The organism is Actinotalea endophytica, from assembly GCF_025717005.1.
In the GTDB taxonomy this organism is placed as follows: Bacteria; Actinomycetota; Actinomycetes; order Actinomycetales; family Cellulomonadaceae; genus Actinotalea.
Genome location: NZ_JAOVZU010000005.1, coordinates 57,517 through 288,202, shown reverse-complemented (window position 1 = coordinate 288,202; position 230,686 = coordinate 57,517). Strand labels below are relative to the sequence as shown.

General features: G+C 72.2%; 207 protein-coding genes, 2 tRNA genes and 1 riboswitch (2 of these 210 running past the window's edge). Of the genes, 99 read left to right on the top strand and 110 right to left on the bottom strand.

The genetic code is table 11. The annotated features are described in order from the left end of the window. Together OEB99_RS10675 and OEB99_RS10670 are read right to left on the bottom strand one after the other, a co-directional pair. Positions 1 to 2,161 carry the 5' portion of a hypothetical protein gene (locus OEB99_RS10675; protein WP_263510034.1) on the bottom strand. The gene continues 44 nt to the left of window position 1, outside the view, so 2,161 of the gene's 2,205 nt are visible here — the first part of the coding sequence; the start codon lies at positions 2,159 to 2,161; the stop codon falls past the left edge of the window. Positions 2,162 to 2,353: 192 nt separating this feature from the next. Then, entirely contained in the window at positions 2,354 to 4,186 is a 1,833-nt protein-coding gene (locus OEB99_RS10670; protein ID WP_263510033.1) for an AAA family ATPase, read from the bottom strand. Positions 4,187 to 4,346: 160 nt separating this feature from the next. Here OEB99_RS10670 and OEB99_RS10665 point away from each other — a divergent pair, with 160 nt between their 5' ends. From OEB99_RS10665 to OEB99_RS10655, 3 genes are all read left to right on the top strand, one after another. Continuing rightward, complete coding sequence (locus OEB99_RS10665; protein WP_263510032.1) at positions 4,347 to 5,729, top strand: acyltransferase family protein; 1,383 nt, start codon at positions 4,347 to 4,349, stop codon at positions 5,727 to 5,729. 108 nt (positions 5,730 to 5,837) lie between these two features. Next, the gene (locus OEB99_RS10660) at positions 5,838 to 6,236 is read left to right on the top strand and encodes a DUF5684 domain-containing protein (protein WP_263510031.1); all 399 of its coding nucleotides are present in this window, start codon (positions 5,838 to 5,840) and stop codon (positions 6,234 to 6,236) included. A 147-nt stretch (positions 6,237 to 6,383) separates the two neighbouring features. Beyond that, on the top strand, positions 6,384 to 8,042 hold the full coding sequence (locus OEB99_RS10655; RefSeq protein WP_263510030.1) for a methyl-accepting chemotaxis protein: 1,659 nt from the start codon (positions 6,384 to 6,386) through the stop codon (positions 8,040 to 8,042). Here the strand turns inward: OEB99_RS10655 and OEB99_RS10650 are convergent. Next, entirely contained in the window at positions 8,032 to 9,735 is a 1,704-nt protein-coding gene (locus OEB99_RS10650) for a SulP family inorganic anion transporter (RefSeq protein WP_263510029.1), read from the bottom strand. The two genes, OEB99_RS10655 and OEB99_RS10650, sit on opposite strands and share 11 nt — an antisense overlap. A gap of 186 nt (positions 9,736 to 9,921) precedes the next feature. Here OEB99_RS10650 and OEB99_RS10645 point away from each other — a divergent pair, with 186 nt between their 5' ends. After that, a complete protein-coding gene (locus OEB99_RS10645) occupies positions 9,922 to 10,299 on the top strand; it encodes an SHOCT domain-containing protein (protein ID WP_263510028.1) in 378 nt (125 codons plus the stop codon). A 70-nt stretch (positions 10,300 to 10,369) separates the two neighbouring features. Then, on the top strand, positions 10,370 to 11,242 hold the full coding sequence (locus OEB99_RS10640) for a bile acid:sodium symporter family protein (protein ID WP_263510027.1): 873 nt from the start codon (positions 10,370 to 10,372) through the stop codon (positions 11,240 to 11,242). Positions 11,243 to 11,345: 103 nt separating this feature from the next. Here the strand turns inward: OEB99_RS10640 and OEB99_RS10635 are convergent, their stop codons facing one another. From OEB99_RS10635 to gad, 5 genes are all read right to left on the bottom strand, one after another. After that, positions 11,346 to 12,656, bottom strand: a complete 1,311-nt coding sequence (locus OEB99_RS10635; protein ID WP_263510026.1) for an MFS transporter — start codon at positions 12,654 to 12,656, stop codon at positions 11,346 to 11,348. Positions 12,657 to 12,826: 170 nt separating this feature from the next. Then, entirely contained in the window at positions 12,827 to 14,065 is a 1,239-nt protein-coding gene (locus tag OEB99_RS10630; RefSeq protein ID WP_263510025.1) for an arginine deiminase, read from the bottom strand. A gap of 88 nt (positions 14,066 to 14,153) precedes the next feature. Next, entirely contained in the window at positions 14,154 to 14,987 is an 834-nt protein-coding gene (locus OEB99_RS10625; RefSeq protein WP_263510024.1) for a CPBP family intramembrane glutamic endopeptidase, read from the bottom strand. A gap of 62 nt (positions 14,988 to 15,049) precedes the next feature. Beyond that, positions 15,050 to 15,718, bottom strand: coding sequence for a hypothetical protein (locus OEB99_RS10620; protein ID WP_263510023.1), 669 nt, complete (start codon positions 15,716 to 15,718; stop codon positions 15,050 to 15,052). A gap of 8 nt (positions 15,719 to 15,726) precedes the next feature. Next, complete coding sequence (gene gad / locus OEB99_RS10615; protein ID WP_263510022.1) at positions 15,727 to 17,100, bottom strand: glutamate decarboxylase; 1,374 nt, start codon at positions 17,098 to 17,100, stop codon at positions 15,727 to 15,729. Between the two features lie 214 nt (positions 17,101 to 17,314). Between gad and OEB99_RS10610 the strand changes: the two genes are divergently transcribed. Beyond that, positions 17,315 to 18,619, top strand: a complete 1,305-nt coding sequence (locus OEB99_RS10610) for an FAD-dependent oxidoreductase (protein WP_263510021.1) — start codon at positions 17,315 to 17,317, stop codon at positions 18,617 to 18,619. Beyond that, a complete protein-coding gene (locus OEB99_RS10605) occupies positions 18,616 to 18,903 on the top strand; it encodes a ferredoxin family protein (protein ID WP_263510020.1) in 288 nt (95 codons plus the stop codon). The genes OEB99_RS10610 and OEB99_RS10605 overlap by 4 nt, the downstream gene beginning before the upstream one ends. 83 nt (positions 18,904 to 18,986) lie before the next feature. Here OEB99_RS10605 and OEB99_RS10600 read toward each other — a convergent pair whose 3' ends face one another. The 5 genes from OEB99_RS10600 to OEB99_RS10580 all read right to left on the bottom strand — a co-directional run bounded on the left by OEB99_RS10600 (position 18,987) and on the right by OEB99_RS10580 (position 23,834). Beyond that, the gene (locus OEB99_RS10600) at positions 18,987 to 19,637 is read right to left on the bottom strand and encodes a TetR/AcrR family transcriptional regulator (RefSeq protein ID WP_263510019.1); all 651 of its coding nucleotides are present in this window, start codon (positions 19,635 to 19,637) and stop codon (positions 18,987 to 18,989) included. Between the two features lie 109 nt (positions 19,638 to 19,746). Then, the gene (locus tag OEB99_RS10595; protein ID WP_263510018.1) at positions 19,747 to 21,222 is read right to left on the bottom strand and encodes an FAD-dependent oxidoreductase; all 1,476 of its coding nucleotides are present in this window, start codon (positions 21,220 to 21,222) and stop codon (positions 19,747 to 19,749) included. A gap of 65 nt (positions 21,223 to 21,287) precedes the next feature. Then, on the bottom strand, positions 21,288 to 22,202 hold the full coding sequence (locus tag OEB99_RS10590; RefSeq protein WP_263510017.1) for an electron transfer flavoprotein subunit alpha/FixB family protein: 915 nt from the start codon (positions 22,200 to 22,202) through the stop codon (positions 21,288 to 21,290). Positions 22,203 to 22,266: 64 nt separating this feature from the next. Then, the gene (locus OEB99_RS10585) at positions 22,267 to 23,013 is read right to left on the bottom strand and encodes an electron transfer flavoprotein subunit beta/FixA family protein (protein ID WP_263510016.1); all 747 of its coding nucleotides are present in this window, start codon (positions 23,011 to 23,013) and stop codon (positions 22,267 to 22,269) included. A gap of 179 nt (positions 23,014 to 23,192) precedes the next feature. Then, complete coding sequence (locus OEB99_RS10580) at positions 23,193 to 23,834, bottom strand: TetR/AcrR family transcriptional regulator (RefSeq protein ID WP_263510015.1); 642 nt, start codon at positions 23,832 to 23,834, stop codon at positions 23,193 to 23,195. Positions 23,835 to 23,954: 120 nt separating this feature from the next. On the opposite strand from OEB99_RS10580, the gene OEB99_RS10575 reads away from it, so the two are divergent. Genes OEB99_RS10575 through OEB99_RS10555 form a run of 5 tightly spaced genes read left to right on the top strand, consistent with a single transcriptional unit; the run spans position 23,955 to position 31,147 of the window. Next, the gene (locus OEB99_RS10575) at positions 23,955 to 25,271 is read left to right on the top strand and encodes an ABC transporter substrate-binding protein (RefSeq protein WP_263510014.1); all 1,317 of its coding nucleotides are present in this window, start codon (positions 23,955 to 23,957) and stop codon (positions 25,269 to 25,271) included. Then, positions 25,268 to 26,218, top strand: coding sequence for a carbohydrate ABC transporter permease (locus OEB99_RS10570; protein ID WP_263510013.1), 951 nt, complete (start codon positions 25,268 to 25,270; stop codon positions 26,216 to 26,218). Before OEB99_RS10575 ends, OEB99_RS10570 begins: the two co-directional genes overlap by 4 nt. Beyond that, positions 26,215 to 27,117: a carbohydrate ABC transporter permease gene (locus tag OEB99_RS10565; protein WP_263510012.1), complete on the top strand. Its 903-nt coding sequence runs from the start codon at positions 26,215 to 26,217 to the stop codon at positions 27,115 to 27,117. Before OEB99_RS10570 ends, OEB99_RS10565 begins: the two co-directional genes overlap by 4 nt. Beyond that, complete coding sequence (locus OEB99_RS10560) at positions 27,114 to 28,514, top strand: GH1 family beta-glucosidase (protein ID WP_263510011.1); 1,401 nt, start codon at positions 27,114 to 27,116, stop codon at positions 28,512 to 28,514. The genes OEB99_RS10565 and OEB99_RS10560 overlap by 4 nt, the downstream gene beginning before the upstream one ends. After that, positions 28,511 to 31,147: a glycoside hydrolase family 3 C-terminal domain-containing protein gene (locus OEB99_RS10555; RefSeq protein WP_263510010.1), complete on the top strand. Its 2,637-nt coding sequence runs from the start codon at positions 28,511 to 28,513 to the stop codon at positions 31,145 to 31,147. The genes OEB99_RS10560 and OEB99_RS10555 overlap by 4 nt, the downstream gene beginning before the upstream one ends. Here the strand turns inward: OEB99_RS10555 and OEB99_RS10550 are convergent. After that, positions 31,144 to 31,806: a GAP family protein gene (locus OEB99_RS10550; protein ID WP_263510127.1), complete on the bottom strand. Its 663-nt coding sequence runs from the start codon at positions 31,804 to 31,806 to the stop codon at positions 31,144 to 31,146. The genes OEB99_RS10555 and OEB99_RS10550 overlap by 4 nt on opposite strands. A 117-nt stretch (positions 31,807 to 31,923) precedes the next feature. Here OEB99_RS10550 and OEB99_RS10545 point away from each other — a divergent pair, with 117 nt between their 5' ends. Continuing rightward, the gene (locus tag OEB99_RS10545) at positions 31,924 to 32,775 is read left to right on the top strand and encodes an alpha/beta fold hydrolase (protein ID WP_263510009.1); all 852 of its coding nucleotides are present in this window, start codon (positions 31,924 to 31,926) and stop codon (positions 32,773 to 32,775) included. Here OEB99_RS10545 and OEB99_RS10540 read toward each other — a convergent pair. From OEB99_RS10540 to OEB99_RS10485, 12 genes are all read right to left on the bottom strand, one after another. Continuing rightward, entirely contained in the window at positions 32,744 to 33,499 is a 756-nt protein-coding gene (locus OEB99_RS10540; protein ID WP_263510008.1) for an esterase/lipase family protein, read from the bottom strand. The two genes, OEB99_RS10545 and OEB99_RS10540, sit on opposite strands and share 32 nt — an antisense overlap. Positions 33,500 to 33,588: 89 nt before the next feature. Continuing rightward, the gene (locus OEB99_RS10535; protein WP_263510007.1) at positions 33,589 to 34,641 is read right to left on the bottom strand and encodes an alpha/beta hydrolase; all 1,053 of its coding nucleotides are present in this window, start codon (positions 34,639 to 34,641) and stop codon (positions 33,589 to 33,591) included. A 22-nt stretch (positions 34,642 to 34,663) separates the two neighbouring features. Then, positions 34,664 to 35,272, bottom strand: a complete 609-nt coding sequence (locus OEB99_RS10530) for a TetR/AcrR family transcriptional regulator (protein WP_263510006.1) — start codon at positions 35,270 to 35,272, stop codon at positions 34,664 to 34,666. Positions 35,273 to 35,378: 106 nt separating this feature from the next. After that, positions 35,379 to 36,554 (bottom strand): acetyl-CoA C-acetyltransferase, encoded by a 1,176-nt coding sequence (locus tag OEB99_RS10525; protein ID WP_263510005.1) that lies wholly within the window; start codon positions 36,552 to 36,554, stop codon positions 35,379 to 35,381. Between the two features lie 21 nt (positions 36,555 to 36,575). Beyond that, positions 36,576 to 37,394 (bottom strand): alpha/beta fold hydrolase, encoded by an 819-nt coding sequence (locus tag OEB99_RS10520; protein ID WP_263510004.1) that lies wholly within the window; start codon positions 37,392 to 37,394, stop codon positions 36,576 to 36,578. Positions 37,395 to 37,397: 3 nt separating this feature from the next. Further along, on the bottom strand, positions 37,398 to 38,750 hold the full coding sequence (locus tag OEB99_RS10515; protein ID WP_263510003.1) for an acetyl-CoA hydrolase/transferase family protein: 1,353 nt from the start codon (positions 38,748 to 38,750) through the stop codon (positions 37,398 to 37,400). Continuing rightward, positions 38,750 to 39,784 (bottom strand): 3-oxoacyl-ACP synthase, encoded by a 1,035-nt coding sequence (locus OEB99_RS10510; RefSeq protein ID WP_263510002.1) that lies wholly within the window; start codon positions 39,782 to 39,784, stop codon positions 38,750 to 38,752. The genes OEB99_RS10515 and OEB99_RS10510 overlap by 1 nt, the downstream gene beginning before the upstream one ends. 73 nt (positions 39,785 to 39,857) lie before the next feature. Then, the gene (locus OEB99_RS10505) at positions 39,858 to 41,153 is read right to left on the bottom strand and encodes an ABC transporter substrate-binding protein (RefSeq protein WP_263510001.1); all 1,296 of its coding nucleotides are present in this window, start codon (positions 41,151 to 41,153) and stop codon (positions 39,858 to 39,860) included. Further along, the gene (locus tag OEB99_RS10500) at positions 41,150 to 41,905 is read right to left on the bottom strand and encodes an ABC transporter ATP-binding protein (RefSeq protein WP_263510000.1); all 756 of its coding nucleotides are present in this window, start codon (positions 41,903 to 41,905) and stop codon (positions 41,150 to 41,152) included. The genes OEB99_RS10505 and OEB99_RS10500 overlap by 4 nt, the downstream gene beginning before the upstream one ends. Then, positions 41,898 to 42,716, bottom strand: a complete 819-nt coding sequence (locus tag OEB99_RS10495) for an ABC transporter ATP-binding protein (RefSeq protein WP_263509999.1) — start codon at positions 42,714 to 42,716, stop codon at positions 41,898 to 41,900. Before OEB99_RS10495 ends, OEB99_RS10500 begins: the two co-directional genes overlap by 8 nt. Then, positions 42,713 to 43,759, bottom strand: coding sequence for a branched-chain amino acid ABC transporter permease (locus tag OEB99_RS10490; RefSeq protein ID WP_263509997.1), 1,047 nt, complete (start codon positions 43,757 to 43,759; stop codon positions 42,713 to 42,715). The genes OEB99_RS10495 and OEB99_RS10490 overlap by 4 nt, the downstream gene beginning before the upstream one ends. Before the next feature lie 3 nt (positions 43,760 to 43,762). Further along, a complete protein-coding gene (locus tag OEB99_RS10485) occupies positions 43,763 to 44,635 on the bottom strand; it encodes a branched-chain amino acid ABC transporter permease (protein WP_263509996.1) in 873 nt (290 codons plus the stop codon). Positions 44,636 to 45,049: 414 nt separating this feature from the next. On the opposite strand from OEB99_RS10485, the gene OEB99_RS10480 reads away from it, so the two are divergent. The 10 genes from OEB99_RS10480 to ppc all read left to right on the top strand — a co-directional run bounded on the left by OEB99_RS10480 (position 45,050) and on the right by ppc (position 55,473). Then, a complete protein-coding gene (locus OEB99_RS10480; protein ID WP_263509995.1) occupies positions 45,050 to 45,466 on the top strand; it encodes a MaoC family dehydratase in 417 nt (138 codons plus the stop codon). A 9-nt stretch (positions 45,467 to 45,475) separates the two neighbouring features. Then, positions 45,476 to 46,249 carry an enoyl-CoA hydratase-related protein gene (locus tag OEB99_RS10475; protein ID WP_263509994.1) on the top strand — a complete coding sequence of 258 codons (774 nt, stop codon included), beginning with the start codon at positions 45,476 to 45,478 and terminating at the stop codon, positions 46,247 to 46,249. Between the two features lie 9 nt (positions 46,250 to 46,258). Continuing rightward, entirely contained in the window at positions 46,259 to 47,092 is an 834-nt protein-coding gene (locus OEB99_RS10470) for a 3-hydroxyacyl-CoA dehydrogenase family protein (RefSeq protein ID WP_263509993.1), read from the top strand. Between the two features lie 121 nt (positions 47,093 to 47,213). After that, the gene (locus OEB99_RS10465) at positions 47,214 to 47,519 is read left to right on the top strand and encodes a hypothetical protein (protein ID WP_263509992.1); all 306 of its coding nucleotides are present in this window, start codon (positions 47,214 to 47,216) and stop codon (positions 47,517 to 47,519) included. A 10-nt stretch (positions 47,520 to 47,529) separates the two neighbouring features. Continuing rightward, positions 47,530 to 47,742 (top strand): hypothetical protein, encoded by a 213-nt coding sequence (locus OEB99_RS10460; RefSeq protein WP_263509991.1) that lies wholly within the window; start codon positions 47,530 to 47,532, stop codon positions 47,740 to 47,742. Next, entirely contained in the window at positions 47,739 to 48,107 is a 369-nt protein-coding gene (locus OEB99_RS10455) for a metallopeptidase family protein (RefSeq protein ID WP_263509990.1), read from the top strand. The genes OEB99_RS10460 and OEB99_RS10455 overlap by 4 nt, the downstream gene beginning before the upstream one ends. A gap of 145 nt (positions 48,108 to 48,252) precedes the next feature. Continuing rightward, positions 48,253 to 49,947, top strand: a complete 1,695-nt coding sequence (locus tag OEB99_RS10450) for a SulP family inorganic anion transporter (RefSeq protein WP_263509989.1) — start codon at positions 48,253 to 48,255, stop codon at positions 49,945 to 49,947. 12 nt (positions 49,948 to 49,959) lie between these two features. Then, on the top strand, positions 49,960 to 51,861 hold the full coding sequence (locus OEB99_RS10445) for an alkyl/aryl-sulfatase (protein ID WP_263509988.1): 1,902 nt from the start codon (positions 49,960 to 49,962) through the stop codon (positions 51,859 to 51,861). Positions 51,862 to 52,114: 253 nt separating this feature from the next. Beyond that, complete coding sequence (locus OEB99_RS10440; protein WP_263509987.1) at positions 52,115 to 52,561, top strand: deoxycytidylate deaminase; 447 nt, start codon at positions 52,115 to 52,117, stop codon at positions 52,559 to 52,561. A gap of 83 nt (positions 52,562 to 52,644) precedes the next feature. Continuing rightward, positions 52,645 to 55,473 carry a phosphoenolpyruvate carboxylase gene (gene ppc / locus OEB99_RS10435; RefSeq protein WP_263509986.1) on the top strand — a complete coding sequence of 943 codons (2,829 nt, stop codon included), beginning with the start codon at positions 52,645 to 52,647 and terminating at the stop codon, positions 55,471 to 55,473. Between the two features lie 111 nt (positions 55,474 to 55,584). Here the strand turns inward: ppc and OEB99_RS10430 are convergent, their stop codons facing one another. Both OEB99_RS10430 and OEB99_RS10425 read right to left on the bottom strand, forming a co-directional pair. Beyond that, a complete protein-coding gene (locus OEB99_RS10430; protein WP_263509985.1) occupies positions 55,585 to 55,842 on the bottom strand; it encodes a hypothetical protein in 258 nt (85 codons plus the stop codon). Positions 55,843 to 56,046: 204 nt separating this feature from the next. Further along, complete coding sequence (locus OEB99_RS10425; RefSeq protein WP_263509984.1) at positions 56,047 to 56,694, bottom strand: TetR/AcrR family transcriptional regulator; 648 nt, start codon at positions 56,692 to 56,694, stop codon at positions 56,047 to 56,049. A gap of 133 nt (positions 56,695 to 56,827) precedes the next feature. Here OEB99_RS10425 and OEB99_RS10420 point away from each other — a divergent pair, with 133 nt between their 5' ends. Beyond that, positions 56,828 to 58,747, top strand: a complete 1,920-nt coding sequence (locus OEB99_RS10420; protein WP_263509983.1) for an oxidoreductase — start codon at positions 56,828 to 56,830, stop codon at positions 58,745 to 58,747. A gap of 444 nt (positions 58,748 to 59,191) precedes the next feature. Here OEB99_RS10420 and OEB99_RS10415 read toward each other — a convergent pair. Beyond that, positions 59,192 to 59,265: transfer RNA gene (locus OEB99_RS10415), tRNA-Leu, on the bottom strand. A gap of 217 nt (positions 59,266 to 59,482) precedes the next feature. Between OEB99_RS10415 and OEB99_RS10410 the strand changes: the two genes are divergently transcribed. The 4 genes from OEB99_RS10410 to OEB99_RS10395 all read left to right on the top strand — a co-directional run bounded on the left by OEB99_RS10410 (position 59,483) and on the right by OEB99_RS10395 (position 62,606). Next, positions 59,483 to 60,112 (top strand): ANTAR domain-containing response regulator, encoded by a 630-nt coding sequence (locus tag OEB99_RS10410; RefSeq protein WP_263510126.1) that lies wholly within the window; start codon positions 59,483 to 59,485, stop codon positions 60,110 to 60,112. Between the two features lie 215 nt (positions 60,113 to 60,327). Next, on the top strand, positions 60,328 to 61,596 hold the full coding sequence (locus tag OEB99_RS10405) for an ABC transporter substrate-binding protein (protein WP_263509982.1): 1,269 nt from the start codon (positions 60,328 to 60,330) through the stop codon (positions 61,594 to 61,596). 151 nt (positions 61,597 to 61,747) lie between these two features. Then, entirely contained in the window at positions 61,748 to 62,347 is a 600-nt protein-coding gene (locus tag OEB99_RS10400) for a DUF2975 domain-containing protein (protein WP_263509981.1), read from the top strand. Continuing rightward, a complete protein-coding gene (locus OEB99_RS10395) occupies positions 62,337 to 62,606 on the top strand; it encodes a helix-turn-helix domain-containing protein (protein WP_411910685.1) in 270 nt (89 codons plus the stop codon). The genes OEB99_RS10400 and OEB99_RS10395 overlap by 11 nt, the downstream gene beginning before the upstream one ends. A gap of 11 nt (positions 62,607 to 62,617) precedes the next feature. Here OEB99_RS10395 and OEB99_RS10390 read toward each other — a convergent pair whose 3' ends face one another. The 4 genes from OEB99_RS10390 to OEB99_RS10375 are packed head-to-tail and all read right to left on the bottom strand — an operon-like array spanning position 62,618 to position 66,704. Further along, a complete protein-coding gene (locus tag OEB99_RS10390) occupies positions 62,618 to 63,433 on the bottom strand; it encodes an ABC transporter ATP-binding protein (RefSeq protein ID WP_263509980.1) in 816 nt (271 codons plus the stop codon). After that, positions 63,430 to 64,374, bottom strand: a complete 945-nt coding sequence (locus OEB99_RS10385; protein ID WP_263509979.1) for an ABC transporter ATP-binding protein — start codon at positions 64,372 to 64,374, stop codon at positions 63,430 to 63,432. Before OEB99_RS10385 ends, OEB99_RS10390 begins: the two co-directional genes overlap by 4 nt. Further along, positions 64,364 to 65,347, bottom strand: a complete 984-nt coding sequence (locus OEB99_RS10380; RefSeq protein WP_263509978.1) for a branched-chain amino acid ABC transporter permease — start codon at positions 65,345 to 65,347, stop codon at positions 64,364 to 64,366. The genes OEB99_RS10385 and OEB99_RS10380 overlap by 11 nt, the downstream gene beginning before the upstream one ends. A gap of 16 nt (positions 65,348 to 65,363) precedes the next feature. Beyond that, complete coding sequence (locus tag OEB99_RS10375) at positions 65,364 to 66,704, bottom strand: branched-chain amino acid ABC transporter permease (RefSeq protein ID WP_318011403.1); 1,341 nt, start codon at positions 66,702 to 66,704, stop codon at positions 65,364 to 65,366. A 331-nt stretch (positions 66,705 to 67,035) separates the two neighbouring features. Here OEB99_RS10375 and OEB99_RS10370 point away from each other — a divergent pair, with 331 nt between their 5' ends. Continuing rightward, positions 67,036 to 67,728, top strand: a complete 693-nt coding sequence (locus OEB99_RS10370; RefSeq protein WP_263509976.1) for a GNAT family N-acetyltransferase — start codon at positions 67,036 to 67,038, stop codon at positions 67,726 to 67,728. Here the strand turns inward: OEB99_RS10370 and OEB99_RS10365 are convergent. After that, positions 67,641 to 68,054: a PaaI family thioesterase gene (locus OEB99_RS10365; RefSeq protein ID WP_263509975.1), complete on the bottom strand. Its 414-nt coding sequence runs from the start codon at positions 68,052 to 68,054 to the stop codon at positions 67,641 to 67,643. The genes OEB99_RS10370 and OEB99_RS10365 overlap by 88 nt on opposite strands. On the opposite strand from OEB99_RS10365, the gene polA reads away from it, so the two are divergent. After that, positions 68,053 to 70,746 carry a DNA polymerase I gene (polA, locus tag OEB99_RS10360; RefSeq protein WP_263509974.1) on the top strand — a complete coding sequence of 898 codons (2,694 nt, stop codon included), beginning with the start codon at positions 68,053 to 68,055 and terminating at the stop codon, positions 70,744 to 70,746. The two genes, OEB99_RS10365 and polA, sit on opposite strands and share 2 nt — an antisense overlap. 18 nt (positions 70,747 to 70,764) lie before the next feature. On the opposite strand, the gene OEB99_RS10355 is transcribed toward polA, so the two are convergent. Together OEB99_RS10355 and OEB99_RS10350 are read right to left on the bottom strand one after the other, a co-directional pair. Next, on the bottom strand, positions 70,765 to 71,562 hold the full coding sequence (locus tag OEB99_RS10355; RefSeq protein WP_263509973.1) for a class I SAM-dependent methyltransferase: 798 nt from the start codon (positions 71,560 to 71,562) through the stop codon (positions 70,765 to 70,767). 2 nt (positions 71,563 to 71,564) lie between these two features. After that, positions 71,565 to 73,793: a 6-phosphofructokinase gene (locus tag OEB99_RS10350; RefSeq protein WP_263509972.1), complete on the bottom strand. Its 2,229-nt coding sequence runs from the start codon at positions 73,791 to 73,793 to the stop codon at positions 71,565 to 71,567. A 177-nt stretch (positions 73,794 to 73,970) separates the two neighbouring features. Here OEB99_RS10350 and rpsA point away from each other — a divergent pair, with 177 nt between their 5' ends. The 5 genes from rpsA (at position 73,971) to OEB99_RS10325 (ending at position 79,511) form a co-directional block, all read left to right on the top strand. Continuing rightward, a complete protein-coding gene (gene rpsA, locus OEB99_RS10345; protein ID WP_263509971.1) occupies positions 73,971 to 75,422 on the top strand; it encodes a 30S ribosomal protein S1 in 1,452 nt (483 codons plus the stop codon). Between the two features lie 108 nt (positions 75,423 to 75,530). After that, positions 75,531 to 76,157, top strand: a complete 627-nt coding sequence (gene coaE, locus OEB99_RS10340) for a dephospho-CoA kinase (RefSeq protein ID WP_263509970.1) — start codon at positions 75,531 to 75,533, stop codon at positions 76,155 to 76,157. Continuing rightward, the gene (locus tag OEB99_RS10335; RefSeq protein ID WP_263509969.1) at positions 76,154 to 76,786 is read left to right on the top strand and encodes a pyroglutamyl-peptidase I; all 633 of its coding nucleotides are present in this window, start codon (positions 76,154 to 76,156) and stop codon (positions 76,784 to 76,786) included. Before coaE ends, OEB99_RS10335 begins: the two co-directional genes overlap by 4 nt. A 129-nt stretch (positions 76,787 to 76,915) precedes the next feature. Next, positions 76,916 to 79,015, top strand: a complete 2,100-nt coding sequence (gene uvrB, locus OEB99_RS10330) for an excinuclease ABC subunit UvrB (RefSeq protein ID WP_263509968.1) — start codon at positions 76,916 to 76,918, stop codon at positions 79,013 to 79,015. Between the two features lie 55 nt (positions 79,016 to 79,070). Continuing rightward, complete coding sequence (locus OEB99_RS10325; RefSeq protein WP_263509967.1) at positions 79,071 to 79,511, top strand: VOC family protein; 441 nt, start codon at positions 79,071 to 79,073, stop codon at positions 79,509 to 79,511. A 32-nt stretch (positions 79,512 to 79,543) separates the two neighbouring features. Here OEB99_RS10325 and OEB99_RS10320 read toward each other — a convergent pair whose 3' ends face one another. Beyond that, entirely contained in the window at positions 79,544 to 79,945 is a 402-nt protein-coding gene (locus OEB99_RS10320; protein WP_263509966.1) for a hypothetical protein, read from the bottom strand. 184 nt (positions 79,946 to 80,129) lie between these two features. On the opposite strand from OEB99_RS10320, the gene OEB99_RS10315 reads away from it, so the two are divergent. Further along, complete coding sequence (locus OEB99_RS10315) at positions 80,130 to 81,182, top strand: serine/threonine-protein kinase (RefSeq protein WP_263509965.1); 1,053 nt, start codon at positions 80,130 to 80,132, stop codon at positions 81,180 to 81,182. 49 nt (positions 81,183 to 81,231) lie between these two features. Then, the gene (uvrA, locus tag OEB99_RS10310; RefSeq protein ID WP_263509964.1) at positions 81,232 to 84,093 is read left to right on the top strand and encodes an excinuclease ABC subunit UvrA; all 2,862 of its coding nucleotides are present in this window, start codon (positions 81,232 to 81,234) and stop codon (positions 84,091 to 84,093) included. A gap of 6 nt (positions 84,094 to 84,099) precedes the next feature. On the opposite strand, the gene OEB99_RS10305 is transcribed toward uvrA, so the two are convergent. Beyond that, positions 84,100 to 84,576, bottom strand: a complete 477-nt coding sequence (locus OEB99_RS10305; protein ID WP_263509963.1) for an OsmC family protein — start codon at positions 84,574 to 84,576, stop codon at positions 84,100 to 84,102. Between the two features lie 91 nt (positions 84,577 to 84,667). Here OEB99_RS10305 and uvrC point away from each other — a divergent pair, with 91 nt between their 5' ends. The 11 genes from uvrC to hypB all read left to right on the top strand — a co-directional run bounded on the left by uvrC (position 84,668) and on the right by hypB (position 95,067). Further along, positions 84,668 to 86,677, top strand: coding sequence for an excinuclease ABC subunit UvrC (uvrC, locus tag OEB99_RS10300; RefSeq protein ID WP_263509962.1), 2,010 nt, complete (start codon positions 84,668 to 84,670; stop codon positions 86,675 to 86,677). Between the two features lie 52 nt (positions 86,678 to 86,729). Further along, entirely contained in the window at positions 86,730 to 87,665 is a 936-nt protein-coding gene (rapZ, locus tag OEB99_RS10295; protein ID WP_263509961.1) for an RNase adapter RapZ, read from the top strand. Continuing rightward, positions 87,658 to 88,653 carry a gluconeogenesis factor YvcK family protein gene (locus OEB99_RS10290; RefSeq protein ID WP_263509960.1) on the top strand — a complete coding sequence of 332 codons (996 nt, stop codon included), beginning with the start codon at positions 87,658 to 87,660 and terminating at the stop codon, positions 88,651 to 88,653. Before rapZ ends, OEB99_RS10290 begins: the two co-directional genes overlap by 8 nt. A 5-nt stretch (positions 88,654 to 88,658) precedes the next feature. Continuing rightward, complete coding sequence (gene whiA / locus OEB99_RS10285; RefSeq protein ID WP_263509959.1) at positions 88,659 to 89,639, top strand: DNA-binding protein WhiA; 981 nt, start codon at positions 88,659 to 88,661, stop codon at positions 89,637 to 89,639. A gap of 176 nt (positions 89,640 to 89,815) precedes the next feature. After that, positions 89,816 to 90,820, top strand: coding sequence for a type I glyceraldehyde-3-phosphate dehydrogenase (gene gap / locus OEB99_RS10280; protein ID WP_263509958.1), 1,005 nt, complete (start codon positions 89,816 to 89,818; stop codon positions 90,818 to 90,820). Between the two features lie 118 nt (positions 90,821 to 90,938). Next, entirely contained in the window at positions 90,939 to 92,120 is a 1,182-nt protein-coding gene (locus OEB99_RS10275) for a phosphoglycerate kinase (protein ID WP_263509957.1), read from the top strand. Continuing rightward, positions 92,117 to 92,911, top strand: a complete 795-nt coding sequence (gene tpiA / locus OEB99_RS10270; RefSeq protein WP_263510124.1) for a triose-phosphate isomerase — start codon at positions 92,117 to 92,119, stop codon at positions 92,909 to 92,911. Before OEB99_RS10275 ends, tpiA begins: the two co-directional genes overlap by 4 nt. A 139-nt stretch (positions 92,912 to 93,050) precedes the next feature. Further along, positions 93,051 to 93,296: a preprotein translocase subunit SecG gene (gene secG, locus OEB99_RS10265; RefSeq protein ID WP_263509956.1), complete on the top strand. Its 246-nt coding sequence runs from the start codon at positions 93,051 to 93,053 to the stop codon at positions 93,294 to 93,296. Between the two features lie 16 nt (positions 93,297 to 93,312). After that, on the top strand, positions 93,313 to 93,660 hold the full coding sequence (locus OEB99_RS10260) for an RNA polymerase-binding protein RbpA (RefSeq protein WP_263509955.1): 348 nt from the start codon (positions 93,313 to 93,315) through the stop codon (positions 93,658 to 93,660). Between the two features lie 69 nt (positions 93,661 to 93,729). Beyond that, the gene (locus OEB99_RS10255; RefSeq protein ID WP_263509954.1) at positions 93,730 to 94,059 is read left to right on the top strand and encodes a hydrogenase maturation nickel metallochaperone HypA/HybF; all 330 of its coding nucleotides are present in this window, start codon (positions 93,730 to 93,732) and stop codon (positions 94,057 to 94,059) included. After that, positions 94,060 to 95,067, top strand: a complete 1,008-nt coding sequence (gene hypB / locus OEB99_RS10250; RefSeq protein ID WP_263509953.1) for a hydrogenase nickel incorporation protein HypB — start codon at positions 94,060 to 94,062, stop codon at positions 95,065 to 95,067. It begins immediately after the preceding gene. 2 nt (positions 95,068 to 95,069) lie between these two features. Here hypB and pgl read toward each other — a convergent pair whose 3' ends face one another. From pgl to tkt, 5 genes are all read right to left on the bottom strand, one after another. Then, on the bottom strand, positions 95,070 to 95,825 hold the full coding sequence (pgl, locus tag OEB99_RS10245; protein ID WP_263509952.1) for a 6-phosphogluconolactonase: 756 nt from the start codon (positions 95,823 to 95,825) through the stop codon (positions 95,070 to 95,072). Then, positions 95,822 to 96,739, bottom strand: coding sequence for a glucose-6-phosphate dehydrogenase assembly protein OpcA (locus tag OEB99_RS10240; RefSeq protein WP_263509951.1), 918 nt, complete (start codon positions 96,737 to 96,739; stop codon positions 95,822 to 95,824). The genes pgl and OEB99_RS10240 overlap by 4 nt, the downstream gene beginning before the upstream one ends. Positions 96,740 to 96,755: 16 nt before the next feature. Then, on the bottom strand, positions 96,756 to 98,294 hold the full coding sequence (gene zwf / locus OEB99_RS10235; protein ID WP_263509950.1) for a glucose-6-phosphate dehydrogenase: 1,539 nt from the start codon (positions 98,292 to 98,294) through the stop codon (positions 96,756 to 96,758). Then, on the bottom strand, positions 98,291 to 99,421 hold the full coding sequence (gene tal / locus OEB99_RS10230) for a transaldolase (RefSeq protein ID WP_263509949.1): 1,131 nt from the start codon (positions 99,419 to 99,421) through the stop codon (positions 98,291 to 98,293). The genes zwf and tal overlap by 4 nt, the downstream gene beginning before the upstream one ends. Before the next feature lie 84 nt (positions 99,422 to 99,505). Next, positions 99,506 to 101,587 carry a transketolase gene (gene tkt / locus OEB99_RS10225; protein WP_263509948.1) on the bottom strand — a complete coding sequence of 694 codons (2,082 nt, stop codon included), beginning with the start codon at positions 101,585 to 101,587 and terminating at the stop codon, positions 99,506 to 99,508. 344 nt (positions 101,588 to 101,931) lie between these two features. Between tkt and OEB99_RS10220 the strand changes: the two genes are divergently transcribed. The 12 genes from OEB99_RS10220 to OEB99_RS10165 all read left to right on the top strand — a co-directional run bounded on the left by OEB99_RS10220 (position 101,932) and on the right by OEB99_RS10165 (position 112,236). Further along, positions 101,932 to 102,885, top strand: coding sequence for a heme o synthase (locus tag OEB99_RS10220; RefSeq protein WP_411910684.1), 954 nt, complete (start codon positions 101,932 to 101,934; stop codon positions 102,883 to 102,885). A 1-nt stretch (position 102,886) separates the two neighbouring features. Continuing rightward, on the top strand, positions 102,887 to 103,816 hold the full coding sequence (gene xerD, locus OEB99_RS10215) for a site-specific tyrosine recombinase XerD (protein WP_263509947.1): 930 nt from the start codon (positions 102,887 to 102,889) through the stop codon (positions 103,814 to 103,816). Between the two features lie 63 nt (positions 103,817 to 103,879). Continuing rightward, entirely contained in the window at positions 103,880 to 104,740 is an 861-nt protein-coding gene (locus OEB99_RS10210; protein WP_263509946.1) for a ParA family protein, read from the top strand. Further along, entirely contained in the window at positions 104,730 to 105,581 is an 852-nt protein-coding gene (locus OEB99_RS10205) for a segregation and condensation protein A (RefSeq protein ID WP_263509945.1), read from the top strand. Before OEB99_RS10210 ends, OEB99_RS10205 begins: the two co-directional genes overlap by 11 nt. Next, entirely contained in the window at positions 105,578 to 106,213 is a 636-nt protein-coding gene (scpB, locus tag OEB99_RS10200; RefSeq protein WP_263509944.1) for an SMC-Scp complex subunit ScpB, read from the top strand. The genes OEB99_RS10205 and scpB overlap by 4 nt, the downstream gene beginning before the upstream one ends. Beyond that, positions 106,210 to 106,956, top strand: coding sequence for a pseudouridine synthase (locus tag OEB99_RS10195; RefSeq protein ID WP_263509943.1), 747 nt, complete (start codon positions 106,210 to 106,212; stop codon positions 106,954 to 106,956). Before scpB ends, OEB99_RS10195 begins: the two co-directional genes overlap by 4 nt. Before the next feature lie 52 nt (positions 106,957 to 107,008). Further along, positions 107,009 to 108,118, top strand: coding sequence for a prephenate dehydrogenase (locus OEB99_RS10190; RefSeq protein WP_263509942.1), 1,110 nt, complete (start codon positions 107,009 to 107,011; stop codon positions 108,116 to 108,118). Continuing rightward, the gene (gene cmk, locus OEB99_RS10185; RefSeq protein WP_263509941.1) at positions 108,115 to 108,825 is read left to right on the top strand and encodes a (d)CMP kinase; all 711 of its coding nucleotides are present in this window, start codon (positions 108,115 to 108,117) and stop codon (positions 108,823 to 108,825) included. Before OEB99_RS10190 ends, cmk begins: the two co-directional genes overlap by 4 nt. Beyond that, positions 108,822 to 109,499: a lysophospholipid acyltransferase family protein gene (locus OEB99_RS10180; RefSeq protein ID WP_263509940.1), complete on the top strand. Its 678-nt coding sequence runs from the start codon at positions 108,822 to 108,824 to the stop codon at positions 109,497 to 109,499. The genes cmk and OEB99_RS10180 overlap by 4 nt, the downstream gene beginning before the upstream one ends. 52 nt (positions 109,500 to 109,551) lie before the next feature. Then, entirely contained in the window at positions 109,552 to 111,003 is a 1,452-nt protein-coding gene (der, locus tag OEB99_RS10175; RefSeq protein WP_263509939.1) for a ribosome biogenesis GTPase Der, read from the top strand. Next, the gene (locus OEB99_RS10170) at positions 111,000 to 112,064 is read left to right on the top strand and encodes a hypothetical protein (RefSeq protein ID WP_263509938.1); all 1,065 of its coding nucleotides are present in this window, start codon (positions 111,000 to 111,002) and stop codon (positions 112,062 to 112,064) included. The genes der and OEB99_RS10170 overlap by 4 nt, the downstream gene beginning before the upstream one ends. 98 nt (positions 112,065 to 112,162) lie before the next feature. Next, positions 112,163 to 112,236 (top strand) — tRNA-Pro (locus OEB99_RS10165). A 76-nt stretch (positions 112,237 to 112,312) separates the two neighbouring features. On the opposite strand, the gene OEB99_RS10160 is transcribed toward OEB99_RS10165, so the two are convergent. Next, positions 112,313 to 112,459 carry a hypothetical protein gene (locus tag OEB99_RS10160; protein ID WP_263509937.1) on the bottom strand — a complete coding sequence of 49 codons (147 nt, stop codon included), beginning with the start codon at positions 112,457 to 112,459 and terminating at the stop codon, positions 112,313 to 112,315. Between the two features lie 59 nt (positions 112,460 to 112,518). On the opposite strand from OEB99_RS10160, the gene OEB99_RS10155 reads away from it, so the two are divergent. Both OEB99_RS10155 and OEB99_RS10150 read left to right on the top strand, forming a co-directional pair. Then, positions 112,519 to 113,814: a hemolysin family protein gene (locus tag OEB99_RS10155; protein ID WP_263509936.1), complete on the top strand. Its 1,296-nt coding sequence runs from the start codon at positions 112,519 to 112,521 to the stop codon at positions 113,812 to 113,814. A gap of 45 nt (positions 113,815 to 113,859) precedes the next feature. Further along, a complete protein-coding gene (locus OEB99_RS10150; RefSeq protein ID WP_263509935.1) occupies positions 113,860 to 114,438 on the top strand; it encodes a GNAT family N-acetyltransferase in 579 nt (192 codons plus the stop codon). 13 nt (positions 114,439 to 114,451) lie between these two features. Here OEB99_RS10150 and OEB99_RS10145 read toward each other — a convergent pair whose 3' ends face one another. Together OEB99_RS10145 and OEB99_RS10140 are read right to left on the bottom strand one after the other, a co-directional pair. Beyond that, positions 114,452 to 116,506 (bottom strand): thioredoxin domain-containing protein, encoded by a 2,055-nt coding sequence (locus OEB99_RS10145; protein WP_263509934.1) that lies wholly within the window; start codon positions 116,504 to 116,506, stop codon positions 114,452 to 114,454. Between the two features lie 11 nt (positions 116,507 to 116,517). Continuing rightward, positions 116,518 to 117,426 (bottom strand): hypothetical protein, encoded by a 909-nt coding sequence (locus tag OEB99_RS10140; protein ID WP_263509933.1) that lies wholly within the window; start codon positions 117,424 to 117,426, stop codon positions 116,518 to 116,520. A gap of 248 nt (positions 117,427 to 117,674) precedes the next feature. Here OEB99_RS10140 and OEB99_RS10135 point away from each other — a divergent pair, with 248 nt between their 5' ends. From OEB99_RS10135 to OEB99_RS10125, 3 genes are read left to right on the top strand one after another with little or no spacing between them, the layout of a single operon-like run. Next, the gene (locus OEB99_RS10135) at positions 117,675 to 118,811 is read left to right on the top strand and encodes a tetratricopeptide repeat protein (protein ID WP_263509932.1); all 1,137 of its coding nucleotides are present in this window, start codon (positions 117,675 to 117,677) and stop codon (positions 118,809 to 118,811) included. 15 nt (positions 118,812 to 118,826) lie between these two features. Continuing rightward, positions 118,827 to 119,936 (top strand): hypothetical protein, encoded by a 1,110-nt coding sequence (locus OEB99_RS10130; protein ID WP_263509931.1) that lies wholly within the window; start codon positions 118,827 to 118,829, stop codon positions 119,934 to 119,936. Continuing rightward, positions 119,933 to 120,358, top strand: coding sequence for a TIGR03668 family PPOX class F420-dependent oxidoreductase (locus OEB99_RS10125; protein WP_263509930.1), 426 nt, complete (start codon positions 119,933 to 119,935; stop codon positions 120,356 to 120,358). Before OEB99_RS10130 ends, OEB99_RS10125 begins: the two co-directional genes overlap by 4 nt. A gap of 57 nt (positions 120,359 to 120,415) precedes the next feature. On the opposite strand, the gene OEB99_RS10120 is transcribed toward OEB99_RS10125, so the two are convergent. Next, entirely contained in the window at positions 120,416 to 120,982 is a 567-nt protein-coding gene (locus OEB99_RS10120; RefSeq protein WP_263509929.1) for an iron transporter, read from the bottom strand. Between the two features lie 109 nt (positions 120,983 to 121,091). Further along, a complete protein-coding gene (locus tag OEB99_RS10115) occupies positions 121,092 to 122,315 on the bottom strand; it encodes an NAD(P)/FAD-dependent oxidoreductase (protein ID WP_263509928.1) in 1,224 nt (407 codons plus the stop codon). A 256-nt stretch (positions 122,316 to 122,571) separates the two neighbouring features. Between OEB99_RS10115 and OEB99_RS10110 the strand changes: the two genes are divergently transcribed. From OEB99_RS10110 to OEB99_RS10095, 4 genes are all read left to right on the top strand, one after another. After that, a complete protein-coding gene (locus OEB99_RS10110; RefSeq protein WP_263509927.1) occupies positions 122,572 to 122,775 on the top strand; it encodes a YHS domain-containing protein in 204 nt (67 codons plus the stop codon). Between the two features lies 1 nt (position 122,776). After that, positions 122,777 to 123,685, top strand: coding sequence for a F510_1955 family glycosylhydrolase (locus OEB99_RS10105; RefSeq protein WP_263509926.1), 909 nt, complete (start codon positions 122,777 to 122,779; stop codon positions 123,683 to 123,685). 131 nt (positions 123,686 to 123,816) lie between these two features. Continuing rightward, a complete protein-coding gene (locus OEB99_RS10100; RefSeq protein WP_263509925.1) occupies positions 123,817 to 124,476 on the top strand; it encodes a thioredoxin-like domain-containing protein in 660 nt (219 codons plus the stop codon). Beyond that, complete coding sequence (locus OEB99_RS10095; RefSeq protein WP_263509924.1) at positions 124,473 to 124,841, top strand: hypothetical protein; 369 nt, start codon at positions 124,473 to 124,475, stop codon at positions 124,839 to 124,841. Before OEB99_RS10100 ends, OEB99_RS10095 begins: the two co-directional genes overlap by 4 nt. Before the next feature lie 31 nt (positions 124,842 to 124,872). Here OEB99_RS10095 and OEB99_RS10090 read toward each other — a convergent pair whose 3' ends face one another. Further along, positions 124,873 to 125,808 (bottom strand): hypothetical protein, encoded by a 936-nt coding sequence (locus tag OEB99_RS10090; protein ID WP_263509923.1) that lies wholly within the window; start codon positions 125,806 to 125,808, stop codon positions 124,873 to 124,875. A gap of 102 nt (positions 125,809 to 125,910) precedes the next feature. On the opposite strand from OEB99_RS10090, the gene OEB99_RS10085 reads away from it, so the two are divergent. Next, positions 125,911 to 126,840, top strand: coding sequence for an ABC transporter ATP-binding protein (locus OEB99_RS10085; protein WP_263509922.1), 930 nt, complete (start codon positions 125,911 to 125,913; stop codon positions 126,838 to 126,840). After that, on the top strand, positions 126,837 to 127,586 hold the full coding sequence (locus OEB99_RS10080; protein ID WP_263509921.1) for an ABC transporter permease: 750 nt from the start codon (positions 126,837 to 126,839) through the stop codon (positions 127,584 to 127,586). The genes OEB99_RS10085 and OEB99_RS10080 overlap by 4 nt, the downstream gene beginning before the upstream one ends. Positions 127,587 to 127,646: 60 nt before the next feature. Here OEB99_RS10080 and OEB99_RS10075 read toward each other — a convergent pair whose 3' ends face one another. After that, entirely contained in the window at positions 127,647 to 127,922 is a 276-nt protein-coding gene (locus OEB99_RS10075; protein WP_263509920.1) for an isoamylase early set domain-containing protein, read from the bottom strand. 232 nt (positions 127,923 to 128,154) lie between these two features. On the opposite strand from OEB99_RS10075, the gene OEB99_RS10070 reads away from it, so the two are divergent. The 4 genes from OEB99_RS10070 (at position 128,155) to OEB99_RS10055 (ending at position 138,495) form a co-directional block, all read left to right on the top strand. After that, positions 128,155 to 129,525: an MBL fold metallo-hydrolase RNA specificity domain-containing protein gene (locus tag OEB99_RS10070; RefSeq protein WP_263509919.1), complete on the top strand. Its 1,371-nt coding sequence runs from the start codon at positions 128,155 to 128,157 to the stop codon at positions 129,523 to 129,525. 165 nt (positions 129,526 to 129,690) lie between these two features. Then, positions 129,691 to 130,332 (top strand): cytidylate kinase-like family protein, encoded by a 642-nt coding sequence (locus OEB99_RS10065; RefSeq protein WP_263509918.1) that lies wholly within the window; start codon positions 129,691 to 129,693, stop codon positions 130,330 to 130,332. 403 nt (positions 130,333 to 130,735) lie between these two features. Further along, a complete protein-coding gene (locus OEB99_RS10060; protein ID WP_263509917.1) occupies positions 130,736 to 135,652 on the top strand; it encodes a 2-oxoacid:acceptor oxidoreductase family protein in 4,917 nt (1,638 codons plus the stop codon). Further along, positions 135,649 to 138,495: a sulfide/dihydroorotate dehydrogenase-like FAD/NAD-binding protein gene (locus OEB99_RS10055; protein ID WP_263509916.1), complete on the top strand. Its 2,847-nt coding sequence runs from the start codon at positions 135,649 to 135,651 to the stop codon at positions 138,493 to 138,495. The genes OEB99_RS10060 and OEB99_RS10055 overlap by 4 nt, the downstream gene beginning before the upstream one ends. A gap of 68 nt (positions 138,496 to 138,563) precedes the next feature. Here OEB99_RS10055 and OEB99_RS10050 read toward each other — a convergent pair whose 3' ends face one another. Beyond that, a complete protein-coding gene (locus OEB99_RS10050) occupies positions 138,564 to 139,040 on the bottom strand; it encodes a hypothetical protein (RefSeq protein WP_263509915.1) in 477 nt (158 codons plus the stop codon). Positions 139,041 to 139,416: 376 nt separating this feature from the next. On the opposite strand from OEB99_RS10050, the gene OEB99_RS10045 reads away from it, so the two are divergent. From OEB99_RS10045 to OEB99_RS10030, 4 genes are all read left to right on the top strand, one after another. Continuing rightward, on the top strand, positions 139,417 to 139,734 hold the full coding sequence (locus tag OEB99_RS10045) for a rhodanese-like domain-containing protein (RefSeq protein WP_263509914.1): 318 nt from the start codon (positions 139,417 to 139,419) through the stop codon (positions 139,732 to 139,734). A gap of 10 nt (positions 139,735 to 139,744) precedes the next feature. Further along, positions 139,745 to 141,103, top strand: coding sequence for an MBL fold metallo-hydrolase (locus OEB99_RS10040; RefSeq protein WP_263509913.1), 1,359 nt, complete (start codon positions 139,745 to 139,747; stop codon positions 141,101 to 141,103). A 45-nt stretch (positions 141,104 to 141,148) separates the two neighbouring features. Next, positions 141,149 to 141,469 (top strand): hypothetical protein, encoded by a 321-nt coding sequence (locus OEB99_RS10035; protein WP_263509912.1) that lies wholly within the window; start codon positions 141,149 to 141,151, stop codon positions 141,467 to 141,469. Between the two features lie 90 nt (positions 141,470 to 141,559). Continuing rightward, complete coding sequence (locus tag OEB99_RS10030; RefSeq protein ID WP_263510121.1) at positions 141,560 to 142,780, top strand: APC family permease; 1,221 nt, start codon at positions 141,560 to 141,562, stop codon at positions 142,778 to 142,780. A gap of 9 nt (positions 142,781 to 142,789) precedes the next feature. On the opposite strand, the gene OEB99_RS10025 is transcribed toward OEB99_RS10030, so the two are convergent. The 6 genes from OEB99_RS10025 to OEB99_RS10000 form a co-directional block, all read right to left on the bottom strand. Next, positions 142,790 to 144,358 carry a M15 family metallopeptidase gene (locus OEB99_RS10025; RefSeq protein ID WP_263509911.1) on the bottom strand — a complete coding sequence of 523 codons (1,569 nt, stop codon included), beginning with the start codon at positions 144,356 to 144,358 and terminating at the stop codon, positions 142,790 to 142,792. Between the two features lie 201 nt (positions 144,359 to 144,559). Then, the gene (locus OEB99_RS10020) at positions 144,560 to 147,376 is read right to left on the bottom strand and encodes a vitamin B12-dependent ribonucleotide reductase (protein ID WP_263509910.1); all 2,817 of its coding nucleotides are present in this window, start codon (positions 147,374 to 147,376) and stop codon (positions 144,560 to 144,562) included. A 469-nt stretch (positions 147,377 to 147,845) separates the two neighbouring features. Continuing rightward, entirely contained in the window at positions 147,846 to 148,703 is an 858-nt protein-coding gene (locus tag OEB99_RS10015) for an ECF transporter S component (protein WP_263509909.1), read from the bottom strand. Further along, complete coding sequence (locus OEB99_RS10010; protein ID WP_263509908.1) at positions 148,700 to 150,328, bottom strand: ABC transporter ATP-binding protein; 1,629 nt, start codon at positions 150,326 to 150,328, stop codon at positions 148,700 to 148,702. The genes OEB99_RS10015 and OEB99_RS10010 overlap by 4 nt, the downstream gene beginning before the upstream one ends. After that, positions 150,325 to 151,314, bottom strand: coding sequence for a CbiQ family ECF transporter T component (locus OEB99_RS10005; protein WP_263509907.1), 990 nt, complete (start codon positions 151,312 to 151,314; stop codon positions 150,325 to 150,327). Before OEB99_RS10005 ends, OEB99_RS10010 begins: the two co-directional genes overlap by 4 nt. Before the next feature lies 1 nt (position 151,315). After that, positions 151,316 to 151,981, bottom strand: coding sequence for a hypothetical protein (locus OEB99_RS10000; RefSeq protein WP_263509906.1), 666 nt, complete (start codon positions 151,979 to 151,981; stop codon positions 151,316 to 151,318). Positions 151,982 to 152,264: 283 nt separating this feature from the next. Between OEB99_RS10000 and OEB99_RS09995 the strand changes: the two genes are divergently transcribed. From OEB99_RS09995 to OEB99_RS09985, 3 genes are all read left to right on the top strand, one after another. Continuing rightward, positions 152,265 to 152,810 carry a cob(I)yrinic acid a,c-diamide adenosyltransferase gene (locus OEB99_RS09995; protein WP_263509905.1) on the top strand — a complete coding sequence of 182 codons (546 nt, stop codon included), beginning with the start codon at positions 152,265 to 152,267 and terminating at the stop codon, positions 152,808 to 152,810. Positions 152,811 to 152,861: 51 nt separating this feature from the next. Further along, a complete protein-coding gene (locus OEB99_RS09990; protein ID WP_263509904.1) occupies positions 152,862 to 153,494 on the top strand; it encodes a PilZ domain-containing protein in 633 nt (210 codons plus the stop codon). 73 nt (positions 153,495 to 153,567) lie between these two features. Continuing rightward, positions 153,568 to 154,620, top strand: coding sequence for a threonine aldolase family protein (locus tag OEB99_RS09985; RefSeq protein ID WP_263510120.1), 1,053 nt, complete (start codon positions 153,568 to 153,570; stop codon positions 154,618 to 154,620). A 39-nt stretch (positions 154,621 to 154,659) separates the two neighbouring features. Here OEB99_RS09985 and OEB99_RS09980 read toward each other — a convergent pair whose 3' ends face one another. Then, positions 154,660 to 155,703: an App1 family protein phosphatidate phosphatase gene (locus OEB99_RS09980; protein ID WP_263509903.1), complete on the bottom strand. Its 1,044-nt coding sequence runs from the start codon at positions 155,701 to 155,703 to the stop codon at positions 154,660 to 154,662. A gap of 134 nt (positions 155,704 to 155,837) precedes the next feature. Between OEB99_RS09980 and OEB99_RS09975 the strand changes: the two genes are divergently transcribed. From OEB99_RS09975 to OEB99_RS09925, 11 genes are all read left to right on the top strand, one after another. Then, on the top strand, positions 155,838 to 156,413 hold the full coding sequence (locus OEB99_RS09975) for a CDP-alcohol phosphatidyltransferase family protein (RefSeq protein WP_263509902.1): 576 nt from the start codon (positions 155,838 to 155,840) through the stop codon (positions 156,411 to 156,413). Next, on the top strand, positions 156,410 to 157,258 hold the full coding sequence (locus tag OEB99_RS09970; RefSeq protein WP_263509901.1) for a DUF881 domain-containing protein: 849 nt from the start codon (positions 156,410 to 156,412) through the stop codon (positions 157,256 to 157,258). Before OEB99_RS09975 ends, OEB99_RS09970 begins: the two co-directional genes overlap by 4 nt. Continuing rightward, a complete protein-coding gene (locus OEB99_RS09965) occupies positions 157,255 to 157,587 on the top strand; it encodes a small basic family protein (RefSeq protein ID WP_263509900.1) in 333 nt (110 codons plus the stop codon). The genes OEB99_RS09970 and OEB99_RS09965 overlap by 4 nt, the downstream gene beginning before the upstream one ends. Before the next feature lies 1 nt (position 157,588). After that, positions 157,589 to 158,422, top strand: coding sequence for a DUF881 domain-containing protein (locus OEB99_RS09960; protein ID WP_263509899.1), 834 nt, complete (start codon positions 157,589 to 157,591; stop codon positions 158,420 to 158,422). A 49-nt stretch (positions 158,423 to 158,471) separates the two neighbouring features. Then, positions 158,472 to 158,930, top strand: a complete 459-nt coding sequence (locus OEB99_RS09955; RefSeq protein ID WP_411910683.1) for an FHA domain-containing protein — start codon at positions 158,472 to 158,474, stop codon at positions 158,928 to 158,930. After that, positions 158,927 to 159,721, top strand: a complete 795-nt coding sequence (gene ftsR / locus OEB99_RS09950) for a transcriptional regulator FtsR (RefSeq protein ID WP_263509898.1) — start codon at positions 158,927 to 158,929, stop codon at positions 159,719 to 159,721. The genes OEB99_RS09955 and ftsR overlap by 4 nt, the downstream gene beginning before the upstream one ends. A 62-nt stretch (positions 159,722 to 159,783) precedes the next feature. Then, entirely contained in the window at positions 159,784 to 160,293 is a 510-nt protein-coding gene (locus OEB99_RS09945; protein ID WP_263509897.1) for a bifunctional nuclease family protein, read from the top strand. A gap of 164 nt (positions 160,294 to 160,457) precedes the next feature. Then, entirely contained in the window at positions 160,458 to 161,027 is a 570-nt protein-coding gene (locus OEB99_RS09940) for a MerR family transcriptional regulator (protein ID WP_318011402.1), read from the top strand. Positions 161,028 to 161,183: 156 nt separating this feature from the next. Then, positions 161,184 to 164,582 (top strand): pyruvate carboxylase, encoded by a 3,399-nt coding sequence (locus OEB99_RS09935; RefSeq protein ID WP_263509896.1) that lies wholly within the window; start codon positions 161,184 to 161,186, stop codon positions 164,580 to 164,582. Between the two features lie 103 nt (positions 164,583 to 164,685). Continuing rightward, complete coding sequence (locus OEB99_RS09930; protein WP_263509895.1) at positions 164,686 to 165,327, top strand: MBL fold metallo-hydrolase; 642 nt, start codon at positions 164,686 to 164,688, stop codon at positions 165,325 to 165,327. Positions 165,328 to 165,349: 22 nt separating this feature from the next. Then, positions 165,350 to 165,514, top strand: a complete 165-nt coding sequence (locus tag OEB99_RS09925; protein WP_263509894.1) for a hypothetical protein — start codon at positions 165,350 to 165,352, stop codon at positions 165,512 to 165,514. 4 nt (positions 165,515 to 165,518) lie between these two features. Here OEB99_RS09925 and OEB99_RS09920 read toward each other — a convergent pair whose 3' ends face one another. Continuing rightward, positions 165,519 to 165,866: a hypothetical protein gene (locus tag OEB99_RS09920; RefSeq protein WP_263509893.1), complete on the bottom strand. Its 348-nt coding sequence runs from the start codon at positions 165,864 to 165,866 to the stop codon at positions 165,519 to 165,521. Positions 165,867 to 166,035: 169 nt separating this feature from the next. Here OEB99_RS09920 and OEB99_RS09915 point away from each other — a divergent pair, with 169 nt between their 5' ends. The 3 genes from OEB99_RS09915 to OEB99_RS09905 all read left to right on the top strand — a co-directional run bounded on the left by OEB99_RS09915 (position 166,036) and on the right by OEB99_RS09905 (position 167,664). Continuing rightward, positions 166,036 to 166,506 carry a heme-degrading domain-containing protein gene (locus tag OEB99_RS09915; protein WP_263509892.1) on the top strand — a complete coding sequence of 157 codons (471 nt, stop codon included), beginning with the start codon at positions 166,036 to 166,038 and terminating at the stop codon, positions 166,504 to 166,506. Between the two features lie 136 nt (positions 166,507 to 166,642). Continuing rightward, on the top strand, positions 166,643 to 166,954 hold the full coding sequence (locus OEB99_RS09910) for a hypothetical protein (protein ID WP_263509891.1): 312 nt from the start codon (positions 166,643 to 166,645) through the stop codon (positions 166,952 to 166,954). A 365-nt stretch (positions 166,955 to 167,319) separates the two neighbouring features. Next, the gene (locus OEB99_RS09905) at positions 167,320 to 167,664 is read left to right on the top strand and encodes an RNA polymerase-binding protein RbpA (RefSeq protein ID WP_263509890.1); all 345 of its coding nucleotides are present in this window, start codon (positions 167,320 to 167,322) and stop codon (positions 167,662 to 167,664) included. Between the two features lie 64 nt (positions 167,665 to 167,728). On the opposite strand, the gene lnt is transcribed toward OEB99_RS09905, so the two are convergent. The 9 genes from lnt to OEB99_RS09860 all read right to left on the bottom strand — a co-directional run bounded on the left by lnt (position 167,729) and on the right by OEB99_RS09860 (position 178,282). Then, on the bottom strand, positions 167,729 to 169,273 hold the full coding sequence (lnt, locus tag OEB99_RS09900; RefSeq protein ID WP_263509889.1) for an apolipoprotein N-acyltransferase: 1,545 nt from the start codon (positions 169,271 to 169,273) through the stop codon (positions 167,729 to 167,731). 295 nt (positions 169,274 to 169,568) lie between these two features. Then, a complete protein-coding gene (locus OEB99_RS09895; RefSeq protein WP_263509888.1) occupies positions 169,569 to 171,113 on the bottom strand; it encodes an amidohydrolase family protein in 1,545 nt (514 codons plus the stop codon). Positions 171,114 to 171,165: 52 nt separating this feature from the next. Then, on the bottom strand, positions 171,166 to 173,922 hold the full coding sequence (locus tag OEB99_RS09890; RefSeq protein ID WP_263509887.1) for a DEAD/DEAH box helicase: 2,757 nt from the start codon (positions 173,920 to 173,922) through the stop codon (positions 171,166 to 171,168). A 9-nt stretch (positions 173,923 to 173,931) separates the two neighbouring features. After that, positions 173,932 to 174,849 carry a diacylglycerol/lipid kinase family protein gene (locus OEB99_RS09885; protein WP_263509886.1) on the bottom strand — a complete coding sequence of 306 codons (918 nt, stop codon included), beginning with the start codon at positions 174,847 to 174,849 and terminating at the stop codon, positions 173,932 to 173,934. Further along, on the bottom strand, positions 174,846 to 175,577 hold the full coding sequence (gene tatC, locus OEB99_RS09880; RefSeq protein WP_318011401.1) for a twin-arginine translocase subunit TatC: 732 nt from the start codon (positions 175,575 to 175,577) through the stop codon (positions 174,846 to 174,848). The genes OEB99_RS09885 and tatC overlap by 4 nt, the downstream gene beginning before the upstream one ends. A gap of 64 nt (positions 175,578 to 175,641) precedes the next feature. Beyond that, entirely contained in the window at positions 175,642 to 175,863 is a 222-nt protein-coding gene (tatA, locus tag OEB99_RS09875; RefSeq protein WP_263509884.1) for a twin-arginine translocase TatA/TatE family subunit, read from the bottom strand. A gap of 72 nt (positions 175,864 to 175,935) precedes the next feature. Next, positions 175,936 to 176,262, bottom strand: coding sequence for a hypothetical protein (locus OEB99_RS09870; protein WP_263509883.1), 327 nt, complete (start codon positions 176,260 to 176,262; stop codon positions 175,936 to 175,938). 60 nt (positions 176,263 to 176,322) lie between these two features. Further along, entirely contained in the window at positions 176,323 to 177,291 is a 969-nt protein-coding gene (locus OEB99_RS09865; RefSeq protein WP_263509882.1) for a helix-turn-helix transcriptional regulator, read from the bottom strand. Then, a complete protein-coding gene (locus tag OEB99_RS09860; RefSeq protein ID WP_263509881.1) occupies positions 177,284 to 178,282 on the bottom strand; it encodes a helix-turn-helix transcriptional regulator in 999 nt (332 codons plus the stop codon). The genes OEB99_RS09865 and OEB99_RS09860 overlap by 8 nt, the downstream gene beginning before the upstream one ends. A 33-nt stretch (positions 178,283 to 178,315) precedes the next feature. On the opposite strand from OEB99_RS09860, the gene OEB99_RS09855 reads away from it, so the two are divergent. Then, a complete protein-coding gene (locus tag OEB99_RS09855) occupies positions 178,316 to 179,446 on the top strand; it encodes a DUF3866 family protein (RefSeq protein WP_263509880.1) in 1,131 nt (376 codons plus the stop codon). A 4-nt stretch (positions 179,447 to 179,450) separates the two neighbouring features. Here OEB99_RS09855 and OEB99_RS09850 read toward each other — a convergent pair whose 3' ends face one another. From OEB99_RS09850 to OEB99_RS09755, 20 genes are all read right to left on the bottom strand, one after another. Then, on the bottom strand, positions 179,451 to 179,903 hold the full coding sequence (locus tag OEB99_RS09850; protein WP_263509879.1) for a PH domain-containing protein: 453 nt from the start codon (positions 179,901 to 179,903) through the stop codon (positions 179,451 to 179,453). Between the two features lie 36 nt (positions 179,904 to 179,939). After that, positions 179,940 to 180,785 carry an ATP phosphoribosyltransferase gene (hisG, locus tag OEB99_RS09845; RefSeq protein WP_263509878.1) on the bottom strand — a complete coding sequence of 282 codons (846 nt, stop codon included), beginning with the start codon at positions 180,783 to 180,785 and terminating at the stop codon, positions 179,940 to 179,942. A 72-nt stretch (positions 180,786 to 180,857) separates the two neighbouring features. Continuing rightward, positions 180,858 to 181,121 carry a phosphoribosyl-ATP diphosphatase gene (locus tag OEB99_RS09840; RefSeq protein WP_263509877.1) on the bottom strand — a complete coding sequence of 88 codons (264 nt, stop codon included), beginning with the start codon at positions 181,119 to 181,121 and terminating at the stop codon, positions 180,858 to 180,860. A gap of 81 nt (positions 181,122 to 181,202) precedes the next feature. Next, positions 181,203 to 181,922, bottom strand: coding sequence for a nicotinamide mononucleotide transporter family protein (locus tag OEB99_RS09835; RefSeq protein WP_263509876.1), 720 nt, complete (start codon positions 181,920 to 181,922; stop codon positions 181,203 to 181,205). An 83-nt stretch (positions 181,923 to 182,005) separates the two neighbouring features. Further along, a riboswitch (FMN riboswitch) is annotated at positions 182,006 to 182,149 on the bottom strand. 101 nt (positions 182,150 to 182,250) lie between these two features. Then, a complete protein-coding gene (gene rpe, locus OEB99_RS09830; RefSeq protein ID WP_263509875.1) occupies positions 182,251 to 182,913 on the bottom strand; it encodes a ribulose-phosphate 3-epimerase in 663 nt (220 codons plus the stop codon). A 19-nt stretch (positions 182,914 to 182,932) separates the two neighbouring features. Next, complete coding sequence (locus tag OEB99_RS09825) at positions 182,933 to 184,402, bottom strand: RsmB/NOP family class I SAM-dependent RNA methyltransferase (protein ID WP_263509874.1); 1,470 nt, start codon at positions 184,400 to 184,402, stop codon at positions 182,933 to 182,935. Continuing rightward, complete coding sequence (gene fmt, locus OEB99_RS09820) at positions 184,399 to 185,355, bottom strand: methionyl-tRNA formyltransferase (protein ID WP_263509873.1); 957 nt, start codon at positions 185,353 to 185,355, stop codon at positions 184,399 to 184,401. Before fmt ends, OEB99_RS09825 begins: the two co-directional genes overlap by 4 nt. A gap of 9 nt (positions 185,356 to 185,364) precedes the next feature. Further along, positions 185,365 to 187,386, bottom strand: a complete 2,022-nt coding sequence (locus tag OEB99_RS09815) for a primosomal protein N' family DNA-binding protein (RefSeq protein WP_318011400.1) — start codon at positions 187,384 to 187,386, stop codon at positions 185,365 to 185,367. A gap of 141 nt (positions 187,387 to 187,527) precedes the next feature. Beyond that, positions 187,528 to 188,730 (bottom strand): methionine adenosyltransferase, encoded by a 1,203-nt coding sequence (gene metK, locus OEB99_RS09810; protein ID WP_263509871.1) that lies wholly within the window; start codon positions 188,728 to 188,730, stop codon positions 187,528 to 187,530. Positions 188,731 to 188,755: 25 nt separating this feature from the next. Continuing rightward, on the bottom strand, positions 188,756 to 189,949 hold the full coding sequence (coaBC, locus tag OEB99_RS09805; protein WP_263510117.1) for a bifunctional phosphopantothenoylcysteine decarboxylase/phosphopantothenate--cysteine ligase CoaBC: 1,194 nt from the start codon (positions 189,947 to 189,949) through the stop codon (positions 188,756 to 188,758). Positions 189,950 to 189,964: 15 nt separating this feature from the next. Then, positions 189,965 to 190,228, bottom strand: coding sequence for a DNA-directed RNA polymerase subunit omega (gene rpoZ, locus OEB99_RS09800; protein WP_263509870.1), 264 nt, complete (start codon positions 190,226 to 190,228; stop codon positions 189,965 to 189,967). An 80-nt stretch (positions 190,229 to 190,308) separates the two neighbouring features. Beyond that, a complete protein-coding gene (gene gmk / locus OEB99_RS09795; protein ID WP_263509869.1) occupies positions 190,309 to 190,872 on the bottom strand; it encodes a guanylate kinase in 564 nt (187 codons plus the stop codon). Then, positions 190,873 to 191,184, bottom strand: coding sequence for an integration host factor, actinobacterial type (gene mihF / locus OEB99_RS09790; protein ID WP_263509868.1), 312 nt, complete (start codon positions 191,182 to 191,184; stop codon positions 190,873 to 190,875). A 186-nt stretch (positions 191,185 to 191,370) separates the two neighbouring features. Continuing rightward, positions 191,371 to 192,216, bottom strand: a complete 846-nt coding sequence (pyrF, locus tag OEB99_RS09785; protein ID WP_263509867.1) for an orotidine-5'-phosphate decarboxylase — start codon at positions 192,214 to 192,216, stop codon at positions 191,371 to 191,373. Then, complete coding sequence (gene carB / locus OEB99_RS09780) at positions 192,213 to 195,548, bottom strand: carbamoyl-phosphate synthase large subunit (RefSeq protein ID WP_263509866.1); 3,336 nt, start codon at positions 195,546 to 195,548, stop codon at positions 192,213 to 192,215. The genes pyrF and carB overlap by 4 nt, the downstream gene beginning before the upstream one ends. Further along, positions 195,532 to 196,728 (bottom strand): glutamine-hydrolyzing carbamoyl-phosphate synthase small subunit, encoded by a 1,197-nt coding sequence (gene carA, locus OEB99_RS09775; protein WP_263509865.1) that lies wholly within the window; start codon positions 196,726 to 196,728, stop codon positions 195,532 to 195,534. The genes carB and carA overlap by 17 nt, the downstream gene beginning before the upstream one ends. Then, positions 196,725 to 198,041, bottom strand: a complete 1,317-nt coding sequence (locus tag OEB99_RS09770; RefSeq protein WP_263509864.1) for a dihydroorotase — start codon at positions 198,039 to 198,041, stop codon at positions 196,725 to 196,727. The genes carA and OEB99_RS09770 overlap by 4 nt, the downstream gene beginning before the upstream one ends. After that, positions 198,038 to 199,042, bottom strand: a complete 1,005-nt coding sequence (locus OEB99_RS09765) for an aspartate carbamoyltransferase catalytic subunit (RefSeq protein ID WP_263509863.1) — start codon at positions 199,040 to 199,042, stop codon at positions 198,038 to 198,040. The genes OEB99_RS09770 and OEB99_RS09765 overlap by 4 nt, the downstream gene beginning before the upstream one ends. Continuing rightward, positions 199,042 to 199,611 (bottom strand): bifunctional pyr operon transcriptional regulator/uracil phosphoribosyltransferase PyrR, encoded by a 570-nt coding sequence (gene pyrR / locus OEB99_RS09760; protein WP_263509862.1) that lies wholly within the window; start codon positions 199,609 to 199,611, stop codon positions 199,042 to 199,044. Before pyrR ends, OEB99_RS09765 begins: the two co-directional genes overlap by 1 nt. Before the next feature lie 60 nt (positions 199,612 to 199,671). Continuing rightward, positions 199,672 to 200,424, bottom strand: coding sequence for an AraC family transcriptional regulator (locus tag OEB99_RS09755; RefSeq protein ID WP_263509861.1), 753 nt, complete (start codon positions 200,422 to 200,424; stop codon positions 199,672 to 199,674). A gap of 150 nt (positions 200,425 to 200,574) precedes the next feature. Here OEB99_RS09755 and OEB99_RS09750 point away from each other — a divergent pair, with 150 nt between their 5' ends. Further along, a complete protein-coding gene (locus tag OEB99_RS09750; RefSeq protein ID WP_263509860.1) occupies positions 200,575 to 203,850 on the top strand; it encodes a bifunctional proline dehydrogenase/L-glutamate gamma-semialdehyde dehydrogenase in 3,276 nt (1,091 codons plus the stop codon). Between the two features lie 97 nt (positions 203,851 to 203,947). Beyond that, the gene (locus tag OEB99_RS09745) at positions 203,948 to 206,170 is read left to right on the top strand and encodes a putative bifunctional diguanylate cyclase/phosphodiesterase (RefSeq protein ID WP_263509859.1); all 2,223 of its coding nucleotides are present in this window, start codon (positions 203,948 to 203,950) and stop codon (positions 206,168 to 206,170) included. A gap of 12 nt (positions 206,171 to 206,182) precedes the next feature. Here OEB99_RS09745 and nusB read toward each other — a convergent pair whose 3' ends face one another. From nusB to alaS, 22 genes are all read right to left on the bottom strand, one after another. Beyond that, positions 206,183 to 206,593, bottom strand: coding sequence for a transcription antitermination factor NusB (gene nusB, locus OEB99_RS09740; protein WP_263509858.1), 411 nt, complete (start codon positions 206,591 to 206,593; stop codon positions 206,183 to 206,185). 1 nt (position 206,594) lies between these two features. Beyond that, positions 206,595 to 207,158, bottom strand: coding sequence for an elongation factor P (efp, locus tag OEB99_RS09735; protein ID WP_263509857.1), 564 nt, complete (start codon positions 207,156 to 207,158; stop codon positions 206,595 to 206,597). A gap of 88 nt (positions 207,159 to 207,246) precedes the next feature. After that, on the bottom strand, positions 207,247 to 207,852 hold the full coding sequence (locus tag OEB99_RS09730) for a hypothetical protein (protein ID WP_263509856.1): 606 nt from the start codon (positions 207,850 to 207,852) through the stop codon (positions 207,247 to 207,249). A 56-nt stretch (positions 207,853 to 207,908) separates the two neighbouring features. Continuing rightward, positions 207,909 to 209,009 carry a 3-dehydroquinate synthase gene (gene aroB, locus OEB99_RS09725; RefSeq protein WP_263509855.1) on the bottom strand — a complete coding sequence of 367 codons (1,101 nt, stop codon included), beginning with the start codon at positions 209,007 to 209,009 and terminating at the stop codon, positions 207,909 to 207,911. After that, a complete protein-coding gene (locus OEB99_RS09720; protein WP_263509854.1) occupies positions 209,006 to 209,545 on the bottom strand; it encodes a shikimate kinase in 540 nt (179 codons plus the stop codon). The genes aroB and OEB99_RS09720 overlap by 4 nt, the downstream gene beginning before the upstream one ends. A 7-nt stretch (positions 209,546 to 209,552) precedes the next feature. Next, positions 209,553 to 210,746, bottom strand: a complete 1,194-nt coding sequence (gene aroC / locus OEB99_RS09715) for a chorismate synthase (protein ID WP_263509853.1) — start codon at positions 210,744 to 210,746, stop codon at positions 209,553 to 209,555. A gap of 97 nt (positions 210,747 to 210,843) precedes the next feature. Beyond that, positions 210,844 to 211,671 carry a hypothetical protein gene (locus OEB99_RS09710; protein ID WP_263509852.1) on the bottom strand — a complete coding sequence of 276 codons (828 nt, stop codon included), beginning with the start codon at positions 211,669 to 211,671 and terminating at the stop codon, positions 210,844 to 210,846. Further along, positions 211,671 to 212,420 (bottom strand): fimbrial assembly protein, encoded by a 750-nt coding sequence (locus OEB99_RS09705; RefSeq protein ID WP_263509851.1) that lies wholly within the window; start codon positions 212,418 to 212,420, stop codon positions 211,671 to 211,673. Before OEB99_RS09705 ends, OEB99_RS09710 begins: the two co-directional genes overlap by 1 nt. Then, a complete protein-coding gene (pilM, locus tag OEB99_RS09700; protein WP_263510116.1) occupies positions 212,417 to 213,475 on the bottom strand; it encodes a type IV pilus assembly protein PilM in 1,059 nt (352 codons plus the stop codon). The genes OEB99_RS09705 and pilM overlap by 4 nt, the downstream gene beginning before the upstream one ends. Positions 213,476 to 213,577: 102 nt before the next feature. Further along, on the bottom strand, positions 213,578 to 214,378 hold the full coding sequence (locus OEB99_RS09695; protein WP_411910682.1) for a prepilin peptidase: 801 nt from the start codon (positions 214,376 to 214,378) through the stop codon (positions 213,578 to 213,580). Then, complete coding sequence (locus OEB99_RS09690; protein WP_263509849.1) at positions 214,366 to 216,228, bottom strand: pilus assembly PilX family protein; 1,863 nt, start codon at positions 216,226 to 216,228, stop codon at positions 214,366 to 214,368. Before OEB99_RS09690 ends, OEB99_RS09695 begins: the two co-directional genes overlap by 13 nt. A 4-nt stretch (positions 216,229 to 216,232) precedes the next feature. After that, positions 216,233 to 216,934, bottom strand: coding sequence for a PulJ/GspJ family protein (locus OEB99_RS09685; RefSeq protein WP_263509848.1), 702 nt, complete (start codon positions 216,932 to 216,934; stop codon positions 216,233 to 216,235). Positions 216,935 to 216,939: 5 nt separating this feature from the next. After that, complete coding sequence (locus tag OEB99_RS09680) at positions 216,940 to 218,787, bottom strand: type IV pilus modification PilV family protein (protein ID WP_263509847.1); 1,848 nt, start codon at positions 218,785 to 218,787, stop codon at positions 216,940 to 216,942. 167 nt (positions 218,788 to 218,954) lie between these two features. Further along, positions 218,955 to 219,407 carry a prepilin-type N-terminal cleavage/methylation domain-containing protein gene (locus tag OEB99_RS19730; protein WP_318011399.1) on the bottom strand — a complete coding sequence of 151 codons (453 nt, stop codon included), beginning with the start codon at positions 219,405 to 219,407 and terminating at the stop codon, positions 218,955 to 218,957. 296 nt (positions 219,408 to 219,703) lie between these two features. Next, a complete protein-coding gene (locus OEB99_RS09670; RefSeq protein WP_263509846.1) occupies positions 219,704 to 220,942 on the bottom strand; it encodes a type II secretion system F family protein in 1,239 nt (412 codons plus the stop codon). Next, positions 220,939 to 222,141 (bottom strand): type IV pilus twitching motility protein PilT, encoded by a 1,203-nt coding sequence (locus OEB99_RS09665; RefSeq protein ID WP_263509845.1) that lies wholly within the window; start codon positions 222,139 to 222,141, stop codon positions 220,939 to 220,941. Before OEB99_RS09665 ends, OEB99_RS09670 begins: the two co-directional genes overlap by 4 nt. 379 nt (positions 222,142 to 222,520) lie before the next feature. After that, on the bottom strand, positions 222,521 to 224,185 hold the full coding sequence (locus tag OEB99_RS09660) for a GspE/PulE family protein (protein WP_263509844.1): 1,665 nt from the start codon (positions 224,183 to 224,185) through the stop codon (positions 222,521 to 222,523). Positions 224,186 to 224,323: 138 nt separating this feature from the next. After that, positions 224,324 to 225,640, bottom strand: coding sequence for an LCP family glycopolymer transferase (locus OEB99_RS09655; protein ID WP_263509843.1), 1,317 nt, complete (start codon positions 225,638 to 225,640; stop codon positions 224,324 to 224,326). Positions 225,641 to 225,644: 4 nt separating this feature from the next. After that, positions 225,645 to 226,589 carry a shikimate dehydrogenase gene (locus tag OEB99_RS09650; protein WP_263509842.1) on the bottom strand — a complete coding sequence of 315 codons (945 nt, stop codon included), beginning with the start codon at positions 226,587 to 226,589 and terminating at the stop codon, positions 225,645 to 225,647. After that, positions 226,586 to 227,752 (bottom strand): endolytic transglycosylase MltG, encoded by a 1,167-nt coding sequence (mltG, locus tag OEB99_RS09645; RefSeq protein ID WP_263509841.1) that lies wholly within the window; start codon positions 227,750 to 227,752, stop codon positions 226,586 to 226,588. Before mltG ends, OEB99_RS09650 begins: the two co-directional genes overlap by 4 nt. Continuing rightward, positions 227,749 to 228,249, bottom strand: a complete 501-nt coding sequence (ruvX, locus tag OEB99_RS09640; RefSeq protein WP_411910681.1) for a Holliday junction resolvase RuvX — start codon at positions 228,247 to 228,249, stop codon at positions 227,749 to 227,751. Before ruvX ends, mltG begins: the two co-directional genes overlap by 4 nt. 3 nt (positions 228,250 to 228,252) lie before the next feature. Then, a protein-coding gene (gene alaS / locus OEB99_RS09635) for an alanine--tRNA ligase (protein WP_263509840.1) crosses the window boundary here: on the bottom strand, positions 228,253 to 230,686 show its 3' portion. The gene runs 227 nt beyond the window's last position; the window shows 2,434 of its 2,661 coding nt (coding positions 228–2,661); its start codon lies off the right edge, out of view; the stop codon is at positions 228,253 to 228,255.

The window sequence follows — 230,686 nt, the reverse complement described above, 5'->3', positions numbered from 1 at the left end:
TGTGCGTCGAGCTGATCACCGCGCGGTCGCTCGAGCGCAGGCGCAGCACGTAGCCGCACGGCGTCAGCGCGGACGTGTCGAGCGTCCAGGTGGACCCGACCGGCGCCGGGGTCGTCCCGGACGCGGACGGCGTCAGGGCGCCGACCGGCAGGGACGTCGGCAGGAGCTCGAACCACCACTGTGCGAACCACGCGTCGGTCGCGTCGAACGTCCCGTGGATCGCCATGCCCTGGGTGAACTTCCCGCACGCCTGGGCGGAGAGCTGACCCGGGTCGACGGCGAGGTGCGCGGCGTTCGCGGGGTCCGTGGACGCGGCGTTGAGCGTGTTGTCCAGCTGGAACACCTGGGTGTCCACCACGCCCGCTCCCTGCAGCTCGAGCATGACCTCCCACCGGTCGTCGCCGCCGGGGGTCATGTACCCGAGCGTGCCGAGCGTGTTTCCCGACCAGACCGGCCAGGACATCCACCCGTTCGCCGGCGGGGTCAGCCAGCTCCCGTGGCCGGTCGAGTCGACGACGTAGAACGGTTCGGCGACCGGGATCGCCGGCCCCGCGGTGGTGAGGTCCCGACGCAGCAGGCGGTAGGTGCTGCCGGCCAGCGCCGGGTCGGTGGGTCCGTGCGCCGTGACCCGGCCGGCGAACGGGCAGCCGCGCGGGTCGAGCACCGCGCCGTTGTAGGCGATGTGCGCCACGGGGCGCGTGATGCCCGTGACCGGGTCGATCTCGTCGGTCGCGACGCCGCCGACGATGGTCAGCCGCGCCGTGCCGTCGTAGCCGTGGCCGGGGAGCACGTGCACGTGGGTGTCCAGCCGGTTGCCCCAGTGCGGGACGGCGTCGGGGTCGGTGGTGGACGGCGGGGAGTTCCAGGACAGGACCGCGCGCACGCGGTGCAGACCGGGCTCCTCGCACAGGCGCCGGTAGGCGTCCAGGTCGACCGGGAGCACCGCCGCATAGGACAGCCCGCCCGCGGGCATCGTGATGAAGTCGTGGGCGGAGACCTTGACCGTGCCCAGGTACCGGTAGCGGCAGTCGTCGTCGAAGTCCGCCCAGAACGCGACGTACTCGGTGGACCCCGCGGAGCACGGCGGACCGGAGAACCCGGTCGGTCGCTTGACCCGGAACGTCGCGACGAGCTGCTTGGCCGCGTCGTCGAGCCCGAGGCACTCGAGCTCCTCGTAGGTCGTGTTGCCCTTGCCCTCCGAGAGCGTGGCGACGAGGTCGCCGAGGTCGATGCCGAGGGCGGCGGCCGACACCGCGGTCGCGGCCGCCGCGGTCTGCGGCAACGGCAGCGCGACGGCGTCGGCGGCCAGGCTCGCGGCGAACCGGTGCGGCGGTACGGGCTCGGCGGCGAGCTTGGCGACCTTGCGGTCGGTCGCGCGCGCGGCGAGCGCCTTGACCTTCTCCGGTGCGTACATCCTGGCGAGGCGGTCGAGTGCGATCGGCGGGACCGTCGCGACCGGCGGAAGCGGCTGGGGGTTCAGTGCCACCGGACCGACCGGGTCCGGCTCGGGGATCGGGACGGGCAGGTCGAGCCCCGCGACGATCTGGGCGAGCTTCTCGGGGTCGATCGTGAGGGCGGGGGCCAGCACGTCCACCAGGTCACCGGCGACCAGCCAGCGACGCGGCGCGACCTGCACGTGGTCCTCGGCGACCTCGCCCCAGACCGGGACGTAGTTGGGGTCGCCGGGCGTGGGCTCGTGCTCCCAGGACAGGATGGCCCGCACGCGCGGCAGCTGCGGAAGCGAGCACACCCGGCGGGCCGGGGCCCAGTCGACCCCGACGACGGCGACGTAGGGGTGGTCGGGACGGTCCGCGCAGTCGGTCCCGTCGGGGACGTCGAAGACCCGGGCGGCGGACGCTCCGGCGTCGACCCAGCCGCTGCCGGTGTCGACGAAGAACCTGACCCACTCGACCGAGCCGTCCTGACACGGGTCACCGCCGTAGCCGAAGGAGCGCTTGACCACGACGGTGGCCTCGAGGCGGGACCGCTCGGGGCTGTACGCGACGCAACCGATCTCCTCGTACCCGGTGTCGGAGCTCTTCGGCTCGACGACCGGGAGGAGGTCGGTCACGGTGGCGGCACCGCTGAAGGTGCCGAAGTGGTTCGGGTTGGCCGCGATCAGGCGGCGGAACTGGCTGCGTGACGTCTCGATGGTGGGCATCGCGTCCCCCTCTCGAAGGTCCGGGGGCGATCGCCTCCGGAACCGGGCCGCGGCGGGTACGTCGTCGGACCCTGGCAGTGGAGAGGAGAGCCGCCCGGGCCGCCTTGTGACGGCCCGGGCGGGCGAAAACACGGCGGACGGCGCCGACCGGGCGCTCCGCACCGAGCGGAGACGCCCCGGCGCGCCGTCGGCTCAGGCGGGGCGTGCCACGTCTGGCTCGACCGGGGCTGCGGCCCCGAGGTCGGTCCGGCCGTCGACGCGACGGCGCGCGCCACTGGCCCCGAGCAGCACGTCGGTGATCTGGTCGCCGACCAGCTCGTGGTGCTCGAGCAGCGCGTCCCGCAGGGCCTCGACCAGGTGCCGGTTGCGGGACAGGAGCCAGACGACGTGCTTGCGGGCGTCCTCGAGGACCCGTTCGACCTGGGCGCGCGCCGCGGGATCCGCGAGGGTCGCCTCGACCAGGTCCTTGCCGCCGGCCATGAACGACACGAGCGAGCCCGTCATGCCGGCCGCGCCCACCATCTGCACCGCGGTCCGGGTGGCCGCGGCGAGGTCGCTGGCCGGACCGGTCGTCGTGTCGCCGAAGAAGAGCTCCTCCGCGACCATCCCGCCCATCGCGATCTGCACCAGGGCGCGCAGGTCGGCCGACGTGTGCGTGTAGATCTCGTCGGTGTCCGAGTGTGCGAGCAGGCCGAGCGCGGCGCCTCGCTTGATGATGGTCACGACCTCGAGCGTGCGGTTCGGTGCGACGAGCCAGGCGGTGACGGTGTGCCCGGCCTCGTGGGTCGCGATGAGCTCCTGCTCGTGCCGGGTGTAGGTGACCGGAGCGCCGATGCCGACCATCTCGGTGAGCCGTGCGCGTTCGACGTCCGCGTAGCTCATCCCGGACGCGCCGCGCCGGACCGCGTTCACCAGCGCCTCGTCGAGCAGGTGCTCGACCATGACCGGGGTCCAGCCGTTGGTCGCCGCTGCGATGCGCTCGCGCAGACGTGGCTCGTCGAGGTCGGCGTCGTGGGCGCGCTTGGCGAGGAAGTGGTCGACGAGCGCGCGCCGGCCGTGCACGTCCGGGGTGGGGAACGTGAGGCGCCGGTCGAACCGTCCGGGCCGCAGCAGGGCGGGGTCGAGGTGGTCGGCCCGGTTCGTGGCGGCGATCAGCAGGATCGGGGCGCGGGTCGGCCGCTGCTGCGGGATCTGGCGGTCGCCCGGCAGGAGGAGGTTCACCGCGGCGATGAACCGGTTGGCCAGGCGCTGGGACCGGGTCGGCTGGTCGAAGGACTGCATCTGGACCAACAGCTCGTTGACGACGCCTCCGGTTCCCTCGCTGATCACCTGGTTGACCACGGTGCGGGCGGCGCCGTCCGCGCTCGAGGTCGCGACCGAGGGCGAGAGCAGGCCACCACGGCGCATCGCGATGGCGTCGATCTCCTCGATGAAGCCGATCGCGCCGCCTTCCTTGCGCGCGGTGTCCCGCAGGGCCTGGAAGTACGCCCGGATCTTCTTCGCGGTCGCTCCGTAGTACATCGACTGGAACGACGTCGCCGAGACGAACAGGAACGGCACACCGGCCTCGGCCGCCATCGCCTTCGCAGTCATGGTCTTGCCGGTCCCCGGCAGGCCTTCGAACAGCACGCCGCGCCGCGGTGTGCCACCCATCTGGTCCGCGAACCTGCGGTGCGCCTGGAACAGGTCGATCGTCCGGCGGACGTCCTCGAGGATCGGGTCGATGCCGATCACGTCGTCGAGCCGGACGTCGACCTGCTCGGGTCGGTAGGTGAGGTGCGGGGACCGGCCGGTGAGGACCTGGGTGCCGACCGCGAGGGCCAGCATCCCGCCGAAGAAGATGACGACGACGACGAGCATCGGGTCGAGCCGGGGCAGCGTAGGCCACGGCGAGAGGCCGAGCAGGGGGGCCAGGACGAACCACACCTCGACGGCGATCACGGCCGCCGCCCACCGGTAGACGCGGCGTCGTCTCGCCCGGTCGCGGTCCTCGGCGATGTCGTGGTTCAGGAGTGGTGTGGGCACGCGTCCCCCGGCGGTCCCGGGCCGCCGACCACGGCCCTCGTAGGACCATGCTGGTCGAATCGGACATTCCGGGCAACGGGGTGCACCCGTTCGGGTGAGTGGCGCGCGTACCGTCGACAGCAGGACCACGTGAGCGTCGGCGCGTACGAGGTGACACCTGATGGCAGGCTCCGGGACACGGCGCGAGGATCCGGACGGACCGCAGCGGCGCGGTCACGTCCGGGACCTGGCCACCGCGACCCCGCCGGCCCGGGAGCGCTACGTGGACCTGTTGCGAGCGGTCTCGATCCTCGTCGTCGTCCTCGGTCACTGGACCGTCGTGTCGGCCCGGCAGGTGGGCTCGCGGCTCGTGGGCGAGAACCTGCTGGACCTCGCGCCGTGGACCCATCCGCTGACCTGGCTGGTCCAGGTGATGCCGGTGTTCTTCCTGGTGGGCGGCTATGCGAACGCCGCGTCGCTGGCGTCGGCGGAACGCCGCGGGGTCGGCACCGCCGCGTGGCTCCGCTCGCGTGCCCTGCGGCTGCTGCGGCCGTCGGCCGTGCTGCTCGCGGTGCTCGCGGCCGTGCGGGTCGCCGGTGCCGCTGCGGGCTGGGACGAGGCCGCGGTCCGCGCGGCCGTGTGGACGGCTGCGACACCGCTGTGGTTCCTGGTGGTCTACCTCGTCGTCGTGTGCCTCGCGCCGTGGGCGGAGCGCGCGCACCGCCGCTGGGGCCTCGGCGTCGTCGTCGTGCTGGTCGCCGGCGTCGCCGTCGGCGACGTGCTGCGGCTGGCGACCGCGGACGTCCGGCCGGCGTCGGCGAGCTACCTGCTCGCATGGCTGGCGGCGCACCAGGCAGGCATGGCCTGGCGGCACGGTGCGCTGCCTCGCTCCCGCGCCGCGGCCTGGGCGCTGCTGGGTGGTGGCCTCGGCGTGGCGCTGGTGCTCGTGGGACCGGGGCCCTACGGGGTCGCGATGGTCGGCGCGGCGACCCCGCCGGACCTGAGCAACACGGCGCCGCCGACGCTCGCGCTGCTCGCGCTGGCGACGGCTCAGCTCGGCGGCGTGCTCCTGCTGCGCGGGCCTGCGACCGCGGTCCTGGCACGCGAACGCGTGTGGGCCGGTGTGATCGCCGTGAACGGCGTCGTGCTGTCGCTGTTCCTGTGGCACATGTCCGCCGTGGTCGTCGTGGGCTACGCCCTGGTGCGTACCGGAGTGCTGCCCGATCCCGGTGCCGGCTCGGCGGTGTGGTGGTGGTGGCGGCCGCTCTGGGTCCTCGCGCTCGCGATCGTCCTGGCCGGCATGGTCGGTCTCGTCCGTCGCGCCGAGCGGCCGGTCGCCGCGGTGCCGGGCGAGCCGGTGTCCGGCGCGGTGCTGGGGCTGGGTCTCGTGGCCGTGGTCGGCGGCCTCGCGTCGTTGGGTGTCTCCGACACACGCGGCATGGGTCCCCAGCCCGGCGGCCTTCCGGTGTCGGAGATGGCGGCGATCGCGATCGGCCTGCTGCTCGTCGAGCGGAGCGCGCGTCGCGTCGCCACCGGCCCTCGCGCCCGGCCGGGCGGACGATGAGCACCCCCGGCGACATCGGCGCGAACCGTGGTGCCGGGCCGCGGGCCCTCGCTACAGTCGGCGCAGCCGCGTGATCTTCACGCGCACCCACCGACCGGGGAGGCACCCATGAGTCCCTTCGAAGCCGTCACGACCACGGATGCCCAGCTCAGCGGCGGCGCGATGGTGTGGATCATCCTCGCGATCGTGTGGGGAGTCTTCATCCTCGTCGCGGGGTGGAAGCTCTACGAGAAGGCCGGGCAGCCCGGGTGGCTCTCGATCATCCCGATCCTCGCGACCTTCGGGCTGCTGAAGATCGTCAAGCGGCCGATGTGGTGGTTCCTGCTGCTGCTCGTGCCGATCCTGGACATCGTGATCATCGTGATCATCCTGGCCGACCTGGCACGGGTGTTCGGCAAGGGCTTCGGGATGACCCTGCTGCTGGTCTTCTTCACCCCGATCGCCTACCTCGTGCTCGGGTTCGGCGACGCCGAGTACCAGCTCGAGAAGGAGCCGCTGTTCGGCTGAGCGGCCGGGGGAAAGTGATCAGTGCGGGCAGACTGCCGCAATCCGCCGATCGGGTGATCGCGGGGACGAAGGTCTCGGGAGCGCAGGTACGGGGTCGATCTCAAGGCGAGCCGCCCCCCGCGTCTCCCTGACCCCCAGGAGTCGAACATGCCCAGTCTGCTCGGCAACGGTGCCCGCCCAGGTGAGGGCGCACCCGCCGCGGCGCCGTCCGCCCGTCGTTGGTCGCTCGTCCGCTCGGTCCGCATGAAGATCCTCGGCGTCGGGCTGGCAGCCACCGTGCTGCTGGCCGGCATCGGCACGTTCGCGACGCTGCAGCTGATCAGCGTCAAGGACGAGGCGGATCGTCAGGCCACCCTGCAGGAGACGGTCGGTCTGTCCGCCGACGCCCTGAGCGGTGCGATGTGGAACGTGCGCATGCGCGTCTACGCGGCCGCCGCCGCCCTCCCGTCCGAGAAGGAGGAGGCGGGCGTCGCGGTGCGCACCGCGTTCGACGACATGAACGCGGCCGCCGCCGACTTCGTCGCCACCTACACCGCGCAGATCGGTACCGAGCCGGCCGCGTGGGCCGACTTCACTGACGCGTTCGACTCGTACCAGGTCCTGGTCGAGGGCGAGATGCTCGACGCCGCCGTGGCCGATGACCGCGAGCTGTTCTCGCAGATCCGCACCGGGGGCGCAGCCGACGCGGGCGCCAACCTCATCGCGCACCTCGACGAGCTCAACGCCGACGTGGTGGCGCTGATGGACGAGGCGGCACACCAGGCGGATGCCACCGCGGCCCGGTCGATCACCCTGACGATCGTGATCGTCGTGGCGGGTGCCCTGCTCGTGCTCGTGCTCGGTTTCCTGGTCGCCGCGGGCGTGCTCCGCTCGGTGGTGGCCGTGAAGCGCTCGGTCGACGCGCTCGCCACCGGCGACCTCACGGTCCTCCCGGACGTCCGCTCGCACGACGAGCTCGGCGAGATGGCCCGCGCCCTCGGCGGGGCGCTCGAGCGGCTCCGCGGCCTGATGGCCGAGGTGGTCCAGACCGCGACGGCCGTGGCCGCATCGTCCGAGGAGCTCGCCGCCGCGCAGTCGCAGGTGGCCGCCGGCGCCGAAGAGACGTCCGCCCAGGCAGGGGTGGTGTCGTCGGCCGCGACCCAGGTCTCGCAGAGCATCCAGGGCGTCGCTGCGGGCACCGAGGAGATGGGTGCGTCGATCCGCGAGATCGCCCAGAACGCGTCCCAGGCCGCGCGGGTGGCCGGCGGTGCGGTCGACATGGCACGCACGACCACCGGGGCGATCGACCGCCTCGGCGCCTCGTCGAAGCAGATCGGCGACGTGGTGAAGTCGATCACCCAGATCGCCGAGCAGACCAACCTCCTCGCGCTCAACGCGACGATCGAGGCCGCCCGCGCCGGCGAGGCCGGCAAGGGCTTCGCGGTCGTGGCAGGTGAGGTGAAGGACCTCGCCCAGGAGACCGCCAAGGCCACCGAGGACATCGTCCGCCGCGTCGAGGCGATCCAGGGCGAGACCGCCGAGGCCGTCGACGCGATCGGCCGGATCTCCGCGATCATCGACGACATCAACGGCTACCAGGCGACCATCGCCTCGGCCGTCGAGGAGCAGACCGCGACCACCAACGAGATGTCGCGCTCGGTGGCGGAGGCCGCCACCGGCTCGGGCGAGATCGCGTCGAACATCACCGGTGTCGCCGACGCCGCACAGGACTCGACCCGGGTCCTCGGGGACCTCGGCGTGGCCGTCGGCGAGCTCGCTCAGATGGCGGCCAGGCTGCAGTCGCAGACCTCGGTCTTCACGTACTGACGTCGTCGCCGGGACCCTCGGGCTCCCGCCGCGTCCACCCGGCAGCTGCCTCGAGCGCCTGCCGGGTGGACGCCGTCACGGCGTCCGTCGCGCGGAAGAGGTTCTCCCGGCCGAGCTCGTCCGCGGTCCCGGTCGACTCGAGCTGCGCGGCGACCTGGTCGGAGACCCCGGCGAGCATCAGGGTGCTGCCGACCGCGTGCAGGCGCGCGGCGTAGCGGCGCACCACGTTGATGAACGTGCTGCCGAGGTCTTCCTTGCCCCGCATCGTGAGGATGACGACAGCGTTGCGCGACTGCTCGGTCACGGCAGGCAGCGCCGCCTCGAAGCTCGCCACGGCCGCGAAGAACAGGCTGCCGTAGGGTCGCAGGACGACGACCGAGCCAGGTGCCAGCTCGCGCGGGGGATCCAGCTCGGTGACGGTGCCGTCCGGGTCGAAGCGCCACTGGCGCACCCGGATCCGGTTGGACTGGCGTACCACGTGCAGGACGAGCGACAGCCCGACGCCGGCGAGCACCGCGTACTGCAGCGGGATCACCAGGGTCAGCACGAACGTCGTCACCATGACGGTGGCCTGCACCGGACCGGTGCGCAGCACCATCCGCACGTTGTCCGGCTTGAACGTGCGCACACCGACCACGACGAGCAGCCCGGCCAGGGCCGGCATCGCGATGTATCCGACCAGTCCGGAGAACGCGACGACGGCGGCGGCCATCGTGGCCGCCGCGACCAGCAGGGCGACCCTGCTCCGCGCGCCTGCCGCGGTCACGATCGAGGTCGCCGACATCGACCCGCCGACCGGCATGCCCTGGAAGAGGCCGCAGGCGAGGTTGGCGACGCCCTGCCCGCGGAAGTCGCCGGAGGCGTCCGGGTACTCGCCGTCCGGGTTCGGCAGCGACGAGCTGATCGCGGCGCCTTGGAGGAGCCCGACGAACGCGAGTGACACGGCCGGGACGAGCAGCACGCCGACCAGGCCGAGGTCCGGCAGCTGGGGAGATGGCAGCCCACGGGGAACCTCGGCGATCTCCCGCAGCTGGGCGACCTGGTCCATGCCGAGCACCTCGACGAGCACGGACGCGACGACGATCGCGACGACCATCCCGAGCGCGCCCAGGCGGGTGCGCTCGAGGGCGACGATGAGTGCGATCGTGACCGCGCCGAGGAGCACCGAGGGCCAGTGCAGCTGCCCGGCGCTGAGCACGGTGTCGAGCGCCCGCGTGACCCGGTTCGACGCGTCCGAGCCGTAGCCGGTGAGGTTCTCGAGCTGGCCGAGGACGATGTTCACGGCCACGGCGTTGATGAACCCGGTCACCACCGCGTTCGGCACCCAGCGCACGACGCCGCCGAGCCGTGCGAGGCCGAGGGCGAGCATCACCACACCGGTGAGGAAGGAGAGCGTGAAGAGCGCCGTCACCGCCTGTGGCGAGTCGCCCTGGACCTGCTCGACGTCGGACAGCACGACGGCCATCGCGCCGGTGGCCTGCACGGCCATGAAGGCCGAGCTCGTGGCGAGCGCACCGAACAGGGTCCCGAACAGGTACCCGTACAGGCCGAAGACCGGGTTGACCCCGGCGAGCAGGCCCGCGGCCAGGCCGTCCGGCACGCTCTCGACCCCGAGCACGAGGCCTGCCGGCACGTCCTTGCGCAGGTGGACGTCGCCGACTGCTCGGCGGGCGGCGTCGATGCCGGGTCGCATGGCAGACGGTCTACCACGGGCCGGATGCCCCGGGGCCGTGCACCGCACTCTGCCTCGTCCGGGACCCCGGCGGCCTCGCAGCGAAGTGCTGCGGCGAACGTCCCGTCGCGCTGGGGTGATGCGAGTACGTTCGGGCTGAGGGCCCCGGCGGCGTACGACCGGGGCGCCACCGGAGAGGACTCGATGATGAGCACGTTCTGGGAATGGTTCTGGGCCGTCTTCCTGATCTTCGCCTTCACGGCCTACCTGTTCGCGATCTTCACGATCGTGTTCGACCTGTTCCGCGACAAGGCGACCTCGGGCTGGGTCAAGGCGATCTGGATGATCTTCCTGATCTTCCTGCCGATGCTGACCGCGATCGTCTACCTCATCGCCCGTGGCTCCGGCATGGCCGACCGTTCGATGGCTCAGGCCGCTGCCGTCAAGACCGCGCAGGACGAGTACATCCGTTCGGTCGCGACGACGAGCCCCGCCGAGCAGGTCGCCAAGGCCAAGGAGCTGCTCGACGCCGGCACGATCACCCAGGCCGAGTTCGACGCCCTCAAGGCCAAGGCACTCGCCTGACACGCCGGCGCGCCCGGCGGCAGGAGCCGTCGGGCGCGCTGAGTACCACCCTCGTGCAGGGAGGCATGCGATGTCGGACGTGCTCGCCGCGATCACCCAGGTCGGCATCCTGACCTTCGTCGTGGCCGGGATGGGCGCGATGGGCCTTGGTCTGACGGTCGGCGCGATCGCTCGTCCGCTCGCCGACGGCCGGCTGGTCGTCGGGGTCCTGGTCGCCAACTTCGTGGTCGTCCCGCTGACCGCGCTCGCGGTGACCCGACTCGTCCCGATGGACGACGCGAGCGCCGCGGCGGTCGTGCTCGTCGGGTGCTGCGCCGGTGCGCCGTTCCTGCCGACCCTCGCCGGCCTCGCGAAGGCCGACGCGGCGACCGCGGTGGGCGTGATGGTGCTGCTGATGGTCCTCACGGTGGCCTACGCACCGTTCGTGGTGCCGTTGCTGCTCGAGGGCGCGACGGTCGCCGCGGGCGACATCGCGTCGTCCCTGGTCCTCTTCATGCTCGTGCCCCTCGGGGCCGGGCTCGTCGTGCGAGCGCGGTACCGCGGGGCGGCCGATCGCATGGTCGGCGGTTTCCGCCACGCGTCGTCGGCAGGTCTGGCGATCGGGATCGTGGCCGGTCTGCTGGCCACCTGGCGCGACGTGCTCGGGTCGATCGGCTCGTGGGTCTTCGTCGGCACGGCGGCCGTGCTCGTGGTCGGGCTGGCCGTCGGGTGGCTCGCGGGGCTCGGCCGCAGCGGCTCCGACCGGCAGCTCCTCGGCCTCGCGACGGCGCAGCGCAACGTCTCCGCCGCGCTGGTCATCGCGGCGTCCCTGGACACCGACGCGATGGTGCGGACCCTGGTGGCCGCACTGGTGATCCCGATCGTGCTCATCGTCGCTGCCGGCGAGCTCGGCCGGCGTGCCGCCGGGGCGGCGTCGGAGGCGGCCGACCCGGCAGAGTCCTGAGAGGGGCGACGGCGCCGCGCGGGTGGGCCCCGTCCATCCTGGCGCGGAGCGGGCCGGTACCGGCGGCGGGGCCCCCTGAACCCGCCGCCGGCGTCTCAGCGGCCTAGGACGACGTGACCGGCACCGTGGTCTCCGCGGCCTCGGCGGCCACCGGGACCGGACCCGCGGCGCCCGGCGCGCGCAGTCCCGGTTCCTTGATCAGCAGGGACGCGATCCCGGAGATGAGGATCACCGCCGCGAGCACGTTCATCGAGACCGTGTAGTAGCCGGTCAGCGCCAGGGCCGCGGAACCCACGGCGAGGCCGAGGAAGGATCCGAACCCGGCCAGGCTGGTCGCCGTCCCGCCGAGCCGTCCCGAGACGGTGCTCGGGTAGTGGTTGGCGATGTAGCCGTAGATCGTCGGGTTGACGATCGAGCTGAACAGCAGCATCGCGCAGGGCAGCAGGATCAGGGCCGCGCCGCTGTCCTTGGTGATCACGTGCATCCCCATCGTGAACACGGCCGAGACGGTGCACGCGATCATCAGGGGCAGCTTCGGGTTGCCCTTGAACAGCCGGTCCACCACGAACGGGGCGAGGATCGTGCCGACGATCGAGGCGTACCCCGCCCAGGTGAGCGCCTGGCCCGCGCCGACCGGGCCGAGACCGAGGCCGACCGGCGGGTCGACGGCGTAGAAGCCGGGTGCCATGTCGTTGTAGGCCTGCTGGAACCAGGCCTCGAACAGTGCCATCACGAACAGCACCCAGATGGCGCGGGTGGCGAGCGACCGCTTCATGTCGGCCGCGGTGGCGGCACGGTGCTCGACCGTCTCGGCGACCGTCGAGACCGGCGGCTTCGGGCCGACCAGGATCGCGAGGGCGAGGACCAGGCCGACGGCGGGCGGGATCGCCGACATGGTCAGCGCCCGGTGCCAGTCGCCGAACACGGCGAACCAGTGCGGGGTCCACAGCAGGCCGATCGAGATGCCGAGCCACATCGACACGCCCTGGGCGGCCGCGACGTAGCTGCGCTCGCGCGGCCGGAACCACTGGGCGCACACCGTGGCGATCACGGCGTTGATCGGACCCATGCCGATGCCGGTGAGGATGCGGCCGATCACCAGACCGCTCGTCGAGTGGCTGAGCGGGCCGATCGCGAGCGCCGCGACGATCTGCATCGCGCACCCGAAGACCCAGACGATCGGGAATCCGACGCGGTCGATCACGAAGCCGCTGAGGAACGCGACGATCGACGTCGTGAGCATCACGGTCATCATGGTCGTCGCCACGGCCGCCCCGAGGCTGATGCCGAGGTCCTCCGAGACCAGGCCCACGAAGGGCGCCGGGGCGATCATGGACATGGCACCGGCCGTCGTGATGAGCACGAGCGATGCGAGGACGAACCATCGATACCGGGGGTGGTGCGGGGTGTTCACGTCTCTCCCTTGAGCCGTCGACAGGTGGCCGACCGCGCAGTGGGCTCCCCGCCCGGCCGGGTCGGACGCTAGCGACGTTCCCCGGGCATCGTCCTAGTCCGATCTTGCATCGCGTTGTCGACGTGCAGGGCGCGCGCGAGTGGTATCGCGCGCGCCCATCGGGACTCGGCTCAGTCGACCGGGTCCCGCGATATCGGGCAGGTCATGCAGTGCCCGCCGCCGCGTCCGCGGCCGAGCTCGGCGCCGACGATCGGGATCACCTCGATCCCGGCGTCGCGCAGCAGGGAGTTCGTGCGGACGTTGCGGTCGTAGGCCATCACGACGCCGGGGGACAGGGCGATCAGGTTGGCGCCGGAGTCCCACTGGGTCCGCTCGCGCACGTAGGCGTTCCCGCCGGTCTCGACCACGCGCATCGCGGGGACGCCCACCGCGCCGGCCACGGTCTCGACGAACGGCCGCGGTTCCTTCCGCAGCTCGACGCCCCCGGGCTTGTCGGACGGGTAGTACGAGAACGCCTCGATGCCGTAGACGATGTCGGGGTACAGGAGCACGACATCGCGGTCGGCGAAGGTGAACACCGTGTCCAGGTGCATCGCGGCACGCATCTTGGGCAGCGCCGCGACGATCACCCGGTCCACGACCTCGCGCTCGAACAGCGCCTTCGCGAGCTGGCTGATGCCCTGCCGGGAGGTGCGTTCGCCCATGCCGACGAGGAGAGTGCGGTTGCCGATCGGCATGACGTCCCCGCCCTCGACGGTCGCGAGGCCCCAGTCGTGCGTCGGGTCGCCCCACCACTCGGTGACCCGGCCGGCGAAGTCCGGGTGGAAGCGGTAGATCGCGGTGGTGAGGATCGTCTCCTCGCGCCGTGCCGGCCAGTAGAGCGGGTTGAGGCTCACCCCGCCGTAGATCCAGCAGGTGGTGTCCCGGGTGTAGAGGGTGTTCGGCAGCGGGGGCAGCAGGTACTCGTTGCTGCCCGCGGCGTCCTTGACCAGCCGCAGCATGTCCCCGCCGATGTCCTCGGGGAACTCGTCGGTCGACAGGCCGCCGATCAGCGTCTGGGCGAGCTCGCGGTCGCTGAGCCCGTCGAGGTAGCCGTGGACCTCGTCCACCAGGCCGACGCCCACCTGGTTGGGCACCACCTGGTGGTCGAGCACCCACGCTCGGGCTTCGGGCAGCGCGACCGTCTGCGCGAGCAGATCGTGCATCTCGAGCACGTCGACGCCTCGTTCGCGCATCGACGTGACGAAGTCCAGGTGGTCGCGCTTGGCGTTGTCCACCCACATGACGTCGTCGAACAGCAGGTCGTCGCAGTTGCTGGGGGTGAGGCGCTCGTGGGCGTGGCCGGGCGCGCACACCATGACGGTGCGCAGCTGACCTACCTCGGAGTGAGCACCGGAGATGTCGACCATGGAGCGACCTCGAGGTTCGATGACATCGGTCGCTCGACCCTATCGACCCGGTCGACGGATGGCGCTGCGGCGCGGCGCGGGGGAGGCGTCAGTACACGAAGATCGGGAACAGCTCCGGGTGGTGTGCGTGCACGATCGCCAGGAAGACGATCGCGTCGAACAGCAGGTGGACCACCAGCACGTAGGTGAGCGACCCGGTGCGCGCGAAGATCCAGCCCTGCAGCAGAGCGAAGGGTGTCGTGAGCAGCGGCCCCCACTCGCGGTAGCCGAGCTCCCACAGGAACGACACGAAGATCGTCGCCTGCAGCAGGTTCGCGAGCCAGACCGGGAAGTGCCGCCGCAGCAGAGCGAAGCACGTGCAGATGAAGAACAGCTCGTCCCACGTGCCGACGGCGTTGACGCCCACGAAGAACCTGGCGAGCTCGCCGCCGTCGGTGATCGCGGGCCAGTTCCGGTAGGCGCCGGACGTGATGAAGTAGAACGGCAGGATCGCCCAGCCGAGCACCGGCACGGCGACGACGTACCACCGCTCGGCGGTGGGCCAGCGTCGCCCGGTGCGCCACGGGAACCGGATGGCGCGACGCCGGTACACCCGGCGGTCGATCACGAACGGTGTGGTCACCGCGAGCGCGAGCGCCGTGCCGATCGCGACGAACCGCGGCCAGGAGACGTCGGCGGCCATGGAGGTGCTGCTGACGATCGTGATGCCGATCCCGATCAGCAGCAGGTCCTTGGCCAACGGGCGGTCCAGGGCCCACGCGGCGAGCAGGCCGGCCACGAGCACGAGGTACGCCAGCGGCCGGGCGTGGGCGCCGAACATCAGGAACGCGGAGAACGACACCGTGGCAGCCGGAACGATCGTGCCGACGCGCAGGTCCGGCAGCCGTGCGCCGCCGGTCGGGTCGACTCGCGCGGGGTCCATCGGCCCAGCATGCCCGAGGCCCTCGCCCTCGGGCCGTCACGCGGTCGCGGCCGTCGGGGGCCTCACCGCGTCGCAGGCCGTCTCGCCGGCAGGAGCACGTACGCACCGGCGAAGAAGCAGACGGCGCCCAGGAACGTGCCGCTGTTGACGACCGTGAGGTTCACCGGCTCGCCCGTGGTGGGCAGGATGAAAGCGCCGAGGGCCGAGAGCATGAAGAAGACCGACCCGACGTAGTTGAGCAACGCCGACCACCAGTCCGGGTCGTCGCGTCGCACGCACCACTGGCGCGGGCACACGGCCCGCCAGGCGAGCTGGCTCGCGACGAGGAACGCGATCGACCCGAAGAAGTCCGGTGCCCAGACGAGGCGGTTCGCCTGGTGCGTGGTCAGGTGGGTGGCCATCGCCGCGATCGTGTTGGCGTTGAAGAACAGCGTGCCCACCAGCTGGACGAGGGCCGCCCACCACAGCATCGTGCGCGGCCCCCAGGCCCACCAGCGGAACCGAGTCCCGGTGCCGGATCCGTTCACCACCTCGAGGTACTGGTGGTAGGCGGCGGTCGTGAAGAACACGGCTCCGACCACGAACGTGGCCGCGACGACGCGCGAGTCGACCAGGCTCCAGTACGCGGGGAACGAGCCGAGCGCGAACAGAGCCGACCCGACCATGAACAGCACGGTCATCCGCCAGGTCAGGTCACGCGGGCTCCAGGTGAGCCGGCGACGCCACTGCACGGCGGTCCTCAGGTGTGGCTGAAGCCGGCCTGGGGGCTGAAGCCGTCGGGCGGGTACTCGGTGAGGTGCCGCACGGCCTTCTCGAGGGTCTCCGCGAGCAGGTCGGCGAGGTCGAAGGTGAAGCCTTCGCGGACCACCACCCGGAGCACGGCGACGTCGGTCGCGTCTGCCGGCATCGTGTAGGCCGGGACCTGCCAGCCGCTCTTGCGCAGCTCGTCGGACACGTGGAAGACCGTGAACGGCGCGAACTCGGACGTTCGGAAGGCGAGCACCGGGATGTCGGTGCCGTCACTGACCAGCTCGAACGCGTCCATCGCGCCGATCCGGTCGGCCAGGCGGTGGGCGACGTCGCGCAGCCGCTCCATGATCCGGCGGTAGCCGTCCCGACCGAGCCGGACGAAGTTGTAGTACTGCCCGACGATCTGGTTGCCGGGCCGGGAGAAGTTCAACGTGAACGTCGGCATGTCCCCGCCGAGGTAGTTCACGTGGAAGACGAGGTCCTCCGGCAGCTCGTCGGCGGAGCGCCACACGACGAACCCGACGCCCGGGTAGGTGAGCCCGTACTTGTGGCCGGAGACGTTGATGGACTTCACCTGCGGCAGGCGGAAGTCCCACTCGAGGTCGGGGTGCAGGAACGGTGCGACGAAGCCGCCGCTCGCGGCGTCGACGTGGAGGGGGACGTCCGCACCGTGCTCGGTGTTCCAGGCGACGACGCGGTCGTGGATCTCCTTGATCGGCTCGAACTCGCCGGTGTAGGTGGTGCCGAGGATCGGGATCACGCCGATGGTGTTCTCGTCGACCCGGGCCATCACGTCGTCGGGCGCCACCACGAAGCGGTCGTGGGAGACGGGCACGTAGCGCGGCTCGACGTCCCAGTACCGGCAGAACTTCTCCCAGACCACCTGGACGTTGGAGCCGAGGACGAGGTTCGGGCGGTCGGTGGGCAGCCCCGCGGCCTCGCGGCGCTGACGCCAGCGCCACTTCATCGCGAGCCCGCCGAGCATGACCGCCTCGCTCGACCCGATCGTCGACACCCCGATGGCGTCCCCGTCGACGGGCGCGTGGAAGAGGTCAGCGACGATGTTGACGCACCGCCGCTCGATCTCGGCGGTCTGCGGGTACTCGTCCTTGTCGATCATGTTCTTGTCGAACGCCTCGGCCATGAGCAGCTGGGCCTGAGGCTCCATCCACGTCGTCACGAACGTCGCGAGGTTCAGCCGTGAGCTGCCGTCCAGGAGGAGCTCGTCGTGGATGAGGCGGTACACGGACTCCGGGGCGGACTCGTCGTCCGGCATCCGGTTCTTCGGGATGGGCCCGCCGGAGAGCCGTCCGGCGTAGGCGGGGTAGAGGGTCGAGTCGTCGTGCTCGTGCCGGTGGACCACAGTGACCTCCGAGGCGCCGCGCGTGGGCGCAGCCGATCCTCCGATCATGCCAGCGCGAGCGGGGCCGCGGGCCGGGCTCGGGTGCGGATTCGCCACCTGGCGCTCGGTCGCGATCGGGTGAACGAGATCGGGCCCGTCTTGTATCAGACCGGATCGGTCAGTAATATCGACCCGCGAGAGGAGCGGACATGGTGGCACACCGCACGCACCGCCGATGAGCGGCCAGGACTCATACGACTTCGACGTCGCCGTCGTCGGTGCCGGGCCGGCCGGATCGGTCGCCGCGCACCAGCTGGCCGGCGCCGGTCATGACGTCGTCCTGATCGAGCGCGGCAGCGAACCGGGGAGCAAGAACCTGTCGGGCGGCGTGCTCTACGGTCGCGCGCTCGAGGCGGTCTTCCCCGACTACCTCGACGACGCGCCCGTCGAGCGCCGGATCACCAGGAACGTGGTCACGTTCCTCAACCGGGGCTCGCGCGTCGCGATCGACTACTCGGACGACCGCCTGGCCGACCCGACCAACGCCGTCACCGTGCTGCGCGCGAAGCTCGACCCGTGGCTCGCGGGCCGCGCGGAGGAGGCGGGCGCGATGCTGATGCCGGGCGTGCGGGTCGATGCGCCGCTGCTCGACGGGTCGTCGCGCGTGATCGGTGTGAAGGCGGGCGAGGACGAGCTGCGCACGCGCGTCGTCGTGGCCGCCGACGGCGTCAACTCCTTCCTCGCCAGGGCGGCCGGTTTCCGTCCCGCGCCGGAACCGCACCAGCTCGCGGTCGGCGTGAAGGCTGTCGTGGACCTGCCGGCGGCGACGATCGAAGAGCGCTTCGGCGTGGCTCCCGGCCTCGGGGCCGCGCACGCCATCGTGGGCGACTGCACGCTCGGGATCGGCGGCGGCGGCTTCCTGTACACGAACCGCGAGTCGCTGTCCCTGGGTGTCGTGCTGCGGCTGGACGACCTCGTCAAGCGTGGCCTGGAGTCCACCGAGGTGTTCGAGCACTTCCTTGCGCACCCCGGGGTCGCCCCGTTCCTCGAGGGCGGCGAGGTGTCCGAGTACGGCTGCCACCTGGTCGCCGAGGGCGGTCAGGCGATGATGGGCCGGCTCGCCGTCGACGGGATGGTGCTGGTCGGCGACGCCGCCGGCCTGACCATCAACTCGGGGCTGACCGTGCGGGGGATGGACCTCGCCGTCGGATCGGGCTCGGTGGCCGCCACGGTCGTCCACGACGCGCTCGAGGCCGGTGACACGTCGCTCGCGGCTCTCGGTCGGTACGAGCAGGCGCTCCGGGACAGCTGGGTCGGCCAGGACATGGCGACGTACGCCAAGGCGCCGGCCTTCCTCGAGGAGCCGCGGATGTACGACGGCTACGGCACGCTGCTCGCGGACGTGCTGCACGGCGTCTTCGACCTCGACACCCGGCCACGACGGCGCCTGTGGCGCACGGCGCTCGACACCGTCCGGCACTCGCCGCTGCGTACCCGTGACCTCGTCTCAGACGTCTGGAAGGGAGTGCGGTCGCTGTGAAGCTGCGCGCAGGCGTTCGTGACCGGCTGTCGACGGTGCGGTTCGTCACCGACGACGAGTCGCACATCGAGGTGAACCAGGAGGTCGCCAAGGCGACCGGGGCGGCGGCGATCCTGGTCGCCGTGTGCCCGGCCAAGGTCTACTCGATCCGGCCGGACGGCAGCGTCGGCTGCGAGTTCGCGGCCTGCCTCGAGTGCGGGACCTGCCTCGCGGTCGCCCCGGAGGGCTCGCTGACCTGGCACTACCCGCGCGGCGGGTTCGGCGTGGAGTACCGGCAGGGCTGAGCACCCGGCGCGCCCGACCTTGTCCTGTGCGGCCGGCGCGCACGCTGTGATCCGGCACCCCGGGCGGACGAGCGCCGTCGCGCTCAGCTCTCGCGGGCGACCGCCACGGGGATCGCCGCGAGCAGGTCGTCGGCCAGCTGTTGGATGTAGGCGTCGATGCCGGCGCGGACCTCGTCGCGGTTCTCCGGCGACGCCGTCGCGATGTGCATGTAGATCCCGCCCTCGAACGGTTCCAGGAGCCGGTCGGGCTCGAGGCCGGCCGGCAGCTGCCCGTCGGCGACGGCCGACGCGACCAGCCTCCTGGCGCGGTGCACGGTGGCCTGGGTCAGGACCTCGCGGACCCGCCGGAGCGGGTCGGGCACGACCTCGTACTCGGCCCACAGGCGCTGGGTCGCGAGCCGGTGCGGGCCGAAGTACAGGTCGGCCATGAGCCGCCCCTGGGCGATCAGGATCTCGCGGACGTCGCCCTCGACGGTCTGGTGCTGCAACGGTGCCAGTGCCTCGTCGAAGCACGCGGCGAGGAACTCGCCGAGCGAGGACCACCGGCTGTGGTACGTCGCCTTGCCGACCTTGGCGCGGCGGATCACCTCGTTCGCGGTGAAGCCGTACCAGCCTCGCTCGCCGTACACCTCCATGCCCGCGGCCAAGAGCCGGGCCTCGGCCTCCAGGTCGCGTGGGCGGCCCGGGGGTCGGCGTCCGGCACCCTCGGGTGCGTTGTCTGGCGGCGTCATCATCACGAGATGCTAGCCGGGTCCGGCCGCCTGGCTCGGGGGCCTCGCTGAGCAGCGCGAGGCCCCCGAGCGATGTGGACGATCAGGGGCTCATCCACATCGGACGGCGGTGCTAGACGGTGACCGGCGCGTCGCGCAGCGCCTTGGTCGCGGCGTCGGCAGCCATCCAGCCGGACGTCATGGCGAACCCGCAGGACACGCCCGCCAGACGGGCCGGGTAGGTGTCGCCGTACATGCCACCTGCGTCGACGCCCACGGCGTACAGGCCGGGGATCGGGAAGGAGCCCTTGTCGAGCACCTCCATCTTCCCGTTGATCCGGATCCCGCCCTGGGAGCAGACGAAGCCGTTGTGGCCCTTGATGGCGTAGAACGGGCCGGTCTCGATCGGGAAGAGGTACTTGGGCTTGAAGAACTTCGCGTCCTTGCCCGCGTGGCAGGCCTCGTTGTACTCGGCGACCTCGCGCGTGAAGACGTCGACGTTCACGCCCATCTTGGCGGCGAGCTCCTCGATGGTGTCGGCCTTCCAGACGTGGATGCCGTCGACGAGGTCCTCCTCGATCTCGGCCTCGAGCCGGGTCAGCTTCTCGCCGCTCAGCACGTAGGCACCGATGCCGACCTCGCAGCCGTCGTTGACGAGGTGGTCGATGATCGTCTGGTCGAGGATGGTGAACTGCACGCCCTCGGGCTGGCGGGACAGGATGTTGCCCGCGTTCTGGAACTCCTGCACCGCGGTCTCGGTGGTGAACCGGCGGCCGTCCAGGTTCACCCAGAGGTAGGGCTGGGTGGACGCACAGTTGAGGTGCGACCCGAGGGACTTGCCGCGGACCCACGCGCCGTTGAGCATGAGCATGCCCAGGCCGAACGAGTCGCCGCCGGCCTCGAAGGTCATGAGGATGCCGTCGCCCTGGTTGTTCGAGGGGTCGTTCGGGTAGGCGTTGTTCGGGTCGTACATCGTCACGTACTTCTTGCGCATCTCCTCGTTGGACGTGTAGCCGCCCGAGGCGATGATGACCGCGCCGGCCTCGAGCCGGATCAGCTCGCCGTCCTCGGCCTCGGCAACGACGCCGGAGACCTTGTCCCCGTCCTTGACGAGGTGGCGCGCGCGGGTGCTGGTGAAGAAGTCGACGCCGGCCTTGAGCGCGGCCTCGTGCATGATCTGCACGGCGACCCCGACGCCGCCCTTGACGAGGTGCCACACCTTGTACTCGCTGTCCGGGTCGAACGAGGTGATCATGTGGAACGGGACGCCCAGGTCGCGGAAGATGTCGACCGTCGTCGCGGAGTTGTTGATGAACGCGGCGACGACCTCGGGGTTGGCGAAGTAGTGGCTGTAGTCGACGAGGATCTGGAAGGCCTCCTCGCGCGACAGCTGGTCGAGCCCCTGCTCCTTCTGCAGCGAGGTCTGGATCGCGCCGACGCCCTCGGCGAACTGGGAGTTGCCGCCGATCGCCGGCTCCTTCTCCAGGACGGCCACGCTCAGCCCGTTGCGCGCTGCGCGGAGCGCCGCGCTGTGTCCCGAGCCACCGCCGCCGACGACGACGACGTCGTAGGAGGCCATCGGCTCGATGTTCTGCCACTCCTGGACCATGTCCAGCCTCTCTTCTTTGTCGTTGGTTGACCGGCGCGGCCGAGGGCGGCCGTGCCGGGGAGGAGCTAGGCCCTGGGCTCGCCCAGAGCACTGACCAGGGCCGGGACGACGGCGTAGAGGTCGCCCACGATCCCGTAGTCGCACTTGCCGAAGATGAGCGCCTCGGGGTCGTTGTTGATCGCCACGACCTTCTGCGCTCGGGTGACGCCGGCCATGTGCTGCATCTGGCCGGAGATGCCGACCGCGAGGTAGAGGGCCGGGCTGATCTGCTTGCCGGAGATGCCGACGCACAGGTCCTTGTCCAGCCAGCCGAGGTCCTCGGCGAGGGGCAGCGACCCGGCCACCTGCGCGCCGAGCGCCGTGGCGAGGTCCCGGACCAGGCCGAGGTCGGTCTTCGCGGCGAGGCCGCGGCCGACCGCGACGACCCGGTCGGCGGTGGAGAGGTCCGCGCCGGCCGCGCGGGGGACCGCCGAGACCATGGAGATGGTCGTCCCGGGGGCGAGCACGATCTGGTCGATCGTCACCGCGGCGTCGGTCGCCTCGGGGGCGCCGCCCGGTGAGTCGAGCACCGCGAGCAGCGGGCTGGCCGAGACGGTCTGCTCGACCGAGCCGCTCACCGTGAGCCGCGTCGCGACCGGCGGGTCCGCCTCGATCGACTGCACGGACGTGATGAGCGGCGTGCGGAGCTGCGCGGCCAGGCGGCCGGCGATGAGCCGCGCGGCATCCTGCGGTCCGGTCAGGACGACGTCCGGCTTGCGGGCCGCGACGGCCTCGGCGACCTGTCCCGCGTACTCCTCGACGACGCTCCCCGCGGGTGGTTCGAACCAGAGGACGTCGGCGACGTCCGTGCGGGCGAGCTCCTCGGCGAGGTCGCGGTCGCCGAGCACGGCGACGTGGACCTCGCCGGGGACCGTAGCGGCGGCCGCCAGGAGGTCCGCGATGCGGTTGTCGACCGCGATGATCCAGGTGTTGAAGGTCACGGTTCCGGCCCTTTCGGCAGGCGTGCTGAGCTGGGTGGGGGGTGGAGGTGGTCGCCGTGCCGGACTAGACGGCCTCGGCGGAGCGCAGCGCCGCGACGAGCTGCCGCGCGGCCTGCTGCGGGTCGGCGCCGTCGAAGAGCTGGGCCTGCCGACCGCTGTCGGTGCGGCGGGAGGTCAGCAGCTCGGCGCCGGGTGCGTCGACGCCGAGCTCGGCGAGCTCGACGGTCTCGATCGGACGCTTGCGGGCCATCAGGACGTCCCGCATCCCCGGCACGCGTGGGGTGGCGGCGTCGGCCGCGACGGCGATCACGGCAGGACCGTCGACCTTGACGGTGACGACGGCGTCGCGGGTGCGGCGCTCGACCGTGATCGCGGTGCCGTCGGTGGCGACCCCGGTGGCGCCGAGCAGGCCGGGCCGGCCGAGCGTCGCGGCGAGGAGGGACGGGACGACCGCCGCACCCGAGTCGACCGCGGAGTCGCCGATGATGACCGTGTCGGCTCCGTCGACGCGTCGGGCGAGGGCCGCGAGCACCGCCGCGCGGAGGTCGTCCGAGGCACCGGCGAGATCGGCGTCGACGGCGATCACCCGGTCGGCACCACGGGCCAGGGCCCAGTCGGCGTTCTTGCGGCCGAGGGTGATGCCGACGGCCTCCTGGCCCAGCGACTCGGCCGTCTGCCTGGCCACCTCGACCGCGACGGCGTCGTCGCCGACGGCGGAGGTCGCGGCGCCGCTCCAGTCGATGGCGCCGTCGTCGGCGACCCGGCCGTCCTGCGGGTCGGGTGCCCACTTGAACGCAACAACAACAGCCATGGAGGAACTCCCTCGTCCCGGGTCTCAGCCGCCTCGGGGCGGGCGGTGAGCCGTGCCGCAACTATACGGACCGCAGCGGACAGAAATTGGGACCTTCGGTAGTGATCCGGATCACTGCGCGGGGATCAGCGGTACCGCCGTGCGGGCTCCGCCGGACGTCGGCGTGACGGCCGGACGGCCTACGGCCGGTCGGGTCGGTCGCCGGACCCGGTGTCGAGGTCGGGGCCGAGGAGCGTCGCGATCGTCTCGACGAGCCGGGCGAGGTCGTCGGCGACGGGTTCGTCGCTCTGCACGAGCCAGCGGGTCTGCAGGCCGTCGGCCGCTGCGATCGTGATCCGGGCGGCCCAGGTGTCCACCTCGGTCGGTTCGGCATCATCGGACCCCGAGCGTCGGCGCGCGTAGTAGCGGGCGACGCCGAGGGTGGCCTGCTCGTAGCGCTCGAGGAAGAACTCGTGTGCGGGATGGGTGGAGTCCGCCGCGGCGGCGGCCATGTCGGAGTAGAGGCGCACGAGGCCCGGCTGCGCCTCGTTGCTCCGCATGATCGAGATCAGGTCGAGCTCGTCGCTCGGGTGCCCCGGTTCTTGCTCGTACGCCGCCAGCGCGGCGACGTCGCGATCTCGCAGCACGGCGACGAAGAGGTCGTCCTTGGTGGGGAAGTGGTGCTGGATCGCCTGCTCGGAGAGGCCGGCGATCTCGGCGATGGACCGCAGGATCGGACCGCGCGCGTCCGCCGTCGCGTACGCCTCGAGGACGGCCGCGATGATGTCGGCCCGCCGCTGTCGGGTCTTGCCGTAAGGGCCGCGCCGTCGGGTCTCGGTCACGGCGTCTGACTGTACCGGCGGACGGGGCTTGCGCACGGTCGCCATCACGTGAATACTTGTTTGCATCAGGATTTCGCGGCGTCACGAGTGCGCCGGTCCTGGCTTTCGAGGAGGAGAGCGATGCGTGGTCCGAAGAGGAGCGGCGTCGCGGGTGTCACGGCCATGGTTGCGGCCTGTGCTCTCGCGCTTGCCGGGTGCGGCGGCGGGAGCAGCAGCGCAGCCGGCGCCACAGCCGATGACCCCGTCGAGCTGACGATGTGGGCATGGCAGGCCAACCTGCAGGCCGCACTCGACATCTGGAACGAGGAGAACCCCGGGATCCAGGTGACACTCGAGACGCTGCCCGCGGACCTCACGACCGCGTACCAGAAGATCTTCGCGGGCGTGAAGTCCGGCACGGCGGCGGACATCCTCCCGGTCGAGTACATGGCACTGCCGAACTACCTCGCCGAGGACGCCCTCGCAGACCTGGGCGACCTCGCGGCGGACCAGGAGAGCGCCTACTCGTCGGCCGCCTGGAACCAGGTGCTGGTCGACGGCTCGCCGTACGCACTACCCGGGGACATCGGTCCGATCGGCATGTACTACAACGCGACCGCGCTGGAGGAGTACGGCTACCAGGCGCCCGCGACCTGGGAGGAGTTCGAGCAGATCGGTCTCGACATCAACGCGAAGACCGACGGCCAGGTCTACATCGGTGCGATGACGACGAATCCGAACAACTTCGTCGGCCTGTCGTGGCAGGCCGGCGCCCACTGGTGGACCCGGGACGGCGACGCGTGGCGGGTGAACATCGACGACGCCGCGACCCAGCAGGTCGCGCAGACCTGGCAGCGGATGGTCGACGAGGGCATCGTGTGGGTCTGGGACAACGAGACGGTCGGCCAGCAGATGGTCGCCGATGGTCAGATCCTCACCGTCCTGAACCCGTCGTGGTGGGCACCCAACCTGATCAACATGGACGTGCCGGACGGCACCTTCGGCGTCACGACGCTGCCGCAGTGGGACGGGAGCGCGCTGGCGTCGGCCAACTCGGGAGGCTCGGCGTGGGGTGTCACGGCATCCTCGTCGCACCCGCAGGAGGCCGTCGAGTTCCTGACCTGGTTCACCCAGTCGCCCGAGGCCTACTCGGCGGTGAACGACGAGACCTCCTTCTCGTACCCCGCGTCGCTCGCGCAGGTCGAGGTCGCGAAGCAGAAGGCCACCCCCTTCGTCACCCCTGACGGGAGCGGAGACGTGTTCGCGCAGTTCGCCGCCTCCGCCGAGCAGGTCCCCGCCGACTGGCAGTGGTCCCCGACGACCATCGCGACGTTGACCTCGGTTCAGGACGAGCTCGGCAGGCTCGCGCCCGGTTCGGACCTGCCGGGCAGTGTCACCTCGCTGCAGTCGACCGCGGTCGAGCAGCTGACCGACCAGGGCTTCACGGTCACTCCATGACGACGATCCCTTCCGGGGTCGCGCCGAGCTCGACGCTGCAGGGTGGGACGCCCCGGATCCGTCCCACCCTGCAGTACTCGGCCCGCACCCCGTGGCTCCTCCTCGCCCCGTTCGGGCTCCTGTTCCTCGCGTTCTTCGCCGCCCCGCTGGTCTACGCGGTCTACCAGAGCTTCACCCGGAGCGTCCGCACGGGCGCGTTCGCGACGCGACGCACGGCATACGCGGGCCTGGCGAACTACCGCGAGGTGCTCGCGAGCCCGGACTTCCACGCCGCCGTCCTGCACGTGCTCCAGTACGCAGCGGTCGCCATTCCGGTGATGCTCGGCCTCTCGATCGGCGTCGCACTGCTGATCGACGCGGCGCTGACGAGGTGGGGGAAAGCGATCCAGTTCGTGCTCTTCCTGCCCTACGCCGTGCCCGGCGTGATCGCCGTCGTGGTCTGGGGCTTCCTCTACATCCCTCAGCTCAACCCGGTGCTCGAGCGGCTGCACGGGCTCGGTCTGCTGTGGGACCCGCTGGCGTCCGGCTCGCTGCCCTTCAGCTTCGCGAACATCAACGTCTGGATGTTCCTCGGCTACAACGTCATCGTCATGACCGCGGCGTTGCGCACGGTCCCGACCGAGGTGGTCGAGGCCGCCAGGATGGACGGTGCCTCCCTCGCGGTCATCGCGTGGCGGATCAAGCTTCCGCTGATCCGCCAGGCAACGGTCCTGGTGCTGATCTTCACGCTGATCGGCGCCTTCCAGCTGTTCAACGAACCGCAGATCCTCCGGGGGGTCGGGGCGGACGTCGACGGGGCCTACACGCCGAACCTCCTTGCGTACACGTACGCGTTCGCGAACAACGACTACGCGATGGCCGCCACGGTCTCGATCATCCTCACGGTCGCCACCGCGGTCGCCTCGTTCGCGGTGATGCGGCTGGTCAACCGGGCGGCGAGAGCATGACCGTCGCGACGCTCACCACGAAGCGCCCCCACGTGGCCGGTCCGTCCGAGCCGATGCCACGACGCCACGCCCGGGTCGCCCGCGCCGCGACCGGCGCGATCTACCTCGTGCTCGCGGCCTACGTGCTCTTCCCGGTCTTCTGGTTGCTCGTGTCGGCCGGGAAGCCGACCTCGCAGCTGATCACCGGAGACAACTTCCAGGCGTCCGGCTTCCAGTACCTGACGAACCTGCGAGACCTGTTCGCCTTCGACGACGGCATCTACGGTCGATGGCTGCTGAACACGCTCGCGTACGCCGGCCTCGGATCGGTCGTGTCCGTGCTGATCTCGGCGATGGCCGGGTTCGCGCTGGCCAAGTACCGGTTCCGGGGCCGGTCGACGGTCGCGGGATCGATCCTCGCCGGAGTGATGATCCCGACCACGGCCCTCGTGCTGCCGATCTTCCTGCTGCTGGCCGAGGTCGGCCTGACGAACAACTTCTGGGGCGTCTTCGCCGTCTCGCTCGTGCACCCGTTCGGTGTGTACCTGTGCATGGCCTTCGCAGACGCGTCCGTTCCGGACGAGGTGCTCGAGGCGGCCCGGATCGACGGGGCGAGCGAGGCGCGGATCGTCTTCCGGATCGGCCTGCCGATGATGCGCGACGGGCTGCTCACGGTCGTGCTGCTGCAGTTCGTCGCGATCTGGAACAACTACTTCCTGCCGCTGGTGCTGCTGTCCGACCAGACGCTGTTCCCGGTCACCGTCGGCATCACCAACTGGAACCTGCTCTCGCGCCAGGTCCCGGACCAGTACCGCCTCGTGCTCATCGGTGCGCTGGTCGCGACGATCCCGCTGATGGTCGGGTTCGTCGCGATGCAGCGCTTCTGGAGGGCAGGACTGACGACGGGATCGATCAAGTGACGCCTCCTGACGGTGCAGAGCCGCCTCGCATCGATCTGCCACACCCGTTCGAGCTGGGCGTCGCGACGAGTGCCTACCAGATCGAAGGGGCCTGGGACGAAGGGGGCAAGGGCCCCTCGATCTGGGACGTGTTCTCCCAGACACCGGGCAAGGTGGTTCACGACATCCCTGGTGACCGCGGTGTCGACCACTACCACCGGATGCCGAGCGACGTGGCCCTGCTCGCGTCGCTCGGCGTCGACTCCTACCGCTTCTCGTTGTCCTGGTCCCGGCTGCTCCCGGAGGGGACCGGCCAGGTCAATCGTGTGGGTGTGGACTTCTACCTGCGGCTGTTCGACGCGCTCGCCGACGCGGGCATCAGCGCCAACGTGACGCTCTACCACTGGGATCTCCCACAGGCCCTCGAGGACCGTGGTGGCTGGCTGAACCGGGACGTGCAGCACTGGTTCGGCGAGTACGCCGCCGTCGCGTACGACCTGTTCGGCGACCGCGCCGCGAGGTGGGCGACGCTCAACGAGCCGATCGCCAACTGGGCCGGCTACGGCATGGGGGTGTTCGCGCCGGGGAAGACCGGCGCGCTGTCCGGCCGCACCGCGATGCACCACGCGCTGCTCGCGCACGGCCAGGCCGTCTCGGCGTTCCGGGCCTCGGGCGCGCAGGGTGAGATCGGCATCGTCGTCGACGTCTGGAAGCGGTCGGCGGTCGATCCCACGCCGGAGAACCTGCAACGGGTCCGGGACCAGGACGCCGACGCCCACGAGGCGTTCCTGAACCCGCTCTTCAAGGGCGGGTACAGCGACCATCAGGTCGAGCGGTGGCGCGAGGACGGCAGCATGCCGCAGGTGCGGGACGGGGACGAGGCCCTGGCGGCCGCGCCGATCGACTTCTTCGGGCTGAACATCTACAACCGCGTGCTGGTCGATGCCGAACCGGGGGACGAGGCGAGGACGGGGTTCGTCGGCGGGAACTTCCTCGACAGCGGCAAGTTCTACGATCCCGAGGTCGCCTACGAGGTCCTCGGGCTCCTGCACCAGGAGTACCGCGTGCCGGTGCCGATCTATGTGACGGAGAACGGGATCGCGAACTGCAGCGAGACTCTCGACGCGGGTCGGGTCCACGACCGCGATCGGATCGAGTACGTCCGCGGCTTCCTGCACGCCATCGCCCGCGCGGCTGCCGACGGTGTCGATGTCCGGGGCTACTACCTGTGGTCGTTCCTGGACAACTACGAGTGGAGCCTGGGCTACTCGGAGCGGTACGGGATCGTGCACGTCGACTTCGGCTCGTTCGAACGGACGCCGAAGGACAGCGCGTACTGGTTTCGCGACGTGATCGCCGAGCGTTCGCTCTGGGTCGATGCTCCAGGCGTAGCCGGTCGCCCGGGGAGGTCGACGTGAACGCGTGGTCAGCGCACGCATGGGCGCACGAGCCCGAGGCCGCGCGGCGTGCCCGCGTGGTGCGCGAGGCGATGACGCTCGAGGAGAAGGTCGCTCTCCTGTCGAACCGCCAGGAGCCCGGGCCGCTGCTCGGGCCGATCCGGGCGGCCGACGGCGCCGCCGGCATCCGGCTCGTACCCGGGGTGACCGAGAGCACGGCCTCCACGGCACTTCCGGCCCCGATCGCGCTGGCGGCGACCTGGGACCCCGGCCAGGCGGACGACTACGGCACGGTCCTCGGCCGCGAGCTCCGGGCGACGGGCCATCACGTGCTGCTCGGGCCCGCGGTCGACGTCGCGCGCGTTCCCCTGGGCGGCAGGACGTTCGAGTCGTTCGGGGAGGATCCGACCCTCGCCGCGCGCCTCGTCGTCCCCGAGGTCCTCGCCATCCAGGCGGCCGGAGCCCAGGCGTGCGTCAAGCACTTCGTCGCGAACAACCAGGAGACCTCGCGTGGCGTCGTCGACGTGAGGGTCGACGAGGCCACGCTCCGTGAGCTCTACCTCCCGGCGTTCGAAGCGGCCGTCCGGTCCGGCGGAGCGACCGTCGTGATGAGCGCCTACAACCAGGTGAACGGCGTCTACGCGTCCCACTCCGAGCGACTCCTGACCGGACTCCTGCGCGACGAGTGGTCGTTCGCGGGGTGGGTGATGTCCGACTTCCTCGCGAACCACTCCCTGACGGGCTCCTGGGACGCCGGGTTGGACTGGGAGCTCACCGACGATCCGGTGTGGGGTGATGAGCTGCTGGCCGCGGTGCGCGCCGGGGAGGTGCGCGAGGCCGAGCTCGACGCACGCGTCGACCGGGTGCTGCGGCCCTACTTCGCCCTGCACCAGGACGTCGATGCCGAGCCGCTCCGCACGATCGAGCTGCTCGACCATCACGACATCGCGCGCGAGGTCGCGACCCGCGGCGCGGTGCTGCTCGCCAACGACGGGGTCCTTCCGCTGCGGGGTGTGAGCCGGCTCGCCGTGATCGGACCCGACGCGGGCGCGGTGACCGCCGCCGGTGGTGGCAGCCCCCTGGTGGCTCCGAAGCGCGCCCTGGCCGTGTCGGTCGTCGACGGGTTGCGGGCCGCGCTGCCGGGCGCCGAGGTGCGCTGGGCGCCCGGTGCCGACCCGATCAGCTCGGGTTCCCTGCTCCCGGGACCGGAGGCCGTTCCGGCCGGATGCCTCGGCCCGGCCGATGCGCCGGGTGTGCTCGTCGACTTCTGGGACACCGTGGCGTTCGACGGTGACCCGAGCTGGTCGGTGCGGCTCGGTCAGATCGAGATGAACCGGGGGTTCTTCGCCGAGGCGGGGTTCCACGCGCCCTCGCCGGGCTGGTCGGGGTGGCCCGCCGGGTTGCCCGCGCGGCACGCGTCCCGTTGGACCACCACCCTGCGGCCACCGGTGACCGGGGAGTACGTGCTCGCGCTGACGTGGCTGGGCTCGGTGCGGCTCGTGGTCGACGGCGCCACGCTCCTCGACGTCACGACCGCCGTCGACCCCGATCGTCCGGTTCCGGTGGGCATCCTGTGGGACGGCGTCGGTGCCGAGGTGGCGACCGTCCGGGTCCACCTGGACGCAGGGCGTGACGTGCCGATCGTGGTCGAGTACACGACCACCGTGCCCGCTCAGTCCGGGCACTACGGGGCACAGCTGCGGTTCGGGTGGGTGCCGCCTGCCGGGGCCGTGCCGCCGCTGCGGGCGGACGCGGTCGCACTGGCGCAGTGGGCGGACGTCGCGGTCGTCGTGGCGCGCGCCTACGAGTCGGAGGCGATGGACCGACCGACGACCAGGCTCCCCGGCGGCCAGGACGAGCTCATCGGCGCCGTCGCCGCCACGGGCGTGCCGACGGTGGTCGTGACGATGAGCGGGGGTCCGGTCGACGTCTCGGCCTGGCGGAACCGCGTGTCGGCGATGATGCACGCCTGGTACCCCGGGCAGGGCCAGGGTCGGGCGTTGGCGGATCTGCTGACGGGCGCCCGGGAGCCGGCGGGCCGGCTGCCGATCACCTTCCCGGCGCACGAGGTCCGGCCGGATGACGTCGACGCCCAGGTCTATCCGGGCAGCGGCGGGTGGGTCGACTACCGCGAGGGCACCCGCGTGGGCTATCGCTCCGGCCGCGAGGTCGCCTTCGCGTTCGGGCACGGGATCGGCTACGCGACCCACGAGATCGACGCGGTGAGCGTCGATCTCGCCGACGACGCGTGGCTGGTGCGGTTCGCGCTGCGCAACACCTGTACGCGACCCGGTACCGAGGTCGTGCAGGTCTACCGAGGGCGACGCGGTCGGCCGGAGGTGCTCCTCGGATGGACGCGCGTTCACACGCGTCCCGGGGGAGTCGTGCACGCGTCCGTCGACATCGGCCCGGACGGCCTGCCGCATCGATGGGGGCGCTGGGACGAGGCGACCGAGCGGTGGAGGCCGATCGAAGGAACGTGCGAGCTGTTGATCGGGACGAGCGCGGTTGAGGTCTGCGCTCACGCGGTCGTGCGCCTCGGCGCGGTGAGAACGGACGGGTCGGGACCCGAGCGACCGCTCGTGGTCGAGGTGGGCGACGTGCTCCGGCGAGCGCACGATGCCGACCTACCGGTGCGGAACGCGCGGGTCTAGGCGGCCAGACGGCCGAGTCCCGCCCAGGCGAGTGCGACGCCCAGCACGAGCGAGACGGCGATCATGATCACGTGGTTGTGCGCGACCAGCCAGGTGCGCAGGGCGTCGAGGGTCGCCTCCGCCGTCCTGGGGACCAGCGCCGTCATGCCGACGACCGTGAGCATCGGCGCCGCGGTGAGCAGGACGAACGCCAGGAAGGTGATCACTGCTGTCGCCGTCGTCAGGCCTGTGTCCTTGATCGTCGCCACCGCAGTCAGCGTGAACACCCAGAGGTTCGGGGCGGCGAGGGTCATGCCGCACGCGAGGGCGAACGCGCGGGCCGGCGTGATCCCGTCGACCGTCGCCATCCATCGCGGTGGGCCGTCGTCGGTGTGCGGTGCCGCCAGGAGCTGCCGGAACGCCATCGCCAGGAACAGGAGTCCCGAGGCGAGCAGCAGCGTCGCCACGACGGGGGACTCACCGCAGTCGCCTCCGGGGGTGCCGGTCACGACGAGGAACCCGAACACGGCACCGAGCAGGAGCTTCATCACCGCGAACCCGGTCGCGAACATGAGCGCCTTCGACCGGCCGCGAGGTGACTGGAGCAGCAGGATCTCGATGAGGTAGTAGCTCGGCGTGAGGACACTGCCCGCGGCGAGGGGCAGCAGCGTCAGCCACATCGTGCCCACCTGGCGAGCCTAGCCGCGTCGTGCTCGCTCCACGGCGGAGTCGGAGCGCGGAGCGATGGCGGCGATCAAGTCGGCGTCGACCCGGCTCCGCAGCGCTAGATTCGGATCATGGCGGCACGCAGGCGGCCGGGCTCGGCGGGCACGGTGACCTGGAACGAGAGAACCGTCCAGGTCGGTGGCCTGGACGTGTTCGTGCGCACCTCCACACCGCCGGTGCCCGATGCGACGCCGATCGTGCACGTCCACGGCTTCGGCATCTCGGGCGCGTCGTTGCTGCCCACCGCGGAGCGCCTCACCACGATCGCGACGAACGTCGTGCCCGACCTTCCCGGCCACGGGCGCAGCGAGCGGTGGGACCACGCGATGGGCATCCCGGCGCTGGCCGAGGCCCTGGTCGAGCTGCTCGGGCTCCTCGAGATGGACCGCGTCGTGCTGGTGGGCAACTCGATGGGCTGCCCGGTGAGCCTCGAGGTGGCGCACATGGCCCCGGAGCTCGTCGAGCGTGTGGTGCTGACCTCGCCGGCGGGGGGCCTGCACAACCAGCCGTTCCGCCGCGCGATGCGGCAGATGCTGCAGGACATCCCGCGCGAGGACGCGAGGATGGCCCGGATCGCGCTGCCCGACTACGCGCGGTTCGGCCCGGTCAACACCGCGAACCTGTTCGCCGAGCTGACCCGCTTCCCGACGCTGGAGCGGGTGCTGCGCACGAACGTGCCGACCCTCGCGGTGATCGGGACGCTCGATCCGCTGATGCCGCCGCCCACTCGTGTGATGGAGCTCGCGCGCCAGGCGCACCCCGACCTCACCGTGGTGATCATCGAGGGTGCTGCGCACGCGGTGAACTTCAGCCACCCCGGCGAGCTCACCCACGTGATCCGCTCCTGGCTGGAAGGGCGCGAGATCCGCGACGACCCCGACGAGCCCGGGCTCAGCCGGGTGGTCCACCTGCCTCGGGCGTGAGTGCCGCAGCGACGACGAGGTCGATGAACGCGGGGTCGCTCAGTGGCCGGAAGTGACCCGGTGTCGCCACCACGACGTCCTCCTCGCCGTTCAGCGAGGAGCCGGTCGGGACGTGCGGGTCCCACTCACTGCTCACGGCGGTGATCCGGTGGTTGACGGACCGCTCGGCCGCCAGGGCCTTGAGGGTCCGGTCGCTGGGCCGGAACGCGAGGACCGCGGGCGTCGGGAAGGCCCACGCGAGCGTCGAGCCGTCGTACGGGGTGTTGAGGCTGACCATCCGTGTCACGCGCTGCGTCGGGTCGTGCCGGAGCATCGCCAGCTTGCCGATCAGGCCGCCCTTGCTGTGCGCGACGAGCAGCACGTCGCGCAGGTCCTCGGCCTCGAGGAACCGGCCGAGGACCTCGGCCTGCCGGACGATGGGCGCGCGGTTGAACCCGAAACCGGGTACGACGTGCACGCGCAGGCCGCGCGCGTGCAGGCGTTGCGCGAGCGGCCGCATGAAGGTCCAGTCCTCGTAGACGCCCGGCACCAGGACGACCGGGCGTCCGCGGGACGTCGGGTTCGCGGTGAGCTGGTCCGGGCGGTGCCGTCGGTCGAGGGCGAGGGCCTGCCAGCGCACCGCGTCCGCGTAGTCCCGCACGCGCCACCACGCGCGTTCGACGGGCCGCGGCACGCCGCGGCGGTTCGGGTGCCAGAAGCCCCCGCTGCCCGGTGACGCGGTCATGGTGGTCATCGTCGCAGGTCGGGCCGGCTCGCGACGGGATCCCGGCCGTGCAGACGCCGGCGCCCGTGCGAGCCGACCCGACGGTCCGGTCAGCCGGTCACGTGCGCGACGAGCGCCTCGACCCACTCCGCGGGCCGCTCGAGGTGCGGGCTGTGCCCGACGCCCTCGAAGACCACCTCGGTGTACGCCCCGCCCGCGGCCGCGTAGGCGTCGAGCACGTCCCGCGTCTGGGTGATCATCGGCTGCGGCGGAGCCACGTCGTCCCCGGGCCAGCCCGGGATGACACCGGCCTTGCCGAGCATGTTCAGGTCGAAGTAGGACGCGTCCGAGACGATCGCGTCGGCACTGCCGCGGATCCACAGGACGGGCGGCTTCACGTCGAGGTCGACCAGGCCGGCGGTGTTGAAGTTGGTGGGTGCGAGCGTGTTGAGCACGCCGCGGGCCCCGGGGCCGAAACCGGGCCAGCTCGCGCTGGCCGCGGCGTCACCGGGGTAGTTGTCCGGGCCCGTGGCCGTGCTGAGCATCGACGTGACCCAGAGGTCCTCGAGGTCGCCGGTGTACTCGGGCGAGACGTAGCTGCTGCGGAACACGTTGCGGGGCGAGGTCGGGGCTTCGTCCGAGGTGTCGCCGTCCGCCAGCCGCTGCACGAAGTCGGGGTTCGCGCCGCCGCCGCCGGTGCCCGCGCCGTCCGCGGTGAGGAGCGACCCGTCGCGCCCGGTGCCGCCGAACCCGTAGGGGGAGACCGGCGCCTGGAGCGTCAGGCTGAGCACGGGGTGGTCGAGCGCGTACTGCATCACCACACCGCCGCCCATCGACCAGCCGACCAGGTGCACCGGGCCGAGGCCGAGCGCCTCGAGGGTCGCGTGCAGGTCGTCGCTGAAGTCGCCGCACCCGCGCGAGGCGTCCACGGGCAGGGTCTGCGTGCCGCCGAAGCCGCGCAGGTCGACCGCGATCACCCGCAGGTCGCCGGGCAGCGCGAGCATGACCTCCTGCCAGAACAGCGCCGACGAGGCGTTGCCGTGCACCAGCACCACGGTCCGGTCCTCGGGCGTGCCGGGGTCGTCGGCCGCCCGTTCGAGGACGTTGACCGAGAGCCGCGCGGTGGGGACCACCCGCGACGTGATGCCTGCCAAGAGCGTCATTGCTCCTCCTTCGGTGTGTCGGTCACTCCACCCCGCGACGGATCAGCTCGATCGTCCCGCGCAGGTGGTCGCGCATGTCGTGCAAGGTCATGCGGTCGGAGAGGTTCTGGAAGATGAAGATGTCCGTCATGAAGTGCACGCACAGGTCGGCCAGGACGGACTTGTCGACGTCGCGCCGGATCACGCCCTGCTCCTGGTCGCGCTCGATCGCGATCAGGAACAGCTCGCGGTAGCGCGTCTTGATCGCCCGGATCAGGTTCAGCGAGACGCCCGAGGCGTGGCTGTACATCACCTTGCCCATCTGGATGTGCACCGGGTGGCGTGCCAGGTACTCGGTGTCCAGGGCGTAGAAGTGCTCGAAGAAGGTGAGGAACGGGCTCGTCAGGTAGTAGTCGAAGGCCGGCTTGGTGTACTCGCGACGCTCCTCGCGGAGCCGCTCGAAGGCGTAGACGTACAGGTCTTCCTTGGTCTCGAAGTACTGGTAGATGCTCCCGCGGGGGATCCCGGCGGCACGCACGATGTTGGAGAGCTTCGCCTCCTCGACGTTGCGCTTGCTGAACTCGTCGAGCGCGGCCGCCATCACCGTCTCCTGCTTCGCCGCAGGCAGGTTCAGGAAGGTCTGTGTGGGCATGTGGTCCTGCCTCGCGCTGGAAGGGGACGGCTGGTCCGCAGGCGGCACCGGGTGCCGCCCTGGGGAGTGCAGGCACGAGTATGGTGCACCGGCCGCCGCCGCTCCCTCAGCACGCCTCGTACACGGTCGCGATGCCCATGCCGCCGCCGATGCACAGGGTCGCGAGCCCCCGCTGGGAGCCCTGCCTGGCCATCTCGTGCAGCAGGGTGACCACGATCCGCGCCCCCGACGCCCCGATGGGGTGACCCAGCGCGATCGCGCCGCCGTTGACGTTCACCTTGGACCAGTCCCAGCCGAGGTCGCCGCCGACGGCGAGGGCCTGTGCAGCGAACGCCTCGTTGGCCTCGATCAGGTCGAGGTCGTCCACCTTCAGGTCGGCCTTCGCCAGGGCTCGGCGGGTCGCCTCGATCGGGCCGACACCCATGATCGACGGGTCGACCCCGGCCTGGCCCCACCCGACGAGCCTGACCATCGGGGTGAGGCCGAGCTCCTCGACCGCCTCGCCGCTGGCCAGGACGAGCGCGGCTGCGCCGTCGTTGATCCCCGACGCCGAGCCGGCGGTGACGGTGCCGTCCTTCTTGAAGGCGGGGCGCAGCTTGGCCAGGGCCTCCGCGGTGGTCGCCCGGGGGTACTCGTCGACCGCGAACTCGACGGTCTGCCGCTTGACGGTGACCGGCACCGGCACGATCTCCTCGGCGAACTGGCCGGCGGCCACCGCGGCCGCCGCCTTGGTCTGCGACTCCAGGGCGAACGCGTCCATCCGGTCGCGGTCGATGCCCCACTGCTCGGCGACGTTCTCGGCGGTGATCCCCATGTGGTCGCCGCTGAAGACGTCGGTGAGCCCGTCGACCAGCATCGAGTCGCGCATCGCGGCCTCACCCATCCGGGCGCCCCAGCGGGCCGCGGGGACGAGGTAGGGCGCTGCCGACATGTTCTCGGTGCCGCCCACGACGACGACCCGGGCGTCCCCGGCGAGGATCGCGCGGGCGCCCTCGACGATCGTCTTCATGCCGGAGCCGCAGAGCATGTTGACGGTGGTCGCGGTGACCTCCACCGGGATCCCGGCCGCGACGGCGGCCTGCCGGGCGACGTTCTGGCCGCTGCCGGCCGCGAGGACGCAGCCGAGGAACACCTCGTCGACCTGGTCGGGGGCGACGCCGGCGCGGCGCAGCGCCTCGGCGACCACGACGGCGCCGAGCTCGGATGCCGGGGTGTCCTTGAGGCTGCCGCCGAAGCTGCCGATCGCGGTCCGGCACGCGGAGACGATGTAGAGGTCGGTCACGGGAGTTCCTCCGTCTGGGCGTCAGGAGATGGTGATGTCGGTGGTCTGGTGGTTGACGAAGCCGAGCACCAGGGCGGTGAACTCGGCGGGCTTCTCGTACATGGCCGCGTGACCGGCGCCCTGGACGATCGCGTGGGATGCGCCCGGGATGGCCGCGACCAGCTCGGTCTGGTTGGGCAGCGGTGTGACGTGGTCGTGCTCGGAGCTGACCACCAGGGTCGGGGCGGTGATCCCGCCGAGGCCGGCGCGCTCGTCGTGGGTCTCGGCGCTGCGGGTCAGGCGCGCGAACGCGTCGTAGACCTCGGGCGTGAAGGTCTGGACGAAGAAGTCCTCGCGCGCCGAGATCCAGTCGTAGTTGGTCTCGTAGAAGCCGGGAGAGTAGACGACCGGGATGCAGGTCTTGAAGAACACGTGCCCGTCGTGGGTGCTCATCGCGTGCTCCCACGACCGGCCGATGTCCCTCAGCCAGGCCGAGGTGTAGGCGGTCGTGTTCGCGAGCACGAGCTTGTCCACCCGGTCCGGGTGACGTGAGGCGATCCGCAGCGCGACCTCGCCGCCGTAGCTGACGCCGCACAGGTGTGCGCGGTCCAGCCCGAGGTGGTCGAGGAACGCGAGCACGACCCGTTCCTGGAGCTCTTGGGTGTACTCGTGGTCGAGCTTCCCGCTGGCGCCCTGGTCGGCGAGGTCGAGCAGCAGCAGCCGGTTGCGTGCGCTGAACGCGGGCACGAACGCGCGCCAGGACGCACTCGACATGAAGATGCCGTTGAGCACGACCAGGGGTTCGCCCGAGCCGTGGTCCTCGTAGTAGATCGGGATCCCGTCGACGTCGAAGGTGGCCATCGGCTACCGCCCCACCGCCGCTGCTCGGGCGACCGACGGCGCGACGGTGATGAACCCGCACCGGACGGCCTCCTCGTGCAGCCCGTCGCGGAAGTCCGGGTGGGCGATCGAGATGAGCCGCTCGACGCGCTCGGCGATCGTCGTGCCGCGCAGGTTGACCGCGCCGTACTCGGTGACCACCCAGTCGACGTCGTTCCGCGACAGCGACACCGCCGCGCCCGGGCGCAGCGTCGGCACGATCTTGGAGATCACCGTGGTCTCGCCGGTCACCCGGTCGGTCTTCTCGACGGTGCTGTACAGCGCGATGATCGATCGGCCGTTGCGGGAGCGCTGCGCGCCCGTCGCGGTGTCGGACTGGCCGCCGGTGCCGGAGATCTGCTGGGTGCCGATCGACTCCGAGCAGCACTGCCCGGTCAGGTCGATCTCGATGCTGGTGTTGATGCTGACCTGGTTGTCGTTGCGCGCGATCAGCCAGGGGTTGTTGACCTCCTCGCCGCGACCGGTCCAGCAGTCCGGGTTCTGGTCGATGAACTCGTACATCTCCGCGCTGCCGAGCGCGAACGCGAACACGGCCTTGCCGACGTCGACCTGCTTGCGCGCGCCGGTCACGACGCCGGCCTTCATCAGGTCCATGATCCCGGTGGTCATCATCTCGGTATGGATGCCGAGGTCCTGCTTCTCCATCAGGTAGCCGCACACCGCGTTCGGGATGCCGCCGATGCCCACCTGGATGCAGTCGCCGTCGTCGATCAGGTTCGCGATCGTGCGGCCGATGACCAGGTCCCGGTCGGTCGGTGCGGCGGCCGGGATCGTGCCGGGCCGCCCGTCGGACTCGATCACGTAGTCGATCGAGTCCCAGTCGAGGTAGTTCTGCCCGTAGGAGTAGGGCGCGTTCGGGCTGATCTCGAGGATCCGCAGGTCCGCCTCGCGGGCGATCATCTCCTCGTAGGTGTTGCCGCAGGCGAACCGGGTCCGACCGGTGGCCTCCGGCATCGAGGCGAGCGAGATCATGATGCGCGAGCGGCGGTGGCTGTTGCGCTTGGTCCCCGCCAGGTGCAGGTGGTTGGGGATGAAGCTGACCCGTCCGGTGCCGGCGAGCTTGCGCAGCGGCGGGGTCGAGAACCAGCAGTCGATCTTGAACGACGAGCGGACGTTCTCCTCCGAGAGGTACTCGCCGGCCACGGTCGGCAGGCAGTTCGTGACCGTGACGTCGCTGACCCGGTCGGCGATCCGGTGCAGGTTGCCGAGGAAGGCCGGCGGTTCGTTGGCGCCGAGGCCCACGGTGATGTTGTCGCCGTCGCCGACGAGGTCCAGGGCCTGGTCGACGGTGATCAGCTTGGAGCGGTAGTCGACCATCACTTCGCCTTTCCCCAGCGGATGCACGTGGAGGCCCAGACGTAGCCGATGCCTGCCGCGATGAGGGTGACCAGCGAGCCGTCGGTGATCTTCCCGGCGGCGAGGCCCAGGTGGAGGGTGAGCATCTGGTCCACCTGGCCGATGTGGCCGTAGTCCTCGAGATAGGTGGTGTCGTCCTCGGTGAGGCCGAGGTCCGCGAGCATCGCCAGGTGCTGGCTGCGCTTGAAGTGCAGCACCCCGAGGTAGTCGATGTCCGCACGCTTCAGCCCGCCGCTCTTGCGCAGGCTCTCGTCGATGCACGTGTACCAGTTGGGCAGGCTGGTCGCGTTGAGCCGCTCCTTCATCCGCACCGGGTCCATCAGCCGCAGCGAGCGGTAGCCCTCGGCGACGTTGTCGGGCGTGAACGGCTCGGCGGTGCCACCGATCTGGACCCCGGCGGTGTGCGCCAGCGAGCCGTCGGACAGGATGTGGGTGCCGAGGATGAGGTTCTCGTCCATGCCCTTGCGGACCAGGAACGCGCCGCCGCCGGCACCGAGGTTGAAGAACATCGACGCGGTGGTGTCGGTGTAGTCGACGAAGTCGCCGTTGCGGTACCCGCCCGCGACCAGCACCGTGTCGATGTCGTCGTCGGCCAGGAGCATGTCCTTGGCCATCTTGAGCGCGGTGAGGGTGGTGCAGCACCGGTTCGCCACGTCGATGCCCCAGGCGTTCGTGGCGCCGATCCGGTCCTGGATGTACAGCGCCGACGTGGTCAGCCCGTACTCCTTCCACTCCTCGCCGATGCACAGGATGACGTCGATCTCGAGCGGGTCGAGACCGGTGCGCTCCAGCGCGTCGAGCGCGGCGCGCGCCCCCATCTCCTGGGTGCCGTCGCCCGGACCGGGCACCGGCTTGCGGACGATGCCGAGCTTGTCGACCACGGCGTCCTCGGACCAGACGCCGCCGGTGGCCTCCGAGATCTCGCGTGCGGTCATCACAGGCTCGGGCAGGTACAGCCCGTAGCCGAGGATGCCGACGTTCTCCTGCGTGCTCATCACTCTTGCCTCACGAAGTCGTGGTGGTGCCACGGGCCGGGGACCGCCGGGCAGTCCCCGGCCCGTGCGCGTGCTACTGACCCAGCAGGGAGTCGATGCTCTGGAGCGGTTCGACCTGCTCCCAGCCGACCGGGTTGGCGTCGTCGATGGGCACGACCTTGGACAGGCTCATCTCCTGGGTGCCCTTGCGCTGGCCGTTGCTGTAGTCGATCGTCCCGCCGAACGGGTTCTGGATCGGGGCCTCTTCCATCGCGGCCTTGTACGAGTCCCAGGTGACGTCCTGGCCCTCGAGCCGGGTGAGGCCCTCGACGAAGAACGACGCGGCGATCCAGCCGGTCTGGGCGTAGACGTTGTTGGCGTACTCGGCGTCGACGTTCGCCTGGAAGTCGGCCAGGGAGGCCTGTGCGACGTCGCTGGAGTAGTCGACCCAGCCCGGGCCGTAGAGGTCGAACTTGCCCTGGATGTCACCGACGACGGCCTCGCTCATGGCCGAGGAGACGTTCACGTAGGTGGTGATCGCGTCCTTGTCCACGCCCTGCGCGGCGAGCTCCTTGACGATGGTCGGCATGGTCGCCTGGATCGCGGCGATGATGATGAAGTCGACGTCCGCGTTCTTGATCGAGGTCACCGCGGCGGAGACGTCGGGGGCGCCGGCAGCGACCTGCTCCTCGACGTACTCGACGCCGTCCATCGCGTCGATCTGCTCGACGGCACCCTTCTCGAGGTCCGAGCCGGCGTCGTCGTTGGTGTAGATGATGCCGATCTTCGTCGCGCCGAACTTGCCCGCGGCGTACGCGGCCATGATGCCGCCCTCGGTGCGGTACAGCGGCTGCACCGGGAACAGGTTGGCGCCGTCGGCGTCGGTCTGGGCGTCGTCGGCGTAGAGCTGGCCGATGCCGGTGGCGAAGTAGACCGACGGGATGCCGGCCTCCTTGAGCGTGTCCACCGTGGCGGCGACGACCGGCGTGCCGAAGTGGCCGACGATCGCGAAGACCTTGTCGTCCTCGATGAACTTGGTCAGGGCCGCGCTGCCCTTGGCCGGGTCGAACTCGTCGTCGGTGTGCAGGAACTCGATCTGCCGCCCGTCGATGCCGCCGGACGCGTTCACCATGTCGAGGTAGCCCTGCAGGCCGGCCAGGAACGGCACGCCGACCGGCGCGTAGGCGCCGGAGGTCGCCGCGCTGTTGGCGATCAGGATCTTGTCGTCGGTGATGCCCTGGACCATGCCGGTGGCCTCGTCGCCACCGGTCGCGCTGCTGCTGCTGGTCCCGTCGTCACTGCCGGAGTCGGCGGAGGCGCCTGAGCACCCGGCCATCAGCACGGCGAGCGATGCGGCGACTGCCGTCGCGATGAACTTCTTCCTCTTCACGGTGTCTCCTTCGTGTTCTTCTCCGGGTGCTTGCCGCCTGAGCCGAGGTACGCCTCGACGAGCGCGTGGTCCTGGATGAGGTCTGCCGCCGGGCCCTGGAGGTGGTTGCGCCCCGTGGCGAGCACGTAGGCGTAGTCGGCGATCTTCAGCGTCTGGAGCGCGTTCTGCTCCACGATCAGCACGGTCGTGCCCTCCGCCTTGATCTCGGACAGGATCCGGAAGATGTCCTGCACGACGAGCGGGGCCAGGCCCAGCGACGGCTCGTCGAGCAGCAGCAGTGAGGGGCCGGCCATGAGGGCCCGGGCGATCGCGAGCATCTGCAGCTCGCCGCCGGACAGCGTGTAGGCGAGCTGGGTGCGCCGCTCGGCGAGCCGGGGGAAGTAGCCGTAGCAGCGCTCGAAGCTCGCTGCGACCTGGGCGCGGTCGCGGACCGTGAACGCGCCGGTCCGCAGGTTCTCCTCGACGGTGAGGTCGGCGAACACCTGGCGGCCCTCGGGCGACTGGGCGATGCCGAGCCGGGTGATCTTCTCGGCGTCGAGGTGGGTGATGTCCGCGCCGTCGTAGAGGATCGACCCGGCCGCGGCCCGGGTGAGTCCCGAGACGGCGCGGAGCGTGGACGTCTTCCCGGCGCCGTTGGCGCCGAGCAGCGCGACCACCTGGCCCCGCGGCACGTCCAGGTCGATGCCGCGGACGGCCTCGACCGCGCCGTAGCGGATCACGAGCCCGCGGATGGACAGGGCGATCTCAGACATCGTCACGCTCCCCGAGGTAGGCCTCGTGGACCTTCGGGTCGCGCTGGATCTGGGTCGGCGTGCCCTCCGCGAGGAACTTGCCGAACGAGATCGCGCAGATCCGGTCGCACACGTTCATGACCAGGCCCATGTCGTGCTCGACGAGCAGGATCGAGCAGCCGTACTCGTCGCGGACCCGGCGGATGGTCTCGGCCAGGCCCTCGGTCTCGGACTCGTTGAGGCCGGCGGCCGGCTCGTCGAGGATGATCAGCCGCGGCTCGGCCATCAGCGTGCGGGCCATCTCCAGGCGCTTGCGCACGCCGTACGGCTGACCGCCGGCCGGCTCGTCGGCGAGGTGGTCGATGCTCAGGAACGCCAGGGCGCCCCGCGCCTTCTCCCGCAGCGCGGCCTCTTCTCGGCGCGAGCTCGGCAGCCGGAACATCTGCGCGAGCATGCTCGCCTTGAAGTCGATGTGACCGCCGATCAGCACGTTGTCGATGAGCGACAGCTCGGGGATGATCTCGACGTTCTGGAACGTCCGGACCAGGCCGTGCTTGATGACCCGGTGCACCGGCACGCCGACGAGGTCGACCTTGTCGGTCCCGTGGTGCCCGGCCCGGGCGAGCCGGTCGGCGCCGGGGGCGAACCAGACCGCGCCGGCGTCGGGCCGGTAGAACTGCGTGATGCAGTTGAAGACGGTCGTCTTGCCCGCGCCGTTGGGGCCGATGAGACCGAAGATCTCGCTGTCGCCGACCGTGAACGAGAGGTCGTCGAGGGCCTTGAGGCCGCCGAAGCTGATGGACAGGTGCTCGACCTGGAGGACGTCGGTCATCGGGCCGCCACCTCCTCGGGCGCCTGCTCGCTCGCGGCGGCCGACGGACGGCGCGTGACGAGGCCGCGCAGCAGGTCGGTCAGACCCCGTAGCCCTTGGGGGAAGAACATGATCACCACGACGATGAGCACGCCGGAGAAGATGTACGGCAGGCCGGGGGTGTCGCCGATCACCGGGAGCTCCTTGAGGATGAGCTCCGGCACGGCGAAGATCACGAACGCCCCGGCGACGGTGCCGTAGATCGAGCGCAGGCCGCCCACCACGACCATCGCGACCACGTTCAGCGACAGGAAGAGGTTCCAGGTCGACGGGTAGGAGCTCTTCAGGAAGAACAGGTAGAGCGCGCCGGCCAGCCCCGCGTACATCGTCGCGACCGCGAATGCGAAGAGCTTGTAGGTGAGCACGTTGACGCCCATCGCCTGGGCCGCGACCTCGCTCGACCGCATCGCGTGCAGCGCCCGGCCGAGCTGGCCGTGCACGATGTTGTGGGTCAGCATCATCACGAGCACCAGCGCGACGACGATGATGAAGAACATCGACGAGCGGTCCGTCTGGATGCCCAGCACGACCGGGTAGCTCGACTGCTTGCCCGCGGTGCCGCGGGTGAACCACTCCGCCTGCTCGAACGTCTTGAGCAGGATCTCGGAGATCGTCAGGGTGGCGATGGCGAGGTAGATGCTGCGCACCCGCAGGGACACGACGCCCACCAGCAGGCCGATGAAGGTCGGCACGATCAGGGCGGCGAGCACGGCGACCCAGAAGCCGAGTCCCAGGTCGTCCTGGACGTACGCGGCGAGGTAGGCGCCGAGCCCCATGAAGCCTGCGGTGCCGAGCGAGATCAGCCCCGAGTAGCCGAGCAGCAGGTTCAGGCCCATGGCCACGATCGCGTAGATCAGCGTGAACCCGAGCGTGGAGAGCGTGCTCGTCATCATGATCCCGCTGGACGCGAGGGCCGGGAGGGTCATCAGGACCGCGCCGAAGACGAGGAACCGGACGTGCGGGTGACGGGCGACCCGGACCGCCATGGCGGAGGCGTTGCTCATCGCTCACACCTTCTTCAGATAGGTCTTCCCGACGAGGCCGTTCGGGCGCACGAGGAGGAAGACGAGGATGAGGAGGTAGAGGATCTGGTCGCCCCATACCGAGCTGACCGAGAGCTTGAGGAAGTTGCTCGCGATCGCGATCAGGTACGCCCCGAGCACCGGGCCGTAGAAGGTCTGGAAGCCGCCGAGCACGCACGCGAACAGCGCGGTGACCTGCACCGTGTTCATGAAGGTCGGGGTGACCGTCGTGGTGGGCGCGATCATCACCGCGGCGAGCATGCCGAGCACGCCGGCCGTCGCCCAGGCGAGCAGCGTGACGGTCTTGGTCGGGATGCCCATCAGCCGAGCGGTGGACTCGTTGGAGGCGGTGGCCCGGATCGCCAGCCCGATCTTGGTCTTCTGCAGCACCACGAAGAGCACGGCGGCGATCACCACGCCGAGCAGGATGTTGAGCAGACCGTTGTAGGACAGGTTCGCGTTGCCGAGCGTGAGGTCACCGGTCGGGATCGCCTTCGGCAGCAGCAGGGGATCGGTGCCGAAGACGATCGGGGCCAGACCGAGGAACACCATGATCAGGCCGAGCGTGACGATCTCCTTGCCGACCGCCGTCGCGCGGCGCAGCCGGCGGATCACGGCGAAGTCCACGGCGAAGCCGAGCAGGATCGCGACGACGGCCCCGACCAGCACGCTGGCCCACAGCGGGGCCCCGGTGCGGTCGAAGACGAAGGCCACCGCGGTGCCGCTGAACATGCCCATCGAGCCCTGGGCGAAGTGCATCACCCGGCTGGTCCGCCAGACCAGGATGATGCCGAGCGCGGCGAGCGCGTAGACGCTGCCCGTCTCGAGGCTACGCAGGAGCGGTTGAAGCAGCTCCACGTGATGGACCCTCCCTCATTGGAGTCGATCCTGACGCTGATGACATCTGCCCTGATGACCGTGTGGCGAACCCCGTCGTTGGAGCTCGGTCGCCCGGGCAGCGCCCCCTGCGCCGCACCGTATGACACCAGCGTCATGTTTGGCAAGCACCGGTGCTCGACGTGTTGCGGCGGGATCCACAGCGCGTGCGAATGTCACAGATCGCCACATCGGTGCAGGTCACACGCCATATCGGCGTGCCGTCGAAACGCACTCTCTGTCATGTCGTCACGCTCACGACGTCGCCCGATCGGTTCTGAGTGACATTGTCGTCGGCACCTGACACGCCTGCTGGCGGCGACTCTTGACACGCGTCATGCGACCGGCCCTATCATCCAAAGTGACAAGGGCGTCATCCGGCGAAGGAGCTGGACCATGGACTACGAGCAGCTCGCCGTCGGCGACTGTGCGTCATTCGAGAAGACGATCTCCGAGGCCGATGTGTACGGCTTCGCCGGCATCGTCGGGGACTTCAACCCTGCTCACGTGAACCAGCGCTACGCGGAGCAGACCCGGTTCGGCACGCGGATCGCGCACGGGATGCTCTCGGCGAGCCTGTTCTCGACGGTGTTCGGCACGTCGCTGCCGGGAGAGGGTGCGATCTACGTCTCGCAATCGGTCAGGTTCACGGCGCCGGTCTTCCTCGGCGACACCGTGAAGGCGACGGTCACCGTGGCCGAGAAGCTCGAGAAGGGACGCGTGCGCTTCGAGTGCGTCGCCACCAAGCAGGACGGCACGGTCGTGGTCGACGGCGAGGCGGTCCTGCTGCCGCCGCGCCGGCCGGCAGCGTAGGGGGCCGAGATGGGACACCTCGACTACGAGATCGCCGACCAGGTCGCAACCGTCACCATCAGGCGTGAGGACGCACTCAACGCGCTGAACGCCGCGGTGCTCGTCGAGCTCGAGACGGTGCTCGACACGGTGGAGGCCGACGGCGCGCGCGCGTTGATCGTGACCGGCGCCGGCCGGGCCTTCGTCGCCGGCGCGGACATCGGCGAGATGGCGACGTTCGCACCGGCCGAGGCGGAGGCCTTCAGCAGGCGCGGCAACCGGGTGTTCCGGAAGCTCGAGATGCTCGGCGTGCCGTCGATCGCGGCCGTGAACGGCTTCGCGATCGGGGGCGGGTGCGAGCTCGCCCTGGCGTGCGACATCAGGCTCGGTTCGGAGCGCGCGGTCTTCGGGCAGCCCGAGGTCGGTCTCGGCGTCACGGCCGGGTTCGGTGGGACCCAGCGTCTGGCACGACTCGTCGGGCCTGCGTTCGCCCGGGAGCTGCTGTTCACCGGTCGCAGCATCAAGGCTCCACGGGCGCTGGAGATCGGCCTCGTCAACGCCGTGCACCCGCCGGACGAACTGCTGGACGCCGCGCGCGCCATGGCCCGGTCGATCGCCGAGCAGGCGCCGATCGCGATCCGCGCGACCAAGTCCGCCCTGCTGCGCGGGCAGTCGGTCGACCTCGACGCGGCCCTCGAGATCGAGGTCGAGGAGTTCGCCGCGTGCTTCGGCTCGGCGGACCAGCGCGAGGCCATGGCGGCATTCCTGGAGAAGAGATCGCACAGCCCGTTCCGGGGCGAGTGAGGAGCAGAGATGCGTGTGGGAGTGATCGGTGCCGGGACCATGGGGGCCGGGATCGCGGAGGTGTTCGCCCGGAACGAGGGGTTCGAGGTGACGCTCACCGACGCGACCCTCGACCTCGCGCGCTCGGGCAGCGAGCGGATCGGCCGCAACCAGGACCGTCTGGTCGAGAAGGGCAAGATCGACGCGGAGGCGGCGGCCGCGACCAAGGCCCGGCTCTCGATCGGCCTGGTCGAGGACCTCGCGGGTGCCGACCTCGTCATCGAGGCGATCGTCGAGAGCATGGCCGTCAAGCGGCCGCTCTTCGAGCAGCTGGACCAGATGTGCGGCGCCGGGACCGTCCTCGCGACCAACACGTCCTCGCTGTCGGTGACCGAGCTGGCCCGCGGCCTGGCGCACCCCGTCGTCGGCATGCACTTCTTCAACCCGGCGCCGGTGATGAAGCTGGTCGAGGTGATCGCCGGTGCGGCGACCCCGCCGGAGGTGGTCGCGCAGGTGACCGAGCTGGCGACCCGGCTGGGCAAGACCCCGGTCCAGGTCCAGGAGGGCGCCGGGTTCGTGGTGAACCGGATCCTGATCCCGCTGGTCAACGAAGGCGCCGAGCTGTTGGCCGCGGGCACCGCCTCGGCGGAGGACATCGACACCGCGATGAAGCTCGGCGCCAACCACCCGATGGGTCCGCTCGAGCTGGGCGACCTGATCGGTCTGGACGTGGTGCTCGCGGTGATGGAGGTGCTGCAGGCCGAGACCGGTGACCCGAAGTACCGGCCGGCGCCGCTGCTGCGCAAGTACGTGCGGGCCGGATGGCTCGGCCGGAAGACCGGCCGGGGGTTCCACACGTACTGATCCGGTCGGTGGGCCGGGTCCGGACGCGGCCCGTCGCGCGGGCTCTGCGTCCAGCCGACGCCCAGCCAACCCCCAGGTCGGGGGAGGAGACTGGGCCTGTCGGCGGTCCGAGGAGGCAACCGTGGTCGCAACGTTGACGGTGTCCCACCGCGCGGTCGGAGCGGAGGTGCGTCGAGGCCCCTACGAGATCGAGCTCGACGGTCGACCTGCCGGGACGGTCGAGCTCAACCAGACGTTCGAGACGAACCTCGACCCCGGACGCCACACCCTTCAGGTCCGCAACGGGCGCAACTCGAGCGCGACGAAGACCTTCGAGATCGGGAACGACGAGGTCGCCGCCTTCCGGTGCACCGGCAAGAGGTTCCTGCCGCTGTTCCTCGCATCCTTCGTCATCCCCGGCCTCGCGCTCGTCCTGGTCCGCGACTAGGGGTGCGACGGTGTCGAGGAACGCCTACCTCCGGCTCGGCATCATCCTCACCGTCACGGGGGTGATCGCGCTGATCCACCGGTTCGCCGTGACCACCACCAGGCTGCCGCCCGGCGTCGAGCTGGCCGTTGCGATCGTGCTGATCGTGGTCGGCCTGCCGCTCCTCGTCCGTGGCACCCGCCGGAGAGGACGCCCGAGCGACTCAGACCGGGGAGGACGATGAGCCCGGTCCGGATGACCAGCGAGGAGTTCGAGGGGCTGGTCACCGACGCGCTCGACGCGTTGCCGGAGTGGACGACGCCCCTCCTCGACGAGATCGCCGTGCTCGTGCGGGACGAACCCGAGCCGGGCACCACGCGTCCCGGGGTCACGCTCCTCGGCCAGTACCGGGGGATCCCCGCGACCGCCCACGGCGGACGGGTTCCCGGATCGATCCCGGACACGATCACCCTCTTCCGACTGCCCATCCTGGCCGCCTGCCGATCCCGCGAGGAGGTGCCCGCCCGGGTGCTCACGGTGCTCGGCCACGAGGTCGGGCATGCGATGGGGATCTCCGAGCGTGAGCTGCGGGAGCTCGGCTGGTTCTAGGCGTCCTCGACGTCAGTCGTTCCTCCGATCTTCACCTGCGGCGACGGCCTGCGTGCCAGAGTTGCCGTGTCGGCCCGTGGGCCGGCCCGCTGCGGTCTCATCGGCGAGGCAGCAGCGCCCGTTGACAGGGGCGCGTATGAGGTTCATGCCCAGTGGTCTTGGGCGCGACACGGTCGTGTCGGGCGCCGTCGCGGGGTTCGCAACGGGGTTGTTCTCGATCCCCGAAGGAATGGCGTACGCACAGCTCGCCGGGGTGAACCCGCTCTACGGCCTGTACTCCGGGCTCGTCGCCACGCTCGTGGCCGCGTTGGCCACCGGGACCGTCCTGATGATCTCGACGCTGACCAGCGCGATCGCCCTGTCGACCGGGAGCGTCCTGGTCGTCGCCGGCATCGCCAACGACGCGATGCCCGGGGCGTTGTTCACCGTGACCCTGCTGTCGGGTGTCTTCATGCTCGTCCTCGGGCTCCTCAAGCTCGGCAGCCTGGTCAGCTTCGTGTCGAACTCGGTGATGACCGGCTTCGTCGCGGCGGCGTCGTTGCTGATCCTGATCGGCGAGCTCGGCGACTTCTCCGGCTACGACCCGCAGGGCTCGAACAAGCTCAGCCAGCTCTGGGACTGGTTCGCACACATCGGGTCGTGGGATCCGGCGACCACGGGCGTGGCCCTGGCGACCGTCGCGCTGGTGGTCGCGGGCAAGGCGTTCCGGCCGACGGAGAAGCTCGCGCCGGTGATCGCGCTGGTGATCATGACCGTCGCCGTGCCACTCCTGGGCCTCGCCTCGGTCGCGACGGTCGGCGACATCGCGAGCATCCCGAACGGCCTGCCGACCCCGGACCTCCCGGACCTGTCGTCGATCCCCGTGCTGGTGCTCGGCTCGGTCTCCGTGGCGCTCGTGGCGCTGGTCCAGGGCGCGGGGATCAGCACCGCCTACCCGAACCCGGACGGCTCGAAGGCCTCGGCGAGCAGGGACTTCGTCGGCCAGGGGTTGGGGAACGTCGCGGGTGCGTTCTTCCAGTCGATGGCGACCGGAGGGTCGCTGTCACGCACCGGCATCTCGGTCAGCGGAGGCTCGCAGTCACGGTGGGGCGGGGTGTTCTCCGCGGCCTGGCTGGGCCTGCTTGTGCTGCTGTTCGGCAGCGTGGCCGAGACCGTGCCGCTCGCGGTGATCGCGGGCCTGCTGTTCGTCATCGCGGTCGAGCTCGTCGTCGGCAGGCTGGCCAACGCCCGGCTGTCCGCCGTCGGTTCGCCCTGGTCGTTCGCCGCGATGCTGCTGACGTTCGGCTCGGCGATGTTCATCCCGCTGCAGTGGACGATCTTCCTCGGCGCCGGGCTGTCCATCCTGGTCTTCGTCGGTGGATCCGCCCGCGCGGGGAAGGTGAACGAGCTCGTGCGCGACGGCGGCTACTGGACCGAGCGGCCCGGGCGGGTGCAGCTGGACCCGGCCGAGGTCACCGTGGTCGGGCTGCGGGACTGGCAGTTCTTCGCCGAGATCCCACGCCTCGCCGAGGCCCTGCCAAGGCCGGAGTCGGCGAGCGGGGCTGTCCTCGTCCTGCGGATCAGGGACGTCGACGACGTCAGGAGCACCGGCCTGCGGTTCCTCGACCAGTACTGCACCCGCCTGACCGCCGAGGGCAACACGCTCGTCCTGGCCGGGGTCGCGCCACTGGTTGCCGAGAAGCTCGCACGAAGCGGCCTCGACCGGAAGATCGGCGAGCAGCACATCTTCCTCGCGAAGGACGGCATCACCGCGTCCCTCGACGAGGCGTACGACCACGCCCGCCGCATCGCGGGCGGCGACCGACCGGAACCCGGCACGGCCAGTTCATCTCCTGAGTGAAAGGAACCTGGGATGGCCACGCAGAAGGACCCCACCGCGATCGTCATCGGGCAGCAGCGGGCACTCGCCGAGCGCTGGCCGTTCGACGACACCCAGGACTTCGCCGACGCCGAACGCGGCTTCATCGCCAAGCTCGAGCCGGGGGTGGTCCGTGCCGACGACGGACGGGTCGTGTGGGACAACGACTCGTACGCCTTCATCAGCGGTGAGGCGCCGGGCTCGGTGAACCCGAGCCTGTGGCGCCAGTCGTCGCTCGTCACCAAGCAGGGCCTGTTCGAGGTCACGGAGGGCATCTACCAGGTGCGTGGCCTGGACCTGTCGAACATCACGTTCGTCGAGGGGGACAGTGGGGTTGTCGTCATCGACCCGCTCATCTCGACCGAGTGCGCGGCGGCCGCGCTGGCCCTGTACCGGGAGCACCGAGGCGACCGTCCGGTCACCGGGGTGATCTACACCCACTCCCACGCCGACCACTTCGGCGGGGTCAAGGGCGTGACCACGCAGGCCGACGTCGACGCCGGCCGGGTCGCGGTGCTCGCCCCGGAGGGCTTCGTCCACCATGCGATCGCCGAGAACGTCTACGCGGGCACGGCCATGTCGCGGCGCGCCGGCTACATGTACGGGGCTGCGCTCGACCGCGGGCCGCGGGGTGCCGTGGGCGCGGGACTCGGCCAGACGACCTCCACGGGCACCATCACGTTGATCGTGCCCACGGTGGACATCACGAGCACCGGCCAGGTGGAGGTCGTCGACGGTCTGGAGATCGAGTTCCAGATGGCTCCCGGGACCGAGGCCCCCGCCGAGATGCACTTCTACTTCCCGCGCTACCGGGCGCTGTGCATGGCCGAGAACGCCACCCACAACCTGCACAACCTGCTGACCCTGCGCGGTGCCCTGGTCCGTGACCCGAACGTCTGGTCGAAGTACCTCACGGAGGCCATCGACCTCTTCTCGGCACGATCCGACGTGGCGTTCGCCTCGCACCACTGGCCGACCTGGGGTGGCGACCGGATCCTGACCTTCCTCGAGACGCAGCGAGACCTCTACGCCTACCTGCACGACCAGACCTTGCGCATGCTGAACCAGGGGCTGACCGGACCTGAGATCGCCGAGGCGATGACCTTGCCGCCGGCGCTGGAGAAGGCCTGGAGCACGCACGGCTACTACGGCTCGGTGAGCCACAACGTGAAGGCCATCTACCAGCGCTACCTGGGCTGGTTCGACGGGAACCCGGCTCACCTGTGGCAGCACCCGCCCGTGGAGCAGGCCATCCGGTACGTCGAGTTCATGGGTGGGGCTGACGCCGTGGTCGCCAAGGCCCGAGGGTCGTTCGACGCCGGGGACTACCGCTGGGTCGCCGAGGTGCTCGGCCACGTCGTGTTCGCCGAGCCCGGCCACGCCGCCGCCCGTGAGCTCCTCGCGGACACGTACGAGCAGCTCGGCTACGGGTCCGAGAACGGCACCTGGCGGAACTTCTACCTCTCCGGGGCGACGGAGCTGCGCGAGGGTTCCTTCGGCACGCCGATCGCGACGTCGGCGGCCGACATGATCGCCCAGCTCACGCCGGAGATGCTCTTCGACGCCCTCGCGATCCAGGTCGACGGCCCGCGAGCGTGGGACGACCACCTGACGATCGACGTCGCCTTCACCGATGACGGCGCGCGCTACCGCGTCACCCTCGCCAACGGGGTCCTGACCCATCGGCGCGTCGCGGAGAGCGAGGGTGCGGACGCGACGCTCACCCTGCCGCACCACGCCCAGCTCGCCGCGCTCGCAGGCGGCGGCCTCAGCCCGGAGGCGATGGCCCAGGCCGGTATCGAGCTGGCCGGGGACGCGTCGGCGCTCGGGCGGCTGATGGCGGTCCTGGATCCCGGGGACCCGGACTTCGCGATCGTCACCCCCGAGAAGGAGTAGCCCGCCAGCTCCCGGCCGACCGTCCGCCGGTCGGCCGGGATCGGTGGCCATGACCGAGAAGGAACGGTCCTGGGCCTGATGTGCAGCGCGCCGGCGACGCCCTTGTTCGGCAGACCCTGGGCGGGGAGATCGAGCACGGCGCCTTCGCGGTGGCCGAGTGGGGGTGCGGCCCGTGGGGATCCGGGCGATCCCGGGACCGATGGGCTCTGGCCGGGTACCGTTCGCCTCAGCCGTTGCCCCTCTTGGAGGACGTGTGAGCCCAGTCGTCCATGGCCCCCCGCGGGCCCGACCGTCATGGGACCAGTGGGGCCTGACGATCGCGACCGCGGTCTCCACCCGCGCCGACTGCACCCGCCGGCTGGTGGGGGCCGTGATGATGTCCCCGGACCACCGGGTCCTCGGCACCGGGTACAACGGCTACCCCCCGGGGCAGCCCGGCTGCCTGACCGATGGCGCGTGCCCCCGCGGGCGGCTCACCTACGACGAGCACCCGACCGGGACCGACTACGTCGGCACCGACACGGGTCGGTGTGAGGCGATCCACGCCGAGGAGAACGTGGTCATGGAAGTAGCCCGGGAGAAGCGTGCCGGTGCGACCGTCTACTGCACCGACGAGCCGTGCTTCAACTGTTTCCGGGTCCTGGCCGGGTCCGGTGTGGCACGGGTCGTGTGGCCGGACGGGGAACGCTCGTTCGGCTGACCCCACCACGCCTGCCTGCCCGGCGGCGTGCCGTCACGGGCCGCGACATGCAGCCTGACGCTTGGGACCTCAGACTGTGCGGCATGCACTCGCGAGCCTCCCAGGAGCCGATCAGCGCCGGTCTTCGGCTGTCCGACGTCGCCCAGTACGCGGGTGGCGTGTCCTCCGACGCCCACCACGCAGCCCTTCGGACCACGGTGAAGCTGCTCGGCCGGCTCCTCGGCGAAGCGCTCATCCGGCACGAGGGAGAAGACCTGCTGGACCTGGTCGAACGCGTGCGCGGCCTGGCGCGCGAGGGCCGGGACGAAGAGCTGCACGACGTCCTGTCCGACGTCGACGACGCAACAGCGGTGCGACTGGCGCGCGCGTTCACCGCCTACTTCCAGCTGGCCAACATCGCCGAGCAGCTCTACCGGTGGCGTGAGCTCGCTGCGGGGGCCGAGGGGCCGCTGGCGACGACCGCAGGCCGGATCGGCACCGCCGTCGCCACGGGGGACCTGGCTGAGGACCTCGTGGACGAGGTCCTCGCCAGGCTGGAGTACCGGCCGGTCTTCACCGCTCACCCGACGGAGGCCAGCCGCCGCTCGGTGCTCGAGCTGCTCCGCAAGATCGCCGACGTGGTTGCCGCACTCGGCGACCCGGTGCGTTCGCCGGCGGACACCCCGCGGCTCGAACGGCGGCTCGCAGAGCTGGTGGACCTGCTGTGGCAGACCGATGAGCTCCGGGTGGTCCGACCCGAGCCGCAGGACGAGGCGAGGACGGCGATCTACTACCTGGAGTCGCTCGCCGCCCACGTCGTCCCGGACCTTCTGCAGGAGCTCGACCGCACGTTGGCCTCCGTGGGCGTCGAGCTGCCGGTCGACGCCCGCCCGCTGCGGTTCGGGAGCTGGGCGGGCGGCGACCGCGACGGCAACCCGTTCGTCACGCCCCAGGTCACTCTCACCGTGCTCGGTCTGCTGCACGACCACGGCCTCAGGACCCTGATCGCAGCGGCGGACGACCTGCTCACCGAGATGAGCGCCTCGACCCGCGTGGTCTCGGTCAGCGAGGACCTGCTGGCCAGCCTCGAGGCGGATGCTGCGGCGCTGCCGAACACGCACGCGCTGGTTCGTCGACTGGACGCCGAGGAGCCGTACCGCCAGAAGCTGTCCTACGTGCGCGTGCGGCTGCAGCGCACCCGCGAGCGGATCGCCAACGGCACCGCGCACGAGCCCGGCCGGGACTACCTGAGGCTGGACGGGCTGCTCGCCGACCTCGTCCTGGTGCGCGACTCGATGATCGCCGGCGGAGACCAGCTCACGGCCGACGGCGCGATCCTCCGGATGATCCGCACCGCCACGGCGATCGGCTTCGGTCTGGCGACGCTGGACATCCGTGAGCACAGCCAGCGGCACCACGACGCGCTGGGCGTCCTCTACGACCGGCTGGGCGAGCTCGACACCCCCTACGCCGACCTCGAACGCGCCGACCGGGTCGCTCTGCTGCGCGCCGAGCTCGCGTCCCGGCGTCCGCTGCTCGGTGGCGCCCGCGTCGAGCTGCCCGGGGCGGCGACGGCGAGCCTGGAGCTGTTCGCCGCGATCCGTGAGGCGCTCGACCGGTTCGGCGAGGAGGTGATCGAGACCTACATCGTGTCCATGACCCACGACGTGGACGACATCTTCGCCGTGGTCGTGCTCGCCCGCGAGGCCGGCCTGCTCGACCTCGGTACCGAGGAGCGACCCGCGACGGCGCGGATCGGCTTCGCGCCGCTGTTCGAGACCGTGGCCGATCTGGAGAGTGGCGCCGAGTTCATGGACGCGATGCTCTCGGAGCCGGCGTACCGGCGGCTGGTGGCTGCCCGCGGGAACGTGCAGGAGATCATGCTGGGCTACTCCGACTCCTCGAAGGATGCCGGCATCGCCGCCTCGCAGTGGCAGATCCATCGCGCGCAACGGGCGCTGCGGGACGTCGCCGCCCGGCACGGGGTCATGCTGCGGCTCTTCCACGGCCGGGGCGGGTCCGTCGGGCGCGGCGGCGGTCCGACCGGCGAGGCGATCATGGCCCAGCCGAACGGCAGCCTGGACGGGCCGATCAAGATCACCGAGCAGGGCGAGGTGATCTCCGACAAGTACACGCTGCCGGGTCTGGGGCGCTGGAACCTCGAGAACGCGCTCGCAGCGACGCTGGAGGCGTCGGTGCTGCACCGCCGGCCGGCGCTCGCGCCGCAGGTGCTCGCCGGCTGGGACGAGACCATGGACCTGGTGGCCGCGGCGGGCAAGTCGGCCTACCGCGAGCTGGTCGGCGACCCGGCCCTCGTGCAGTTCTTCGTCTCCGCCACGCCGGTGGAGGAGCTGGGCAAGATGAACATCGGCTCACGGCCCTCGAAGCGCCCGGGCGGCGACGGGGACCTGAGCGACCTGCGCGCCATCCCCTGGGTCTTCGGCTGGACGCAGGCGCGGATCATCCTGCCCGGCTGGTACGGCGTCGGGTCGGGCCTCGCGGCGGCGCGCGAGGCGGGCTGGGGCGACACGCTGGCCGAGATGTACGGCACCTGGCCGTTCTTCCGGACCTTCGTGTCCAACGTGCAGATGACGCTGACCAAGACCGACCTCGACCTCGCCGACCGCTACGTGCGCGAGCTGGTGCCCGCGGACGCCGCGCCGCTCTTCGAGCGGATCCGCACCGAGCACGCCCGCACGGTGGCCGAGGTGCTCGCGGTCACCGGCCAGAACGAGCTGCTGGAGTCGGCGCCGCTGCTGCGTCACACGCTCGCGATCCGGGAGGACTACCTGCTGCCGTTGCACGCCCTGCAGGTCTCGTTGCTCGGGCGCTCGCGCGCCCAGCAGGAGGAAGCCGCGCCGGACAGCGACCTGCAGCGCGCGTTGCTGCTCACCATCAACGGGATCGCGGCCGGTCTGCGCAACACCGGCTGACGGGGCGCGTGGGACGAAAGCACCCGGGCACAGCCGAACCTCGGCGGCGGCGGTGGGCACCACGGTGGTCCGACGGTGTGCTGTGCGCGGGCAGGCGAGGGCAGCAGCGACTCAGGTCACGCTCGCGAGCGCCAGGACGCCGACGCCGAGCGCGGCCAGCGCGCCGAGCACGACCCCTACGGCGGCCGGGGCGGAGCGTGGTGACCGTCCCGACTCGTACTGCCGCAGTCCGATGGCGCCGAGGGCCATCGCGGCGATCGACGCGGCCAGGGCGATGAAGTCCCCGATGCCGGGGACGAAGAGGCCGAGTACGGCCGTGATCCCCGCCGCCAGAGCGTGATCTCCGGAGCGTCCACCCGCAGGTGCCATTCCCGTTGCCAGGTGAGTCCCCCTTCGGGTTGCGCGGATGCCGTTCGACGATGGTGCGGGCTCGAGGCGCCCGTCGCCACCCCGGGACCGGGTTGGCCCCGCGGGGACCAGGTCAGGTCCCCGAGCAACGCCCAGCGCCCACCATGCCGGCGAGACCGGCGATGCCGGCTGGCCCGCAGCCCTCCACCGGACGTCCGCGGTGTGTCAGTCGGTCACGACGGGATCGAGCCCGACCCGCACCAGGGTGTGGCCGGCTCGGAGCAGGGCCTCGGACACGCCCCACCCGGTGGCTCCGTCGCCGGCCACCATCGCCCCGTCGCGAAGCATGATCAGTGCGACGGCGACCGCCTGCGGCTCGCGGACCCCGAGCTCGGCCAACAGCTCGGCCGCGGTGTCCCGGAGCCACGCGCGGTGCAGGCCGACGGCCGACCGGACCGCGTTGCTGAGGTCGGGGTACTCGGCGGTCGCGTTGACGAACGGGCAGCCGCGGAAGCTGGGGCTGCTGACCTCGGCGATCAGCGCCCGGGCGTAGGCGAGGAGGACCCGTCCGGGTTCGTCGGGGTACTGCGCGCGCCACTGGGAGACGGCCGCGCGCTCGCCCTCGACGATCGCCAGGAGGTAGGAGGTGACCAGGTGGTCCTTGGTGGGGAAGTGGCGGTAGAAGGTGGCCTTGGTGACCTCAGCTGCCTCGATGATCACGTCGGCGCTGACCGCGCGGATGCCCTGGCCGTAGAACAGGGGCGTGGCGACGTCGAGGATGCGCCGGGCGACGGGTGACTGCCCTCCGTCGCGCGCCGGCCGACCGACGACGAACGTCGGTGCCTCGTCGACGGCCTGGTCGGGCCGGGCCATCTGTTCCCTCCTCCGTCGAGTGTCGCCACCGTACCGGTGCCCGATCGTACGCATGCCTTTGGTCCCACGGTAGACAGACGAGTCCGTCTACCGTTCGCAGCGGACCATCACTGCGACCACGAGGGACTCACCGATGTCGACCTTCCAGCACGTCCTCAGCCCGGCCGTCGTCGGCGGGCTCGAGCTCAAGAACCGCGTGATCATGCCGCCGATGGGCACCGCGATGTCCACGCCGGAGGGCTTCTTCTCCGAGCGCCAGGCCGCGTACTACGCAGAGCGCGCCCGTGGCGGTGTCGCCCTCGTCGTGACGGAGCTCACCAGCACCTGCACGACCTACGAGAACATGGGTGGGCTCGCGCGGATGGACGCCGACGAGTGCATCCCGGGTCTCGCCCAGGTCGCCGACGCCGTTCACGCCGTCGGCGGGCTGCTGGCGGTCCAGCTCACCCCGGGGCAGGGCCGGAACAACCCGGCCTTCACGCCGGAGACCCCGCCCGTCTCGGCGTCGGACAACCCGAGCTACTGGAACCCCGCCGTGCTGTGCCGGCCGCTGGAGACGGAGGAGGTTCGCGCGATCGTCCGCAGCGTCGGCGAGGCCGCAGCGCGGTGCGCGGCCGCCGGCGCCGACTGGATCGACGTGCACGGGCACACCGGATACCTGCTCGACCAGTTCCTCGGGCGGCAGTGGAACCGCCGGACGGACGAGTACGGCGGTTCGGTGGAGAACCGCACCCGCTTCGCCACCGAGATCATCCAGGCGGTCAAGGCCGCGGCCCCCGGCCTCCCGGTGAGCTTCCGCCTGTCGGTGCTCAACCACGTGTCCGGCGGACGCGACGTGGCCGAGGCCCAGCAGATCGCGCTGCTCCTGCAGGAGGCCGGGCTCGACCTGCTGATGGCGGACGACGGCTCGTACGACGCCATGGACTGGGTCTTCCCGCCGTACTACCTCGGCGACGACTGCATGGTCCCGTCCGCCCGCGCCATGAAGGAGGTCCTCTCGATCCCGGTCATGGCGGTGGGCAACCTCACCCCCGAGTCGGCCGAGGCCGTCCTCGCAGCGGGTGACGCCGACTTCGTGGGCGTCGGGCGCGGGCACATCGCCGACCCCGCCTGGGTGGGCAAGCTCGCGTCCGGCAGCCGCGCCGACATCCGGCCGTGCATCCGCTGCAACCAGATGTGCATCGGGAACGTGTTCGCCGGCGGGAGCCTGGGGTGCGCCGTCAACCCCGAGGCTGGCAACGAGCTGACCCTGTCGATCGAGCGGGCCCCGGCGAGCAAGCGCGTGGTCGTCGTCGGTGCCGGCCCGGCCGGGCTCGAGGCGGCGCGAGTCGCCGGGCTCCGCGGGCACACGGTCGACGTGTACGAGCAGGCGGACCACATCGGGGGAGTCCTCTGGCCGGCCGCGAGCCCGGACTTCAAGCGGGAGCTGCGGGGGATGGTCGGCTGGTGGGAGGGGCAGCTCGCCGGCCTTCCCGTGACCGTGCACACCGGTACCCGGATCGACGCCTCGTCGCCCGAGCTCGACGGCGCCGACGACATCGTCGTCGCGACCGGCTCGCTCCCGCTGGAGCCCCGCATCCCGGGCATCGACGGGCCGAACGTCGTCGACGTCCTGGCGGCGCACCAGGGTGCGACCCTGGGCCATCGGGTCGTCGTCGCGGGCGGCGGCCTCTCGGGTGCCGACCTGGCCCTGGAGCTGGCGCACGACGGCCACGACGTGACCCTCGTGGAGATGGCTGACGACATCGCCCAGGACATGCTCTTCCTCAATCGGCTCCCGCTGCTCCGCCAGCTCGCCGAGGCGGACGTGCGGCTCCTCACGCAGCACAAGGTCACAGCGGTCGACGCCTCCGGGGTGACCGTCGTGGGGCCCGACGGTCCGGTTGCGGTCGAGGCGGACACGGTCGTCGCGGCGTTCGGCGTGCGCCCGGCGACGAGCCTGGTCGATGCCCTGGCCGGACGATCCGGCGTGCACCCGGTCGGCGACTGCGTCACGCCCGCCAAGGTGGGGGAGGCAGTGAACGCGGGCTACCGCGTCGCCGTCGACCTCTAGTTGCGGGGGCGCCCTCGGCCACCGAGGGCGAACAACGGCGACCGGGTGAGGCCTCCGACTGGGTGCGAGTCGCGCCCGTCGGAGGCCTCGCTCGGATCGCGTGCCGGGTGACATGCCCGGGCCACGCGTCGCGATTGAGCAAGTCGAGGTGCTCGGCGACGACCTCGCGCACCGTGCGGCCGCCCTGCCGGATCGCGTTCGCCATTTCGACGGCCAGCGACAGCCGTTGCCCGTTCGCATCCGGCAGCTTCACGGTTTGCTCCGCTTGGCGCCGGTCGTCGAACGTCATCGCCTGCCGGCCGGGCTGCATGGGGTCGCGCCGGACCACCCGGTGGGCAGTCGTACCGTCCCCGCGGAGGCCCTTCTCGATGCTCGTCACCCCGTCATCGGGCCGCATCTGTCCCCAGGTGAGGACAATCGCTGCGGTTCCACAGGTCAAGTCGGTGCCCCGAGTGGGATTCGAACCCACACTGGATCGGGTTTGAGCCGAACGCCTCTGCCAGTTGGGCTATCGGGGCAACCTGTCCGACCTCCGTCCCGACGTCGCGGGGCGACGCGGCTCGGCGGCCGCGGGCCCCTGACGGGGAACGTTGGTCGGACCGGTCTAGGCTAGCGCCCGTGACGACGAAGGAACCCGCAGCCAAGAAGCCGGCCGCCAAGACCCCGGCCAAGACCCCCGCCGAGGCGAAGGCCACCGAGCCGGACACGGCCACCGAGCCCGAGACCGTGGCGCCCGTGGAGCTGCCGACGGCGGCCGACGTCGAGCCGGAGCCCGCTCCCGCGCCCGGCACCAAGCGTCGCGCAGTCGTGGCCGAGGACGAGGCCCTGATCCGGATGGACGTCGTCGAGACGCTCCGCGAGGCGGGCTTCGACGTCGTCGGTGAGGCGGCGAACGGCGAGGAGGCCGTCGCCCTGGCCACGGACCTTCGCCCGGACGTCGTCGTGATGGACGTCAAGATGCCGGTGATGGACGGCATCACGGCCGCGGAGCGGATCGCCAAGGAGCACGCCGCGCCGGTGGTGCTGCTGACCGCCTTCTCGCAGGCCGAGCTGGTCGAGCGGGCACGTGACGCGGGCGCGATGGCGTACGTGATCAAGCCGTTCACGCCCGCTGACCTCCTGCCGGCCGTGGAGATCGCGATCTCCCGGTACCGCCAGATCCTCGCCCTCGAGGACGAGATCGCGGACCTGGGGGAGCGGTTCGAGACCCGCAAGCGGGTCGACCGCGCCAAGGGTCTGCTCATGACGAAGATGGGCCTGTCGGAGCCGGAGGCGTTCCGCTGGATCCAGAAGACCTCGATGGACCGTCGCCTGACGATGCGCGAGGTCGCCGACGCCGTCATCGACCAGGTCGGCGGGGCCTGACCCGCACCTCATCGCAGTACTCCTCCGGGGCCGTGGATTATCCACGGCCCCGGAGTGCGTGAGAGTCCGGTGAAAACCGGATCACGAAACGACAACTTCCTCATTGTGATACACCGCATGTCACACTCCGGACACATGCGGGGTCTAGCGTGCGCTGCACGACAACCCCGGGCGGCGACGTCCCGGGACCCGTGATCACCAGAGGGGTGCCACGTATGAAGACCACGACCACGGTGCGCGCCGCGGCCCTGTTGGGTGCCGCAGCGCTCGCTCTGACCGCCTGCTCGAGCAGCGGCGGCTCCGACGGCGAGAGCAGCAGCTCGGACAGCAGCGGCGGCGGTACCGCCTCGCCGCTCGTCATCGGCTCGTTGCTCCCGCAGACGGGTTCGCTCGCCTTCCTCGGCCCGCCCGAGATCGCGGGTGTCGACCTGGCCATCCAGGAGATCAACGACGCCGGTGGTGTGCTCGGTAGCGAGGTCACCCACGAGGCCGCGGACTCCTCCGACGCCGACCACGCCGATGTCGCCCCCCAGTCGTGGTCCGACCTGCAGTCGAAGGGTGTCTCGGCGGTCATCGGCGCCGCGTCGTCCTCGGTCACCAAGCTGGTCGTCGACGACATCACCAACGCCAAGGTCGTCATGGTCTCCCCGGCCAACACGGCGACCTCGCTGTCCGGCTACAGCCCGTTCTACTTCCGCACCGCGCCGCCGGACACCGTCCAGGGCTCGGCGCTCGGCAACCTGATCGTTGCTGACGGCGTGTCCGACCTGGGCATCCTGGTCTTCAACGAGGAGTACGGCACGTCTCTGCGTGACGTCATCTCCTCGACGGTCGAGAGCCAGGGCGGCACGATCACCTACGGCAAGGCGGGCGAGGAGTTCGACCCGACCGCTCAGTCGTTCGCGGACGCCGTGACGAGCATCCTCGCCACGAACCCCCAGGCGATCGCGCTCATCGCGTTCGACCAGACCAAGTCGATCGTCCCCGAGCTCGTCGCGCAGGGCTTCACCGGCCGCCTGTACATGGTCGACGGCAACACCGCCGACTACTCGGCCGACTTCGACGCCGGCACGCTTGCCGCGTGGAACACGCAGGGCACCATCCCGGGTGCGTACCCGGATGACGCCTTCAAGGAGCGCCTGCTGGGTGTGAACCCGGACCTCGAGGACTACTCCTACGCGGCCGAGTCCTACGACGCGACCATCCTCGTGGCCCTGGCGGCCGTGGCGGGCGGCGCGACCGACGGTGAGACCATCCAGGCCAACATGGCTGCGGTCTCCGGTGCGGACGGTGGCACCGAGTGCACCGGCTTCTCCGAGTGCGCCGACCTGCTTGCCAGCGGCGAGGCGATCAACTACCAGCCGGTCTCCGGCGCCGGTCCGTTCAACGCGGACAACGACCCGTCGTCGGCCTTCATCGGCATCTACCAGTACAACGACGACAACACCTACACCTGGGTGAAGGCGGTCGAGGGCGAGGCCTGAGCCTCACTCTGACGAACGAGGCCCCGTCGGCTCCGGCCGGCGGGGCCTCGTCGTGCCTGCGGTCCGCCGCGCCCCGCTCGACAACGTTCGCTTCCGCCGATCCGTGTATCGTTCTTCGATAACATCGACTAGCGATATGGGGGCGGTCGTGATGTCACGTCGGAAGCGCGGACCTTGGGCGACCCGACTCGGGGTGGGGCTGGCGTCGATCGTCGGCAGCTTCGCGGTGGTCGCGAACCTGGCAACTGCGGTCGCGGTGCTGACCGGGCGATTCCTGATCGTCTCGGGCGGCGCGGACCCAGGCCTGACCCTGGAGCAGCTGCCGCAGCTGATCCAAGCCGACGAGCGGCCGGGTCACACCTTCACGGTGGCTGACCTCGCGCCTCAGCTGCGAGTGCTTTGTGCAGGACCATCGATCGTGGCGGCCGCGACGATCCTGGCCGCCGTCCTCCTACTCATCCGAGCGCTCGACGAGATCGCGGCCGGCCGCGCCTTCGAACCGCCGTCACGACGCCTCCTCGGCTGGCTCAGCGCCGTCCTGATCGGCGGGGGGATCCTCCAAGGCCTCCTCGACACCGCCGCCATCGCCGCACTCGTCGCCTCGGTGGACTACGAGGCGATCGAGGGTCTCGGGACGAACGTGCCGAGGTGGCCCTGGACGCTCATCGTGGTCGGCGTCGTGGTCTCCGCGCTCAGCCTGGCGTTCGCTGAGGGAGCGCGGCTGAAGGAGGACGTGGCCGGTGTCGTCTGAACCGCCAGGCAGCGCCGAGGACGGCCGTCCGAACCGGGTGCGCTGTCGCCTCGACGCGGTGCTCCAGGCGCGCGGCATGACCCTGACCGAGCTCTCCGCGATCACCGGGCTGACGATGGCCAACCTGTCGATCCTCAAGACCAACAAGGCGCGCGCCGTCCGCTTCACCACGCTCACCGCGCTGTGCGACGCCCTGGACACGACACCGGGTGAGCTGTTCGACGTGGCCGCCGAGAGCCAGCCGCCCGACCGCCCCTGAGCGGCTACGCGTCAGGCGTGCTTCGGCCCCTGGCCCTTCCGCTCCGCATCGGCCGCCTCGACGTCCGTCGCGAGCGTGCCGAGGTAGAGCTCGATGACCTTCGGGTCGTTCATCAGCTCGCGCCCGGGGCCCGAGTAGGCGTTCGCACCCTGGTCGAGCACGTACGCACGGTCGCAGATCTGCAGAGCACGGCGGGCGTTCTGCTCGACGATGACGATCGACACACCGGCCTTGTTGATCTTCCGGGTACGGATGAACGTCTCGTCCTGGCGCACGGGGGACAGGCCCGCGGACGGCTCGTCGAGCAGCAGAACCTTGGGGTCCATCATCAGCGCGCGTGCCATGGCGACCATCTGCCGCTCACCACCGGACAGCGAGCCGGCACGCTGCTTGCGGCGGTCGCCCAGGGTCGGGAACAGGTCGACGATCCGCTCGAACCGCTCGCCGAACCGCTTGGCGTCCTGGAAGATCCCCATCTGCATGTTCTCCTCGATGGTCAGCGAGGGGAACACGTTGTTGGTCTGCGGCACGAAGCCCACACCGCGGTGGACGAGCTTGTCCGCGCGCAGGTTGGTGATCTCGTCGCCGCGCAGCGTGACCTTCCCGGCGCGGATCGGCACCAGGCCGAACAGCGCCTTGAGCAGCGTCGACTTCCCGGCGCCGTTCGGGCCGATGATGCCGACGAGCTCACCGGGGTGCAGCACGAGGTTGCAGCCGTTGAGGATGTCGACGCCCGGCAGGTAGCCGGCGTACAGGTCGTCGGCCGCGAGGAGCGGCTCGCCCTCGGGCGCGCCCTTGTGGACCTGGGTCTCCGCAGTCGTGGTCATTCGCCGTCCTCCGCCCGGGAGTGCTCCTCGGCCTCGGCCTCTTCCTCGAGCTGGTCGATCACGTCGTCGTCCAGCAGCGAGTCGTCACCGAGATCGGTGTCGTGGTGTGCGCCGAGGTAGGCGTCCACGACGGCCTGGTCCTGCATGATCGTCGTCGGCGGGCCCTCGGCCACCACGCGACCCTCCGCCATGACGACGACCCAGTCGGAGATGTGCCGCACCATGTGCATGTCGTGCTCGACGAAGAGCACGGTCATGCCCTCGTCCCGCAGGCCCTCGATGTGCCCGAGGAGCGACTGGGTCAGCGCCGGGTTCACGCCGGCCATCGGCTCGTCGAGCATCACCGTCGTCGGGTTGGTCATCAGCGCGCGCGCCATCTCGAGGAGCTTGCGCTGGCCGCCCGAAAGGCTGCCGGCGAAGTCGTCCTTCTTGGTGTCGAGCTTGAACCGGGCGAGCAGCTCGAGCGCCTGCTCGGTGATGTCGTCCTCGCGGCCCTTCCAGGCCGGCGGGAACAGGCTGGTGAGCATGTTCTCGCCCGGCTGCCCGGTCGCGCCGAGCCGCATGTTCTCCAGGACCGTCATCCGGGAGAGGGCCTTGGTGAGCTGGAACGTGCGCACCATGCCCGACCGGGCGACCTTCGCCGCCGACATCCGGGACAGCGGTGTGCCCTCGAACGACCACTCGCCGCTGTTCGGCCGGTCGAAGCCGGTGAGCAGGTTGAACAGCGTGGTCTTGCCGGCACCGTTCGGGCCGATCAGGGCGGTGATCGCGCCGCGCTGGATCTCCAGGTGGTGCACGTCGACCGCGGTCATGCCGCCGAAGCGGCGGGTGACGTGGTCGGCCACGATGATCGGGTCCGGCTTGGTCGATCCCGGCTTGTGCGGGACGTGCGCGAGGTCGCGGGCGATCTGCTCCTTGCGTGTGAGCGTGCTAGCGGCCATCGATCGCCACCTCCTTCGGATCGCCGAGGATGCCTTGTGGTCGGAAGATCACCAGCACCATCAGGGTGACGCCCACGAGCACCCAGGAGAACGCCTCGGCCTGGGTGCTGGTGATGACGTCCCACGGCATGTCACGCAGCACGGACTTGATGAGCATCAGGACCGCCCACATGATCAGCGAGCCGAGCACCGGCCCGAAGACCGTCGCGGCACCGCCGAGCAGCAGGATCGTCCAGACGTTGAACGTCAGTGTGCGTCCCAGTGCGTCGGCCTGCACGGCGGAGGGGAGGACGTAGATCATGCCGCCGAGGGCACCGAACAGACCGCCGAGCACGAGCGCCTGCATCTTGTAGCTGTAGACGTTCTTGCCGAGCGAGCGGACGGCGTCCTCGTCCTCGCGGATGCCCTTGAGGACGCGACCCCACGGGCTCTTCATCCAGCGCCAGACGAGCACCACGGCGATCGCGACGAGGCTCCAGCCCACGATCCGCAGCCACCAGCTGTTCGACAGACAGTTCGAGTACTGGAACGGGCCTAGTGCCCAGGAGCCCTCCGGTAGCGGACACAGGTTCTGGAACGACCCCTTGAAGTCGTTGCCGGAGATGCCCGCGTTGCCGCCGGTGAGCCAGGTCAGCGACGACGATCGCACGGTATATCGGGCGATCTCCGCGGCCGCGATCGTCACGATGGCGAGGTAGTCGCCGCGCAGCTGCAGGGTGGGGATACCGAGGATGATCGCGAAGATCGCGGCGGCGATCAGACCGGCGAGCACGGCCGCCCAGACGGGCCAGCCGTTCATGGTCGCGATCGCGAAGCCGTAGGCACCCATGAGCATGAAGCCGGCCTGGCCCATGTTGATCAGGCCGGTCATGCCGAAGTGAACGTTGAGGCCGATCGCGGCGAGCGCGTAGGCGGCGGTCGCAGGGGCGAAGAGCTCGCCTGCGACGTTCGTGAGGATCCGAGTCCAGTCCACGTCCGTGTCCTTCCCCTCAGCCGATCCGGTCCCGGCGACCGAGGATGCCCTGCGGCCGGATGAGCAGGACGAGGATGAGGATGAGCAGTGCGCCGGCGAACCTCATGTCCGACGGCATCACGAGGCTTGCCATCTCGGAGACGATGCCGATGACCATCGAGCCGGCGAGGGCCCCGAAGGCCGTGCCGAGACCACCGAGGGTCACGGCCGCGAACATCAGCAGCAGGATCGTCCCGCCCATGTTCCAGGTGGTCGCCTGGAAGTAGAGGCCGGTGAGCACGCCGCCCAGCGCGGCCAGGGCGGTCGCACCGACCCAGACCGTGCGGATCACGCTCTCGACCCCGATGCCCGACGCCGCGGCGAGCGCCGGGTTGTCCGACACCGCTCGGGTCGCCCGGCCGGTTCGCGTGTACATCAGGAACATCGCGACGCCGGCGAGAACCACGATCGCGATGCCCGCCGAGATCAGCGTCTGCACCGACATCACCACCGGGCCGATCCGCACCGGTGAGGACGACGTCGTGACGATCCGGAGCCGGCCGCCACCGAAGAAGAACTGGAAGAGGTACTGCAGCGCCATCGACAGACCGATCGTGACGATCATCTGCTGCGTCAGCCCGACGCGCCGTCGCCGTAGCGGGGCCCAGATGCCGAGGTTCTGCAGCCACCCGGTCGCGCCGCCGATCGCGATCGCGGCGAGGGCCGCGGCCCACAGCGGCAGGCCGACGAGCTGCACGCCGACGTACGCGAGGATCGCGCCGAGGGTGACCTGCTCACCGTGCGAGAAGCTCGACAGGCCGGTCGTGCCGTACACCAGGGACAGGCCGACCGAGGCGAGCGCCAGCAGGAGGCCGAAGACCAGGCCGTTGGCGAACTGCTGGGCGACCCGGTTGGTGCCGGGCGAGGTGCTCGGCGTCTCGGTGGTGGGGTCGGAGTCCGTGCTCGTGTCGGACGGGCTCGCCGAGCTCGGCTCGGCCGTCGCGTCGCCGGAGGACGTCGGCTCGCCGAGCGCGAACAGTGCACCGGCCTGCGAGTTCAGCTCGATCGTGAGCGTGCGCGACGTGACCGTCGGATCACGGAGCGTCTCGCCGGCGGGGAGCGTCTCGACGTCGAGGTTCACCGTGTACTCACCGGCGGTGTGCACCGCCAGCACCCAGCGGCCGTCGTCACCGGTGGTCACCGTCTCGCTGCCGTCCGGACCCACCACCTCGAGCTGGACACCGACCGCCGGATCGCCCGCGGCGGTGCGCATCGTGCCGATGAGGCACGCGGTCTCCGGGTCCGGCGAGCAGGCGGGCTCCGCGGCCGCGGAGGCCGGCAGGGCTGTGACGAGCAGGGCAGCGAAAGCGGTGATCAACAGCCAGAGCGCTCGGCTCGGTGCAGGTCGCCTTCGGCGCTGGCTCGGCTGGGGGGCCGCAAGGTGCACCGTGCGCCTCCGTCCGGTCGGTGTGAACGGCTCCGTAGGGCGCAGCCGTACCGGCATGCCAGTGCCGGATTTCGGCGACCTTAGGCATTCCATGTGTCGTGCGGGTTTCGCAGAGGAAACCTTGGCATCTTCACGCGTCATGCCCAAGTGCTCGTCCGGATTTTGCAAGTGGTCGTCCGGCTTTCGCGACCCCCTCGCAGGTGGCTAACCTGCAGTTCGGACGCCGCGGGGCAGGGGCGCCGCCGATCGACAGGAGGTGCGCGTGCGTCCGATCGAGGTACGCCCGGCCGAGCCGGCCGACGTCCCGGAGCTCGTCGACCTGGTCATGGCCGCGCGGCGCGAGTCGCTCGTCGGCAACCAGCTCTGCTCGGCGGACCCCGACGCCGTGACCCGCCAGCTCGCCGCGCTGGGCGGGCTGGACGGCGGCGTGATGATCGTGGCCCGGCACGACGAGGTGCCGGTCGGTCTGCTGGTCGGTCGGGTCGTCGGTCCGAGCCCGTTCACCGACGACGCGTCGTTGGCCGTCGAAGCCGTCTACGTCGTCGCGGACGAGCGTCGGCGCGGCGTCGGCCACGCCCTGATGAGCTCGGCGGTCGAGCTGGCCGAGCAGGCGGGGGTCACGCACGTCTACGCCTCACCCGTGCCGGGTGCCCGCGGCATGCAACGTTTCTTCGTCCAGCTCGGCTTCGGCCCCGCGGCGGGGTACCGCGTCTCGACGCTCACGGCGCTGCGCCGGCGGCTCGCGCAGGACCTCCAGCGATCGGCCCGGCGCGGACCGCAGCGCGGGCTCGAGGACCTGATCGCACGGCGGCGGCACTCCCGCGCGGCCGTGGCGGACGTCCCGGTGGCGAGCGTGGTCGCCGAGGATCAGGACCCGTCGGCCGCCAAGAGGAGGCAGGTCAAGCGCGCGGTGCACAGCCGGCGCGACGTGGAGTCCACGACGACGATCTCGTAGCTCGCGAGCGTCCGTCCCAGGCTGAGAGCGGTCGCGGTCCCGGTCACCGTCCCGTCGCGCGCGGACCGGTGGTGGGTCACCGACAGCTCGATCCCGACCACCTGCCGGCTCTCGCCCGCGTGCGCCTGGGCCGCGTAGGAGCCGAGCGTCTCGGCGAGCGCTGCGGTGGCACCGCCGTGCAGCAGCCCGGCCGGCTGGGTGTTGCCGGCGACCGGCATGGTCCCCACGGCTCGCTCGGCCGAGATCTCGAGGACCTCGATCCCGAGCCGGCTCATCAGCGTGCCTGCGGGCGTCGCGGGCATCGAGGGCGTGGCGGTGTCGGTCATGACCGTTAGGTTGGCACCCGTGACGGACCCCGCGCGACCTCGCCTGCTGCTCGTCGACGGTCACTCGATGGCCTACCGCGCGTTCTTCGCCCTGCCGGTGGAGAACTTCGCGACCACGACCGGCGCCCCCACCAACGCGGTCTACGGCTTCACGGCCATGCTCGCGAACCTGCTGCGCGACGAGGCGCCGACGCACCTCGCGGTCGCGTTCGACGCCGGGCGGACGACGTTCCGCACCGAGCGGTACCCGGAGTACAAGGCGACCCGGGACGTCACCCCGCCGGACTTCAAGGGCCAGGTGCCGCTGATCAAGGAGATCCTCGCGACGATGCGGATCACCGCGCTCGAGAAGGTGGGTGTGGAGGCGGACGACATCATCGCGACGCTCACCCACCAGGGCGTCGCGGCCGGGATGGACGTGCTGGTCTGCTCCGGCGACCGGGACGCGCTGCAGCTGGTGTCCGACGACGTCACCCTGCTCTACCCGCGCAAGGGTGTCTCCGACCTCGTGCGCTTCACGCCGGACGAGGTCGAGGCGAAGTACGGCGTGCCGCCGCAGCGGTACCCGGACATCGCCGCGCTCGTGGGAGAGACCAGCGACAACCTGCCCGGCGTTCCCGGTGTCGGACCCAAGACCGCGGCGAAGTGGGTCACCACGTACGGCAACCTCGACGCCGTCCTGCAGGCCGCTCCGGCGATCACCGGCAAGGCGGGGGAGAACCTCCGGTCGAACCTCGAGCAGGTCCGGCTCAATCGCGAGCTCAACGCCGCCCTGACGGATGTGGAGCTCCCGGTCGAGGTGCCGGACCTCGCGGTGCGGGCGTGGGATCGCGAAGCGATGCACCAGGTCTTCGACACGCTGCAGTTCAAGGTGCTGCGGGAGCGGCTCTTCGCGATGGTCGGGGAGGAGCCGGAGGACACCCCCGCGCTGCAGCTCGACGTGCACGCGGTGCAGCCCGGTGAGCTCGCCGGATGGCTCTCGGCCCGCAGCGCGCGCACCCTCGCACTCGACGTCGAGGGCAGGTCGACGCCGGCGGACGGCGACGCCTGGGCCCTCGCGGTCTCCGACGGCACCGAGGCGCTGACGATCGACCTCGCGGAGATCGACCCGGCGGACGAGGGCGCCCTCGCGCGCTGGCTCGCCGACCCGTCCGAAGCCGTCACGGTGCACGGGGCCAAGGACGCGTGGCACGCGCTGGCCGGCCGCGGGCTCGCCCTGCGCGGCGTCATGTTCGACACGCTGCTGGCCGCCTACCTGTGCCATCCCGACCAGCGCTCGTACGACCTCGCCGACCTCGCGATCCGGCACCTGCACCGCGAGCTACGCGTCGAGGAGGCTGGCTCGGGGGGCCAGGGCGCTCTGGACCTCGACCTGGACGGGGCCGGGTCCACCGCCGGTGGGGTCCGGGCCGGTGCGGTCGCTGAGCTGACCGACGCGCTGGGCGGTGAGCTGACCGACCGTGGCGCGCGCCGGCTGCTCGACGAGGTCGAGCTTCCGCTGGTCGACGTGCTCGCCCGGATGGAGGCCGCCGGGATCGGTGCCGACGTCGCGGTGCTCACCGAGCTCGAGCACGGGTTCGCGCGCCAGGTCGCCGAGGCGGCCCAGGAGGCCTACGCGGTGATCGGGCGCGAGGTGAACCTCGGCTCGCCGAAGCAGCTCCAGGAGGTGCTCTTCGACCAGCTCGACATGCCCAAGACGAAGAAGATCAAGACCGGCTACACGACCGACGCCGCCGCGCTCACCGATCTGTTCGCCCGCACCGAGCACCCGTTCCTCGCCCACCTGCTGGCGCACCGCGACGCCTCCCGGCTCCGCCAGACCGTCGAGGGCCTGCTGCGGTCGGTCGCGGCCGACGGCCGGATCCACACCACGTTCCAGCAGACCATCGCCGCGACCGGCCGGCTGTCGTCGACCGACCCGAACCTGCAGAACATCCCGATCCGCACCGAGGCGGGCCGGGGCATCCGCCGGGCGTTCGTCGTCAGGGAGGGGTACGAGACCCTGCTCACCGCGGACTACAGCCAGATCGAGATGCGGATCATGGCCCACCTGTCGGGTGACGAGGGCCTGATCGCCGCGTTCCGCTCGGGGGAGGACCTGCACGCCTACGTCGGCTCGAGGGTCTTCTCCGTGCCGACGAGCGAGGTCACCCCGGCGATGCGCTCGAAGATCAAGGCGATGTCCTACGGCCTGGCCTACGGGCTGTCCGCGTACGGGTTGTCCCAGCAGCTCAGCATCTCCACCGGAGAGGCGCAGACGCTCATGGACGACTACTTCGATCGCTTCGGCGGCGTGCGCGACTACCTCACAGGTGTCGTGGAGGAAGCTCGGCGCACCGGCTGGACGGCGACCATCCTCGGCCGACGGCGGTACCTGCCGGACCTGACCAGCGACAACCGCCAGCGCCGCGAGATGGCCGAGCGCATGGCGCTCAACGCGCCGATCCAGGGCAGCGCCGCGGATCTGATCAAGGTCGCGATGCTCGGGGTGGACGCGCAGCTCCGGCAGCAGGGCCTCGGCTCCCGCATGCTCCTGCAGGTGCACGACGAGCTGGTCCTCGAGGTCGCACCCGGTGAGCGCGACGCCGTCGAGGGCCTCGTGCGCGAGCAGATGGCCGCAGCCGCAGACCTGGCGGTACCGCTCGACGTGTCGGTCGGCACCGGCGGTTCGTGGCACGACGCCGGCCACTGAGCCGCAGCCGCCGGCCGCTCAGTCGGGTCGGTGGGCCGCCACGATCAGCGTGCCCGGCAGCAGGGCGCCGCGAACCGGGCCCCAACCACCCCAGACCTCGTTGCGTCCCGCGGGCCACTCGGGTTCCACCATCGCGTCGATGACCAGGCCGGCGCCGACCACGTCGCGGACGTGGTCGGACACCGTGCGGTGGTGCTCGGCGTACTCGAGCCGACCGGCATCGTCCGTCTCGACGTAGGGCGTCCGGTCGAAGTACGAGCGCACCGCCGTGAGGCCGTGCTCGGAGGGGTCGTCGGGGAACGCCCACCGGATCGGGTGCGTGACCGAGAACACCCAGCGACCCCCGGCTCGTAGCACCCGCGCGACCTCGCGGTGCACCCCACCGGCATCCGCTACGAACGGCAGGGCACCGAACGCCGAGAACACCACGTCGAACGCGTCGCTCGGGAACGGCAGCGCCCGGGCGTCCGCCTGGACCAACGGGGCGGGCGACGCCGAGGTGGCGTTGAGCCGCGCACCCTGCGCGAGCATGCCCGCGGACAGGTCCGTCGCGACCACCTGGGCGCCGTGCGCCGCGCACCAGCGCGAGCCCTGCGCGGCGCCCGCACCGACCTCGAGCACGCGGCGCCCGACGAGCGGCCCGAGGAGCCCGACCTCGGCCTCGGTCAGGCCCTCCGGGCACCACAGCAGGTCGTCGTCACCGAGCGTCGGCCCGTGCTCGTCGTAGTAGTCGGTCGCGTTCGCGTCCCACCAGCGCACCGCGTCGCCGGTCGCGCCGCCCGGGTCGGGCGTGCGGTACCCGGCGAAGCGGGGCACCGTCAGACCTCCGGCTCGGTGGCCAGGGCAGCCATGATCGGCTTGAGTCCCAGCCACCACTGCTCCCGCGGGCGCTGGAACGTCATGTCGGTGAGGTCCGCCATCAGGCGGATCGGCTCGCTGGTCAGCTCCCCGTCGCGTGCGGCGATGAACGACCAGTCCTGGCGCCCGGCGGCGATCTGGTCGGAGAGCCAGCGCACGCCGTACGCGGCGAGCCGGGTCGCGTGCACCCGGTCGAACGGCGACGGGTTGCCACCCTGCTGCAGGTGCCCGAGCACCATCGGACGCACGTCGTACGCGCCGCCCGACTCCTCGGCGAACAGCCGGCACAGCACGTCCGTGGTGTAGCCCTCGCTGGCGTGCTCGTTGCGGATCGCCAGGTGCAGGCGCCGGCCGGCCTTGAAGCTCGCCCGCATGTGCGCGACGTCCTGGCTGAGCTCGGCGAGCCGGACGCCGTCCTCGTTCAGGTACACCCGCTCCGCACCGGTGGCCAGGCCGCCCATCAGGGCCAGGTAGCCGCAGTAGCGACCCATGACCTCGACGACGAAGGCGCGCTGCGACGCCATCGCGGACTGCTTGAGCCGGTCGACGGCCGTGACGATCTCGTTCAGGGCGGTGTCGGCGCCGATCGAGGTCTCCCAGCCGGGGAGGTTGTTGTCGATCGTGACCGGCAGGCCGAGGGCCGGGATGCCGAGCGCGGGGTAGCGGTCACGTTCGGCGTGCATCGCGAGCAGCGACTCGTACGCGCGGTGGCCGCCGACCACCAGGACGCCGTCGATCCCGTGGTTCTCCACCGCGCGGCTCAGGGCGTAGTACTGCTCGACGCGCAGCGTCTTGCGCCGGGTGCCGAGCTCGGCGCCGCCCATCCCGACCCAGCCGTCGACGTCGCCCCACGCCAGCTCCTCGACCTGCCCGTCGATGAGTCCCTGGAACGAGCCGGTGACCCCGAGCATCGTGTGGCCCAGCGAGTGGCCGACCCGGACCGCGGCACGGACCGCGGTGTTCATGCCGGGTGCCAGGCCGCCACCGTGCACGACCGCGATCCGTGCGCCGCCGGACGGCGCCTCCTGGTCGGCCCGGGCGATGCCCTCGAAGACCTCGACCATCTGCGTGAAAGACGGCCCGCGCGCGGCCATCGCGGCGGCGTAGTCGCCCGCCTCGATCAGCCGGGGGACCTCGCGGGTCTTCGCGACCGCCTCCATCAGCGGGGTGCGGTGCACCCGGTTGTGCTCGACGCCGATCAGCTGCGGCTCGTGCTCCGGGCCGGCGTTGACGACCTCGAGAGCTGCGGCGTGACCGACCAGCGTGGACATCCACCGGTCGTACGCGCTGGGAGCGCCACCGCGCTGGACGTGCCCGAGGATCGTGACCCGGACGTCCTCGCCGAGGCGATCCGCGAGCACGTCGCGCACGCCCTGGCTGGTGAGCGGGTTGCCGTCACGGTCGGTCGCACCCTCGGCGACGATCACGATGGTGTCGCGGCGACCGGCGGCCCGGCCCGCGCGGACCCGCTCGCACATCTCGTCCTCCCAGCCCTCCGCGGGCGGGTTCTCCGGGATGAGGACGTAGTCCGCGCCACCGGCGATCGCGCTCATCAGCGCGAGGTAGCCGCAGTGCCGGCCCATGACCTCGACGACGAACGAGCGCTGGTGGCTGGCCGCGGTGCTGGACAGCGCGTCGATGGCCTCGATGATCCGGTGCAGCGCGGTGTCCGCCCCGACAGTCATGTCGGTGCCGACCATGTCGTTGTCGATCGAGCCGACCACGCCCGCGATGACGAGGTGGCGGTGGCGCTCCGGCGCGCCGGAGTCGATGCGGCCGGTCTCGGCCAGCTCGGCGAGCAGGCCCGGCCACTCCGACCGGAAGACGTCGGTCCCGGTCAGCGACCCGTCGCCGCCGACCACGACGAGGCGGTCGATGCCGTGCCCGACGAGGTTCGCAGCCGCGGTGAGTCGGCCCTCGCGGGTCCGGAACGCGGCGGAGCGCGCCGTCCCGATCACGGTCCCGCCCCGGTGCTGGATCGAGCTCACCGAGCCCCACTCCACGCGGCGGATTCGGTCGCCGCCGTCCACGAGGCCCTGCAGACCCTCCTGGACCGTGTACACCGCGGCGCCCGCACCGATCGCGGTCCGGACCACGGCTCGCACCACGGCGTTCATGCCGGGGGCGTCGCCACCCGAGGTCAGCACCGCGACAGCCGGTGCCGGTCCGCGTTCAGGTTCGCTGGTCAACGCTGGTCTCCTCGTCCCATCCGGTCTCTTTGACCGGTCTTCTGCACGCCTCTAGGATGGCTGAGGCGCAGTCCGCCCACGTGGCGGTCCGGGTTCAAGGCCCGGGGTGCCGAAGCACAATCCCAGCACAGTCCCAGTCCGTACTACATCCCTGTCCGCATCGGAGCTCCCAACCACATGACCACCACTCCCACCACGACGACGCCCCAGGTTGCGATCAACGACATCGGCTCGAGCGAAGAGCTGCTCGCCGCGATCGACGCGACCATCAAGTACTTCAACGACGGCGACATCGTCGAGGGCACTGTCGTCAAGGTCGACCGCGACGAGGTCCTCCTCGACATCGGCTACAAGACCGAGGGCGTCATCCCCTCGCGTGAGCTGAGCATCAAGCACGACATCGACCCGGACGAGGTCGTCCAGGTCGGCGACGCCGTCGAGGCGCTCGTCCTCCAGAAGGAGGACAAGGAGGGCCGGCTGATCCTGTCCAAGAAGCGCGCCCAGTACGAGCGCGCCTGGGGCACGATCGAGAAGATCAAGGAGGAGGACGGCGTCGTCACCGGCACCGTCATCGAGGTCGTCAAGGGCGGTCTCATCCTCGACATCGGCCTGCGTGGCTTCCTGCCCGCGTCGCTGGTCGAGATGCGCCGGGTCCGTGACCTCCAGCCGTACGTCGGCAAGGAGATCGAGGCCAAGATCATCGAGCTCGACAAGAACCGCAACAACGTGGTCCTGTCCCGCCGCGCGTGGCTCGAGCAGACCCAGTCGGAGGTCCGCTCCACCTTCCTGCAGACCCTGCAGAAGGGCCAGGTGCGCCCCGGTGTCGTCTCCTCGATCGTCAACTTCGGTGCGTTCGTGGACCTCGGCGGCGTCGACGGTCTGGTGCACGTCTCGGAGCTGTCCTGGAAGCACATCGACCACCCGAGCGAGGTCGTCGAGGTGGGCCAGGAGGTCACCGTCGAGGTTCTCGACGTCGACTTCGACCGCGAGCGCGTCTCGCTGTCGCTGAAGGCGACGCAGGAGGACCCGTGGCAGGCCTTCGCCCGGACCCACGCGATCGGCCAGGTCGTGCCCGGCAAGGTCACCAAGCTCGTTCCGTTCGGTGCGTTCGTGCGCGTCGAGGACGGCATCGAGGGCCTGGTGCACATCTCGGAGCTGGCCGTGCGTCACGTCGAGCTGCCCGAGCAGGTCGTCAACGTCGGCGACGACACCTTCGTCAAGGTCATCGACATCGACCTTGAGCGCCGCCGCATCTCGCTGTCGCTCAAGCAGGCGAACGAGGGCGTGGACCCGGGCTCGGAGGACTTCGACCCGGCCCTGTACGGCATGGCCGCGGAGTACGACGACAAGGGCAACTACAAGTACCCCGAGGGCTTCGACCCCGAGACCAACGAGTGGCTCGAGGGCTTCGAGGCCCAGCGCGAGGCGTGGGAGGCCCAGTACGCGGCCGCCCACGAGCGCTGGGAGGCGCACAAGAAGCAGGTCGCCGAGGCCCAGAAGGCCGACGCCGAGGCTGCTGCCGACGGCGGGGAGTCCAGCTACTCCTCGGCTCCGGTCGGCGAGGCGGCCGGGACCCTGGCCTCCGACGAGGCGCTTGCCGCGCTGCGTGAGAAGCTCACCGGCAACTGAGCCCCTGACACGAAGGGCCGGCACCGTGACGGTGCCGGCCCTTCGTCGTTCGTCGAGGCGGGCGCCGTCACGCGTCGTCGATGGCCCCCGGCTCGGTACCCTGCCGGGATGAACCACGGCTGGCCGGAGCATCCCGGTGTGCGTCGCGTCGGGCTCACCGGGGGTATCGCGGCGGGGAAGTCGGTGGTCTCGACCCGGCTCGGCGAGCTCGGGGTGCCGGTGGTGGACCACGACCAGCTCGCGCGGTCCGTGGTCGCGGTGGGCACGCCCGGGTTGGCGGCGGTCGAGGCGGCCTTCCCGGGAACGGTCAAGGACGGGGTCCTGGACCGCGTGGCGCTCGGGGCGCAGGTGTTCGCCGACGCGTCGGCCCGGAGCAGGCTCAACGGCATCGTGCACCCACTGATCCACGCAGCGGCGATCGCCGCCGAGCAGGCGTACGTCGCCGCCGGCGCGCGAACCGTGGTGCACGACGTACCGCTGCTGGCCGAGACCGGGCAGACCAGCCACTTCGCGCCCGTGGTCGTGGTCGATGCTCCGGCGGGGCTCCGGGTGCGCCGACTGGTCGAGGGCCGTGGGCTGGCCGAGGACGAGGCCTGGGCCCGTCTCGCGGCACAGGCGGACGACGAGACTCGGCTGCAGGTCGCCGACGTGGTGCTGGACGGCTCCGGCGACGTCGCCGGGCTGCGCGGCCAGGTGGACGCCCTGGTGGCGTCGTGGCGGGCGGCGGACGAGTGAGCGCGCCGGTGCTGCTCACCGGTTTCGAACCGTTCGACGGGCGGCCGGTGAACGCGTCGTGGCTCGCGGTCCAGGAGGTGTCCCGCACCTGGTCGGGGCCGGTTCCGCTGGTGGTCGAGCGGCTCCCGGTGTCCTACGACCGCGCGCCACGGCTGCTCGCCGACCGGATCGACCGGATCCGGCCCGGCCTGGTGATCGCGACCGGTGAGGCGGGCGGGCGCACCGCGGTCGGGCTGGAGCGGGTCGCCGTCAACGTCGCGGACGCGGCCATCGCCGACGCGGACGGACGTCTCGCGGTGGAGGAGCGCCTCGAACCGGACGGTCCGGACGCCTATCTCTCCGCCTTGCCGCTGCGCGAGTGCCTTGCGGCGGTCCGCCGCACCGGGGTGCCGGTGGAGATCTCGGCGTCCGCGGGCGGGTACGTCTGCAACGCGGTGTTCTACCGCCTGATGGCAGTCGCCCGAGAGAGCCGGGTGGCCGCGGGCTTCGTGCACGTCCCGCTCACCCCGGCCCAGGGCGGCGGCGTCGGCATGGTGACCGTGGATGCGGCACTCGCGTTGCGGACCGTGGTCGACACGGTGCTGGAGGCGACACTCGGCCCCGAGCCGGCGGAGGTCGACCGCACGTAGCACCGTGATGGGCCGGCTCGAGCAGCCCGGGGAGGTCCCGGGTGGCCCGCTGGTGGGCCCGGGCGTCCCGGGGCGGCCGGCCACGGCCCCGGCGCGGCGCGTGTCGGCGGTCGGCCGTAGCGTTGACCCATGCGTCCCGTCACCGACCTCCAGCGCCAGGCCCGGCGCTTCGAGGTCGTCTCCGACTACCGGCCTTCGGGCGACCAGCCCCAGGCGATCGCGGAGCTGACCGAGCGCATCACGGCGGGGGAGAAGGACGTCGTGCTGCTCGGTGCGACCGGTACGGGCAAGTCGGCGACCACCGCATGGCTGGTCGAGCAGCTGCAGCGTCCGACGCTGGTCATGGCACCGAACAAGACCCTCGCGGCCCAGCTGGCGACGGAGTTCCGCGAGCTCCTGCCGAACAACGCGGTCGAGTACTTCGTCTCGTACTACGACTACTACCAGCCCGAGGCGTACATCGCCCAGACGGACACCTACATCGAGAAGGACTCGTCGATCAACGACGAGGTCGAGCGTCTGCGGCACTCCGCGACGAACTCGCTGCTCACCCGTCGCGACGTGGTCGTGGTGGCCTCGGTCTCCTGCATCTACGGCCTCGGGACCCCGCAGGAGTACGTCGACCGGATGGTGCGCCTCGCCGTGGGCGACGAGATCGAGCGGGACCAGCTCCTCCGGCGGTTCGTCGCGATGCAGTACACGCGCAACGACATGGCGTTCACCCGCGGTACGTTCCGGGTGCGCGGCGACACCGTCGAGATCATCCCGGTCTACGAGGAGCTCGCCATCCGGATCGAGCTCTTCGGCGACGAGGTCGAGGCGATCACGCTGCTGCACCCCGTCACCGGGGACGCGATCCGCAGCGAGACCGAGGTGTTCCTGTTCCCCGCGTCGCACTACGTCGCCGGCCCGGAGCGGATGGAGCGCGCGATCGCCTCGATCGAGGCCGAGCTCGAGGAGCGCCTGGCCACCCTGGAGCGGCAGAACAAGCTGCTCGAGGCCCAGCGCCTGCGCATGCGGACGACGTACGACATCGAGATGATGCGGCAGATCGGCAGCTGCTCGGGGATCGAGAACTACTCCCGGCACATCGACGGCCGCGAGCCCGGGTCACCGCCGAACACCCTGCTCGACTACTTCCCCGAGGACTTCCTGCTCGTCATCGACGAGTCCCACGTGACGGTCCCGCAGATCGGGGCGATGTACGAGGGCGACATGTCGCGCAAGCGCTCCCTGGTGGACCACGGGTTCCGGCTGCCGAGCGCGATGGACAACCGTCCGCTGCGCTGGGAGGAGTTCGTCGAGCGGATCGGGCAGACCGTGTACCTCTCGGCCACACCCGGGCCGTACGAGCTGTCCCAGTCCGACGGCGTGGTGGAGCAGATCATCCGTCCGACCGGGCTGGTCGACCCGAAGGTCGTGGTCAAGCCGACGACCGGCCAGATCGACGACCTCCTCGAGCAGATCCGAGCCCGGACGGACCGCGACGAGCGCGTTCTGGTCACGACGTTGACCAAGAAGATGGCCGAGGACCTCACCGACTACCTGCTCGAGCGCGGGATCAAGGTGCAGTACCTGCACTCGGAGGTGGACACGTTGCGCCGGGTCGAGCTGCTGCGTGAGCTACGACTGGGCCAGTTCGACGTGCTGGTCGGGATCAACCTGCTCCGCGAGGGCCTCGACCTGCCGGAGGTCTCCTTGGTCAGCATCCTCGACGCCGACAAGGAGGGCTTCCTGCGCTCGGGGACCTCGCTGATCCAGACGATCGGCCGCGCGGCCCGCAACGTCTCCGGCGAGGTCCACATGTACGCCGACCAGGTCACCCCGGCGATGGCGTCGGCCATCGAGGAGACCGAGCGCCGCCGCGAGAAGCAGGTCGCCTACAACCGCGCGAACGGCGTCGACCCGACGCCGCTGCGCAAGCGGATCGCCGACGTCACCGACATGCTCGCGCGCGAGGACGTGGACACCGCGGAGCTGCTCGCCGGCGGCTACCGGAGCACCGGGCGCGGGACGTCCCCGGTGCCGCGGCGTGGCGCCGAGACCAGCACGCCGACGGCGGACCTGTCGAAGGTCCCGGCCGCCGAGCTGGCACAGCTCGTGCACGAGCTGGACGAGCAGATGCACGCGGCCGCGGCCGAGCTCCAGTTCGAGCTCGCGGCGCGGCTTCGCGACGAGATCGCCGACCTGAAGAAGGAGCTCCGGCAGGCACGCGCCGCCGCCAGCTGACGTGCCTGGGCCCATCGGGGGCCGCACGCAGGCGCCGAGACCGAGGAGGGCCCTGATGGACCGACACCTGACCCTGACGTTCGACGCCGCGGACCCGCGGGGGCTCGGCACCTTCTGGGCCAGCGCGCTCGGGTACGTCGAGGAGCCGCCGCCCACGCCCTTCGACGACTGGCCGTCCACGTTCGCCGCGTGGGGCCTGCCGGAGGAACGCTGGAACGACGCCTACGCGATCGTCGATCCCGACGACGTGGGGCCGAGAGTCTTCCTCCAGAAGGTTCCCGAGCCGAAGACCTCCAAGAACCGGATGCACCTCGACGTCGGTGTTCCCGGCTACCCGAAGGGCGGTCCGCTCGCGAGCCCGGACGAGGTGCGCGCGAACGCGGCCCGGCTCGTGGCGCTCGGCGCGACGATCGTGCGTGAGTTCGACGAGGACGTGATGGGCTTCTGGATCGTCATGGCCGACCCGGAGGGCAACGAGTTCTGCGCGGTCCGCTGACCGGAGACGCGGCCGCCGACGGCCGCGACCGGTCACATGGCCGACACGTCGTGCGAGACCGCGGCTCGGATCTGCGCCAGTGCGTCGTCGGCGCTGCGCTGGACCTCGTCGTCGCGATCGTGCGGCGTGTGCAGGTGCAGCATGATCTTGGTCGTCTCGGCGGTCTCATGGATCTTCAGCTCGCCGTGGTACTCGCCGTTCGGCCCGGAGCTCCACGAGATCCGCTTGCGGCCCTCGTCGACGTGCCACGCCGCGTCGCTCTCGACGGTCGCTCCGTCCGGCAGGGTCGCGGTGGTGTGCACCACGTCCGGTGCCGTGGCGTGTGCCTCGCGCATCCGGTGCAGGTACTCGGGGAGATGGGACGCGTCCGTCAGATAGGCGAACACCTCGGGGAGCGTGACCGGGACGTAGGTGGTGCTGTGGTAGTCGGCCATCGTGGTTCCTCCTTGTCCACCCGCTCAGTGTCAGCCCGGCTCGGCCCGGCCCGCCACCGTCCGTCGACGCCAGGCTTCCCCGCATCCGTGACGAGCCCGCCTCGCGCGTCGACCATCGGGTGGTCGCGACCACCCGTGTCGCGCGCCAGGCACCGCGGCCGTACCGTCGGGCCGGGAGGTGACCGTGGCCCTGGATCATGACCACGCCGGTGAGGTTCTCGACGGCCGCTACCGGCTCGGCCCGGTCATCGGGCGCGGCGGCATGGCGACCGTGCGTCGAGGCTGGCACGAGCGAGCCGGCATCGACATCGCAGTCAAGCTCTTCGAGCCCGTGGCCGACCCCGACGACCTCAGCGGCCCGCAGGTCGAGGCCACGGCGCTGACCCGGGTGCACCACGCCGGCCTCGTCGAGCTCATCGACGTGGGTCGTCGACGGCTGGCGGACGGGACCTGGCAGATGTACCTGGTCCTCGAGCTCGTCGCAGGGCCGAGCCTCACGGCGAGGCTCCGCAACGGACCGCTCGCGCCGGGCGAGGCGGCATCGCTCGGACGGGCGGCAGCGGAAGCGCTCTCGGCGGTCCACGACGCGGGGATCGTGCACCGCGACGTCAAGCCCGGCAACCTCCTGCTCACGGGGGACGAGCAGGTGCTCAAGGTGGCCGACTTCGGCATCGCCCGCATGCTCGAGGCGACCCGCCGGACGATGACCGGAACGACGCTCGGCACGGCGTCCTACCTCAGCCCCGAGCAGGCGTCCGGCGTCCAGGTGCGGACCCCGAGCGACGTCTACAGCCTCGGTCTCGTGCTCCTCGAGTGCCTCACGGGTGAGAAGGCGTTCACCGGCACGGTGCCGGAGGTGGCGGCGGCACGGTTGGTCCGCGACCCCGACGTCCCGGCGTCGCTGCCGCCCGACTGGGCGTCGCTGCTGCGCGCGATGACCGCGCGGGACCCGGGCGTGCGGCCGAGCGCGACCGAGGTCGGGATGCTCCTCGCCGACCTCGCGGTGCGGTCGCCCGAGCCGGGCTCGCCGGCTCCGGTGCTCGAGGAGATGACCCTGCCGGTGGGCGACGGTCTGGCCGCGGCGGAGGCTCGGGTCGGCGTCGTCGAGGGGCTCGTCCACCTGCGACGGCAGTTCGAGGATCTGGGCCTCCCGGACGACCGGCGTGCCGTCGTGGACGCCGCGCTCGGCCTGCTGGACGACGAGGTGCGCCGCCACGCGACCGGCGGATCGGCATGACTCGGTTCGAACAGTTGTACGTGTCGGACTGCGCACCTACGATGGCCCGGTGAGTGACCGACTGCGTGTCCAGGGGGCGCGCGAGCACAACCTCCGCAACGTCGACATCGACCTCCCGCGTGACGCCCTGATCGTGTTCACCGGGCTGTCGGGCTCGGGGAAGTCGTCGCTCGCGTTCGACACGATCTTCGCCGAGGGGCAGCGCCGGTACGTCGAGTCGCTGTCCGCGTACGCGCGCCAGTTCCTGGGTCAGATGGACAAGCCGGACGTCGACTTCATCGAAGGTCTGTCGCCCGCCGTGTCGATCGACCAGAAGTCCACCAGCCGGAACCCGCGCTCGACGGTCGGCACCATCACCGAGGTCTACGACTACCTCCGGCTGCTCTACGCCCGCGCGGGCACCCAGTACTGCCCGGTCTGCGGCGAGCAGATCTCCCGCCAGACGCCGCAGCAGATCGTCGACCGTCTGCTCGAGCTGCCGCTCGGCACGCGGTACCAGGTGCTCGCCCCCGTGGTGCGGGGCCGCAAGGGGGAGTACGCCGAGCTGTTCTCGGACCTGCAGTCGAAGGGCTTCGCCCGGGCGCGGGTCGACGGCCAGGTGCTCGCGCTCACCGAGGTCCCACCGCTGGAGAAGAAGCTCAAGCACTCGATCGACGTGGTCGTGGACCGACTGGTCGCCAAGGAGGGCGTCCGGCAGCGGCTGACCGACTCGGTGGAGACCGCCCTCGGGCTCGCAGGCGGCCGCCTCGTGGTCGACCTCGTCGACGCGGAGGACGGCGACCCGCACCGCGAGCGCCGGTTCTCCGAGCTGCGCGCCTGCCCGAACGACCACGAGCTCGCCCTCGACGAGATCGAGCCCCGGACGTTCTCGTTCAACGCGCCGTACGGCGCGTGCCCGGAGTGCACCGGCATCGGCAGCCGGCTCGAGGTGGACCCCGAGCTGGTCATCCCCGACGAGGAGGCGACCCTCGGCGAGGGCGCCGTGGCGCCGTGGGCACAGAACTCGGCCGACTACTTCCAGCGGCTCATCGCCGCGCTGGCCGACGAGCTGGGCTTCAGCACGGACGTGCCCTGGCGTGCGCTGCCGGAGCGCGCGAAGAACGCGATCCTGTACGGCCGGGACCACAAGGTGCACGTGCGCTACCGGAACCGGTGGGGTCGCGAGCGGCAGTACTCCACGGGCTTCGAGGGCGTGATCTCGTTCATCGAGCGGCGCCACGCCGAGACCGAGTCCGACTGGTCCAAGGACCGCTACGAGGCCTTCATGCGCGAGGTCCCGTGCCCGGCCTGCGACGGCGCACGGCTCAAGCCCGAGGTGCTGGCGGTCCGCGTCGGCGGCCTGTCGATCGCCGAGCTGAGCCGCCTGCCGATCGACGAGGCGAAGGTCTTCCTGGACAGGCTCGAGCTCGGCGAGCGCGAGCGCGCTATCGCCGCCCAGGTGCTCAAGGAGATCCAGGCGCGGCTCGGCTTCCTGCTGGACGTCGGCCTCGACTACCTGTCACTCGAGCGGCCGGCCGGCACGCTCTCCGGCGGCGAGGCCCAGCGGATCCGGCTCGCGACCCAGATCGGCTCCGGCCTGGTCGGCGTGCTCTACGTTCTGGACGAACCGTCCATCGGGCTCCACCAGCGCGACAACCGCCGCCTGATCGACACCCTCACGCGGCTGCGCGACCTGGGGAACACGCTGATCGTGGTCGAGCACGACGAGGACACGATCCGTACCGCGGACTGGATCGTGGACATCGGCCCCGGCGCGGGGGAGCACGGCGGGCGCGTGGTGCACTCGGGGGACCTGCGGGGGTTGCTCACCGCCAAGGAGTCCGTGACCGGCGCCTATCTCGCCGGGCGGCGTGAGATCCCGCTGCCCGAGGTGCGCCGACCGGTCGATGCCGAACGGCGGCTGCGGGTGATCGGTGCGCGGGAGCACAACCTGCGCGGGATCGACGTCGAGGTGCCGCTGGGTGTGTTCGTGGCCGTCACCGGGGTGTCGGGCTCGGGCAAGTCCACCCTGGTGAACTCGATCCTCTACACGGTGCTCGCGAACGAGCTGAACGGTGCCCGGCAGGTTCCCGGGCGGCACACGAGGGTCACCGGGCTGGAGCACCTCGACAAGGTGGTCCACGTCGACCAGGGACCGATCGGTCGCACGCCACGGTCGAACCCGGCCACCTACACGGGCGTGTGGGACCACGTCCGCAAGCTCTTCGCGGAGACGACGGAGGCCAAGGTTCGGGGCTACACGCCAGGCCGGTTCTCGTTCAACGTCAAGGGCGGCCGCTGCGACGCGTGCAACGGTGACGGCACGATCAAGATCGAGATGAACTTCCTGCCGGACGTGTACGTGCCCTGCGAGGTGTGCCACGGCGCGCGGTACAACCGCGAGACGCTCGAGGTGCACTTCAAGGGCAAGACGGTCGCGGACGTGCTGAACATGCCGATCGAGGAGGCCTCGGAGTTCTTCGCGGCTGTGCCGGCGATCTCGCGGCACCTCAAGACGCTCGTGGACGTCGGCCTGGGCTACGTGCGCCTCGGCCAGCCTGCCCCCACGCTGTCGGGCGGTGAGGCGCAGCGCGTCAAGCTCGCGTCCGAGCTCCAGCGGCGGTCGACCGGACGCACGATCTACGTGCTCGACGAGCCGACGACCGGCCTGCACTTCGAGGACATCCGCAAGCTCCTCGGGGTCCTGCAGTCGCTCGTGGACAAGGGCAACACGGTGGTCGTCATCGAGCACAACCTCGATGTGATCAAGAACGCCGACTGGGTCATCGACCTCGGGCCGGAGGGCGGCTCGGGCGGCGGCACGGTCGTGGCGGAGGGCACGCCGGAGCAGGTGGGCACCGTCTCGGGCTCGTACACGGGGCAGTTCCTCGCCGAGATCCTGACTCAGGACCCGGTCGCCGTCGGGGCATGAGGCTGCTCAGCCGGTGTGCGCGACCGCCGTGGGCTCGCACCGGACCGGGAAGTTCACCGACTGCTTGATGAAGCAGTACTCGCCGGCACGCTCGTGCAGGTCGGCCAGCACGGCCTCGTCCGGCACCCCGCTGACGGACACACGTGGGTGCAGGACGACCTCGGTGAACCGGCCCATCCCGCCCGAGCGCACCCGCATCGTGCCCTGGGCGTCGTCGTGGTACGCCGTGACCACGACGCCCGCGTCGGCGGCGAGGTGCAGGAACCACAGCATGTGGCACTGGGCGAGCGCACCGACGAGCAGCTCCTCGGGGTTGTAGCGGCTCGGGTCGCCGCGGAACGCCTTCTCCGCGGAGCCGGCGAGCGCCGGCTTGCCGGGGAACGCGACCTCGTGGTCGCGGCTGTACGCCGCGTAGCCCGTGGTGCCGTGCTCGCCCGCCCCGGTCCAGGTCACCTCGGCCGCGTAGCTGTGCAGGATGCCCATGCCTCACCGTACCGAGGCGGTCCCACCCGACGCTGCCCGGCCGGAGACGGACCGGACCGCGGGCGTCGGTGATCCGGCCTACCCTCGCACCATGCCCGACCCCGCGACCTACCGGCCCAAGCCGGGCCAGGTACCCGACTCGCCCGGGGTCTACCGGTTCCGCGACGAGCACGGCCGCGTCATCTACGTCGGCAAGGCCAAGTCGCTGCGGTCGCGGCTCGCGAGCTACTTCCAGGACCTCTCGGCGCTGCACCCGCGTACCCAGCAGATGGTCACCACTGCCGCGTCGGTCGAGTGGACCGTGGTCGGCACCGAGGTCGAGGCGCTCGCGCTGGAGTACTCCTGGATCAAGGAGTTCGACCCCCGGTTCAACGTCAAGTACCGCGACGACAAGTCCTACCCGTTCCTCGCCGTGACCCTCGGTGAGGAGTTCCCGCGCGTGCAGGTGATGCGTGGGCAGAAGCGGCCCGGGACCCGGTACTTCGGCCCGTACGGGCACGCGTGGGCCATCCGGGAGACCGTCGACCTGCTGCTCCGGGTGTTCCCGGTCCGCACCTGCTCGGCGGGGGTGTTCCGCCGGGCGAAGCAGGCCGGGCGGCCGTGCCTGCTCGGCTACATCGACAAGTGCTCGGCGCCCTGCGTCGGCCGGATCTCGGCGGAGGACCACCAGGCGCTCGCCGAGGACTTCTGCGACTTCATGGCCGGCGACGTCGCGCGGTTCGAGCGGCGGCTCCAGCGGGAGATGAAGCAGGCCGCGGCCGAGCTCGAGTTCGAGCGGGCCGCGAAGCTCCGGGACGACCTGGGCGCGCTCGCCCGCGCGACCGAGAAGAACGCGGTGGTGCTCGCGGACGGGACCGACGCCGACGTCTTCGCACTCGCCGGGGACGACCTGGAAGCCGCAGTGCAGGTCTTCCACGTGCGCGGCGGGCGGATCCGGGGCCAACGGGGATGGGTGGTCGAGAAGGTCGAGGACGTCGGCGACGCCGAGCTCGTCGAGCACCTGCTGCAGCAGGTCTACGGAGACGGCGGGCCGGGGCAGGTGGAACGAGAGTCCGGCGGTGCCCGACGCCCCGAGCGGTCGGTCGTTGCGACGAGTCCGGTGCCGCGTGAGGTCCTGGTCCCCGTGCTGCCGCCCGACGTCGAGCAGGTCGCGGCATGGCTGGCCGGCATGCGGGGCGCCAAGGTGCAGATCCGGGTGCCGCAGCGTGGCGACAAGAAGACCCTCGCCGAGACCGTGCGCCGCAACGCCGAGCAGGCGCTCGCGCTGCACCGGACCAAGCGCGCCGGTGACCTCACGACGCGCAGCCAGGCGCTGCAGGAGATCCAGGAGGCGCTCGGCCTGGACAGCGCGCCGCTCCGGATCGAGTGCTACGACATCTCGACCACGCAAGGCACCCACCAGGTGGGCTCGATGGTCGTGTTCGAGGACGGTCTGCCCCGCAAGACCGAGTACCGGCACTTCGTGGTCCGGGGCGAGGACGGCAGCGGGGCGCGGGACGACACCGCGGCGATGCACGAGGTGCTGTCCCGCCGGTTCCGGCGCTACCTCGCCGAGCGCGATCGCAGCGAGGAGCCCGACCTCGGCGGCTACGACACCGCGGAGGAGGCGCTCGACGCGAGCGGCCCGGTGTCCGGCCCGCCGGCCCGCTTCGCCTACCCGCCCCAGCTCGTTGTCGTGGACGGTGGCCCACCGCAGGTCGCCGCGGCCGCGCGAGCACTGGCCGAGCTCGGGGTCGACGACGTGGCGCTGTGCGGCCTCGCCAAGCGGCTCGAGGAGGTGTGGTTGCCGGGCGAGGAGTACCCGGTGATCCTGCGCCGCGGTTCGCAAGGGCTCTACCTGCTGCAGCGTGTGCGGGACGAGGCGCACCGGTTCGCGATCCGGCACCACCGGACGCGGCGGAGCGCCGGGATGACCCGCTCCGCCCTGGACGACGTCCCGGGTCTCGGCCCGACCCGGGCGGCCGCGCTGCTCGACGAGTTCGGCTCGGTGGCGAAGATCCGCCGGGCCACGGCCGACGAGATCGCGGCGGTGAAGGGGATCGGTCCGGCGACTGCTCGGGCCGTGGTCGACGCCCTCGCGGGGAATGCCCGTGGCGGGTGAGATTCGGCCGGCCGAGGTCGCGGCAACCGACCCGGCTGGCATGCTTGGTCACATGGAGGAACCGCCCCCCACGACCGTCCCCTCCGGCATCCCCGCGCTGGAGGCGACCACACCGTCGCCCCGCGCCGAGCTGGCCCAGCTGCTGGTCGTCACCGGCATGTCCGGCGCAGGGCGCAGCCGCACCGCGGCAGTCCTCGAGGACCTGGGCTGGTACGTGGTCGACAACCTGCCGGCGCCGCTGCTCACCCAGCTCGCCGGGATGCTGTCCACCGGACCGGGAGGCGTGCACCGGCTCGCCGCCGTGGTCGACGTGCGCGGCCGCGAGCTGTCCGGCGACCTCGTGGAGATGCTCGACGTGCTCCGCGAGGCCGGCTTCGAGTTCCGCATCCTCTTCGTCGACGCGTCGGACGAGGTGCTCGTCCGACGCTTCGAGACGGTGCGCCGCCCGCACCCCCTGCAGGGCGGCGGCCGGATCCTGGACGGCATCGCAGCGGAGCGCGAGATGCTGCGCGGCGTGCGCGACCGCGCAGACGTCGTGATCGACACCACCGAGCTGAACGTGCACGACCTGGCCCGCGAGGTGACGCTCGCGGTGTCCGGCGGCGCCGAGCAGGACATGCGGGTGACGGTCATCTCCTTCGGGTTCAAGTACGGGCTCCCGCTCGACGCCGACCACGTGGCCGACGTGCGGTTCCTCGCGAACCCGTACTGGATCACCGAGCTGCGCCACCTCACCGGCAAGGACACCCCGGTGCGGGACTACGTGCTCGGCCTGCCCGGCGCGCGGGTGTTCGTCGACCGGTACGTCGACGCCCTGGACCCGGTCCTCGCCGGGTACCGCGACGAGGACAAGCGCTACGCGACGATCGCGATCGGGTGCACGGGCGGCAAGCACCGGTCGGTGGCGATCGCCGAGGCGGTCGCCGCGAAGCTCCGGGAACGTGGCGCGCGCGTGGTGGTGAGCCACCGGGACCTCGGACGTGAGTAGCCGGTCCCTCCAGCCGGCACCGTCCCAGCAGCGTGGCCCCGCCGTCGTCGCGCTCGGCGGTGGGCACGGCCTCGCGGCGAGCCTGTCCGCCCTCCGGCTGATGACCGACCGGCTCACGGCCGTCGTGACCGTCGCCGACGACGGCGGTTCGTCGGGCCGGTTGCGCACCGAGCTCCAGGTGCTGCCACCCGGCGACCTCCGGATGGCGCTGTCCGCGCTGTGCGACGACACGGACTGGGGTCGTACCTGGCGCGACGTGCTGCAGCACCGCTTCCACACCGACGGCCCGCTCGACCAGCACGCGGTCGGCAACCTGCTCATCGCCGCCCTGTGGGAGCTGCTCGGCGACCCGGTCGAGGGCCTGGACTGGGTGGGACGGTTGCTCGGCGCGCGCGGCCGGGTGCTGCCGATGTCGAGCATCCCGCTGGCGATCGAGGCGGACCTCGAGCTGGACGGGGCGGTGCACACGGTCCTCGGCCAGAGCCGCGTCGCCGTGGCGCCCGGACGGGTCGTCTCGATCCGTCTCGCGCCCGCCGAGCCGCCGGCCTGCCAGGAGGCCGTCGCCGCCATCGACTCGGCCGACTGGGTGGTTCTCGGCCCCGGTTCCTGGTTCACCTCGGTGCTCCCGCACGTCCTGGTCCCGGAGCTCTCCGCGGCCCTGCACCGGACCGCGGCGCGGCGCTGCGTGACGCTCAACCTCCGGCCCGACGACCCGGGCGCGATGACGAACCTCGAGCACCTCCGGGCGCTCGCCGAACATGCTCCCGACCTGCGTGTCGACGTGGTGATCGCCGACCCGGGGGCGGTCGTCCACCTCGACGAGCTGGCGGACGTGGCCGAGTCGATGGGTGCGCGACTCGTGCTGCGTCAGGTCGGCGTCGGCGACGGGACACCGCGCCACGATGCGCTGCGCCTCGCGGCGGCCTACCGTGACGCCTTCGAAGGGCACTGGGGAGACCTGGGCGACGGACGGGGGATGGCAGGATGACGCCCATGGCGCTCACGGCACAGGTCAAGGACGAGCTCGCCCGGTTGCCGGTCGAGAAGACCTCGTGGCGCAAGGCGGAGGTCTCGGCCACCCTGCGCTTCGCCGGTGGACTGCACATCATCTCCGGCCGCATCGTGATCGAGGCCGAGCTGGACACCGGCGCGGCCGCACGGCGCCTGCGCCAGTTCATCACCGAGGTCTACGGGCACACCTCCGACGTGGTGGTGGTCAGTGGCGGCGGTCTGCGCAAGGGCACCCGGTACGTGGTCCGCGTCGTGCGCGACGGGGAGTCGCTCGCCCGCCAGACCGGGCTGCTCGACAACCGTGGTCGCCCGGTGCGTGGCCTTCCGCCGCAGGTGGTCAGCGCCGGCGTGGGGGAGGCCGAGGCCGCGTGGCGCGGTGCGTTCCTCGCGCACGGGTCGCTGACCGAGCCCGGACGGTCGGCGGCGCTGGAGATCACCTGCCCCGGCCCGGAGGCGGCGCTCGCCCTGGTCGGGGCCGCGCGCCGGCTGGGGATCGCCGCGAAGGCCCGCGAGGTGCGTGGTGTCGACCGCGTGGTGATCCGCGACGGCGACGCGATCGGCGCGATGCTGACCCGGCTCGGCGCGCACGACGCCGTGCTGGTCTGGGAGGAGCGCCGGATGCGCCGCGAGGTCCGCGGGACGGCGAACCGGCTGGCGAACTTCGACGACGCGAACCTGCGCAGGTCGGCGCGGGCCGCGGTCGCGGCGGGTGCCCGGGTCCAGCGGGCCTTCGAGATCCTCGGCGAGGACGTGCCGGACCACCTGCGTGAGGCCGGGATGCTGCGGCTGGAGCACAAGCAGGCGTCCCTCGAGGAGCTCGGTCAGCTGGCCGACCCGCAGCTCACCAAGGACGCCGTCGCGGGGCGCATCCGGCGCCTCCTGGCGACCGCCGACAAGCGAGCCGCGGAGCTCGGGATCCCCGACACGGAGGCCGGGCTGACGGCCGATATGCTCGACGTCTGAGACACCCACAGCGAGGCTGCCCAGCGTCTGGACGAACGTCCTAGCGCGTATGTGTCCGACGTGTAACCTGAGTCTCACTGGCACTCTCAGGACGACGATGCCAGGCGCGTACAGCGCCGTACGCAACCGTTCCATGACCAGATGCGTGCCCCATTGGCACGCTCCGAGGAGGCACAGTGACCATCCGCGTCGGGATCAACGGCTTCGGCCGCATCGGGCGTAACTTCTACCGGGCTCTCGTGGCCGCCGGGGCCGACATCGAGGTCGTCGGCGTCAACGACCTCACCGACAACAAGACCCTCGCGCACCTGCTCAAGTACGACACGGTGCTCGGCCGCTTCCCGCTGAGCGTGGACTACGACGACGAGAACATCATCGTCGGCGGCAAGAAGATCCGGGCCCTCGCCGAGCGCGACCCCGCGAACCTGCCGTGGGCCGAGCTGGGCGCGGACATCGTCATCGAGTCGACCGGCTTCTTCACGGACGCGACCAAGGCCAAGGCCCACCTCGACGGTGGCGCCAAGAAGGTCATCATCTCCGCGCCGGCGAAGAACGAGGACGCCACGTTCGTGATGGGTGTCAACCACACCGACTACGACGCGGCTGCGCACAACATCATCTCCAACGCGTCCTGCACCACGAACTGCCTCGCCCCGATGGCGAAGGCGCTCAACGACGCGATCGGCATCGAGCGCGGTCTGATGACCACGATCCACGCCTACACCGGTGACCAGAACCTGCAGGACGGCCCGCACCGCGACCTCCGTCGCGCCCGCGCCGCCGCGCAGAACATCGTGCCGACCACGACCGGTGCGGCGAAGGCCGTCGCCCTCGTGCTCCCCGAGCTCAAGGGCAAGCTGGACGGCTACGCGCTGCGCGTGCCGACCATCACCGGTTCGGCGACCGACCTGACCTTCACCGCCTCCAAGGAGGTCACGGTGGACGAGGTCAACGCCGCGGTGAAGGCCGCTGCCGAGGGCCCGCTCAAGGGCATCCTCGAGTACGTGGACGACCCGATCGTCTCGAGCGACATCGTCACCAACCCGCACCAGTCGATCTTCGACTCCGGCCTCACCAAGGTGATCGGTGACCAGGTCAAGGTCGTCGCCTGGTACGACAACGAGTGGGGCTACTCCAACAGCCTGGTCAACCTGACCGTGTTCGTGGGCGAGCGTCTCTGATCTCGTCCGGTCTTTGACCACGTCCCGTTCATGACCGACGTCCGCGGAGCCCTGCCGGGCGCCGCGGACGTCGGCATGTCGGCACCCTCTCACCACCTCTGAGCTCACGAGGAGCACCATGAAGACCATCGACGACCTCGGCGACCTGCGCGGCAAGCGCGTGCTGGTCCGCTCCGACTTCAACGTGCCGCTCGACGGCACGACCATCACCGACGACGGCCGGATCCGGGCGGCCCTGCCGACCCTGACCCGGCTGCTCGACGCCGGCGCCCGCGTCGTCGTCACCGCGCACCTCGGTCGCCCGACGGGCGAGCCGGACCCGAAGTACTCGCTCGCCCCGGTGCAGGCCCGCCTGTCCGAGCTGCTCGGCAAGCCGGTCGCCCTCGCCGAGGACGTCGTCGGCCCGTCGGCGCAGGCCACGGTCGCCGCGCTCGGCGACGGTGAGATCGCGCTGCTGGAGAACATCCGCTTCGACGCCCGTGAGACGTCCAAGGACGAGGCCGAGCGCGGCGCGCTGGCCGACGAGCTCGCGGCCCTCGCCGACGCGTTCGTCTCCGACGGTTTCGGCGTGGTGCACCGCAAGCAGGCGTCGGTGTACGACGTCGCGCTGCGCCTGCCGCACGCCGCCGGTTCGCTCGTGCTGACCGAGGTCCAGGCGCTGCGCAAGGCGACCGAGAACCCCGAGCGTCCCTACGTGGTCGTGCTGGGCGGCGCGAAGGTCTCCGACAAGCTCGGGGTCATCGCGAACCTGCTCACCAAGGCGGACACGCTCCTCATCGGCGGCGGCATGGTCTACACCTTCCTCGCCGCGCAGGGGCACGAGGTCGGCTCGTCGCTGCTCGAGGCGGACCAGGTCGACACCGTGCGCGGATACCTCGAGGAGGCCGGCGACAAGATCGTCCTGCCGGTCGACATCGTCGCTGCGGACGGCTTCGCGGCCGACGCGCCCCACGAGATCGTCGACGCCGACGCGATCCCGGCCGGGAAGATGGGCCTGGACATCGGCCCGCGCTCGGGCGAGCTCTTCGCGAAGGCGATCCTGGGTGCCAAGACGATCGCCTGGAACGGCCCCATGGGCGTGTTCGAGTTCCCGGCGTTCGCCGCCGGCACGAAGGCCGTCGCCCAGGCCCTGGTGGACACCGAGGGCTTCTCGATCGTCGGCGGTGGCGACTCCGCCGCGGCCGTGCGGCTGCTCGGCTTCGACGAGGCCGGCTTCGGCCACATCTCGACCGGCGGCGGCGCGAGCCTGGAGCTGCTCGAGGGCAAGACCCTTCCCGGTATCGCTGTTCTGGAGGACTGATGACCCGCACGCCGCTCATGGCGGGCAACTGGAAGATGAACCTGGATCACCACCAGGCGATCCATCTGGTCCAGAAGCTCGCGCTGATCCTGAAGGACGCCAAGCACGACGTCTCCGACGTCGAGGTGGCCGTCATGGTGCCGTTCACCGACATCCGTTCGGTGCAGACCCTGGTCGACGCCGACAAGCTCGACATCGCCTACGGCGCGCAGGACGTCTCGAAGCACACCGAGGGCGCCTACACCGGCGAGATCTCGCCAGTCATGCTGGCCAAGCTCGGCTGCCGCTACGCGGTGGTCGGGCACTCGGAGCGCCGCGAGTACCACGGCGAGGACGACGCGACCTGCGCGGCCAAGTGCGCCTCGGCGTTCGGCCAGGGCCTCGTGCCGATCCTCTGCGTCGGTGAGGGCCTGGAGATCCGCAAGGCCGGTGAGCACGTCGCGTACACCCTCGCGCAGCTCGAGGGCAGCATGGCGGGTCTGACGGCCGAGCAGGCCGCCACGATCGTCATCGCCTACGAGCCGGTCTGGGCGATCGGCACCGGTGAGGTCGCCACGCCGGAGGACGCGCAGGAGGTCTGCGCGGCGATCCGGGGCAAGCTGTCGGACCTGTACGGCGCAGAGGTCGCCGACGCGGTCCGCGTGCTCTACGGCGGCTCGGTGAAGTCGGGCAACGTCGCGGCGATCATGGCGAAGTCGGACGTCGACGGTGCGCTGGTCGGCGGTGCGAGCCTGGACGCCGAGGAGTTCGCGAAGATCGTGCGCTACCAGTCCCACCAGGTGGGCATCTGACGTAGCGTCCGGGGCCCGCCCGAGCGGTCGGGCGGGCCCCGACCACGCCCGGCGTCGCTTCACCCGAACCGTGGTTCGGTGCTGGGGCTGACGTCGCCTATCCTTGATGTTCGACTGCCCACGACGACGAGAGACGGATATGGACGTCCTGAAGATCATCCTCCAGGTGCTGCTCGTGATCAGCAGCTTCCTCGTCGTGGTGCTCGTGCTGCTGCACAAGGGCCGTGGTGGCGGGCTGTCGGACATGTTCGGCGGCGGTGTGTCGAGCAGCGCAGGGAGCTCCGGTGTCGCGGAGCGGAACCTCAACCGGATCACCGTCGGTCTGGTGCTGGTGTGGACCGCGATCGTGGTCCTGCTCGGTCTGATCCAGCGCGTCAGCGGCTGAGAAGGGTTCAGGATCCATGGCGAGCGGAAGTGCGATCCGCGGCTCCCGAGTGGGTGCCGGTCCGATGGGCGAGGCTGAGCGCGGCGACGCCGCGCCTCGGGTCTGGGTGTCCTACTGGTGTGCCAACGGGCACGAGACCCGTCCGAGCTTCGCCGAGGAGGCCGGCATCGAGGTCCCCGAGACCTGGGACTGCCCGCGCTGCGGCTTCCCGGCCGGCCAGGAGAAGGACAACCCGCCGGCGCCGGTGCGCAACGAGCCGTACAAGACGCACCTGGCCTACGTGAAGGAGCGGCGGACCGACGAGGACGGCGCCGCGATCCTCGAGGAGGCGCTGGCCGCGCTCCGCGCGCGCCGCGGCGGCTGATCACTCCGGACGCTGGTCCCACTCGCACGGTGGTCGCCGTGCCTAGTCTGTGGGCACGGAGGGCGCCGGATGCATGAGCTGTCGATCACCCAGGACGTCGTTCGCACCGTGGTGGCACACACCGACGGGCGGGCGGTCCGAGGCGTACGGCTGCGCATCGGCACCCTCGCCGGCATCGTCCCCGACGCCGTGCGCTTCTGCTTCGACCTGGCCGTGACGGGCACGACCCTCGAGGGTGCCTGGCTGGACATCGAGGAGGAGCTCGGCAGGGGACACTGCCGGGTGTGCGGGACGGAGTTCGACATGCCGGACCTGCTTCCCCAGTGCCCGTGCGGGAGCACGGACGCCGAGGTGGTCGCGGGCCGGTCCCTGGTGGTGGCGTCGGTGGAGGTGGTCTGAGTGTGCGACACCTGCGGGTGCGGGGCGACGGACGTGCGGGTGGTCGACCCGGCGAGCGGTGCGGTGACGCACACGCACGACGGCGTCACGCACACCCACACCCCCGATGAGCCGCACAGCCATGACGGCGGACTCACCTTCCACACGCACGACGCGCCGCCCGCGGAGCACGCGGTTTCGGCGGCCGACCCGGTCGGCGGGCACGCGCACACCGCGCCGTCGGCCGAGCCGGTCGGCGGGCACGCGCACACCGCGCCGTCGGCCGAGCCGGTCGGCGGGCACGCGCACACCGCGACGATGGTCGAGCCGGCCGCCGGGCACGCGCACACCGCGACGATGGCCGAGCCGGCCGGGCACGAGCACACCACCACCATGGACCTCGAGCTCGACGTGCTCGGCAAGAACGACGCGCTGGCCGCGACGACCAGGGCCTGGCTGGCCGAGCACGACATCGTCGCGCTGAACCTGATGAGCTCGCCCGGCAGCGGCAAGACGACGTTGCTCGAGCGGACCATCCGCGAGACCTCCGACCGGCCCGTGCTGGTCGTCGAGGGTGACCAGGAGACCCTGCTGGACGCCGAGCGGATCCGCGCCGCAGGCGCCCGCGCCGTGCAGGTCAACACCGGCGCCGGGTGCCACCTCGACGCCGAGATGCTGCAGACCGCGCTGCAGAGCCTCGCCCCCGAGCCAGGATCCCTCGTCATGGTGGAGAACGTCGGCAACCTGGTGTGCCCGGCCCTGTTCGACCTCGGCGAGGCCGCCCGGGTGGTCGTCATCTCGGTCACCGAGGGCGACGACAAGCCACTCAAGTACCCGCACATGTTCGCCGCGGCGGACCTCGTCGTGGTGAACAAGACCGACCTGCTGCCCTACGTCGACTTCGACGTCGAGGCGCTCACCCGGCACGCGCGCACGCTGCGGCCCGGGGTCGAGGTGCTTCCCCTGTCGGCGAAGACCGGGGAGAACCTCGACGCCTGGTACGCCTGGCTGGACGCCCGGCGCCCCTGACCTCAGGGGCCGGCAGTCCCGCCGGGCAGCGCCGCCGCCGCAGCCAGGTCGAGCAGCCACAGCGTGGCGTCCGTCCCGCGCACGCCCGCGGCCGGCACGTCCCACCTGTCCGCGCCGGGCGCGGCGGCGGCCGCGACCGCGTCGGCCTTCTCCGCACCCGAGACGAGGAACCACACCTGTCGCGCGCGCATCAGCGCGTCGAAGGTGAGCGAGACCCGATCGGCCGGCGGCTTGGGGGAGTCGTGCACCGGCACGGTGATCGTGCCGCCGGCCGTCTGGGCCGGGTGGTGCGGGAACAGCGAGGCCACGTGCGCGTCCGGGCCGACCCCGAGGAGGACGACGTCGAACGGCCCGGTGCCGTGGTCCCGGACGGTCGCCGCATAGCGCTCCGCGGAGTCCTCGGTGGACTCGCTGGTGTCGGGACCGGGGACGCGGTGCACGAGGGCGGGGTCCAGGCCGAGCTCCATCAGCCCGGCGTCGTCGCACTGGGTGCAGTTCCGGTCGGGGTTCCCGCTGGGCAGGTAGCGCTCGTCGCCCCACCACACCTGCACCCGCGACCAGTCGACCGCGGCGCGCGCCGGGATGCGGGCCAGGGCCGCGACGGTCGCGGCGCCCATCGACCCGCCGGTGAGGACCAGCTCGGCGATCTCCCGTTCGGACTGCGCGTCGACGAGCGCCGTGACCAGGCGGGCCGCGACGGCGTCGGCGAGGACCTGCTTGTCGGGGTGCACCACGAACCGGGGCGTGGGCCCGGTCATGCCGCACCGATCCGGTGCAGGCCGTCGGTCAGCACCGCGCCGTAGACCTCGTCGGCGTCGAGCCGGCGGAGCTCTTCGGCGAGGCACTCGGTGAGGGTGCGCAGCGGCATGGCGATCGTGCGGTCCGGCTGGCCGGGCTGGCTGAGCGTCGCGACCCGCCCGTCGGGCCGGTCCAGCACCACCGGGCCGGAGCTGCGCTCGAGCCGAACCTGGGTGACACCCTCGACGTCGGGGCTGAGCTCGGTCTCCACCGGGCAGCGCAGCGCGTACGCGAGCCACGCCACGAGCAGGGTCACCGACGGGTGCGTGTCGTGGCCGGCGACGACGGCCTTCGTCACGCGCTCGTACGGGGGCTGGTCCAGGGCGGCGGCGAGCAACCCACGCCAGACCGTGAGCCGGGTCCAGGCGAGGTCCGTGTCTCCGTCGCGGTAGTTCTCGCGCAGCTGCCGCAGGCTGTCACCGGGGTGACGGCAGGCCAGCGTGTCGCTGATCCGGCGGTGGGCCATGCCACCGAGCGGGTGGTCGAAGGGGTCCTCGGGCACCTCGTTCGGCCACCACGTGACGATCGGCGCGTCGGGCAGGAGCAGCGGCGTGATGAGCGTGTCGGCGTGGTCGAGCAGGTCGGGGCCTGCGCGCAGCACGATGACCTCGCTCGCGCCGGCGTCCCCGCCCACACGGATCTGGCCGTCGAGGCGGGCCTCGGGGTTGCCGCACCGGCACAGCACGATGATCCGGCAGGGGTGCTCGCGGCTCGCGACGTTCGCGGCCTCGATGGCGGGCTCGGGGTCGCGGTCGCCGGCGTCGATCACGAGGGTGAGCACGCGTCCGAGCGCGATGGCGCCGCCCTCGTCGCGCACCTGGACCAGCGCCCGCGCGACGTCCCCGGTGGTGGTCTGGGGCAGGTCGATGATCATGTGGTCCTCCGGGTTCTCACGGCCGGCGCCAGGCGCGGCCGTCGCGGGCCATCATCGCGTCCGCGGAGGTCGGGCCCCACGAGCCGGACTCGTAGGGGTCGGGTGCGCCGTGCTTGGCCCAGTACTCGATGATCGGGTCGAGGATCTGCCAGGACAGCTCGACCTCGCGCTGACGCGGGAAGAGCGGCGGGTCGCCGAGCAGCACGTCCAGGATCAGCCGCTCGTAGGCCTCCGGGGAGGACTCGGTGAAGGCATGGCCGTACCCGAAGTCCATCGTGACGTCCCGCACCTCCATGGCCGTGCCGGGCACCTTGGAGCCGAACCTCAGGGTCACGCCCTCGTCGGGCTGCACCCGGATCACGAGGGCGTTCTTGCCGAGCTCCTCGGTCGCGGTGGACTGGAAGGGCAGGTGGGGAGCGCGCTTGAAGACGACGGCGACCTCGGTCACCCGGCGGCCGAGGCGCTTGCCGGTCCGCAGGTAGAACGGCACTCCGGCCCAGCGGCGGGTGTCGATGTCCACCCGGATCGCGGCGAACGTCTCGGTGGTCGAGGTCGGCGGGACGCCGTCCTCGTCGAGGTACCCGTGCACCTTCTCGCCACCCTGCCACCCCGCGACGTACTGGCCGCGCGACGTGTGCTTGCCGAGGTCACGGGGCAGGCGCACCGCGGAGAGCACCTTCTCCTTCTCGGCGCGCAGGTCGTCGGCGTCGAACGAGACGGGTTCCTCCATGGCGGTCAGCGCGAGGAGCTGGAGCAGGTGGTTCTGGATCACGTCGCGGGCCGCGCCGATGCCGTCGTAGTAGCCCGCACGGCTCGCGATGCCGATGTCCTCGGCCATCGTGATCTGCACGTGGTCGACGTAGTTGGCGTTCCAGATCGGCTCGAAGAGCTGGTTCGCGAAGCGCAGCGCCAGCAGGTTCTGGACCGTCTCCTTGCCGAGGTAGTGGTCGATCCGGAACACCGACTCGGGTGCGAACACGCGGGAGACGACGCCGTTCAGCTCACGCGACGAGGCGAGGTCGCTGCCGAAGGGCTTCTCGATGACGACCCGGCGCCAGGTGCCCTCGCGCTGCTCGGACAGACCCGATCGCGCGAGCTGCTCGAGCACGAGTGGGAACGCCTTCGGCGGGACGGACAGGTAGAAGGCGTGGTTGCCGTTGGTGCCCTGCTCGGCGTCGAGCTCGGCGACCTGCTCGCTGAGCCGGTCGAAGGCGGACTCGTCGCCGAACTCACCCTGGACGAAGCGGATCCCGGAGGCGAGCTGCTTCCAGGTGTCCTCGCGGAACGGTGTGCGGGCGTGCTCCTGGACCGCGTCGTGCACCACCTGGGCGAAGTCCTGGTCCTCCCAGTCGCGCCGGGCGAAGCCGGTGAGCGCGAAGCCGGGTGGCAGCAGGCCGCGGTTGGCGAGGTCGTACACGGCGGGCATGAGCTTCTTGCGCGCCAGGTCTCCGGTGACGCCGAAGATCACCAGCCCGCACGGGCCGGCGATGCGCGGCAGTCGCCGGTCCCGCGGATCGCGGAGCGGGTTGTGCTCCGCACTGATGGCTCTGCTCACCTGGTCGCCTCCAGGCCCGTTCGCACGGTGTCCCGAAGGTTCTCCCAGCTGTCGATGAACGCCTGCACTCCTTCGACCTCCAGCTCGTCGGTCACATCGTCCAGGTCCACGCCTGCGGTTGCCAGCCGAGCCATGACGGTACGCGCGTCATCCGCGTCGAGCGCGGTCGGGCCGGTGATCGTCCCGTGGTCGGCCACGGCGGCCAGCGTCGTGCCCGGCATGGTGTTGACGGTGCTCGGGGCGACGAGCTCGTCGACGTAGCGGGTGTCCCGGTACGTGGGGTTCTTCACGCTCGTCGATGCCCAGAGCGGCCGTTGGGGGAGCGCGCCGGCCCGAGCCAGCCGCTCCCACCGGGCGGATGCGGTGTTCTCCTGCCACAGCGCGTAGGCGAGCCGGGCGTTGGCGATCGCAGCGGTGCCGCGCAGGGCGAGCGCCTCGTCGTCGCCGATCTTCTCGAGCCGGTCGTCGACCTTCGTGTCGACACGGGACACGAAGAACGACGCGACCGAGGCGAGACCGGCCAGGGTCACGCCCGCGGCCTGCGCGCGCTCCAGGCCCGCGAGATGCGCCTCGATGACCCGTTCGTAGCGCTCGAGCGAGAAGATCAGGGTCACGTTGACGCTGATCCCCTCGGCGAGCACCTGGGTGATCGCCGGGAGCCCCTCGACGGTCGCCGGGATCTTGATGAACAGGTTGGGGCGGTCGACCGTGCGCCAGAGCCGCCGGGCCGCCTCGACGGTGCCGTCGGTGTCGTGGGCCAGACGCGGGTCGACCTCGATCGAGACCCGGCCGTCCACGCCGCCGGTCGCCGCATGGACGTCGGCGAGGACGTCGCAGGCAGAACGCACGTCGTCGGTCGTGATCCGGAGCACGGCGTCGTCGAGCGAGGCCTGCTGCTCGGCCAGCTCGCCGAGCTGGGCGTCGTAGGCCTGCGTGCCGCTCAGCGCCTTGGCGAAGATCGACGGGTTCGAGGTGACCCCGATGACGCCGCGGGTGAGCACGAGGTCGGCCAGGACGCCGTCGCGCACCAGTGGGCGCGACAGGTCGTCCAGCCACACCGCGACACCCGCGTCACGCAAGGCGCTGAGCGGGCCGGGTAGCTCCGCCGGCAGGATCTGGGCGGACATGGGCAGCTCCCTTCCTGGCGGATCGTCGGACCCGCCGATGAACGGTGTCGGCGCAGAGCGTCGACGTGCTGCCCCGCTCCCGGGCTAGCCGGCCGCGGCGATCGACTCGCGAGCCGCGGTGATCACGGCCTCGGTGGTGATGCCGAACTCCCGGTAGAGGGTCTGGTAGTCGGCCGACGCCCCGTAGTGCTCGAGGGAGACCGACCGGCCCGCGTCACCGACCAGGCCCGCCCACGGCATCGCGATACCGGCCTCGACGGAGACCCTGGCGCGCACGGTGGGGGGCAGCACGCTCTCACGGTAGGCACGGTCCTGGCGTTCGAACCACTCGAGGCACGGCGCGGAGACGACGCGCGTCGGGGTGCCGGCGGCCTCGAGGTGCGTGCGCGCCTCGACGGCGAGCGAGACCTCGGAGCCGGTGGCGATCAGGATGACCTCCGGGGCGCCGTTCGACGCGTCGAGCAGCACGTAGGCCCCCTTGGCCACGCCGTCGGTGGTCGCGTACCCGTCGACCCCGCGCGGGAACACCGGGATGTTCTGCCGGGTCAGGACGATGCCGGCCGGGCGCTCGCGCTGGGCGAGGATCGCCTGCCAGGCGGCGGCGGTCTCGTTCGCGTCGGCCGGGCGCACGATGTCCAGGCCGGGGATCGCGCGGGTGGCCGCGAGGTGCTCGACCGGCTGGTGGGTCGGGCCGTCCTCGCCGAGACCGATCGAGTCGTGGGTCCACACGAAGATCGAGGGCACGCCCATCAGCGCGGCCAGACGCACCGCGCCGCGCATGTAGTCGCTGAAGGTGAAGAAGGTGCCGCCGTACGGCCGGGTCAGGCCGTGCAGGGCGATGCCGTTGAGGATCGCGCCCATCGCATGCTCGCGGATCCCGAAGTGCAGGGTGCGGCCGTACCAGTCACCGGCGAACTCGTGCGACGAGCGCTCGGGCGGCAGGAACGAGGGCTCGCCCTTCATCGTGGTGTTGTTCGAGCCGGCCAGGTCGGCCGAGCCGCCCCACAGCTCGGGCAGCACGGGTGCGAGGGCGCCGAGGATCTTGCCGGAGGCCGCGCGCGTTGCGACCGAGGTCCCGGCCTCGAACGTGGGAAGGGCGTCGGCCCAGCCCTCGGGGAGCTCGTGCGCGACGAGCCGGTCGAGCAGTGCGGAGCGCTCGGGGTTGGCGGCACGCCACTCGGCGAGCCGGACGTCCCACTCCGCGTGCGCGGCCTCGCCCCGACGGACCGCGGCCCGGGTGTGCGCGATGACCTCGGGCTCCACCGCGAACGACGCGGTCGGGTCGAAGCCGAGGACCTCCTTGAGCGCGGCGACCTCGTCGCCACCGAGCTTGGCGCCGTGCGCACCGTGGGTGTTCTTCGCGTGCGGGGCCGGCCAGGCGATGATCGTGCGCAGGCGGATGATCGACGGCTGGTCGGTGACCGCCTTCGCGGCCTCGATCGCGGCGTTCAGGGCCTCGACGTCCTCGACGTACTCGCCGGTCGCCGTCCAGTCGACGGACTGGGTGTGCCACCCGTAGGCCTCGTAGCGGGCCAGCACGTCCTCGGTGAACGCGATCGACGTGTCGCCCTCGATCGAGATGTGGTTGTCGTCCCAGACGACCACGAGGTTGCCGAGCTTCTGGGTGCCGGCGATCGAGGACGCCTCCGAGGACACGCCCTCCTGCAGGTCACCGTCGGACGCGATCACGTAGACGTGGTGGTCGAACGGGCTCGTGCCGGGTGCTGCATCCGGGTCGAGCAGGCCGCGCTCCCGGCGGGCGGCCATCGCGAACCCGACCGCGCTGGACACGCCCTGGCCGAGCGGACCGGTGGTGATCTCGACGCCGGCGGTGTGGCCCCACTCGGGGTGACCCGGGGTCTTGGAGCCCCAGGTGCGAAGCGCCTCGAGGTCCGACAGCGACAGGCCGTAGCCGGCCAGGTACAGCTGGATGTACTGGGTGAGGCTCGAGTGGCCCGCCGAGAGGATGAAGCGGTCGCGGCCGAGCCATTCCGGCTGGCTGGGGTCGTGGCGCATCACGCGCTGGTAGAGCAGGTAGGCGAGCGGGGCCAGCGAGATCGCCGTCCCAGGGTGGCCGTTGCCGACCTTCTCGACCGCGTCTGCGGCCAGCACTCGCACGGTGTCCACCGCGCGACGATCAAGGTCGGTCCACTCCAGCGCGTTCACGTCAGCTCGATCCTTCCCGGGGAGGGGATCTGGGGCACGCTCCGTGCGGGATCAAGGGCCCGGACGAGCACGGGTCCACCGTCGTCGGTGACCGCGACGAGCCTAGCCGCCCATGTCTGGGACCACTGTCCGTGTCCGACGTGCGAACCGTCGCCGTGGGGCCGGGACGATCACCCGGCGACGGGCAGTGGGACTCCTGTCCCTTGCCGCTCGCGCGTCGTTCGCTCTCGGCAGGGCGTCATCTCCTGTGAATGCGGCCTCCGTCGCCTACCATGGTCCCCGACGCCGGAGGCCGGGCCGGTGCGCGACCTCACCGCGAACGGAGCAAGCCGACAGTGCGCAGCGTGACCGAGTCGTCGGCGGTGGCCGACGGGCCCGCTCAGGCGCCGGGTGCCCGCGTCGCCGCGGTGGGCGTGCGCGTGGTGCGCAGCGCAGCCGCCTACGTCGCGCTGACCAAGCCGCGGATCATCGAGCTGCTCCTGGTGACCACCGTGCCGACGATGATCCTGGCGGCCGGCGGGCTCCCGTCGATCGGTCTCGTGCTCGCGACGTTGGTCGGGGGCACTGCGGCCGCAGGCTCGGCGAACACCCTGAACTGCGTGCTCGACCGCGACATCGACTCGGTGATGAACCGCACCAAGCGGCGCCCGCTGGTCACCGGCGAGGTGAGCCCGCGGGCTGCGACCGTGTTCGGCGTGGCGCTCGGGATCGGTGCGGTCGCCTGGTTCTGGGTCCTGGTCAATGCCGTCGCCGCGCTGCTGTCGCTGGCCGCGATCCTGCTCTACGTGGTCGGCTACACGATGCTGCTGAAGCGCCGCACGCCGCAGAACATCGTGTGGGGTGGGATCGCCGGGTGCATGCCCGTGCTGATCGGCTGGTCCGCGGTGACCGGCTCGCTCGCCTGGGCCCCCGTCGCGCTGTTCCTCGTGATCTTCTTCTGGACGCCCCCGCACTACTGGCCGCTGTCGATGCGGTTCCGCCGCGACTACGCGCAGGCCGGCGTCCCGATGCTGCCCGTGGTGGCCGGCGAGGTCCGGGTCGCCGTCGAGATGGTCGTCTACACGGTCGCGATGGTGGCGGCGTCGCTCGCGCTGGTGCCGCTCGCCGGGATGTCCTGGGTCTACGCCGCCGTCGCGACGGTTCTCGGGGCGTGGTTCACGGCGCAGGTCGTCGGGCTGCTGGTCCGAGCCCGGCGCGCGGGCGGCAAGCTGGGTGAGATGAAGGTCTTCCACCACTCGATCACCTACCTGACGCTCCTGTTCGTCGCGGTCTCGGTCGACCCGTTCCTGCCGGTCTGAGGTGGGCTCCGACCGGCTCGAGGGTGCGGCGACGGCCTACCTCGACCACCTCGCGGTCGAGCGGGGCCTGTCCGCCAACACGCTCGCCGCGTACCGGCGCGACCTGAGCAGGTACCAGTCCTACCTCGCGGCGCGTGGGCGCACCGACCTCGCCGAGGTCAGCGAGGCGGACGTCCGCGACTACGTGCTCGCGGTGCGCACCGGCGCCGACGGCGGGCGGGCGCTGGCGGCCTCGTCGACGGCCAGGATGGTCGCCGCCGTGCACGGGTGGCACCGGTTCGGCGCCCTGGAGGGCTGGACCGTGACCGACCCGGCGAGCCCGGTGAAGCCGCCGGCCCGGCCCAGGCGACTGCCCAAGGCACTCGGCGTGGCCGAGGTGACCGCGCTGCTCGAGGCCGCCGGGATCGGTGACGGGCCCGTGCCGCTGCGCGACCGCGCGCTGCTCGAGCTGCTCTACTCCACGGGTGCCCGGATCAGCGAGGTGGTCGGGCTCGACGTCGACGACCTCGACCTGGAGACCGGCGAGGTGCTGCTGCGCGGCAAGGGTGACAAGCAGCGCGTCGTCCCGGTCGGCTCGTACGCGCGCGACGCCGTCGAGGCGTACCTCGTGCGGGCCCGCCCGGAGCTCGCAGCGCACGGCCGGGGGACACCGGCGATCTTCCTGAACACCCTCGGCCGGCGGCTGTCGCGGCAGTCCGGCTGGGCGGTCCTGCGGCTCGCGGCCGAGCGGGCGGGACTGACCCAGGCCATCTCGCCGCACACGCTGCGGCACTCGTTCGCGACGCACCTGCTGGCCGGTGGCGCGGACGTGCGTGTGGTCCAGGAGCTCCTCGGGCACGCGTCGGTGACGACCACGCAGATCTACACCCAGGTGAGCCCCGAGCTGCTGCGTGAGGTGTACGTCGCGGCCCATCCGAGGGCGGTGGGCTGAGGGTTCGCGCCACCCCGGCGGAGCGGCGCTGGCCGGGGCTTCTCCTGAGGTAACCTCGGGCGGGTGACGGACCTCGAGGCGCCCCGGGCAGACCCGGTCGGACGGCCGTTGCCCGAATTCCAGGAGCCCTCGCCGCTGGCCGGCACCGGACCGGCCCGGATCATCGCGTTGTGCAACCAGAAGGGTGGGGTGGGCAAGACCACCACCACCATCAACCTCGCGGCGGCGCTGGCCGACTACGGGCGCAAGGTGCTCGTCGTGGACTTCGACCCGCAGGGCGCCGCATCGGTGGGACTCGGGGTCAACCCGCACGAGCTCGACCGCACGGTCTACAACCTCCTGATGGAGCGCGGCTCGGCGTTGGCCGACGTCGTGCGGCCGACCGCGGTCGAAGGCCTGGACCTGCTCCCGGCCAACATCGACCTCTCCGCGGCGGAGGTCCAGCTGGTCGGGGAGGTCGCTCGTGAGTCGATCCTGTCCCGCGTGCTGCGTCCGGCCGAGGAGGACTACGACGTCGTCCTGATCGACTGCCAGCCGTCGCTGGGTCTGCTCACCGTCAACGCGCTGACCGCGGCGCACGGCGTGCTCATCCCGCTGGAGTGCGAGTTCTTCGCGCTGCGCGGCGTGGCGCTGCTGATCGAGACCGTCGAGAAGGTGCGGGACCGGCTCAACCCCCGGCTCCAGGTCGACGGCATCGTCGCGACCATGTACGACTCGCGGACCCTGCACTCGCGCGAGGTGCTCGCCCGGGTGCACGAGGCGTTCGGCGACCAGCTCCTGCAGACCGTGATCGGGCGGACCGTGAAGTTCCCGGACGCGTCCGTGGCCGCGGAGCCGATCACCACGTACGCACCGACGCACGCCGGAGCGGTCGCCTATCGGCAGCTGGCTCGCGAGCTGGTGGCGCGCGGCGATGCCGCCTGAGGAGCTCGCAGCGTCGAGCCGGCCCGGACCGTTCGAGGTCCACCTGGACAACTTCTCCGGGCCGTTCGACCTGCTGCTGGGTCTGATCACGCGGCACAAGCTCGACATCACCGAGGTCGCGCTCGCGCAGGTGACCGACGAGTTCATCGCTGCGGTGCGTGCGGCGGAGCAGTCCGACCAGCCGTGGGAGCTCGGGCGGATCAGCGAGTTCCTGGTCGTGGCCGCCACGCTGCTCGACCTCAAGGCGGCCCGGCTGCTCCCGGGCGAGCTGGACACCACCGAGGACCTCGAGCTGCTGGAGGCCCGCGACCTGCTGTTCGCCCGGCTGCTGCAGTACCGCGCCTTCAAGGACGTCGCCGGGTTCCTCGGCGAGCGGCTCGCGTCGCAGTCGCGCCGGGTGCCGCGGGCCGTGGCGCTCGAACCGCAGCTGGCCGCTCTGCTGCCCGAGCTGGTCCTCGCGATCGGGCCCGAGCACCTCGCCGCACTGGCTGCTCGCGCGCTGGCGCCGAAGCCGGTCCCGGTGGTCTCGCTGAGCCACCTGCACGCGACCCCGGTCAGCGTCCGTGAGCAGGCGGCGGTGCTGGTCGACCGGCTGCGCAGGACCGGTGCGGCCACCTTCCGGTCGCTGGTGTCCGACGCCGGGGAGACCGTCGTGGTCGTCGCGCGGTTCCTCGGGCTGCTCGAGCTGTTCCGCGAGGGCCAGGTGGCGTTCGACCAGGTCGACCCCCTCGGCGAGCTCACCGTGCGCTGGACGGGCAGCGCCGAGGGCGACGTCGAGGTCAACGACGACTACGACGAGGCGGCGGGCTCGGAGCCCGCGCCCCTGCAGGAGGACGCATGAGCGATCACGAGGACCTCGGGCGCCCGGTCGACGAGGTCGCAGCCGAGCCCAAGCCGGACGAGCTGGCGTTCGACGTCTCGGTGCTGCCCGGCGGGGCTCGAGCAGCTCTCGAGGCGGTGCTGATGGTCGCCGACGAGCCGATCCCGGCGGTGCGCCTCGCGACGGCGCTGGGCCTGCCGACGGTGGAGGTCGAGGCCCTGCTCGCCGGCCTCGCGGAGGAGTACCGCACGGAGCTGCGCGGGTTCGAGCTGCGCCAGGTCGGCGACGGGTGGCGGTTCTACTCGTCGGCCGCGCACGCGGACGTGGTGGGCCGGTTCGTGCTGGACGGGCAGTCCGCGCGACTCACCCAGGCGGCCCTGGAGACGCTCGCGGTGATCGCGTACCGGCAGCCGGTGACCCGGGGGCAGGTCTCCGCGGTACGCGGTGTGAACGTCGACTCGGTGGTCCGCACCCTGGCCGCCCGGGGACTGGTGATCGAGGCCGGGACCGAGCCTTCGGGCGCACTGCTGTACGTCACGACGCCGTACTTCCTCGAGCGGATGGGCATGACGAGCCTCGACGAGCTCCCGCCGCTCGCGCCGTACCTGCCCGACCTCGAGGCGCTCGACCTCGACGAGGACGCGTCCGCGTGAACGAGCCGGGTGGGTCGGGAGGCGCCGAGGGCGTCCGACTGCAGAAGGTGCTCGCGGGCGCAGGCCTGGGCTCGCGGCGGGCGTGCGAGGAGCTGATCGCCCAGGGGCGGGTGCAGGTCGACGGCGAGGTGGTCCGCGAGCAGGGCATGCGCGTCGACCCCACGACGGTGGTGCTGCACGTCGACGGCATGCGGGTGCAGCTGGACCCCGATCTGGTCACGATCGCGCTGCACAAGCCGAAGGGCGTGGTCTCGTCGATGCACGACGAGAAGGGGCGCCCGGACCTGTCCGGCCTGGTGGCCGACCGTCGGGTGTTCCACGTCGGCCGGCTGGACGCTGACTCCGAGGGGCTGCTCCTGCTGACCAACGACGGTGAGCTCGCCCACCGGCTCGCGCACCCGTCCTACGAGGTCACGAAGACCTACGTGGTGACCGTGGAGGGCAGGGTGAAGCCCGGCGTGGGTCAGGCGCTCAAGCGGGGGATCGAGCTGGACGACGGGCCGGTGCGGGTGGACGCGTACACGGTCCTGGAGACCTCGCCGCGCCGCAGCCTGGTCCAGGTCGACCTGCATGAAGGCCGCAACCGGATCGTGCGGCGGATGTTCGACGCCGTCGGTCACCCCGTCACCCGTCTGGTGCGGACCCGGATCGGCCCGGTGCGGCTCGGGCAGCTCAAGCCGGGACAGACTCGGGTGGTGGCGGGCAACGAGCTCGGCGCCCTGATGGCCGCCGTGGACCTGTGACCCGCTACGCTCGCTGGTCGTCCAGCGCGTCCGACCGGAAGGACCCCGCACGGTGAGCGAGCAGTCCGTGGTCGCGACCCGAGGCCCGGTGCGCGTGGTCGGCACAGGCCTGCTGGGCACGAGTGTCGGCCTCGCGCTGCGCGCCGGTGGTGTGGACGTGGTGCTCAGCGACCCGTCGCGGACCACTGTGCTGCTGGCACGCGACGTCGGCGCAGGACGGCTGCCGGTCGAGGACGAGCCCGAGCCTGCACTCGTGGTCGTCGCGGCCCCGCCCGACGTGACCGCCGAGGTCGTGCTCGCGGAGCTCGCAGCGCACCCGGGGGCCGTGGTCACCGACGTGTCGTCGGTCAAGGGTGCGATCGCCGCGGCCGTCGCGGCAGGCGGCGGTGACCTGCGCCGCTACGTGGGGTCGCACCCGATGGCCGGGTCCGAGCGTTCCGGCCCCACGGCGGCCCGCCCGGACCTCTTCACCGGCCGTCCCTGGGTGGTGGCCGCGCCGCCGGAGGCGGAGCCCTCGGCGGTTCTTGCGGTCCGGACGCTCGCTGTCGACACCGGTGCGACGCCCGTCATGATGGCCGCGGCCGAGCACGACGCCGCCGTGGCGCTGGTCTCGCACGTGCCGCAGGTGGCGGCGTCGCTGGTCGCGTCGCAGCTGCGAGCCGCGCCGCCCGGGTCGCTCGACCTGGCCGGCCAGGGGCTGCGCGACGTGACCCGGATCGCGGCGAGCGACCCCGCTCTGTGGACCTCGATCCTGGCGGCCAACGCGGCGGCGGTGGCGCCCGTGCTGCGGGCGCTGCGCGGTGACCTCGACGCGCTGATCGACGCGCTCGACGCGGCGACGGGCGACCCCGCGGCCGACGGTGCGCTCGGCACGCTCGCCGGTGCGATCGCGGCAGGCAACGCGGGTGTCGGCCGGGTGCCCGGCAAGCACGGTGGGTCGCACGCGACGTACGACGTGGTCACGGTGCTGGTGCCGGACCGTCCGGGCGAGCTCGGCCGTCTGCTCGTGGACATGGGCGACGTGGGTGTGAACCTCGAGGAGCTCGCGATCGACCACGCGCCGCGGCAGGCGGTCGGTCTCGCCTCGATCTCGGTGCTGCCGGGCCTCGGCGAGCACCTGGAGAGCCAGCTGGAGGCGCGCGGATGGCGGGTGGCGGGATGAGCGTGCGGACCCCGCTCGTCGTGGCGGTCGACGGGCCTTCCGGATCGGGCAAGTCGAGCGTGAGCCGCCAGGTGGCCGCCCACCTCGGCCTGGCGTACCTGGACACGGGTGCGATGTACCGCGCGGCCGCGTGGTGGTGCCGTGAGCAGGGTGTCGACCTGGCGGACACCGACGCCGTCACGCAGGCGGTGCACGCCATGGTGCTCGAGCTGGACCTCAACCCGAGGTTCCCGGTGTTCCGCGTGGCCGGGCACGACGTCGGCACCGCGATCCGGGCCTCGGCGATCTCGGAGGTCGTCTCGCAGGTGGCGACGAACCTCGACGTGCGCGCGGACCTGGGGCGCCGGCAACGGGCCGTGATCGAGCTCGAGTGCACCCCGGAGGGCTTCAGCGAGGGACGTGGTGTCGTCGTCGAGGGGCGGGACATCACCACCGTCGTCGCCCCGGACGCCGACGTGCGGCTGCTGCTGACCGCGAGCGAGGAGGCCCGGCTGGCCCGTCGTGCTCGTGAGCTGCACGGGACCGACGACGCGGCCGCCGTGGCCGCGACCCGCGACCAGGTGGTGGGCCGGGACGCGAAGGACTCCACGGTGGTCGAGTTCCGCACCGCCGCGGACGGCGTGGTGACCGTCGACTCGTCGGGTCTCGACCTCGAGCAGACGGTGCGTGCCGTGCTCGACCTGATCGAGAGCCGGACGGGGGAGTGAGCCCCGCGGGGCCGCACGCGCCCGGGCCGGCCGGTCCGGTGTGGTCGCGCCAGGTCGGACGGTTCCTGGCCCACGTCGTGTGGAGCACCCGGGTCGTCGGGGTCGAGAACCTGCCGAGCACCGGTCCGGTGGTGGTCGCGGCGAACCACGTGTCGATCGTCGACGGCCCGCTGCTGCACGGCGCCCTGCCGCGTGGCTCGCACATCCTGGTCAAGCAGGAGATGTTCCACGGTCCGATCGGGCTGATCCTGCGTGGTGCCGGGCAGATCCCGGTGGACCGCAGCAGTGGGCGCAGCGCGCTGGAGGCGGGTCTCGCGGTGCTGCGACGTGGCGGGGTGGTCGGGATCTTCCCGGAAGGGAACCGCGGGCGTGGCGACGTCGCCGGGGTGCGCGCGGGTGTGGCGTGGCTCGCCGTGAACGGCGGCGCCCCGGTGGTCCCGGTGGCGATCCTCGGCACGCGGCGGACCGGCGAGAGCCTCGGCCACGTCCCGGCGCTGCGGCGGCGTTTCGTGGTCGAGCTGGGTGCCCCGGTGGAACCTGCCGGCGGCGAGGGGATGTCGCGCCGGGAGGCCGTCGCCGCGACGGCGGACGCCGTGGCGGCCCGGTTGGCCGAGCACGTCCAGGGCGCGTCGGAGCGCCACGGCCTGCCGCTGCCGGCTGACGGCCCCGACTGAGCTCGGCGGTCCGGTTCGTCGCTCGGGGCCGGTTCAGGGGAGGATGACCCCCATGGAGCCCACCGCCGAGGATCTGGCCCGCACGCAAGCCCTGCGCGCGGGCCTCGAGGAGTACGAGCTCGCCGAGGAGGACCTCGCGCTGCTCGAGGGCGAGACCCTCGAAGGTGACGGGGGCGAGTCCGGCGCGCCGCTGCCGGTCGTGGCGGTCGTCGGACGCCCGAACGTCGGCAAGTCCACCCTGGTCAACCGGGTGCTCGGCCGGCGCGAGGCCGTCGTGCTGGACACCCCCGGCGTGACCCGGGACCGGGTGAGCTACCCCGCGGAGTGGGCGGGACGTCGGTTCACGCTGGTGGACACCGGCGGCTGGGAGGTCGACGTCGCAGGCCTCGACGCGCGTGTGGCGGAGCAGGCCGAGGTCGCGATCGACCTGGCAGACGTCGTCCTCTTCGTGGTCGACGCGACGGTCGGCGCGACGGCCACCGACGAGCGTGTGGTGCGGATGCTGCGCAAGGCCGGCAAGCCGGTGGTGCTCGTCGCGAACAAGGTGGACGGCCCGCGCGCCGAGGCGGACGCCCTCGCGCTGTGGAACCTCGGGCTCGGCGAGCCGCACATGGTCTCCGCGCTGCACGGGCGCGGTTCCGGGGACCTGCTCGACGCCGTGCTCGAGGCGATGCCGGAGCGCTCGGCGGTCGCCGGTCCGGTGCCCGAGGGCGGCCCGCGCCGCGTCGCACTCGTCGGGCGCCCGAACGTCGGCAAGTCGAGCCTGCTCAACGCGCTGGCGGGGTCCGCCCGGGTCGTGGTCGACGAGGTCGCGGGTACCACCCGTGACCCGGTGGACGAGCTCGTCGAGCTGGGCGACCGGCCGTGGTGGTTCGTGGACACGGCAGGGATCCGGCGCCGCGTGCACCAGACGACGGGCGCCGACTTCTACGCGTCGCTGCGCACCCAGGCGGCGATCGAGAAGGCCGAGGTCGCGGTCGTCCTCGTCGACGCGAGCCAGCCGCTCACCGAGCAGGACACCCGGGTCATCACCCAGGCCGTCGAGGCCGGGCGCGCGCTGGTGATCGCGTACAACAAGTGGGACCTGATGGAGGACGAGCGTCGGCGCTACCTCGAGCGCGAGATCGAGCGCGACCTCGTCCAGGTGCAGTGGGCGCCGCGGGTGAACCTGTCGGCGAAGACGGGCTGGCACCGCGCCAAGCTGGTCCCGGCACTCGACCTGGCGTTGCAGTCCTGGGACACCCGGGTGCCGACCGGCCGGCTCAACGCGTTCTTCGGCGAGCTGGTGGCCGCTCACCCGCACCCGCTGCGCGGCGGCAAGCAGCCGCGGGTGCTGTTCGCGACGCAGGCGGCGACCCGTCCGCCGAGGTTCGTCGTGTTCGCCACGGGATTCCTCGAGGCGGGCTACCGCCGGTTCATCGAGCGACGGCTGCGCGAGACCTTCGGGTTCGAGGGGTCGCCGATCGAGATCTCGGTCCGGGTACGGGAGAAGCGCAAGCGGTGACCGGCCCGTCGCGCGTCGCCCAGCGGGGTGTGCTGCTGCGCTGGGGGCTCCCGCGCGACCCCGCGGCGAGCACGAGCCTTGCCGGGTTCCTGGTCTCCGGCGTGGCGACCGTGATGGTCACGCGAGCCTTCCTGGCCGCGACCGGGTACCCGCAGCTCGGCGGGGAGGGCCTGCACATCGCGCACGTGCTCTGGGGCGGTCTGGGCATGACCCTGGCCATCGTGCTGCTGCTGTCGTTCGTCGGGCCGGCCGTGCGGCCGATCGCGTCGGTCGTCGGCGGCATCGGGTTCGGGCTGTTCATCGACGAGATCGGGAAGTTCGTCACCGACGACAACGACTACTTCTTCCGTCCCACTGCGGCGCTGATCTACCTGGTGGTGGTGCTGCTCGTGCTGCTCGCGGAGGCGGTGCACGGGCGTGTGCCGTACCGGCCGTCGGAGTACCTCGCCGCCGCTGCCGACCAGGCCGTGGCGGGGCTGGCCGGCGGGTTCACGCCGCACGCGCGAGCCCAGGCGCGCCGGCTCCTCGCCCGCGCGGAGGGGGAGCACGGCACGGCCGAGGTCGCCGCCGTGCTCGACGTCGTCGACGAGGACCACAGCGAGGCGCCCAACCCGGTGGCTTCGGTGAGCTCGTGGTTGGTGCGCACCACGCGTCGACTGATCGACGCCCGGTTCGTGCCGGCGGTGACCGTCGCGGTGCTGCTGGTCAGCGTCGTTTCGACGGTGGTCCTCGGCCTGGCGGCCTGGCAGGCGGCGGGCCTGGACTGGTGGGTCGCCGCCGGCATGGTCGGTGGGGTCCTGGTGAGCGCACTGCTCGCCGGGTGGGGCCTGGTGCTGGTGCGCCGGGACCGGTACGCCGCCTACCTCAGATTCCGGCGTGCGGTCCTGGTGTCGCTGCTCGTGACCCAGTTCTTCGTCTTCCTCGCCGAGGAGTTCGCGGCGGTCTGGGGCCTGCTCGTCGACCTCGCCGTGCTGGTCCTGGTCGAGGCGGAGATCAGCCAGCTCGAGGAGGGTGACGAGCTCCCTGCCCGCACAGCGCAGGGCTCGGCGCGGCCCGTCTGAGTCGAGGCCGATCGCGCCGGGCGTCACCGTGCGTGCGTGTCGCCGCGTCGCGAGGGGGCCCGACGCCTGCGGTACGATCGTCTCCGGCTTCGGCCGAACGGGATGTGGCGCAGCTTGGTAGCGCACTTGACTGGGGGTCAAGGGGTCGCAGGTTCAAATCCTGTCATCCCGACAGTGTTGTCGCAGGTCAGAGGCCGTCTCGCCGACAAGCGAGGCGGCCTCTGGTGCGTCGTGGCGGGTGCGTGGCCTCAGGAGTTCGCGACGATCGGCCGTCCCGGTCGCGTCGTGCTGCCGGCCAGGCCCTCGATGACCGCATCCGGGCGAGGCCCCGACAGCCCCGGCTTGACCTCGGGGGCCAGGTCCCGTGTGTACTCGTCGCCATGGATGTTCGGCACGGCCCGACCTACCCGCTGTCCAGCACCGGCACGGCCGGATCGGGGAGGGGGCGGGTCCGGTGGATCTGACCACGGTGACCAACGCGCTCCTGGTGCTGCTCTTCGTCTTGATCGGTGGCGTGTTCGCGGGGACCGAGCTCGCACTCGTCTCGCTCCGGGAGAGCCAGATCGACCGGCTCGAGCGGCAGAGTCGCCGGGGTGCGCGGGTGGCGTCGGTCGCACGGGACCCGAACAGGTTCCTGGCGGCCGTGCAGATCGGGGTGACCCTCGCCGGCTTCTTCTCGGCGGCCTACGGTGCGTCGACGCTGGCGCCGGACGTCGCGCCCGTCCTCGAGCGTCTCGGGTTCGGCGAGGCCGCGGCGGAGACGGCGGCCCTGGTGGTCATGACCCTCGCCGTCGCCTACCTCTCCCTCGTGCTCGGCGAGCTGGTCCCGAAGCGGCTCGCGCTGCAGCGTGCGGCGACCGTCTCGCTGGTCGTGGGCCCGCCCCTGGACCGGTTCGCAACCCTCATGCGGCCGGTGGTCTGGCTGCTGTCGGTGTCCACCAACGCGGTGGTCCGGCTGCTCGGCGGCGACCCGACCGCCACGACGGAGGAGATGACCGAGGACGAGCTCCGGGATCTCGTGGTGGGCCACACGGGTCTGGCCGAGGACGAGCGGCGGATCCTGGACGACGTGTTCGACGCGGGCGACCGAACCCTCGGCGAGGTGATGCGACCTCGCGGTGAGGTGGTCTTCCTCTCCGGCCGGGTACGCGTGGTCGACGCGCTCCCGCTGGTGCAGGCGCGCCCGTTCTCCCGCTACCCGGTCACCGGCGACGGGTTCGACGACGTGCTCGGGTTCATCCACGTGCGCGACCTGCTCGGCGTCGACGGGGACCGGACCCTCGCCGCGGTCGCCCGTCCGATCCTGCACCTCCCGGTGACGAACCGGTTGCTGCCGTCGTTGTCCGCGATGCGGTCGCAGGGCCAGCACATCGCCGTCGTGGTCGACGAGTACGGCGGCACGGACGGCATCGTGACCCTGGAGGACATGGTCGAGGAGCTCGTCGGGGAGATCCACGACGAGTACGACGTGCCCGAACCCGTGGCGCACGAGGACGCCGAGGGGCATCAGGTGGTGGACGCCGGGGTGACGATCGAGGAGTTCGCCGAGATCACGGGCGTCGAGCTCGCCGACGGCCCGTACGAGACGGCGGCCGGCTTCGTCGTGCACCGCCTGGGTCGGCTCGCCGTGGTCGGCGATCGGGTGCGCGTGCGCGAGCACGAGCTCGTCGTGACGGCGACCGAGGGGCGACGGTTGACGCGTCTGCTGGTTCGAACACCGGACGACCCCGCGCGGACGCCCGAAGGCTGACCGGCCGGTGTGAACCGCGTCGGCCGTGGGCGCTACGGTCGGCGGATGCCTGAGGCTCTTCCACTGCGGCCGTTCGCGACGGATCGCCTGACGGTGCGTCCGGCCGGCCCCGGCGACACCGCGTCGGTCTGGCGGTACCGGCGGCTCCCCGAGGTCGCGCGGTGGCTGACGGCCGAGCCGGCGGACGAGGGGGCGTTCCGCGAGACGTTCGTCGAGCCGGCGAGTCTCGCGGTGACGCTGGTGGTCGAGCACGGCGGGGCTGTGATCGGCGATCTGAGGCTCGCGGTCGAGGACGCCTGGGGTCAGGCGGAGGTCGCCGATCGCGCGAGGCGGACGCAGGCCGAGCTGGGCTGGGTGTTCGACCCGGGGCACCACGGGTGCGGCTTCGCGACCGAGGCCGTCGCCGGTCTGATCCGCGCGTGCTTCACCGACTTGGGCTTGCGCCGGGTCACGGCCGGCTGCTTCCTCGACAACGAACGATCGTGGCGGCTGATGGAGCGCGTCGGCATGCGCCGTGAGGGACTGTTCCGCGCCGACTCGCTGCACCGTGACGGCAGGTGGCTGGACTCGTGCACGTACGGATTGCTGCGCGACGAGTGGCGGCAGGGACCGCCCGCCGGCTGACGGCAGGAGCGGGTCAGCCGTTCAGCAGCGCGCCGAGCAGGTCAGGGTCACCGGTCGGTCGGTCGCAGACGAAACCCCGGCACACGTAGGCAGCGGGGGCGCCGTCGATGAGCGGACGGCCCGCGAGCAGCGGGAGTCCGGCGGCGTCCGGCTCGCCCGTGGCGATCACGAGGCCCGGCGCGGGTGCGGCCAGTGCGATGCTGCGGAGCGCGGCGGCGCGGGGATCGTCAGGATCGCCGACCACGGCGACCTGCCGCGGCCCGTCGAGGGCGGCCTCGAGCGCGGCGAGCGCCCAGCCCGCGGCGAGTGGCGTCTCGGGGGCGTGAAGGAGGGGGACGCCGAGGGCTTGCTCCGCGGCACGTCGATGCGTCGCCAAGCCGGTGAGGGCGGCGTAGGTGAGCAGCGCGGCACCGGCGGCCGCGGTGCCGGACGGCGTCGGGCCGTCGACCACCTCGCGCGGGCGGCGGATCGCGGCGATCACCGGGTCGGTGGCATCGGCCGCGGTGTCGTGCAGGATGCCGGCGTCGTCGGTGAACTGCTCACGGACGGCGTCGAGGAGCCGTTCGGCGTCGGTCAGGTAGCGCGGGTCCCCGACGGCCTGGACGACGGCGAGGAGACCCTCGGCGAGGCACGCGTAGTCCTCGAGGACACCCGCGGGTGCCCCGGCGCGGCCGCCGAGCGAGCTCCGGGCCAATCGCGGGGCCTCAGCGGCGTCCCGCAGGTGCGTCGCGAGCACGTGATCGGCGGCCGTACGCGCGGCCTCGACCCAGTCGCGCCGGTCGAACAGCGCACCGGCGTCCGCGAGCGCCGCGATCGTCAGGCCGTTCCAGGCGGTGACGACCTTGTCGTCGCGCGTCGGGCGGGGGCGCGCGGCGCGGGCGTCGCGGAGCCGGTCACGAACCCGGAGCCACCGTTCGGGGTCGTCCGGGTCGGCCGGGAGGCGGAGCACCGACGTGCCGTGCTCGAACGACCCGCCGTCGAACACCCGACACAGGTCGGCCACCCAGGTGCCGTCAGCCGCGCCGAGCGCGTCGACGAGCTGCTCCGGCGTCCACACGTAGAACGCGCCCTCGCGGACCGTGCCGGTGCCGGGGTCGAGTGAGTCGGCGTCCAGCGACGACGCGAAGCCGCCCTCGGGCGTGCGCAGCTCGGACAGGAGGAAGTCCGCGGTCTCCTCCACGACCCGCCGGGCCAGCGGCGACCGGGTCAGACGCCACCAGTGCGCGTAGACGCGGAGCAGCAGGGCGTTGTCGTAGAGCATCTTCTCGAAGTGCGGCACCACCCAGGCCGCGTCCACCGAGTACCTCGCGAAGCCCCCGCCGACCTGGTCGTACATCCCGCCTCGCGCCATGGCCTCGAGGGTTCGTCCGGCCAGGTCGAGGGCCTGCGTCGACCGGCGGTCGCCCTGGCCGCGGGCGGCGCGACGCAGGAGCCACTCGAGCAGCATCGACGGCGGGAACTTCGGGGCACGCCCGAACCCGCCGTGGCTCGGGTCCGCCTGAGCGAGGGCCGCCGACAGGGCGGCGTCGGCCACCGCGCGGTCCAGCGGCGCGGTACCGAGCGCGGGCGTGCGGGCGGCGAGGGCCCGGACCACCTGGGCGCCCCCGTCGACCAGGTCGGCACGTCGGGTGCGCCAGGCGTCGACCGCGGCCTCGAGCAGCTGCCGGAACGACGGGACGCCCCCCATCGCCACCGGCGGGAAGTACGTCCCGGCGAAGAACGGCGTCCCGTCGGGGGTCGCGAGCACCGTCATCGGCCAGCCACCCTGCCCGGACATCGCGATGGTGGCGGCCATGTAGGTGGCGTCCACGTCCGGACGCTCCTCACGGTCGACCTTGACGGCGACGACGTGGTCACGCATGAAGGCCGCGATCTCGGGGTCCTCGAAGGACTCGTGGGCCATCACGTGGCACCAGTGGCAGGCGGCGTAGCCGACCGAGATCAGGACCGGGAGGTCCCGGCGGCGCGCTTCAGCGAAGGCGTCCGGCCCCCACTCCCACCAGTCGACCGGGTTGTCGGCGTGCTGGCGCAGATAGGGGCTCGTCGCGTCCGCGAGTCGGTTCGCCACCGGCGGTCCGCCTAGGCCGGCGGGGGCTGGAGCGCGACACGCAGCTGAGCGCGGGCCTGCTCGACGGCGGCGCGACGAGAGCGCAGCTCATCGGCCCCCGCACCCGCCGGTGTCGAGATCTCCGCGTCGACGGCCGAGATCAGGGCGCCCAGGGCCTGCTGGCAGCCGTCGACCTGGGAGAGCCGGGCTGGGTCGGGCGCGGACGCGGCCTGGGCGCGCAGCCGGCGGTCGAGGTCGAACCTCCACGATCCGCTCGCCTGCCACGCCGCGGCGGCCTCGGTGGTGCTCGCCCTGGTGAGCACCTCGGGAACGATCTCGGCATCGAGCCGGGCCAGGTCGGACGTGATGGCGGCGGTCTCCTCGTCCCACCGCCGGCGCCGCCGACGGCCAGGGATGAACGCCGCCCCGATCGCAGCGAGCACCGCGGCAGCCAGCAGCCAGACCCACCACGTCGGGCCTCCTGGCTCGGCGTCGTCGGTCTCCTCGCCGGCGCTGGTGTCGCCCTCGTCGGTCGGAGAGGCGCTGGCGGTCGGCTCGTCGGTCGGCTCCGCGGGCGCGGTCTCGGAGGGCTCGGTCGTGGCTGTGGGTTCGGTGGTCGGCGTCGGCTCGGTGGTCTCGGTGGGTTCGGCCGTCGCCGTCGGCTCTGCTGTCTCGGACGGCTCGGCCGTGGCCGTGGGTTCGGCGGTCGCCGTGGGCTCGCTCGTCTCGGTCGGCTGGTCGGTCGGCTCGGTGGTCTCGGTGGGTTCGGCGGTCTCGGTCGGGTCGGTGGTCGCGGTCCCGCTGCCCCCGGGGCGGGTCACCGTCGGCAGAGTGGTGGGGAGGCTGGTCGGGAGCGTGATCCCGCCGTCACCGCAGCCGCTGAGCAGTGCCACCGCCACCACGAGCGTGGCGAGTCCTGAGGCGAGACGTGCTCGGTACATGGTTCCCCCGTACGTTGCGGACGCGCGCGAGGGTTCGAGTGTCCCATCATCGGTGCTTCCGTGGCCCCGCTGGCGACGTCTCGTCCGCCGGCTGCCCCGGCCGGGGTCCCGGTAGACCCGGTCGGGGACGGTTGAAAGCCTTCTCGCACTGTCGCAGACTGGCCCGATAGCCGCGGAGTCTCGGGTCCCGGCCTTGCAGGGCAGGGATCGTCGTCGGCCCCGTGGGAAGCCGACGGACGGGGACTGGCGTGTCGGAGCCGACCGGAGGTCCGAACGACCGGAGCGTCGCGGCCGCTCGTGCCGCCATCCGAGCCGGTCAGCTGGACCGCGCAGAGGCGGTCCTCGAGCGGGTCGTCGCCAGCGCACCCGGGGATCGCCAGGCCCAGTACCTGCTCGGGCTGGCCCGCCACCGGGCGGGACGCCCGACCGAGGCGCTGGAACCGTTCCGCACCCTCACGGCGCTCGCACCCGACGACGCGCGGTCGTGGTTCGCGCTGGGCACCGCACTCGAGGCCGCGGGTCAGCCCGACCGGGCCGAGGATGCGTTCGCCCGGTGCCGAGCCCTCGAACCCACGGTCGAGCCCGGTGGTGCGGCGCCGAATGCGCCACGACCGCACGGTGGCCCTGGTGACGGGTCCCCGGCGGCGCCGCCCGCTGCACCGGCCGACCAGGTGCTGTCGGGTCCGGGCACCCTCGCCGCCGGGCTCGAGCAGAGCCCGGGCGACGCGGGGCACGGCACCCTGCTCGTCTCGGGCGGCCGGCGCCTCGGATCGTCGCTGGGTGCGGTTCTGCTCGGCGCGATCGTGGCCGTGGCCGGGGTCCTGCTCGCCGTCCTGCGACCCTCGGCCCTGGCCGGGTTGCTCGCTAGGTGGTCGATGCTCGGGCGCAGCCCGGACGTGCTGCGGAGCCGGCTCCGGGACGCGCAGGACCTGGGCTTCGGGGAGGGGGAGGGCTCGCCGGTCGCCGTGCTCGAGGCGGAGGTCGCGCGCGCCGTCCAGGTGCTGGACGACCGCGCGGCCGTCGCCGCGAGCGCCCTGACCGTCGTCGGCCTGCTGATCGCCGCGCTCGGGGTGCTGATCGCGCTCGGCGGCGTGCTGCGCGCCCGCGCCACGAGGTACGACGTGTACACCCACGCGATCGACATCACGCGAGGTGTGCTCAACCGTCGTACCGACACGGTCTGGTTGTACGAGGTGACCGATGCCGTCTACGAACGGCCGCTGTCGCTCCTGCTGTCCGGCGATGCCCGGATCGTGCTGCACTGCGAGGACCGCGCCCACACGGTCGTGGCGCTCCAGGGCGCCGACCAGATGCGTCGGCTGTGGGCGGAGCTGCGGGACGCCGCACTGCGCGAGCGCCGGGCGATGCGGCGCTGGTGGGTCTGACCAGGGGAGGCAGCGATGCCGGAGCAGGACGACGGGTACACGGGGCACGAGTGGGCGATCCGGGTCATCGCGATGCGCTCGGTCGACGCGGCCGACCTCGCCGGGCTCAACGTGTCGGTGGGAGTCGGGGGACTGCAGATCAGGGACCGGGTCACCGGTGAGACCGGAGACTTCGTGGTCGACGGCGCCTCGATCGGCGCGACCGCGATCCCGGGCATCGGGAACGGGAGCGTCGGGAACGGGGACTGGGCCACCTTCCGGACCGTGGACGCTCATCGCGTGGAGGACTTCGCCGGGCCCGCGGTCATCGCCGAGGTGGACGCGGTGCCACTGGTCGACGACATGCAGTCGATGACCATCCGCTTCTCCGACGACGACTGGTCGACGCTGGGCGACCTGGACGTCGAGCACGACGGGCTGTGGGACACCATGTGGCTCGGTGACGCGGTGGAGGTCGGCTCCACGGCGTCCAGCTGGAACACGAGCCTCGGGATCGGGCCGGTGACGCTCACCCTGGTGGACACCCATGCGGGCGAGCCGGACCCCGGACTGTTCGAGCAGCCCGTCGAGACGATGGCTCACGGTGCCGCCGTGGTCGATCACTTCAACGAGGGCACCACGTCGGACCTGGAGCACGCCGAGCGTGAGGTCGACGCTCAGCAGTCGATGCCGGACGACACCGACCCGGCGTTCGACCCCGAGGTGATGGCCCACGCCGCGGAGATGCGGCTGAACGACTGGGCCCAGGCGCAGGCCGACTCGGAGCAGTGCCTGGACGAGACCCTGTTCGACGTCGACCCGGCTGACGCCGCGGCCGAGGTCGACGCCCGGCAGAGCCTCGAGCCCGTCGACGAGCCCGTGACCGATGACGGACCGGTCTCGTCGCTCGGCGACCCGGCGCTGCACGAGGGCCTGTACGACGACATCCAGGAGGGCCTCGACGGCGGCGGCGCAGCGGACGGCGTCTCGGCGGGCGACGCGGACGACTGGTCGGTCGCAGGCGACGCGGACGACTGGTCGGTCGCAGGCGACGCGGACGACTGGTCGGTGGCAGGCGACGCGGACGACTGGTCGGTGGCAGGCGACGCCCCGAACCTCGGCGCCGACGACACACTCGACCAGTGAACGTCGACGAGTGCCGGTCGCGCTTCGCGGCGGAACGACACGCGTACCTCGCGACCGCCGACCGCGCGGCCGTCCCGCACCTCGTCCCGGTGACCTTCGCAGTCGTCGGATCGGACGAGATCGCTGTCGCGATCGACCACAAGCCGAAACGGGTGGCCGACCCGCACCGCCTGCGGAGGATCCGGAACATCGTCGCCAACCCACGCGTGGCGTTCCTTGCGGACGTCTACGACGAGGACTGGGAACGTCTGTGGTGGGTGCGGGCCGACGCGAGCGCGCGCGTCCTGGACGGCGGCGACGAACGAGACCGGGCCGTCGAGGAGCTGATCGAGCGGTACCCGCAGTACCGTGCGGCGCCGCCGGCCGGCCCGGTGCTGCTCGCCAGGGTGGATCGTTGGACCGGATGGAGCGGCCGGACCTGACGGCGCGGCGTCGCGGACCGGTCAGGGCTCTACCTCGCGCGCGCGGCCCCGGGGCTCTCAGGTCGGTGGCTCGACCGGTTCGGCGCTGCGCTCGATCCGCACGCCGGTGAACTCGACGTCGACGGGATCGGCGTAGCGGCGTCCGTTGACCTCGTCGTGGCGCATGAAGGTCGGCGGCTCGATGTGTACGCGCACCGTGTACTCGCCGTCGCCGGGCAGGGTCCAGTTCCGCGCGTAGTGGTACAGCATCGGGTGCCAGACGAGCTCCTGGGCGTGGGGCCCGTGCTCGGTGCCGTCGGGCGCCACGAGGGTCGCGGTGACGTCGAGGCCCGGGACGAACCGGCCGTCGGCCGCGTCGCACACGACGATCTCGAGGTGGGCGTTCGCGCCATCAGGGTTGTGCCAGGCGAGCGCCCCGCCGTCGAGGTGATACATGCCTTCGGCCTCTTCGACCGCGTAGGCCACGAGGTAGTCGCCGGCTCGGGCATGCCCGCCGTCGTCGGCCACCTCCAGCGCCATGTGGTCCAGGGCGGCGCGGAACGCGTCGCCCTGGAGCCGCGCGAGGCGAAGCTGGCGGGCGTCCGCCTCGGAGGTGTTCGGGTCCGTCGGCGGTGTGCGGGTCATCGGTGCTTCCTTCCGGATCGGGGTGTGGATCGAGGATCGTCCGGCCCGGCGAGCGGCGCGCCTCGACGAGCGCCGTCGCGCCCGCTGAGGGCCGGGGGACTCCGCGGGGCTACAGCTGGGCGAGCGGGACCGCGGCGTCGGCGAGCCGGTCTGCTCCGACGTTCCGGCCGGACCGGACGAGCTCGGTCAGCGGCTCGGTCGCGTCCCAGGTGTTCACGTGCATCGCGGCCACGACGCGATCGCCCGAGGTCCAGAACGCGACGAAGGTCAGCCCCGCGACGTCGCCGCGCAGCACGACGCGCTCATAGGCCCCCGGTGGCGCGTAGCCGACGTACTCCATGCCGAGCTCGTACTGGTCGGTGAAGAAGAACGGCAGGTCCTCGTGGACGACGTCCTGTCCGAGCATCGCGCGGGCCGCGACGGGACCCTGGCTCCGGGCGTTGGCCCAGTGCTCCACCCGCACTCGCCGGCCGAGCACGGGGTGGTCGGCGTTCGCCACGTCCCCGGCGGCGAAGATCCGCGGGTCCGCCGCCCGCAGGTGCGCGTCGACGAGGACGCCGTCGTCGACGGCGAGCCCCGCCGCTTCTGCGAGCTCGGTCCGCGGCACGGCGCCGACGGCCACCAGGGCGAGGTCGGCGTCCAGCCGGGTCCCGTCGTCGAGCTCGACGGCCTCGAGGATGCCGTGGTGCCCGAGGAAGCGTCGGACCTCGCGGTGGGTGAGCACGCCGACGCCGTGGTCGCGGTGCAGGTCGGCGAAAACCTGGGCCACCCGGGGACCGAGCGCGCCGCCGAGCGGGACGTCGCCACGCTCGACGAGCACGACGTCGAGGCCCGCGATCCGGGCCGCCGCCGCGACCTCGAGGCCGATCCATCCGCCGCCCGCCACGACGAGGCGCTCGGCGTCCTCGAGGGCCGTCTTGAGACCCTCCGAGGCATCGAGCGTGCGCAGCTGGTGGACCCCGACGAGCTCGGTGCCGGGGACGTCGAGGCCGCGCGGCCGCGAGCCCGTCGCGAGGAGCAGGCCGTCGTAGCCGATCCGCTCGGAACCCGCGGTCTCGACGACCTGGGCGTTCCGGTCGATCGCCGTGACTCGCACGCCGGTGTGCAGCTCGACGGCGTGCTCGCGGTACCAGTCGTCCGGGTGGGAGAAGACCGACTCGCGGCTCTCGGTGCCCATCAGGAAGCCCTTGGACAGCGGAGGCCTCTCGTAGGGGGCGTGCGGCTCCGCGCCGACCATCGTCACGGAGCCGTCGAACCCTTCGGACCGAAGCGTCTCCACGGCGGTGACCCCGGCGAGCCCCGCACCCACCACGACCAAACGGGGGTGAGCCATGTCTCCTCCTCACCGTCGGATGTGAGACCGGGCCGGCGCGCGTGACGCGTGCCGTCATGCCACTGAACCACCGGGTGCGATCACCCGCATGTGCACCGAGCCGTGCGGCGCGACGACCACGTGGGGGTGGACCTGGCCGGACGCCCGTGCTTCTTGACGGACTCTTCATCGTCGCCAGGTGGGTCCTTCGCAGTCCCGCAGGTAGAGTCGCGATACCCCGGCGGGGTATCCCGTCGGGCGAGCAGAGGAGGCTGCGATGGCGGAGACGGCAACCGATCCGGTGTGCGGGATGAGCGTCGACCCGGCGACGGCGCTGAGTGCAGAGGTGGACGGGACCACCTACTACTTCTGCGCTCCGGGATGCCGCAAGGCGTTCCTGGCCGAGCCGTCGGCGTACCTCGGCGGGCAGCACGGGGGACACCACGCCGGCGAGCACGGCCACGGCGGGCACCCGAGCTGACGTGGGTGCGTCTGCCGTCCGGGTCGCCGGAGGTCTGCTGGCCGCCCTTCTTGCCCTCTCGGGCTGCACGCCGGCGGACCCGGCCGAGCCGAGCACGTCGCCGTCCGCCGAGCGGAGCACGTCGCCGGACGACCTCGACCCGACGGTCGGATCCGCGTCGGGCGGTTCCTCGGGGGCGGACCCGGCCGAGCCGACCGCCGCGGTGATCCCCTTGTCGGTCGCGCTGGACCACGTCCATGGGCTGCACGTGCGTCCCGACGGCGTGCTCGTGGCGGGCACCCACACGGGAGCGGTGGAGGTCTCTCCGGACGGCGAGGTCTCCCTGCTCGCCGGAGATCGCCACGACCTGATGGGTATGACCGGGATCGCCGGGACCGAGACGCTCATCTCGTCCGGGCATCCCGCGGTCGGCAGCGAGCTGCCGAACCCGCTGGGTCTGATCGTCAGCACGGACGGCGGCGACACGTGGACGGCCCGCTCGCTGACCGGCGCGGTCGACTTCCACGCCTTGGCCGGCGACGGTCACACGGTGGTCGGCTTCGACGGGCACGAGGGCCTGCTGGTCTCCGGTGACGACGGGGGGTCCTTCGAGCGCGGCGCTGCGATCGCACCGGCAGCCCTCGCGATCACGGCGGAGGGGATCTGGGCGACGACGGCGGACGGTCTGCAGCGCTCGACCGACCGGGGGCGGACGTTCGCCCCGGTCGTGGACGCTCCGCTGCTCGTGCTCATCGCTGCGGGGGTCGACGGGTCGCTGTGGGGCGTCGACGTGAACGGCACGGCCTGGCGCTCGGGCGACGGCGCGGCCTGGGAGCGGCGGTCCGACGTCGGTCCGGTCCAGGCGCTTGCCGTGGCCGCCGACGGGTCGGCCTACGCGATCGGTGCCACGACGCTCGTCGCGTTGAGCTGAGCGTCGGCATCCGTCGCGACGTGTCCGGGTGGGCCTGCCGGCGGCGCCTGGCCGCGGCCCGCACTGAGCCGGACCGTACCGTGTCTATTATCGGACGCCGCCCATCAGCGACGACGTCAGGAGGAGGGTTCGTGGGGAAGAAGAAGCCGGCGGACGAGCGGCAGGCAGAGCTCGCCCGGATCCGCGCCGCCCAGGCGGCCTCCGAACGCCGCCGACGCGTCCTGGTGATCGCGTCCGTCGGAGCGGTCGTCGTGGCTCTCGTCGCTGTCGCGGGTGGTGTCATCCTCGCCGAGAGCCGGCGGCAGGCTGCGGTGCAGGAGGCGGCGGCGTCGCCCATCCCCGGCGTCGAGGAGGAGCAGGACCTCTCGGCGAACCACGTCGCCGCGCTGCCCGAGCCGACCCCGAGCACACCGGGCGGCACCCTGCTCCCGCCGATGGGCGGCGATCACGACCCGGTGGTGCAGAACTGCGGTGTCTACACCGAGCCGGTGGCGACGGCGAACGCCGTGCACTCCCTCGAGCACGGCGCGGTCTGGATCACCTACCGGCCGGGACTCGACCCGTCCCAGGTCGAGACCCTGACCACGCTCGCCGGGGGGTACGACTTCGTGCTGCTCAGCCCGTTCGAGGACCTCAAGGCCCCGATCGTCCTGACGGCGTGGGGCGTCCAGCTCGAGGTCGACGATCCGGCCGATCCCCGGGTGGAGGAGTTCCTCGTGAAGTACGTCCAAGGGCCCCAGACCCCGGAGCCCGGCGCAGCGTGCAGTGGCGGAGTGGGGACCCCGGCATGAGCCCACGTGCCGTGCCCGGCCTCACGGTGTGCCGCAGCTGCGCTGGCGAGCGGCTCGGCGACGGGCGGGCCGGACAGGAAGCGCAGCTCGCCCGGTACGCCGCGATCGAGGAGGCAGGGGTGGCGCGGATCACCGCGGTCGACTGCCTCGACCAGTGCGGCAAGGGCGACGCGATCGTGGTCCGACCAGTCCGCGAGCACCGGGCGACAGCGGGTCCGGTCTGGCTGGCCGGGCTGGTGACACCCGACGCCACCCAGGCCCTGCGGGCCTGGCTCGCCGCCGGCGGCCCGGGGCACTCCGCGCTACCGACGGTCCTCGCGCCGTACGTGGTCGGCGCGCCGGACGAGGGCGAGGCGACCGGCTGACCCACGCGGCACGGCCCGACGCCCGCGGACCCTACGTGCCCCATCCGCAGGCGTCGCCGATGTAGGCCTTCGCCTGAGCCCGGATCGACTCCGGGAGCTGGAGGTAGAACACGTGCTGCGGCTCGCCGCCGACCGTCGTGCGCAGGCCGAAGAACGTGCCGCGCTTGTCGTCGGCGACGGCGTGCGGGTCGCACCGACCCGGCCGGAACTCCAGGGTGACCGTGGTCGCCGCACGGACGGGCTCGAGGTCGGGGAAGATCCACGCGGTCGCGGCGGCCTCGGGCTGGAAGAGGATCGACTGGTCGATCTGGTCGATCGACACGGCGGGTCCACCGACGACCGGGTCCACGACCAGGTCCACGAGCCCGATCAGCTGGTCGCCGTGCTCGGTCGTGCGGTAGTTGTCGAAGCGCACGGTGGCCGCCGCATCGAAGGCCTGGGCCGCGCAGTCCTCGGCGTGGATCCGTTCGAGGTGGGAGTTGGGGTCGGTCGGGTTCGCGACGACGTCCTGCGGGCCGTCCGGCGTCGCGACGGTGAGTGTGACCTCTGCCGGGACCGAGGTGTCGGTGGCGGGGGTCTCCGCACTCGCGGGTGAGCACACGGGCGCGCCGAGCGGCACGTCGACGTCGCGGTAGCTGCCGGAGGGCACGGTCTTCGGCTTCGCGGGGTCGGAGACGGCAGGCCCCACGATGACCGACGTGCTGAGCGAAGCGTCCAGGACCTCGAGCGCACCCGGGCCGTCGTAGGTCACGTGGACCTGGACCACGCGCGGCCCCCAGCTCGCCCGGTCCTGCCGGATCTCGACGCCGACGGCGGTGAGGTCGGGCCCCACCTCCCCGGCGGAGGCCGACCCCGGCGAGGGCGACGCGCCCGCCGACGGTGGCGCGCCGGTGGCCGTGCAGCCCGCGAGCGAGAGCAGCGCGACGAGCAGTGCACACGGCGCGCGCCGGGGTCCGACCACTGTCATGACCTGACTGTAGGTGGCACCCATCTCGGGGTCGCGCCCGGATCCGGGCCCGCTCGGCACCGTCCGGAGGGAGACTGGAGACCACCGCGCGAGGAGGACGCCGTGCCGGTCGTCGAGGTCGAACGCTTGCACAAGCAGTACGGCGACCTGGTCGCCGTCGAGGACGTCGGGTTCGAGGTGGCCGCGGGGGAGATCTTCGGAATCCTCGGGCCGAACGGCGCGGGGAAGACCACGACCGTGGAGTGCGTCGCCGGCCTGCGGCGCCCCGATGCGGGACGGATCGACGTCCTGGGACTCGATCCCCGCCGGGACGCGTCGGCGCTGCACGAGGTGGTCGGCGTCCAGCAGCAGCAGGGTGCGCTGCCGCGCAAGCTCCGGGTCGGGGAGGCGCTCGAGCTGTACGCCGCCTTCTACCGCGGGCCGGCCGACCCGATGGCCCTCGCCGACCAGCTCGGACTCGCGCCCCGGTGGGACGCGTACTACGGAACGTTGTCCGGCGGGCAGCGGCAGCGGCTGTCGATCGCCCTGGCCCTGGTCGGCAGCCCGAGGCTGGCGATCCTCGACGAGCTGACGACGGGGCTCGACCCGGCCGCACGCCGGGACACCTGGGGCCTGATCGAGCAGGTCCGGGACGGCGGTGTCACCGTCCTCCTGGTCACGCACGCGATGGAGGAGGCCGAACGGCTCTGCGACCGGGTCGCGCTGATCGACGCCGGCCGGATCGTCGCGGTCGGCACACCGGCCGAGCTGGCCGAACGCCACGGGGGCGCCACGCACCTGCGGTTCGTGCTCGAGCCCGGCGCCGCGGACGAGGTCGTCGCGGCGCTTGCCGAGGTCACCTCGGTGAGTCGCGACCGCGATGTGCTCACGGTCACCGGGACGGGCGACGTGGTGGTCGCCGTCGTCCTCGCACTCGACCGCCTCGGGCTCCGGCCCCGCGGGCTGACCGTGGCTTCGGGCACGCTCGACGACGCGTTCCTCGCCCTCACCGGGCACGCCTTCCACGAGGCGGAGGAGGTGGGACGGCGATGAGCGCGCCGCGCGGTGTGTTCGCCCGCGTCGTGCAGACCGAGGCGAAGCTGGCGATTCGCGAGCCGGTGGGGATCGTCTGGGGATTCGGCATGCCGGTGATCCTCGTGGTGATCTTCGGGAACATCGGCCCGTTCGCCGACGAGATCCCGGGCTCGGGGGGAATGAGCGTCTTCGACGCCTACCTGCCGGTGCTGTGCGTCGTGGCCCTGACGATGCTCGCGCTGATCGGTCTGCCGATGCCGTTGGCCACCTACCGCGAGCTGGGTGTGCTGCGACGGATGGCGACCACGCCGGTCTCGCCGGCTCGCCTGCTGGGCGCTCAGGTCGTCCTGAACCTCGTGGTCGGTGCCGCGGCGGTCGTGCTGGTCCTGGGTGTCGGTTCGATGCTCGGCGGGCAGCTGCCGAGCCGCGTCCCGGCGTTCGTCCTGGTCCTGCTGCTCACCGCCTGGGCACTGTTCGCGCTGGGCCTCGTGGTCGCCGCGGTGGCCCGGACCAGTCGCGCCGCGGCGGCTCTGGGGAACGTGCTGTTCTTCCCGCTGGCGTTCTTCGGGGGCCTCTGGTTGCCGTTGCCGGCCATGCCCCAGGTGCTCCAGGGCATCAGCTCCTGGATCCCGACGGGAGCGGCCGTCGAGGCGATGAACGCCACGGTCCGTGGCGATGCGCCGCCGCTGGTGTCCCTGCTGCTCCTGCTCGGGTACGGGGCGGTCTTCGGGGCCGTCGCGTGGCGGACGTTCCGCTGGGAGTGACCGTGGTGGCCGGTCGGCTTCGGACGGCCGGCCACCACAGGTCGCGACCCGTCGCGCCGGTCAGACGCTGACGAAGCTGCCCTCGGCCGTGACCGCGTCGGCCTCGGTGTCGTCGAACCAGGCGCCGCCGTCCGCGAGATACCGGAAGTGCACCGTGGTCCCGGCCGGGACGGTGACGGACGCGCTCGACATGCCGTTCGACCGGCGTCGCAGCACGTGGCTGCCGGGCGTCCAGTCGTTGAAGGTCCCGACGACACTGACCGGACCGGGCAGTGCCTCGGTCGGCAGCGCGAAGGTGAGCCGGCGGCCCTTGGCGTCGGTGGACTGCTTGATCATGCTTCTCCCACTTCTCGGGCGCAGGCGGGGTCCGGCGCCGTTGAGCCCGGAGTCTGGGTCCGCCATGTTTCGCGGGACGGACGACACGCCGGGCCGTCGCCGTGGGCCCGGTCCCATCGCGCACCTGTCTCGTCCGGCGATCGTTGGTCGGATCGGGGCCGCCGCGCCGGGTCGCCGAGTACCGTGGAGGAGAGGCCCGCGCGCGGGTCGGGCGGGCCGGGTCGGAGCGACGATGCACACCAGCCTGAGGTTCCTCGGCGCCGCCGGCACCGTGACCGGGAGCAAGCTGCTCGTGGACACGGGCGAGAGTCGCCTCCTGATCGACGCGGGTCTGTTCCAGGGGCCGCGCGAGCTGCGTCGGCGCAACTGGAGGCCCCTGCCGGTCCCGGCGTCGAGCATCGACGCGGTGGTCCTGACCCACGCGCACCTCGACCACAGCGGCTACCTGCCGGCGTTGGTCGACCAGGGCTTCGCCGGGCCGATCGTCACCACGCGGTGGACGGCCGAGCTCGCCGCGATCGTGCTGCGTGACAGCGCCCACCTGCAGGAGGAGGACGCCGCCTTCGCCGCCGGGCACGGCTACTCGCGGCACGCCGCGCCCCGTCCGCTGTACGACACCGCCGACGCGGAACGGTGCCTGCCGATGTTCCGGCCGACCGCCCTGGGCGACGAGGTGAGCCCGTGCGCCGAGGTCTCGGTGCACCTGCAGAGCGCAGGCCACATCCTCGGCTCGGCGTCGGCCGTCGTCACCACGCGCGGCAGGCGGTTCGTGGTCAGCGGCGACCTCGGCCGTCCGTCCCACCCGCTGCTCGCAGCTCCGCCACCACCGCCCGCGGTCGACGCGATCGTGGTCGAGTCGACCTACGGCGACCGCCGGCACGCCGGCGACGACCTGGCGGCCCTGGCCGACGTGGTCACCCGGACCATCGGGCGCGGCGGATCGGTGCTCATCCCGGCGTTCGCGGTGGACCGCACCGAGGTCCTGCTGCACGCGCTGCGTCGCCTGGGCTCGGAGGGGCGGATCCCGCGCGTGCCGGTGTTCGTCGACAGCCCGATGGCCCTGGCGGCTCTCGAGGTCTACCGGCGCGCGCTACGTGAGCAGGACCCGGAGCTCGCGGCCGGCACCGACCTCGAGGCGCTCGACCCCGGGGACCTGCACGAGGCGCACACCGCGTCGCAGTCGCGAGGTCTCGACCCGCCGAACCGGCCGAGCATCATCGTCTCCGCATCCGGCATGGCCACCGGCGGCCGGGTGGTGCACCACCTCAAGCACCTGCTGCCGGACGAGCGGAACGCCGTGGTGCTGGTGGGCTACCAGGCCGAGGGCACCCGCGGCAGGTCCCTCGAGGACGGCGCCGCGGCGATCAAGATGCACGGCCGCTACGTGCCGGTCCGTGCCGAGGTCGTGGTGCTGCACGGGTTCTCCGTCCATGCCGACGCGGGAGAGATCGTGGGGTGGCTCGCCGCGACGCCGGCCCCGCCGGACGTGGTGTACGTCTGGCACGGCGAGGTGCGGGCCTCGCGCGCGCTCGCCCGCCGGGTCCGCGACGAGCTGGGGTGGCACACGGTGGTCCCCGAGGACGGCGAGCGTGTGCTGCTGTGACCGCCGGCCGGCGGCCGGCGTCCGCGCCGAGGCCCGCGGACCGAGCCGCGAGACATGGATACGTCAGGACATCCTGACTTTTGACCGTTCCGTCAGTAGACTCAGTCGCGTCCTCCGGGCCGTCCGGTCCCGGATGCCCGCACCGTCGCGGACAGGAGAAGTGCCATGACCCTCGTCACCGTCTCTCGCCAGATGGGCAGCCACGGCGCCCGGATCGCCAAGTCGCTCGCCAAGGACCTCGGCTGGACGTTCGCCGACAAGACGCTGATCGACTCGGTGCTGCGTCAGTACGGGATCCCGCAGCTGTCGAAGATCTACGACGAGCCGCCGAGCATCTGGGAGCTGTTCGACGAGGACGCCACCACGACGATCAACATGCTGGACGCCACGATGAAGGCGATCGCCGCGCGGGGGGACACCGTGATCCTCGGCCGTGGTGGGTTCTCGCTCTTCGCCGACTACGCCGACGCGCTGCACGTCCTGATCAAGGCGCCCCTGGAGCGGCGCGCCCAGCGGATCGCCCGACGCGACGCGATGCCGCTGGAGGACGCACTGACCCGGGTGAAGGCGGACGACGCGATGCGCCGTAAGTTCGTCCGGATGTTCTACGGCAAGGACTGGGCCAAGGAGAACCAGTTCGACCTGGTGATCGACACCGCGGAGACCTCGGACGAGCAGGCCCACGCGCTCGTGAAGGAGGCGCTGGCGGCCATGCCGACGCCCGGACTGGGCGCTCACACCACGTCCGGGATCGTCGTCGACTCGGTCCTGGCCGAGACCCTCGACGAGGTCTTCGGCGCCCGCTGAGGCCACCGGGCGCCGGACCTATCACGGTCGCCGAGGCCCGACGGGGGCGTCGGGGTGGGTGCCCCGATGCCGCTGGTCAACGGCGATCGGGCTGCGACACGCCGTTCCGCCGGCCGGGTATGACACGAGCTTCGGCCGGGTTTTCCCCGGTCACGGGTGCCTCGTAGGACGAATGGTCCGGGGAGGCGGTCATGGGCTGACTTACGCTGCCCAAGACCGGGCCGGGAGGACCGCGACGACGCGTTCCGCCACGACGACACCATCGTCGCGACGGGGTCGCTGCAGACCCTCGACCTGACACCGTTGACCGCTCACACCACGGGACAGGCAGATGACCTCTCAGCAGCCTCAGTACCCCGGCAAGCCGACCGTTCTGAACGGTAACGGAGCCGTGGCGTACGTCATGCGTCACGTTTGCGGCGGGGTGATCGGTTACCCGATCACGCCGTCCACGGAGATCTCCGAGCTCTTCGAGGCCGCGCGAGCCGAGGGCAACGTCAACGTGTGGGGCAAGCACCCGTTCTTCTTCGAGACGGAGGGTGAGCACTCCGCTCAGAGTGGTGCGCTCGGTGCCGCGCTCACGGGTGGTCAGTACGTCTCGAACGCGTCGTCCAGCCAGGGCATCCTGTACGCCCTCGAGTCGCACTACGTCAGTGTCGGCAAGAAGATCGGCGGCTTCGTGCTGCAGTGCGCGGCCCGTGTGGTGTCGAAGCACTCGCTCAACGTCATGGCCGGCCACGACGACGTGTACGCGCTCCTGCCGTCCGGCTACACGATCCTGTTCGGCTCGAACCCGCAGGAGGCGGCCGACCTCGCGGCGATCTCGTACCGCACCTCGGCGTTGTCCCTCATCCCGGTCGCGAACTCGTTCGACGGCTTCTCGACGAGCCACATGATGTCGGAGATGGTCCTGCCCGAGCCCGAGATGCTGCGGGCCTACGTGGGTGACCCCACCAGCCGCGTCGACTGCCCGACCGTGGCGCAGGAGATCCTGTTCGGCGCCAAGGGCCGCGTGGCCCAGCTCACCTCCTGGCTCGAGCGGCACCGGGACGACGTGGTCGAGGGCGCGATGGACGCCCTGCTGGCGCACCTGGGCACCAACGCCGACGCGATCGAGGCGGACGACGCCGGCGAGCTGGTCGCACCGACCCTCGCCTGGCTGCCGACCGAGCTGCACAAGCCCTGGTCGCGCCAGTGGCGCAACGCCCCCCGCAAGGGCACCCGTCAGCTCGTTCCCGCGCTGGTGGACGTGGACAACCCGGGCCTCACCGGCCCGGTGCAGAACCAGCCCGACTTCCAGGCCGGTGCGGTCGACCACCGCACGCACTTCGCCTCCGAGGTGCCGAGGCTCGCGCGCCAGGCGATGGCCGAGTACGCCGAGCTCACGGGTCGTGAGTACGGCCCCGTGATGACCTACGACGTCGAGGACGCCGACTACGTCATGGTCGGCCTCGGCTCGATCACCGACGACGTGCGCGCGGTCGTCCCGTACCTGCGCTCGCTCGGGCACAAGGTGGGCGTCGTCTCGGTCAAGATGCTCTCGCCGTTCCCCGAGGCCGAAATCGTCGAGGCCCTGGCCGGCAAGAAGAGCGTCATGGTCCTCGAGCGGTCCGACCAGACCGCGCTCACCAGCCTGGTCAGCAACGCGCTGTTCAAGGCCCGGGCCAACGCCGACGGCGCCGCCCACGAGCTGCCGGCGCTGGCCGCGCTGCCGCACGTCACCACCGCGATCTTCGGTCTCGGCGGCCACGACGTGCAGCCGCGCCACCTGGTCGCCGCCTACGAGGCGATGATCGACGGCACCGCCGCCCCGTTGGTCTACCTGGGCTCGCAGTTCTTCTCGAAGAACCCGACCCCGCAGATGGCCGAGATCGAGGCGCGTCTCAAGGCCGCCTACCCGAGCACCGAGCACATGGCGCTGGTGACCAAGGAGAACCCGCAGCTGCTGCCCGACGAGGCGATGCGCATCCGGTTCCACTCGGTCGGCGGCTACGGCACGATCGCGACCGGCAAGCTGCTCACGGACATCCTGTCCGGCGTCCTCGGGATGCACTCGAAGGCCGCCCCGAAGTACGGCTCGGAGAAGTCCGGCGCGCCGACGAACTACTACATCACCCTCAGCCCCGAGCCCGTGCTCATCACGAACGCCGAGCTCGAGGACGTCGAGGTCGTGCTCTCGCCCGACCACAAGGCGTTCGTGCACACCAACCCGATCAAGGGTCTGGTCGAGGGTGGCACGCTGATCATCCAGTCCGACCTCAGCCCGGCCGACTTCTGGCGTCAGCTGCCGAAGTACGCGCGCACCACGATCCGTGAGCGCAAGATCCGCCTGATGATCATGGACGCCTTCACGGTGGCCAAGAAGCACGCCCCGAAGCCCGAGCTCGAGACCCGCATGATGGGCATCGCGTTCATCGGCGCGGTCGCCGGTCACGTCGACCGGGTCGCGAAGGGCGCCTCGCAGGACGCCATCCTGGAGAAGGTCCGCGCGCAGATCTCGAAGAAGTTCGGGTCCAAGGGCGAGGCCGTCGTCGAGGGCAACATGGCGGTCATCCGCGACGCGGTGGACGCCGTCGTCGCCGTGGACTACGACGCGCCCGAGCTGGTCGCGATCGACGCCGAGGCCGCCCCGGCCCGGATGCTGCGCCCCGTGACCGTGTCGCAGGAGATGTGCTCGTCCAACAGCGGGACCGCGAGCGCGCTGTTCGACCCGGCCTACTACGAGGACATCGTGGCGCGGCCGTTCCGCGAGGGGACGATCGGCGAGGCACCGGTGCTGCCGGGTGTCGGCCTGTTCATGCCGGCGGGGTCCGCCGGCGCGAAGGACAAGGGCCTGTTCCGCCGGACGGTTCCGGCGTTCGACCCCGACCTGTGCACCGGCTGCATGGAGTGCGCGCTGGTCTGCCCGGACGCCGCCATCCCGAACACCGTCCACGAGCTGCACACGCTGCTGCTGACCACGATCGACACGCTGGACCTGCCGGAGGCGCAGCGCGCCTCGCTGCGGACCCAGGTGTACCCGCTGGCGGCGGGCGTGCGGGAGCGCTACCTGGCCGAGAAGGACGCCCCGGCGTTCCACGACCTGGTCGCCCAGGTCGGTGCCGGTCTGGAGTCGGAGAGCGCGACGTTCGCCCGTTCGCTGTCCGCGCTGGTCGAGAAGCTCGCGACCTTCCCGGTCGCGCGCACCCGGCCCTACTTCGACGCGATGGAGAAGGCCAAGCCGGGCAGCGGCGGCCTGTTCAGCGCGACGATCGACCCGTGGAAGTGCACGGGCTGCCTGGAGTGCACCGAGGTCTGCGGCCCCGGCGCGCTGACGCCGGTGGACCAGGACGACACGCTCCTGGCGAACCTGCAGGACCGCTTCGAGCTGCTCTCGGCGCTGCCGAACACGCCCGCGCGGTTCTACGAGGGCTCCACGTCGCCCGAGGGTGACCTCAAGCGGCTGCTGCTCGACCACGACAACTACTACTCGACGACCGGTGGTCACGGCGCGTGCCGCGGCTGTGGCGAGGTCACCGCGATCCGTCTGGTGATGTCGATGAGCCACGCCCTCGGCGAGGAGCGGCGCGACGCGCACGAGAAGGCCCTCACCGAGCTGCTCGGCGGCCTCGAGGACAAGCTCGCCGCGCTGGACCCGTCCGAGACGGTGCGCCGTGAGCGGGTCGCCTCGCTGATCTCGACGCTCGAGCGCCGGCTGTACCTGGTCGAGTCCGGCCCGACCGGCGAAGGCCCTGCCTCGACGATCGTCGCGAACTCGACCGGCTGCTCGAGCGTCTACGCGTCGACGATGCCCTACAACAACTACCTCGACCCGTGGGTGAACAGCCTGTTCCAGGACGCTCAGCCGCTGGCGAAGGGCATCTTCGAGGGCGTCGCGCACGACCTGGTCGACGAGGTGCGCGCGATGCGCACCGCGCGGCTCGAGATCGACGACGCGTACGACCCCGAGCGCCACGAGAAGGTCATGCAGCGCCTGACCTGGGACCGGCTCACGCAGAGCGAGCTGGACATGATGCCGACGATCATGACGATCGGCGGCGACGGCGCGAGCTACGACATCGGGTTCGGCGCGATGAGCCGCATCCTGGCGTCCGAGACGCCGATCAAGGTGATGGTGCTGAACTCCGGTGCCTACTCCAACACCGGCGGCCAGGCGTCCACGGCGAGCTTCACCGGCCAGGACTCCGACCTGTCGCGGTTCGGCGGGGCGCACGACGGCAAGCACGAGTCCCGCAAGGAGCTCGGGCTGCTGGCGTCGTTCCACCCGAACGTCTACGTCGCCTCGACGTCGACGTCGATGCACGGGCACTTCCTGAAGAGCTCGATGGACTTCCTCAGCTACGCCGAGGGTCCGGCAGTGATGGACACCTACACGCCGTGCGGTTCCGAGCACGGCATCGCCGAGGCGGCGTCCGCGGCGCGGTCGCGGCTCGCGGTGGAGTCCCGGATGAGCCCGCTGTTCGTGCACGACCCGCGTCGCGGGAAGACGCTGTACGACTGGTTCTCGCTCGACGGCAACCCCGATCCGGACAAGACCTGGACCGACACGACTCTCGAGTACCTCGACGAGGCGGGTCAGGTGCAGCTGATGACCACGTCGCTCACCCCGGCGGAGTTCGCCCTCGGCGAGACGCGGTTCAAGAAGCAGTTCCGGCCGCTCAAGCCGGCGGACGAGGCGAACGCGGTGCCGATCGACGAGTTCGTCGAGCTCGAGGTCGCCGACCGTGAGGGCAAGGTGCCGTTCATCTACGCCACCGACGAGGACCGTCACCTGATGAAGGTGCAGTGCTCGGGGCAGGTCGTGGCACTCGTCGAGGACCGGCGGCGGTACTGGCAGATCCTGCAGTACCTCTCGGGCATGCACGAGGACCAGCTGACCGCGCTGCACGACGGCGACCTCGCGACGATCACGGCTCGCTACGACGAGGCGATGACGCTGCGCGAGACGTCGATGGACGACATCGCACGGGCGATGGCCGAGCTCGCGACCTCGAGCAAGGCGCCGTCCGGGCTGAGTGCTCCCGTGCCGGTCCGTGGAGCAGCCCCGGCTGCGGCTCCGGCCGCCGCCCCGGCGGCCACCGCGGTCGCCGACCGAGCGGTCTGGCTCGACCCGACCGACCAGGCGAAGTGCACCGACTGCGGCACCTGCTACCAGGAGCTGCCGATGTTCTTCGAGAAGGTCACCCAGGTCATCGACGGCGAGGCCCGCACGGTGGCGAAGATGAAGGAGGGTGCGCTGGACAAGGTCCAGGTCACCCCGGAGCTGCAGGCCCGGATCGAGCGGGTCAAGGCCACGTGCGACGCGGAGATCATCAAGTGACCGAGACCCTGCCCCCGGCTGCCGGGGGGCGTGAGAACCTGCTGAGGTACCTGGACGCGCAGGGAGCGGTCGAGACCGGCGCGGCCCAGCTGGCCGAGCTGGAGCACTCCGACGAGGTGGAGCAGTTCCACCAGCAGATGGAGCTGTTGCGGCGCCGGCTGCTGGCCGAGCCGACGGCCTTCCGGGAGATGTTCATCTCGGACGGCATGGCCGCGGTGGCCTGGGAGTTCTCCCAGCCGGAGCTCGGCAAGGAGTTCACCGAGACGCTGTGGGGCCTGCTCCGCCGCGGCGACGACGTGAGCGTGCTCTTCATGCGGTTCGTCTGGAACCTGCCGCTCGGCAAGAAGCGGATGTTCATCAAGGCGATCGACAAGCACCTGTCGGAGCGCTACCCGATGTTCGACGGACTCTCCGACGGCTGGCCGGCCTCGGTGTCCATCCCGCCGCACATCCGCGAGCCGGAGGAGCGGGCCAAGGACTTCGGCCTGGTCAACCAGGGCTACCTCGGGTACATGAACCTCGGCTACTCCCGCGAGGACGTGGACCTGTTCATCTGGCTCGAGGCCCTGCGCGACAAGCAGTGCGCCGAGAAGCCGTGCGAGCTGGGCATCTTCCTGGCGAACCACAAGGAACCCAAGGGCGGCTGCCCGGTCAAGATCCACATCCCCGCGATGCTGGAGCTGATCGGCAACGGCCGGTTCCGGGACGCCCTCGAGCTGATCGAGGGCAGCAACCCGCTGCCGGACGTGACCGGCCGGGTGTGCCCGCAGGAGCTGCAGTGCCAGGGCGTGTGCCTGCACAAGCAGAACCCGATCCAGATCGGTCAGGTCGAGTGGTTCCTGCCCGAGCGGGACAAGCTGGTGAACCCGAACGGCGCCGCCGAGAAGTTCGCGAGCTGGCCGGACCCGTGGCAGCGGGCCGAGAAGCCTCCGGTGGCGATCGTCGGTTCCGGGCCGTCCGGCCTGATCAACGCCTACCTGCTCGCGGCCGAGGGATTCCCGGTCACGATCTTCGAGGCGTTCCACGCGCTCGGCGGCGTGCTGCGCTACGGCATTCCCGAGTTCCGTCTCCCGAACGAGCTGATCGACGACGTGGTCAACAAGATCACGCTGCTCGGTGGCAAGTTCGTGCCGAACTTCGTGGTCGGCAAGACCGCGACGCTGCAGGACCTGCGCGACGCGGGCTTCTGGCGGATCTTCGTCGGGTCGGGCGCGGGCCTGCCGCGGTTCATGAACGTCCCCGGTGAGCACCTGCTGAACGTGATGTCGGCGAACGAGTTCCTCACCCGGGTCAACCTCATGCACGCGCAGAGCCCGGAGTACGAGACCCCGCTGCCGGACGTCGAGGGCAAGCAGGTCCTGATCATCGGTGGCGGCAACACCGCGATGGACGCCGCGCGCACCGCACGGCGGCTCGGCGGCAACGTGACGATCGTCTACCGCCGCACGCAGTCCGAGATGCCGGCACGTGTGGAGGAGCTGCACCACGCGCTCGAGGAGGGCATCGGCCTCCGGGTGCTGCGCTCTCCGTCGGAGTTCCTCGGCAACGACGACGGCTTCGTCACGGCGACGACGCTCGACGTGATGGAGCTCGGCGAGCCTGACGACTCCGGTCGCCGGCGGCCACGGTCCACCGGTCAGACCGAGACCGTGAGCGCGGACCTGGTGATCATGGCGCTCGGCAACGACGCCAACCCGATCATCAAGGACTCCGAGCCTCGGCTGCAGACCTCCAAGTGGGGAACCATCGAGGTCACCGGCGACGGTTCGCAGGAGACCTCGCTCCCGGGCGTCTACACCGGTGGCGACGCGGCTCGCGGTGGTTCGACCGCGATCCGCGCGGCGGGCGACGGCCAGTCGGCTGCGCGCGAGATCGTCGGCGCGATCGACCTCGCTCCCGAGACGATCGGTGCGATGGTCTCCGGTGCGCAGGCCTACACCGAGATGGCCGCCACGGCCCAGCGGATCATGTCGACCGCCGAGCTCAGCGACGGGATCCACGAGTTCGTGGTCCACTCGCCGGTCATCGCGCAGTCCGCGCAGGCCGGGCAGTTCGTCCGCGTGCTGCCGCGTCCCGACGGTGAGCTGATCCCGCTGACCCTGGCGGACTGGAGCACCGAGGACGGCACGATCTGCCTGGTCGTCCAGGGCGTCGGGACGAGCTCGCTGGAGATCAACCAGATGAAGGTCGGTGAGGCCTTCGCCGGCATCGCCGGACCGCTGGGGCGTCCGAGCGAGATCCACGAGTACCCGAAGGACTCGACGGTGGTGTTCACCGCGGGCGGTCTCGGCCTCCCGCCGGTCTTCCCGATCATGCGCGAGCACCTGAAGGCCGGCAACCACGTGACGCTGATCGCCGGCTTCCGCAGCGCCAGCCTGATGTTCTGGACGGGCGAGGACGAGCGGGTCGGGCGGATCAAGGCGGAATACGGCGACCAGCTCGACGTCGTCTACGCCACCAACGACGGCACCCTCGGCCACCACGGCTTCGTCACGGGGCCGCTGGAGGAGATGCTCGAGGCGAACAAGCGCGGCGAGGGCCGCACGATCGCCGAGGTCGTCACGATCGGCCCGCCGCTCATGATGCGTGCGGTGTCCGACCTGACGAAGCTCTACGGCGTGCCGTGCGTCGCGAGCCTCAACTCGATCATGGTGGACGCTACCGGCATGTGCGGTGCGTGCATGGTGCCGGTCGTCGTCGACGGGAAGATGATCCGCAAGCACGCCTGCATCGACGGCCCGGAGATCGACTCCCACCTGATCGACTGGGAGAAGTTCCTGCCGCGGTTCCGGCTCTTCAAGACCCAGGAGCAGCGCTCCCGGGTGGCGCACGGCTTCAGCTGAGCCCTACCCGCGCCGTGCTCCGGCGCGGCATGAAGCCCAGCGACGACTGGCGGTCCGGCCCGGCCCGGTCACGACCGCCGGTCGTCGCTGCGCGTCCGGCGAGTGTCGGGTCCGTTGGGCCGCGGCACCAGCGGTACGTCCTTCGGCGACCGCACCTGGGCTGGGCCGGGGTGCGGACGTGCGGCCAGGACCGCACGGAGCAGCGCATGGACCTCGGCCGAGGTCGGGGTGCGTCCGGCGAGCCACACCAGTGAGGCCTGTGCGTCCGCGACGAGCGCCCAGCGCGGGTCGGTGCCGCGGGCACGGGGGCCGGCGTGGCGCGCTGCCGCCGCGATCTCTCGCACGTAGCCGGCGACCGAGGCGTGGCGCTCGGGGCCGGCGGCCGGGGAGTCCGGACGGTGCAGGTCGTGGTCGGCGAGCAGCATGACGAGCGCCGTGTGCGTGCCGAACTCCGAGGAGTCCAGGACGGCGCGCACCTGACCGGCGCTGTGCCTGGACTCGAGCATCGCGAGGACGAGGTCCTCGCGCGGGCTGTTGCGATCCATCGACGTACTGCCTCTCCGCGCTCCGGGCGGGGGGATGGTCCCGAGCGCGCCTGAGGACGTGGTCCACGCCCTCCACCTCCAGTGTCCGGCCTGGCGAGGGCCACACCGGCCAGGGGAGCGGGTGAAAGGGCCCCGGCGCCCCTATACCGCACTCGAACGGCTCTGGTCCTCGTGCAGACGGGTGAAACCTGCGCGCGAGGCCGCGCGGCCGGTGTTCCTCCGTCGCTGCCGGGTACCCGGAGCTGCCCTGGCCGCTCGGGTGCCTCGGGAGTCCGCCAGGCCCGCCGCCCGGGATGCGGAACAAAGTCACGATGGGCAGAGTTAGGTGTTGCATACCCCGGGGGGTATCCAAACGACGACGACATCTGGAGGAACGGTGCGGGAGATCGACATCACGGGCTTCGCCGAGGTCCACGCCGCGGGCGGGTACGTCCTCGACGTCCGGGAGCCAGGGGAGTACGTGGCCGGTCACGTCCCCGGGGCCGTGCTCGTCCCGATGAGCCAGCTCGGGCAGCGGGTCGCCGAGCTGCCGACGGACGGACGGATCCACGTCATCTGTGCGAGCGGCAACCGGAGCCTCGTGGTCACCGACGCGCTCCAGCGGGCCGGCTACGACGCGGTCTCGGTCGCGGGTGGCACCAACGGGTGGCGGATGGCCGGACGCTCGGTCGTCACCGGCATGGACGCGCGCTGAGGAGGCGACGATGACCCCGACGGTACTGACCCTGGACACCCCGTCGCTCGGGGACCGCAGCTACCTGGTGCACGACGGCCGGGTCGCGTTCGTGATCGATCCGCAGCGTGACATCGACCGCGTCCTCGACCTCGCGGATCGCGTGGGCGTGCAGATCACGCACGTCTTCGAGACGCACATCCACAACGACTACGTCACCGGCGGCTACGCACTCGCGGAGCGCACGGGAGCGGCGTACCACGTCAACGCCGACGACCAGGTCTCCTTCGAGCGGGTCCCGACCCGCGACGGCGACGTCGTGCCGGTGGGCGACGAGATGGTCGTGCGCGTCGTGCACACCCCGGGTCACACGTTCACGCACCTGTCGTACGTGCTCGAGGGCGAGACGCCGATGGTCTTCTCGGGTGGATCGCTGCTGTACGGCTCGACCGGACGCCCCGACCTGCTCGGCATGGCCCACGCCTCGACCCTCGCGCACCACCAGTTCCACTCGGCGCACCGGCTGGCGGCCCTGCCCGACGTCACCCAGGTGATGCCGACCCACGGCTTCGGAAGCTTCTGCTCGGCGACGGCGACCACCGAGGGCGCCACCGGATCCACGATCGCCCAGGAGCGCCGGTTCAACCCCGCGCTCACGCAGGACGAGGAGACGTTCGTCGAGACGATCCTCGCGGGTCTGGACGACTACCCGGCGTACTACGTGCACATGGCGCCGCGGAACGTCGACGGGCCGGTCGAGCCGGATCTGTCGCTCCCGAGCCTCGCGGACAAGGCCGAGCTGCGCCGCCGCCTCGAGGCGGGGGAGTGGGTGGTCGACCTGCGCACCCGGACGGCGTTCGCCGCGGGCCACGTGCCCGGGACGATCAACATCGGTCTGGACGGTCAGTTCTCGACCTACCTGGGTTGGCTCATCCCGTGGGGCACGCCGCTCACGCTGCTCGGCGCGACGCCGGAGGAGGTTGCCGAGGCTCAGCGCGAGCTCGTCCGGATCGGGATCGACCGACCGGCCGCGGCCGCGACCGGCCGACCGGAGGACTGGACCGACGGGCCGATCGGGACCCAGGTCCGCGCGACCTTCGCCGATCTGGCCCAGGTGCGCCACCACCGGCCGGTCGTCGTGCTCGACGTCCGGCGTGGCTCGGAGTGGCGCGCCGGGCACGTCGACGGCGCCGTGAACATCCCGCTGCACCAGCTGATCGAGCGGATCGACGACGTGCCGCCGGGTGAGGTCTGGGTGCACTGTGCGGCCGGGTACCGCGCGTCGATGGCCGCCTCGATCCTCACCGCGCGCGGGCGCCAGGTGGTCCACGTGGACGACTCGTACGCCATGTCGGCCGCCGGCTCCGGTCTGCAGCTCGTCGCCGTCTGACCGGCGGATCTGGTCGCTCGAACAGGTGTTCGATACGCTGGGCGGGTGGAGCCACGTCGCGTCGTCAACCGTGAGCAGCCGGCGAACGCTCCGGTCGCGCCGATGGGCGACGTGCCGGTGATCGTGCGTCTGGTCTGGTCGGACGGCCTCGAGGAGTGGCGCCCCGCGCGCGCGATCCGGTGGACCCGTTCCCACGTCATGGTCGGCTGGCGTCCCGAGCATGTCGGCTCGGCGCCGTCGCCCGCCGCGGAGCAGTGGGCATGGTTGCGGGCCGGGGACGTGATGCGCTCGGTGAGCTGGTTCGTGACCCCGGCACGGACGCCACCGGTTCGGACATCACCGGTCCGCACGCCCGGGTCGCACTGACCGTCCGTGCCGGGCCCGGAGAGCCCAGCGCGGGGCCGGGTGGCGCGCGCGACGTGGCGACGCGAGGATCGGCGCGTGGCCGGACAGGGGATGCGCCTGGCGAGGCGGTTGGGCCTGTTCGACGCGGTCGTGATCGGTCTGGGTTCGATGCTCGGGGCCGGGGTGTTCGTGGCGTTCGCACCCGCAGCTGCGGCTGCGGGCCGCTGGTTGCTGGCCGGCCTGGCCGTGGCGTCGGGTGTGGCCTGGGCGAACGCGATGTCGTCCGCGCGGCTCGCGGCCCTGATGCCGGCGGCGGGTGGCTCCTACCTCTACGGACGCACGGTGCTCGGCGAGTGGTGGGGCTTCCTCGCGGGCTGGGGCTTCGTGGTGGGAAAGGCCGCCAGCGCGGCGGCGATGGCATTGGCGGTCGCCGCGTACCTGGTGCCCGCTCCGTGGACCCGGCCGGTGGCAGGTCTGGTGGCGGCGGCGGCGATCGCGCTCGGGTACCGAGGTGTGACCCGCACGGCCCGCGCCGCCGCGGTGCTCGTCGTGATCGTCCTCGCGGGCCTCGCGACCGTGGTGGGCGGCGCAGCCGCGGCCGGTCTGCTCGAGTCGTCCCAGGCCTGGTCAGCGGGCGGGAGCCCGATGGGCGTCCTCGGTGCTGCCGGGCTGCTGTTCTTCGCGTTCGCCGGGTACGCGCGCGTCGCGACCCTCGGCGAGGAGGTCCGCGACCCGGCCAGGACCATCCCGCGCGCGATCGCGATCGCCCTGCTGATCGTGGTGGCTGTGTACGGCGCCGTCGGCGCCGCGCTCCTGGCCGGGCTCGGCCCGGAGGCGCTGGCGCGGTCCACGGCACCGGTCGCAGACCTTGCCGCGTCGGTGGGGCCCGGCATCGGCGCCGTGGCTCGGGTTGCCGCCGTGGCGGGCGCGACCGGTGCGCTCCTCGCCCTCCTGGCAGGCCTCGCGCGCACCGTCCTCGCGATGGCGCGCGAGGGAGACCTCCCTCGACGGCTGGACGCTGTGCATCCGGTGCACGGCACGCCCTATCGTGCCGAGCTCGCGGTGGGCGTCGTGGTCGTCGGGTTGACGCTCGCCACGGACCTGCGTGGCGCGATCGGGTTCTCGTCGTTCGGCGTCCTCACCTACTACCTGGTCGCCAACGTCGCGGCCCGGCGGGTCGGCCCGCGCACGCTGCCGACCCTCGGTGCAGTCGGGTGCGGGGTGCTGGTGCTCTCGCTGCCGGTGGCGTCGGTGCTGACCGGAGGCGGCGTTCTCCTGGTGGGCCTGGCGGGCAGGGCCGTGGTGGTGCGACGCCGAGCCTCCGCCGGGTGAGAGCAGGCGTCACGTTCCGGTGTGGAACTCCCAGTGCCACGGCTCGAGCGGCCCGGCGCCGCCCGGGTCCATGTAGGACGGGTGGTGCCAGCCGAAGTCCTCGGCGTGCTCGGTCAGCCACAGGTAGAGCGGGGCGTCGAACTGGCCGAGCTGGCCGGCGCCCGCGAGGTCGATCGCCTGACCACGACCGTGCTGAGAGGTACCGGCGGCGGCGGCGATCTCCTCGCCCTTCTCCTCGACGAGGGCGGCCTGCTCCTCGGCGGTGCGATAGCTCGACACGACCGTGAGCGAGTGCCCGGTGGCCTGGCGGTACGCGGTGTTGAGCTTGTCGAGCGCGGCGGCGGCGTCGCAACGCAGGAGCACGCCGCGCTGGAAGGTGACGCCGCACAGGTACTGGGTCGGGATCTCGCCGTTCGGCGCCGCGTCGGCGGCCGCGACCTTGGCGGAGAAGCTCGCGGCGATCCGCGCTTCCTCCGCGGCGGCAGCGGCCTCCGCAGCGAGCCGGGCCTGCTCCTCGGCCTTGCGCTGCTCGACGACGGCCTGGACCTCGGCGCTCAGGTCGAGGAGCCGTTGAGCGACCTCGACCAGGTGCTCGGAGTCGGACAGCGCGAGGTCGGCGGTCGCGAGCACGGCGGCATCGGCCGACGCGTCGTCAGCCGCGCTCGGGACGGCGCCGGGGTCGGGCGACAGGCCCGGCGCGGGATCGGTGACCTCGCCGACCTCTCCCGCGTCGTCGGTCGCCGAGCCGGTCGGTCGGTCGGTATCGGTGCTCGGTGCGGGCTCGGGGTCCGGGTCGGTGGCGTCGCTGGAGATCGGGGTGGCATCGCCGGTCGCGACGACCAGGGGCGTGGCCGTGGTCGGTTCGGCGCGGGGGATCGTGAGCCCGCGGGAGGCGGACCCCGCGTCGGTCCGCCCGGGGTCGAGCACCACGTCGGCGGCGGCCGGCGCCGGGGTGGACGTGGACGCGTCGGCGACCGAGGCCGCCAGGAGCTCGGTCACGTCGGCGAGCGGCTCGATCGGCGAGACCGCCGGGGGCTCGACGACGACGGGCTCGACGTCCACGGCCGGCAGGGTCTGGAGCGCCGTGTCGAGGGCCGTCTCGGCGTCGGGGGTCTGTTGGAGCAGAGCCGTCAGCTCGGCGAGGGCCGCATCGAGCTCGTCCCGCTCGTCGTCGTCGAGGTACGTGCCGGACGCTGCCGTGAGCTCGTCCGCGGTCTGCACGGCGCCCTCGGCGATCGACCTGGCCTCGGTGCGCCGGTGGGCGAGGTAGGCGGTGGCCTGGGCGCTCAGCCGTGCCGTGCTCGCGGCGTCGTGGCGCTCCTGTGCCTGCTCGGCGGCGAGCGCGGCGGCCCGCTGCTCGACCTGGAGGGCGTCGGCCTGGATCTGCGACAGCGTCACCTGTGCCACGGAGCCGGCGACGAAGCTGGTGGCGGCGATGAGCGCGGCGACCGGCGGGAGCACACGTCCGTGGAGCAGGCCACCACCGGTCCAGAGCACCCGGTCGAGCGTCCCGGCGGCGCCGGTGGGCCGCGGCGCACGGTGCGAACCGCGACGCACGGCGTGTCGGCGCTCGGCCATCCAGGAACTCCTCGGTCGGTGGGCACACTTCTCCCCACCCCTGGATCGGCGTGCGTTCGGACGATGTGAGCGAACCGGTCCGACTCGGGCGCGACATTCACCCGAGCGCCGTAGCCGGGTTGGCGGTCGGGTGACGGCGCAGGCATGCGCGAGGGCCCGGACCCCGTCGGACGGGATCCGGGCCCTCGCGGGTCCGACGACTCAGCTGCAGCCGCTGGTCGAGCCGCAGCCCTCGCACACGTGGCAGGAGCCGGACGGGCGCATCTTGATGCCGCAGTTCATGCACAGCGGGGCATCGGCCTCGCGGCCCTGCAGCAGGTCCATCAGCTCGGCCGACGAGTGCACCTCGCGCGGGGTCTCGGTGCGGACCGCCGGGGCCTCCGCGACCGCGGGAGCCGGTGCCTGGTCGGCGCCGTCGGCCTCGTCGGACTCGAGGGGCTCGTACGAGCCGGTGTCGAGCTGCCGCTGACGCTCCTCGGTGGTGTAGATGCCGAGCGAGGAGCGCGTCTCGAACGGCAGGTAGTCCAGCGCGAGCCGACGGAAGATGTAGTCCATCATCGACTGCGCCATGCGGATGTCCGGGTCGTCGGTCATGCCGGCGGGCTCGAAGCGCATGTTGGTGAACTTCTGCACGTAGGTCTCCAGCGGGACCCCGTACTGCAGCGCCACCGAGATGGCGATCGAGAAGGCGTCCATGACGCCGGCCAGCGTCGACCCCTGCTTGCCGAGCTTGAGGAACAGCTCGCCGAGGCCGTCGCCGGGGTAGGAGCCGGCCGTGATGTACCCGTCGGCGCCACCCACGGTGAACGACGTGGTCACCGACTGGCGCTGGCGCGGCAGTCGCTTGCGCGTGGCGGGCGCCGGGCCGGGAACCTCCGCTGCCGGTGCGGCGGGCGCCTCGGCCTTCTTCGCCTTGGCGTCCGACAGCGGCTGACCGACCTTGCAGTTGTCGCGGTAGATCGCGAGCGCCTTGATGCCCATCGACCAGGCGTCGAAGTAGAGCTTCTCGACCTCCTCGACGGTGGTGGTCTCCGGCATGTTGACGGTCTTGGAGATCGCACCAGAGATGAACGGCTGGACGGCCGACATCATCCGAACGTGACCCATGGGGGAGATGGCACGCTCACCCATCGCGCAGTCGAAGACCTCGTAGTGCTCGGGCTTGAGCGCCGGGGCGCCGATCACGTGGCCGTGCTCGGCGATGTACTCGACGATCGCCTCCGCGGTCTCGGTCGCGTAGCCGAGCTTGGCGAGTGCGCGCGGGATCGTCTGGTTGACGATCTGCATCGAGCCGCCGCCGACGAGCTTCTTGAACTTGACCAGCGAGAAGTCCGGCTCCACGCCGGTGGTGTCGCAGTCCATCATGAAGCCGATGGTCCCGGTCGGGGCCAGCACCGAGGCCTGAGCGTTGCGCCAGCCGTTGCGGGTACCGAGCTTGTTGCCCTCGGCCCACGCCTTGGTGGCCGCCTGGTGGATCTCCGCGTCCATGGTGTGCAGCGTGCGGATGTCGTCGTTCGCGGCGGCGTGCTTGCGCATGACCCGCTGGTGAGCCTGCGCGTTGAGCGCGTAGCCGTCGTACGCGCCCACCACGGCGGCGAGCTCGGCGGAGCGCTTGTAGGCCGTGCCGGTCATCAGCGACGTGATCGACGCGGCGAGCGCACGACCGCCGGCCGAGTCGTAGCCGTGGCCGGTCGCCATGAGCAGCGCACCGAGGTTCGCGTAGCCGATGCCGAGCTGGCGGAACGCACGGGTCGTCTCGGCGATCGGCTCGGTGGGGAAGTCGGCGAACATGATCGAGATGTCCATCGCGGTGATGATCAGCTCGACGGCCTTGACGAACCGGGTGACGTCGAACGTGTCGTCCTCGCGGAGGAAGGCGAGCAGGTTCAGCGACGCGAGGTTGCACGAGGAGTTGTCCAGGTGCATGTACTCCGAGCACGGGTTGGACGCGTTGATCCGGCCCGACTCCGGGCTCGTGTGCCAGGCGTTGATCGTCGAGTCGTACTGGATGCCCGGGTCGGCGCACTCCCACGCAGCCTGGGCGATCTTGCGGAACAGGCCCTTGGCCTCGACGGTCTGCAGGATCTCGCCGGAGTGGCGGGCGCGAAGGCCGAACTCCGTGCCGTCCGCGACGGCCTGCATGAACTCGTCGGAGACGCGGACCGAGTTGTTCGCGTTCTGGTACTGGACCGAGACGATGTCCCGGCCGCCGAGGTCCATGTCGAAGCCGGCGTCGCGCAGCGCGCGGATCTTGTCCTCCTCGCGCGCCTTGGTCTCGACGAACTCCTCGATGTCGGGGTGGTCCACGTCGAGCACGACCATCTTCGCCGCGCGGCGGGTGGCGCCGCCCGACTTGATGGTGCCGGCCGAGGCGTCGGCTCCGCGCATGAACGAGATCGGTCCGGAGGCCGTGCCGCCGGAGGACAGCAGCTCCTTCGACGAGCGGATGCGCGAGAGGTTCAGACCGGCGCCCGAGCCGCCCTTGAAGATCATCCCCTCCTCGCGGTACCAGTTGAGGATCGAGTCCATGGTGTCGTCGACGGACAGGATGAAGCAGGCGCTGACCTGCTGGGCCGACGGCGTGCCCACGTTGAACCACACCGGCGAGTTGAAGCTGAACACCTGGTGCAGCAGCATCCAGGTCAGCTCGTGCTCGAAGACCTCGGCGTCGGCGTCGCTCGCGAAGTAGCCGTACTTGCGGCCCGCGGCGGTGTAGGTGAGCACGACCCGGTCGATGAGCTGGCGGAGGCTGTGCTCGCGCTGCTCGGTGCCGACCGCGCCGCGGAAGTACTTGGTGGTGACGATCGTGGTCGCGTTCATCGACCAGGTGGCGGGGAACTCGACGTTCTTCTGCTCGAAGATCGTCTCGCCGGTCTTCCAGTTGGTCTGGACGACGTCGCGCCGCTCCCACGTGACTTCGTCGTAGGGGTGCGTGCCGGGCGTCGTGAACACCCGCTCGATGGTCAGGCCCTGCCCCTTGCGGCCCGAGCGACGGGCTCCCGCAGACGTCTCCGTCATCTCTGATCCTCCTGTGACTCCGAGGCCCTCGGCGTCGTCGATCCGTTCGTCCTGCCCTGCGTCGCGGCACCGGGCCCGCGTGGCCCGCCGGGGCGGCCTGTGCAGAACCATGTGGGAAACCTGTGGGTTTGGTTGTGAGTGTCCGATATGTTCTGTGGACAACCACACCACAACGTGTGCCGTAACTACATGCGTGTGACCACTATATGTTGTGCCTCCGACATGGTCGACGTCCGATGTCGTCCTACCACCGACGGTAGTCACGGGGACTGACAGAGAAACTGCAGGTGAGCGCCACGGAGGCGTCGCGAGACAGAACCGGCGTCGCAGCATTCGGACGGCGTGTCGCGTTCACGTCGGCGTGTCGCGGGCTTCGCGGGCAGCTGGGCGGAGCGGGCTGCGGACGCGTGCCGCGCGGCCACGCTCTCGGGGCGGTCACGGTCCCGGCGCGGCCGTGGACGTCGTGCGGTCAGCGGCTCGTGTCGCCCGCGCGCTCCGGGGCCGGCAGGAACGCTGCGCGAGTGGCGGTGCGCCGCAGCACCGCCAGCACCGGGGCGCCGACGAGCGCCAGCCCGACGGCCGTCGTCACGGCCCGTCCCAGGTCCCACCCGAGCGATGTCGCGGCCGAGAAGAGCAGGAGCCGTCGCAGGTTCTCGAGCACGGGTGCGCCCGCGACGAACGAGAGGTCGGTGCCGGCACCGAGCGTGTACGGCCAGAACGAGAGGTTCATCGCCACGCCGAACGCGAGCGAGGCCACGGCCCCGTAGGCAGCGAGCATCGTGACCTCGCGCCGCCCACCGACCCGGGAGGGGAGCAGCCCCGCGCCGAGCCCGACCCAGGATGCCGCGAGCATCTGGAACGGCAGCCACGGACCGACCCCCCCGGTCAGGAGCGCCGAGGTCGCGAGCGTGGTGGTCCCGAGCGCGAAGCCGAAGCCCGGGCCCAGCACCCGGCCGCCGAGCACGAGGGCGGCGAACACGAGCTCGATGCCCGCAGCGCCGGCCGACAGCTGCCGCAGCACGGCGCCGACCGCGGAGAGCAGCCCGAGCAGGGCCACCGCCTTGACGTCCATGCCGCCGTCCGCGAGCGCGAGGTGGACCACCAGGAGCAGGCCGGCGAGGACGGCCCCGAGCACCACCGGTGCGTCCGCCGCGTGCGCGAGCCCGGCCTCCGGGGCGACGACGAGCGGCCAGCCGAACGCCGCCAGCCCGACGAGGCTGGCGACCGCGAGCGCGACCCAGGTCGACGTGCGCAGCGGCACGGCGTGGACCCGGGGCGCGCGCAGCACCTCGGTCCGGGACGGGGACGTCCGGACCGCCGTGGTCATCCGGTCACCGCCAACGCGTCGCGGACCTCGTCCACCGTGAGCAGCGGGAGCGGGTGGAGCACCTTGGCGACCTGTGGCGCGAACGTCGGCGACGCGACGAGGACCTCTCGCGCTGGCGCGTCGCTGACCACCGAGCCGTCGGCCAGCACGACGACCCGGTCGGCGCACTGCGCGACGAACTCGACGTCGTGGCTGGACAGGAGCACGCTGCCGCCGGCCCGCGCGTGCTCGGCGAGCAGCCTCGCGAGGACGCGCTTGGCGGCGTAGTCCAGGCCGCGGGTCGGTTCGTCGAGCACGAGAACGGGGGGGCCGGCCGCGAGCTGCACGGCGAGCGCGAGGCCGAGCCGCTGTCCCTCCGAGAGGTCGCGGGGGTGGGCCGCGGCGGGCACGGCGCCGGCGAACCCCGCGAAGAGGGCTGCCGTGGTCCCTGGCGCTGCGTCGGCCTGCGCGTCGCTCGCCGCGAGCTCGGCGGCCACCGACCCGAGGTACAGGAGGTCACCGGGGTCCTGCGGGACGAGCGCGACCCGGCGGCGTGCCTCCCGAGGGTCGAGCACTGCGGGATCGGCGGGCGCCGGGGCCTCGCGCCGCCCGGCGACCAGGACGGTGCCGGCAGCCCGTGGCGCCGCACCCGCCACGGCCCACAGCAGCGAGGACTTGCCGGCGCCGTTGCGCCCCATCACCGCGGTCACCTGGCCGGCGGCTAGCTCGAGGCCGACCCCGCGAACCGCGTGCGTCCCCGGGTAGCGCACGTGCACGTCGTGCGCGGAGAGCAGGGTGGCCGCGCGGGGGACGTGCGGCAGGGGCGGCTCGCTCGCGGCGAGCCGCGCGCGCAGCGGAGCCACCCTGCGTCTGGCGTCGCGCACCGAGAGCGGGACGGGGTCCCAGCCGGCGAGCGCCGCGAGCTCCACCAAGGGTGGGCCGCCCGCGACCCGCACGACGAGCTCGCCCGCGGCTCCCTCGGCCACCGAGCCGTCCGGGCCGACCGCGAGGACCCGGTCGGCGTACTGCACGACCCGTTCGAGGCGATGCTCGGCGAGCAGCACGGTCATGCCGTGGTCGTGCACCAGGCGGGTCAACGCCGCGAGGACGTCGTCCGCGGCCGCCGGATCCAGCGCCGAGGTCGGCTCGTCGAGCACGAGCACTCGGGGGTGGGCGGTGAGCACGGCGCCGATCGCGACGCGCTGCTGCTCGCCGCCCGACAGGTCGCGCAGGGCGCGGTGCCGCAGCGTCACGAGGCCGAGGAGGTCGAGCACCTCTTCCATCCGGGCGCGCATCGCGTCGCTCGGCAGGCCGAGCTGCTCCATCGCGTAGGCGAGCTCCTCCTCGACGGTCTCGGTCACGAAGCCGCGGGCGGGGTCCTGCTGGACGACGCCGACGACGTCGGCGAGGTCCCGCGGTCGATGGTCGCGGGTGTCCCGACCGTCGACGACGACCCGACCGTGCACGGTGCCACCGGTGAAGTGCGGGACGAGCCCGCTGACGGCCCGCAGCAACGTGGACTTGCCGGCGCCGGTGGGCCCGACCACGAGGCACAGCTCGCCCTCGGCGACGGACACGTCGACGTCGCGAAGCGTGGGGGAGGCCTGACCGGGATAGGTGACGCTCACGGCCTCGAGGCGGATCATGCGAGCGCCTCCCGGTAGCGCGCCCCGGGCTCGCGGACCGAGCCCACGACGGCGCCGAGCACAGCCGCTGCGGCGAGCGCGCCGCCCGGGACGCCCGCGGTGGCACCCAGTGCCAGGAGGGCCCCGACGCAGGCCAGGAGCAGGTCCGGCGGCCGCCACCGCGCTGGGCGGTACTGGGTACGACGCGGACCGCGCCCGGCCAGCCCGGCGGCGACGGCACCGAGCAGGACGGCGACGGCCAGACCGGGCAGCCCGTACCGCAGGTCGCCGGTGAGCAGGCCGTACGTCCCGAGGCCGAGGGCGACCAGCGAGCCGAGCAGCAGCGGCGTGACGCGCCGGTCGCGCGGCGCGAGGAGGCGGGCGTAGCCGCGGGTGTCCATCGACGCGGCGAGGGCGAGCGAGCGGTCGAGCGCGTCGGCGAGGACCGGCAGGGCCGTCCCCGCGACCGCCCGTACTCCTCGGGTGGGCAGGCCGCGCAGGCGCCGCGCGCGTCGGGTCGCACCCGCGGCGGCCGAGAGCGAGGGGGCGACCGCGACGGCGATGACGACCGCCGTCGCGAGGTGGTGCAGGGCGGGGGGCAGCAGCGGGAGGAGTCGGGTCGGGGGCGCCGCCGTGGCGGCGGCGCCGATCGCGAGGACCATGACCGCGAGCCGGAGACCGCCGATCACCGCGGACAGGAGCCCACCGGTCGTGATCGGTCCGAGCAGGCTCAGCCCGGGTGCCCAGGACACCTCGAGGGTGGGCAGGTCCACGATCACGGTGCCACCGCCCGGCACCCCGACGAGCACGTGGAAGACCAGCCGGACCACGACGACGGCGAGGGCGAGGGTGAGGTACGCACCGGGCGCCGGACCGCCGCGCCGACGGGCCAGCAGGAGCACGGCGAGCGCGGTGAGCGCGAGCAGGGTCAGCACCGTGGCCGAGCCGGTCCGGCCGGCCAGGACCACGATGCCGAGCGCCCACGCCCACCACGCCGCCGGGTGCACGTCAGACGTCCCGACGCCGCCGGGTCACCAGTGCGGTCGCGACGACGAGGACGACCGCCACGACGAGCGCCACGATGCCGATCACCGGCCATCCGCCGGTGCTGGTGCCACCCTGGTCGGCGACGTCGGTCGTGGCCTCGTTGACCGACGGCTCCTCGCTCGCGCTGGGCGACGCGGCGACGGCGGATGCGGACGCGCTGGGCGACGCGGACGGGTCGTCGGTCGAGGTGGCCACGAGATCGGCGGGTGCGACGTCCGGCGGGGTGCTGCCGTCGCCCCAGCGCCAACCGTCCGCGACGCCCGGCACGGCGGTGTCGGAGCCCTCCATGTAGCTGACCCACTCCCCGTCGGCGACGTACCAGTAGGACCAGTAGGAGCCCTCGAACGTGGCCGGGCAGGGGTCGGGCAGGGCGTCGATCGCGCAGATCAGCCCGGAGCCGTCCCGGGTGTCGGTGAAGCCGGCCTGGTGCAGCGCGTCGGTGCCGGTCGCGGGGGAGTCGTCGGCGCAGCCGACCGAGACGTCCCCATCCAGCTCGGTGGCGTCCACCACCACGGCGACGCCGTCGGGGCAGGTGGTGACGTCCTCGGCGGCCGACGCGGGGAGCGCTGCGGCCAGCGGGAGAAAACTGAGTGCCGCGGCGAGCGCGGCACGGCGGAACTGGAGCACGGTGCCTCTTCCTGAGTGGTCCGTGGACGGACCCCGTGCCCCACGCGGCTGGTGCCGGGACGGGCGCGGGCCCCGTCCCGTTGTCCTCGACGGATGGAGCCTCTCGTCCTGCCCAGGTGCTCCGGCTCGCCGAGCTCGCTCGGCCTACGGTTGCGGGACAGCGCCGGACTTCGACCGGCTTCCCCTGGACCTGCAGGACTGCCACCGGATGGTGACCGGCTCACGGTACCGCACGCGCTCGTGACCCATGGCACGCTGGGCGCACTCGAGGACGGGAGCGGCAGTGCGGGTCTACACGAAGACCGGGGACGACGGCACGACGGGCCGGTTCCTCGGCGGCCGGGTGCCCAAGTCGGACGTGCTGATCGAGGCGAGCGGGGACGTCGACGAGGCGATCGCGGTGCTGGGCGTGGTGCGTGCCGGGTGCGAGGACGAGGCCCTCGCCGAGACCGTCCTCACGCTCCAGCGCGAGCTCTTCGTGGTCGGGGCGGACCTGGCGACCAATCCCGACCACCGCGATCGGCTGCGGCCGGGCGTCTCGCTCGTCACCGAGCAGATGGTCGAGGCGCTCGAGGACCGGATCGACCGGCTGGTCGCCGAACAGCCGCTCCGGCCGGTGTTCGTCGTCCCGGGCTCGGACCTGACGTCGAGCCGGCTGGACCACGCACGGACCGTGGTGCGCCGCTCGGAGCGGCACGTCGTGGCCGCCGAGGAGGCGGGGCACGTGGTCTCGCCCGCGGTGCTGCGGTACCTGAACCGGCTGTCGGACCTGCTGTTCGTGCTCGCGCGCAACGCCGCCGGGGACGTCGAGCCTCCGAGCCACGACTGACCTGGCGGCAATAGCATGGGCGCGCTTGCACACACGTGACGGGAGGGGTCCATGGCACTGGAGGCCGATCCGTGCCAGCTCCGTACCCTTGCGGGCGAGCTGATCGCCCGCGGCTTCGTGCGCTCGCACGAGCACGACGTGCTGGTCGTCGACGCGCAGACCCTCGCCGGCGCGTGGTTCGCGGAGGGTGACGAGGCCGTCGTCGAGGTGCTCAACCCGGACCGCGGTGCGTTGACCTACCACGGCACCGTCGAGTTCGCGGCCGGCAAGCGGGTCGAGATCAGCGGGTTGCGACTGCAGGAGGTCCGCCAGCAGCGTTCGGCGCTGCGCGTGCCGACCGACCTGACCGTGACGGTGCTCGGTCCGATGCCGGAGCCGGCCCCGGACGACGACAACCCGCCATCTGCCCCGTGGGACGCCGCGCTCGTCGACCTCTCTGCCCACGGGCTGCGGATCGTGACCCCGGCAGGTCTCGACCGCGGCTCGCGCTGGCGCGTCCGGTTGGCAGCGCCGCGACGGCCGCTCGAGCTGGTCGTCGAGGTCGTGCGGTCCCACGAGCTACGAGGTCAGACCGCGTACGGCTGCCGGATCGTGGACGCCACCGAGCGCGAGCACGACGAGCTCTTCAGCTGGGTGCTCGACCTGCAGCGCAAGCTCCTCGCCCGCCGCGCACCGATGCGCTGACGCCGGCGGACGCCCGGACCGGGCGATCACACCCGAGCCGGGTGGTCCGGACCAGGCCTCGACCGGTGGCAGGATCGTCGCCGTGCCGCTCCACGACCCGTCGCGACGGGACTTCGCCTCGGACAACTACGCCGGCGTCCACCCGGAGGTCCTCGCGGCCCTCGCCGCGGCCGACGGCGGACACGTGCGCCCCTACGGCGCGGACCCGTACAGCGAGGCACTGACCGCCCGCCTCAGCGCGGAGCTGGGCCGCGAGGTCGAGGTGTTCCCGGTGCTCTCGGGCACCGGGGCGAACGTGGTCGCGCTGTCCTCGATGCTCCCACCGTGGGGTGCTGCGGTGTGCGCGGCGACCGCGCACGTGCACACCGACGAGGGCGGGGCGCCGGAGAAGGTGGCGGGAGTGAAGCTGCTGCCCGTCCACACGCCGGACGCACGGTTGACCCCTGAGCTGATCGCCACCGAGGCCTGGGGCTGGGGCTCCGAGCACCGTGCCCAGCCGCTGGTGGTCACGATCACCCAGTCGACCGAGCTCGGCACGACGTACACGCCCGAGCAGATCGCTGCGGTCACCGAGGTGGCCCATGCCGCCGGCATGCGGGTCCACCTGGACGGCGCCCGGATCGCGAACGCCGCGGCGTTCCTCGACGTGCCGCTACGGGCTCTGACCACCGACGTCGGTGTCGACGTGCTCTCCTTCGGGGGGACCAAGAACGGAGCGATGGCGGCCGAAGCGGTCGTGGTCCTCGACCCGGAGGCCGCGCACGGGCTCCGGTACCTGCGCAAGACCTACCTCCAGCTGGCGTCGAAGACGCGCTTCGTCTCGGCCCAGCTGCTCGCGCTGCTGACCGACGAGCTGTGGCTCCGCTCGGCCCGGCACGCCAACGCGATGGCGCAGCGCCTCGCGGACGGCGTGCGGGACCTTCCCGGCGTCACGGTGCTCCATCCGGTCGAGGCCAACGCGGTCTTCGCCAGGCTCCCGGCCGGGGTGGCGGACCAGGTCCGCGAGCGGTTCGCGTTCTACGACTGGGACGCGACCGGCGGCGAGGTGCGCTGGATGTGTGCGTTCGACACCACGCCCGAGGACGTCGACGCGTTCGTCGCGGCGGTCGCGGACGCGGTTCGCTGACCGAGGCCCGTCGCACCCGGTCCCAGGACCCGGGCCGGGTCAGCTCGCCGGCGGGACGAGTCCCGCGTCGATCAGGCGCAGCAGGATCTCGTGCCCGTCGTCGCCCGCGACCACGAGGGGGGCGTCGTCGGTGGCCACGGCGCGCAGCGGCGACGGGATCCCGTGCGCGAGCACCTGCTCGGCCGGCGTCAACCGTCGGATCGCGACCGCAGTGACCCGACCGGGGTGGTCGGCCACCGCCTCGGCGTACAGGTGCGGGTCGTGCTGCCCGTCGTCACCGATCAGGACGAAGCTGAGCTGAGGCAGCTCGGTCATGAGGCGGCGCAGGGTCTGCCGCTTGTGCTCCCGACCTGACCGGAACCAGCCGGTGTTCGTCGGCCCCCAGTCCGTCAGCAGCAGGGGTCCTGGCGGGTAGCCGTTGCGCTGGAGGAACCGGCGGAGCGCCGGCGCGGTGTTCCACGCGCCGGTGGACAGGTAGAAGACCGGCGGATCGTGGTGAGCGCCCTGCCACCGGCGGAAGAGCTCCGGCATCCCCGGCACGGCGCGCCGGGCGTGCTCGTGGAGCACGAAGGCGTTCCACGCCGCGAGCATCGGCCGGGGGAGGGCCGTGACCATGACGGTGTCGTCGATGTCGCTGACCAGGGCGGTGGCCGGTTCCGGCCCCACCACCAGGACGGGTGCCACGACGGGCGCGTCGACGCCTTCGGGTGCCATCACCACCTCGTGCCAGCCGGGTGCCAGGTCGGCCGGCACGACCGCGTCGAGGTACCCCCCGCGATCCACGACCAGGTGGTGCGTCCGGCCGGAGACCGTCACCTCGACGGCCTGGAACGGCACCTGCACGGAGGCGAAGCTCCGCCAGCCGCGCACCGGACGCTCCGGCTCGTCCCGCTCGGCGACCTCAGCCGACCGGGTGCCGGGCGGAGCCAGGACGGCTCGGGCGAGCACGCGGACCCAGCCCTCGGCGCCGTAGCCGGTGTACGGCTCGATGCGGGGCACCCAGTCGCGTCGGCGCAGCGTGCCCACCAGGCGGTTCACGAGGAGGTCCTCGACGCGCGCCGCCCAGTGGGGTGTGGTGTCCACCCGAGCAGTCTGTCAGCCCGACCTGTGCGGCGCCTCGACGCGCGGTCCCGAGGACGTCGGTTGGTCGGAGGTCCCGGCGACTCGCCGTAGGATCGTCCTTTGACGGGGTCGCCGGACTCGGAGGGTGAAGCACGGTGAGCACCTCCGACGTCGCCGCCAGGCGGGTGGTGACCCTGCCCAACGCGATCAGCCTGCTGCGCCTGATCCTCGTCCCCGTCTTCGCCTGGCTCGCCTTCGCCGGGTACGACGTCGCCGCGCTGATCGTGCTGGCGTTCTCCGGCGCGACCGACTGGCTCGACGGGGTGCTGGCGCGCAAGCTCAACCAGCAGAGCCGGCTCGGCGAGCTGCTCGACCCGGCAGCGGACCGGCTGTTCATCTTCGTGACGCTGCTGGTGCTCGCGATCCGTGACGTGGTCCCGTGGTGGCTGGTCGGTGTCGTCGTCGGCCGGGACGTGCTGCTGGCCGTCGTGCTGGCGGTCCTCATGGCCCGAGGGATCGGTCCGCTGCCGGTGCACTTCGTCGGGAAGGCGGGGACGTTCGCGCTCCTGTACGCCTTCCCCTTGCTGCTTCTCGCGCACGTGGCCGGCACCCTCGGTGACGTGGCCGGAGTCATCGGCTGGGCCTGTGCGTGGTGGGGCATCGGCCTCTACTGGTTGGCCGCAGCGCTGTACCTGGGCCAGGCGTTCCGCGAGCTGAGGGCCCGCAGATGAGCACCTACCGCCGCCCCGACGCCTCGATGAGCCTGCTGAACGACCTGTGGTACCAGCCGGTCGACGGTGACTACGGGCTGGCGAGCCCGCCGCAGCAGAGGTCGCGGCCGGCTGCGCTCGCCCGGTCCGGCATCGTGCTCGTCGTGTCCGTCACGCTCGGCGTCCTGCTGTCCGGCGCGATCTTCGGGCTCCGCGGACCTGCCCAAGCACTGAGGTCCTCGAGGGACCTGCTCATCTCGGAGATCACCGAGCGGACCGACTCGGCCGACCAGCTGGCGCAGACCAACGCCGATCTCGACGCCCAGATCGCCGACCTCCAGGAGCAGGTGCTGGCCGCTCGGCACCCCGAGCTCCTCGCAGAGCTCGATCTCACGGGCACCGTCGCCGGCACGCTGCCCGTGGTGGGACCGGGTCTGGTCGTGGAGCTGACCGACGGGCCGGACGGCGCCGAGGTGCCGGAGGACCGGGTGCAGGACGTCGACCTGCAGCTCGTCGTCAACGGACTGTGGGCCTCGGGCGCCGAGGCGATCGCGGTGAACGGCCAGCGGATCACGTCGCTCAGCGCCATCCGCTCGGCCAGCCAGGTCGTGCTCGTGGACCTGGTGCCGCTGTCCTCGCCCTACACGATCGAGGCGGTCGGCGACCCGGGTTCCCTGCAGAGCACGTTCGCCGCGACCCAGGCGGCGAGCCATCTGGGCCTGCTGTCCAGCGGCTACGGCATCGGCGTGCAGATCCGCAGCGCGCAGGACCTGTCGCTCGCGGGCGTGAGCAGCGCGGTGCTCCGGTACGCGGTCGAGGCCGGTGTGGCATCGTCGACGACGAACGACCAGGAAGGCTCACCATGATCGCCGTCATCGGCCTGCTGCTCGGCGCGATCGCCGGCATCGTCCTCGGGCCGTCGGTGCCGCCGTCGTTGCAGCCCTACCTCCCGATCGCGGTGATCGCTGCGCTCGACGCACTCTTCGGCGCTCTGCGGGCGATCCTCGACGGCACGTTCGACGACCGGGTCTTCCTGGTGTCCTTCCTGTCGAACGTCGTGGTCGCCGCGCTGATCGTCTTCCTCGGTGACCAGCTCGGCGTGGGCACCCAGCTCTCGACGGCCGTCGTGGTCGTGCTCGGCATCCGGATCTTCTCCAACGCGGCGGCGATCCGCCGCCACCTCTTCAAGGCCTGACATGGCAGATCTCCAGCCCGGCAGCACCGAGCACGACGAGGCCCCGCCCGAGGCCTTGCCGGAGGCGCAGGCGGTCCAGCAGCCGTCGTCCCCGGCGGCGGCGTCCGGGTGGACCAAGCTCCGGCGCGGACTGGCGCCCCGGCTCTCCCGCGGCCAGCTCGTCGCGGGCGTGCTGTGCGCGTTGCTCGGCTTCGGGCTCGTCGCCCAGGTTCGTCAGACCAACAGCGACGACCTCGCCGGCCTGAGTCAGGAGGAGCTCGTCCGGTTGTTCGACGAGGTGACGCAACGTACGGACGCGCTCGAGGAGCAGGCCGCGGCGCTGCGGGCGCAGCGCGCGGAGCTCGTGAGCGGTGCGGACAGCGAGCGTGCCGCAGTCGCCGCGGCGGCGCAGCGCGCCGAGGTCCAGGGCATCCTCGCGGGCACGCTGCCCGCGGAGGGCGGCGGGGTCAAGGTCGTCGTCGGCGAGACCGACCAGCGGATCTCGGCCGTGCTCCTGCTGAATCTCATGGAGGAGCTGCGCAACGCCGGTGCGGAGGCGATCCAGGTGGGCGACCGCCGGATCACCGCGTCGAGCTACGTGATCGACACGGTCGACGGCGTGATGGTGGACGGCGTGATGCTCAGTGCGCCCTACGTCTGGCTCGCGATCGGCGATCCCGACACGCTGATCCCCGCGTTGCAGGTGCCCGGCGGTGCGCTGTCGTCGCTCCAGGCCAGGGCGGACGCGACGACGGACGTCGAAGCGGTCGACCACCTGACGATCTCCGTCCTCCGGGACGTCAAGGCGCCGCAGTACGCCACGCCGGCACCGTCGGCTTCACCCACCGGGGACTGACGCCGACGCCCGGCTGCGCATAGGCTGGACGTTCGAGACAGGAGGTCCGATGGACGATCGCGCGTCCGAGCGCCAGTGGGCGGTCGACACCACGATGAGCTTCGGCGAAGGCCTGGTGGGGGACCAGGAGCCGTCGGTCGCGCTCACGCCCGCCGAGCACGCAGCCGTGGCGGCTCTGCCGCCCACGTCGGCGCTGCTCCTGATGCAGCGCGGCCCCAGTGCGGGTGCGCGCTTCCTGCTCGACGCGGAGCGGACGAGCGCCGGCCGCAGCCCCTCCGCGGACATCTTCCTCGACGATGTGACGGTGTCCCGCAAGCACGCCGAGTTCGTGCGCGAGGGAGACGGCTTCGTCGTGCGGGACGTCGGTTCGCTGAACGGGACGTACGTCAACCGCGAGCGGATCGACCAGGCGTTGCTCCGTCCGGGTGATGAGGTGCAGATCGGCAAGTTCCGGATGACGTTCCACCCGAGCCCCGCCCGTCAGCCCGGTTCGGCGGACTCGCAGTGACGACGCGCGACGCCGCGTCGCGTCGCGTGGCGGGGGGCAGCACCGATCGAGTCCAGGCCGACGCCGCCGCGCCCCCGCGGCCGAGCGTGGTGGAGTCCTGGCCGCAGGGGGTCTCGCGTGAGCCGAGCATGCGGATCTCCGACGTGCTTGCCGAGCTCCAGCCGGACTTCCCGGCGTTGAGCCCGTCGAAGCTGCGCTTCCTCGAGGAGCAGGGGCTGGTCGAGCCCCGTCGCACCGCCGGCGGTTACCGCCAGTACAGCCGTGCGGACGTCGAGCGCGTGCGCTACGTGCTCCGCCAGCAGCGTGACCGGTACCTCCCGCTGCGGGTGATCGGGGAGCAGCTCGCCGCGCTGGACCGTGGCGAAGGCAGCGAGCAGGTGGTTCCGCGGCTCGCCACGTCCGACGGTGAGCCGCTTCGGGCAGCCGGCCGGCACACCGTGGAGTCCCTCGCACGCGAGGCGGGCGTGGATCCCGCCCTGGTCACCGGACTCGTCGAGGCGGGAGTCGTGACCCCGGGGGCCGGTGGGCACCTGGACCCGTGGGCGATGGAGATCGTGATCGCCGCGGCAGCACTGGCCGAGCACGGCGTGGAGCCTCGTCACCTGCGGGGCTTCCGCAGCGCGGCCGACCGGCAGGTCGACGTGGTCGACCAGATCGTCGCTCCGCTGCGCGGCCAGCGCCAGGTCGCGGCGCAGGCGCACGCGGCGGCGGTCGCCGCCGAGGTGGGCGAGCTCTGCAGCCGGTTGCACACCGCGCTCGTCCGCGCGGGTGTGGCGCGGCTGTCGCCCTGACCGTCGGCGAGCCGCCCGGCACGAGGTACCGCGCAGGGCCCCGGGGACGTAGCGTGGTGTCCATGGCAACCGGACTCGTCGAGCTCGAGGTCCTGGGCGTGCGGCGGCAGAGCAGCGTCGACCAGGTGGTCGTGCTCCTGCTCGACGCCGCCGGTCGGCGGCTGCTGCCGGTGGTGGTGGGGCCGGCCGAGGGAGCGGCCATCGCGGCCGGGCAGGCCGGCATCGTGCCGCCTCGGCCGATGACGCACGACCTTCTGGTCTCGGTCCTGGAGACGTGCGGCGTCGGGGTTGCCCAGGTCGAGATCGTCTCGCTGGAGGACGGCGTGTTCCACGCGGCGCTGGTGCTCGACACCGGCGACCGGGTGGACTCGCGCGCGTCGGACGGCGTGGCACTGGCGGTACGGCTCGGGTGCCCGGTGCTGTGCGTGTCCGAGGTGCTGGACGAGTCGGCCCTCGAGGTCGAGGGCGTGACCCCCGAGGACGAGGTCGAGGAGTTCAAGGCCTTCCTGGAGAACGTGACTCCGGAGGACTTCGAGAACGCGCCGCCGGAGGGGCCGGTCGAGCCGGGCTGAGGGCCCGATCCGGGGCAAATCTGACCCTCAACCTGAACCTGAGACACGCCGCCGCGACACGCCGACGTGGTTCGGGCGTGGCGTCGTTGACGGTGCACCCTGCCGGCCCTAGCGTGGCAGGTGTCCGGCGGGGTGCCGGCGCGAGGGGAGGCACGGTGGGCGGCGTGGATCAGACTGCCGACCAGACGGTCGGTGTGCCGCAGCGCGTGCAGGGCCTGCTCTTCGGCGACGAGCTCCCCGAGCTGGACGCGAGCACGGGTTACCGCGGCCCCACCGCCTGCCGGGCTGCGGGGATCACGTATCGCCAGCTCGACTACTGGGCACGCACGGGGCTGGTCGAGCCGAGCATCCGCTCGGCGAGCGGCTCGGGGACCCAGCGGCTGTACAGCTTCCGCGACATCCTGGTGCTCAAGGTCGTGAAGCGTCTGCTCGACACCGGGGTCTCGCTGCAGCAGATCCGCACGGCTGTCGCGCACCTGCGTGAGCGCGGTGTCGACGACCTCGCCCAGATCACCTTGATGAGCGATGGTGCGAGCGTCTACGAGTGCACCTCGCCGGACGAGGTCGTCGACCTCGTCCAGGGCGGCCAGGGTGTGTTCGGGATCGCGGTCGGCCGTGTCTGGCGTGAGGTCGAGGGCAGCCTCGCCAGCCTGCCGACGGCTCGCGCCGAGGACGACGCCAACCACCCCGGCGACGAGCTCGCCGCGCGGCGTCGGGCGCGCACCGCGGGCTGACGTTCGCGACCCTGCCCCCACGGGGGGCCGAGTTCGCGCACGCCCGCCGAGCCCCCTCGGCTTGGGCCTTTGGACACTTGTCCGCCAGTCGGAAAGCGGGCGCTCGTCACCCGTCTGCCGCTACCGTGACGCCAATACCGTCCGGAGGGGTGAGCCGTGTTCTCGAAGGTCCTGGTCGCCAACCGCGCCGAGATCGCCGTGCGGGGCTTCCGTGCCGCGGTGGAGCTGGGCGCGCGCACCGTCGCCGTGTTCCCGTGGGAGGACCGCAACTCCGAGCACCGGCTGAAGGCTGACGAGGCCTACCCGATCGGTGTGCCGGGACATCCGGTCCGCGCCTACCTCGACGTCGACGAGATCCTCCGGGTCGCGCGCGAGTCGGGCGCCGACGCCGTGTACCCGGGCTACGGGTTCCTCTCCGAGAACGCCGGGTTCGCCCGGGCGTGCGCGCAGGCGGGGCTGACCTTCGTCGGGCCGCCGCCCGAGGTGCTCGACCTCACCGGCGACAAGGTCCAGGCGATCCGAGCAGCCCGGGAGGCCGGGCTCCCCGTGCTCGCGTCGAGCGACCCCTCGGACGACATCGCGACCCTGGTCGCCGCGGCCGAGCCGATCGGCTTCCCGCTGTTCGTCAAGGCCGTGGCCGGTGGCGGCGGGCGCGGGATGCGTCGCGTCGAGACCGCTGATGCGCTGCCCGAGGCGATCGACGCGGCGATGCGCGAGGCCGGCAGCGCGTTCGGCAACCCTCAGGTGTACCTGGAGCAGGCGGTCCTGCGCCCCCGCCACATCGAGGTGCAGATCCTGGCGGACGCCACGGGCGAGGTCGTACACCTGTTCGAGCGGGACTGCTCGGTCCAGCGGCGACACCAGAAGGTCATCGAGATCGCCCCGGCACCGAACCTGGACCCTGCCCTGCGGGACCGGCTCTGTGCCGACGCCGTGGCCTTCGCCCGGCACATCGGCTACGTCAACGCGGGGACGGTCGAGTTCCTGGTGGACACGGCGGGGGAGCGGGCCGGCAGGCACGTCTTCATCGAGATGAACCCGCGTATCCAGGTCGAGCACACGGTGACCGAGGAGGTCACCGACATCGACCTCGTGGGCGCGCAGATGCGCATCGCCTCGGGGGAGACGCTCGCGGACATCGGCATCGCGCAGGAGACGGTCCGGATCAACGGTGCCGCGCTGCAGTGCCGGATCACCACCGAGGACCCGGCCAACGGCTTCCGTCCGGACACCGGCCGGATCGTGGCATACCGGTCTCCGGCCGGGGCCGGCGTGCGCCTCGACGGTGCGACCGCGACGGCTGGCGCCGAGGTGAGTGGCCACTTCGACTCCATGCTGGTGAAGCTCACCTGCCGGGGCCGGGACTTCGGGACGGCCGTCCGCCGGGCCCGCCGGGCGCTGGCCGAGTTCCGGATCCGCGGCATCCGGACGAACATCCCGTTCCTCCAGGCCGTGCTGACCGACGAGGAGTTCGTCGCCGGCGACCTGTCCACGTCCTTCATCGAGGAGCGGCCCGAGCTGCTGATCATCAAGGAGAGCCAGGATCGCGGGACGAAGCTCTTGGCGTTCGTCGGCGACGTCACGGTCAACCGGCCGCACGGCGCCCCGCGTGACCAGCTGGAGCCGCGCGAGAAGCTGCCGGCGGCGGACCTGGCCGCGGCCCCGCCCTCGGGCAGCAGGCAGCGCCTCCTGGAGCTCGGGCCGGACGGGTTCGCCCGCGCACTGCGCGAGCAGGTGCCGGTGGCCGTGACCGACACGACGTTCCGCGACGCCCACCAGTCCCTGCTCGCCACCCGGGTGCGGACCTACGACCTCGCGGTCGCCGCGCCGCACGTCGCCCGGCTCACACCCCAGCTCCTCTCGGTCGAGGCCTGGGGCGGGGCGACCTACGACGTCGCCCTGAGGTTCCTCGGCGAGGACCCGTGGGAGCGCCTGGCGGTGCTGCGCGACGCCCTGCCGAACGTGGCGATCCAGATGCTGCTCCGCGGCCGGAACACGGTGGGCTACACGCCCTACCCGACCGAGGTCACCGCGGCGTTCGTGAGCGAGGCCGCGTCGACGGGCATCGACATCTTCCGGATCTTCGACGCCCTGAACGACGTCGACCAGATGCGGCCCGCGATCGACGCCGTCAGGGCCGCGGGCAGCGCCGTCGCCGAGGTGGCGCTGTGCTACACCGGCGACCTCACCAACCCTGGCGAGGACCTGTACACGCTCGACTACTACCTGCACCTCGCGGACGAGATCGTCGCGGCCGGCGCGCACGTCCTGGCGGTCAAGGACATGGCCGGCCTGCTGCGCCCGTTCGCGGCGTCTCGCCTGGTCACGGCGCTGCGCGAGCGCTTCGACCTGCCGGTCCACCTGCACACCCACGACACCGCCGGTGGCCAGCTCGCGACCCTCATGGCGGCGGTCGCGGCCGGTGTGGACGCTGTCGACACGGCGTCGGCATCGATGGCCGGCACCACGAGCCAGCCACCGATGTCGGCGCTCGTGGCGGCGCTCGAGCACTCCGAGCGCGATACCGGGCTCTCGCTGCGCAACGTGATGGACCTCGAGCCGTACTGGGAGGCGGTGCGCAAGCTGTACGCACCGTTCGAGTCCGGGCTCCCTGGACCCTCCGGACGGGTCTACGACCACGAGATCCCGGGCGGGCAGCTGTCCAACCTGCGCCAGCAGGCGATCGCGCTGGGCCTGGGGGACCGGTTCGAGCAGATCGAGGCGATGTACGCCGCTGCGGACCGGCTGCTCGGCCGGCTGGTCAAGGTGACGCCGTCCTCGAAGGTGGTCGGCGACCTCGCACTGCACCTGGTCGCGCGTGGGGCCGACCCCGAGCACTTCGCGCAGTCGCCGGGGGACTACGACATCCCGGACTCGGTGGTCGGGTTCCTCGGGGGCGAGCTCGGCACGCCTCCCGGGGGCTGGCCGGAGCCGTTCCGGACCAAGGCATTGGCCGGTCGCACACCTGGCAAGCGGATCGCGCCGCTGAGCGAGGCCGACCGGGCAGAGCTCCGCGGGGACTCGGCGACCCGGCGGAACCGCCTGAACCACCTGCTGTTCCCTGGGCCCACCAAGGAGCTCGAGGCGGTGCGGGCCCAGTACGGCGACGTCAGCGTGCTCGACACGGCCACCTACCTCTACGGCATGCGCCCGGACCACGAGGTCACGATCCAGCTGGATCGGGGCGTGGGTCTCCTGGTCGGCATGGAGGGCGTCGGCGAGCCCGACCAGCGCGGCATGTGCACCGTCATGTTCACCCTCAACGGCCAGCTCCGGCCGTTGCAGGTGCGCGACGTGTCGGTCGAGGTCGACCAGGTCACGGCCGAGAAGGCGGATCCTGGCCGTCCGGGGCACATCGCCGCTCCGTTCGCAGGTGCCGTGACTCCGACGGTCCAGGAGGGCCAGAAGGTGTCGGCCGGCCAGACGGTGGCGACGATCGAGGCGATGAAGATGGAGGCCGCGATCACCACGCCCGTCGGCGGGAAGGTCCGGCGGCTCGCGATCGGCGCCATCCAGCAGCTCGAGGGTGGGGACCTGGTTCTCGTCGTCGAGTGAGTGCCGCCCACGCGCCGGTACACCGACAGAACGGGCAGCAGCACGTCGGCGGCGCGCGGCGAGACCGCATGCGGGCGGCACGCTGCGGGACGAGAATGCTGCCATGCGCCTGACCGTCTGGGGACACTCCTGCATCAGCATCGACACGGGTGACGGGCGGCTGGTGGTGGACCCCGGCTCGTTCTCCAGGGCCGACGCTGCGCTCGAGGACGCCGGGACGGTCCTCATCACCCACGAGCACGCCGATCACGTCGTCCCCGAGCACCTGGTGGCGGTGCTCGAGGCGCGGCCCGATCTCGCGGTCCACGCCCCGGTCGAAGTGCTCGAGCTGCTGATGGAGCACGGCGCGCCGGGAGCGCGCCTTCACGCGGTCAGCGTGGGCGACCGGCCGGCGGTGGCCGGGACGGACGTGCTGGTCGGTGGCGGTACGCACGCCGAGATCCACCCCGACGTGCCACGCCCGGCGAACGTCGGATACCTGATCGGCACGGTGTGGCACCCGGGCGACTCACTCGACCTGCCGCCCGGCGACGCCGAGGTCCTGCTGCTGCCGGCGGCCGCGCCGTGGCTCAAGCTGGCCGAGGCCATCGACTTCTGCCGTGCCGTCGCGCCCCGCGTCGCGGTGCCGATCCACGATGCGATCCTGTCGGACCCCGGCCGTGCCCTGGCGGACCGCCTGCTCTCCGGGCTCGGACGTGCGGGGGAGTACCGGCGGTTGGCGCCGGGGGAGAGCCTCGAGGTCTGAGCCCACCGACGGGAGGTCGGCAATGAGCGTCCCGCACCCCGAGCACCCGGACCCGCTGGGTCACCTCGGCGACGAGATCGACGTTCCTCATCTGGAGGTGGACGAGAACGTGCCACCGCGACCGGAGGAGGAGATCGCCGACGCAGACGCCGGCACCCGGGCGGAGGTCGCGGACCCGGAGGCGTGACCGGTCAGGCGTTGCGGTGCGGCTCCTCGCCGTCTTGGTCCTCGGGTTCCGAGGTGTCAGAGCCTGACAGGTGTGCGGTGGGCGCCGCTGCGTCGTCACCTGCGACCTCGAGCTCGCCCTTGCGGCGTGCCTCTTCGATCCGCCAGTCACGGTAGAGCCGGAACAGTCCCACGACGCCGATCACCAGGCCGACGGCGGCCATCACCCAGTTGCCCCAGAAGCCTTCGGTCTCGCCGGTGAGCGACGGCCACTGGTACCAGATGATCGCGCCGCCGGCGACGCTCCACAGGCCGCCGGACCACCACCAGTTGTCACGGAGCGTGCGGGGTCGAGGCGTCTCAGGCTGACTCACCCGCCCGATCCTACGGGGAGTGGGCTCGGGTCCCGGACCGTGCTCGTCCGGGCCGGCGCTCAGAGAGGAATGACATAATGTTCATTATCGGCACACGTGGTTCGGACGTCACCGTCCCGGTAGCGTCCTCGCAGGCCGCACCGGCGGCCGCACCGGGAGGTCTTCTGCCATGTCCGACTCCGACATCGTTGCCCACCTCGAGGCCGAGCACGCCCGTCTCGTCCTGGAGCACTTCGACCACGCCGACGCCTGGACGCTCGGCTGCGCGATCGTCGAGCTCGCTCAGGAGCGCTCCCTGCCGGTGGCGATCGACATCCACCTGGGGCGTCAACAGGTGTTCCACGCCGCGATGCCCGGCAGCACCGCGGAGAACGACCTGTGGATCGCCCGCAAGCGTGCCGTCGCCGAGCTGACCGGCCGCCCGTCGTTCCTCGTAGGACGTCGGCACGCAGCAGCCGGCACGGACTTCCATGCCGCGACCGGGCTTCCGGCGCGCGAGTACGCCACGCACGGCGGTGCTGTGCCGCTCGTCGTCCGAGGCGTCGGCCAGGTGGGTGTCGCGACCGTGTCCGGACTGCCGCAGGCCCAGGACCACGCACTCGTCGTCGAGGCGATCGAACAGACGTTCGATATCGCCTGAACGGGTGATGACACGTGCGGCGGCGGGTGAAACCGCGACGTGGGGTGTGACCCGGGCCACACACCGCAATAGCGTCGACATGGCGCTCCGGACATTCCGGACGTCCGCACAACCAGCACCGAACCGAGGAGACACCGTGAACGTTCGACGCACCGTTGCGATCGCTGCGAGCACGCTTGCACTGGCCGGCATCGCTGCCCCCGCCAGCGCCGTCAGGCCGGTCACCCCCGAGACCCACGATCCGGCGTACTGGGAATCGATGGGCTACACGAACTGCTACAAGATCGAGTACTCCGACGGCCTGCACCAGATCGCCAACCCTGGTCAGCTGGGAGTCGTTCTGATCAAGGCGGGCACCGACTACTACGGCGCCGGCTACTACGGCGAGTGGATCGACAAGGACATCAGCTTCGTCATCTTCTGCGACCCGGAGTACCAGAACACCTGATCCGTTCCGTCGCGGTCGCGACGAGGGGCGCCGGGCACCTGCCCGGCGCCCCTCGCGCACGTCTCCGGGCGTCCCGTGCGCGGCGAGGGTCGATCGGCCTGAGCGGGACGCCTCAGGCGCCCGTGGCCCGCGCGCCCCGGTCCGCTCCCCCGGGCCCTGCGGCCCCCCGGGAGGGGTCTCGTGCAGATCCGGTGACGAGGGCACGCCAGCGGTTGCGGGCGTAGCGGACCCGGAGGACCGTGGTGGTCGTCGTAGAGCGGGTGTTCACCGAATCGCCACACCCCGCGCGGAACAGCGTCGCTGAGTGGGGCGTTGAACGTGTGCGGGGCGCGCCCGCCCCCCACGCCCTGAACGGAGGTGTCGCCATGGCCGATCGATCGCTACGCGGAATGAGCATCGGCGCCAAGAGCCTGGAGAGCGACCAGGGTGTCGAGCTTGCTCCTCGTCTCGAGGCGCGTTACGACTGCCCGAACGGGCACACGATCGTGCTGCCCTTCTCGGCGGAAGCCGACATCCCGGTCGTCTGGGAGTGTCGTTGTGGGGCCGAGGCCCTGCTGCGCGACGCCAGCAAGCCCGAGGCCAAGTCCGGCAAGCCGCCGCGCACCCACTGGGACATGCTGCTGGAACGCCGGACGGTCGGTGAGCTCGAGGAGCTCCTCGCCGAGCGCCTGGAGCTGCTGCGCGCAGGCAAGCTGCGTCGCTCCGCCTGACTCGATCGCACGAGGCCCCCGGTCCGAACCGGGGGCCTCGTGGCGTGCTCGGGCGGAAGCAGGGTCAGCGCCGCCGCGCCCCGACGGCGCCGACGACCCCCGCGAGCGTGACGACCACAGCCAGTGCTCGGAACGCCCACGAGATCTCGTCGCCGAACCTGCTCGCCGGTGTCAAGGTGCTGCGCAACGGCATCGACGCGACGAGCTGGGCCGCGGTGAACAGGTCAGTCTCCTGGGTGACGACCCCGTTCGGCGCGATCACGGCGCTGACACCCACCGTGGAGATCTGCAGGGTCGCGCGGCCGTGCTCGATCGCGCGCAGCCGCGACATCGCGAGCTGCTGGGTCGACTCGTCGGTGCGACCGAAGGTCGCGTTGTTGGTCTGGATCACCAGGACCTCTCCCCCGGCGGTCACCGCCTTGCGCACGATGTCGTCATAGGCGACCTCGAAGCAGATCACGTCGCCGATGCCGACCGTGCGGCCCAGCCGCGGCACGTCCACAGGGATCAGGCCGACGCCCGTGCCGGGCAGCATGTCGGTGTTCACCCGGTCCACCGCGTCCGAGAACAGCCGCGCGATCGAACGCATCGGGATGTACTCCGCGAACGGAGCGGGATGCTGCTTCGCGTACGTCGCGACGGGGCCGAGCTCGGGGTCCCACAGCATCGCGAGGTTGTAGCGGCCCCCGGTGTCCGGGTACTCCTGCGTGCCGAGCAGCAGGGGTGCGTCGAGCGCCGAGGTGACCTCGTTGACCGCTGCCTCGGTCTGCGGGTCGGTCCGCGGGTCGAAGTCGGCACCGTTCTCCGGCCACACCACGAGGTCGAGCTCGCCCGGATCGACCTGGTCCAGCAGCGCGAGGCTTCCCTGGGCGTGGTTCGCCAGCACCTCGCGCGCCTGGTCGAACGAGGCGAGCCCCCGATCGGGCACATCGCCCTGGACCGCCCCGACCTCGAGCCGGCCGTCTTCGGCCTGGCTGTCCAGCGGGACGAGGATGCCGACGGTGAGCAGGGCGAACGCCGCGAGCAGCGCGCCCGACGCCAGACCGATCTCGATCTGGCGCACCCGGGCGAACGCCACCGCGAGCAGCGCTCCGAGCGCCACGACGACCGCCGTGACCAGCGGGACTCCCCCGAGCCAGGCGAGCCTGCCGAGCGGTGAGTCCGCCTGGGAGAACGCCAGGCGGCCCCACGGGAAGCCGCCGAACGGCAGCACGGACCGCGCCTCCTCGAGTCCGGTCCACAGCACGGCCACGGCCGGCACCTGCCACCGTGCCGCGGTGGCGATGACCGCCCCGCGGCGCGTCCAGGTCCACGCGGCGCCGAACACCGCGACGAACAAGGACTCGGCGACGCACAGGGCGAGCCACGGCACCGTGCCGACGGCGCCGTCGATCCAGGCGATGTGCGGACCGAAGAACGCGAGGCCCCACACCAGGCCGACGAGCGCGTTCCACCACGCTCCGTCGCGGCCCATCGCCAGCAGGAGCAGCGCGATCCCGACGGGCGCGAGTGGCCACCAGCCCACGCCGGGGAAGGCGAGGTCGGTGACGATCCCACCCAGGACGGCGAGGACGAGCGACGTCAGCCGTCGGGGGGAAGGCAGCAGCACCGGGTCAGCGTACGTGAGGTGAGGGCCTCCCCCGGCGCCGACTGGCCCGTGCGTCCTTCGTACCGGACGCATGTCCGTTGTCTACTGAACGCACGGGCCAAGCCGGAGCCACCGCAGCGGCACCTCAGGCGGGTGGGTGCAGGCGGTGGGACATCGCGAAACTACTCGTTCCCAGGCGTCAGTCAAGCCCGCGTCGCCGCAGGTCAGAGCCGTTGCTGCAGGTCAGTGCGGGTCACTTCGGTGTGGGTGATCATGACCCGGCCCCGGCGTGTCGCGCGGCGTGTCGCTCTGTGCCTCAGGCGAGTGTGTCGTGGATCACGTGGCCCGCGCGCAGGGTTCGGACGCACACCGGGTCGGGGATGTCCGGGCCCAGCTCCGGCAGCAGCGGTGTCCCCGCGCGCGGATCCGTGCTCCACGCCGCGAGGCGTCCGTCGGGTGCCTGCACCACGAGGCGGTCCGCACGCCACATCGCGAGGTGGGCCGGAGCTCCGACCCGGATCTCGCCCGCGCCTGCGCCGTCCAGGCCGGCCAGACGCCAGCCGCCGCGGGTGTGCGCGCGGAACGCGGCACGGGCCGATATCCGCTGCTCGGCCTCGGGGTGCAGCACGGCGGCGCGGACCGCGCCCCAGGGGTCGAACCGACCGGGAGCGGACGCCAGCCCGAGCGGTACCCCGGCGCCGGCCAGGTCCGCGAGGGGCAGGAGTCCGCCCGCCCTCAGGGCGCCCAGGCGCCGGGCGGTGACCGAACCCTTCGCGAGAGCCGCGGCGGGCGCGACGGTTGCGCGGATCCCGAGGAGCACGAGCGTGGCCAAGGCGGGCGCGTCGACGAGCTCGAGCCCGTCGATGCGGTGCCCCGCGGCGTGCAGCGCGGCGACGCCTTCGACGTCCCCCGCAGCGCGGAAGCCGAGGAGGAGCTCGTCGAGCGCGGCGTCACCGTGCGCGCGGAACCCGGCCTGCAGGCCCGCTCGCGTGGTCGACGCGACGTGGTTGGCGATCCGCTCGGCCGACAGCAGGAGTGTGCCCCGCTCCTGCGGTGCGTCGGCGTACGGCTGACGCAGCACGGCGCCCCACGACGCGATCGTGCCGTCCACCGCGAGATCGCCGCCGATGCCGGTGAGCCCGGGGATCTCTGCGCGGATCGCGCGAGCGTCGTCGGTCGTCTCGCACAGCTCCGCCCGGTATCCGACGACCAGGGGCGCTCCGGAGTCGTCGTCGGCGGTCGCGGCGATGAGCTTCGCGAGGTCCGCTCGGCTGCCGACCTCAGGGAGCGAGTGCTCGTGGACCGCGACGACCCCGGCCCGCGCGGCTGCGGCGAGACCGCGCTCCGGAGCGTCCGGAACGGCCGCGAGAAGGGCCGCGACGGCCCCCAGGAGCGCGTCACCGCGCAGCGTCCCCCAGCCGTCCGCCGACACCTGACCGGGACCGGCGAGCCCGGCCGTCACGTCGTCGGTGAGCAGCAGGACCGGGCGGCCGCCGACCGCGCGGTCGAGCTGTTCGGCCCCGAAGCCGAGATCGGCGTCGTCCGGCGGGCTCTGCCAGCCGTGGCCCACGACGGCCGGCCCGTCCACGGGGGCGAGCGCATCGAGCACCGCCTCGCCGTGCAGCCCGGTCACGTCGACCGCGCCCACACCGGCCAGGGCGAGGTGCGCGTGGCTGCTGACGAAGGCCGGAGTGACGAGTGCGCCGTCGAGGTCCACGACCTCGTCCGCCTCGGCCGCGACCCGATCCGCGGCCTCGTCCGGGCCGAGCCAGGCGACGACTCCGCCGGCGACGAGCAGTGCCTCGGCGAACGGGTCGGCCGCGGAGTGCACGACCCCGCGTCGGTAGAGGGTGGCCGTCACGGGTCGCACGCTAGCGCTCCAACCGTGCTCGCGCTCGCGGGTCCGGGCTCGATCAGACCGAGCTGTAGGCCACGACGCCGCGCCGGACGCGCTCGGTGGCGGCGCGGGCGGTGGCTCGTGTGCGCTCGTCACGCGTGGCCTGGGCGACCTGGTCGAGCAGGTCGAGCACCTGCTTGGCCCAGCGGACGAAGTCGCCCGCGGCGAGCTCGGTGCCCGCGAGCACCGGCCCGAGGCCCTTGCCGGAGGCCCAGCGGTGCATGGGTCCGACGAGCCCGAGGTCGAGCCGTCTCGTCGACGACAGCCCGACCGACTGCTCGAGGTCGTCGAGCCGCGACCACACCCGCACGGTCGCCTCGACGGCGGCCGCCAGACGCGCACCGCCCGGCACCTGCGCAGGCTCACCGCCCTCCTCGCGACGCGCCTCGAAGACGACCGCCGCGACGACCGCCGCGAGCCCGGCCGGGTCCAACCCGTCCCAGGCACCGCCGCGCAGGCACTCGGCCACCAGGAGGTCGTTCTCGGCGTAGAGCCGCCGGAGGGTCTGCCCCGCCGGGGTCACCGTCGACTCGGGTGTGAGGTACCCGGTGGTGGTCAGCACGTCGCACACCGTGTCGAACACGCGCGCGATCGAGCTCGTCCGCGCCTCGATGCGTCGGACGAGGGCGGCGTGCTCCTGGGAGAGGCGGTGGTGCCGCTCGGCCCAGCGCGCGTGGTCCTCGCGGTCGGAGCAGCCGTGGCAGGGATGGGCGCGCAGGCGTCGCCTCAGCTCGGCGATGGTCGCGTCGTCGGCGGCGGCGGAGCGGATCTTCGGCGCCGGCGTCGTGGGCCCGGTGCGCTGCGCCGGGTCGGCCAGCGCGGCGCGAAGGGCCGAGGCGAGGTCCGCCCTCGCGCGTGCGTTGCGCGGCTGGAAGTTCTTCGGCACCCGCATCCTGGCCACCGTGTGCGCCCCGCGGGCGAGGTCGGGGGCGCGCAGCGTGCGGACCTTCTTGTCCAGGGTCAGCACGACGGGCTCAGGCCCGTCGAGGCCGTCGGCGCCCGGGTCGAGGACGACTGCGTGGCCAGCGCGTCGCCCCCCGGGGATCTCCAGCACGTCGCCGCGGCTCAGCCCCGCGAGCTCGGCGCGAGCGGCGGCGCGGCGACGACGCTGGGCGTCCCGGTTCAGGTCCTGCTCGCGCTGGGTCAGCGACCGGCGCAGGGCGGCGTACTCCGCGAAGTCGCCGAGGTGGCACGTCATGGCCGAGGCATACCCGTCCAGCGCCTCGGCGTGGGCACGGGCCTGGCGCGCCAGTCCCACGACGGCACGGTCGGCCTGGAACTGGGCGAAGCTCTGTTCGAGGACCTCCCGGGCGCGCTCCCGGCCCACCTGCGACACCAGGTTGACGGCCATGTTGTAGGTGGGCCGGAAGCTCGAGCGCAGCGGGTAGGTACGCCGTGAGGCAAGGCCGGCCAGGGCGACCGGGTCGAGGTGACCGTGCTCGACGACGACCGCGTGGCCCTCGACGTCGATCCCCCGGCGGCCGGCGCGCCCGGTCAGCTGTGTGTACTCCCCCGGGGTGAGGTCCGCGTGGGCGGAGCCGTCCCACTTCGTCAGGGTGTCGAGCACGACGCTGCGGGCCGGCATGTTGATGCCGAGCGCCAGCGTCTCGGTCGCGAACACCACCTTCACCAGGCCGAGCGAGAAGAGCTCCTCGACGGTCTCCTTGAACACCGGGAGCAGACCCGCATGGTGCGCGGCGATGCCGCGCTCGAGGCCCTGTGCCCACTCCCAGAAGCCGAGCACGCCGAGGTCGCCGGCCGGGATCGCGGCGGCACGTTCGGTGACCAGGGCGTGGATCGCGGCCTGTTCGGCCGCGGACGTCAGGCGCATCCCGGTACGCAGGCACTGCGCGACCGCCGCGTCGCACCCGGCCCGGGAGAACACGAAGAAGATCGCGGGGAGCAGTGCGTTGCGGTCCAGCACGTCGACGACGGCGGCGCGTGGGACGCCGCGGCGGGCCGCGGGTGGCCGCCCGCCGCGTCCCTTCCGGTGCTCACGCCACGGCTGGGGTGCCGAGCGTGCGCTGCGGCGCAGCGCGACCAGCAGGTCGGGGTTGATCGGCGGGTCGACCCCCGGATCGGTCGCGTCCACCTCGCCGGCGTAGAGGTCGAACATGCCGTCCGCCGTCAGGACGTGCTGCCACAGGGGCACCGGACGTATCTCGCTGACCACCACGGAGGTGTCGCCACGCACCTCGCTGAGCCAGTCGCCGAGCTCCTCGGCGTTCGACACCGTCGCCGAGAGGGAGACGATCTGGACCCGCTGCGGCAGGTGCAGGATGACCTCCTCCCACACCGGGCCCCGGAACCGGTCCGCGAGGTAGTGCACCTCGTCCATGATCACGAAGCCGAGGTCGTCGAGCGTGCGTGACCCCGCGTAGAGCATGTTCCGGAGCACCTCGGTGGTCATCACGACCACCGGCGCCTCACCGTTCACGGTCGTGTCACCGGTGAGCAGGCCCACCCGGTCGCTGCCGTGCTCGGCGACCAGGTCGTGGTACTTCTGGTTGCTGAGCGCCTTGATCGGGGTCGTGTAGAACACCTTGACGCCCTGGTGCAGGGCCAGGTGCACCGCGAACTCCGCCACGACCGTCTTGCCGGCGCCGGTCGGGGCCGCGACGAGGACGCCGCGGCCGGCCTCCAGCGCCCGGCACGCCTCGACCTGGAACGGGTCGGCCTCGAACGGCAGGTCACGCAGGAAGGCACCGAGCTCGCTCCGCGCGACCTGGGCCCTGGCACGGGCCGCGGCGTACCGCTCGGCCGGGGAGGACATGGCCTCAGCCTAGGCGAGCAGGCGGACCGCTCCGGGCACCACCTCGGCGGCCAGCGGCAGCGGGCCGATCCGCTCGCCGTCGGCGTACCCGGCCGGGGGCAGCGGTCCGGCGTGCGACGGTTCGAGGAGCACGCTGCGCGCTCGGACCACGGTGCACGCCGGATGGTTCACGTGCGTGCCCGGGTACACCTTCGGGAAGAGCCCGAGCACACCCGAGCGGCTGAGCGGTCCGGCGATCACCACGTCGAGCAGCCCGTCGTCCCAGGTCGCGTCCGGCGCGATGTTCATCCCGCCACCGAACGACCGGGTGTTCGCGACCGCGACCAGGGTGACCGACTGCTCCCAGACCTCACCGTCGAGCGTGATCCGCAGCCCGTACGGCCGGAACCTCGTCAGCTCGGCGACCAGCGCCCGGACGTAGCGGGTCGTGCCCCGCGGCCAGGTGAGCTGGTTCGCCCGCTCGTTCACCGCGGCGTCGAGCCCGGCCGAGAGCACCGCGAGGTACCACCGGGTCGCCTCGTAGCCCGGCGCGCCGGTGCGTACCGCGTCGACGGGTCGCCCACCGTTCTCGAGGCCCTGCTCGATCCGCCGGATCGACGCACCGACGTCGTGCAACGGCAGACGTGCGGCGCGCGCGACGTCGTTGCCGCTCCCGGCGGCGACGACACCGAGCGGGAGATCCGTGCCGGCGACCACGTTCGCGCCGAGGTGCACCATGCCGTCCCCGCCCACGACGACCAGGGCGTCCAGGCCGTCGACGACCGCCTGGCGCGCCTGCCGCTGCGCCAGGTCGATGTTCTCCGCCGTCAGGTCGATCGGGTCGTGACCCCGCTTGGCGAGCTCGGCCAGCAGGTCGCCACCGCGGCGGGCTCCTCGGCCGTGGCCGGCCGTGGGGTTCACCACGACGCCGAGCCGGGCGCCGCTCACGCCGGCTCCGCGGCGATCCGCCGGGCGCGGCGGCGGTCGAAGAGCGCTCCGATCCCGATCGCGAGGAAGTAGAGCGCGACCATCGGCACGGTGAGGGTCAGCATGGTGAGGGCGTCACCGGTCGGCGTGGCGATCGCGGCGAACACGGCGGACAGCAGCACCGCCCAGCGCCATCCGGCGAGCCACGTGCGGGCCCGGACCACCCCTGCCGCGGTCAGCCCGACCATGAGCACCGGGAGCAGGAAGGCGACGCCGAACGCGAGGACCATGCGCATGACGAACTCGAGGTAGTCGGTCGCCGAGATGATGTTCCCGGCGCCGGTCGGCGTGAATCCGGTGAGGATCGCGACGGCCTTCGGCATGAGGACCCAGGCGACCCCGGCACCGAGCAGGAACAACGGCACCGCCGCCCCGACGAAACCGAGCGTGTACCGTCGCTCGGTCTTCGTCAGCCCGGGAGTGACGAACGCCCAGAGCTGGTAGATCCACCACGGGCTGGACAGGATCGCACCCGCGAAGAGGGCGACCTTCAGCTGCACGTCCAAGGGCGCACCGATGCCGGGGAAGTTCAGCAGCACCTCCGACCCACGCTCGTCGGCGAGCTCCACGACGGGGCGCTGCAGCGCTGCGAAGAGCGGCGGGTAGAGGATCCACCCGACGACCGCGCCGACGAGCAGGCCGGCCGCCGCGAGAAGAGCGCGGTTGCGCAGCTCGCGTACGTGATCCATGAGAGGCATGCGCCGCTCGGGGTCACGCGGAGCGCGACGCTGTGGCCGGCGAGCGGGCGCTCCCTCAGGCCTTGGGCTGCTCACCGTCGTCGGAGTCGTCCCCGTCGTCCGCGCTGCCCTTGCCGGTGACCTCGTCCTTGAAGATCCGGGCCGACTTTCCCATGCTGCGCGCGAGTCCGGGCAGCCGCGAGGCGCCGAACAGGATGAGGACGATGAGCAGGATGACGAGCCACTCGTATCCCCGCAGGTTGGCCAGCATGTCGCCCTTTCGTCCGGCTGACGTCATGGTAGCCCCGCGGCGGCGGACTGCCATCACGAGAGCAGCGGGCCGCTGAGGGCACCTGGCCGGGGCGCGTGGTCAGCGGGAGAAGCTCTGCCAGCGGCGGAACGTCGCCTCACGCCGGGCGGCACGGCGTGCCGCCCGCTGCGCCATCACCTCGGCCGCGGCGGCGCGCTTGGCGCGCGCCCGCTCGACGTCGTCCAGGTTGACCGGGTCGACCGGGTTGGCCGCTGCGACCGTGTCGGCGAGCTCGGCAGTGCGGGCCTCGAGGCGCTCCGCGACCTCCTGGGCGCGCTCGAGCTCGGTCATCAGAGCCCGCCCGGAACGGAACAGCCGCCGCCCGAGGAAGAAGCCACCGACGACGGTGCCGACGACCAGCACCGTCCAGACCGTGAACCAGAGCACGCCCACAGGCTAGTGCCCCGGCGCGTCGCACCGCCTACCGGCCGGGCGTGACGGCGTGCCTCACTGCGTCAGGCCGAGGCGCCGGTAGGTGTCCAGCGCGCGCCCGGCCGCGTCGCCCGCGTCGAGGAGCGCCTCGGGTGGGTCGACGTCCCGGAGGAACGGGGCGAGCCGCAGGACCAGGCCCCGCAACCAGGCCGGCGACGAGACCCGCAGCTCCATCGTGAAACCGTCCTCGTCCTCGACGATCTCCTCCGTCGGGAGCTGCTCGGCCGCCCAACGGGCCCGTCCGTCGACCGACAGCCGGACCACGGCGTGCTCGGCCATCGGCTTGAACGCGGCGTCCGAGGGGGGTGCCGGTCTCGTGGTCGCGGGAGCCTCGAGCACCTCGGCAGCGAGCACGCGGTCCAGCCGGAACAGGCGCTCGCCGCCGGACCCGTGGCACCACGCCTGCAGGTATGAGCGCTCGTCGCCCGCGACGACCTGCCACGGGTCGACGTCCCGCTCGGTGACGCGGTCCGCCGCGTCGACGTAGCGCAGGTGCAGCCGCCGCCGCTCGCGCAGCGCCGTGCGGGCTGCGGCGAGCACCGCGGGATCGCCGTCGACGGTGAGCTGGACGTCCACCGTCGCGGCCGCGTCACCGGTGGCCTGGGTCAGGGCGTCGAGGGTCGAGGTGAGCACGGCGCGCTCGGCCGGCTCGAGCGCGTCGCCGACCGAGGCGTCGAGAGCGCGCAGCGCGGCGAGGAGCGCGACGGCCTCGCGCGTGCCGAGGCGCAGCGCGCGCGCCATGCCTCGGGACTGGGTGAGTCGCAGGACTCCGGAGTCCAGCGAGTCGGCGTCGAAGTCGATCAGGTCGTCCGGGAAGTAGCCGGGCGTGCCGGACATCCAGAGCGTGTCGACGTCGCGGAGCACCTGCACGGGGCTCACGTCGAACTGGGCGGCGACCTGGTCGACCTCGACACCGGGGTGACGGTCGAGGTAGGCGACGAGTCCGAGGAGGCGCACCAGGCGCTCGGGTGTCCGCTCAGCCATCGTTCCTCCGCAGCGGCGCCGCAGCGGTGACCGCATCCCGCAGCCGACGGAGCACCGACTCGCGCAGCGAGGCGGGCTCCAGGACCACCACGGCGTCGGTGTACGCCGCGATCTCGTCGGCCAGGTCGCTGGCGCGGGTGTACGGCACGGCGACGAGGTCCCAGCCGTCCGGCGCCTCCGGGCCCCCGGAGAGGTCCTGCGCGCGGGCCCGCAGCGCCCCACCGCGCTCGGGGACGATCGCCAGCCACGCGGTGCGGGACTCCGCCTCGCGCGCGACGTCCACCAGCGCACGCGGGTCGATGTCGTCGGGCACCACGAAGGCCCCCGGTGCCCCCACGGCGGCGACCGGGCCGGCGATCCGGCTGAGCCGGAAGACCCGCGGCGCGCCCCGGTCGCGGTCCAGGCCCACGAGGTACCAGCCGCCACGGTCGGCGATCAGGCGCCACGGCTCGACGATCCGCTCGCGCACCTCCCCCGTGCTGGCCGCCCGGTACGTGAACCCGACCGCCTGACGCTCGGCCGCGGCGTCCAGCAGCGGTCCCAGGGCCGGACCGGCCGGGTGCATGCGCGGCGCGAGCCCGATCACCGCGTCCGGGTCCGCCGGACTCGATCCGACCACCCGCAGCTTGGTGAGCGCCCGTCCCGCATCGACCCGCAGCACCTGGTCCTGCCAGAACTCGGCGGCCAGGGCCAGGACGCCGAGCTGAGCGGCCGTCAGCTCCATCGGCGGCAGCGCGTAGGCGTCCGGGTCGACCCGGTACCCCTGCTCGTCGCCGTGCGCTGCCCCGGTGACGGTGAGTACCGGCACCCCGAGGTCACGCAGGATCTCCTTGTCGCGCTCGAACATCCGTTCGAACGCGTCGTTGCTCGGCGCGTGGTCGTACCCCGCGACCGAGGCGCGGATCTGTTCCTTGGACATCGGCGCGGTGGTGTTCACCAGCGCGATGACCAGGTTGAGCAGCCGCTCGGCTGCGGGCAGGGCGTCACTCATCACGGGCAACGCTAGCGCCGGTAGGTTGCGGGGGTGATCTCATGGCGCGCGGGTCGGGTCGTGTCGATCGGTCGGCGGTGGCCGGGAGCGGTCGAGCTGACCGTCGTGGTGGAGTCCGCCCCCGCCGGGACGAGCGGTGCGACGGCCGGTGAGACCCTCCGCGGCCTCGCCTACCCGACCCTGGTCGGCGAGCCGGTCGAGGGCGATCGTGTCCTGCTCAACGTCTCGGCCCAGGTCCGGGGGCTGGGCACCGGCGGCTATGCGCTGGTGGTCGCCCTGCCCGATCGGCTGCCGCCCGACCCGGCGCCCGGCCCGGGGCACCTCGTGAAGGCCCGGTACACCCCGCTCCAGGCCATGGTGCTCGGCGTCGACGAGCAGGAGTCGGACCAGCACGCGGCGCTGGCCGAGGCCGACTCGCTCGGTGGCATGCCCGTGGTCGTCGCGGACCTGCACTCGGCGCTGCCCGCGGTCGTGGCAGGGGCACGGTGGGCGGCGGCGCGGGACGGGAGGCCCGCCCCGCGCGTGGCCTACGTGATGACCGACGGCGGCGCGCTCCCGGCCTGGTTCTCGCGCACCGTGGCGGACCTTCGTGCCGCGGGATGGCTCGCGACGACCGTCACGGTCGGCCAGGCGTTCGGTGGCGACCTCGAGGCCGTCACGGTGCACACCGGTCTGCTCGCCGCCCGGCACGTCGCCGATGCCGACCTCGCCGTCGTCGCCCAGGGACCCGGCAACCTCGGGACCGGCACGCGGTGGGGGTTCTCCGGGGTGGCGGCGGGCGAGGCCGTGAACGCCGCGGGCACGCTCGGCGGTCGCGCGATCGCCTCGCTCCGGGTCTCCGCCGCCGACCCGCGCGAGCGGCACCAGGGCGTCTCGCACCACTCCCTGACCGCCTACGGCCGGGTCGCGCTGCACCCCGCCGACGTCGTGGTGCCGGTGTCCGACGACCCGGCCCGGGCGCAGTTCCTCGCCCGCGTCGCCGCAGATGCCGGGTCGCTGTGCCCGCCGCATCGCCGGGTCGACATCGACACCCCGTCGGGACTCCGCGACGCACTGGCCGCCGCACCCGTCCGGCTGTCCACGATGGGCCGCGGGCTCGACGACGACCCCGAGGCGTTCCTCGCCGCGGCGGCTGCGGGGGTGCACGCGGTCACGGCGGTCTGAGCGCTCAGTCGTCCTGGTCGGTCGCCGAGTGCAGTGCCACCAGGGTCGCCAGCCGGCTGGCCTCGACGGTGCCCCGCGGTCCGTCGGACGACTGGATGCCCATCACCGCGAGGGTGTCACCGTCCGCAAGGTCGAGCTGCACCCAGGGCCGCCCCTGACCGAACCGGACCGAGACGATCTCGGCCCACGCGACCTTGCGGGTGACCAGCAGGTTGCGAACCACCAGGCCGTCGGCCTCCGGCACCGCGCGCACCGTGGCCTGGCGGGACAGGAACCAGGCCGCGAGCACCCCGACGGCGGCGATCCCGATCCGGTCGCCCAGGGCCACGGTGCCCGTGGGCACCGCAGCAGGGAGCAGTACCGCGATCCCGATCATGAAGACGAGCAGCGCCACCGCGACCGCCCACGCGACGAGTCGCGCAAGGCGGGGCCGGAACGGTGCGTGCAGGTCATCCACGGGCTCGCCCCTCGGGTCAGTCGTGCACGTGCCGCCTCAGAGCCGGCACGCGTGGATCGAGGTCACCAGGATCGCGCGCGCACCGAGGTCGTACAGCGCGTCCATCACCGCGTTGGTCTGGTCGCGCAGCACCATGGCGCGCACGGCGCTCCACTCGGAGTTGTGCAGCGGCGAGACCGTGGCGGACTCGAGGCCCGGGGTGAGCTCGACCGCCGCCTCCACGAGCGTGTTCGGCACGTCGTAGTCGAGCAGCACGTAGCGCTGCGCGACGAGCACGCCCTGGAGGCGCCGGGTGAGGACCTCCACGGCCGCGGGGACCTCGCGGCCGGCGGGGACGATCAGCACGGCCTCCGAGCGGAGGATCGGGTCGCCGAAGATCTCCAGGCCTGCGGCCCGCAGCGTCGACCCGGTCTCCACGACGTCGGCGACGACGTCGGCGACCCCGAGCTGTACCGCGGACTCGACCGCCCCGTCGAGCCGCACGACCGTGGCCTCGACGCCCTTGCCGGAGAGGTGCGCCGTGACCAGACCCGGGTAGGAGGTCGCAACCCTGCGCCCGGCGATCTCCGAGACGCTCGCGACCGAGTCGCGGCGGGCGGCGAACCGGAAGGTCGATCCGCCGAAGCCGAGGGCCATGTGCTCCACGGCAGCGGCGCCGGAGTCGAGCAGCAGGTCACGCCCGGTGACCCCGGCGTCGATCGTGCCGGAGCCCACGTACTCGGCGATGTCCCGCGGGCGCAGGTAGAAGAACTCGACGTCGTTCTCCGGGTCGACGAGCACGAGCTCGCGCCCGTCGCGGCGCTGGTGGTAGCCCGCCTCCTTGAGCATCGAGGCGGCGGGCTCGGACAGCGAGCCCTTGTTGGGGACGGCGATGCGCAGCATGGTTCCTCGGCGGTCGGTGCCGACGGGAGGGAGCTCCGGGCGCCGACCGCGCGCACCCGAGGCCCACAGCGGTCACAGGTGGGCGTACACGTCCTCGAGGCTGAGCCCCTTCGCGACCATGAGCACCTGGAGGTGGTAGAGGAGCTGGGAGATCTCCTCGGCGGTGCGCTCGTCGCCCTCGTGCTCGGCGGCCATCCACACCTCGGCGGCCTCCTCGACGATCTTCTTGCCGATGGTGTGCACCCCGGCGTCGAGCCAGCGCACCGTGCCCGACCCCTCGGGGCGGGTCGTGGCCTTCTCGGAGAGCTCGGTGAACAGCGCTTCGAAGGTCTTCACGGACGTCAGCCTAGAGGCAGCCCCGAGCCCGGGGACCGCACGTCCACGTGCGAGACCCCGGGCGTCGGGGACGGTCCGCCGTCACGCGGTGACCGTGTCCTTGACGTCCTCGGGCTCGATGTCCGGCTTCTCCTCGCGCGAGGCCTTGAGCCACACCACGAAGCCCCAGATCACGAAGATCGAGTAGAACGCGTAGAGCACGGCCGTCGGGACGAAGTTGTTGTAGTAGAGGAGCGGAACGCCGACCAGGTCGACGCCGATCCAGACCAGCCAGAACTCGTTCCAGCCGCGGGCCATCGCGTAGGTGGCCAGGAAGGACCCGACGAAGATCCACGCGTCGGCCCAGAAGTACCAGCGCGGGGCGGGCCAGCCGGCCCCCAGCCAGGCGAACAGCTGCTGGAACAGGGCCATCCCGGCGAACCAGCCGACCACGAGGAACACCCGCTCCCCCGTCGTCGCCCAGCGGGGCACGATGGCCGGCGCGTCGGACCCGTGGTCGTTGAGCCTGCGCACCTGGTTCCACCGCCACCAGCCGTAGACGCTGGTCGCGATGAAGAAGATCTGTCGGCCGGACTGGCCGAACAGCGGCGCCCGGCCGTCCGCGGCGTCGAAGGTCACCGTGATGTAGACGGCGAACAGGATGAGGTTCCCGACGATCCCGATCGGCCAGGCCCACACCTTGCGCCGCATCCCGAGGATGGCCGAAGCCAGTCCGAACGTGACGCCGATGATCTCCATCCAGTGCAGCTGGTAGGGACCGATCTGGATGTAGGCCGCGTAGAGGTTCCTGATGAGGTCCATCTGTGGTGCTCGTCCTCCGTCGTTCCAGTGGCACAGGCTCCGGGGACGACGCGAGACACGTGCACGCGCGGGTGCACCGAGCTCGACGTGCTTCCTCCCATCCGGACTTTCACCGTCGGTCCTGGAGTTTCACCAGGTCAACCGACTCGCCCGGCCGAGTGGCCGCACGAGTCGGGTCGCGGACTGTCACCGCCGGTTCGGACTTGCACCGACCCCGGAGCACGTTCGTGATCAGTGTGCCACACCACGACGGCGCGTCCGGCGGGTCGCGTGCACGGCCCCGAAGCGGATCGACCCGGGGCCCGTGGGGCTCGGCCCCGGGCGAGCGTCAGTGGCGGTGCCGGGTGGCGAGGTCGCGGAGCTCGGCGATGCGGGCGCCCGCGTCCTGCGAGCCGTACACGGCGGACCCTGCAACCATGACGTTCGCGCCGGCGTCCGCTGCGCGTGCGACCGTGTCGGCCGAGATCCCGCCGTCGACCTGGACCCAGACGTCCAGGCCACGATCGTCGATCACCCTGCGCACGGTGGCGATCTTCGGGAGCATCGCGTCAAGGAAGGACTGGCCACCGAAGCCGGGCTCGACGGTCATCACGAGGAGCATGTCGATCTCGTCCAGCAGGTCGAGGTAGGGCTCGACCGGCGTTGCGGGCCGCAGCGCGAGGCCGGCCCGGGCGCCCCGAGCACGGAGCTCGCGCGCGAGCCGGATCGGAGCCTGCGCGGCCTCGGCGTGGAAGGTCACCGACGAGGCACCGGTCTCGGCGTAGCCCGGGGCCCATCGATCGGCGTCCTCGATCATCAGGTGGACGTCCACCGGCAGCGGCGAGACCTGGACGAGTCGCTCGACGACCGGCAGCCCGAGCGTCAGGTTGGGCACGAAGTGCTGGTCCATCACGTCGACGTGCACCCAGTCCGCGTCGCGGATGCGTTCCAGCTCAGCGGCGAGGTTGGCGAAGTCGGCGGACAGGATGCTCGGGCTGATCTGGACGGCCATGGGCGACAGTCTGCCGGGTTCAGGCCCGGCGCAGGAGCGTGAGGTGCATCGCGTCGGTCCCGTGCACGTGCGGCCACAGCTGGGCGTGCGGGCCGGGGCCGAGGTCCAGTCCGCCGGCCACGGCGCGCAGCGCCTCGGTCGCGTCCAGGAGCGTCACGTCGTCGCGCCGCTTCACGACGTCCTCGACCACGAGCCTCGTCTCGGCGACGTGCGGCGAGCAGGTCACGTACCCGACGACGCCGCCCGGTGCGACCGCGTCGAGCGCCGAGGCGAGCAGCTCACGCTGGAGCCCTCCGAGGAACCCCAGGTCCGACGGCGTGCGGCGCCACCGTGACTCGGGGCGCCGACGCAGGGCGCCCAGGCCCGTGCACGGTGCGTCCACCAGCACGCGGGCGAACCGACCGGGCTCTGCGGCACCGAGGCCCCGGCCGTCGCCGACGTGCACCTCGACGTTCGGCAGGGCCCGCACGGTCGCGCGGACGAGATCGGCCCGGTGCGGCTGGACCTCGTTGGCCACCAGGGTCGCCCCGCGCTGCGCCGCGAGGGCTCCGAGGAGTCCGGACTTGCCACCCGGCCCCGCGCACAGGTCGAGCCACTCGGTGTCCCCGAGCCCACCCTCGAGCGGCACCCGTGCCAGGGCGAGGGTGACGAGCTGGCTCCCTTCGTCCTGGACGGCGACGTACCCGTCGCGCATCCCCGGGGCGTCCCGCGGGTCGCCGCCGGCGAGCCGGATCGCGGTGGGTGCCCACCGTCCCGGCTCCGCTCCCGGGAGGGCCGCGAGAACCGCGTCACGGTCGGCGAGGCCCGGGCGGACCACGAGCGTGACGACCGGTGCGGCGTTGTCGGCTTCGAGCAGGGCCGGTAGGTCTTCCGCGGGACGGCTGTCGGCGAGCAGGGCCTGGCGAAGCCCGCGCACCACCCAGGCCGGGTGCGAGTGCAGGACCGCGAGGCGCTCCACCTCGTCGCCGGTCTCCCCCAGACGCACCCACCAGTCCTCGGCGGGCGTGTCGGCGACCCGCCGGAGCACCGCGTTGACGAGCTGGGCGGGCCCGGCGCCGACGCGGGACCTGGCCAGCGCGACCGTCTCGGAGACCGCAGCGTGCGCGGGGACGCGCATCCCGAGCACCTGGTGAGCGCCGAGTCGCAGCACGTCGAGCAGCGGAGGGTCGAGCTCCGCCACGGGCCGGTCGGCGGCGATGGCGAGCACGGCGTCGTACCGACCGCGCAGCCGGAGCGTCCCATAGGTCAGCTCGGTCGCGAAGGCCGCGTCGCGACCGCGGATGCCACGGCGCCGCAGCAGCGGCGGGAGGACGAGGTTCGCGTAGGCGTCGCCCGCCGCGACCTCGCGCAGGACGTCGAACGCCACCTCGCGGGCAGGATCGCCCGAGCGCGCCCGCTCGGCCGGCCGCTGGCCGCTGCGGCGGCCCTGGTGGCTCGCGCGGGCCGCGCCGCGCTCGCGGCCGCGCGCATCGCGGCGCCCGTCGCTCACGCGTCGGCCTGCGGCTCGCCGCCACCGAGGCGGGTGTCCGGTGTGAGCCGTGCACCGCGGGCCCAGTCCGCCGCCGGCATCATGCGTCGACCCGCCGGCGCGACCGCGCCGAGCTCCACGGGGACGGTCGCGGTGCCCACCAGCACCTCGTGGCGCCCGACGGACACCGCCCCGGGTGCCAGCGGCTCTGCGTCCGAGCGCGGCCGCACGGGGCCGACCTTGAGACGTTCACCGGCCGGGTCCGTCGTCCAGGCGCCGGGCGACGGGGTGCAGGCACGGACCCGCCGGTCGACCGCAATGGCGGGGTGGTCCCAGCGGACGCGGGCGTCGTCCGCAGTGAGCCGAGGTGCGAGGCTCACGCCGTCCTCGCCCTGCGGCTGGGGCGCGAGAGCACCCGCGGCGATGCCGTCCACCGTGGTCGCCAGCAGTCCGGCACCTGCGTCGGCGAGACGCCCCAGCAGGTCCCCGGAGGTGTCGCGCGGACGGACCGTCTCGGTGAGGGTGCCGTAGACCGGCCCGGTGTCCACCGGACCCGCCTTCAGCCGGAAGGTCGTCGCACCCGTGACTTCGTCGCCGTGCAGCAGGGCGTGCTGCACGGGCGCGGCCCCGCGCCACGCGGGGAGCACGGAGAAGTGCAGGTTGACCCAGCCGTGCCGCGGCAGGTCGAGCAGGTCCGCGGGCACGAGGCCGCCGTAGGCCACCAGGACGCCCAGGTCCAGGTCGAGTGCTTCGAGGTCCGAACGGACCGCGGCGTCGCGCAACGTGGCCGGAGTGAGCACGGCAACGCCGGCCGACTCCGCGGCCTGGCGCACCGGGCTCGGCACCAGGCGGCGGCCCCGGCCCGCCGGGGCGTCGGGGCGGGTCAGCACGGCGACGACCTCGTGCTCCCCGCCGAGGAGGCGCGCCAACGACGGCAACGCGACTTCCGGGGTACCGGCGAACAGCAGACGCACCCGTCGATCCTAGGCGACCCCCACGTCATCGGGTTCGACCCGGACCCGGACCGGACGCTCCCGATGGGCGCTGCGCGTCGCGACGACGGCCGCGAGATCGGCCACGACCGCGGCGGCTCCGGACCACGGTGTCTGCAGCACGGCCCGGACCGGCCGGGACTGCTCAGGGTCCAGGAGGCCGTCCGGGAGCGGGCCGGACGGCACCGGACCGCGCACGGTGGTCGGCGCTCGCAGGGCCGCGAGCACCGCGGACACCGCTGCGCGTTCACCCTCGACCGTCGCCAGGTGCGCGGCCGGCGGGAGCCCGAGCTCCGTCCGTTCCGCCAGCTCGCGCGCGGCGAAGCCGGCCGGGTCCCACCGGACCAGGGCGCCGGCGAGCGACGTCGGCACCTCCCCGACCAGCGCGACCACGCCGCCGTCCCCGGACGGTCGCACCAGCGCGGCCGCCGCGAACCAGTGCCGCAGCGCTGCCTCGGACGCACCCAGTCCCGGGCGTCCGGCGGTGACCGACGCGTCGAGCAGCACCGCGGCGGCGTACCCGCCCGTGACCCGAGGCTCCGCGCCCTGGGTCGCCACGACGAGCGACGGCGACGACGGGACGGTGTCGAGGACTCCGGTCCGGGCCGACGACCGGCGCAGAGCTGCGCCCGGGAACGCGCGGCCCAGCTCCTCCGCCGTCCGCTCCGCGCCGACGGCGGTGGCTCGCAGGCCCGTGTGACCGCACTCCGTGCACCGCCACATACCGGCCAGCGCGCCGCACCACCCGCACGCCGGCGCCGCGTGCGAGCTGGCCAGCCGCAGCGGCCCGGAGCACACGCCGCAGCGCGCCGCGGTGCGGCAACGCGCGCACGCGACGCCCGGCAGGTACCCGGCGCGCGGCACCTGCACCAGGACGGGGCCGCGCTCCAGCCCGTCGCGCACGGTGCGCCAGGCGGACGAGGGCAGGCGCGCCGCGGCGGCGGGCCCCTCCCGAGCGAGCTCGGCGCGATCCAGGTGAACGACGCGCGGCGCCCTGGTTCGCACCTCGGCGCGATCGGCGATCACGGGGTGCGCCGTGCCCTCGGCGACCCACCGGTGCGCCGCCACCGAGCGCACGTACCCGCCCACCAGCAGTGCCGCGCCGGCGTCGGCGCGCATCGAGAGCACGTCGCGCGCGTGCGGGTACGGCGCCCGCGGCTCGGAGTGCAGCGGGTCGCTGTCGTCCCAGCAGACCACCAGCCCGAGTCGGGCGACCGGGGCCAAGGCGGCTCCGCGGGTGCCCACGACGACGTCGGCGAACCCGCGGGCGGCAGCGAGGAAGGCCCGGTACCGAGCCGCGGGACCGTCGTCGGCGACCAGTCGGACCGCCCCCGAGTCCCGGCCGGGCGTCCACGTCTCGACGCCGGCCTCGCCGAGCGCGGTGAGCACCTGCTCGACCTCACGTGCGGAGGGCACGACGACCAGGGCACCACGGCCGCCCTGCCGCGCAGCGTCGACCGCCTCGGCGACCTGAACGGCCCAGTCCACGCCGGGCAGCGCCTGCCAGACCGCTCGGGGGTTCTCGCCCCCGGCGACCCGACGCAGGAACGCCGCGCCGCCGTGCAGGGGCCACCACGCCGAGCGCTCAGGGTCAGCGGCGGAGTGCGCAGGGTGCTCCGGATCGCGGCCGCCGACGGCGTCGTCCGTGGCCGGCCCCGCGGGCGAGCTCGTCGGCCACTCCTCGCGCTCGACGCGGGCGTGCCGCGGCGGGATGGCCAGGCGTAGCACGTCGGGCAGCGTGCCCGCCCACCGGCGCGCGACCGCTCGGGCGAGGTCGAGCACCTGCGGGCCCAGCACGACCTCGTCCGACACGAGCCGGCGCAGCGGGACGAGCGTCCCCTCGTGATCGCTGTCCTCGACGCGATCCACCACCCAGCCGTCGACGTCACGGCCGGCGAACCGGACCTTGACCCGCACACCGGCGCGAACCCCCGCGGACATGGCCTCGGGCACGAGGTAGTCGAACGCACGGTCCAGGTGCGGCTGCGACAGGTCCACCACGACCCGGGCCACCGGCCGATCAGCGGCGATCGGGACCGGCGAGGACGTCCGCCGTCGTCGCGCGAGCCCCGGGAGCGCGGGCTGTGAGACCTCCACGGGCCTCATCCCACCACGAGGCTCCGTCGCGCGGCCGTCGTCCACCGCCGCGCCGCGTCAGGAGAGGGCGTGGTGCAGGTCCATGACCCGGTCGGTGCGCTCCCACGTGAAGTCGGCGAGCTCCCGGCCGAAGTGGCCGTAGGCCGCCGTGCGCGCATAGATCGGCCTGAGCAGGTCCAGGTCCCGCACGATCGCGCCGGGGCGCAGGTCGAACACCTCGCGGATCGCGCGGGTCAACCGGTCCACCGGGACGGTCTCGGTGCCGAACGTCTCGACGTAGAGGCCGACCGGGTGCGACGCGCCGATGGCGTAGGCGACCTGCACCTCGCAGCGCTTCGCGAGCCCGGCGGCGACGACGTTCTTCGCGACCCATCGCATCGCGTACGACGCCGAACGGTCGACCTTCGACGGGTCCTTGCCGGAGAACGCGCCGCCACCGTGGCGCGCCATGCCCCCGTACGTGTCGACGATGACCTTCCGGCCGGTCAGTCCCGCGTCTCCCTGAGGACCACCGATGACGAACTGGCCCGTGGGGTTCACCAGCAGCCGGTAGCCGACCGTGTCCAGGTCCACGCTCTCGAGCACCGGCGCGACGACGTGCTCGGCGATGTCCGGAGCGAGCGTCGCGTCGAGCAGCACGTCGGGGTCGTGCTGGGTCGAGACGACGACGGTGTCCAGCCGCACGGCGCGGTCGCCGTCGTAGCCGATGGTGACCTGGGTCTTGCCGTCCGGGCGCAGGTAGTCGAGCGTGCCCTCCTTGCGGACGGTCGCGAGGCGCTCGGCGAGGCGATGTGCGACCCAGATCGGCAGCGGCATCAGCGACGGCGTGTCGTCGCACGCGTACCCGAACATCAGGCCCTGGTCGCCGGCGCCCTGCGCCTCGATGGGGTCGTCGACGCCCACCGCGTCGTGCCGGATCTCCCACGCCTTGTCGACGCCGGCCGCGATGTCGGGCGACTGCTGGCCGATCGACACCGAGACACCGCACGAGTGGGCGTCGAAGCCGATCTCGGACGACGTGTACCCGATCCGGTTGAGCGTCTCGCGCACGACCTGCGGGATCTCCACGTAGGCCTCGGTGGTCACCTCGCCCGCGACGTGCACCAGACCCGTCGTGACCATCGTCTCGACCGCGACACGCGCGGCCGGGTCCTGCCGGAGCATCGCGTCGAGGATGCCGTCGGAGATCTGGTCGCACACCTTGTCCGGGTGGCCCTCGGTGACCGACTCGGACGTGAACAGGCGCAAGTCGTTGGTCATCGCACCAGCGTATCTGCGCGGAGGCTCAGGGCCTGACCAGGCGGGCCACCACCTGGTCCAGGACCAGCTCGGCGACCTCGTCCTTGGCACCGGCACCGGTGGCGACCACGTGCCCCGCCGCGTCCAGCAGTGTGACCTCGTTCGGGACGTCGCCGAAGCCGACGCCCACGCCGACCGGGTTGACCACCAGGAGGTCGGCGCCCTTGCGCCGGGCCTTCGCGGCGCCGTGTGCCTGGACGTCGCCGTCGGCGTCCCCCGTCTCGGCCGCGAATCCCACGACGACCTGGCCGGGTCGCCGCGTGGCCACGAGCCCGGCGAGCACGTCCTCGGTCTGGGTGAGTCGGATCGTCGGTGCTCCGTCGCCAACCTTCTTGATCTTGGTCGCGGCGGGCTCGTCGGGGCGGAAGTCGGCAACCGCCGCTGCCATCACCACGACGTCGGCGGTCACCGCTGCGGCCCGCACGGCCTCCGCGAGCTCGGCCGTCGTCTCGACGCGGCGTACCTCGACGCCGTGCGGGTCCGGCAGGGCCACGTTCGCGGCGACGACCGTCACCTGCGCACCGCGGCGTGCCGCCGCCCGGGCCAGGGCATAGCCCTGATGGCCCGACGACCGGTTGCCGAGGAACCGCACCGGATCGATCGGCTCGCGCGTGCCGCCGGCCGAGATCACGATGTGCCGCCCGGCGAGGTCCTGGGGCGCGACGAGCGCCAGCGCAGCCCTGGCGATGTCCTCGGGGTCCGGCAGCCGGCCCGGACCGGTGTCGGGGCCGGTGAGCCGACCGACCGCGGGCTCGAGGACGTGGATGCCGCGCGCGCGCAGCGTGGCGACGTTCGCCTGCGTCGCCGGGTGCAGCCACATCTCGGTGTGCATCGCAGGGGCGACCAGGACCGGGCAGCGGACGGTCAGCAGTGCGGCCGTCAGCAGGTCGTCGCACCGGCCCGAGGCCGCCCGCGCAAGCAGGTCGGCCGTCGCGGGTGCGACCACCACGAGCTCGGCCTCACGGCCGAGCTTCACGTGCTCGACGGACGGCACGTCGTCGAAGACGTCGACCGTCACCGGGTGACCCGACAGCGCCTCCCACGTCGCGCGCCCGACGAACTCCAACGACGCCCGGGTGGGAACCACCCGGACGTCGTGACCGGCCTCGGTGAACAGGCGCAGCAGCAGGGCCGACTTGTACGCGGCGATCCCGGCAGCGACGCCGAGCAGGATGCGCAGGGCTCGGCCCTCGCCTCAGCCCTCGGTGGGCGTGACGGTCAGCAGGCCGGCGTTGATCTCCCGCATCGCGATCGACAGGGCCTTCTCCTGGTGCTTGGCCTCGACCAGCGGGCCGACGTACTCCAGGAGACCCTCGTTGAGCTGCGAGTAGTACGCGTTGATCTGCCGCGCACGCTGCGAGGCGTAGATCACCAGGGCGTACTTCGAGTCCGCCGCGGCGAGCAGCTCGTCGATCGGCGGGTCGGTGATGCCCTCGGGCTGGGCGACGGTTCCGGCCATGAAGATGCGCTCCGTAGTTCGGGGATCGAGGTCTGCGGGCGTCGGCGCGCTGGAGCGCGGCCGCGACGCGACTGCCAAGTCTACCGTGTCGGAAGGCCCATCACCGTGATGAGCTCGTCCGTGGCACGCCGCACGTCGTCGTTCACGATGACGTGGTCGAACTCGGGCTCCGCGTCGAGCTCGACCCGGGCGGTCGCGAGGCGCCGCTCGCGCTCCTCGGCGTCCTCGGTCCCGCGGCCCACCAGCCGACGTTCGAGCTCCTCCCAGCTGGGCGGCGCGAGGAACACGAAGCGCGCCTCCGGCATCGCTTCGCGGACCTGACGGGCCCCGGCCAGGTCGATCTCCAGGAGCGCCGGGTCACCAGCGGCCAGATGCGTCAGCACCGGGCCGCGCGGAGTGCCGTACCGGTGCCGACCGTGCACCACGGCCCACTCGAGGAACTCGCCGGCCTCGACCATGCGGTCGAACTGCTCGGCCGACATGAAGTGGTAGTGCACGCCGTCGACCTCACCGGGCCGCGGCGCACGCGTCGTCGCCGACACCGAGAGCCAGACCTCCGGGTACCGCGCGCGCACGTCCGCGGACACGGTCCCCTTGCCGACCGCCGTCGGCCCGGCCAGGACCGTCAGACGTGGTGCTGCCACTCAGCCGAAGCGCTTGAGCAGGGCCTCGGCCTGGTGCGGGCCGAGGCCACGCAGCCGACGGCTCTCCGAGATGCCGATCTCCGCCATGATCGCGCGGGCCTTGATCTTCCCGACGCCGGGCAGCGACTCCAGGAGGGCGGACACCTTCAGCTTGCCGAGCACCTCGTCGGTCTTCCCCTGCTCGATCACCTCGGCGAGCGAACCCTGCGAGTACTTCAGGCGGTTCTTCACCTCGGCACGGGCCTGCCGGGCCGCAGCGGCCTTCTCGAGCGCGGCGGCGCGCTGCTCCGGGGTGAGCGGGGGTAGGGCCACTCGTGTCACCTTCTCGGTCAAGCGGGGTGGGACGGGACGAACCTAGCGACCCCGCTCGGGATCGGCAACGCGCCCCGCCTCGGGCGCGGCTCGGCCGTCTGACCAGCAGGGCGGCAGATCCGGGGCCCGAGGCCGACGAAACGGGACGAGCTGCCCGTTTCGCTCGTGGATCCCGGGGCCCGGCGATCAGCGCAGGGCCAGCGCCGCCTCGTCCGTGGCGCGTGCTGCCGCATCGCGCAGCGCGTCCGCCTCGGGACCCGCACCGAGCACGGCGCGCGAGGTCGACGCGAGGACGGCGCCCCGCGCGGAGCCGAAGACGGCGGTCAGCTCCGCAGCGCCGGCACCCTGGGCGCCGACACCCGGCGCGAGCAGCGGGCCGTGCACGGCGGCGAGGTCGAGCCCGAGCCGCTGCACGGCGTCGCCGATCGTGGCACCCACCACGAGCCCGACCGAACCGAGCGGCTCGCCCGCAGCGCGCGCGGGGGCGTTCTGCTCGGCCGCCCATCGGGCCACCGTGAGCGCCACGCTGCGGGCGCCGCCGGCGTGCTGCACGGCGGCACCCTCCGGGTTCGAGGTGAGGCACAGCACGAACAGGCCGCGATCGGCGGCCAGGGCCGCCGTGAGCGCCGGATCGAGCGAACCGGGCCCCAGGTACGGGCTCACCGTCAGCGCGTCCGCCGCGAGCGGAGCGCCGTCGCGCAGGTACGCGTCGGCGTAGCCCGCCATGGTCGAGCCGATGTCGCCTCGCTTCGCGTCCAGGATGACCTCGGTGCCGCTCCCCCGCACCGCTGCCAGGACCTCCTCGAGGACCGCGATCCCCGCGGACCCGTGCCGTTCGAAGAACGCCGACTGGGGCTTGACCGCCGCGACCCGCCCGGCGACGGCCTCGACCACCCGGAGCGCGAAGGTACGCAGGCCCACCGGGTCGTCCGCGAGCCCCCATGCGGCCAGCAGCCCGGGGTGCGGGTCGATGCCGACGCACAGCGGGCCGTGCGCATCCATCGCCGCGGCGAGGCGCGTGCCGAAGCTCATGCCGACACCCCGTCCCGCAGCTCGAGGTGGTGGTCCTGCAGGCTGCGCACCGCGAACGGGCCGGACCTGCGGGACTCGATCGCCTGCACCGCCGCCGCGAGCTGCTGGACGGTCGTGACGATCGCCTTGTCACCGGAGACGGCCGCGGTCCGGATCTCGTAGCCGTCCGCCCGCGCACCCTGCCCGGACGGGGTGTTGACCACCATGTCGACGTCGCCGCCGGCGATCAGGTCCACGATGGTCGGCTCGTTGTCGGGCCCGCGCCCGGCCGAGTACTTGCGCACCACGGTGGACGGGATGCCGTTGCGCCGCAGCACGGCCGCCGTGCCCTCGGTGGCGAGGATCTCGAAGCCGAGCTCCACCAGGCGCTTGGCCGGGAAGGTGATCGCCCGCTTGTCCCGGTCCGCGACCGAGATGAAGACCCGGCCGGACTCCGGCAGGCCGCCGAACGCCGCGGCCTGGGACTTGGCGAACGCGGTCGGGAAGTCCACGTCGAACCCCATCACCTCGCCGGTCGAGCGCATCTCGGGACCGAGCACCGCGTCGACCATCTGCCCGTCGGCGGTACGGAACCGGCGGAACGGCAGCACGGCCTCCTTCACGGCGATCGGGGCGTCCAGGCTCATCCGGCCACCGTCGCCGTGCGCCGGGAGCACACCCTGCTCACGGAGCTCGGCGATGCTCGACCCGGCCATCACCAGCGCGGCCGCGCGGGCCAGCGGCACACCGGTCGCCTTGGCGACGAACGGCACCGTGCGGCTCGCGCGGGGGTTGGCCTCCAGCACGTAGAGGACGTCGGAGACCAGCGCGTACTGCACGTTGATCAGCCCGCGCACCCCGACCCCGCGGGCGAGTGCCTCGGTCGACGTGCGGATCCGGTCGAGCTCGGCGGCCGAGACGGTGATCGGCGGGAGCGCGCACGCCGAGTCGCCGGAGTGGATCCCGGCTTCCTCGATGTGCTCCATCACGCCGCCGAGGTACAGCTCGTCCCCGTCGTACAGCGCGTCGACGTCGAGCTCGATCGCGTCGTCGAGGAACCGGTCGATCAGCAGCGGCGGGATCTCGCCGGCGCGACCCACGGCCGCCGCCTCCGCGAGGGCCCGCTGCACGTACTCGGCGAGCTGCTCGTCGGAGTAGACGATCTCCATGCCACGTCCGCCGAGCACGTACGACGGCCGGACCAGCACCGGGTAGCCGATCCGCCCGGCGATCGCGGTCGCGTCCCGGAGGTTGCGTGCGGTGCCGAACGCCGGCGCCGGGAGGCCGGCCGCGGCCAGCACCTCGCCGAACGCACCGCGGTCCTCCGCGGCGTCGATCGCCGCCGGGGGCGTCCCCATGATCGGCACGCCCGCGGCCTCGAGGCGGTTCGCCAGCGACAGCGGCGTCTGGCCGCCCAGCTGCACGATCACGCCCGCCACCGGGCCGGCGGCCGCCTCGGCCGCGTAGACCTCGAGGACGTCCTCGAAGGTGAGCGGCTCGAAGTACAGCCGGTCCGAGGTGTCGTAGTCCGTCGAGACGGTCTCCGGGTTGCAGTTCACCATGACCGTCTCGAAGCGGTCCCGCAGCGCGAGGGCCGCGTGCACGCACGAGTAGTCGAACTCGATCCCCTGGCCGATCCGGTTCGGCCCGGACCCCAGGATGAGGACCGCCGGCCGCTCGCGCGGGGCCACCTCCGTCTCGTCGTCGTAGGCCGAGTAGAGGTAGGGAGTGCGTGCGGCGAACTCCGCGGCACACGTGTCGACGGTCTTGTAGACCGGCCGGAGCCCGAGCGCGTGCCGCAGCTGGCGCACGGTCTCCTCCCCCATGCCGCGCAGCCGCGCGACCTGGGCGTCGGAGAGCCCGTGGCGCTTGGCCCGCCGCAGGAGATCACGGTCCAGACCGGCGGCCCCGGCGACCTCGGCCGCGACCTCGTTCACCAGCATGACCTGGTCGAGGAACCACGGGTCGATGCCGGTCGCGGCATAGACGTCCTCGACGCTCGGACCGCCGGGGGTGCCTACCGAGCGCAGCACCTGCTGCACCTGGATCAGCCGGTGCTCGGTGGGGATCCGGATCTGCTCGACGAGCGCCTCGAGGTCGTCGCCGGCCGGCGCCGGACCCTCCCAGTGGAAGACCGAGCCGCCCTTGTCGATCGAGCGCATCGCCTTGCCGAGTGCCTCGGTGAAGCTGCGGCCCAGGGCCATCGCCTCGCCGACCGACTTCATCGTGGTGGTCAGGGTCGGATCGGCACCCGGGAACTTCTCGAACGCGAACCGCGGCACCTTGACCACGATGTAGTCCAGGGTCGGCTCGAACGACGCGGGCGTGGAGCCGGTGATGTCGTTCGGGATCTCGTCGAGCGTGTAGCCCACCGCGAGGCGGGCGGCGATCTTCGCGATCGGGAACCCGGTGGCCTTGGACGCCAGGGCCGAGGAGCGGGACACCCGGGGGTTCATCTCGATCACCACGACGCGGCCGGTGTCCGGCTCGACGGCGAACTGGATGTTGCAGCCGCCGGTGTCCACGCCGACCTCGCGGATCACCGCGATGCCGATGTCGCGCAGGCGCTGGTACTCGCGGTCGGTCAGGGTGAGGGCCGGGGCCACGGTCACCGAGTCACCCGTGTGCACCCCGACCGGGTCGAGGTTCTCGATCGAGCAGACGACCACGACGTTGTCCGCGTGGTCCCGCATGAGCTCGAGCTCGTACTCCTTCCAGCCGAGGATCGACTCCTCGAGGAGCACCTCGGTGGTCGGCGAGTAGTGCAGGCCCGCGCCCGCGATCCGGCGCAGGTCGGTCTCGTCGTAGGCGAGGCCCGACCCGAGACCGCCCATCGTGAACGACGGACGCACCACCAGCGGGTAGCCGAGCTCGTCGACCGCCGCGAGGACCTCGTCCATCGTGTGCGCGATGACGCTGCGCGCGCTCTCCGCACCGCACCGCTCGACCACGTCCTTGAACGCCTGCCGGTCCTCGGCGAGGTGGATCGAGTGCGTGTTCACGCCGATCATCCGCACGCCGTAGCGGTCCAGCACGCCCGCCTCGTCGAGCGCGATCGCGGTGTTCAGCGCGGTCTGGCCGCCCAGCGTCGGCAGGACGGCGTCGGGGCGCTCGACCTCGATGATCCGCTCGACGACCTCCGGGGTGATCGGCTCGATGTAGGTCGCGTCGGCGAACTCCGGGTCGGTCATGATCGTCGCCGGGTTGGAGTTCACCAGGATGACCCGCAGGCCCTCCTGGCGCAGCACCCGGCAGGCCTGCGTGCCCGAGTAGTCGAACTCGGCGGCCTGACCGATCACGATCGGTCCGGAGCCGATCACCAGGACGCTGGAGATGTCAGTACGACGCGGCATCGCCGGCCTCCTCGGTGGTCGACGCGGTCATCAGCTCGACGAAGCGGTCGAACAGGTAGGCCGCGTCGTGCGGCCCGGCCGCGGCCTCCGGGTGGTACTGCACCGAGAACGCCGGCAGGTCCAGGCACGCGAGCCCCTCGACCACGTCGTCGTTGAGGTCGACGTGCGAGACGACCACCCGGCCGTACCGCCCTTCCTCGTGCGGTGCCACGGCCTCGCCGGTCAGCGGCGCGTCCACCGCGAAGCCGTGGTTGTGCGCCGTGATCTCGACCTTCCCGGTGCGGCGGTCCATGACCGGCTGGTTGATCCCACGGTGCCCGTACACGAGCTTGTACGTGCCGAAGCCGAGCGCGCGGCCGAGCAGCTGGTTGCCGTAGCAGATGCCGAAGAAGGGGATCTTGCGGTCGAGCACCGCGCGCAGCAGGTCGATCTCGTGCGTCGCTGCGGCGGGGTCGCCCGGCCCGTTGGAGAAGAACACCCCGTCCGGCGCGAGCCCCAGCACCTCGTCGGGGGTGGCGGTCGAGGGCACGACGTGCGTGCGCACGCCGCGCTCGGCGAGCCGGTGCGGCGTCATCGACTTGATGCCCAGGTCCACCGCGACCACGGTGAGCGGCTCGGCGCCCTCGGCCACCGAGCCCGGCACCGGGTCGACCGTGTACCGCTCGTCGACGCTCACCTCACCCGCGAGGTCGGCCCCGGTCATCGGCGGCGCGCTGCGCACGCGTGCCACGAGGTCCTCGAGCCGTCGGGTGCGCCCGGCCTCGTCGACGAGGGCGTCGCCGGAGAAGATGCCGGCCCGCATGACGCCCTGCTCGCGCAGGTGCCGGGTGATCGCCCGGGTGTCGACTCCGCTGATCCCGACGATGCCCTCCGCCACGAGCGCGTCGTCCAGCGAGCGCCGTGAGCGCCAGTTCGACGGCCGCACCGCGGGGTCGCGCACGACGTACCCGGCGACCCAGATCCGGGTCGACTCGGGGTCCTCGTCGTTCATCCCGGTGTTGCCGATGTGCGGCGCGGTCATCACCACGATCTGGCGGTGGTACGACGGATCGGTGAGCGTCTCCTGGTAGCCGGTCATGCCGGTGTTGAAGACGATCTCGCCGAGCGTCTCTCCGGTCGCGCCGAACGCGTCGCCGGGGTACGAGCGGCCGTCCTCCAGGACGAGGAGCGCCCCGCTCACGCGACCCCCTCCGCGACGAGGACGCCGTCCAGGACGGTCGGTCGTCCGCGCAGGAACGTCGCGACGACGCGGCCGGTGAGCTCCATGCCGCCGTACGGCGTGTTGCGGCTCGTGCTCGCCTGCGCTGCCGGGTCGACCGTCCAGCGCGCGGCCGGGTCGACCAGCGTGACGTTCGCGGGCTCGCCGATCTCGAGCGGGCGCCCCTGGGCGCGCGGACCGCTGTCCACCCGGCCGATCCGCGCCGGTGTGTGCGACATCACCCGGGCGACGTCCGCCCAGGTCATCCGACCGGTCGCGACCATCGTGGTGGACACGATGCCCAGTGCGGTCTCCAGCCCGGTCATCCCGAAGGCCGCCGCGGCCCACTCGCAGTCCTTGTCCTCGCGGGTGTGCGGCGCGTGGTCCGTACCGACCACGTCGATCGTGCCGTCCGCGAGCCCGGCCCGGACCGCCTCGACGTCCTCCGCGGTCCGCAGCGGCGGGTTGACCTTGTACAGCGGGTCGTAGGTGCGCGCGAGGTCGTCGGTCAGGCTCAGGTGGTGCGGCGTGGCCTCGGCGGTCACCGCGATGCCGCGGGCCTTGGCCCACCGGACGATCTCCACCGAACCGGCGGTCGACAGGTGCAGCACGTGCAGCCGCGACTCGACGTGCTGGGCGAGCAGCACGTCGCGGGCGATGATCGCCTCCTCGGCGACCGCGGGCCAACCCGCGAGCCCCACCTCGGCGGACACGACGCCCTCGTGCATCTGGGCCCCGGCGGTGAGCCGAGGCTCTTGCGCGTGCTGGGCGACCACACCGTCGAACGCCTTGACGTACTCCAGCGCGCGCCGCATGAGCACCGGGTCGTGCACGCACATGCCGTCGTCCGAGAACACCCGCACGCGAGCCGCCGACTGCGCCATCGCGCCGAGCTCGGCGAGCTGCTCGCCGCGCAGCCCGACGCTCACTGCGCCGACCGGGAACACGTCCACCCACCCGGCGTCCTGGCCGAGCCGGAGCACCTGCTCGACCACACCGGCGGTGTCCGCGACCGGGGAGGTGTTGGCCATCGCGTGCACCGCGGTGTAACCGCCCAGCGCCGCGGCGCGCGAACCCGTCTCGACGGTCTCGGCGTCCTCCCGGCCCGGCTCGCGCAGGTGCGTGTGCAGGTCGACCAGACCTGGCAGCGCGACCAGCCCGCCGCCGTCGACGACGGTCGCGTCGCCGGCCTCGCGCGCGGCGTCCGCCCCGAGCGCGACGATCACCCCGTCCGCGAGCAGCAGGTCGGTCGGCGCGCCGCCCAGCGGCGCGACCCCTCGCAGCAGGTGCCTCATGCCTCGGTCCCCTTCTCCCGGTCGCCGGCGAGCAGCAGGTAGAGCACGGCCATCCGCACCGCGACCCCGTTGGCGACCTGTTCGACGATGACGGCCCGCGGCGAGTCCGCCGCGTCCGCCGAGATCTCCAGCCCCCGGTTCATCGGACCGGGGTGCATGACGATGGCGTGCTCGGGCAGGCGGGCGAGGCGCCGGGCGTCCAGGCCGTACTGCCGGGTGTACTCCAGCGGGCTCGGGAAGAAGCCCGCCGACGTCGCGGCGCCGGCCAGGCCGGGACCACCCATCCGCTCGCGCTGGACCCGCAGCATCATCACCGCGTCCGGCCCGGAGTCGAGCACCTCGTCCAGGTGGTACGAGATCTCGCACGGCCACCGATCGGCGCCGATCGGCACCAGCGTGGGCGGCGCGACCAGCGTGACCCGCGCGCCGAGCGTGGTCAGCAGGCCGACGTTGGACCGCGCGACGCGCGAGTGCAGCACGTCGCCGACGATCGCCACGTGCAAGCCGCTCAGATCGGCGCCCACACCGTCCGGGTCCCCCACGTCCGGGCCGCGCAGGTGCCGGCGGATCGTGAACGCGTCGAGCAGCGCCTGGGTCGGGTGCTGGTGCGTGCCGTCACCCGCGTTGAGCACAGCAGCGTCCAGCCAGCCGGCGTTGGCCAGCCGGTGCGGCGCGCCGGACGCCTGGTGGCGGACGACCACGGCGTCGGCGCCCATGGCCTGCAGGGTCAGGGCGGTGTCCTTGAGCGACTCGCCCTTGGAGACGCTCGAGCCCTTCGCCGAGAAGTTGATGACGTCGGCCGACAGCCGCTTGGCGGCGGCCTCGAACGAGATCCTGGTCCGGGTCGAGTCCTCGAAGAAGAGGTTCACCACGGTGCGGCCGCGCAGCGTCGGCAGCTTCTTGATCTCGCGGCCCTGGGTCTTGGCCATCTCCGCCGCGGTGTCCAGCACCAGCACGGCGGCGTCCCGGTCGAGGTCCGCGACGGACAGCAGGTGGCGCATCAGCGGTCCCCTTCCTCGTTCTCGATCCGCACGCTGTCGACGCCGTCGACCTCGACCAGCCGGACCGCGACCTTCTCGGTCCGGGACGTCGGCAGGTTCTTGCCGACGTAGTCGGCCCGGATCGGCAGCTCACGGTGACCGCGGTCGACCAGCACCGCGAGCTGCACCGCGCTCGGCCGCCCGAGGTCGGCCAGTGCGTCCATGGCGGCACGGATCGTCCGGCCGGAGAACAGCACGTCGTCGACCAGGACCACGACCCGGTCGTCGACCCCGCCGGCGGGCAGCGTCGTCGCGCCGATCGTGCGGGTCGGATGGCGGCGCAGGTCGTCGCGGTACATCGTCACGTCGAGCTCGCCGACGAGCGCCTGGGCGTCCACCCCCTCGACGTCGGCGATCACCGCGGCGAGGCGGCGGGCGAGGGGCAGTCCCCGGGTCGGGATGCCGAGGACCGCGAGGTTCTCGGCGCCTGCGTTCCGCTCGAGGACCTCGTGCGCGATGCGAATGAGTGCCCGGGAGATCTCCTGGGGTCCGAGGACCTCGCGCGATCCGGGCGTCGGGGCAGCAGTCATCTGCCGACCTCCTTCCCCGCCTCACTGGACGGGCCTTAAAGGATGTCTGTCCGGGCAACCCTAGCGGACCGGCAGCCCACCGCCGCGGGCACGCCGCCGGAACTGCGCGGGTGTCTCACCGGTCAGACGCCCGAACGTCCGGGTGAGCACGGCCTGGTCGTAGAAGCCGGACCGCACGGCGACCTCGGCGAGCGGGAGGTCGCTCGTCGACAGCAGTGCCGCGGCCCGGTCGACGCGGGTCCGGAGCACGTGCTGCTGCGGCGAGAGCCCGTAGACGGCCCGCATCCGGCGCTCGAGCGTGGACGCCGAGCACCCGGCGACCGCCGCGAGCTCCGCGACCGGCACCGGCCCCGGGGGCCGCGTCGAGAGCAGTGCCGCGACGCGCTCCAGCGAGGTCATCACGGCGTCGGCCGCGTCGCGCCGGCGCAGGTCCTCCGACACGCTCACCAGACCGATCACCTCGCCGTCGACGACGACGACCTCCTTCGAGGTCAGGTACCACCCCGCGACCCCGCCGGGCCGCCAGATCAGCTCGAGCTCGCGGCGCAGCGGGTGACCCGAGGCGATCACCGCCTCGTCCTGCGCGTTGTAGTGCTCGGCGAGGTGGGCGACGAACAGGTCCTCGGCGCGTCGGCCGACGACGTCGCGCACCGACGACCGTCCGGTGCGGTCCACGAAGGCCTGGTTCACCGCGACGTAACGGCCCTGCAGGTCCTTCGCGCAGAACATGGTGCCGCCGAGCTGGTCGAACAACGCCCGCAGCGCGGGATCCAGGGCGTCGAGCAGCGCCTTCGACCCCGCCCGCTCGACCATGGCGGGACGGTACCGCTCGCAGGTTTCCGGGGCGCGACGTCGGCCGCGACGCCGGCCGGAACCGGCACGACGCACGCACGGCGCAAACCCGCGGCTCGGGCGCCGGATGCGTGCAAGACGCGCCCGGCCCGCCCGGCGCATGCTGGAGAGATGACGACGCTCACCGACCTCACCCCCGCCGTCCTCGCCCTCGCCGACCAGTGGATCGAGGCCACCGCGGGAGGCTCGGGCGCCGAGCGGCGCGCCGCGGCCCGCCTCGCCGCCCTCGTCGGCGACCCGGCGGGGCTCGACGTGGCGCTGACGTTCGTCGACCGCGTCGCACGGCCCGAGGACGACGCCGTGGCGGCCCGCGAGCTCGCCGGTCTCGCGAAGGACGCCGGCGCCGCGACCTTCGTCGGGCTCCTGGACCGGACGCTGCTGCGCGCGGGTGGCGTGCTCGGGCCACTGGCCCCCGGCCTCGTCGTCCCGGCCGCGCGCGCCCGGCTGCGGCAGCTCGTCGGCCATCTCGTCGCCGACGCCGATCACCTGGACCGGCACATCGCGGCCGCTCGCGCGCACGGCTTCCGGCTCAACCTCAACCTGCTAGGCGAGGCGGTGCTCGGCGAGGCCGAGGCCGCGTCCCGCCTGGAGCGGGTCACGGCTCTGGTCCGCCGGCCGGATGTCGACTACGTCTCGATCAAGGTCTCGGCGGTGGCCAGCCAGCTGTCCACCTGGGACCTCGCGGGCAGCCGGGACCGGGTCGTGGCGACCCTCCTCCCCCTGTACCGGGCGGCCCGCGACGCGGGCACGTTCCTGAACCTCGACATGGAGGAGTACCGCGACCTCGCACTGACGGTGCAGGTCTTCGAGCAGCTCTGCGCGCACCCCGACCTGCGCGACAGCGAGCTCGGCATCGTCCTGCAGGCGTACCTCCCGGACGCGTCCGACGCGCTCGAGGAGCTCACCCGGATCGCCCGGGCACGGGTCGCCGCCGGTGGCGCCCGGATCAAGATCCGGCTCGTGAAGGGCGCGAACCTCGCGATGGAGCAGGTCGAGGCCGCCTTGCACGGCTGGCCCCAGGCGCCGTACCCGACCAAGGGCGACGTCGACGCCCACTACGTGCGGATGCTCGACACGGCGCTCGACCCGGAGCGCACCGCGGCGGCCCGGATCGGCGTGGCGAGCCACAACCTGTACCACGTCGCCCTCGCGCACCTGCTCGCGGCCGAGCGCGGCGTCGTCGCGGACGTCGACATCGAGATGCTCCAGGGCATGGCGCCGTCGCAGGCCCGTGCGGTCCGGGACGTGCACGGCTCGGTGCTGCTCTACACGCCGGTCGTCGCCGCCCACGACTTCGACGTGGCGATCGCCTACCTCGTGCGACGGCTCGAGGAGAACGCCGCGGGGCAGAACTTCCTGCACGCGATCTTCGGCGGCGACCACCCCGCGGTCGCCGACGACGGCGGACCGACCGGTCTGGACGGCCAGCGTGAGCGGTTCCTCGCCTCCATGCGCGAGGCCGGGTCGCTGGACACCACGCCCCGACGGGGCCGTCCGCTCGCGCCGGCCGGGTCCGGGTTCCACAACGCCGTGGACACGGACCCGGCCGTGCCCGCCTCGCGAGCGTGGGCGGCGCGGCTGCTCGCCGAGGCCCCGCAGGTCGAGCCCCCGGCGTTCGCCGCGGACGTCCCCACGGTCGATGCCGCCGTCGCGAGGGCGGCCGAGCTCGCGCCGACCTGGGCCGCGGTGCCCGCCGACCGCCGGGCGGCCGTGCTGCGTCGTGCCGCCGACCACCTCGAGGACGCGCGCGGCGCGCTCGTCCAGATCGCCGCGCACGAGGCCGGGAAGACCGTCGCCGAGGCCGACCCCGAGGTGAGCGAGGCCGTCGACTTCGCTCGCTACTACGCCGAGCGCACGACCGAGCTCGACAGCGACCCGCTTGCCACGTTCACGTCGCGCGGGGTCAGCGTCGTCACGCCGCCGTGGAACTTCCCGCTGGCGATCCCGATCGGCTCGGCCATGGCGGCGCTCGGCGCCGGCTCGCCGACGATCCTCAAGCCCGCCCCTCAGACGCCGCGGTGCGCCGCGCTCACCGGCGCGGCCGTGCGCCGCGCGCTCGCCGACGAGGGGTTCGACCCGGACGTCCTCCAGGTCCTCGAGGTGCCCGAGAACGAGGTCGGCCGGCGGCTCATCACGCACCCGGACGTCACGCGCGTGCTGCTCACCGGCTCGATCGAGACCGCGCAGCTGTTCGCGGGCTGGCGTCCGGACCTCCAGGTGATCGCCGAGACGTCCGGCAAGAACTCGCTGATCGTCACGCCCGCCGCGGACATCGACCTCGCAGTCGCGGACGTGGTGCGTTCTGCGTTCGGCCACGCCGGGCAGAAGTGCTCGGCGGCGTCGCTGCTGATCCTCGTGGGCTCGGCCGGACGCTCGGACCGGCTGCGCCGCCAGCTCGCGGACGCGGTGGCCTCGCTCGCCGTCGGCCCGTCGACGCGGATCGGCACGACGATGGGTCCGCTCGTCGAACCGGCCCGCGGCAAGCTGCTGCGTGCCCTGACCACGCTCGACCCCGGTGAGCACTGGTTGGTCGAGCCGCGGCGCCTGGACGACGAGGGCCGGCAGTGGACGCCAGGCGTCAAGCACGGGGTCGAGCCCGGCTCGTTCTTCCACCTGACCGAGTGCTTCGGCCCGGTGCTCGGCGTCATCCGGGTCGACACCCTCGACGAGGCGATCGCCGTCCAGAACGCCACGGCGTTCGGTCTGACCGGGGGCCTGCACTCGCTGGACGAGGCCGAGATCGACCACTGGCTCGCCCACGTCGAGGTCGGCAACGCGTACGTCAACCGGCACATCACCGGTGCGATCGTGCGACGCCAGCCGTTCGGCGGCTGGAAGGCGTCGGTGGTCGGCCCCGGCGCGAAGGCGGGCGGACCCGGGTACGTCGCACAGCTGGGCGACTGGTCCGACCGCACCGTCCAGGACGACGACGCCTGGCTCGCCGCGGCGAAGGCCGACGACGCTCGCGTCCTCACGACGGTCTTCGCCCCGGCCGACCCCACCGGGCTCGCCGTCGAGGAGAACACGCTGCGGTACCTGCCGGTCCCCCACCTGTGGATCCGGGTCGGGCGCGGCGCCTCGGCCGCGCAGGTGGCCCGGGTGCGCGCTGCTGCCGCGGCAGCGGGCGTGCCGGTGACCGAGAGCCGTCAGGCCGACGAGGACGACGCGACCTTCGCGGCGCGCGTCGCCTCCGGTGAGGTCACCGGCCGGGTGCGCGTGGTGGGCGACGTCGACGGGCTGCGCGAAGCGGCAACGGCTCGGGTCGGCGAGGTCACCGTGCTCGACGGGCCCGTGCTGGCCAGCGGCACCCGGGAGCTGCGCACCGTGCTGCGCGAGCAGGCGGTGTCACGGACCCGGCACCGATTCGGTCACATCTCGACCCGCTGACAGTCAAATCACCTGATAGGAGTACTCCCAGGTCCTCAAGCAGCTCACAGGGTGCACCGATAGGACCCTTGTGTCCGGTTCTGTCCCAGCTTGGTCGGTGGCCCTGCAGTGCGTGGTCGCCGGTGCCGTCCTGGGTCTCGTCGTGCTCGAGACCGGGTGGCTGAGCTTCGACGGCTCTCCCCGCCGCCACCGGCTCTCCTCGCGCCAGCTCGTGTGGGTCTTCGCATGGAGCGCCGCCCTGGCCGTCGTCGGGCTGGTGAACGGACTCCTCGGGCTCGTGGCCGACCCCGCGTGGACCGAGGCGCTCCTGGCGCTGCGGTTCCTCGCCCTCGCGTCCGCCGTGGTCCTCGGGCTCCCGGCGCTCCAGGCGTCCACCGGTGGGCCGTCCGTGCGCGGTCTCGTCTCCGGCGCGGCGGCCTGGTACGGCGTGGCCACCGTCCTGTGGTTCACGACCGACCTCGTGCACCGTCCCTTCGTCGCGGGTCAGCTCCCGGCGTACGGACCCCTGTCACCGGCGATCCACCTGGTCCCGCTCGCCGCCATCGCCGGGTACGTCGCCGCGGTGCTCCGGCGATCCCGCATGACGCCGGTCGGTGGGCTCCTCGCGGTGACCGGCTTCGTGTCCGCCGCGCTCCTGGTCGCCTCGTCGGTCCCTCCGCCCACCGCGGTCACCGAGCTGCTCAAGGGCGTCTGGGCCCTGCCGCTGGTGATCGGCCTGCAGGTCATGGCTGCCGAGCGGATGAGCGCCCTGCACCGCGTCGCGACGCGGAGGGCGGCCCTGCGGCACGCACTCGCGGCGGTCGCGAACGACGCCTGGCTGAGCACCGAGGCCGACGCGCTGCTCGGCCGGGCCTGCAGCGAGGCCCGCGCCGCCCTCGCCGACCCGACCGTCCACGGCCGGATCCGCCCCGCCGGCCAGGACCGCCTCGTCACCGAGATCGTCACCCAGGTCGAGCCCGACGCGGAGGCACGCGACTTCCTCACCGACCTCGAACGCCTCGTCTCGACCGCGGCCGAACGCTACGCGCTCGCCGAGCGCCTGCACCGGGCCGCGTTCTTCGACCTGCTCACCGGGTTGCCGAGCCGGACCGCGCTCGACGACCACCTCACCGACGTGCTCTGCGGGGGCCAGGGCGTCGCGCTCCTGCTGGTCGACGTGGAGGGCCTGAAGAACACCAACGAGCGCCTCGGGCACCGGGCCGGCGACGAGCTCCTCGTGCAGACCGCGCACCACCTGTCGCGTTCGCTCGCCGAGCGGGTCGGTCGCGAGGTGTTCGTGGCCCGGGTCGGTGGCGACGAGTTCGCGGCCGTGCTGGTCGGCGAGCACAGCACGGACTGGTTGCGCGAGACCGGCCGGGAGCTCCGCGCGGAGTTCGGCGCGGCGACGGGGTCGGCGCTGCGTACGAGCCTCACGGTCGGCATCGCCCACGCCACGACGCGCGACCCCGGGACGCTCCAGCGGCACGCGGACCGCGCGATGGCGGAGGCCCGGCGCACCCACGCGGGCGTCGCCTACTTCGACGACCTGCTCCGTGAGCGCGAGGCCGACCGGGCCGCCATCACGGCCGAGCTCGAGACCGCCGTGGCCCACGGGCGGATCATCGCCCACTTCCAGCCGGTCGCCGACCCCGCGACACTCGAGGTCGTCGGCCTCGAGGTGCTCGCCCGATGGCAGGACGGCGACACGCTGCGGGCACCGGCGTCCTGGCTGCCGCTCGCCGAGGAGACCGGCCTGATCGTCGAGGTCGGCAAGCAGATGTTCGCTGCGGCCCGGGTCGGCATGGAGCGGTTCGGCCTGCCGGTCGCGGTGAACGTCGCTGCCCGCCAGCTCGACGAGCCCGACGTGCTGCGCCACATCGAGGAGTCCTGGGGCACCGACGCGTGGGACCGGCTGACCATCGAGGTCACCGAGACCGCGATCGTGCACGACATGCACCACGTCCGCGCGGTCCTGGCGGAGCTCGCCGCCCGGGGTGCCCGGATCGCCCTCGACGACTTCGGCACCGGCTACAACTCGCTCGCACGGCTCGGGCGCCTGCCGCTGCACGTGCTGAAGATCGACAAGTCCCTGATCGACGACTGTGCGACCGACGGCGGTCTGGCCGTGCTGCGCGCCGTCGTCGCGCTCGCCGAGGTCCATGGGCTCGAGGTCGTCGCGGAAGGCGTCGAGCAGCGCTCCCAGCTCACCGCGCTGGCCCGACTCGGGGTCGACCTGGTGCAGGGCAACCTCATCGGGCGTCCGCAGGCCGAACCCCGCGCACGGGCCTCGGCTGCGCCGACCCAGCGGGCCGCCCGGATCCCCCGGGCCGCGCTCGCCTGAGGTCCCGGCGCGTCAGAGCGTGGGCTTGAGGGCCAGCAGGCGCCCCAGCACGCCGTTCACGAAGGTCGGCGAGTCGTCGGTCGAGAGCGCGCGGACCAGCTCCACCGCCTCGTCGACGGCGACGGCGTCCGGCACGTCGTCGTTGTGCAGCAGCTCCCACGCACCGATCCGCAACGCAGCGCGGTCCACCGCGGGCATCCGCTCGAGCGCCCAGCCGTGGGAGTACGTGGAGATGAGCTCGTCGATCTCCGCGAGGTGCGCGATGACGCCCTCCACGAGCTCCACGGCGTACTGCGGCAGGGCGGCCTCGGTACCCGGCTGGGCGATCCGGTCGGCGAGCACGGTCAGCGGGTCCGATCCCCGCTGATCAGCCTCGAAGAGCACGTCCAGCGCGCGCTTGCGGGCCTTGCTCCGTGCGGCCACCTCAGTCGTTCACGCGGCTGAGGTACGACCCGTCGCGCGTGTCCACCTTGACCTTGGTGCCGGTCTCGAGGAACAGCGGGACCTGGATCTCGGCGCCGGTCTCGAGGGTCGCCGGCTTGGTGCCGCCGGTGGAACGGTCGCCCTGCAGACCCGGCTCGGTGTAGGTGATCTCGAGGACGACCGAGGCCGGGAGCTCGACGTACAGCGGGACGCCGTCGTGCGTGGCGACGATCGCGTTCTGGTTCTCCAGCATGAACTTCGCGGAGTCGCCGACGACCTCCTCGCCGACCATCAGCTGGTCGTACGTCGAGGTGTCCATGAACACGAAGTCCGTGCCGTCCTTGTACAGGTACTGCATGTCGCGCTTGTCGACGTTCGCGGTCTCGACCTTGACGCCGGCGTTGAACGTCCGGTCCACGACCTTGCCGGAGAGCACGTTCTTGAGCTTGGTGCGCACGAACGCGCCGCCCTTGCCGGGCTTGACGTGCTGGAACTCCACGACGGCCCACAGCTGGCCGTCGATGTTGAGCACGATGCCGTTCTTCAGGTCGTTGGTGGTCGCCACAGCGGGTCTTCCTGTCGTCGGGGTCGCACGGCGCGCGCGAAGCGGCGACCAGTGTACCGGTACGAGGCGCGCGGACCGTTCCCGGGCGCTAGGAGCGCCCCTGCGCCTGCGCGAGCAACCGCGCGGCCACCGGGCGCACCGCCTGCTCCTCGTGCCACAGCGCGGCCGCGAGGCGCTGTGAGACGGCCTGCTGGCTGACGCCCAGCCGTGCCGCTACGTCCTCCTGGGTGGCGGCCCGGCCGGCCGCCCGGCCCGCGTCGATCGCGGCCCAACCGCCCTCGGTCCGCTTCGCCAGCACGGCCGCCATCAGGGTGAGGACCGCCTCGGCGTCGGCCGCGTGCTCGCGATCCGCACCGAGCACGACCAGCGGTACGGGGCGCTGGCGGCTGCCGGCCCGCTCCAAAGCCCGGTTCGCGAGGTCGAACGCCTGGCCCGACCCGCCCACCGCGCGCCGGGGCAGCGGCTCGTCCACCGCGCCCGTGCCGATGCCGACCGTCCATCCGCCGTGCCGGAGCACGTCGAGCGCGACGTCCACCGCGACGGCCGGGTCCTCGAGCACCCCGCGCACCAGGTCCGTGGTGACCCGGTCGAAGTGGGTCGTGGCGCCGTCGTGCCCGCGCAGCATGGACAGCAGGTCGGCCGTGCCGTTGCCGCTGCGTCGGCTCCCCCGGCGCTGGATCGCCATGACGAGCATGCGCACGAGGCTAGTCGCGGCCCCGACACGGCCACAAGGTTCCGGGCTTGTCGGCCTCAGATCTCCCTGCTCACCTCGGCGTACGCGGCCGCGAGCAGCGCAGGATCCGGCCCCTCGAGTCGGGTCGGCCGCGCGAGACCCTCCAGCACCACGAAGCGCAGCAGGTCGCCCCGGGTCTTCTTGTCCCGGCGCATCGCCGTGAGCAGCTGCTCCCAGCGGTCGCCCCGGTAGGAGGTCGGCAGTCCCAGCGCCTCGAGCACGGCGCGGTGGCGCGCAACCACGTCCTCGTCGAGCCGGCCGGCGAGTCGGGCGAGCTCGGCGACGTAGACCATGCCGACGGAGACGGCCGCACCGTGCCGCCAGCGGAACCGTTCGACCTGCTCGATCGCGTGCCCGAACGTGTGTCCGTAGTTGAGCATCTCGCGGGGCCCGGCCTCACGGAGGTCGGCCGAGACGACCTCGGCCTTGACCCGCACCGCACGCTCGACCAGCTCGCGCAGCACGGGCCGGGTCTGCTCGTCGAGGTGCTCTGCGCGCAGACCCGCAGCGTGCTCCTCGACCAGCTCGACGATGCGCGGGTCGGCGATGAAGCCCGCCTTGACCACCTCGGCGAGCCCGGCGACCCGGTCGTGCACGGGAAGGCTCTCGAGCGTCGCGAGGTCGCACAGCACGCCGACCGGCGGGTGGAACGCGCCCACGAGGTTCTTCCCCTCGGCGGTGTTGATCCCGGTCTTGCCGCCGACGGCGGCGTCGACCATCGCGAGCAGGGTGGTCGGGACCTGGACCACGGCGACCCCGCGCAACCACGTCGCGGCGACGAACCCCGCGAGGTCCGTGGTGGCACCGCCGCCGAGCCCGACCACGACGTCGGACCGGGTGAAGCCGGACTGGCCCAGCACGCCCCAGCAGAACGCGGCGACCTGGGCCGTCTTCGCGTCCTCGGCCTCGGGGACCTCCGCGAGGACGACCTCGTAGCCGTGCGCCTGCAGGTCGTCGCGGACCGCCTCGGCCGAGGTCGCCAGCGCGCCCGGGTGGACGATCAGCACCCGCCGGCACTGCTCGCCGAGCAGGCCCGCGAGCTCGCCGAGCAGGTGGTCGCCGACGACGACCTCGTACGGTCGCTCGCCTCCCACCGGGATCCGGGTCGGCGTGGTCACGGCGTGCTCCCTTCGTCCGCCAGACGGTCGAGCACCATCTGCGCGACCTCCGTCACGGTCCGCTCGTCGGTGTCGACGCGATGGTCGGCCACGGCCTCGTACAGCGGTCGCCGCGCGTCCATGTGGGTCTGCCACTGCGCCCGCGGGTTCCCCAGGCCCACCGGTCGCGGTGCGTTGAAGCCGAGACGCGGGACGGCGTGGGCGAGGGACACGTCGCAGAAGACCACCACCCCACCCGACGCGCGATACGCGTCGAGCGCGTCCCGGGTGGCCGGGTCGACCACCGCTCCCCCACCGAGCGCGACGACGCCGCCCTGCTCCAGCGCCCGGACGACCGCGTCGCGCTCGAACGCGCGGAAGACCTCCTCGCCGCGATCCCAGAAGAGCTCCGCCACGGTGGTGCCGGCGATCTCCTCGACAAGGGCGTCGGTGTCCACCAGGGCCAGGCCGAGCCGGTCGGCGACCTCGGCCGCGGTGGCCGTCACCTCCGCTCCCGGCGGGCCGACGAGCACCACGCGGGGCGCGACCGCGGTCACCGGGGCTTCACCGCTGGAGGGGCGGGATGGCGTCGAGGTACGCGGCGTAGTTGCGCGCGACCTCGTCGACGCTGTCTCCGCCGAACTTCTCGACGACGGCATCCGCGAGCACGAGGGCGACCATCGCCTCGGCGACCACGCCCGCGGCGGGCACGGCGCACACGTCCGACCGCTGGTGGATCGCGGTGGCGGCATCGCCGGTCGCGACGTCGGTCGTGCTGAGGGCGCGCGGCACCGTCGAGATCGGCTTCATGGCAGCCCGGACCCGGACCACCTCGCCGTTCGACATGCCACCCTCGAGCCCGCCGGCGCGGTTGGTGCGCCGCAGGATCCGGCCGGTCTCCGGGTCCCGCTCGATCTCGTCGTGCGCGGCGGAGCCGCGACGCGCCGCGGTCCGGAACCCGTCACCGACCTCGACACCCTTGATCGCCTGGATGCCCATCAGCGCGGCCGCCAGCCGGGCGTCGAGGCGCCGGTCCCAGTGCGTGTAGCTGCCCAGCCCCGTGGGCACGTGGTACGCGAGCACCTCCACGACGCCGCCGAGCGTGTCCCCGGCCTTCTGCGTCTCGTCGATCTCGGCGACCATCGCCGCGGACGTCGCGGCGTGGAAACAGCGGACGGGGTCCTCGTCGAGGGCTGCCACGTCCTCAGGGGTCGGCAGGAGTGCGTCGTCGGGCGTCGCGACCGGCCCGATCGCGACCGTGTGGGACACCAGCCGGATGCCGACGGACTGCTCGAGGAACCGGGCCGCGACCTCGCCCAGGGCGACGCGGGTCGCGGTCTCGCGCGCGGACGCGCGCTCCAGGACGGGCCGGGCGTCGTCGAAGCCGTACTTGCGCATCCCGACCAGGTCCGCGTGGCCCGGGCGGGGGCGCGTCAGCGGTGCGTTGCGGGCCCGTTCGAGCTTCGCCGGGTCGTCCACCGGGTCCGCCGCCATGACGTCGACCCACTTCGGCCACTCGGTGTTGCCGATCTCGACGGCCAGCGGCCCGCCCTGCGTCACGCCGTGCCGCAGACCGGCCAGCACCCGGACCTCGTCCGCCTCGAAGCTCATCCGGGCGCCGCGGCCGTAGCCGAGGCGTCGGCGGGCTAGCGCGCCGCGGATGTCCTCGCTCACCACCTGCACGCCCGCGGGCAGCCCTTCGAGGATGCCCACCAGGGCCGGGCCGTGCGACTCGCCCGAGGTCAACCAGCGCAGCATCGTGCCTCCCGTCTCGCCAGCATCCTTCCACGGGCCCGGACGCACCTCGGCCCGCGTCCGGGCAACGGACGCGGGCCGAGGTGGCGGGTCGTGCTGGTCAGTTCGTGACGGTGATCGGCGCGTCGCCGGCGGCCGGGACGGGCAGCGGAGCCAGCTCGGCCTGCTCGCCCGTGGCGTCGACCGTGCCGTCCGTCGTCACCGTCGCGTCGTCGGTGAGCACGAGGGCCCACAGCGAGACGGTCGTCTCCAGGTCACCCTTGTGCGTCGCCGGCGTCCCGTTGGTCGCTGCGGCCTCCTCGAGGGAGTTCGCCACGATGTTGTTGACAACGAGCAGCCGGCCCTGGTCGGACTGGAGCGCCTTCAGGAACGCGACCGTCTCCTGGTATCCGCCCACCACCGTGATGTCGAACGGGACGGCGTACAGACCCTGCACCGTCGTGGCGGCCGCAGTTCCCGACGCAGCCGTGCCGTCGGCCGCGGTGGTGTCGGTCGCAGCGGTGCCCTCGGTCGTCGCGCCCGCGTCGGTCGTCCCGGCGTCGGTGGTCGTCACGGCGGCCGCGATGACCGGCGGGCCGGTCACCGCCAGCGCCATCGAGCTGTTCAGGGTCCGGACGAACACGTTCGAGCCGACCGCGAGGTCGTTGAAGTAGCGCGTCAGCGCCTCGAGGTCCACCTCGGCCGGCACCTGCGCCTGCAGCGCCGCGAGGTCGGCACGGAACTCGTCGATGTTCTCGTAGTCCTTCTTGAGCGCCGCCAGCTGGATCTCCAGCTGGTCGGCCCGGGAGGCCTCTTGCTCAGCCTGGTCCCGCGCCTCGGACGCCGTGTCGAGCATCGGCGAGATGCCCAGCATCCACGCGGCGGCTGCCAGCACCAGCGACAGCAGGATCGTGCCGATCACCCACGGCATCGCCTTCGCGTTGCGCATCAGTTGTCCCCCTCCTCGGCCGCGGCCTCGGCGGCGGCATCGGCCTCGGGCTCCGGGGCGAACCGGTTGGCGAAGGCGTCCTCGTCGACAACCACCGTCACGGTCACCTGGTAGAAGGCAGTTCCGTCCTTGTCGGCGATCTGCGCCGCCGTGACACGCGGGTCGTCGAAGCCGGTGATCGATCCGGCAGCCGCCACCCAGTCGGCGATCACGGGGATCTGGGTCGCCTCGGCGACGAACGTGATGCCGCCTGCACCCGCCGGCGACAGTGGGTCGGGGTTGACGAGGGACGCGTCGTTCGCCGTCGGCATCTGCGTGCTGATCGAGGTGATCGCCCACCCTTCGGGCTTCACGGCGCGGATCGCCTCGAAGTAGTCGAACCACGACACCTCGGACGCGGTCGCGATCTGGCGACCCTGCTCGGCACGGGCGATCTCGCCCTTGACGAGCGGCACCTCCGCGTACTGCGCCTGCTCGGCCATGAGTCGCTCGACCTCGGCCTGCTGGGCGGCCAGCTCGGACTCCGCCTTGCCGAGGTCCAGGAAGGCGAAGCCGAACCCGGCGAGGATGAGCAGCACGACGCCGATCAGCGACAGGCCCATGAGGACCTTGACCCGGCGCACACCGCGTCGGCTGTAGACGTCCGGCGGAAGCAGGTTCACCTGCGGGTGCGCTGGCGCACCGAGGCCGGTGAGGTCGAGCACAGCGCCCTCGGTGGTGACGTCGGCGACGTTCGATCGCTTGCTCATGCCGCCACCCCCAGAGCCAGGCCGAGCGGCACCGCGAAGGTCGACTCGACGCCCTGCAGCGCCTCCAGCCGCGCCGAGCGGCCGACCTGGACGCCGGCGAGGACGTCGCCGAGCGTGACCGGCAACCGGCTGGCGCTCGAGAGGTACTGGCCCAGGCCGTTGAGGTACGAGCCCCCGCCGGTCAGCACGATCAGCTCGACACCGTTGCCCGGGTTCTGGCTGGCGTAGTACACGAGCGTGTTGCGGACCGCTTCGACCAGCTGCTGGGTCACGTGCGAGACGACCTCGGCTGCTCCCCGGAAGCCCTCCGCGACGGCGAACCCGACCCCGACCTGCCGCTTGATGTTCTCGGCCTCGGGGACGGGGAGCCGGCCCTCGGACGCGATCGCGTCCGTGACGTGCTGGCCGCCCGACGCCAGGGTGCGGACCATCTGCGGGAGACCGTCCCGGGCAATCACGAGGTTGGTGATCCTGGCGCCGATGTCGACGAGCGCCACGGTCCGCACCGTCTGGTGGGTGAGCAGGTGCGCGCGGAGCAGCGCGAACGCGTTGAGGTCGACCAGCCGGGGGTGGAGCCCCGCGCTCTCCACCGCTGCGACGTTCGCCGCGACGGTGTCCCGGGTCGCGGCCACGAGCAGGCCCTGGACCGTCTTGCCGGTCTGCCCCTGGAACGCTGCCGTCGGGTAGAAGTCGAGCAAAGCGTCCTCGACCGCGACCGGCAGGGTGTCCTGCACCTGGAACGGCAGGGACGAGCGCAGCTGCTTCATCGGCATCCACGGCAGGTCGAGGCTGCGCACCAGCACGCGCTGGTTGCCGACGCCGAGGACGACGTCGCGCGAGGAGAACTTCCCGCGCGTCCAGAGCTCACGCAGGGCGGGAACGACGTTCTCGGGCTCGGTCACCTCGCCGTCCTGGACGGCGCCGAGCGGCAGGGGCGCTTCGGCGTACCTCACGACTGTCGGGCCGCCACGGCCCTTCTGAATCTCGACTGCCCGGGCACGCGTCGTGCCGAGGTCGAGTCCGATCACTGTGCTGGCCACGGCCCTACCCTTCATCACCGGGGTGGCAAAGCTGTCAGGTACCTCTATCGGGCGAACGCCGGTACCCCTTGAGCGTGAGCGGTTGGGCCGACCGGGTGAGAATTCATCCCGCGACAGTCACGCGAGCAGCTGGAGGTACGCGCTCCACAGCTGCTCGCCGACCGCGACGCCGAGGGCTGCACCGATGATCATCCACGGGCCGAACGGGATCTGCGTGCCCCGCCCGCCGCGACCGGTGAGGATCAGCAGGAGCGATGCCAGACCGCCGAGCAGGAAGGCGCCGAAACCCCCGACGACGAGGGCACCCCAGCCGACCCAGGCCATCGCGCCGCCGAGCAGGCCGGCTAGCTTCACGTCTCCGAACCCCATACCCGTTCGACCCAGCACGAGCTCCGAGACGAACATCAGGGCGAAGTAGAACGCGTAGAGCGCCACTCCCCCGATCAGGGCGCGCAGCATGGCCGACCAGTCGTCGACGCTCGCGAGGGCGAGCAGCACCGCCAGCACCGGGTACGACGGCAGCACGAGCGCGTTCGGCAGGCGGTGCACGTCCAGGTCGATCAGGGCGAGGGCGATCCCCACCGCCGTGAGGAACAGGAACGCCGGGATCGCCGCAGGGGCCGCCGCGAAGCGCAGGGCGACGAGCCCGAACAGCACGGCGGTCACGCCCTCCACGAGTGGGTAGCGCACGGCGATCGGCTCGCCGCAGTCCCGGCAGCGGCCGCGCAGCAGCAACCAGCCGAGCACAGGGACGTTGTCCCGCGGCCGGATCGCATGGCCGCACCGCGGACAGGCACTGGGCGGACGGACCACCGACTCGCCTCGCGGCACTCGCCAGATGACGACGTTGAGGAACGAGCCGACGGCAAGGCCGAGAAGCGCCGAGAAGGCGACGAGGAGGGCGGTCACGGGACCCATGGTTGCGTGGACGAGCTGACCTCGCCCGAATACCGCAGGCTCCATTCCGCGTTCACCCAGTGCGGCCAGAACGGCGGTGCCGTGTAGCGCAGGCGCACGTCGTACGTGTACGCCTTGCCGTAGCCGGACACCATCGTGCCCCCGCTGCTCGTCCCGACCGCCCCGCGCCACCGCTGGGCGATCGAGCCCCGCACGTAGAGCGACCCGCGATACGAGCCCTCGCCGTATGCCTGGACCGTGAACGAGTGCTGGAGCGTCTGGATCGACGCCGCGATCTGCAGGCCCGAGGTCGGTTCGTTGCGGCCGTAGGCAGGGTCGGCGATCCGGATCGGCCAGCCGCTCAGGACACCGGCCCCGGCGGGCGAACCCCACACGTAGGTCGTGCTGTGCTTTCCGCCGGTCGACACTGCGCTGACCTTGTACATGTACGGGTTCATGACCTCGACCGAGTTCGTCGCGACGAGGCCGACGAGGTCGGTCCCGTCCGGTCCGCCGGCCAGGACGACGTCTCCGGTCACCACGATCGACTGCGCGGCCGCGAACGTCACCCGTCCGTTCATCACACCCTGAAGCCACAGGTTGCCCTCGCCGGTGTACTTGCGGGGGTCGGTCATCGCCGCCTGCACCGTGTACGACGCGCCGCTGCTCGGGACCAGGCTGCTGCTGTAGGTGCCCAGCGGCAGGATCCCGTCGATGTAGCCGGCGTCCATGAGGTGGCGGGTGACCGCACCGGTTCCGGAGGTGGGTGACGCGTCGACGTAGACGGCCATGTCGCTCGGCACCGGGACCCGGGCACCCGAGGCGCTCGACAGCGACGCCCCCGTCCCGCAGCTCGGCGTCGTACCGCTCGAGTCCGCGACGGCCAGCACGGCGCCGGCGAAGTCGGACTCGGGGCTCCACACGGTCATCGTGCCGTCGGAGTTCAGGATGATCCGGGTCGGTCCGTAGTAGTGGCACCCGGGCGTGGTCGAGAAGGAGGCCGAGTTGTCGGGCAAGTAGAGCAGGGCGTGGTAGGCCGGTGCCTCACCGAAGGTGCGGCTGGTCCCGGTGGCAGTGAAGGTGCTGCCCGAGCGCAGGCAGTTCGCCCACGTGCTGGTGCTCGTCGGGACGACCGACGAGCAGCCGGGGTTCGCCGACTCGAAGCCCTGCAGGAACTGGCCGCCCTTCGACAGGACCGCGTCGTTCGAGAAGACGTCACCGTCCAGGTCGTCGTTCGAGCCGAACTGGATCTCCACGCAGCTGGCGGTGCTGCGCCCGTTCCACCAGTACTTGGCCAACGCTGCACCCGAGCCTCCGCACGTCGTCGACGCGCCGCTGGGGTAGGCGTAGAGGTTGTCCGGGTCCGCGCTCTCGAAGTCGGTGTAGTAGACGTAGTCGGTCGAGCCACCCTTGCCGACCGCGACCTCGATCGTGCGGTAGACATCGTTCACCCGCCCGGTCGAGGTCAGCATGATCGTGCCCGAGGTCCAGGCGCCGCTGGCGTCTGCCGTGTAGTGGAACGCCGGGTCCTCGGGGTCGGTGGCACCGGGTGTGACGGGCGACCAGCCGTAGGGCAGGCCACAGGCGGTCGGGCTGACCATCGCGGAGTTCGTGCAGTCCGCGGTCCGCCCGTAGTTATCGTCCCGGTTCAGCCGGGTGATGAAGTCGTCGACACCGGACTGCGCCGCCGTCATGGCCGCGGTGTAGTCCTGGTCGTACCGTGAGAACCGCGTGCTCTGCACCGCGTAGGTCAGACCGACCAGCAGCAGTGCGGCGATCACGATCGCCGAGCCGATCACCAGCACGAGCGCGACACCGCGATCGTCCGCTTCCCGGCGGCGACGCGCTCGACGCATCCGCAGGATGCTCATGTCCTCACTCCTCACCCTGACGGATGACCGCCTCGGCGTTGGGCAGCAGCATGCGCTGCACGTAGGTGGTCGGCTGGGCCTGCTGGGCCTGCTGGGACTGCACGGTCACGGTGAGCTCGATGGCCAGGACGTTAGCCAGGTCCGTCGCGGACAGACCGGTCGATCCCGTGCTCATCGCGGTGGTGCTCGAGCCGTCGTAGTACGAGAACATCGCCCGACCATCCGTCAGCACGTCCTTCGCGACCAGCGAGTCCACGATGTTGGCGGTGTTCGAGTACTGGTACCCCGTCGGCGACGGAGTCGGCGAGTCGGGGATCTGCACCGTCTGGTGGAGCTCGCCGATGCCGGTCGCGGTGGGCACGATGCGGTATGAGACCTTGCTCGGGCCGACGGTGTTACCGGGGTTGTTGATGTTGGCGTAGAAGGACACGCTGAAGTTGTCCCCCTGGATGAACGCATCCGCCGTGGACCCCGAGGCGCCGAGCTGGGACTGCATGACCGACGTGCGCAGCGTCTTCGCCATGGTCTCGACCGCGACCCGGGCCGAGTCAACCTGGTCCTGGCGCGAGACGTTGGCGGCGTTCGTGCGCAGCAGGCCGATGGTGAGCGTGGCGGTCGCCGAGAGCACGAGGCTCACGATCAGCATCGTGACCAGCAGCTCCGCGAGGCTGAAGCCGTCCTCGCGCCGTTCGCGATCCCTGCTCACCGCAGTCACCACTCCGTCACCTGCGCCGTGTCGAAGAGAATCCTGTAGCTGTAGCCCGTCCTGATCGTCACCGGGTTCACCCCGGTCGAGTAGCAGGCGCCGGTACCCGCCTGGTCCCACGCGGTGAAGTACCAGACCCCCGCGGGCACGCTCCCTTCCCACACGTTGGACGCAGTGGGAGTGAGCACGATCGGGGACGGCGCATCGGTCCCGGTCGTCGAGCAGGTCGTGGGTGGCGCGCTGCTCACCAGGAGCGTGTGGTAGAACCGGCTCAGCGACCGGACCTCGACGTTGCCGAGGGCCGAGGTGAACGCGTAGCTCGCGGTCCCGGCGAAGGGCACGTTGACCAGGCTCCCGGCCGTGCACGGCGTGCCGGCGGCCCCGCCGGGCGCCGACCAGACGTACCAGTCGCCGGCGTACAGCTCGATGGCGCCGCTCGGCCCGGGGCCCACGTCGACGGCCGACGTCGCCGAGCACGTGCCGCCGGTCTGCGCGGGAGCGACCCAGATCTCGTCGGTCGCCGGGGCGTTGGACACGTCGAGGTGGGCGGTCGACCACTCGACGTCCGCGTTCGCGCCCTGGCTCAGTGCGACGCCGGACGGACCCGCGCTGCAGCCGATCTGAGGCGAGTACAGCCAGAAGTCCCAGGTACCGGCGACCACGCGTCCGGCTGACGGCGTGATGGTCTTCGCCAGCGGGTCGTCGCAGGTCAGACCCGACCCGGTCGGGGTCGCCCTGACCTCGTAGGTGCTCAGGCCGGCGACGGTGAACAGGTTGGCGACCTGGAACTCGGCGAACTCGAACGGGACGTCGAGCGTCCCGGTCGAACCCGGAGCCAGGGAGATGGCGGCGGGCAGCACGGTCGGCAGCGTGGTGCCGAAGTAGGCGCCGTAGTCGGACGGCCAGAGGTTGCCGACGGTCGTGTTCACGCCGGTGAGGGTGATCGGCCGGGTCGACGTCCCCGACGCCTCCGACTGGTACAGGGTGACCACGGACCCCGCAGCCTCCGCGTCCGTCACCCCGCCGGTGACGCGGATCACGACGGATCCCGCCCGGTCGAGCGAGATGCGTGTGCTCGCGGCGAGCTCGCCAGGGTTGATCAGCCCGATGGTCCGCTCCGGGTTCTCGGTCCCGGTGATGTCGACGTAGCCGGGGTTCGGGAACGCCGCGGTGTACGTGGTGCCGCCGACCGGCGGGTTGAGCTGGATGACGGCGCACCCGGAGGCGTCGGTCATGCCGGCGCGGGACTCCGTCGTGGAGTAGACCCGCACGGTGCGGCCCGCCGAGGGCTCCCCCGCTGCGTTCGTGACGGCTACGGCCGCGAACGATGCACCCGTTCCGGGGTTGACGTCGCGCTCGGGCGCAAGGACAGCCGAGTTGGAGACGGGCTGGACGCTGCCCATGCCGGGCCACGTGACCGACACCGTGACGATCAGCGAGGGGTGGGTCACCAGGGACCCGCCCTCGCACGCGGACTCGCCGGTGCCGGTGATGTTCCAGGAGGAGGACCTGCTGACGGTGTACTCGGTGCCGTCGACGACCAGGGGGTCGCCCGCGCCCGCACCCTCGAACTGGTGCGGGTTGGTGACCATGCCCTCGTTCGCCAGGTCCACCGGACCGCTCGAGGTGGCCATGAACTGCTCGCGGACGAGCTCGATCTCGCGGGCGGCGAGGTTCGACGCCGCGACGCGGTTGCGGTTGGACACCGACTGCTTCTGCGCGGTGATCACGAGACCGAGCACCGAGCTCGCGATGATCGCCAGGATCACGGTGGCGACGACCACCTCGATGAGGGTGACGCCCGCGTCGTCGCCGGCGAGAAGCCTGCGCCGTGCGTCTCGGACCATCTGCATGCCGGACCTCTCGGTGCGTCGGGTCTACCGCTGAGGGATGGGTGCTCGGGTCGGGTGCTCCCGAGCGGGTCGAGCTGGCGGACGTGTCGCGCGTCGCGCCGGGGACGGGCCGATGGGGCGGGAGGCGCTCGCCTCCCGCCCCACCTCAGTCCGTCAGAGGACCTGCATCACGGGCAGACGCCCTCTTCGAGGCCGCCCGCGGCGGAGTAGCGGTAGCCGACGACGGCCTTGTCACCCTGCGGGTTCTGGACCGACACGCACCAGTTGGTCGGGTTCGTGAAGGTCTGCTTCGCGAGGACGACGTTGTTGGAGACACGACCGAGGTCGACGGCTGCGGTCAGGTCGCCACCGGCCATCTCGTAGTGGGCCGGCGTGGCCGCGGTCTTGGTGACGGCCAGGCCGGTCACCGAGGTGTTGTCGACGAAGTAGGTGGCGACCTCCTTGCCGATGGTCGAGACGTCGGCCTTGGCGGCCGAGTCCTCGGCCTTGTGGCGCTGGTTCAGGAACAGCGGGATCGCAATGGCGGCGAGGATGCCGATGATGATGATCACGACGAGGAGCTCGATGAGCGTGAAGCCCTGGTCCTTGTCCTCGATGGACTTGCGAATACGCGAGATCATTCTGATCCCTTTCGTCTGCGGTGTGAGTGCCGGTTTCCCGACGGGTGAGAACACAGTGGTCATCGGGCACGTGACAGACCGCCTTGAGCGCCCATACGGGTGAAAGAACACAGGATCTCCTCAACCCTGCACGGGGCGAATCCGGACATTTCACGACATCTGCTACCAGCGTCCTCGCACGCCCGACGCGCACGCAGCGGGGCGCGGCCCGCGGGGGGCCGGCGCCCCGCGGGGGCCGCCCCCGCCCCCGCCGGGGGCCCCGGCCCCGGTGCGCGGGGGCCCCGCTGTGACCGACCTCAGCCGATCAGGTCGAAGATCTTGAAGATGGGCATGTAAAGGGCGATGATCATGCCGCCGACGAGCGTCCCGAGCACCGCGATCATCAGCGGCTCGATGAGCGACGTCAGCTGCTCGGTCGTGGCCTCGACCTCCTGGTCGTAGAACTCCGAGATCTTGTGCAGCATCTGGTCCAGCGCACCGGTGTCCTCACCCACGGCGATCATCTGGACGACCATCGGCGGGAAGACCGGATGGTCGGCGAGCGGCCCGGTGAGCGACTGGCCGGACCGGACGGCATCCCGGACCGCCTTCGACGCGTCCTCGATCACGATGTTGCCGCTCGTCTCACCGACGATGTCCAGCGCCTGCAGGATCGGAACGCCGGAGGAGATCATCGTCCCGAAGTTGCGGGTGAACCGGGCGACCGCCACCTTTTTGAACAAATTGCCGAAGATGGGCAGCTTGAGGCGCAGTGGATCAAGCTTCTCGCGCACCGCACGGTCATTCTTGTGCTTGTTCCACCAGAAGCTGAAGGCGACACCCGCCACGAGCATGATCGGCGCGGCGATCTTCATCACGTCGGAGAGGAACACGAGAATCCGGGTCGGCAGCGGCAGCTCGCCGCCGAGGCTCTCGAACATGCCGGCGAACACCGGGACGATGAACAGCAGCATGCCGGCGGTCGCCAGGAGCGCCATGATGAACACGACGACCGGGTAGGTCATCGCCGACTTGATCTTGGCGCGGAGCTTGACCTCCGACTCGTAGTTCTCGGCCACCGAGAGCAGCACCTGGTCGAGGAAGCCACCGACCTCGCCGGCCTTGATCATGTTGATCATCAGCGGCGGGAACACCGCCGGGTGCCGGCCGAGCGCCACGGACAGGGCGACACCGGTCTCGACGTCGCCACGCACCGTCCCGAGTACCTTGGCCAGCGCCTTGTTCTCGGTCTGCTCGGCGAGGATCGAGAGCGAGCGAAGGATGCTCAACCCGGAGTTGATCATCGTGGCGAGCTGGCGGGCCATGACCGCCAGGTCCTTCATGCCGATCCGCTCGCCCATGCCGGGGATCTTCAGCTCGCGCTGCAGGCCGGAGTTGGTCACCTCGGCGACGGACAACGGCGCGGACCCCATCGACCGCAGCCGCGCAGCGACCGCGGCCTGGTCGCGGGCCTCCAGGCGGCCCTTGACGATCTTGCCGTCCTTGTTCCGGACCGTGTACTCGTAGGTCCGGGTCTCGGTCGCGGTCGCGCTCACTGCGGCATCCCTCCGAATCCTGGCATCGGCGGCGCCGCCGCCGGCACCTCCGCCGAACCGACGCCCGCGCCGGTCGGGTCGCTCATCGAGCCGGCACCCTGCGCCATCCGCGACGTGCGGCCGACAAGCCGGTTGAAGTCCTCGATGTGGTGGGCCTTCTCCATGCCCACCTCGTAGGTGATCTTCGACGACTTGACCAGGTCCGCGAGGTGCTGGTCAAGGGTGTGCATGCCCTGGGAGGCACCAGCCTGCATCGCGGAGTAGATCTGGTGGGTCTTGCCCTCGCGGATCAGGTTCCTGATCGCCGGCGTTGCCAACATGACCTCGGTCGCGACCGCGCGGCCCTTGCCGTTCGCCTTCTTGCACAGCGTCTGGCAGACCACGCCCTGCAGGGCGCCCGCGAGCTGCGTGCGCACCTGGTCCTGCTGGTGCGACGGGAAGACGTCGATGATCCGGTCGACGGTCTGGGCGGCGTCCTGGGTGTGCAGCGTCGCGAACACCAGGTGACCGGTCTCGGCCGCGGTCAACGCCACCGAGATCGTCTCCAGGTCGCGAAGCTCGCCGACCAGGATGATGTCCGGGTCCTGACGCAGCACGTGCTTGAGCGCGTTCGCGAACGAGTGCGTGTCCGCGCCGACCTCACGCTGGTTGATCAAGGACTTCTTGTGCCGGTGGAGGAACTCGATGGGGTCCTCGACGGTCATGATGTGGTCGTTGCGGCTGCGGTTGGCGAGGTCGATGATCGCCGCGAGCGTCGTCGACTTGCCCGACCCGGTGGGGCCGGTGACCAGGACCAGGCCACGCGGCAGACCGGCGAAGTTCGCGACGATCGGCGGCACGCCGAGGTCCTCGAGCGGCTTGATCTCGTACGGGATCATCCGGAAGGCCGCGCCGACCGAGTCGCGCTGCTTGTACATGTTGACGCGGAACCGCGACACGCCGCGGACCGCGTAGGCCATGTCGAGCTCGAGGTGCTCCTCGAAGCTCTCCCGCTGGCGCTGGCTGAGGATCGAGTAGAGCGTGCGCTGCAGCGAGTCCGGGTACATCACCGGGAAGCCCTCGAGCGGTCGCAGGCCCCCGTCGAGCCGGATCATCGGCTGAGCACCGGAGGTCAGGTGCAGGTCGGAGCCACCGACCTCGATCATCGCCCGCAGCGCGGCGTCGAGGTCGATGTCGCCCTCCTGCGCCACCTGCGCCATGCCGATCCGCGAGCTCGCCCGACGGGCGGGCGCCGCGGGCGCCGCGGGTGCGGCCGCCGGACGGGCGGGCGCGGCAGGCGGCTGCGCGGTCCCGGCCGGCCGAGACGGCACCTCGGCCGACGGAGCCGGCGGTCGACCGCCCAGCACCGAGGGCCGCGCCGGTTGCTGAGGCATCGGGGCCGGGTAGGCCTGGGACGCGGTCGGCATCGGGGGCGGGAAGCCGTGCGGGGCCGCGGGCGGGCTCTGGTACGACGGAGTCGTCCACGGACCCGGGGCGCCGGGCTGGGGAGTCGTGTTCACAGCGGACCTCTCGCTTCTGGTGCGCCTGGCGGGGCGCTCGGACGTTGTATCGACCGTGACGGACGGCGGCTTGAGCCGATCAGGCGACCACGCGGAGCACTTCTTCGATCGAGGTGTCGCCGAGGAAGACCTTCGCCCAGCCGTCGTCGCGCAGCGTGAGCATCCCCTGCGACCGGGCCACCTTGGCCATCTCGGCCGCGGACGCGTGCGCCACGGCGAGACGTTCGATCTCCTCGGTCACCCGCATCACCTCGTGGATCGCGAGCCGGCCCTTGTAGCCGGTGTTCGCGCACGCCGAGCAGCCGACCGGACGGTGCAGCCTCGGCAGCTCCTCCCCCGGGCTCCACGGGAAGTTCGCGGCGACGAGCTCGACCTCGGTCGGCTCGTACTCCTCCTTGCACTTCGTGCACAGTCGACGGGCGAGGCGCTGTGCGACGACGCAGTCGAGGGCGGAACCCACGAGGAACGGCTCGATGCCCATCTCGGTGAGACGCGTGACCGCGCTCGGCGCGTCGTTGGTGTGCAGCGTCGACAGCACGAGGTGGCCCGTGAGAGCCGCTTCGATGGCGATCTGCGCGGTCTCGTGGTCACGAACCTCACCCAGCAGCACCACGTCCGGGTCGGACCGCAGGATCGAGCGCAGCGCGCCGGCGAAGGTCAGGCCGGCCTTCACGTTGACCTGGACCTGGTTGATGCCCGGCAGGCGGTACTCCACCGGGTCCTCGACGGTGATGACGTTGATCTCCGGCCGGGACACCGCGTTGAGCGTGGCGTACAGCGTCGTCGACTTGCCGGACCCCGTCGGGCCGGTGACCAGGATCATGCCGTAGGGCTTGTGGTACGCCTCCGAGTACACCTCGAGGTTCTCCTCGAGGAACGACAGGTCACGCAGGTCCAGGCTCGCGGTCGAGTTGTCCAGGATTCGCATGACGACCTTCTCGCCCCACACCGTGGGCAGGGTCGCGACACGCAGGTCGATCTTGCGTCCCTGGTGCACTACGGACATCCGGCCGTCCTGGGGCTTGCGCCGCTCGGCGATGTCGATGTCCGCCATGATCTTCAGTCGCGAGATGACGCCGGACTGGATGTTCTTCGGCGCGTGCTGCATCTCGTGGAGCACGCCGTCGATCCGGTACCGGACGCGCAGCTCGTTCTCCGCGGGCTCGATGTGGATGTCCGACGCCCGGTCGCTGATCGCCTGCGTGACCAGCAGGTTCACGAACCGCACGATCGGCGCATCGTCCTCGACCGCGTCGCCGACCGAGTCCAGGTCCTCGGCCGAGTCCTCCACCAGGGCCGTCGTCAGGTCGTCGATCTCGTCGTCGGCGCGGCAGTAGCGGTCGATCGCGCTCTCGAGGTCGTCCCGGGTGGCGACCACGGTCTGCACCGGCATGCGCGACAGGGTGCGGGCGTCGTCGACCGCGAGCACGTTCCCGGGGTCCGCCATCGCGAGCACCAGGAAGCCGTCGTGGATCGCGATCGGCAGGGCCGTGTAGCGACGGCACACGGTGGCGGGCAGCATGCCGACCGCGGTGCGGTCCACCGGGAAGTCGGTGAGCTCGATGAACTGCATCCCGACCTGGGCGGCGAGCGCCTGGACCAGCTGCGCCTCGCTCAGCATGCCGATGTCCACCAGCACGCGCCCGAGCGAGTCGCCGCGGATCACCTGCTCGTCCAGCGCCGCCATCAGCTGCGCCTCGGTGAGCAGGCCTTCATCGAGGAGGATGTCGCCAAGCTGCTTCACGGGGATCCTTCCGGGTGGTCGGCCGGCATACGCCTGACCGACCTATCGGCACGGACCCGGCCGTGCTGTAGCCCGATCGGGCCAACAACCGGCCGAGACCGGGCCGTCCCCGTGGAGCCCTGCGAGGGACCCGGCAGGTCAGGGCGCGACAGCGCCCAGCTGGTCCACGTCGTCCGCGTGCGCCGCGAGATAGCCGTCGACGTCGTCCGCGACCACGGCGGCCATCAGCTCGTCGAACGCGCTCTGGTTGAGGCGGACGATGCTCTGCTTGCCGTCCGGGCTCCAGCCGGTCCCGGAGATCGGCACGGTGAGGAAGTGCACGTCACCGCTGCGCAGGTTGCGGACCCGGCCGACCATGTCCTGCATGACGGCCAGGTCCACGCCGTCGTCGACCGCGACCGCCTGGCTCACCGTGTCCAGGAACGCCAGCGTCCGCGCCGGGTTCTCCAGGATCCCCTTCGAGGTCACCTGCGACAGGATCGCGCGCATCCAGGCCTGCTGGCGCTGCACCCGGTCGAAGTCACCACGGGTCAGCGAGTAGCGCTCGCGGACCCAGGTCAGCGCTTCCGAGCCGTCCAGCAGCTGTTCGCCGGCAGGGGCCAGCAGCTCCCCCTTCGTCCCCATGTCGGCGCGCCCGTACAGCGGTTCGGCGAGGTTCAGCGTCACCCCACCGAGCGAGTCGGTGATGGACACGAACGACTCGAAGTCCGTCACTGCGAAGTGGTCGATGCGGACGCCGGTCAGGTCCTCGATGGTCTGGATCAGCAGCGTCGGACCGCCGTAGGAGTACGCCGCGTTGATCTTGGCCGTGCCGTACCCCGGGATCGGCACCCACGAGTCGCGCGGGATCGACATGACGTACGCCGAGGACGCGTCGGCCGGCAGGTGCACGAGCATGATCGTGTCCGTGCGCTGCGCGCCGGCCTCCCAGTCGGACGGGTCGCCCGCGGAGATCCGGCTGTCCGAACCGAGGACGAGGACGTTCATCGGCGCCCGCAGCACGGTCTCCTCGGGGTCGGAACCGTCGCCCGCGGGCACCGGCACCGCGGTCGGCGACTCGGGCCGGTCGGTCAGGCCTGCGAAGGGGTCGGGGATGCGCTCGACGTTCGAGTTCAGCCGCCAGCCGTACCACGCGACCGCACCGCCGCCCACCACCAGGACCGCCGCGATCGACAGTGCGAGGACGGCCACCCACCGCCGACGCCGTCGCGGGTGGGGTGCCTCGCCGGTGACCGTGTCCAGGGGGTGGCCTTCGGCCGCCTCGCCGGCGACCGTGTCCAGGGGGTGGCCTTCGGCCGCCTCGCCGGGCTCCGGCGCACCAGCGGGCTCGGCCGCCTCGCCGGGCTCCGGCGCACCAGCGGGCTCGGGCGCGTCGGCGGGTTCCGGTGCACCCGCGGGCTCGGAGTCTCCCGCGGGTGTCGGTGCCGGGTCGCCCGGTTCGTCCTGATCGTGCACCGGATCAGGGTAGGTGATCGATCTGGGTGGTCCGTGCGTCCGACACAGCGTGGACACCGCGGTCCGGCGAGCGGGGTCCGGCAGGCGCCGCACCGAGCGCCCCGTCCAGCGCGGCAGCCATGGCCTCGACCGGCGCCGCACGGCCCGTCATCAGCCGCACCTGCTCGGTGGCCTGGTGCAGCAGCATGCGCTCACCGGCCACCACGGTCCCGCCGAGCGAGCGCCACGCCGCACCCAGGGCGGTCACCCGAGGGTCGTACGCGCAGTCCAGCAGCACGCCGGACACCGGCTCGCCGCGACGAACCAGCGCCTCCGCCATCGGGTCGGCCGCATGCGGCGGCAGTGTCGACACCACGGTGTCGGCGGCGACCCACCGGCCGACCGCCGCGTCCGGATCGCCGAGCGCCGCGGTACGCGGGCTGACACCCATCCGGTGCGCCGCCCGGATCATGCCCCCGGCCCGGGCGACCGACCGCACCAGGACGTCGGCCTCTGCCTGGCCCAGCTGCGCGAGCGCCGCGAGAGCGGACGCCGCGGTCGCGCCGCCGCCGAGCACGACGGCCCGCCCGACCGTTCGGCCGCCGGGCCGGATCCCGCCTTCCTGCAACGCGGCCACGATGCCGTGCACGTCCGTGTTCGCACCGACGAGCGTCAGACGCGGTCCCGGCTGCACCAGGACCGTGTTGATCGCCCCGACGACGTCCGCGAGCGGCTCCACATGGTCGACGAGGTCGCGCACGCTGACCTTCAGCGGCATGGTCAGGCTCAGGCCCGCCCACGTCCCGTCGAGCCCGTCGAGGAAGCCCGGCAGTTGCTCCACGGTCGTGTCGATCGCGTCGTAGCGCCACCCGTCGAGGCCGAGAGCCGTGTAGGCCGCCCGGTGCAGCACCGGCGACAGCGAGTGGGCGATCGGGTGCCCGAGCACCGCCGCCCGGTGCACCGCGCTCACCCGTCGCTGCCGGAGTTCTCCGCCTCCCATTGGCGGAGCTTGTCGACGTTCTGCTGATGCTCGGCGTAGGTCTCGGCGAAGAGCGTCTCGCCGGTCTCCGGGTTGACCGTCACCCAGAAGAGCCACGGACCGTCCGCCGGGTTCAGGGCGGCATCGATCGCGTCCTCCCCCGGCGACGCGATGGGCGTCGGTGGGAGACCTGTGTGCAGGTAGAGGTTGTAGGGAGTGTCCGTGACGTGGATGTCGTCGTAGGTCAGCTCGGTACCCGACTTGCCCAGCCCGTAGGCGACCGACGCGTCGATGTCGAGCTTCATGTCGATCTCGAGCCGGTTGTCGATCGCCCGGGCGATCTTGCGCGCGTCCTCGGCCGACTTCGCCTCACGCACCACGAGGGACGCGATGGTCAGCACCCGCTCGCGGTCCTCCGCGGCGACACCCTTCTCGTCGAGCACGGAGACCGTCTTCGCGACCATCGTCGCGATCATCTCGGTCGCGGTCGTGCCCGGTTCGAAGGTGTACGTAGCCGGGAAGAGCCAACCCTCGTAGCTGCCCCCGGCCTCCGCCGGCAGGCCCGTGGCCTCGGTGTCCTCCATCGCCGCCTGGACGTCCTCCACCGGGATCGTCGCGACGGCGGAGATCCGGTCGACGACCTGATCTGCCCGGAAGCCCTCGGGAACCGTCACCCGCACCTGGACACGCTTCTCCGGGTCGAGCAGCTGGGTGACGGCGTCCGCGGCCGGGATCTCCAGGGTGAGCCGATAGGTCCCCGGCTGGATGCCCGCGGCGTCCGGGTTCGCCGTGAACGCCGCCGAGAACGCCTGGACGGACTGCACGACCCCGTTGTCCACCAGGATCTGCCCCATCTGCGCACCGGTCGCCCCTGCGGGGATCGTCACGTCGACCGAGTCGTGGCCCGGTCCGGGATAGTCCGCCGCGGCGGGCTCCGGCTTGGTGAAGGAGCTGATCTGCGGGAGGAGGTAGGTCGCCACGGCGTAGCCGACGCCACCGACCAGGACCATCGCGATGACCACGGCGAAGACACTGCGGCGGCGGCGGGCCCGGCGCCGCCGATCGCGTTCCTTCCGGCCGTCACGGCGCGACCCACGGCGACCGGGGTCGGGCTCACCCGACCGCACGATGTCGTCGAGGAAGACGTCGTTCACCAGGAGACCTCCCGTTGTTCCACGCCCCCGCCGTCCGATTCACACGGCTCGCCCGCCCGGCGACCCGTCGAGCGTTCGAAGTCCAGAGCGCTCTGCAGGATCACCACGGCAGCCGCCTGGTCGACGACCGCGCGCTGCCGCCGCCCGGGGCGTCCGGAGGCGTGCATCGCACGGTGCGCCGAGACAGTGCTCATCCGCTCGTCGATGAGCCGGACGGGCACCGGTGCCAGGGCACGAGCCAAGAGGACACCATACGTGCGCGCGGCCTCCGATGCCGAACCCTCGCGACCGGACAGGTGCCTCGGCAGCCCGACGTACACCACAACCGCGTCTCGCTCTTGCACGATCTCCACGAGCCGTGAGACACCGCCTTCGACCGTGTCGCCACGGGGCACCGTCTCGACCGGCGTCGCGAGAAGGCCGTCGGGGTCGCTCGCGGCGACCCCGACCCGCACGGAGCCGACGTCGACGGCGAGCCGCACCCCGCGCTCGACCACGGGTCAGGTGCCCTGGACCTGGGCCCGGAGCGCGTCCATCGCGGCCGGCAGCCGGGACGCGTCCGTGCCGCCGCCCTGCGCGACGTCGGGCTTGCCCCCGCCTCCTCCGCCGAGCACCGCCGCGGCCGCCTTCGCCAGCGCACCTGCCGCCAGACCGGCGTCGCGAGCCGCGGCATTCGTCGCGACCACGACCACCGGGCGCCCGCCCGCGACCCCGCCCGCGGCCACCACCGCAGCGCTCTCCCCCATCCGGCCCCGGACCTCGAGCGCCAGGGTTCGCAGGTCGTCAGCGGACGACACGTCACCGACGGCCGCCGTGACGAGCCGGACCCCACCCACCTGCTGGGCGGACTCCGCCAGGGCCCCCGCGCCGGCGAGCAGGCGCTCGGTCCGGATCGCGGCGAGCTCCTTCTCGGCCTCGCGCAGACGGGCCGCCAAGCCCGCGACCCGCTCGGGCAGGTCCTCCGGGCGCGTCTTGAGGGTGTCGCTCAGGGTCGCGACCAGCGCACGTTCCTTCGCCAGGTGGTGGAAGGCCTCGAGCCCGACCAGCGCCTCGACCCGTCGCGAGCCCGACCCGACCGACGACTCGCCGGTCAGGGTCACGAGCCCGATCTGGCTCGAGTGGTCCACGTGCGTGCCGCCGCACAGCTCACGCGACCACGGCCCACCGATCTCCACGACGCGGACCTGCTCGTCGTACGTCTCGCCGAACAGCGCGATCGCGCCCCACTCCTTCGCCTCGGGCAGCGACATGTACTGCCACTGGACACCGAGGTCCTCGCGGATCGCACGGTTGGCGACGTCCTCGATCTCGCTGCGCGCCGCGGCGGAGAGGGCCTGGTTCCAGGAGAAGTCCAGGCGCAGGTACCCGGGCTTGTTGTACGACCCGGACTGCAGCGCGTTCGGGCCGAGCACCTCACGCAGCGCGGCGTGCACGACGTGCGTCCCGGAGTGCGCCTGCCGCGCGCCGAGCCGCCACTCGGGGTCGACCTGCGCGAGCACCTCCTGACCGTGCCGGACCTCGCCCTCGACGACCCGCACCGTGTGCACGATCAGGCCCTTCACGGGGCGCTGCACGTCGAGGACGTCCAGGCGCAGGCCGTCGCCGGTGATCACACCCGAGTCGGACTCCTGGCCGCCGGACTCCGCGTAGAACGGCGTCAGCTCGAGCACCACGTCGACCGTCTCACCCGCAGCAGCCGTGGCGATCAGACCGCCGTCGCGCAGCAGCGCCCGCACCGTGGTCGCGGTGGTGAGCTCGGTGTAGCCGGTGAACGGGGTGGCGCCCGCCTCCCGCAGCTCGCGGAAGACGGTGAGGTCCGCGTGGCCGCCCTTCTTCGACTTCGCGTCGGCGCGGGCGCGCTCGCGCTGCTCGCGCATCAGGTCACGGAAACCCTGCTCGTCGACCTTCAGCCCCTGCTCGGCCGCCATCTCGAGGGTCAGGTCGATCGGGAAGCCGTACGTGTCGTGCAGGGCGAACGCCTGCTCGCCGCCGAGCATCGTGTCGCCGGCCTTCTTGGCGGCCTTCACGGCCGTGTCGAGGATCGTCGTGCCCGCCACGAGGGTCCGGCGGAACGCCTCCTCCTCCGCGTACGCGGCACGGCTGATCCGGTCGAAGCCGCTGACCAGCTCGGGGTAGGACTGGCCCATCGCGTCGCGGGACACCGGCAGCAGGTGCGGCAGCGAGGGCTCGTCCACACCGAGCAGGCGCATCGCGCGCACCGAGCGCCGCAGCAGCCGGCGCAGCACGTACCCACGGCCCTCGTTGGACGGCGTGATGCCGTCCCCGATCAGCATCAGCGTGCTGCGCACGTGGTCGGCCACGACCCGGAACCGCACGTCGTCGTCGTGGTCGGCCCCGTACCGCTTCCCGGAGATCTCCTCGGCGGCCTTGATGACCGGGAACACCTCGTCGATCTCGTAGAGGTTGTCCACGCCCTGGAGCAGGTAGGCGGTGCGCTCCAGACCCATGCCCGTGTCGATGTTCTTGGACTTCAGGTCGCCGGTGATCCGGAACTGGTCCTTGGCCTTGACGTCGTCGATCGCGTACTGCATGAAGACCAGGTTCCAGATCTCCAGGAACCGGTCCTCGTCCACGATGGGCCCGCCCTCAGGGCCGTAGGCCGCACCGCGGTCGATGTAGATCTCCGAGCACGGGCCCGCGGGGCCCGGCTGGCCGGTGTGCCAGTAGTTGTCCTTCTTGTCGCGGCGCTGGATGCGGTGCTCGGGGATGCCCGCGACCTTGCGCCACAGCGCTGCGGCCTCGTCGTCCTCCTCGTAGACCGTCACCCAGACCTTGTCCGGGTCGAACCCGTAGCACCCGTCGTCCTGCGAACCCGTGACGAGCTCCCAGGCGTACTCGATCGCGCCTTCCTTGAAGTAGTCGCCGAACGAGAAGTTGCCGTTCATCTGGAAGAACGTGCCGTGCCGGGTGGTC

Bases quoted from the DNA above. Each gene is read 5' to 3' on its own strand.
- OEB99_RS10255 (WP_263509954.1), top strand. From the start codon at position 93,730: ATGCATGAGCTGTCGATCACCCAGGACGTCGTTCGCACCGTGGTGGCA.
- OEB99_RS09965 (WP_263509900.1), top strand. From the start codon at position 157,255: ATGATCGCCGTCATCGGCCTGCTGCTCGGCGCGATCGCCGGCATCGTC.
- pgl (WP_263509952.1), bottom strand. From the start codon at position 95,825: ATGACCGGGCCCACGCCCCGGTTCGTGGTGCACCCCGACAAGCAGGTC.
- OEB99_RS10115 (WP_263509928.1), bottom strand. From the start codon at position 122,315: ATGGCTCACCCCCGTTTGGTCGTGGTGGGTGCGGGGCTCGCCGGGGTC.
- OEB99_RS09770 (WP_263509864.1), bottom strand. From the start codon at position 198,041: ATGAGGCACCTGCTGCGAGGGGTCGCGCCGCTGGGCGGCGCGCCGACC.
- OEB99_RS10260 (WP_263509955.1), top strand. From the start codon at position 93,313: ATGGCGAGCGGAAGTGCGATCCGCGGCTCCCGAGTGGGTGCCGGTCCG.
- OEB99_RS10550 (WP_263510127.1), bottom strand. From the start codon at position 31,806: ATGTGGCTGACGCTGCTGCCCCTCGCCGCGGGCAGTGTCCTCACGCCG.
- OEB99_RS09945 (WP_263509897.1), top strand. From the start codon at position 159,784: ATGGCAACCGGACTCGTCGAGCTCGAGGTCCTGGGCGTGCGGCGGCAG.
- OEB99_RS10060 (WP_263509917.1), top strand. From the start codon at position 130,736: ATGCGTCACGTTTGCGGCGGGGTGATCGGTTACCCGATCACGCCGTCC.
- pyrR (WP_263509862.1), bottom strand. From the start codon at position 199,611: ATGACTGCTGCCCCGACGCCCGGATCGCGCGAGGTCCTCGGACCCCAG.
- OEB99_RS09730 (WP_263509856.1), bottom strand. From the start codon at position 207,852: ATGCTCGTCATGGCGATCCAGCGCCGGGGGAGCCGACGCAGCGGCAAC.
- OEB99_RS10470 (WP_263509993.1), top strand. From the start codon at position 46,259: ATGCGTGTGGGAGTGATCGGTGCCGGGACCATGGGGGCCGGGATCGCG.
- OEB99_RS09930 (WP_263509895.1), top strand. From the start codon at position 164,686: ATGCGCCTGACCGTCTGGGGACACTCCTGCATCAGCATCGACACGGGT.
- cmk (WP_263509941.1), top strand. From the start codon at position 108,115: ATGAGCGTGCGGACCCCGCTCGTCGTGGCGGTCGACGGGCCTTCCGGA.
- OEB99_RS10150 (WP_263509935.1), top strand. From the start codon at position 113,860: ATGCCTGAGGCTCTTCCACTGCGGCCGTTCGCGACGGATCGCCTGACG.
- OEB99_RS10010 (WP_263509908.1), bottom strand. From the start codon at position 150,328: ATGATCCGCCTCGAGGCCGTGAGCGTCACCTATCCCGGTCAGGCCTCC.
- OEB99_RS10275 (WP_263509957.1), top strand. From the start codon at position 90,939: ATGAAGACCATCGACGACCTCGGCGACCTGCGCGGCAAGCGCGTGCTG.
- OEB99_RS10565 (WP_263510012.1), top strand. From the start codon at position 26,215: ATGACCGTCGCGACGCTCACCACGAAGCGCCCCCACGTGGCCGGTCCG.
- OEB99_RS10110 (WP_263509927.1), top strand. From the start codon at position 122,572: ATGGCGGAGACGGCAACCGATCCGGTGTGCGGGATGAGCGTCGACCCG.
- OEB99_RS10515 (WP_263510003.1), bottom strand. From the start codon at position 38,750: ATGGTCGACTACCGCTCCAAGCTGATCACCGTCGACCAGGCCCTGGAC.
- OEB99_RS10630 (WP_263510025.1), bottom strand. From the start codon at position 14,065: ATGGTCGACATCTCCGGTGCTCACTCCGAGGTAGGTCAGCTGCGCACC.
- OEB99_RS19730 (WP_318011399.1), bottom strand. From the start codon at position 219,407: ATGATCTCGCGTATTCGCAAGTCCATCGAGGACAAGGACCAGGGCTTC.
- OEB99_RS10450 (WP_263509989.1), top strand. From the start codon at position 48,253: ATGCCCAGTGGTCTTGGGCGCGACACGGTCGTGTCGGGCGCCGTCGCG.
- OEB99_RS10025 (WP_263509911.1), bottom strand. From the start codon at position 144,358: ATGGCCGAGCGCCGACACGCCGTGCGTCGCGGTTCGCACCGTGCGCCG.
- ppc (WP_263509986.1), top strand. From the start codon at position 52,645: ATGCACTCGCGAGCCTCCCAGGAGCCGATCAGCGCCGGTCTTCGGCTG.
- OEB99_RS09960 (WP_263509899.1), top strand. From the start codon at position 157,589: ATGGCAGATCTCCAGCCCGGCAGCACCGAGCACGACGAGGCCCCGCCC.
- OEB99_RS09765 (WP_263509863.1), bottom strand. From the start codon at position 199,042: ATGCGCCACCTGCTGTCCGTCGCGGACCTCGACCGGGACGCCGCCGTG.
- OEB99_RS10510 (WP_263510002.1), bottom strand. From the start codon at position 39,784: ATGAGCACGCAGGAGAACGTCGGCATCCTCGGCTACGGGCTGTACCTG.
- rapZ (WP_263509961.1), top strand. From the start codon at position 86,730: ATGGAGGAACCGCCCCCCACGACCGTCCCCTCCGGCATCCCCGCGCTG.
- OEB99_RS10020 (WP_263509910.1), bottom strand. From the start codon at position 147,376: ATGACGGAGACGTCTGCGGGAGCCCGTCGCTCGGGCCGCAAGGGGCAG.
- OEB99_RS09705 (WP_263509851.1), bottom strand. From the start codon at position 212,420: ATGAGCAAGCGATCGAACGTCGCCGACGTCACCACCGAGGGCGCTGTG.
- OEB99_RS09710 (WP_263509852.1), bottom strand. From the start codon at position 211,671: ATGCGCAACGCGAAGGCGATGCCGTGGGTGATCGGCACGATCCTGCTG.
- rpoZ (WP_263509870.1), bottom strand. From the start codon at position 190,228: ATGGCCGGAACCGTCGCCCAGCCCGAGGGCATCACCGACCCGCCGATC.
- OEB99_RS09755 (WP_263509861.1), bottom strand. From the start codon at position 200,424: ATGGTCGAGCGGGCGGGGTCGAAGGCGCTGCTCGACGCCCTGGATCCC.
- whiA (WP_263509959.1), top strand. From the start codon at position 88,659: ATGGCGCTCACGGCACAGGTCAAGGACGAGCTCGCCCGGTTGCCGGTC.
- OEB99_RS10015 (WP_263509909.1), bottom strand. From the start codon at position 148,703: ATGACCACGGCGGTCCGGACGTCCCCGTCCCGGACCGAGGTGCTGCGC.
- OEB99_RS10640 (WP_263510027.1), top strand. From the start codon at position 10,370: ATGTCGGACGTGCTCGCCGCGATCACCCAGGTCGGCATCCTGACCTTC.
- OEB99_RS09925 (WP_263509894.1), top strand. From the start codon at position 165,350: ATGAGCGTCCCGCACCCCGAGCACCCGGACCCGCTGGGTCACCTCGGC.
- OEB99_RS10365 (WP_263509975.1), bottom strand. From the start codon at position 68,054: ATGACCGACACCGCCACGCCCTCGATGCCCGCGACGCCCGCAGGCACG.
- OEB99_RS10655 (WP_263510030.1), top strand. From the start codon at position 6,384: ATGCCCAGTCTGCTCGGCAACGGTGCCCGCCCAGGTGAGGGCGCACCC.
- OEB99_RS10455 (WP_263509990.1), top strand. From the start codon at position 47,739: ATGAGCCCGGTCCGGATGACCAGCGAGGAGTTCGAGGGGCTGGTCACC.
- scpB (WP_263509944.1), top strand. From the start codon at position 105,578: ATGAGCGATCACGAGGACCTCGGGCGCCCGGTCGACGAGGTCGCAGCC.
- rpsA (WP_263509971.1), top strand. From the start codon at position 73,971: ATGACCACCACTCCCACCACGACGACGCCCCAGGTTGCGATCAACGAC.
- pyrF (WP_263509867.1), bottom strand. From the start codon at position 192,216: ATGAGCTTCGGCACGCGCCTCGCCGCGGCGATGGATGCGCACGGCCCG.
- OEB99_RS10205 (WP_263509945.1), top strand. From the start codon at position 104,730: ATGCCGCCTGAGGAGCTCGCAGCGTCGAGCCGGCCCGGACCGTTCGAG.
- OEB99_RS10130 (WP_263509931.1), top strand. From the start codon at position 118,827: ATGCCGGAGCAGGACGACGGGTACACGGGGCACGAGTGGGCGATCCGG.
- der (WP_263509939.1), top strand. From the start codon at position 109,552: ATGGAGCCCACCGCCGAGGATCTGGCCCGCACGCAAGCCCTGCGCGCG.
- OEB99_RS09905 (WP_263509890.1), top strand. From the start codon at position 167,320: ATGGCCGATCGATCGCTACGCGGAATGAGCATCGGCGCCAAGAGCCTG.
- metK (WP_263509871.1), bottom strand. From the start codon at position 188,730: ATGACCAACGACTTGCGCCTGTTCACGTCCGAGTCGGTCACCGAGGGC.
- OEB99_RS10575 (WP_263510014.1), top strand. From the start codon at position 23,955: ATGCGTGGTCCGAAGAGGAGCGGCGTCGCGGGTGTCACGGCCATGGTT.
- OEB99_RS10520 (WP_263510004.1), bottom strand. From the start codon at position 37,394: ATGGCCACCTTCGACGTCGACGGGATCCCGATCTACTACGAGGACCAC.
- OEB99_RS09990 (WP_263509904.1), top strand. From the start codon at position 152,862: ATGGCACTGGAGGCCGATCCGTGCCAGCTCCGTACCCTTGCGGGCGAG.
- tatA (WP_263509884.1), bottom strand. From the start codon at position 175,863: ATGACGTCAGCCGGACGAAAGGGCGACATGCTGGCCAACCTGCGGGGA.
- OEB99_RS10650 (WP_263510029.1), bottom strand. From the start codon at position 9,735: ATGCGACCCGGCATCGACGCCGCCCGCCGAGCAGTCGGCGACGTCCAC.
- OEB99_RS10075 (WP_263509920.1), bottom strand. From the start codon at position 127,922: ATGATCAAGCAGTCCACCGACGCCAAGGGCCGCCGGCTCACCTTCGCG.
- OEB99_RS09865 (WP_263509882.1), bottom strand. From the start codon at position 177,291: ATGGCTGAGCGGACACCCGAGCGCCTGGTGCGCCTCCTCGGACTCGTC.
- OEB99_RS10385 (WP_263509979.1), bottom strand. From the start codon at position 64,374: ATGGCCGCTAGCACGCTCACACGCAAGGAGCAGATCGCCCGCGACCTC.
- OEB99_RS10080 (WP_263509921.1), top strand. From the start codon at position 126,837: ATGAGCGCGCCGCGCGGTGTGTTCGCCCGCGTCGTGCAGACCGAGGCG.
- uvrB (WP_263509968.1), top strand. From the start codon at position 76,916: ATGCGTCCCGTCACCGACCTCCAGCGCCAGGCCCGGCGCTTCGAGGTC.
- OEB99_RS10090 (WP_263509923.1), bottom strand. From the start codon at position 125,808: ATGACAGTGGTCGGACCCCGGCGCGCGCCGTGTGCACTGCTCGTCGCG.
- OEB99_RS10490 (WP_263509997.1), bottom strand. From the start codon at position 43,759: ATGAGCAACGCCTCCGCCATGGCGGTCCGGGTCGCCCGTCACCCGCAC.
- OEB99_RS09890 (WP_263509887.1), bottom strand. From the start codon at position 173,922: ATGTCCTCCCCGGCCGAGCGGTACGCCGCGGCCCGTGCCAGGGCCCAG.
- OEB99_RS10595 (WP_263510018.1), bottom strand. From the start codon at position 21,222: ATGGTCCAGGAGTGGCAGAACATCGAGCCGATGGCCTCCTACGACGTC.
- OEB99_RS10400 (WP_263509981.1), top strand. From the start codon at position 61,748: ATGTCACGTCGGAAGCGCGGACCTTGGGCGACCCGACTCGGGGTGGGG.
- OEB99_RS10095 (WP_263509924.1), top strand. From the start codon at position 124,473: ATGAGCCCACGTGCCGTGCCCGGCCTCACGGTGTGCCGCAGCTGCGCT.
- OEB99_RS10325 (WP_263509967.1), top strand. From the start codon at position 79,071: ATGGACCGACACCTGACCCTGACGTTCGACGCCGCGGACCCGCGGGGG.
- OEB99_RS10405 (WP_263509982.1), top strand. From the start codon at position 60,328: ATGAAGACCACGACCACGGTGCGCGCCGCGGCCCTGTTGGGTGCCGCA.
- OEB99_RS10570 (WP_263510013.1), top strand. From the start codon at position 25,268: ATGACGACGATCCCTTCCGGGGTCGCGCCGAGCTCGACGCTGCAGGGT.
- OEB99_RS10480 (WP_263509995.1), top strand. From the start codon at position 45,050: ATGGACTACGAGCAGCTCGCCGTCGGCGACTGTGCGTCATTCGAGAAG.
- rpe (WP_263509875.1), bottom strand. From the start codon at position 182,913: ATGGCCGTCCAGATCAGCCCGAGCATCCTGTCCGCCGACTTCGCCAAC.
- polA (WP_263509974.1), top strand. From the start codon at position 68,053: ATGACCGTTAGGTTGGCACCCGTGACGGACCCCGCGCGACCTCGCCTG.
- OEB99_RS10600 (WP_263510019.1), bottom strand. From the start codon at position 19,637: ATGATGACGCCGCCAGACAACGCACCCGAGGGTGCCGGACGCCGACCC.
- OEB99_RS09860 (WP_263509881.1), bottom strand. From the start codon at position 178,282: ATGAGTGACGCCCTGCCCGCAGCCGAGCGGCTGCTCAACCTGGTCATC.
- OEB99_RS10065 (WP_263509918.1), top strand. From the start codon at position 129,691: ATGACCCTCGTCACCGTCTCTCGCCAGATGGGCAGCCACGGCGCCCGG.
- coaE (WP_263509970.1), top strand. From the start codon at position 75,531: ATGAACCACGGCTGGCCGGAGCATCCCGGTGTGCGTCGCGTCGGGCTC.
- OEB99_RS10665 (WP_263510032.1), top strand. From the start codon at position 4,347: ATGGCAGGCTCCGGGACACGGCGCGAGGATCCGGACGGACCGCAGCGG.
- OEB99_RS10120 (WP_263509929.1), bottom strand. From the start codon at position 120,982: ATGACCCGCACACCGCCGACGGACCCGAACACCTCCGAGGCGGACGCC.
- OEB99_RS10040 (WP_263509913.1), top strand. From the start codon at position 139,745: ATGACCCCGACGGTACTGACCCTGGACACCCCGTCGCTCGGGGACCGC.
- OEB99_RS10420 (WP_263509983.1), top strand. From the start codon at position 56,828: ATGTCGACCTTCCAGCACGTCCTCAGCCCGGCCGTCGTCGGCGGGCTC.
- OEB99_RS10305 (WP_263509963.1), bottom strand. From the start codon at position 84,576: ATGGGCATCCTGCACAGCTACGCGGCCGAGGTGACCTGGACCGGGGCG.
- tatC (WP_318011401.1), bottom strand. From the start codon at position 175,577: ATGGATCACGTACGCGAGCTGCGCAACCGCGCTCTTCTCGCGGCGGCC.
- OEB99_RS10545 (WP_263510009.1), top strand. From the start codon at position 31,924: ATGGCGGCACGCAGGCGGCCGGGCTCGGCGGGCACGGTGACCTGGAAC.
- secG (WP_263509956.1), top strand. From the start codon at position 93,051: ATGGACGTCCTGAAGATCATCCTCCAGGTGCTGCTCGTGATCAGCAGC.
- OEB99_RS10610 (WP_263510021.1), top strand. From the start codon at position 17,315: ATGAGCGGCCAGGACTCATACGACTTCGACGTCGCCGTCGTCGGTGCC.
- OEB99_RS09695 (WP_411910682.1), bottom strand. From the start codon at position 214,378: ATGGGTCCCGTGACCGCCCTCCTCGTCGCCTTCTCGGCGCTTCTCGGC.
- OEB99_RS09690 (WP_263509849.1), bottom strand. From the start codon at position 216,228: ATGAGCATCCTGCGGATGCGTCGAGCGCGTCGCCGCCGGGAAGCGGAC.
- OEB99_RS10625 (WP_263510024.1), bottom strand. From the start codon at position 14,987: ATGGACCCCGCGCGAGTCGACCCGACCGGCGGCGCACGGCTGCCGGAC.
- OEB99_RS10030 (WP_263510121.1), top strand. From the start codon at position 141,560: ATGCGCCTGGCGAGGCGGTTGGGCCTGTTCGACGCGGTCGTGATCGGT.
- hisG (WP_263509878.1), bottom strand. From the start codon at position 180,785: ATGCTGCGCATCGCCGTCCCCAACAAGGGCTCGCTGTCCGAGCCCGCC.
- OEB99_RS10660 (WP_263510031.1), top strand. From the start codon at position 5,838: ATGAGTCCCTTCGAAGCCGTCACGACCACGGATGCCCAGCTCAGCGGC.
- OEB99_RS09750 (WP_263509860.1), top strand. From the start codon at position 200,575: ATGACGACGCTCACCGACCTCACCCCCGCCGTCCTCGCCCTCGCCGAC.
- OEB99_RS09665 (WP_263509845.1), bottom strand. From the start codon at position 222,141: ATGGCGCAGGTGGCGCAGGAGGGCGACATCGACCTCGACGCCGCGCTG.
- tal (WP_263509949.1), bottom strand. From the start codon at position 99,421: ATGTCCGCCCAGATCCTGCCGGCGGAGCTACCCGGCCCGCTCAGCGCC.
- OEB99_RS10530 (WP_263510006.1), bottom strand. From the start codon at position 35,272: ATGCCCACACAGACCTTCCTGAACCTGCCTGCGGCGAAGCAGGAGACG.
- aroC (WP_263509853.1), bottom strand. From the start codon at position 210,746: ATGCTGCGCTGGTTGACCTCGGGCGAGTCGCACGGCCCGGCCCTGGTG.
- carB (WP_263509866.1), bottom strand. From the start codon at position 195,548: ATGCCGCGTCGTACTGACATCTCCAGCGTCCTGGTGATCGGCTCCGGA.
- OEB99_RS09970 (WP_263509901.1), top strand. From the start codon at position 156,410: ATGAGCACCTACCGCCGCCCCGACGCCTCGATGAGCCTGCTGAACGAC.
- OEB99_RS10390 (WP_263509980.1), bottom strand. From the start codon at position 63,433: ATGACCACGACTGCGGAGACCCAGGTCCACAAGGGCGCGCCCGAGGGC.
- OEB99_RS10320 (WP_263509966.1), bottom strand. From the start codon at position 79,945: ATGGCCGACTACCACAGCACCACCTACGTCCCGGTCACGCTCCCCGAG.
- OEB99_RS10495 (WP_263509999.1), bottom strand. From the start codon at position 42,716: ATGACCGACGTCCTCCAGGTCGAGCACCTGTCCATCAGCTTCGGCGGC.
- OEB99_RS10140 (WP_263509933.1), bottom strand. From the start codon at position 117,426: ATGTACCGAGCACGTCTCGCCTCAGGACTCGCCACGCTCGTGGTGGCG.
- OEB99_RS10445 (WP_263509988.1), top strand. From the start codon at position 49,960: ATGGCCACGCAGAAGGACCCCACCGCGATCGTCATCGGGCAGCAGCGG.
- OEB99_RS10050 (WP_263509915.1), bottom strand. From the start codon at position 139,040: ATGGATCGCAACAGCCCGCGCGAGGACCTCGTCCTCGCGATGCTCGAG.
- OEB99_RS10430 (WP_263509985.1), bottom strand. From the start codon at position 55,842: ATGGCACCTGCGGGTGGACGCTCCGGAGATCACGCTCTGGCGGCGGGG.
- OEB99_RS10645 (WP_263510028.1), top strand. From the start codon at position 9,922: ATGAGCACGTTCTGGGAATGGTTCTGGGCCGTCTTCCTGATCTTCGCC.
- OEB99_RS09955 (WP_411910683.1), top strand. From the start codon at position 158,472: ATGGACGATCGCGCGTCCGAGCGCCAGTGGGCGGTCGACACCACGATG.
- OEB99_RS09835 (WP_263509876.1), bottom strand. From the start codon at position 181,922: ATGGACCTCATCAGGAACCTCTACGCGGCCTACATCCAGATCGGTCCC.
- OEB99_RS10540 (WP_263510008.1), bottom strand. From the start codon at position 33,499: ATGACCGCGTCACCGGGCAGCGGGGGCTTCTGGCACCCGAACCGCCGC.
- OEB99_RS09680 (WP_263509847.1), bottom strand. From the start codon at position 218,787: ATGCAGATGGTCCGAGACGCACGGCGCAGGCTTCTCGCCGGCGACGAC.
- OEB99_RS10585 (WP_263510016.1), bottom strand. From the start codon at position 23,013: ATGGCTGTTGTTGTTGCGTTCAAGTGGGCACCCGACCCGCAGGACGGC.
- OEB99_RS09915 (WP_263509892.1), top strand. From the start codon at position 166,036: ATGTCCGACTCCGACATCGTTGCCCACCTCGAGGCCGAGCACGCCCGT.
- OEB99_RS10240 (WP_263509951.1), bottom strand. From the start codon at position 96,739: ATGATCATCGACCTGCCCCAGACCACCACCGGGGACGTCGCGCGGGCG.
- OEB99_RS10070 (WP_263509919.1), top strand. From the start codon at position 128,155: ATGCACACCAGCCTGAGGTTCCTCGGCGCCGCCGGCACCGTGACCGGG.
- OEB99_RS10425 (WP_263509984.1), bottom strand. From the start codon at position 56,694: ATGGCCCGGCCCGACCAGGCCGTCGACGAGGCACCGACGTTCGTCGTC.
- OEB99_RS10535 (WP_263510007.1), bottom strand. From the start codon at position 34,641: ATGACGCTCTTGGCAGGCATCACGTCGCGGGTGGTCCCCACCGCGCGG.
- OEB99_RS10475 (WP_263509994.1), top strand. From the start codon at position 45,476: ATGGGACACCTCGACTACGAGATCGCCGACCAGGTCGCAACCGTCACC.
- uvrC (WP_263509962.1), top strand. From the start codon at position 84,668: ATGCCCGACCCCGCGACCTACCGGCCCAAGCCGGGCCAGGTACCCGAC.
- OEB99_RS10500 (WP_263510000.1), bottom strand. From the start codon at position 41,905: ATGTCTGAGATCGCCCTGTCCATCCGCGGGCTCGTGATCCGCTACGGC.
- pilM (WP_263510116.1), bottom strand. From the start codon at position 213,475: ATGAAGGGTAGGGCCGTGGCCAGCACAGTGATCGGACTCGACCTCGGC.